This is a genomic window from Xanthomonas sp. LMG 8993, assembly GCF_009835065.2.
Taxonomy (GTDB): Bacteria; Pseudomonadota; Gammaproteobacteria; order Xanthomonadales; family Xanthomonadaceae; genus Xanthomonas; species Xanthomonas arboricola.
The window spans coordinates 56,220-265,288 of sequence record NZ_QVIF02000007.1; the positions used below are offsets into that span (position 1 = coordinate 56,220).

Annotated in this window: 179 protein-coding genes, 5 tRNA genes and 1 pseudogene (1 of these 185 only partly in view); 140 read left to right on the forward strand and 45 right to left on the reverse strand. The window is 64.2% G+C overall.

The genetic code is table 11. The features are described from left to right. From DYQ94_RS13780 to DYQ94_RS13790, 3 genes are all read right to left on the reverse strand, one after another. On the reverse strand, positions 1 to 147 hold the beginning of the coding sequence (locus DYQ94_RS13780) for a DUF2867 domain-containing protein (protein ID WP_126965934.1). Its footprint begins 1,287 nt before the window's first position; the window shows 147 of its 1,434 coding nt (coding positions 1–147); it begins with the start codon at positions 145 to 147; its stop codon lies off the left edge, out of view. Positions 148 to 177: 30 nt separating this feature from the next. Continuing rightward, positions 178 to 492, reverse strand: coding sequence for a metalloregulator ArsR/SmtB family transcription factor (locus DYQ94_RS13785; protein ID WP_024939743.1), 315 nt, complete (start codon positions 490 to 492; stop codon positions 178 to 180). Between the two features lie 331 nt (positions 493 to 823). Further along, on the reverse strand, positions 824 to 1,759 hold the full coding sequence (locus DYQ94_RS13790; protein WP_039522288.1) for a LysR substrate-binding domain-containing protein: 936 nt from the start codon (positions 1,757 to 1,759) through the stop codon (positions 824 to 826). A gap of 170 nt (positions 1,760 to 1,929) precedes the next feature. On the opposite strand from DYQ94_RS13790, the gene DYQ94_RS13795 reads away from it, so the two are divergent. Further along, the gene (locus DYQ94_RS13795) at positions 1,930 to 2,817 is read left to right on the forward strand and encodes a DMT family transporter (RefSeq protein ID WP_039522286.1); all 888 of its coding nucleotides are present in this window, start codon (positions 1,930 to 1,932) and stop codon (positions 2,815 to 2,817) included. Positions 2,818 to 2,861: 44 nt separating this feature from the next. On the opposite strand, the gene DYQ94_RS13800 is transcribed toward DYQ94_RS13795, so the two are convergent. The 4 genes from DYQ94_RS13800 to trxA form a co-directional block, all read right to left on the reverse strand. Continuing rightward, complete coding sequence (locus DYQ94_RS13800; protein ID WP_039523066.1) at positions 2,862 to 3,767, reverse strand: peptidylprolyl isomerase; 906 nt, start codon at positions 3,765 to 3,767, stop codon at positions 2,862 to 2,864. 151 nt (positions 3,768 to 3,918) lie between these two features. Continuing rightward, complete coding sequence (locus DYQ94_RS13805) at positions 3,919 to 4,161, reverse strand: DUF378 domain-containing protein (protein WP_054591530.1); 243 nt, start codon at positions 4,159 to 4,161, stop codon at positions 3,919 to 3,921. Positions 4,162 to 4,332: 171 nt separating this feature from the next. Next, positions 4,333 to 4,782, reverse strand: a complete 450-nt coding sequence (locus DYQ94_RS13810; RefSeq protein ID WP_054591558.1) for a DUF4442 domain-containing protein — start codon at positions 4,780 to 4,782, stop codon at positions 4,333 to 4,335. A 120-nt stretch (positions 4,783 to 4,902) separates the two neighbouring features. Then, positions 4,903 to 5,760, reverse strand: a complete 858-nt coding sequence (trxA, locus tag DYQ94_RS13815) for a thioredoxin (RefSeq protein ID WP_039522282.1) — start codon at positions 5,758 to 5,760, stop codon at positions 4,903 to 4,905. Positions 5,761 to 5,947: 187 nt separating this feature from the next. Here trxA and DYQ94_RS13820 point away from each other — a divergent pair, with 187 nt between their 5' ends. From DYQ94_RS13820 to DYQ94_RS13850, 7 genes are all read left to right on the forward strand, one after another. After that, positions 5,948 to 6,559 carry a DUF998 domain-containing protein gene (locus tag DYQ94_RS13820; RefSeq protein WP_039522279.1) on the forward strand — a complete coding sequence of 204 codons (612 nt, stop codon included), beginning with the start codon at positions 5,948 to 5,950 and terminating at the stop codon, positions 6,557 to 6,559. A gap of 71 nt (positions 6,560 to 6,630) precedes the next feature. Continuing rightward, complete coding sequence (gene leuS, locus DYQ94_RS13825; protein WP_104590048.1) at positions 6,631 to 9,273, forward strand: leucine--tRNA ligase; 2,643 nt, start codon at positions 6,631 to 6,633, stop codon at positions 9,271 to 9,273. Positions 9,274 to 9,495: 222 nt separating this feature from the next. Then, a complete protein-coding gene (locus DYQ94_RS13830) occupies positions 9,496 to 10,137 on the forward strand; it encodes an LPS-assembly lipoprotein LptE (RefSeq protein WP_024939734.1) in 642 nt (213 codons plus the stop codon). A 185-nt stretch (positions 10,138 to 10,322) separates the two neighbouring features. Further along, complete coding sequence (gene holA / locus DYQ94_RS13835) at positions 10,323 to 11,351, forward strand: DNA polymerase III subunit delta (RefSeq protein WP_047126816.1); 1,029 nt, start codon at positions 10,323 to 10,325, stop codon at positions 11,349 to 11,351. After that, positions 11,348 to 12,217 carry a nicotinate-nucleotide adenylyltransferase gene (nadD, locus tag DYQ94_RS13840; RefSeq protein WP_126965935.1) on the forward strand — a complete coding sequence of 290 codons (870 nt, stop codon included), beginning with the start codon at positions 11,348 to 11,350 and terminating at the stop codon, positions 12,215 to 12,217. Before holA ends, nadD begins: the two co-directional genes overlap by 4 nt. A gap of 57 nt (positions 12,218 to 12,274) precedes the next feature. Next, positions 12,275 to 12,685, forward strand: coding sequence for a ribosome silencing factor (rsfS, locus tag DYQ94_RS13845; RefSeq protein WP_126965936.1), 411 nt, complete (start codon positions 12,275 to 12,277; stop codon positions 12,683 to 12,685). Between the two features lie 11 nt (positions 12,686 to 12,696). Then, entirely contained in the window at positions 12,697 to 13,812 is a 1,116-nt protein-coding gene (locus DYQ94_RS13850) for a J domain-containing protein (protein ID WP_126965937.1), read from the forward strand. A 212-nt stretch (positions 13,813 to 14,024) separates the two neighbouring features. Here DYQ94_RS13850 and DYQ94_RS13855 read toward each other — a convergent pair whose 3' ends face one another. Continuing rightward, complete coding sequence (locus DYQ94_RS13855; RefSeq protein WP_160954494.1) at positions 14,025 to 15,566, reverse strand: alkaline phosphatase PhoX; 1,542 nt, start codon at positions 15,564 to 15,566, stop codon at positions 14,025 to 14,027. 121 nt (positions 15,567 to 15,687) lie between these two features. Between DYQ94_RS13855 and rlmH the strand changes: the two genes are divergently transcribed. Further along, entirely contained in the window at positions 15,688 to 16,158 is a 471-nt protein-coding gene (gene rlmH / locus DYQ94_RS13860) for a 23S rRNA (pseudouridine(1915)-N(3))-methyltransferase RlmH (protein ID WP_126965939.1), read from the forward strand. A gap of 238 nt (positions 16,159 to 16,396) precedes the next feature. Here the strand turns inward: rlmH and DYQ94_RS13865 are convergent, their stop codons facing one another. Continuing rightward, on the reverse strand, positions 16,397 to 17,005 hold the full coding sequence (locus DYQ94_RS13865) for an energy transducer TonB (protein ID WP_425519000.1): 609 nt from the start codon (positions 17,003 to 17,005) through the stop codon (positions 16,397 to 16,399). On the opposite strand from DYQ94_RS13865, the gene DYQ94_RS13870 reads away from it, so the two are divergent. Beyond that, a complete protein-coding gene (locus DYQ94_RS13870; protein WP_237474878.1) occupies positions 16,893 to 17,132 on the forward strand; it encodes a hypothetical protein in 240 nt (79 codons plus the stop codon). The genes DYQ94_RS13865 and DYQ94_RS13870 overlap by 113 nt on opposite strands. Before the next feature lie 234 nt (positions 17,133 to 17,366). Here the strand turns inward: DYQ94_RS13870 and DYQ94_RS13875 are convergent, their stop codons facing one another. Then, entirely contained in the window at positions 17,367 to 18,101 is a 735-nt protein-coding gene (locus tag DYQ94_RS13875; RefSeq protein ID WP_160954493.1) for an SIMPL domain-containing protein, read from the reverse strand. A 122-nt stretch (positions 18,102 to 18,223) separates the two neighbouring features. Between DYQ94_RS13875 and DYQ94_RS13880 the strand changes: the two genes are divergently transcribed. From DYQ94_RS13880 to DYQ94_RS13890, 3 genes are all read left to right on the forward strand, one after another. Further along, positions 18,224 to 18,796 carry a Maf-like protein gene (locus DYQ94_RS13880; RefSeq protein ID WP_126965942.1) on the forward strand — a complete coding sequence of 191 codons (573 nt, stop codon included), beginning with the start codon at positions 18,224 to 18,226 and terminating at the stop codon, positions 18,794 to 18,796. Beyond that, positions 18,796 to 20,295, forward strand: coding sequence for a ribonuclease G (rng, locus tag DYQ94_RS13885; RefSeq protein ID WP_184429060.1), 1,500 nt, complete (start codon positions 18,796 to 18,798; stop codon positions 20,293 to 20,295). Before DYQ94_RS13880 ends, rng begins: the two co-directional genes overlap by 1 nt. Before the next feature lie 143 nt (positions 20,296 to 20,438). Then, positions 20,439 to 24,365 carry a YhdP family protein gene (locus DYQ94_RS13890; protein WP_126965943.1) on the forward strand — a complete coding sequence of 1,309 codons (3,927 nt, stop codon included), beginning with the start codon at positions 20,439 to 20,441 and terminating at the stop codon, positions 24,363 to 24,365. A gap of 131 nt (positions 24,366 to 24,496) precedes the next feature. Here DYQ94_RS13890 and DYQ94_RS13895 read toward each other — a convergent pair whose 3' ends face one another. Continuing rightward, positions 24,497 to 25,252, reverse strand: a complete 756-nt coding sequence (locus DYQ94_RS13895; RefSeq protein ID WP_126965944.1) for a DUF6065 family protein — start codon at positions 25,250 to 25,252, stop codon at positions 24,497 to 24,499. Between the two features lie 99 nt (positions 25,253 to 25,351). Between DYQ94_RS13895 and tldD the strand changes: the two genes are divergently transcribed. After that, the gene (gene tldD / locus DYQ94_RS13900; RefSeq protein WP_160954455.1) at positions 25,352 to 26,797 is read left to right on the forward strand and encodes a metalloprotease TldD; all 1,446 of its coding nucleotides are present in this window, start codon (positions 25,352 to 25,354) and stop codon (positions 26,795 to 26,797) included. A gap of 151 nt (positions 26,798 to 26,948) precedes the next feature. Here tldD and yjgA read toward each other — a convergent pair whose 3' ends face one another. Next, complete coding sequence (yjgA, locus tag DYQ94_RS13905) at positions 26,949 to 27,530, reverse strand: ribosome biogenesis factor YjgA (RefSeq protein WP_039526393.1); 582 nt, start codon at positions 27,528 to 27,530, stop codon at positions 26,949 to 26,951. A 52-nt stretch (positions 27,531 to 27,582) separates the two neighbouring features. Here yjgA and pmbA point away from each other — a divergent pair, with 52 nt between their 5' ends. Beyond that, positions 27,583 to 28,950, forward strand: coding sequence for a metalloprotease PmbA (gene pmbA / locus DYQ94_RS13910; protein WP_065032483.1), 1,368 nt, complete (start codon positions 27,583 to 27,585; stop codon positions 28,948 to 28,950). 98 nt (positions 28,951 to 29,048) lie between these two features. Beyond that, positions 29,049 to 29,516: a DUF4870 domain-containing protein gene (locus DYQ94_RS13915; RefSeq protein WP_047128973.1), complete on the forward strand. Its 468-nt coding sequence runs from the start codon at positions 29,049 to 29,051 to the stop codon at positions 29,514 to 29,516. Positions 29,517 to 29,586: 70 nt separating this feature from the next. Here DYQ94_RS13915 and DYQ94_RS13920 read toward each other — a convergent pair whose 3' ends face one another. The 5 genes from DYQ94_RS13920 to DYQ94_RS13940 all read right to left on the reverse strand — a co-directional run bounded on the left by DYQ94_RS13920 (position 29,587) and on the right by DYQ94_RS13940 (position 35,454). After that, positions 29,587 to 30,684 (reverse strand): M35 family metalloendopeptidase, encoded by a 1,098-nt coding sequence (locus DYQ94_RS13920; RefSeq protein WP_039522258.1) that lies wholly within the window; start codon positions 30,682 to 30,684, stop codon positions 29,587 to 29,589. A 504-nt stretch (positions 30,685 to 31,188) separates the two neighbouring features. Further along, a complete protein-coding gene (locus DYQ94_RS13925) occupies positions 31,189 to 32,064 on the reverse strand; it encodes a polyprenyl synthetase family protein (protein WP_126965946.1) in 876 nt (291 codons plus the stop codon). 1 nt (position 32,065) lies between these two features. Next, the gene (locus DYQ94_RS13930) at positions 32,066 to 32,329 is read right to left on the reverse strand and encodes an exodeoxyribonuclease VII small subunit (RefSeq protein ID WP_016903977.1); all 264 of its coding nucleotides are present in this window, start codon (positions 32,327 to 32,329) and stop codon (positions 32,066 to 32,068) included. A gap of 31 nt (positions 32,330 to 32,360) precedes the next feature. After that, positions 32,361 to 33,656 carry a tRNA lysidine(34) synthetase TilS gene (tilS, locus tag DYQ94_RS13935; protein ID WP_126965947.1) on the reverse strand — a complete coding sequence of 432 codons (1,296 nt, stop codon included), beginning with the start codon at positions 33,654 to 33,656 and terminating at the stop codon, positions 32,361 to 32,363. Between the two features lie 91 nt (positions 33,657 to 33,747). Continuing rightward, the gene (locus DYQ94_RS13940) at positions 33,748 to 35,454 is read right to left on the reverse strand and encodes an alkaline phosphatase (protein ID WP_126966140.1); all 1,707 of its coding nucleotides are present in this window, start codon (positions 35,452 to 35,454) and stop codon (positions 33,748 to 33,750) included. Positions 35,455 to 35,596: 142 nt separating this feature from the next. Between DYQ94_RS13940 and DYQ94_RS13945 the strand changes: the two genes are divergently transcribed. From DYQ94_RS13945 to DYQ94_RS13955, 3 genes are all read left to right on the forward strand, one after another. Next, a complete protein-coding gene (locus DYQ94_RS13945; protein WP_160954456.1) occupies positions 35,597 to 36,937 on the forward strand; it encodes a dicarboxylate/amino acid:cation symporter in 1,341 nt (446 codons plus the stop codon). Positions 36,938 to 36,946: 9 nt separating this feature from the next. Further along, a complete protein-coding gene (locus DYQ94_RS13950) occupies positions 36,947 to 37,783 on the forward strand; it encodes a class I SAM-dependent methyltransferase (protein ID WP_104650879.1) in 837 nt (278 codons plus the stop codon). 106 nt (positions 37,784 to 37,889) lie between these two features. Then, entirely contained in the window at positions 37,890 to 38,381 is a 492-nt protein-coding gene (locus DYQ94_RS13955; RefSeq protein WP_024939524.1) for an acyl-CoA thioesterase, read from the forward strand. Positions 38,382 to 38,530: 149 nt separating this feature from the next. On the opposite strand, the gene DYQ94_RS13960 is transcribed toward DYQ94_RS13955, so the two are convergent. Together DYQ94_RS13960 and DYQ94_RS13965 are read right to left on the reverse strand one after the other, a co-directional pair. Further along, positions 38,531 to 39,280, reverse strand: a complete 750-nt coding sequence (locus DYQ94_RS13960; RefSeq protein WP_016903983.1) for a C40 family peptidase — start codon at positions 39,278 to 39,280, stop codon at positions 38,531 to 38,533. Between the two features lie 109 nt (positions 39,281 to 39,389). Continuing rightward, complete coding sequence (locus DYQ94_RS13965) at positions 39,390 to 39,998, reverse strand: C40 family peptidase (RefSeq protein ID WP_175430018.1); 609 nt, start codon at positions 39,996 to 39,998, stop codon at positions 39,390 to 39,392. A 46-nt stretch (positions 39,999 to 40,044) separates the two neighbouring features. On the opposite strand from DYQ94_RS13965, the gene DYQ94_RS13970 reads away from it, so the two are divergent. From DYQ94_RS13970 to DYQ94_RS13995, 6 genes are all read left to right on the forward strand, one after another. Beyond that, entirely contained in the window at positions 40,045 to 40,524 is a 480-nt protein-coding gene (locus tag DYQ94_RS13970) for an FKBP-type peptidyl-prolyl cis-trans isomerase (protein ID WP_024939526.1), read from the forward strand. Positions 40,525 to 40,731: 207 nt separating this feature from the next. Continuing rightward, on the forward strand, positions 40,732 to 41,976 hold the full coding sequence (locus DYQ94_RS13975) for a DUF418 domain-containing protein (protein ID WP_126965949.1): 1,245 nt from the start codon (positions 40,732 to 40,734) through the stop codon (positions 41,974 to 41,976). Between the two features lie 7 nt (positions 41,977 to 41,983). Further along, a complete protein-coding gene (locus DYQ94_RS13980) occupies positions 41,984 to 43,234 on the forward strand; it encodes an NAD(P)/FAD-dependent oxidoreductase (RefSeq protein ID WP_126965950.1) in 1,251 nt (416 codons plus the stop codon). Further along, positions 43,231 to 44,601: a glutathione-disulfide reductase gene (gene gorA, locus DYQ94_RS13985; RefSeq protein ID WP_184429058.1), complete on the forward strand. Its 1,371-nt coding sequence runs from the start codon at positions 43,231 to 43,233 to the stop codon at positions 44,599 to 44,601. Before DYQ94_RS13980 ends, gorA begins: the two co-directional genes overlap by 4 nt. 188 nt (positions 44,602 to 44,789) lie before the next feature. Beyond that, the gene (locus DYQ94_RS13990; protein WP_126965952.1) at positions 44,790 to 45,197 is read left to right on the forward strand and encodes an MGMT family protein; all 408 of its coding nucleotides are present in this window, start codon (positions 44,790 to 44,792) and stop codon (positions 45,195 to 45,197) included. A gap of 40 nt (positions 45,198 to 45,237) precedes the next feature. After that, entirely contained in the window at positions 45,238 to 45,936 is a 699-nt protein-coding gene (locus tag DYQ94_RS13995; protein ID WP_126965953.1) for a rhomboid family intramembrane serine protease, read from the forward strand. Positions 45,937 to 46,288: 352 nt separating this feature from the next. On the opposite strand, the gene DYQ94_RS14000 is transcribed toward DYQ94_RS13995, so the two are convergent. The 3 genes and pseudogenes from DYQ94_RS14000 to DYQ94_RS14010 form a co-directional block, all read right to left on the reverse strand. Then, the gene (locus tag DYQ94_RS14000; RefSeq protein WP_024939531.1) at positions 46,289 to 48,301 is read right to left on the reverse strand and encodes a M13 family metallopeptidase; all 2,013 of its coding nucleotides are present in this window, start codon (positions 48,299 to 48,301) and stop codon (positions 46,289 to 46,291) included. A 171-nt stretch (positions 48,302 to 48,472) separates the two neighbouring features. Further along, positions 48,473 to 48,733 (reverse strand): annotated as a pseudogene (locus DYQ94_RS14005) (M13-type metalloendopeptidase); the annotation flags it as partial. 129 nt (positions 48,734 to 48,862) lie between these two features. Then, positions 48,863 to 50,965 (reverse strand): M13 family metallopeptidase, encoded by a 2,103-nt coding sequence (locus DYQ94_RS14010; RefSeq protein WP_160954488.1) that lies wholly within the window; start codon positions 50,963 to 50,965, stop codon positions 48,863 to 48,865. Positions 50,966 to 51,304: 339 nt separating this feature from the next. On the opposite strand from DYQ94_RS14010, the gene DYQ94_RS14015 reads away from it, so the two are divergent. Together DYQ94_RS14015 and DYQ94_RS14020 are read left to right on the forward strand one after the other, a co-directional pair. Continuing rightward, entirely contained in the window at positions 51,305 to 52,900 is a 1,596-nt protein-coding gene (locus tag DYQ94_RS14015) for a phytoene desaturase family protein (protein ID WP_126965955.1), read from the forward strand. 199 nt (positions 52,901 to 53,099) lie between these two features. Next, the gene (locus tag DYQ94_RS14020; RefSeq protein WP_228607703.1) at positions 53,100 to 53,495 is read left to right on the forward strand and encodes a hypothetical protein; all 396 of its coding nucleotides are present in this window, start codon (positions 53,100 to 53,102) and stop codon (positions 53,493 to 53,495) included. A gap of 298 nt (positions 53,496 to 53,793) precedes the next feature. On the opposite strand, the gene DYQ94_RS14025 is transcribed toward DYQ94_RS14020, so the two are convergent. Together DYQ94_RS14025 and DYQ94_RS14030 are read right to left on the reverse strand one after the other, a co-directional pair. After that, the gene (locus DYQ94_RS14025; RefSeq protein ID WP_065032472.1) at positions 53,794 to 56,850 is read right to left on the reverse strand and encodes a TonB-dependent receptor; all 3,057 of its coding nucleotides are present in this window, start codon (positions 56,848 to 56,850) and stop codon (positions 53,794 to 53,796) included. Between the two features lie 381 nt (positions 56,851 to 57,231). Continuing rightward, positions 57,232 to 60,222: a TonB-dependent receptor plug domain-containing protein gene (locus DYQ94_RS14030; protein WP_160954458.1), complete on the reverse strand. Its 2,991-nt coding sequence runs from the start codon at positions 60,220 to 60,222 to the stop codon at positions 57,232 to 57,234. Between the two features lie 339 nt (positions 60,223 to 60,561). Between DYQ94_RS14030 and apbC the strand changes: the two genes are divergently transcribed. Beyond that, complete coding sequence (gene apbC / locus DYQ94_RS14035) at positions 60,562 to 61,413, forward strand: iron-sulfur cluster carrier protein ApbC (RefSeq protein ID WP_024939536.1); 852 nt, start codon at positions 60,562 to 60,564, stop codon at positions 61,411 to 61,413. Positions 61,414 to 61,509: 96 nt separating this feature from the next. After that, positions 61,510 to 62,079, forward strand: coding sequence for a dCTP deaminase (gene dcd / locus DYQ94_RS14040; protein WP_010366727.1), 570 nt, complete (start codon positions 61,510 to 61,512; stop codon positions 62,077 to 62,079). 22 nt (positions 62,080 to 62,101) lie between these two features. Here dcd and DYQ94_RS14045 read toward each other — a convergent pair whose 3' ends face one another. From DYQ94_RS14045 to DYQ94_RS14060, 4 genes are all read right to left on the reverse strand, one after another. Beyond that, positions 62,102 to 62,287 carry a LiaI-LiaF-like domain-containing protein gene (locus DYQ94_RS14045; RefSeq protein WP_055827658.1) on the reverse strand — a complete coding sequence of 62 codons (186 nt, stop codon included), beginning with the start codon at positions 62,285 to 62,287 and terminating at the stop codon, positions 62,102 to 62,104. Positions 62,288 to 62,759: 472 nt separating this feature from the next. Then, positions 62,760 to 62,927, reverse strand: coding sequence for a LiaI-LiaF-like domain-containing protein (locus tag DYQ94_RS14050; RefSeq protein WP_006452352.1), 168 nt, complete (start codon positions 62,925 to 62,927; stop codon positions 62,760 to 62,762). A 27-nt stretch (positions 62,928 to 62,954) separates the two neighbouring features. After that, positions 62,955 to 63,392, reverse strand: a complete 438-nt coding sequence (locus DYQ94_RS14055) for an HIT domain-containing protein (RefSeq protein WP_054592514.1) — start codon at positions 63,390 to 63,392, stop codon at positions 62,955 to 62,957. Continuing rightward, the gene (locus DYQ94_RS14060) at positions 63,389 to 64,051 is read right to left on the reverse strand and encodes a dienelactone hydrolase family protein (protein ID WP_016905084.1); all 663 of its coding nucleotides are present in this window, start codon (positions 64,049 to 64,051) and stop codon (positions 63,389 to 63,391) included. Before DYQ94_RS14060 ends, DYQ94_RS14055 begins: the two co-directional genes overlap by 4 nt. Positions 64,052 to 64,231: 180 nt before the next feature. Between DYQ94_RS14060 and rimO the strand changes: the two genes are divergently transcribed. After that, positions 64,232 to 65,605, forward strand: a complete 1,374-nt coding sequence (rimO, locus tag DYQ94_RS14065) for a 30S ribosomal protein S12 methylthiotransferase RimO (RefSeq protein ID WP_126965957.1) — start codon at positions 64,232 to 64,234, stop codon at positions 65,603 to 65,605. A 125-nt stretch (positions 65,606 to 65,730) separates the two neighbouring features. Here rimO and greB read toward each other — a convergent pair whose 3' ends face one another. After that, positions 65,731 to 66,237: a transcription elongation factor GreB gene (gene greB / locus DYQ94_RS14070; protein ID WP_024939541.1), complete on the reverse strand. Its 507-nt coding sequence runs from the start codon at positions 66,235 to 66,237 to the stop codon at positions 65,731 to 65,733. 106 nt (positions 66,238 to 66,343) lie between these two features. Here greB and DYQ94_RS14075 point away from each other — a divergent pair, with 106 nt between their 5' ends. Further along, positions 66,344 to 67,810, forward strand: coding sequence for a rhomboid family intramembrane serine protease (locus DYQ94_RS14075; RefSeq protein ID WP_160954459.1), 1,467 nt, complete (start codon positions 66,344 to 66,346; stop codon positions 67,808 to 67,810). Positions 67,811 to 68,224: 414 nt separating this feature from the next. On the opposite strand, the gene DYQ94_RS14080 is transcribed toward DYQ94_RS14075, so the two are convergent. Beyond that, complete coding sequence (locus tag DYQ94_RS14080; protein ID WP_160954460.1) at positions 68,225 to 69,499, reverse strand: DUF4013 domain-containing protein; 1,275 nt, start codon at positions 69,497 to 69,499, stop codon at positions 68,225 to 68,227. Positions 69,500 to 69,855: 356 nt separating this feature from the next. On the opposite strand from DYQ94_RS14080, the gene nudK reads away from it, so the two are divergent. Continuing rightward, on the forward strand, positions 69,856 to 70,476 hold the full coding sequence (nudK, locus tag DYQ94_RS14085) for a GDP-mannose pyrophosphatase NudK (protein WP_126965958.1): 621 nt from the start codon (positions 69,856 to 69,858) through the stop codon (positions 70,474 to 70,476). Positions 70,477 to 70,527: 51 nt separating this feature from the next. On the opposite strand, the gene DYQ94_RS14090 is transcribed toward nudK, so the two are convergent. Continuing rightward, positions 70,528 to 72,033, reverse strand: coding sequence for a helicase HerA-like domain-containing protein (locus DYQ94_RS14090; protein ID WP_126965959.1), 1,506 nt, complete (start codon positions 72,031 to 72,033; stop codon positions 70,528 to 70,530). Positions 72,034 to 72,318: 285 nt separating this feature from the next. Between DYQ94_RS14090 and DYQ94_RS14095 the strand changes: the two genes are divergently transcribed. Then, on the forward strand, positions 72,319 to 73,902 hold the full coding sequence (locus DYQ94_RS14095; RefSeq protein WP_024939546.1) for a transglycosylase SLT domain-containing protein: 1,584 nt from the start codon (positions 72,319 to 72,321) through the stop codon (positions 73,900 to 73,902). A gap of 634 nt (positions 73,903 to 74,536) precedes the next feature. Here DYQ94_RS14095 and asd read toward each other — a convergent pair. Next, positions 74,537 to 75,385 (reverse strand): archaetidylserine decarboxylase, encoded by an 849-nt coding sequence (gene asd / locus DYQ94_RS14100; RefSeq protein WP_047130712.1) that lies wholly within the window; start codon positions 75,383 to 75,385, stop codon positions 74,537 to 74,539. Beyond that, a complete protein-coding gene (locus tag DYQ94_RS14105) occupies positions 75,382 to 76,032 on the reverse strand; it encodes an SCO family protein (protein ID WP_054592520.1) in 651 nt (216 codons plus the stop codon). The genes asd and DYQ94_RS14105 overlap by 4 nt, the downstream gene beginning before the upstream one ends. Before the next feature lie 80 nt (positions 76,033 to 76,112). Here DYQ94_RS14105 and prmB point away from each other — a divergent pair, with 80 nt between their 5' ends. The 9 genes from prmB (at position 76,113) to DYQ94_RS14150 (ending at position 84,842) form a co-directional block, all read left to right on the forward strand. Further along, positions 76,113 to 77,039: a 50S ribosomal protein L3 N(5)-glutamine methyltransferase gene (gene prmB, locus DYQ94_RS14110; RefSeq protein ID WP_016903701.1), complete on the forward strand. Its 927-nt coding sequence runs from the start codon at positions 76,113 to 76,115 to the stop codon at positions 77,037 to 77,039. After that, a complete protein-coding gene (locus DYQ94_RS14115; RefSeq protein ID WP_126965960.1) occupies positions 77,029 to 77,517 on the forward strand; it encodes a hypothetical protein in 489 nt (162 codons plus the stop codon). The genes prmB and DYQ94_RS14115 overlap by 11 nt, the downstream gene beginning before the upstream one ends. After that, positions 77,507 to 78,610, forward strand: coding sequence for a chorismate synthase (gene aroC, locus DYQ94_RS14120; RefSeq protein WP_126965961.1), 1,104 nt, complete (start codon positions 77,507 to 77,509; stop codon positions 78,608 to 78,610). Before DYQ94_RS14115 ends, aroC begins: the two co-directional genes overlap by 11 nt. After that, the gene (locus DYQ94_RS14125; protein WP_126965962.1) at positions 78,603 to 79,679 is read left to right on the forward strand and encodes a 2-hydroxyacid dehydrogenase; all 1,077 of its coding nucleotides are present in this window, start codon (positions 78,603 to 78,605) and stop codon (positions 79,677 to 79,679) included. The genes aroC and DYQ94_RS14125 overlap by 8 nt, the downstream gene beginning before the upstream one ends. 86 nt (positions 79,680 to 79,765) lie before the next feature. Continuing rightward, the gene (locus DYQ94_RS14130) at positions 79,766 to 80,791 is read left to right on the forward strand and encodes an aspartate-semialdehyde dehydrogenase (protein ID WP_039510062.1); all 1,026 of its coding nucleotides are present in this window, start codon (positions 79,766 to 79,768) and stop codon (positions 80,789 to 80,791) included. A 220-nt stretch (positions 80,792 to 81,011) separates the two neighbouring features. Continuing rightward, positions 81,012 to 82,982 carry a motility hub landmark protein FimV gene (locus DYQ94_RS14135; RefSeq protein ID WP_485130025.1) on the forward strand — a complete coding sequence of 657 codons (1,971 nt, stop codon included), beginning with the start codon at positions 81,012 to 81,014 and terminating at the stop codon, positions 82,980 to 82,982. After that, positions 82,979 to 83,365, forward strand: coding sequence for a VOC family protein (locus DYQ94_RS14140; protein ID WP_065031771.1), 387 nt, complete (start codon positions 82,979 to 82,981; stop codon positions 83,363 to 83,365). The genes DYQ94_RS14135 and DYQ94_RS14140 overlap by 4 nt, the downstream gene beginning before the upstream one ends. A 38-nt stretch (positions 83,366 to 83,403) precedes the next feature. Then, positions 83,404 to 84,177, forward strand: coding sequence for a tRNA pseudouridine(38-40) synthase TruA (gene truA / locus DYQ94_RS14145; protein WP_016903694.1), 774 nt, complete (start codon positions 83,404 to 83,406; stop codon positions 84,175 to 84,177). After that, on the forward strand, positions 84,174 to 84,842 hold the full coding sequence (locus DYQ94_RS14150; protein WP_016903693.1) for a phosphoribosylanthranilate isomerase: 669 nt from the start codon (positions 84,174 to 84,176) through the stop codon (positions 84,840 to 84,842). The genes truA and DYQ94_RS14150 overlap by 4 nt, the downstream gene beginning before the upstream one ends. 147 nt (positions 84,843 to 84,989) lie before the next feature. On the opposite strand, the gene DYQ94_RS14155 is transcribed toward DYQ94_RS14150, so the two are convergent. Then, the gene (locus DYQ94_RS14155) at positions 84,990 to 85,910 is read right to left on the reverse strand and encodes a LysR family transcriptional regulator (protein ID WP_126965964.1); all 921 of its coding nucleotides are present in this window, start codon (positions 85,908 to 85,910) and stop codon (positions 84,990 to 84,992) included. 106 nt (positions 85,911 to 86,016) lie between these two features. Here DYQ94_RS14155 and trpB point away from each other — a divergent pair, with 106 nt between their 5' ends. From trpB to DYQ94_RS14205, 10 genes are all read left to right on the forward strand, one after another. Further along, positions 86,017 to 87,234, forward strand: coding sequence for a tryptophan synthase subunit beta (gene trpB / locus DYQ94_RS14160; protein ID WP_039522203.1), 1,218 nt, complete (start codon positions 86,017 to 86,019; stop codon positions 87,232 to 87,234). Next, on the forward strand, positions 87,234 to 87,443 hold the full coding sequence (locus DYQ94_RS14165; RefSeq protein ID WP_039816394.1) for a hypothetical protein: 210 nt from the start codon (positions 87,234 to 87,236) through the stop codon (positions 87,441 to 87,443). The genes trpB and DYQ94_RS14165 overlap by 1 nt, the downstream gene beginning before the upstream one ends. Positions 87,444 to 87,481: 38 nt before the next feature. After that, a complete protein-coding gene (gene trpA / locus DYQ94_RS14170) occupies positions 87,482 to 88,288 on the forward strand; it encodes a tryptophan synthase subunit alpha (protein ID WP_046343351.1) in 807 nt (268 codons plus the stop codon). Between the two features lie 207 nt (positions 88,289 to 88,495). Then, a complete protein-coding gene (gene accD / locus DYQ94_RS14175; RefSeq protein ID WP_046343350.1) occupies positions 88,496 to 89,380 on the forward strand; it encodes an acetyl-CoA carboxylase, carboxyltransferase subunit beta in 885 nt (294 codons plus the stop codon). Positions 89,381 to 89,462: 82 nt separating this feature from the next. After that, positions 89,463 to 90,812, forward strand: coding sequence for a phosphoglucosamine mutase (gene glmM, locus DYQ94_RS14180; protein ID WP_024937989.1), 1,350 nt, complete (start codon positions 89,463 to 89,465; stop codon positions 90,810 to 90,812). A 124-nt stretch (positions 90,813 to 90,936) separates the two neighbouring features. Then, entirely contained in the window at positions 90,937 to 91,875 is a 939-nt protein-coding gene (locus DYQ94_RS14185; protein ID WP_046343346.1) for an isopenicillin N synthase family dioxygenase, read from the forward strand. 200 nt (positions 91,876 to 92,075) lie between these two features. After that, a complete protein-coding gene (locus DYQ94_RS14190; RefSeq protein WP_126965965.1) occupies positions 92,076 to 92,768 on the forward strand; it encodes a methylamine utilization protein in 693 nt (230 codons plus the stop codon). Continuing rightward, a complete protein-coding gene (locus tag DYQ94_RS14195; RefSeq protein ID WP_024937986.1) occupies positions 92,765 to 95,131 on the forward strand; it encodes a putative bifunctional diguanylate cyclase/phosphodiesterase in 2,367 nt (788 codons plus the stop codon). Before DYQ94_RS14190 ends, DYQ94_RS14195 begins: the two co-directional genes overlap by 4 nt. Continuing rightward, positions 95,128 to 96,000, forward strand: a complete 873-nt coding sequence (locus DYQ94_RS14200; RefSeq protein ID WP_160954462.1) for a DUF3034 family protein — start codon at positions 95,128 to 95,130, stop codon at positions 95,998 to 96,000. The genes DYQ94_RS14195 and DYQ94_RS14200 overlap by 4 nt, the downstream gene beginning before the upstream one ends. Beyond that, positions 96,000 to 96,428: a group I truncated hemoglobin gene (locus DYQ94_RS14205; protein ID WP_126965967.1), complete on the forward strand. Its 429-nt coding sequence runs from the start codon at positions 96,000 to 96,002 to the stop codon at positions 96,426 to 96,428. Before DYQ94_RS14200 ends, DYQ94_RS14205 begins: the two co-directional genes overlap by 1 nt. Before the next feature lie 284 nt (positions 96,429 to 96,712). Here DYQ94_RS14205 and DYQ94_RS14210 read toward each other — a convergent pair whose 3' ends face one another. Beyond that, positions 96,713 to 97,513 carry an SDR family NAD(P)-dependent oxidoreductase gene (locus tag DYQ94_RS14210; RefSeq protein WP_126965968.1) on the reverse strand — a complete coding sequence of 267 codons (801 nt, stop codon included), beginning with the start codon at positions 97,511 to 97,513 and terminating at the stop codon, positions 96,713 to 96,715. A gap of 112 nt (positions 97,514 to 97,625) precedes the next feature. Between DYQ94_RS14210 and tpiA the strand changes: the two genes are divergently transcribed. The 25 genes from tpiA to pnp all read left to right on the forward strand — a co-directional run bounded on the left by tpiA (position 97,626) and on the right by pnp (position 123,607). Beyond that, positions 97,626 to 98,381: a triose-phosphate isomerase gene (gene tpiA / locus DYQ94_RS14215; RefSeq protein ID WP_024937982.1), complete on the forward strand. Its 756-nt coding sequence runs from the start codon at positions 97,626 to 97,628 to the stop codon at positions 98,379 to 98,381. Positions 98,382 to 98,414: 33 nt separating this feature from the next. Next, positions 98,415 to 98,888 (forward strand): preprotein translocase subunit SecG, encoded by a 474-nt coding sequence (gene secG / locus DYQ94_RS14220; RefSeq protein WP_024937981.1) that lies wholly within the window; start codon positions 98,415 to 98,417, stop codon positions 98,886 to 98,888. Between the two features lie 49 nt (positions 98,889 to 98,937). Continuing rightward, positions 98,938 to 99,022 (forward strand) — tRNA-Leu (locus tag DYQ94_RS14225). A 102-nt stretch (positions 99,023 to 99,124) separates the two neighbouring features. Beyond that, positions 99,125 to 99,481 (forward strand): NADH-quinone oxidoreductase subunit A, encoded by a 357-nt coding sequence (locus DYQ94_RS14230; RefSeq protein ID WP_003485539.1) that lies wholly within the window; start codon positions 99,125 to 99,127, stop codon positions 99,479 to 99,481. Next, entirely contained in the window at positions 99,472 to 100,026 is a 555-nt protein-coding gene (locus DYQ94_RS14235) for a NuoB/complex I 20 kDa subunit family protein (protein WP_016944318.1), read from the forward strand. Before DYQ94_RS14230 ends, DYQ94_RS14235 begins: the two co-directional genes overlap by 10 nt. Before the next feature lie 36 nt (positions 100,027 to 100,062). Continuing rightward, on the forward strand, positions 100,063 to 100,815 hold the full coding sequence (locus DYQ94_RS14240; RefSeq protein ID WP_126965969.1) for an NADH-quinone oxidoreductase subunit C: 753 nt from the start codon (positions 100,063 to 100,065) through the stop codon (positions 100,813 to 100,815). Continuing rightward, positions 100,812 to 102,119 (forward strand): NADH-quinone oxidoreductase subunit D, encoded by a 1,308-nt coding sequence (locus DYQ94_RS14245; protein WP_016902995.1) that lies wholly within the window; start codon positions 100,812 to 100,814, stop codon positions 102,117 to 102,119. Before DYQ94_RS14240 ends, DYQ94_RS14245 begins: the two co-directional genes overlap by 4 nt. After that, positions 102,116 to 102,643 (forward strand): NADH-quinone oxidoreductase subunit NuoE, encoded by a 528-nt coding sequence (nuoE, locus tag DYQ94_RS14250; protein WP_016902996.1) that lies wholly within the window; start codon positions 102,116 to 102,118, stop codon positions 102,641 to 102,643. Before DYQ94_RS14245 ends, nuoE begins: the two co-directional genes overlap by 4 nt. A 3-nt stretch (positions 102,644 to 102,646) precedes the next feature. Next, positions 102,647 to 103,981, forward strand: a complete 1,335-nt coding sequence (gene nuoF / locus DYQ94_RS14255; RefSeq protein WP_024937978.1) for an NADH-quinone oxidoreductase subunit NuoF — start codon at positions 102,647 to 102,649, stop codon at positions 103,979 to 103,981. Further along, entirely contained in the window at positions 103,978 to 106,212 is a 2,235-nt protein-coding gene (nuoG, locus tag DYQ94_RS14260; RefSeq protein ID WP_126965970.1) for an NADH-quinone oxidoreductase subunit NuoG, read from the forward strand. Before nuoF ends, nuoG begins: the two co-directional genes overlap by 4 nt. After that, entirely contained in the window at positions 106,209 to 107,300 is a 1,092-nt protein-coding gene (gene nuoH / locus DYQ94_RS14265) for an NADH-quinone oxidoreductase subunit NuoH (protein WP_039522183.1), read from the forward strand. The genes nuoG and nuoH overlap by 4 nt, the downstream gene beginning before the upstream one ends. A 3-nt stretch (positions 107,301 to 107,303) precedes the next feature. Further along, entirely contained in the window at positions 107,304 to 107,792 is a 489-nt protein-coding gene (nuoI, locus tag DYQ94_RS14270) for an NADH-quinone oxidoreductase subunit NuoI (RefSeq protein WP_002810206.1), read from the forward strand. Between the two features lie 4 nt (positions 107,793 to 107,796). Then, positions 107,797 to 108,459: an NADH-quinone oxidoreductase subunit J gene (locus tag DYQ94_RS14275; protein WP_172837831.1), complete on the forward strand. Its 663-nt coding sequence runs from the start codon at positions 107,797 to 107,799 to the stop codon at positions 108,457 to 108,459. Continuing rightward, positions 108,456 to 108,761, forward strand: a complete 306-nt coding sequence (gene nuoK / locus DYQ94_RS14280; protein WP_006450557.1) for an NADH-quinone oxidoreductase subunit NuoK — start codon at positions 108,456 to 108,458, stop codon at positions 108,759 to 108,761. Before DYQ94_RS14275 ends, nuoK begins: the two co-directional genes overlap by 4 nt. Positions 108,762 to 108,768: 7 nt before the next feature. Continuing rightward, positions 108,769 to 110,943: an NADH-quinone oxidoreductase subunit L gene (gene nuoL / locus DYQ94_RS14285; protein WP_126965971.1), complete on the forward strand. Its 2,175-nt coding sequence runs from the start codon at positions 108,769 to 108,771 to the stop codon at positions 110,941 to 110,943. A 20-nt stretch (positions 110,944 to 110,963) separates the two neighbouring features. Beyond that, positions 110,964 to 112,466: an NADH-quinone oxidoreductase subunit M gene (locus DYQ94_RS14290; RefSeq protein WP_039522180.1), complete on the forward strand. Its 1,503-nt coding sequence runs from the start codon at positions 110,964 to 110,966 to the stop codon at positions 112,464 to 112,466. 36 nt (positions 112,467 to 112,502) lie between these two features. Further along, on the forward strand, positions 112,503 to 113,963 hold the full coding sequence (nuoN, locus tag DYQ94_RS14295) for an NADH-quinone oxidoreductase subunit NuoN (RefSeq protein WP_024937972.1): 1,461 nt from the start codon (positions 112,503 to 112,505) through the stop codon (positions 113,961 to 113,963). Between the two features lie 203 nt (positions 113,964 to 114,166). After that, positions 114,167 to 114,243 (forward strand) — tRNA-Met (locus DYQ94_RS14300). Between the two features lie 210 nt (positions 114,244 to 114,453). Next, positions 114,454 to 115,044: a ribosome maturation factor RimP gene (rimP, locus tag DYQ94_RS14305; protein WP_024937971.1), complete on the forward strand. Its 591-nt coding sequence runs from the start codon at positions 114,454 to 114,456 to the stop codon at positions 115,042 to 115,044. 4 nt (positions 115,045 to 115,048) lie between these two features. Continuing rightward, on the forward strand, positions 115,049 to 116,560 hold the full coding sequence (gene nusA / locus DYQ94_RS14310) for a transcription termination factor NusA (RefSeq protein ID WP_024937970.1): 1,512 nt from the start codon (positions 115,049 to 115,051) through the stop codon (positions 116,558 to 116,560). A 95-nt stretch (positions 116,561 to 116,655) separates the two neighbouring features. Further along, positions 116,656 to 119,364, forward strand: a complete 2,709-nt coding sequence (infB, locus tag DYQ94_RS14315) for a translation initiation factor IF-2 (RefSeq protein ID WP_160954463.1) — start codon at positions 116,656 to 116,658, stop codon at positions 119,362 to 119,364. Between the two features lie 141 nt (positions 119,365 to 119,505). Then, a complete protein-coding gene (gene rbfA, locus DYQ94_RS14320) occupies positions 119,506 to 119,898 on the forward strand; it encodes a 30S ribosome-binding factor RbfA (protein ID WP_024937968.1) in 393 nt (130 codons plus the stop codon). Between the two features lie 80 nt (positions 119,899 to 119,978). Beyond that, entirely contained in the window at positions 119,979 to 120,905 is a 927-nt protein-coding gene (gene truB, locus DYQ94_RS14325) for a tRNA pseudouridine(55) synthase TruB (protein WP_054592593.1), read from the forward strand. 157 nt (positions 120,906 to 121,062) lie between these two features. Then, positions 121,063 to 121,323 (forward strand): 30S ribosomal protein S15, encoded by a 261-nt coding sequence (rpsO, locus tag DYQ94_RS14330; protein WP_003485583.1) that lies wholly within the window; start codon positions 121,063 to 121,065, stop codon positions 121,321 to 121,323. A gap of 169 nt (positions 121,324 to 121,492) precedes the next feature. After that, the gene (gene pnp / locus DYQ94_RS14335; protein WP_054592535.1) at positions 121,493 to 123,607 is read left to right on the forward strand and encodes a polyribonucleotide nucleotidyltransferase; all 2,115 of its coding nucleotides are present in this window, start codon (positions 121,493 to 121,495) and stop codon (positions 123,605 to 123,607) included. A gap of 224 nt (positions 123,608 to 123,831) precedes the next feature. Here pnp and DYQ94_RS14340 read toward each other — a convergent pair whose 3' ends face one another. The 3 genes from DYQ94_RS14340 to DYQ94_RS14350 form a co-directional block, all read right to left on the reverse strand. After that, positions 123,832 to 124,878 carry a DUF2272 domain-containing protein gene (locus tag DYQ94_RS14340; protein WP_160954464.1) on the reverse strand — a complete coding sequence of 349 codons (1,047 nt, stop codon included), beginning with the start codon at positions 124,876 to 124,878 and terminating at the stop codon, positions 123,832 to 123,834. Positions 124,879 to 124,940: 62 nt separating this feature from the next. Continuing rightward, the gene (nadC, locus tag DYQ94_RS14345; protein ID WP_126965973.1) at positions 124,941 to 125,825 is read right to left on the reverse strand and encodes a carboxylating nicotinate-nucleotide diphosphorylase; all 885 of its coding nucleotides are present in this window, start codon (positions 125,823 to 125,825) and stop codon (positions 124,941 to 124,943) included. Then, positions 125,822 to 126,091: a Trm112 family protein gene (locus DYQ94_RS14350; RefSeq protein WP_024937963.1), complete on the reverse strand. Its 270-nt coding sequence runs from the start codon at positions 126,089 to 126,091 to the stop codon at positions 125,822 to 125,824. The genes nadC and DYQ94_RS14350 overlap by 4 nt, the downstream gene beginning before the upstream one ends. Positions 126,092 to 126,149: 58 nt before the next feature. On the opposite strand from DYQ94_RS14350, the gene purE reads away from it, so the two are divergent. Further along, positions 126,150 to 126,653, forward strand: coding sequence for a 5-(carboxyamino)imidazole ribonucleotide mutase (gene purE / locus DYQ94_RS14355; RefSeq protein ID WP_016901088.1), 504 nt, complete (start codon positions 126,150 to 126,152; stop codon positions 126,651 to 126,653). Next, the gene (locus tag DYQ94_RS14360; protein ID WP_126965974.1) at positions 126,650 to 127,795 is read left to right on the forward strand and encodes a 5-(carboxyamino)imidazole ribonucleotide synthase; all 1,146 of its coding nucleotides are present in this window, start codon (positions 126,650 to 126,652) and stop codon (positions 127,793 to 127,795) included. The genes purE and DYQ94_RS14360 overlap by 4 nt, the downstream gene beginning before the upstream one ends. 138 nt (positions 127,796 to 127,933) lie before the next feature. Here the strand turns inward: DYQ94_RS14360 and DYQ94_RS14365 are convergent, their stop codons facing one another. Continuing rightward, on the reverse strand, positions 127,934 to 128,512 hold the full coding sequence (locus DYQ94_RS14365) for a superoxide dismutase (protein WP_126965975.1): 579 nt from the start codon (positions 128,510 to 128,512) through the stop codon (positions 127,934 to 127,936). A 121-nt stretch (positions 128,513 to 128,633) separates the two neighbouring features. Between DYQ94_RS14365 and grxD the strand changes: the two genes are divergently transcribed. From grxD to DYQ94_RS14440, 15 genes are all read left to right on the forward strand, one after another. Continuing rightward, entirely contained in the window at positions 128,634 to 128,954 is a 321-nt protein-coding gene (grxD, locus tag DYQ94_RS14370; protein WP_006450539.1) for a Grx4 family monothiol glutaredoxin, read from the forward strand. After that, positions 128,951 to 129,694, forward strand: a complete 744-nt coding sequence (locus DYQ94_RS14375; protein ID WP_126965976.1) for an SDR family NAD(P)-dependent oxidoreductase — start codon at positions 128,951 to 128,953, stop codon at positions 129,692 to 129,694. Before grxD ends, DYQ94_RS14375 begins: the two co-directional genes overlap by 4 nt. Then, the gene (locus DYQ94_RS14380) at positions 129,691 to 130,290 is read left to right on the forward strand and encodes a YhgN family NAAT transporter (protein ID WP_006450537.1); all 600 of its coding nucleotides are present in this window, start codon (positions 129,691 to 129,693) and stop codon (positions 130,288 to 130,290) included. The genes DYQ94_RS14375 and DYQ94_RS14380 overlap by 4 nt, the downstream gene beginning before the upstream one ends. A gap of 453 nt (positions 130,291 to 130,743) precedes the next feature. Then, on the forward strand, positions 130,744 to 133,938 hold the full coding sequence (locus DYQ94_RS14385) for a TonB-dependent receptor (protein ID WP_126965977.1): 3,195 nt from the start codon (positions 130,744 to 130,746) through the stop codon (positions 133,936 to 133,938). A 720-nt stretch (positions 133,939 to 134,658) separates the two neighbouring features. Beyond that, positions 134,659 to 135,381 (forward strand): Fic family protein, encoded by a 723-nt coding sequence (locus DYQ94_RS14390; RefSeq protein WP_126965978.1) that lies wholly within the window; start codon positions 134,659 to 134,661, stop codon positions 135,379 to 135,381. Positions 135,382 to 135,417: 36 nt separating this feature from the next. Further along, positions 135,418 to 136,257 (forward strand): hypothetical protein, encoded by an 840-nt coding sequence (locus DYQ94_RS14395; protein WP_126965979.1) that lies wholly within the window; start codon positions 135,418 to 135,420, stop codon positions 136,255 to 136,257. A gap of 36 nt (positions 136,258 to 136,293) precedes the next feature. Next, positions 136,294 to 136,776, forward strand: coding sequence for a hypothetical protein (locus DYQ94_RS14400; RefSeq protein WP_126965980.1), 483 nt, complete (start codon positions 136,294 to 136,296; stop codon positions 136,774 to 136,776). A gap of 348 nt (positions 136,777 to 137,124) precedes the next feature. Next, complete coding sequence (ppnN, locus tag DYQ94_RS14405) at positions 137,125 to 138,510, forward strand: nucleotide 5'-monophosphate nucleosidase PpnN (protein WP_024937957.1); 1,386 nt, start codon at positions 137,125 to 137,127, stop codon at positions 138,508 to 138,510. Positions 138,511 to 138,635: 125 nt separating this feature from the next. Further along, positions 138,636 to 139,154: a GspH/FimT family pseudopilin gene (locus tag DYQ94_RS14410; protein WP_104542667.1), complete on the forward strand. Its 519-nt coding sequence runs from the start codon at positions 138,636 to 138,638 to the stop codon at positions 139,152 to 139,154. Then, positions 139,151 to 139,627 (forward strand): type IV pilus modification protein PilV, encoded by a 477-nt coding sequence (gene pilV, locus DYQ94_RS14415; RefSeq protein WP_024937955.1) that lies wholly within the window; start codon positions 139,151 to 139,153, stop codon positions 139,625 to 139,627. The genes DYQ94_RS14410 and pilV overlap by 4 nt, the downstream gene beginning before the upstream one ends. A gap of 4 nt (positions 139,628 to 139,631) precedes the next feature. Then, positions 139,632 to 140,792: a PilW family protein gene (locus DYQ94_RS14420; protein WP_126965981.1), complete on the forward strand. Its 1,161-nt coding sequence runs from the start codon at positions 139,632 to 139,634 to the stop codon at positions 140,790 to 140,792. A 2-nt stretch (positions 140,793 to 140,794) separates the two neighbouring features. Beyond that, positions 140,795 to 141,319, forward strand: coding sequence for a pilus assembly PilX family protein (locus DYQ94_RS14425; RefSeq protein WP_102251739.1), 525 nt, complete (start codon positions 140,795 to 140,797; stop codon positions 141,317 to 141,319). A 10-nt stretch (positions 141,320 to 141,329) separates the two neighbouring features. Further along, a complete protein-coding gene (locus tag DYQ94_RS14430) occupies positions 141,330 to 145,073 on the forward strand; it encodes a pilus assembly protein (protein ID WP_126965982.1) in 3,744 nt (1,247 codons plus the stop codon). Then, positions 145,070 to 145,516, forward strand: a complete 447-nt coding sequence (locus DYQ94_RS14435) for a type IV pilin protein (protein WP_160954466.1) — start codon at positions 145,070 to 145,072, stop codon at positions 145,514 to 145,516. Before DYQ94_RS14430 ends, DYQ94_RS14435 begins: the two co-directional genes overlap by 4 nt. A 66-nt stretch (positions 145,517 to 145,582) precedes the next feature. Further along, positions 145,583 to 145,659, forward strand: a tRNA-Asn gene (locus tag DYQ94_RS14440). A gap of 51 nt (positions 145,660 to 145,710) precedes the next feature. Here the strand turns inward: DYQ94_RS14440 and DYQ94_RS14445 are convergent. Beyond that, a complete protein-coding gene (locus tag DYQ94_RS14445; RefSeq protein ID WP_160954467.1) occupies positions 145,711 to 146,253 on the reverse strand; it encodes a GspH/FimT family pseudopilin in 543 nt (180 codons plus the stop codon). A gap of 140 nt (positions 146,254 to 146,393) precedes the next feature. On the opposite strand from DYQ94_RS14445, the gene uvrB reads away from it, so the two are divergent. The 14 genes from uvrB (at position 146,394) to DYQ94_RS14515 (ending at position 162,151) form a co-directional block, all read left to right on the forward strand. After that, entirely contained in the window at positions 146,394 to 148,415 is a 2,022-nt protein-coding gene (uvrB, locus tag DYQ94_RS14450) for an excinuclease ABC subunit UvrB (protein ID WP_024937950.1), read from the forward strand. Positions 148,416 to 148,519: 104 nt separating this feature from the next. After that, a tRNA-Val gene (locus DYQ94_RS14455) sits at positions 148,520 to 148,594 on the forward strand. Between the two features lie 527 nt (positions 148,595 to 149,121). Beyond that, a complete protein-coding gene (locus tag DYQ94_RS14460; protein ID WP_024937949.1) occupies positions 149,122 to 149,364 on the forward strand; it encodes a hypothetical protein in 243 nt (80 codons plus the stop codon). A gap of 35 nt (positions 149,365 to 149,399) precedes the next feature. Further along, the gene (locus DYQ94_RS14465; protein WP_102581440.1) at positions 149,400 to 151,073 is read left to right on the forward strand and encodes a type IV secretory system conjugative DNA transfer family protein; all 1,674 of its coding nucleotides are present in this window, start codon (positions 149,400 to 149,402) and stop codon (positions 151,071 to 151,073) included. Between the two features lie 346 nt (positions 151,074 to 151,419). Next, positions 151,420 to 151,830 carry a TcpQ domain-containing protein gene (locus DYQ94_RS14470; protein WP_024937947.1) on the forward strand — a complete coding sequence of 137 codons (411 nt, stop codon included), beginning with the start codon at positions 151,420 to 151,422 and terminating at the stop codon, positions 151,828 to 151,830. Positions 151,831 to 151,956: 126 nt separating this feature from the next. Then, positions 151,957 to 152,967 carry a VirB8 family type IV secretion system protein gene (locus DYQ94_RS14475; RefSeq protein ID WP_024937946.1) on the forward strand — a complete coding sequence of 337 codons (1,011 nt, stop codon included), beginning with the start codon at positions 151,957 to 151,959 and terminating at the stop codon, positions 152,965 to 152,967. Continuing rightward, positions 152,964 to 153,731, forward strand: coding sequence for a TrbG/VirB9 family P-type conjugative transfer protein (locus DYQ94_RS14480; protein WP_104542505.1), 768 nt, complete (start codon positions 152,964 to 152,966; stop codon positions 153,729 to 153,731). The genes DYQ94_RS14475 and DYQ94_RS14480 overlap by 4 nt, the downstream gene beginning before the upstream one ends. Next, positions 153,728 to 154,900 carry a TraB/TrbI/VirB10 family type IV secretion system protein gene (locus tag DYQ94_RS14485; RefSeq protein WP_024937944.1) on the forward strand — a complete coding sequence of 391 codons (1,173 nt, stop codon included), beginning with the start codon at positions 153,728 to 153,730 and terminating at the stop codon, positions 154,898 to 154,900. Before DYQ94_RS14480 ends, DYQ94_RS14485 begins: the two co-directional genes overlap by 4 nt. Before the next feature lie 14 nt (positions 154,901 to 154,914). Next, positions 154,915 to 155,955 carry a P-type DNA transfer ATPase VirB11 gene (gene virB11, locus DYQ94_RS14490; protein ID WP_024937943.1) on the forward strand — a complete coding sequence of 347 codons (1,041 nt, stop codon included), beginning with the start codon at positions 154,915 to 154,917 and terminating at the stop codon, positions 155,953 to 155,955. Positions 155,956 to 156,011: 56 nt separating this feature from the next. Then, a complete protein-coding gene (locus DYQ94_RS14495; protein WP_160954489.1) occupies positions 156,012 to 156,842 on the forward strand; it encodes a lytic transglycosylase domain-containing protein in 831 nt (276 codons plus the stop codon). A gap of 58 nt (positions 156,843 to 156,900) precedes the next feature. Beyond that, positions 156,901 to 157,305, forward strand: a complete 405-nt coding sequence (locus DYQ94_RS14500; RefSeq protein WP_024937942.1) for a TrbC/VirB2 family protein — start codon at positions 156,901 to 156,903, stop codon at positions 157,303 to 157,305. Next, on the forward strand, positions 157,298 to 157,609 hold the full coding sequence (locus tag DYQ94_RS14505) for a VirB3 family type IV secretion system protein (protein WP_049818018.1): 312 nt from the start codon (positions 157,298 to 157,300) through the stop codon (positions 157,607 to 157,609). The genes DYQ94_RS14500 and DYQ94_RS14505 overlap by 8 nt, the downstream gene beginning before the upstream one ends. Before the next feature lie 104 nt (positions 157,610 to 157,713). After that, positions 157,714 to 160,170: a VirB4 family type IV secretion/conjugal transfer ATPase gene (locus DYQ94_RS14510; RefSeq protein WP_104542501.1), complete on the forward strand. Its 2,457-nt coding sequence runs from the start codon at positions 157,714 to 157,716 to the stop codon at positions 160,168 to 160,170. A gap of 364 nt (positions 160,171 to 160,534) precedes the next feature. Then, positions 160,535 to 162,151, forward strand: a complete 1,617-nt coding sequence (locus tag DYQ94_RS14515) for an alpha-glucosidase (protein ID WP_126965985.1) — start codon at positions 160,535 to 160,537, stop codon at positions 162,149 to 162,151. Between the two features lie 803 nt (positions 162,152 to 162,954). Here the strand turns inward: DYQ94_RS14515 and DYQ94_RS14520 are convergent. Then, on the reverse strand, positions 162,955 to 165,714 hold the full coding sequence (locus tag DYQ94_RS14520; protein WP_160954468.1) for a TonB-dependent receptor: 2,760 nt from the start codon (positions 165,712 to 165,714) through the stop codon (positions 162,955 to 162,957). Between the two features lie 312 nt (positions 165,715 to 166,026). Then, positions 166,027 to 168,105 (reverse strand): glycoside hydrolase family 97 protein, encoded by a 2,079-nt coding sequence (locus DYQ94_RS14525; RefSeq protein WP_126965988.1) that lies wholly within the window; start codon positions 168,103 to 168,105, stop codon positions 166,027 to 166,029. A 242-nt stretch (positions 168,106 to 168,347) separates the two neighbouring features. Between DYQ94_RS14525 and DYQ94_RS14530 the strand changes: the two genes are divergently transcribed. From DYQ94_RS14530 to DYQ94_RS14540, 3 genes are read left to right on the forward strand one after another with little or no spacing between them, the layout of a single operon-like run. Beyond that, a complete protein-coding gene (locus DYQ94_RS14530) occupies positions 168,348 to 170,534 on the forward strand; it encodes an alpha-L-rhamnosidase-related protein (protein ID WP_126965989.1) in 2,187 nt (728 codons plus the stop codon). Beyond that, the gene (locus DYQ94_RS14535) at positions 170,531 to 172,009 is read left to right on the forward strand and encodes an MFS transporter (RefSeq protein WP_126965990.1); all 1,479 of its coding nucleotides are present in this window, start codon (positions 170,531 to 170,533) and stop codon (positions 172,007 to 172,009) included. The genes DYQ94_RS14530 and DYQ94_RS14535 overlap by 4 nt, the downstream gene beginning before the upstream one ends. 11 nt (positions 172,010 to 172,020) lie before the next feature. Further along, on the forward strand, positions 172,021 to 173,682 hold the full coding sequence (locus DYQ94_RS14540; RefSeq protein ID WP_160954490.1) for an alpha-amylase family glycosyl hydrolase: 1,662 nt from the start codon (positions 172,021 to 172,023) through the stop codon (positions 173,680 to 173,682). Between the two features lie 463 nt (positions 173,683 to 174,145). Here DYQ94_RS14540 and DYQ94_RS14545 read toward each other — a convergent pair whose 3' ends face one another. Next, on the reverse strand, positions 174,146 to 175,267 hold the full coding sequence (locus tag DYQ94_RS14545) for a LacI family DNA-binding transcriptional regulator (RefSeq protein WP_024937933.1): 1,122 nt from the start codon (positions 175,265 to 175,267) through the stop codon (positions 174,146 to 174,148). 325 nt (positions 175,268 to 175,592) lie between these two features. On the opposite strand from DYQ94_RS14545, the gene thrS reads away from it, so the two are divergent. The 29 genes from thrS (at position 175,593) to DYQ94_RS14690 (ending at position 205,553) form a co-directional block, all read left to right on the forward strand. After that, positions 175,593 to 177,497, forward strand: a complete 1,905-nt coding sequence (thrS, locus tag DYQ94_RS14550; protein ID WP_126965992.1) for a threonine--tRNA ligase — start codon at positions 175,593 to 175,595, stop codon at positions 177,495 to 177,497. A 48-nt stretch (positions 177,498 to 177,545) separates the two neighbouring features. After that, entirely contained in the window at positions 177,546 to 178,088 is a 543-nt protein-coding gene (gene infC, locus DYQ94_RS14555; RefSeq protein WP_080591364.1) for a translation initiation factor IF-3, read from the forward strand. A gap of 239 nt (positions 178,089 to 178,327) precedes the next feature. Beyond that, positions 178,328 to 178,525, forward strand: coding sequence for a 50S ribosomal protein L35 (gene rpmI, locus DYQ94_RS14560; protein ID WP_002811096.1), 198 nt, complete (start codon positions 178,328 to 178,330; stop codon positions 178,523 to 178,525). A 10-nt stretch (positions 178,526 to 178,535) separates the two neighbouring features. After that, complete coding sequence (rplT, locus tag DYQ94_RS14565) at positions 178,536 to 178,895, forward strand: 50S ribosomal protein L20 (RefSeq protein ID WP_003484828.1); 360 nt, start codon at positions 178,536 to 178,538, stop codon at positions 178,893 to 178,895. A 263-nt stretch (positions 178,896 to 179,158) separates the two neighbouring features. Then, positions 179,159 to 180,154 (forward strand): phenylalanine--tRNA ligase subunit alpha, encoded by a 996-nt coding sequence (pheS, locus tag DYQ94_RS14570; protein ID WP_016903312.1) that lies wholly within the window; start codon positions 179,159 to 179,161, stop codon positions 180,152 to 180,154. A gap of 115 nt (positions 180,155 to 180,269) precedes the next feature. Next, a complete protein-coding gene (gene pheT / locus DYQ94_RS14575) occupies positions 180,270 to 182,648 on the forward strand; it encodes a phenylalanine--tRNA ligase subunit beta (protein WP_126965993.1) in 2,379 nt (792 codons plus the stop codon). A 21-nt stretch (positions 182,649 to 182,669) separates the two neighbouring features. Next, the gene (locus tag DYQ94_RS14580; RefSeq protein ID WP_002811076.1) at positions 182,670 to 182,969 is read left to right on the forward strand and encodes an integration host factor subunit alpha; all 300 of its coding nucleotides are present in this window, start codon (positions 182,670 to 182,672) and stop codon (positions 182,967 to 182,969) included. Continuing rightward, positions 182,950 to 183,306 (forward strand): MerR family transcriptional regulator, encoded by a 357-nt coding sequence (locus DYQ94_RS14585; RefSeq protein ID WP_005995911.1) that lies wholly within the window; start codon positions 182,950 to 182,952, stop codon positions 183,304 to 183,306. Before DYQ94_RS14580 ends, DYQ94_RS14585 begins: the two co-directional genes overlap by 20 nt. 60 nt (positions 183,307 to 183,366) lie before the next feature. Then, a tRNA-Pro gene (locus tag DYQ94_RS14590) sits at positions 183,367 to 183,443 on the forward strand. A 473-nt stretch (positions 183,444 to 183,916) separates the two neighbouring features. After that, entirely contained in the window at positions 183,917 to 184,615 is a 699-nt protein-coding gene (locus tag DYQ94_RS14595; protein ID WP_016903310.1) for a polysaccharide biosynthesis/export family protein, read from the forward strand. Then, positions 184,597 to 186,036, forward strand: a complete 1,440-nt coding sequence (locus DYQ94_RS14600) for a GumC family protein (protein WP_179465573.1) — start codon at positions 184,597 to 184,599, stop codon at positions 186,034 to 186,036. The genes DYQ94_RS14595 and DYQ94_RS14600 overlap by 19 nt, the downstream gene beginning before the upstream one ends. A gap of 243 nt (positions 186,037 to 186,279) precedes the next feature. Continuing rightward, complete coding sequence (locus DYQ94_RS14605) at positions 186,280 to 187,734, forward strand: undecaprenyl-phosphate glucose phosphotransferase (protein WP_046343239.1); 1,455 nt, start codon at positions 186,280 to 186,282, stop codon at positions 187,732 to 187,734. A gap of 94 nt (positions 187,735 to 187,828) precedes the next feature. Then, on the forward strand, positions 187,829 to 189,115 hold the full coding sequence (locus tag DYQ94_RS14610) for a polysaccharide biosynthesis protein GumE (RefSeq protein ID WP_160954469.1): 1,287 nt from the start codon (positions 187,829 to 187,831) through the stop codon (positions 189,113 to 189,115). Further along, positions 189,112 to 190,203, forward strand: a complete 1,092-nt coding sequence (locus DYQ94_RS14615) for an acyltransferase family protein (RefSeq protein WP_104568279.1) — start codon at positions 189,112 to 189,114, stop codon at positions 190,201 to 190,203. Before DYQ94_RS14610 ends, DYQ94_RS14615 begins: the two co-directional genes overlap by 4 nt. A 13-nt stretch (positions 190,204 to 190,216) precedes the next feature. Continuing rightward, positions 190,217 to 191,305, forward strand: a complete 1,089-nt coding sequence (locus tag DYQ94_RS14620) for an acyltransferase family protein (protein ID WP_126965994.1) — start codon at positions 190,217 to 190,219, stop codon at positions 191,303 to 191,305. A gap of 67 nt (positions 191,306 to 191,372) precedes the next feature. Next, entirely contained in the window at positions 191,373 to 192,515 is a 1,143-nt protein-coding gene (locus DYQ94_RS14625; RefSeq protein ID WP_126965995.1) for a glycosyltransferase family 4 protein, read from the forward strand. Continuing rightward, on the forward strand, positions 192,512 to 193,561 hold the full coding sequence (locus tag DYQ94_RS14630; RefSeq protein ID WP_126965996.1) for a glycosyltransferase: 1,050 nt from the start codon (positions 192,512 to 192,514) through the stop codon (positions 193,559 to 193,561). Before DYQ94_RS14625 ends, DYQ94_RS14630 begins: the two co-directional genes overlap by 4 nt. A 17-nt stretch (positions 193,562 to 193,578) precedes the next feature. Next, on the forward strand, positions 193,579 to 195,063 hold the full coding sequence (locus DYQ94_RS14635) for a lipopolysaccharide biosynthesis protein (RefSeq protein ID WP_160954470.1): 1,485 nt from the start codon (positions 193,579 to 193,581) through the stop codon (positions 195,061 to 195,063). 64 nt (positions 195,064 to 195,127) lie between these two features. Further along, a complete protein-coding gene (locus DYQ94_RS14640) occupies positions 195,128 to 196,327 on the forward strand; it encodes a GumK N-terminal domain-containing glycosyltransferase (RefSeq protein ID WP_126965998.1) in 1,200 nt (399 codons plus the stop codon). Positions 196,328 to 196,363: 36 nt separating this feature from the next. Continuing rightward, positions 196,364 to 197,158 carry a polysaccharide pyruvyl transferase family protein gene (locus DYQ94_RS14645; protein WP_039522111.1) on the forward strand — a complete coding sequence of 265 codons (795 nt, stop codon included), beginning with the start codon at positions 196,364 to 196,366 and terminating at the stop codon, positions 197,156 to 197,158. A 4-nt stretch (positions 197,159 to 197,162) separates the two neighbouring features. Continuing rightward, the gene (locus tag DYQ94_RS14650; protein WP_104576018.1) at positions 197,163 to 197,957 is read left to right on the forward strand and encodes a WecB/TagA/CpsF family glycosyltransferase; all 795 of its coding nucleotides are present in this window, start codon (positions 197,163 to 197,165) and stop codon (positions 197,955 to 197,957) included. A gap of 35 nt (positions 197,958 to 197,992) precedes the next feature. Beyond that, positions 197,993 to 198,454, forward strand: coding sequence for a cupin domain-containing protein (locus DYQ94_RS14655; protein WP_126965999.1), 462 nt, complete (start codon positions 197,993 to 197,995; stop codon positions 198,452 to 198,454). A 92-nt stretch (positions 198,455 to 198,546) separates the two neighbouring features. Then, positions 198,547 to 199,566 carry a TraB/GumN family protein gene (locus DYQ94_RS14660; protein ID WP_160954471.1) on the forward strand — a complete coding sequence of 340 codons (1,020 nt, stop codon included), beginning with the start codon at positions 198,547 to 198,549 and terminating at the stop codon, positions 199,564 to 199,566. Between the two features lie 135 nt (positions 199,567 to 199,701). Then, on the forward strand, positions 199,702 to 200,733 hold the full coding sequence (locus DYQ94_RS14665; protein WP_160954472.1) for a 3-oxoacyl-[acyl-carrier-protein] synthase III C-terminal domain-containing protein: 1,032 nt from the start codon (positions 199,702 to 199,704) through the stop codon (positions 200,731 to 200,733). 35 nt (positions 200,734 to 200,768) lie between these two features. Continuing rightward, on the forward strand, positions 200,769 to 201,617 hold the full coding sequence (locus tag DYQ94_RS14670; RefSeq protein WP_065031736.1) for an MBL fold metallo-hydrolase: 849 nt from the start codon (positions 200,769 to 200,771) through the stop codon (positions 201,615 to 201,617). Further along, the gene (locus tag DYQ94_RS14675; protein ID WP_126966001.1) at positions 201,614 to 202,573 is read left to right on the forward strand and encodes an NAD-dependent epimerase/dehydratase family protein; all 960 of its coding nucleotides are present in this window, start codon (positions 201,614 to 201,616) and stop codon (positions 202,571 to 202,573) included. The genes DYQ94_RS14670 and DYQ94_RS14675 overlap by 4 nt, the downstream gene beginning before the upstream one ends. Then, complete coding sequence (locus DYQ94_RS14680) at positions 202,564 to 203,718, forward strand: glycosyltransferase family 21 protein (protein WP_160954473.1); 1,155 nt, start codon at positions 202,564 to 202,566, stop codon at positions 203,716 to 203,718. The genes DYQ94_RS14675 and DYQ94_RS14680 overlap by 10 nt, the downstream gene beginning before the upstream one ends. Beyond that, entirely contained in the window at positions 203,696 to 204,307 is a 612-nt protein-coding gene (locus DYQ94_RS14685) for a hypothetical protein (RefSeq protein WP_160954474.1), read from the forward strand. The genes DYQ94_RS14680 and DYQ94_RS14685 overlap by 23 nt, the downstream gene beginning before the upstream one ends. After that, positions 204,297 to 205,553: a glycosyltransferase gene (locus tag DYQ94_RS14690; protein WP_160954475.1), complete on the forward strand. Its 1,257-nt coding sequence runs from the start codon at positions 204,297 to 204,299 to the stop codon at positions 205,551 to 205,553. The genes DYQ94_RS14685 and DYQ94_RS14690 overlap by 11 nt, the downstream gene beginning before the upstream one ends. 136 nt (positions 205,554 to 205,689) lie before the next feature. Here DYQ94_RS14690 and dxs read toward each other — a convergent pair whose 3' ends face one another. Together dxs and DYQ94_RS14700 are read right to left on the reverse strand one after the other, a co-directional pair. Continuing rightward, positions 205,690 to 207,606 (reverse strand): 1-deoxy-D-xylulose-5-phosphate synthase, encoded by a 1,917-nt coding sequence (gene dxs, locus DYQ94_RS14695; protein ID WP_160954491.1) that lies wholly within the window; start codon positions 207,604 to 207,606, stop codon positions 205,690 to 205,692. A gap of 368 nt (positions 207,607 to 207,974) precedes the next feature. Next, the gene (locus tag DYQ94_RS14700) at positions 207,975 to 208,631 is read right to left on the reverse strand and encodes an HNH endonuclease (RefSeq protein ID WP_039815122.1); all 657 of its coding nucleotides are present in this window, start codon (positions 208,629 to 208,631) and stop codon (positions 207,975 to 207,977) included. Positions 208,632 to 209,069: the final 438 nt, after the last annotated feature.

Below are 209,069 nucleotides of genomic sequence, written 5' to 3' on the forward strand. Positions count from 1 at the left end.
CTGTTCGATCAACGGGTTGCCTGCGCCCACGCCCAGCTGTGCGATCAGCGTGACCTCCACCGGCAGACCGCCGCTGTAGGACTCCAGACGGACTGACGGAAAACCTGCCTGTGCATCGGCAGGGCGTTGCTGGGGCGTGCTGATCATCGGCATGAGTCCTTTGCGGCCGGAGGAAGGTCAGGAGGTCTTCTTGGTCAAGGCGCGCGCCTTGCGCTTGAGCGGCGCCGAGGCCGGGCAGACTTCGAAGGCAAAGCTGCTGAGCGTGTTGACCATGTTGTCCGGGGTGAGCCGGTAGACCACGAACTGGCCGCGCCGTTCGCTGGACACCAGCCCGGCGCTTTCCAGCACCGACAGATGCCGCGAGATGGCTGGCGCGCTCATTTCGAACAACTGCCCGATCTGGCCGGCGGTGAGTTCCTGGTCTGCCAGGCACGCCAGCATCTTGCGGCGGGGCTGGGAGGCAAGGGCTTCGAAGATGCGGTCGATGGACATAAGGAATTAGGCAATTAACGAATTAGCTAATTAATTGATTTTATTGCGGCCGATGTCAAGCGTCTTTTCGGCGCGGCACTGCCCGGCGGTGGTCCGGCGCGGCTGGCGGCTGTCGCCAACGTTGCCGTGATGGGGGATGCCCAGGCCTCTGGCGCGTGGGATCTGCCCGCGGGGCAGGTCGCAGCCGATAGGTGCTGAAGGTTTTTGCGGTTGGCGGCCTGCAGCCCAGGCATGCCAGATCAGTCCGGCAGCATCGGCTCAGGCACCGCGCTCAAGTTCTCAAGGCAGGCAGGGCCCGGCATGCAAGGTTGCAGCGATGCAAGCAGCCACCTCAGGCTGCAGGCAGTGCCAGCAGCTCTGCCGGCAAGGCAGGCATCGGGGTGCGCTCGTCCAGCGCCTCGCGCTTGAGCCAATCGATAAACGCCATTGCCGCAGGGCCGGGGACGCGGTGACTGGGGTGCACGATGTAGTAGGCGTAGCGTGCCTTGAGGGTGGGGCCGGGCAGGCGCACCAGCTCGTAACGCTGCAGGTACGGTTGGGCGATGTGCTTGCGCGCCAGCACCGCGCCCAGGCCATAGACCGCCGCGCGCATCGCGTCGGTGCTGTCGTTGAAGGTATGCATCGGCGGCAGCGTGGTGCCGCGCACCTGGGCGGCACGGAACCAGTCGCGCCAGCCCTGCGGCGACATGTCGGTGAGCAGCGGCAATTGCGCGATCTGCGCCGGCGTGCGTAGCGCAGCGACCTCCGGCAGTGACGGCGAGGCCACCGGAAACAGTTCGTCGTCCATCAGATGATGCGAGGTCAATCCGGGCCAGGCGCCCTGGCCATAGCGGATGCCGAGATCCGGGCCGCCTTCTTCGAAGCGCGAAAACGCCGCGTCCGATTGCAGATCCATGCGGATATGCGGATGCGCGCGACAGAAGCGCGGCAGCCGCGGCAACAGCCAGCAGTACGACAGCGAGCGCAAGGTGGTCACGCGCAGCGGGATGGCATCTTCGCGCGGATGCAGGTTGCCGGCCACCGAGGCGATCTCGGCCAATGCAGCGGTGGCGGCGTCGGCCAGCTGGCGACCCTCGGCGGTGAGCTTGACCCCGCGCGGCAAGCGCTGGAACAGGGTCACGCCGAGCAGCGCTTCGAGCTTGCGCACATGGTGGCTGACCGCGCTGGCGGTCAGATGCAGTTCTTCGGCGGCATGCGCGAAGTTCTGGTGGCGCGCGGCGGCGGCGAACACGCCCAGCGCGGGCAGCAGGGTGGGGCGCAGGTTCATCGAGACATGAGTGAGATTTGTGGCTCGCCTCGATACTACGCGCTTGTCGCGCCTGCGGTTGCAACCGATGCTGCATTACCCCATCGCGATGATCGTGCCATGCCCGTCTGCTTGCCTGATGTTGTCTCTTGCGGTTTCAGCACATCACGGCAGCGTGCGCAGGTGCGGCCATGAGCGCGCAGCCGGCGACGCAGCCAGCGGTTGCGGCACGCGAATGGCGCACCCCGCTGGAGTTGGGGTTTCTCGGCATCGTCTGGGGTTGCTCGTTCCTGTTCATGCGCGTGGCCGCACCCAGGTTCGGCACCGTGGCGCTGGTGGAAATCCGCCTGGCGCTCGGTGCATTGGTGCTGTTGCCGTTCCTGTGGCTGGCGCGCGAACGCTTCCCGCTGCGTCGCTGGCCGATGCTGGCGGCGATCGGCGTGCTCAACTCCGCGTTGCCGTTCCTGCTGTTCGCCTGGGGCGCGCAACACGCACCGGCCGCGATCGGTGCGATCTGCAATGCGATGACGGTGCTGTTCACCGCATTGATCGCCTTCCTGTTCTTCGGCGAGAAGATCGGCACGCGTCGCGCGCTGGCCTTGTTGATCGGTTTCATCGGCGTGCTGGTGCTGGCCACCGGCAAGTCGGCCGGGTTGAGCGTGGGGCCGGCGGCACTGGCGGGCGCCACCGCGTCGCTGCTGTACGGCATCGGCTACAACCTGGTGAAGCGCCACATGGGCGATTTGCCGCCGGCCGCATCGGCAGCGTCCACGTTGGGTTGCAGCGCGCTGCTGCTGGCACCGCTGGCCTGGTTGCAGTGGCCAACCACGCCGGTGCCGGCAGTGGCCTGGGCCTGCGCCACCGCGCTGGGCGTGGTGTGCACCGGGTTGGCGTTCCTGATGTATTACCGCCTGATCCAGCGCATCGGCCCGGCGCGCGCCTCCACGGTGACCTATCTGGTGCCGGTATTCGGCGCACTGCTGGCATGGTCGCTGCTGGGCGAGCCGCTGACCTGGACCATGCTGGTGGCCGCGGTGCTGATCCTGGGCAGCGTCGCCTTCAGCCAGCGCGCCCGCTAGGCCAGCGCGCCCGCTTTTACGAATCCCCAATCCCCAATCCCCAACTAGCCAGCCGGCGGCGTCCGCACCGGCAACGGCACATTGCACAGATCGATATGCCCGGCCGGGCGCTTGTAGAAATCGTCCTTGCGATTGCGGCGCGCTTCGGCCACATCGCGGAAGGTCTGGCTGTCGGTGCGCAGCAACTGCAGTGGCGTGCGTTCGGGCATGGGCACCTCGCTGGCCAGGCGAATGGCGCGGATCGGCGAGCGCTGCGCGGGGTCTTCGTAGAAACCCATCGGGTCCGGTCCGCGCGGGATCACGCTGAGCAACTCCATGCCCTTGACCACGCGGCCGACCACGGTGATGTTGCGGTCCAGCTGGCGCGGCGATTGCCCGGTGACCACATACAGCTCGGCGCCGATGCTGCTGTCTTCGTCGTTGTTGCGGCCGGCGCCCAGGGTGCCGTAGCAATGCGCCAGCCAGGTCTTGCCGCTGGCGCTGTCGCGCCCGACCGGGAAGCCGTCGACAAAGCCAACCTGCGCCGCCCAGCCATCGCTGTCGGGCAGGCGCTGGAAATCCAGGCCCTGCGACGGGCGTTCGAATTCGGCCGGCAGGTGCGTCTTCGCCGAGCCCAGCGACTTGGCCTTGGCCGGCGTCTCGCCATCCGGGTCGCCGAACTGCACCACGAAGTTGTCCTGCGAACGGTAGATGCTGAGCCCGTCCCAGAAGCGCTCGTGCGCCAGGGTGCGGATGTTGCCCACGTGCGCGGGCGCAAACTGCGGCGCCAGCTCGATGATCACCCGTCCGCCATCCAGTTCCAGGTACAGCGTGCGCTCGGGGTCGAGCACGCGCCAGGCGCTGGCCGGCGAGGCATCCAGGATCTGCTGCGGGCTGCGATAGGCCGCGTTGGCGGCAGCGGGTAACACCAGGGCAAGCAGGCAGGCGGAAGCAACAGTGCGCAGAAGCATGAAGGCAGCCAGCGGGAGGGATGCCCGATTCTTGCCGACCACGCGCCCGGACGCAAAGCGCCTGGACGCAACGTGCATAAACGCATAGCAGGACGCCGGCGGAATGCGCCGGCGTCGTGCTGTCACGCGCATGCCTGCTTCAGCTGTGCGCTTACGGGGTGTTGCGCACGTGCGGGCTGGTGTGGTGAACGTTGGCGTCATGGTCGTTACGGAACAGCGGGACCAGCTGCCACAACGCAGAGATGCCGACCAGCGTGTAGACCACACGCGACAGCAGGGCATCCTGGCCGCCGAACAGCGTGGCGACCAGATCGAACTGGAACAGACCGACCAGGCCCCAGTTCAAGCCGCCGACGATAAGAAGCACCAGGGTGATGACGTTGAGCGTTTTCATGAAGACAGTCCGTGTGGGTTGGGAGACCCCAGAGTCCGCATGCCGCGCGCAACACCTCGTGAGCGTGCGCGAGGGCATGACGGGCTTGCGCACGCCACGATCACATCCAGCCGACGCGCGTGAAACCGATGCAGTGTGTTGGCCATCCGGCCGCGCGCCGACGGCGCAGTGTCAGCGTGCCGGTTTGCGCTTGACGTACAACTGCTTGCGCACCCGTGCCACCACCTCGCCCTGGCGATTGTGCACCACGTTTTCGAACCAGCGCAGATGTTTTTCGCCACTGGCGGTGGCGGCGCGCAACTCGGCCAGCACGCTGTCGTCGATGACGAACTCCGCGCTCACCGTACCGCGCCCGGGTTTGACGAACTCGATGCTGCCGGCCTTGTCCCACACGTAGTAGTCGCGCCCCAGGTTCTGCATGGTCAGCAGCATCCAGAACGGGTCGGTCATCGCGAACAGGCTGCCGCCGAAATGGGTGCCGACGTAATTGCGATTCCACGGCCGCTGGCGCAGTTCCACGCGTGCGTAGCGGTAGTCGGGAGACAACGCGGTGACGTGGATGCCGGCGAACAGGTACGGCGGCCACAGGTTGATACCGAGCTTGAACAGTGAAGCACGCATGCGGCCAGGGTCCATGGCGTGGCGGGTCTGCAGCATACCATTCGCATGCGTATGGAAGCTGTGGCGGTGACGGCAGCGCCCGGCCGGCCTGCAGACCGGGCGCCGTGGTGCCGGCGGTGCTTAGAACACCAGCGACGACATCTTGCGGCGGTAGCGGCCGACCAGGTCTTCGTCCTCGATCACCCGGAACGCATCGATCAGGCTACGCCGCGGCAGGTTGTCGTCGAAGGCGCGGTCCTGCCGCAGCATTTCCAGGAACTGCTCCAGCGCGGCCTCGTCGTGGCCGTCGAGCAGGTGGCGCACGCCAAGCAGATGGCGCGCGCGCAGGTCGGCGCCGTTGGCGGCAACGGCGGCCTGCAGCGCGTCGGCATCCGGCGCGTCCTTGAGCACATTGGCAAAGCTCAGCCGGGCCTTGGCGCGCACCGCACGGTCGTCGGTGGCCAGGTTGGCGGGCAGGGCGTCGATCAATTGCTCGGCCTCGGCGGTGTCGCCGGTCTTGAGCAGCGCCAACGCCAGGTCCAGCTTGAGCTCGTCCTTGTCCGGCTCGGCGGCGATCGCCTCACGCAGCGCGGCGACCTGGTCCTGCGGCTCGAGCGGGGCCGGCGGCAGTGCTTCGGCGACCTGCGGCTCGGCCGGCAGCACGCCGTGCTGGGTCAGGAATTCGCGCACCTGGCCTTCCGGCATCGCGCCCGGGAAGCCATCGACCAGCTCGCCGCCCTTGACCAAGAACACCGTCGGCACCGAGCGGATCTGGAACGCGGCGGCGATCTGTTGCTCCTTGTCCACATCGACCTTGGCCAGCTCGAAGGCGCCGTTGTAGTCGGCGGCGAGCTTTTCAAGGATCGGCGTCAACGACTTGCAGGGGCCGCACCAGGTGGCCCAGAAGTCCACCAGCACCGGTGTCGTCAACGATTTCTGCAGGACCTCGGTCTCGAAGGTGTCGGTGGTGGCATCGAATACGTGCGGCTTGTCGGACATGGGCTTCCAGAAGTGATTGCGGCAACAGTGGGAGGTAATGGTGGCAAACCGGGCCGACACAAGGCTGGCCGGCCCGCGCGCATGGCGTGGCCGGCCGTCACGCCGGCAGGGGTTCACGCCACGCGCGCCCGGCACGACAATGCTGCGTCCTGGTGGCGCAGCCTGCGCCCCGCGTTGGAGCAAGGCAATGACACGCATCGATGGCACCCAGCGCTACCTGGGCCTGGTCGCCGCAACCGTCTTCGTGCTGGCGGTGGCCGGCTTCGGCGTGGCACTGCCCGGTTACCTGCAGGCCAGCCATCCGGTTGCGCTGCTCGGTGCCAACGGGGTGCCGCATGCGCTGGGCTTCAACCTGCTGGCGTTCGTGCTGGTCGGTGCGCTCGGCATGGCCACCGGAGTCAGCCTGCTGGCGCGCATGCCGGCCAGATCCAGCTGGAGCCTGCGCGTAGGCGGGCAGTTGATCGTACTGGCCGGGCTGGCCTTTCTCGGCATGGGCGCCTTGCCCCTGGATCCCACCGATCTGGACGGGCGCGCCAGCCAGGCCCATGCCACCGCCTGGCTGCTGTGGGCGGTGGCGTTCGTACCGGGCATGTTGCTGCTCGCCGCCGCGCTGCTCAACCAGCCCGGCACCCGCGCACTGGCATGGCTGAGCCTGGGCGCGGGGCTGCTGGTGGCGGTGCTGGCGTTCGGCCCGCCGGGCCTGCTGCGGCAGGCGATCGCCCAGCGCTTGGCGTTCCTGGCCTGGGTCGGCTGGCTCGCCGTGGCGGCCTGGCGCTGGCCGGCCAGACCCGCCACCTGAGACAGCGTTTGGAGCACCTGCTGCACTGCGGTACCCTGTGCCGCTTTGCACCGCCCGAGCATCCGCTCCCAATGTCCACCGTCGAACCGAACGCCTACGACCCGCAGCAGGTCGAAACCTCCGCCCAGCAGTTCTGGGATGCCACCCACGCCTTCCAGGTCGACGAAACTTCGGACAAACCGAAGTTCTATTGCCTGTCGATGCTGCCGTACCCGTCCGGTGCGCTGCACATGGGCCATGTGCGCAACTACACCATCTCCGATGTGGTCAGCCGCTACAAGCGCATGACCGGCCACAACGTGATGCAGCCGATGGGCTGGGACGCGTTCGGATTGCCGGCGGAAAACGCGGCGATCAAGAACAAGACCGCGCCGGCCAAGTGGACCTACGCCAACATCGACCACATGCGCGGCCAGCTCAAATCGCTGGGCTATGCGATCGACTGGTCGCGCGAGTTCGCCACCTGTACGCCCGAGTACTACGTGCACGAGCAGCGCATGTTCACCCGGCTGATGCGCAAGGGCCTGGCCTATCGCCGCAACGCGGTGGTGAACTGGGACCCGATCGATCAGACCGTGCTTGCTAACGAGCAGGTCATCGACGGCCGCGGCTGGCGCTCCGGCGCGCTGGTGGAAAAACGCGAGATCCCGCAGTGGTTCCTGCGCATCACCGACTACGCGCAGGAACTGCTCGACGGCCTGGACCAGCTGGACGGCTGGCCGGATTCGGTCAAGACCATGCAGCGCAACTGGATCGGCCGCTCGGAAGGGCTGGAGATCCAGTTCGACGTGCGCGACACCGACGGTGCACCGCTGGACCCGCTGCGCGTGTTCACCACCCGCCCGGACACGCTGATGGGCGTGACCTTCGTGTCGATCGCCGCCGAGCATCCGCTGGCGCTGCATGCGGCCAAATCCAATCCGGAGCTGGCCGCGCTGCTGGAAACGCTCAAGCACGGCGGCGTCTCCGAAGCCGAGCTGGAAACCCAGGAAAAACGCGGCATGGCCACCGGCCTGACCGCGGTGCATCCGATCAGCGGCGAGCAGGTGCCGGTGTGGGTGGCCAACTTCGTGCTGATGGGCTACGGCACCGGCGCGGTGATGGCGGTTCCCGGCCACGACCAGCGTGATTTCGAGTTCGCCAACAAGTACAAGCTGCCGATCGTGCAGGTGGTCAAGCTGCGCGAGCCGCGCAACGACGACGAGCAGAGCTGGGACGCCAGCCAGTGGCGCGACTGGTACACCGACAAGAGCCGCCCGCTGGAGCTGATCAATTCGGCCGAGTTCGACGGCCTGGATTTCGGCGGCGCCTTCGAGGCACTGGCCGAGCGTTTCGAGCGCAAGGGCCAGGGCCAGCGCCGGGTCAATTACCGCCTGCGCGACTGGGGCGTCAGCCGCCAGCGCTATTGGGGCTGCCCGATCCCGGTGATCTATTGCGCCAAGTGCGGCGCGGTGCCGGTGCCGGAAGACCAGTTACCGGTGGTGCTGCCGGAGAACGTGGAATTTGCCGGCACCGGTTCGCCGATCAAGACCGACCCGACCTGGCGCCAGACCACCTGCCCGGACTGCGGCGGCCCGGCCGAGCGCGAGACCGACACCTTCGACACCTTCATGGAGTCGAGCTGGTACGTGGCGCGCTACACCAGCCCCAACGCACGCGACATGGTCGATCGCCGCGCCAACTACTGGATGCCGGCCGACCTGTACGTGGGCGGCATCGAGCACGCGATCCTGCACCTGATGTACTTCCGCTTCTATCACAAGCTCATGCGAGACGCGCGGCTGGTGGACAGCGACGAGCCGGTGACCAACCTGCTCACCCAGGGCATGGTGATCGCCGACACCTTCTATCGCGATGCCGATAACGGCGGCAAGGACTGGATCAATCCGGCCGACGTGGAGATCCAGCGCGACGAGCGCGGCCGCGTCACCGGCGCGGTGCTGATCGCCGACGGCCAGCCGGTGCACATCGGCGGCACCGAGAAGATGTCCAAGTCCAAGAACAACGGCGTGGACCCGCAGTCGATGGTGGCCAAGTACGGCGCCGACACGGTGCGGCTGTTCTCGATGTTCGCCGCCCCGCCGGAGCAGTCGCTGGAATGGAACGAGGCCGGCGTCGATGGCATGGCGCGCTTCATGCGCCGGCTATGGGTGCAGGTGCACAAGCATGTGGGCGAGGGCGCCGCCGTTGCACTGGACGCCGCCGCACTGAGCGCCGAGCAGAAGGCGATCCGCCGCAAGACCCACGAAACCATCGGCAAGGTCAGCGACGACTACGGCCGCCGCCACAGCTTCAACACCGCGATCGCCGCAGTGATGGAACTGTCCAACGCGCTGGCCAAGTTCGACGATGCCAGTGCGCAGGGCCGGGCGGTGCGCCAGGAAGCCCTGGAGGCGATGGTGCTGCTGCTCAACCCGATCACCCCGCACGCCAGCCACACCCTGTGGCAGGTACTGGGCCACGGCGAGACGCTGCTGGAAGATGTCGCGTTTCCGCAGGTCGATGCCGCCGCGCTGGTGCGCGACGCGCTGACCCTGGCGGTGCAGGTCAACGGCAAGTTGCGCGGCACCATCGAGGTGGCCGCCGATGTTGGACGCGAGCAGATCGAAGCGCTGGCCCAGGCCGAGCCGAACGCGGCCAAGTTCCTGGAAGGGCTGAGCGTGCGCAAGATCATCATCGTGCCCGGCAAGATCGTGAATATCGTGGCGGGCTGATCGTTGCCACGCCGGTCCGTGCAGTGTCGCGGACCGGCGTGGCGACGCGCAGGTGAGATTGCCGCAGTGGCGTGTGGTCATTCATTTCACCGGCGCGTGGCGACGCGTTTGTCATTCCCGGGCGCCGCGTTTTTCGCGGCGCCCTCTCAAGCCCCGTTCACGCGGTGTCGGGCAGGCTAGCCGCCTGTTGCCGCCGCCGGGGCGCTCATCCAGACTGTGCCCATGATTCGATTTCCTACTGCCTTCGCTGCGTCCCTCGTGCTCGTCTCGAGCCTCACCGCCTGCGGCTTCCATCTGCGCAACTCGCTGGCGCTGCCGCCGGACACGCCCGCGGTGAAGGTGCAGTCCGCGGTGCAGTACAGCGAGCTGGCCAAGTTGTTGCGGCGTGGCCTCAAGGCCGCCGGCGCCACCCTGGCCGACGAAGATGCCAAGACCGGCTTTGCGCAGGTGCAGGTGTTGTCCGAGCGCTGGGGCGATCTGCCGATCGCCATCGACAGTCAGGGCCGCGCGCAGGAATACAGCCTGCGCTATGCGGCCATCTTCACCGTCACCACCGCCAACGGCTCGGTGCTGGTGCCGCAGCAGGTGATCGAGCTGTCGCGCGACTACGTGTCGCCACCGGTGGATGCCACCGGCACCGCGACCGAGCGCGAGATCCTCGCCAACGAACTGCGCAAGGACATGTCGGCCTCGATCCTGCGTCGCATCGACAGCGTCGTGCGCGCGCGCGTGGAGCGCGGCGAGACGCTGGAAAGCACGCCCAGCGCGCCGCTGCAGCCGGCCACCACACCGCCGGTGCAGCCGTCCACGCCGGAATCGAGCGTGCCGGCCTCGCTGCCGCCCGCGTCTTCGTCGAATAACTGAGCAACTGGTGATCGTCCCGTCCGCGCATCTGCCGGGCAACCGCGCACGCTGTGCGGAGGTGGCGTGCGCCAGGCGCATGTCGCGCTTGCTGCGCGGCGAGCATGCCCCGACGATCGCTGCCGACGCTGTCTGGTGCGTAACGGTGCAGTGGCGCGTGCCTTTGTAGTGATGGAACTTACCTAGTCATGGAACTTCGCCCAGAACAGCTCGCCGGCCAGTCCAATCAGCCGCTGCAGCCGGTCTACCTGATCGCCGGTCCGGAGACCTTGCGCGTGCTGGAGGCAGCCGATGCGGTGCGCGCACGCGCGCGCGCCGAAGGCATCAGCGAGCGCGAGGTCTTCGATGCCGATGGCCGGGAGTTCGACTGGAACCAGCTGGATGCGACCTTCAACGCGCCCAGCCTGTTCAGTCCGCGCCGGCTGGTGGAAGTGCGTCTGCCCAGCGGCAAGCCGGGCAAGGACGGCGCCGAGGTCATCACCCGCTTCTGCGCCAACCCGCCGCCGGATGTGGTGCTGTTGATCACCGCCAACGACTGGAGCAAGGCGCACCAGGGCAAATGGGCCGATGCGATCGGCCGCATCGGCACCATTTCGGTGGCCTGGGCGATCAAGCCGCACGAGCTGTCGGACTGGATCGAGCGCCGCCTGCGCAGTCACGGCCTGCGTGCCGACGCCGCGGCGGTGCAGCGCCTGAGCGAACGGGTGGAAGGCAACCTGCTGGCCGCCGCGCAGGAAATCGACAAGCTGGTGCTGCTGGCCGATGGCAAGGTGCTGGACCTGGAGGCGATGGAGTCGCTGGTCGCCGATGCCGCGCGCTACGACGTGTTCCGCCTGGCCGAAACCACGTTCTCCGGGCAGCCGGCCGCAGCGATCCGCATGCTCGCCGGCCTGCGCGCCGAAGGCGAGGCGGTGGCCGCGCTGATGCCGATCCTGATCAAGGAACTGCTGCGCACTGCGTCCTTGGCCAAGGTGCAGGCCAACGGCGGCAACCTCGCTGCCGAAATGAAGGCGCAGGGCCTGTGGGAATCGCGCCAGGCGCCGTTCAAGCGCGCGCTGCAACGGCACCCCGAACCGCGGCGCTGGGAGCGCTTCGTCGCCGAAGCCTCGCGGGTCGACCGCATGGCCAAGGGCCGCGCCGATGGCGACCCCTGGGTCGGCCTGGAACGCCTGCTGGTGGCCGTGGCCGAATCCCGCGCGGTGAGATTGCTGGCGTGAAAGCCGGCGATGCCGCCAACGGCGACGCGCGACCCACCTCCCCAAGCAGCGCAACCCCCGACCAGGCCGCAGCTGCGGCCCCTACCTCTCTGCCCACCGACTCCCGCCCGGCAGCGCCGAACCCACGCTCTTCCGATTCCCGAATCCCGATTCCCGAATCCCGGCTCCACCCCGATTCCCGAATCCCGATTCCCCAATCCCAGCTCCACCTCTACTACGGCGGCACCTTCGATCCGGTCCACCTGGGCCACCTCGCCATCGCCTGCGCCGCGCGCGACGAACTGGGCGCGCTGGTGCACCTGGTACCGGCCGCCGATCCGCCGCACCGTCCCGCACCCGGCGCCACCGCAGCGCAGCGCGCGCGCATGCTGGAGCTGGCGCTGGCCGACACCCCCGGGCTGGCGCTGGACACCCGCGAGCTGCAACGCGCCAGCCGCGACCATGCGCCGTCCTACACCGTCGACACCTTGCGCGCGCTGCGCGCCGAGCTCGGCCCCACGACACCGATCGCCTGGCTGCTCGGTGCCGATGCCTTCGTCGGACTGAGCAGCTGGCATCAGTGGGGAGATTTGTTCGAACTGGCGCATTTCGTCATTGCCGCGCGTCCGGGCACGCCGCTGGACCTGGCCGCCGCGCCGCAGCTCGCCGCGGCAGTGCATGGCCGCTGGGCCGCCAGGGCGGGCGAGCTGGGCACCTCGCCCGCAGGCCGCCTGTGGTCGCTGCAGCAGCCGTTGCGCGGTGAATCGGCCAGCGCGGTGCGCTCGCGCATCACCGCCGGCGGCGACTGGCAGGCGCTGCTGCCGGCATCGGTGGCGGCATTTATCGCGCACGAAGGCCTCTACGGCTTAGCCCCGCCGACTAGCTGAACACGCAGCCGGCCGGACCGGCCTATAATTCGCGCCAATTCCATCGAGTTGCCCGCTTTGACCACCCAAGCCCAAGTCATCAAGACCTCCATCCCGAATCCGCCGCCGTCCGTGCCGGCCCTGCTGGCCACCGTGCGCGAGGCCGTGGAGGAGCTGAAAGCCAAGGACGTGGTCGAGATCGATGTGCGCGGCAAGTCCAGCGTCTGCGATTACATGGTGGTCGCCTCAGGTACCTCGACCCGCCACGTGAAGTCGATCGCCGAAGAAGTGGTCAAGTTCGCCAAGCGCCTGGACGTGATGCCGCTGGGCGTGGAAGGCGAGCGCGAGGCGGAGTGGGTGCTGGTGGACCTGGGCGACGTGGTGGTGCATGTGATGCTGCCGCGCGTGCGCGAGTTCTACGCGCTGGAACGTCTGTGGACGGTGGGTGACCAGCGTCCGGACGACGCGGAAGCCGATCTCGAAGAGTGAGTGAGCCGGGCATGCCACGCAATGCCCGACCCCCGACCGATGCGCCTGCCTCGCAGGCGCTGCAACAGCTGCACAGCCAGGGCGCACACGCCTCCGGCGCGCCGCTGTCGCCGGCACGCAAACGCTTCGACCGATTGCTGCGCGACCTGGAGCGGCATCGTGCCGACCTGCAGGCCTGGCAGCTTGCACTGTCGCAGTGGCGCGAGCGTTACCACGCCGAATTGCAGCCCTTGCTCGACCACCGCCGCGCGGCCGACATCGTCCTGGTCGAAGAGCTCGACCGTGCGTATGCCACGGTCAAACTGGGTAAGGCCGACCGCGCCTTCCTGTCCGAGTTGCTGTGCGATATCGCCGCCCCGCTGATCGAGGCCGGCCACGCGTCACTGCGCCCGATCTACGATCGCCACAGCGCAGCCGGTTACGACCAGGAAGTCGCCGAATCCGATGCGCTGATGAAGCAGATCCTCGGCCAGGCCTACGGGCTGGATGCCGACGAGCTGGATGGCATCGATTCGCCCGAACAGCTCTACGAGCGCGTCAGCGAGCGCCTGCAGCAGGAGCGTGCGCAGCAACAGCAACGCCACACGCAACGGCGCAAGCGTGCCGAGCACAAGGCAGTTGGGGAGAATGCCGAGCCGCCTCCGTTGCGCGAGCTGTATCGCAAGCTGGCCGGCAATCTGCATCCGGACCGCGCCAAGGGCGCCGACGACCACGCCGCGCGCACCATCCTGATGCAGCGGCTCAACGCGGCCTACAAGGCCGGTGATCTGCTGGGTCTGCTCGAACTGCAGGCCGAGATCGGCCTGATGGACGCCCAAGGCGTGGATGCGATGAGCGCCGCGCGCCTGCAGGACTACAACCGCGAACTGGATCGGCAGTGCAGGCAGCTGCAGCAGCAGGTGCAGCAGCAGTCGGACGACTTTTGCGCCGAATACGGGCTGGAGTTGCCGTCGCGACCCAAGCCGGAGCGACTGGGCCGTTTGATGGCCCAACTCAAGCGCGAGGTCGAAGACGACCTGCTGGACGCGCGCCGTGGCCTGCGCGAGCTGGAAGACCCGCAATCGTTCAAGCGCTGGTTGAAGCGGCAGCGCGCCATGGCGGGCGCGCCCGACGCGCCCTGGTTCTGATCCCGGTCTTTATGGTGGTTGTCGGCTTGCACATCCGCCATCGCTGCTGCGCGCGCGTGCGGCGCGCAGCCTTGGCTGGACACTGCAATCGGAACGCGTGCATGCGCGGCGTTGTGCCGGCGGCCGGAGCGACGCTGCCGAACGGAGGCCGGTCCGTTCGGCAGCGCTGGCCGTTGCCCTGTGCCTAAGACAGCCAGCTCAGGGCCGCAGGCTCACAACGGCCCGCGCTCCCACGGGCCGGTGATCGCCAGCGTGATACCCGGGGTCTGGATGTTGACGAACAGGGTGCGCGCCAGCGGATCCCAACAGGCGCCGCAGAACTCGGTATCGCGGTAGTCGCCCTCGGCAATGGTCTTGCCGGCATCGGCGATCTGCTGTGAGGTGAGCTGCACATTGTTCTTGGCCAGATAGAACGACTCGCCGCCGCGGGTCAGCCCGAGCAGCCGCGCGCCGGGGCCGTATTCGTCCGGGCTTTCGCCGCCGTCTTCGCACAGCACCACGCCGCCGCGCGCGCTGACGGTGACGTTGTCCGGGTTGTGTGCGGCCAGCTGATTGCCGCTGACGAACAGGGCGCTCAGGCGCTGGGTGAACAGGTCCAGCACCCATACCGCGCCATTGCCGTAACCGCGCCGGCCCTGCGCATCCACGCCGGTGCTGGTGTCGACGATGAACAGTTTGCCGTGGCTGTACCAGATGCCTTCGCCACGGCTCATGCGCAGCGCGCCATCTGCCCAGGCCTGCGCAAATGGCCCGCTCAGGGTGTCGTTGGCGCCGATGTCGGCAAAGCCGGCCGGCGCGGCGATGCTGTCCAGATCCGGCTCTTCGATGTCCACCCATTCCAGCTGGAACTGCTGGCCGATGCTGGCGACGGTGAGATCGGCATTGCGCCGCCCGCGCACGCGTGCGGCCTGCAGCCGGCCACCGTTTTCCAGCGAGCCATTGCGCCCACGGCGGTCGTTGGGAATGAAGCGGTACAGCCCGGCCTTGTTGCGGTCGTCCTCGGTGAGATAGACGATGCCGGTGCGCGGATCGATCGCCACCGCCTCGTGGCTGAAGCGGCCCAGCCCGACCAGCGGGCGGCCGGTGGTGCGCTGGCTGTCCGGGTCCACTTCGAACACATAGCCGTGCTTGCGGCCGGTGCTGGATACCGCGTTGGTCTTGATCTCCTCGCAGCTCAGCCAGGTGCCCCACGGGGTCGGGCCGCCGGCGCAGTTGACCAGCGTGCCGCCCAGGCTGGGCTCCAGGCTGCCCCAGCCGCGGCGGCCGTAACTCAGCGTGGTGGTGCCGCCACCGGCGGATTGGGTGCCGCTGACGATGCCGGTGTCGTACATCGCCGGCGCGCGGAACGGCGTGGTCGCACCGCGTTCGTAGTTGCGGATCAGCACGTATTCCAGGCCGCGCAGCGGATCGCTGCCCGGACGCCAGTCGGGCCGACGCAGGCCGACCACGGCCATGCCGTCATGGCGGTCGGGGCAGGGCTGGCCATCGTCCATGCGGTCGCCGCTCCAGCCGAACGAGCGGTAGCTGAAACCGCGCGGCAGCTGCAGCAGCGGCAGTCCGGTGCTCTGGTCTGCGACCGGCGCGAGCGGGCCGTACCGGCTAGGCACCGGGGCAAGTTGCAGCGGCGGCGAGGAACTGTTGGCGGCCTGGGCCTGGCGCGACTGCAGCGCACTCAAACTGCCTAGCGCACCGGCGGCCATCACGGCAGCGCTGCCCTTGAGCACCTGGCGGCGGGCGGGATCGAAAATCGGCATCGAACGACTCCTGCGGGCTGGGTAGTGCGCCGACCCTAGAAGCTCGCTGTAACCGCACCATGACACCGCTGTGATCCCCCCGGTTCCAATGCCCAAGCTGTGACGCGGATATCATGTGGTCATGAAATGCCGACTTATCGCTACCGGCGAGCGCGCACCGGCCTGGGTGGCGCAGGGCTTTGCCGAATATCAGAAACGTCTCTCGCACTGGATGCCGCTGGAGCTGGTCGAGATCGAACCCGGCCTGCGTGGCAAGGGCCGCGATGCACAACGCGCCATCGACGACGAAGGCCGCCGTGTGCTCGCCGCGCTGCCCAAGAACGCCTACGTGGTTGCGCTGGATATCCCGGGCCGCCCGCTCAGTTCGGAACAGCTGGCCCAGCGCATGGAGCACTGGCGCGAGCAGGGCCGCGATCTGGCGTTCCTGATCGGCGGCCCCGAAGGCCACGCCGCCGAGGTGCTGAAAACCGCCAGCGAAAGCTGGTCGATCGGCCCGCTGACCCTGCCGCACATGCTGGTGCGCCTGATCGTCGCCGAGCAGTTGTACCGCGCTGCGGCGATGCTGGCCAATCACCCGTACCACCGCGCCTAAGCGGCATACGCGACGGCAGTGAGCCGCGCGTCGCCGCTGCGCTTTCGAGATGGATGTGCGGGCGAGTAGCCGGGCGTACCCTCAACCCGATCTGCGAGACCGCACGTCGTCGCGTGCACGCAAGGCGCACTGCGACGATGCGCATGCAACAGCTGAAACCGTGGTCTTGCAGCAGCCGGCTGCGCAACGCCAGACCATGCGGCGACCGGGCATCCGGGTCGCCGCAGGTGATGACGCATCAGTTCAACGAAAAACTCACCGGCACCAGGCCGTAGGCCTGCACGGCCTGGCCGTTCTGCATCGCCGGCTGGAAGCGCCAGTTGCGCAGCACCTGGCTACGAGCCGCCAGATCGAGCGCGCGATGACCGCTGCTGGTCTGCACGCTGACTTCGGCCGGGCGCCCATCGGTGCCGACCAACACGCGCAGCAGCACCGTGCCCTGCTGCCCGGCACGCAGTGCCGCCACCGGGTAACTCGGCGCCGGTGAACTCAGATACTGCAGCTGGCCTGCCTCGACCGGGCCGCTGGGCGCGGCAATCGCCGGCGCGCTGTCAGACGCCGCCTCCGAGACCGCAGGTAAGGCGAACGTTGCGTTGTCGACCACCGCGGGCTCACTGATCACCGGGGTCTGCACCTGCACCGGCACCGTGGTCGGCGATGTATGCGTTGCCTTCGGTTTGAACTTCACCTCGATCGGAAACACCGGTGGCGGCGGCGTCTCGATGGTGATGGGCATGACCCAGCGTTCTTTCGGTGCGGGCTGCTGCGGAATTGCCCGGTACGAGAGCGGTATCAACAACAACCCGCCGGCCAGCAGATGGAAGGCCACCGCCGTGCTCATCGCCAGAACGCGCGACGTGTCGATGCCGGTGGATCGGGAAGAAACCTGCGATTGCGTGCGAACCATCATCCACCTCCTCAACGGAACTGCGGAAAGGACCAGCGCGACCCGGATGCACTACACCATCCGGTAGCGTAGGTTTACCGCGAGCCTTGCGCGGGCACAAGCGATTTCGACGCGCTGGAGGTCGGCTGGTCGATTCGCCCCGGTCGCATCGATCCGCACACATTTGGCACATCTGACTCGTGCCGGAAGCGGGGCAGGTGTCCTCGCAAGGCGAGGCAACACAACTTTTGGCGTGCCCAATAAAAAAACTGCCCTCCGGGAGGGCAGTCTGGAAAGCAAGCCGAACGCGGCTGCGGTCAGGTCAACGACCCAACTCGAACGTCACGTCCAGGTTGATCGACAAGGTGCTCTCGCCCGGGGCGACCTGGGTGTCCATCTCGGCCTTGGCCGAGCGCATCGAGGCGGCCATCATCATCGGACGCACGCCGCCGCCGCTGCGGCCTTCGGAGATGCTGACGATGCGGCGTACCTTCAGGCCCAGCGACTTGGCATAGGTGTCGGCGCGGGCCTGGGCCTTCTTCAGCGCGGCCACACGGGCCTCGTCGTAGGCCGGTTCGGGCTGGTCGACCGAGAAGCTGGGGCCGTTGATGTCGTTGGCGCCCTGGGCGACCAGCGCATCCAGCACCTTGCCCAGGCGCGAGATGTCGCGGACCTTGAGGCTGACCGTGTTGCTGGCCTGGTAGCCGTTGATCTTGGGCGCCTCGTTTTCCTTGTAGGTGTACTGCGGGCTGAGGTTGATGCCGGTGGTCTGCACGTCCTTGTCGGCGATGCCGGCGGCCTTGATCGCGGCTATGACCTTGCTCATCTGTTCGGCGTTCTGGCGCATGGCGACGTTGCCGTCGGCGGCCTGGGTGACCACGCCGGCCGACAGCGTGGCGATGTCCGGTATGCGCTTGGCCTCCGCCTCGGCCGACACGTTGAGCAGGGTGCCGTCGTTGGGAATGGTGTAGCTCGGAGCGGTCTGGGCGTGGGCGGTCATGGCGGTTCCGGCAGCGATGGACAGGGCCAGCAACAACGGTTTGAGGGTGGTACGCATGAGATCTCCTTGTCTGTAGGGGAAGCGTGTTGCCGGTTCGATGAACATGTTGTGAGTCGAACGCGACCACTGCCGCCCGGATCGGCAAGCGGGCGGGGAGGGGCAACAGGTATGCTGGACGGATGCTCTATCTCGCCTCCCGGTCGCCGCGCCGGCAAGAACTGCTGCAACGCTTGGATGTGCCTTTCCAGACCCTGCAACTGGACGTGCCCGAACTGCGCGCGCCTGACGAATCGCCTGCGCAATACGTGCAGCGCGTGGCGCTGGACAAGGCGCGTGCCGGCCTGGCGCAGGTGCAGGCCAGCGACCCCGATGCGATCGTGCTCGGCTCCGATACCGAGGTGGTGCTGGGCGAACGGGTATTCGGCAAGCCGGCTGATGCGGACGATGCGATCGCCATGCTGAGCCTGCTGTCCGGGCGTACCCACCAGGTGCTCACGGCCGTGGTTCTAGTCTGCGCGCAACGCGCCCCGGTGCAGGCGCTGGTGGTGTCGGAGGTGACCTTCGCGCCACTCGATGCTGCGCAGATCGCCGCGTACGTTGCGTGCGGCGAGCCGATGGGCAAGGCCGGCGCGTATGCAATCCAAGGCCGCGCCGAACGTTTTATCAGCCATCTGTCCGGCAGCTATTCCGGCGTGATGGGATTGCCGCTGTTTCACACCTCGCAGTTGCTCACAGCCCTCGGAGCGCATTGATGTCGGAAGAGATCTTGGTCAACGTCACCCCGCGCGAAACCCGCGTCGCGGTGATCGAGAACGGCATGCTGCAGGAGCTGCATATCGAGCGCGGCTGGCGCCGGGGCGTGGTCGGCAATATCTACAAGGGCAAGGTGCAACGGGTGATGCCGGGCATGCAGGCGGCATTTGTCGAGCTGGGCCTGGAGCGCGCCGCGTTCCTGCACGCCAACGACGTGGTGCGCCCGGCGCCGGCACCGGCCAGTGTGGTCGATACCGAAGAGACCCCGATCCCGCCGCCGCCGGCGGCCGCGGTGCCGATCGTGGAACTGCTGCGCGACGGGCAGGAGATCGTGGTGCAGGTGGTCAAGGACCCGATCGGCACCAAGGGCGCGCGGCTGACCACGCAGACCAGCATTCCTTCGCGCTACCTGGTGCTGCTGCCGCAATCCAAGATCGTCGGGGTGTCGGCGCGGATCGAGGACGAGGCCGAGCGGCTGCGCCTGAAGACCATCGTCAGCGAGGTCTCGGCCCAGCACGGCGGTTTCGGCTACATCATCCGCACCAACGCCGAAGGCCAGCCGGCCGAGGCGCTGGCCGAGGACATCGCCTATCTGTCGCGGGTCTGGAACGTGGTCGAGCGGCGCGGCCGCGAGGCGCCGCCGTGCAGCATCATCTACGAAGACCTGAGCCTGCCGTTGCGTGCGGTGCGCGATCTGATCCGCCGTGACGTGGAAAAGGTCAAGGTCGATTCCAACGAGACCTTCGTGCAGTTGCAGGCCTTCGTGGCCAAGTACATGCCGGTGCTGGCCGAGCGGCTGGAGCTGTATACCGGCGACCGACCGATCTTCGACCTGTACGGGGTCGAGGACGAGATCGGGCGCGCGCTGAACAAGCAGGTGCCGCTCAAGTCCGGCGGCTACCTGGTGATCGACCAGACCGAGGCGATGACCACCATCGACGTCAACACCGGTTCGTTCGTCGGCCAGCGCAATCTCGAGGAGACCGTGTTCCGCACCAACCTGGAGGCCGCGCAGGCAGTGGCGCGGCAGCTGCGGCTGCGCAATCTGGGCGGCATCATCATCATCGACTTCATCGACATGGACGATGCCGAGCACCGCCGCCAGGTGCTGCGCACGCTGGAGAAAGCGCTGGCGCGCGATCACGCCAAGACCACCGTGTACGAATTCTCGCCGCTGGGCCTGGTCGAGATGACCCGCAAGCGCACCGTCGAAAGCCTGGAGCGGCAGCTGTCGGAAACCTGCGGCCAGTGCAGCGGGCGCGGCACCATCAAGACCGCCGAAACGGTGACCTACGAGATCTTCCGCGAGATCACCCGCGCGGTGCGCCAGTTCGATGCGGCGCGGCTGCTGGTGATCGCCTCGTCGAAGGTGGTCGCCCGCATCACCGACGAAGAGTCGGCCGCGGTGGCCGAGCTCGAGGAATTCCTCGGCAAGAGCATCCGCTTCCAGTCCGACGACCAGTATCTGCAGGAGCAGTTCGATGTGGTGCTGCTGTGAGTCCGGGATTGGAGAGTCGGGATTCGGGATTGGTCAACGCCGGCTCTGGTAGCGTGGCTTGGTCCGATAATGGCGCTTGACGGCACCGTGCGCGGCTTTGCTTTGACCAATCCCCAATCTCCAATGCCCAATCCCCGCCCCTGATGCCCACCCCGCTGCGCCGCCGTCTCCGTCTGTTTCGCCGCTATGCGATCACTGCCACCGCGCTTGCGCTGGTGGCGATCGCGTTGCTGGTGGGCGCGGCCAGCCAGGCGTTGCCGTTGGCCGAGCAGCGGCCGCAGCAGATCGCTGCGTGGCTGAGCGAGCGCGCCGGCCAGCCGATTGCGTTCGATCGCCTGCAGACCGAATGGACCCGGCGCGGCCCGTTGCTGCGACTGGATGGCTTGCGGATCGGCCCGCATGGCGAGGTGCGTGTGGGCCAAGCCGAAATCCTGCTGGCGATGTACGCCGGCCTGTTGCCCGGCCACTCGCTGACCGAGGTGCGTCTGCGTGGCCTAGCGCTGACGCTGCAACGTAGCGACGATGGCGTCTGGTCGGTGCAGGGTCTGCCGGCCGGGCGGCGTTCGGACCCGCTGGAAGCGTTGCGCCGGCTCGGCGAGATCCAGGTGGCCGAGGCGCGCCTGCGCGTGGCCGCGCCGTCGATCGGCGTGGATACCACGCTGCCGCGCATCGACCTGCGCCTGCGCGTCAACGGCTCGACGGTGAAGGTCGGCAGCCGCGCCTGGATCGACCTGCAGCGCGCACCGCTGACCACGGTGATCGCGTTCGATCGCGACAGCGGCGACGGCAGCGCGTATGCGCAAGCCGACCCGGCCGATCTGGCCGCCTGGGCGGCGTTGCTGCAGTTCGGCGGCATGCGCGTGGACGGCGGCGGCGGACGCCTGCAGGCCTGGGCGCAGTTGCGCGCGCGCCGGATCACCGCAGTCACCGTGGATGCCGATCTGCAACAGCTGCGATTGTCCGGCGCGGCCTTGCCCGAGCAGACCGCACGCCGCACGTTGGTGTGGGAGCGGCTGCAGGCGCGCGCGCTCTGGCAGACCATCGACGGCGGCTGGCGCATGGATGCGCCGCTGCTGCGCTTGGGCCAGGCGGCCAGGCTGCAGCGGCTGGACGGGCTGAGCGTTGCCGGCGGGCGCCGTTATGCGGTGGTGGGCAACCACCTCGATGTCTCGGGCCTGATCGCGGCGGCCGCCTTGAGCGAGCAACTGTCGCCTGGCCTGCGGCGCTGGCTGAGCCTGTCCCGGCCGCAGTTGCGCCTGGCCGATCTGCAGATCGCCGGCGAGCAGGGCGGAGCGGTGCGCGCGCAGGGCCGGATCGAGGAACTGGGCTTTCTCCCGGTGGGCAACGCGCCGGGCATCAGCGGCCTGCGCGGCCGGATCAATGGCGATGCGCAGGCGATCCAGCTCGACCCCGCAGCGGATGCCACGCTGCGCTTCGACTGGCCGACCGGTTTCGGGGTGGTGCACGAGTTGCAGCTGGCCGGCAGCATCGTGGGCTGGCGCGACGGCGCCGGCTGGCAGGTCGCCACGCCGGCGTTGCGCGTGCAGGCCAAGGACTATGGCGCCAGCGTGCGCGGCGGGCTGTGGTTCCAGAACGATGGCAGCCGCCCGCGCATCCAGCTGGCCACGCAACTGGACGATGTCGCCTTGCCGGTGGCGCGCAAGTTCTGGATCCGCTCCAAGATGAGCAAGGCAGCCATCGACTGGCTGGACACGGCAGTTGCCGGTGGCGTGATCACCGGCGGCACCGGCCTGGTCAGCGGCGATCTGGACGACTGGCCGTTCGACAACAACGACGGCCGGTTCGAGGCGTTCGGCCAGATCCGCGACGGCGTGATCCCGTTCAATCCGGACTGGCCGGCGATGGAGCAAGTGCAGGCCGATCTGCGCTTCATCGGCAACGGATTTTCCCTGCAGGGCAAGGGCGAGCTGGCCGGCGCGCCGATCGCGTCGCTGGAGGCGGGCATTCCCAGCTTCGCCACCTCCGAGTTGTACGTGCGCGCCTCCACCCGGGCCGATGCCGCGCAGCTGCTGGGCATGTTGCGCAAGAGCCCGCTGGAGCAGCGCTACGGTGACACCTTGCGCAACCTCACAGTGTCCGGCCCGGCAGCGGTGAGCTTCGACCTGCTGCGTCCCCTGCGCACCGGCGGTGTGGGCGGCCATCTGCAGGGCACGGTCGCGCTGCAGGGCGCCAGGCTGGGCGATGCGCGCTGGAACCTGGCCTTCGACCAGGTCAGTGGACAGGCCGAGTACCGCGACAGCGGCTTTGCCGCCGAGCGCCTGAGCGTGCAGCACCAGGGCCGCAGCGGCGAGTTGTCGTTGCGTGCCGGTGGCTTCGTGCAGGACCCCAAGCAGGCCTTCGAGGCGCGCTTCGGCGCTACCCTGGATGCGAAAGAGCTGTTCGACCGCGCGCCGCAGATGGAATGGTTGCGCCCCTACGTGCATGGCAGCGCACCGTGGCAGGTGGGCGTGGACGTGCCGCTGACCTCACCGGGGCAGGCCGACGCGCAGGCGTTGCTGACACTGCGCTCGCAGCTGGTCGGTACCACCCTGGATCTGCCCGCACCCTTGGACAAGGCGGCCACGCAGCCGCTGGACACGCAGGTCAGGGTGGCCTTGCCGGTGGGCGATGGCGACATCGACGTGGCCTTCGGCAAGCTGGTTGCGCTCAAGGCCAGCAGCCAGGGCAACCAGACCGGCGTGCGCGTGGTCATGGGCACCGACACGGTCACCGAGCGGCCGCCTGCCAACGGCCTGGTGGTCACCGGCCGCACTGCCTCGCTGGATGCGATCGACTGGATCAGCCTGGCGCGCGGCAGCAGCGAGCCGGACATGCCGCCACTGCCGGGCCAGCCGGCAGCACCGAAGCAGGACGCCGTGCCATTGCAGCAGGTCGATGTGCAGGCCGACCGCTTGCTGATGATCGGCGGCGTGTTCCCGCAGACGCGCCTGCGCCTGCGGCCGACCCGTGACGCGGTGGCGGTGACCCTGGACGGCCCGTCGCTGGCCGGCCAGCTCAGCGTGCCCAATGCCGATGGCGCCGCCGTGCAGGGCAAGCTGAGCACGGTGCACTGGCAGCCGGTGGCCGCACCGGCCGAGCCGGCCGCGCCCGAGCCGGGCGATCCGTTGGCCGGTGCCTTGCCGGAACCGGCGCGCCGCGCGGTGGCCGAGTTCGACCCGGTCTCGATCCCGCCGCTGTCGCTGGACATCGACGACCTGCAGGTCGGCAAGATGACCCTGGGCACGGCCACCCTGCGCAGCAGCCGGCTGACCGACGGCATGCAGGTGGACCAACTGCAACTGCGCTCCAACGACCAGAACATCGGCCTGACCGGTGCCTGGCGCGGCAAGGGCGACTCCGCCAGCACCCGGCTGTCGGCACGGGTGGACAGCCGCAATCTCGGCAACCTGCTGCAGAACCTCACCCTGGGCGGCCAGCTGCGCGGCGGCGAAGGCCAACTGGAACTCAATGCCGGCTGGCAGGGCTCGCCGACCGGGTTTGCGCTCGGTTCGCTGGATGGCGACCTCAAGATCGACGTGCGCAACGGCCAGCTGCTGGAAGTGGATCCGGGCGCCGGCCGCGTGCTCGGCCTGCTCAGCGTGGCGCAGTTGCCACGCCGGCTGATGTTCGACTTCCGCGATTTCTTCTCCAAGGGGCTGGCCTTCAACAAGCTGGACGGCCAGGTGCGCTTCGGCGAGGGCTTCGCGCGCACCGATGCGATCCGCATCGAAGGCCCGGCCGCCGACATCGCCATCCGGGGGCAGACCGACCTGCGCGCGCAGACCTTCGACCAGACCGTGGACGTGAACCCCAAGGCCGGCAATCTGCTCACCGTGGTCGGCGCGGTGGCCGGCGGCCCGGTCGGAGCGGCGGTGGGCGCGGCCGCCAATGCGGTGCTCGGCAAACCGCTCGGGGCGATCGGCGCCAAGACCTATCACGTCACCGGGCCGTGGAAGGATCCGCAGGTGGACGTGGTGGAGCGCGAAGTGCGCGAGCGGGCGCCCGGCAAGCCGCCTGCAGAAGGCGCGCCCACGGCAACGCCAGCCACGCCCGGTCGGTCGCCACGCTGACGCGTCCGGTTGCGGGCGCGCTGGCGAGTGTTGCTGCTGAGTCGTCGCGGGCGCTCAGGCCTTGCGGCAAGTCGATCGAACGCGGCACCCGCGTCAGCGGGCACGTCCCGCGCGCCGATGCAGCGATGCACTCAGTCGAGCGGACTGTCGCCGTCGCTGTCGGCGCGCACGAACATCGGCAGACGCAGGCGCGAACGGTGGCTCTGCACCGGCGCCTGATCGGCACCGGCGACGCCACGGAAATAGCCGCGTTGCCATTTCTCGCGCGCGGCGACCGACTGCGCATCCGGCAGTTCCTGCAGGAACTGCGTGCGGCTGCGCGTCCAGTCGGCATGCTGCTGCGCCAGTTGCGGCGCCTCGGACAAGGGCTTCCACTGCGGCTGTACCTGTTCGATCAGCTGGCGCGGCAGCGGGAACAGATGGCAGAACGGCTCGCCGGCCTCGAAGCGCACTTGCCCGGGCCGGGTGAACTTCCAGTTCATGGTGAAGGTGTACGGGCTCCAGTCGGTTTCGACCATGCCGCTCAGCGCGCCGATGCCGTCCTTGGGCCGGTTCAATGGCCCGGTGACGAACAGATCCATGCCGGCATCGGTGCGAAACAGGCAGGGCACGTGGAAGGTCAGTACGCCGTAGCCGAAGTGGCTGAGCGCCGGTGACGCGGCGCCGGCATCGGCGCTGATCCGGATCGCATCCAGGCCGTCGCGCCCGTCCCAGCTGGCCTCGAAACCGGCTTGGCACAGCAGCTCCCAGCCATGCGCATTGGCGATCGCCAGCGGCAGGCAGCGGTAGGCATAGCGCTGGTCGGTGGCGTCCATCCAGTCGCGCTCGTGCGGGGCGGGGCGGATGTCCAGCGTATGGCCATCCAGGACGTGGGCAGTGAGCTTCATGCGCGGGCGTCGGCGTGGCGATGGGCCCGCGATGATAGCCGTGCCGCATGTTCAGCCGAACGACTTGTCTCCCCGGCGCGCGGGCCCCATCCTGACTGCATGACCGATAACGCTCTCACTCTGGCCGAAACCCGGCTGCTGCTTCCTTCCGGCCTGGACACCGGCCATCTCGACCGCACCTTCGGCGCCCTGCTGGGCCCGGGCATCGACTTCGGCGACCTGTACTTCCAGCATTCGCGGCGCGAGAGCTGGAGCGTGGAAGACGGCATCGTCAAGGACGGTGCGCATTCCATCGAACAGGGCGTGGGTGTACGCGCGATTGCCGGCGAGAAGACCGGTTTCGCCTATTCCGATGACATCCAGCGCGAGGCCTTGCTGGAGGCGGCGCAGTCCGCGCGCGCAATCTCGCGCGAGGGCGGTGCGCAATCCACCCGTTCGCTGGTGCGCGGCAACGGCCGTGCGCTGTACCCGGCCACCGACCCGATCGACGACATGGACAGCGCGACCAAGGTCGATCTGCTGCGCCGTATCGACCAGTACGTGCGCGCCGCCGACCCGCGCGTCAAGCAGGTGATGGTGAGCCTGTCCGGCGGGGTGGACACGGTGCTGATCGCGCGCAGCGACGGCGTGCTCGCCGCCGACGTGCGCCCGCTGGTGCGGCTGAACGTGCAGGTGATCGTCGAGCAGGGCGGGCGGCGCGAGTCCGGTTACTCCGGCGGCGGTGGCCGTTACGGCTATGCCGAACTGTTCGCAGATGGCCGCCCCGAAGGCTTCGCCCGCGAAGCGCTGCGTCAGGCGCTGGTCAACCTGGATGCGATTCCGGCTCCGGCCGGCGTGATGCCGGTGGTGCTCGGCCCGGGCTGGCCCGGCGTGCTGCTGCACGAGGCGGTAGGGCATGGCCTGGAAGGCGATTTCAACCGCAAGGGCACCAGCGTCTACGCCGGTCGCATTGGCGAGCGCGTGGCCTCGCCCGGCGTGACCATCGTCGATGACGGTACCCTGGATGGCCGCCGCGGCTCGCTCAATATCGACGACGAGGGCACGTCCACCCAGTGCACCACGCTGATCGAAGATGGCGTGCTGGTCGGCTACATGCAGGACACCCACAACGCGCGCCTGATGGGCGTGGCGCCGACCGGCAACGGCCGGCGTGAATCGTTCGCGCACCTGACCATGCCGCGTATGACCAACACCTACATGCGCGCCGGCGAGCACGATCCGCAGGAAATGATCCGCTCGGTGAAAAAGGGCATCTACGCGGTCAACTTCGGCGGTGGCCAGGTCGACATCACCAGTGGCAAGTACGTGTTTTCGGCCACCGAGGCCTACCTGATCGAAGACGGCAAGGTCACCGCGCCGGTCAAGGGCGCCACGCTGATCGGCAACGGCCCGGAGACCATGCAGAAGGTGCGCATGATCGGCAACGACCTGGCGCTGGACGAAGGCGTGGGCGTGTGCGGCAAGGACGGGCAGAGCGTGCCGGTCGGCGTCGGCCAGCCGTCGCTGCTGATCGACGGCATCACCGTTGGTGGAACGCAGGCCTGAGATGCGGGGATTTGGGAATCGGGATTCGGGATTCGCAACAGCAGGAAGCGCCGGGCGTGGCGGGTTCCGCTTGGGTGGATCCGGGAGCCGGGATCTGGGATTGGCAACGGCCGGGATGGCCGTTGCGGGGCTGGATGGATCGGGCGGAGCCTTATTCGTCGGCGTCCGACGCCGATTCGTCGTCTTCCAATCCCGATTCCCCACTCTCCAATCCCTGCTCCTGAGACAACTCGCGCAGCACCTGGAACAGCTCGCGGTAGGCGCGCGGCGGTTTGTTCTTGGCCCGCTCGTGGATGGCATTGCGCACCAGCTGGCGCAGTTGTTGACGGTCGGCGGCCGGGTAGGTTTCCAGCAGTTCGGCCAGCGCCACGTCGCCTTCGGCGAGCAGGCGCTCGCGCCAGCGCTCGACGCGGTGGATCGCGGCCACTTCGCGGCGCGCGGTGTCGCTGTTGGCATCCAGCGCATCGCGGATTGCGGCCAGCGTTTCGTCGTCCTCGCGGCGCATGTGCTTGGCCAGAAATGCCAGCTGGCGCTTGTGCGCGATATGCGAGGTGATGCGCTTGCTCTCCTCGATATGCGGGATCAGCGATTCGGGCACCGGCAACTTGGCCAGCTGCGCCGGAGTGAGCGCCACCAGCTTTTCGCCCAGGTCGAAGATTTCCAGCGCCTCGCGCCGCTGCTGGCTGCGGCTGGCGCCGCGGAATTCACCGGTGTCTTCGTCGCGTCCGCGCATTGCCATCCATCCGAAACAAGAAGTTATTCATCATTGAGACTAGGATAAAGCATTGAACGCACTCTCCTCCGAAACACGTGTCCAGGACGACAGCCTGCAGCGCCTGGATGCGCTCACCGACATCGCGCAGCGCCTGCTCGAGCGCGCCCGTGCCGCCGGCGCCACCCAGGCCGAAGTGAGCTGCAGCGAAGAGCGCGGCCTGGACGTCAACGTGCGCCTGGGCGATGTGGAGACGGTGGAATCCACCCGCGACCGCGGCATTGCGGTCACCGTGTACTTCGGCAAGCGCAAGGGCAGCGCCAGCACCGCCGATCTGCAGGATTCCAGCCTGGAATCGACCGTTGCCCAGGCCTGCGCGATCGCCCGTTACACCGAGGACGATGTCGCTGCCGGCCTGGCCGACCCGGAGCTGATGGCGCGCGACTTCCCCGAGCTGGACAGCTGGCACCCGTGGGCGCTGGACGCCGACACCGCGGTGGACCTGGCGCTGGCCTGCGAGAGCGCCGGGCGCGATGCCGATGCGCGGATCAGCAACTCGGACGGCGCCTCGGCCAGCACCGGGCTCAGCCTGTCGGTCTACGCCAACTCGCATGGTTTCATCGGCCGCGAGCGCGGCACCCATCATTCGATCAGCTGTGCGCTGATTGCCGGCCAGGGCGACGGCATGCAGCGCGATGGCTGGTACAGCAGCGCGCTGGCGCGCGAAGACCTGGAGGCGCCGGAAGCGATCGGCCGCCACGCCGCCGAACGCACCCTGGCGCGGCTGCAGCCACGCTCGTTGCCGACCGGCCAGTTGCCGGTGCTGTTCGCGCCGGAAGTGGCGCGCTCGCTGGTCGGGCATCTGCTCGGCGCGGTCTCCGGCGGCGCGCTGTATCGCCGCGCCAGCTTCCTGCTCGATAGTGTCGGCAGCAAATTGTTTCCGGACTGGTTCAACATCGAAGAACTGCCGCACCTGCGCCGCGGCCTGCGCTCGGCCGCCTTCGATGGCGAAGGCGTGGCGACGCGGCGTTCGGCATTGATCAGCGACGGCGTGCTGCAGCGCTATGTGCTGGGCAGCTACTCCGCACGCAAGCTGGGCCTGCAGACCACCGCCAACGCCGGCGGCGTGCACAACCTGCAGGTCACCGCCAACGCCGGCGACCTGGCTTCGCTGGTTGCCGGCATGTCGCGCGGCCTGCTGGTCACCGAGCTGATGGGCAACGGCGTCAATCCGGTGACCGGCGATTATTCGCGCGGCGCCGGTGGCTTCTGGATCGAGAACGGCGTGATCGCCTATCCGGTCGACGGCCTGACCATCGCCGGCAATCTGCGCGAGATGTTCGCCGGCATCGAGGCGGTCGGCAGCGATGTCGATCCGCGCTCGCACGTCAAGATCGGCTCGGTGCTGGTCAACCGCATGACGGTGGCAGGCGATAGCTGAGCGCGGCTGAGCAGGGCTGCTGCGCCAACTGCACAGCGCCCGGCGCGCGCGCGTCGGGCCGCTCTGCCTGGCGGCAACCGCCGTGCAGAGCCGAGACCATGTCTTCCCGCACTGGTGGCTGGCTGAATCGTTGTTATAGTCCGCCGCACCACAACCATGCATGGGGAGACATGATGAGCGAATTCGAGTCACACGCCGTACCGCCGCCGCCGCCGCCGATCGGGACCAGCACACCGTCGGAGGAGCGCACCCTGGCGCTGGCCGCGCACTTGCTCGGCATCCTGACGTCCTTCATCGGCGCGCTGGTGATCTGGCTGATCAGCAAGGACGCCAGCCCGTCCAAGCCGTTCGCCACCGATCAGGCCAAGGAGGCGTTGAACTTCCAGATCACCGTGATCATTGCCTATGTGGCTGCGGTGATCCTGACCATCGTGTCGTTCGGCATCCTGTTCTTCGTGCCGACGCTGGTGTGGATCGCCAACCTGGTGCTGTGCATCCTGGCCGCAGTCAAGGCCAACAACGGTGAACACTACCGTTATCCGTTCACGCTGCGCCTGATCAAGTAATCCGGCGCGGTGCAAATGACAAAGGCCCGGCAGCGATGCCGGGCCTTTGTCGTTTCAGACGATGACGCGATCAGTTCTGCGCCGGGGTGTTCTCGGCGAAGTACTCGTGGCTGTCGGCATTGGTGATCGCCTGGGCTGGGTTGCTGATCGCCAGGCTGCGCGCGCCGGACTGGCCGTAGACACGGTCCTGGGTGCCGGCGACGACCGTGAAGTGGCTGGTCTCGTGCACCAGCGTGCCAGCCTTGGAGTCGGTGCCGGTTGTCGACGCACTCCAGAACGCATTGCAGACATGGATCTCGTACGGCTGGTTCGGATAGACGTAGGCGAAGGCGTCCGCCAGATCCGCTTCGCAGCTGCAGTTGATCGTCAGCTGGCCGTTGTTCTGGTCCAGCGCGTTGTCGATGTTGACGAAGTTCGAGCTGACCCGGCTGTAGCGCGAGGCATTGTAGGCGCCGAACCAGGTGGTGTAGCGCGCACCGGTGCTGCCGGCATTGAGGTAGTTGCGCGCGTTCTGCGAGTAAGTACGCGCGGCAGTGACGGCACTGGCGGCCTGATTGGTGCGGGTGGTGCTGCAGTTGAGGTAGTTGATGCCATTAACCACGGCGGTCGGACCGATTGCGAGCTGGCGCTGCACGCCGCGACGCGCGCCGTCCAGCCAGACCGTGAGCGGCGTGCTGGTGGCCACGGCCGGCTGGCCGTTGGCCGCCTTCATCAGACTGCCATCGGACAGCGAGGCATATTGCAGCGACGAACGGACCTGGATGGTGTAGTTGCCACTGGTCGACAGATCGTAGGCGCCGGCCAGATCGACCTCGCCCTTGACGCTCTGGCCCGGCTTGAGGATGGTGAAGTCCGCCGCCTTGGGCAGGCCACGCTTGACCAGGCGTCCGGTGTAGGCCACCGGCGCGCCATCGCGGCTCACTTCCAGGATGCCGTTGTCCAGCGTCTGCAGCGGCAGCTGATAGGTCGGCACGCGTGCGATCTGGCTGCCGTTGTTGGTGACGGTCACCGCGATCTTGCCCTGGTGTCGCCCGGCCTGATCGGCGACCGGCGCCAGTTCGATGGTCAACGGGACCGGGCCGCGCACGGACTGCGCCTGCGCCGAACCGAGCACGCCAACAACGGCCAGCGTGCCTGCTGCAAACGATGCGAGAAAAACGTTCTTCACCAGTGACTCTCCATGTGGTCGGGGGATGTCCGCGAACGCGGGCAGGTCAACCTAGGCAGAGCGAGCAGACGCAACAAGAGAACCGATTGATGTGGTTTTTGGCCTGCCGGCAGTCAGGCAATGACAAATGCGGACACCGATGGCGACAATTCAGCCTGGAAGTGTGAATTATTCCGCACTTTATTGCCGCCCTGCCGAAGTTTTCATGTGAAAAATGTATGGAAGGAGAAGTTACGTTCTGTGACGCAGCGCAGCGCTTGCAGGGCGGTGTGCTGCAGCCGCACCGTGCGCTGGCGCACGGTATGCGCAAAGGCCGGTGCGAGCGCCTGATCGCTGCGGGCTGCTGAAGTCGAACGCGCTGCCGTAGTCGCCGTGCGTGGTGGCGTTGAAGCCGGCTGCGCGGCCGCTCGCCCTTGCGCATCGGCGGAGCCTGCGCATGTCGCCAGGCATCGGCGCACGAGGCGCCCGGCGCGCCTGTGCGGCAGCTCAAACGAACGCGGAGCGCTAGTGCGCGCGGTCCACCGCAAACCGGCCCAGCGTCGCCAGCGTGTCGCCGGGCGCACCGTAGGGCTGCAGGATGTCGTGCATGCGGGCGGCCAGTTCGGCCAGCTTGGCCTTGGCGCCGTCCATTCCGAGCAGGGCCGGATAGGTGGACTTGGCCTGCGCGGCGTCCTTGCCGGCGGTCTTGCCCAGCTGCGCCGAGCTCGATTCCACATCCAGGATGTCGTCGCGGACCTGGAACGCCAGGCCCAGCGCATCGGCAAATGCATCCAGGCGTTGCTGGTCGTCGGCTGCGGCAGCGCCGGTCAGCGCGCCCATGCGCACCGCGGCGCGGATCAGTGCACCGGTCTTGAGGGCGTGCATGCGCTCGAGATCGCGCAGCGATTGCAACTGGCCGGTGGCATCGATATCCAGCGCCTGGCCGCCGCACATGCCGGCAGCGCCTGCGGCGGTGGCCAGACTCTGCAGCCAGCCGACCCGCAGCTCCGCGCTGACCGGGGCCGCAGCCAGCAGCTCGAAGGCGCGCGTCTGCAGCGCGTCGCCGGCCAGGATCGCCGTGGCTTCGTCGAAGGCGATGTGCACGGTGGGCTGGCCACGGCGCAAGGCGTCGTCGTCCATTGCCGGCAAGTCGTCGTGCACCAGCGAATAGGCGTGGATCAGCTCCACCGCCACCGCGGGCGTGTCCAGGCGGTCCTCGTCGGCGCCGAACAGTGCGCCGGTCGCATACACCAGCAGCGGGCGCATGCGCTTGCCGCCGCCCAGCACCGCGTGCCGCATCGCGGCGTGCAGTCGCTGCGGCGCCAGGGTGGGACTTGGCAGACTGGCCTCCAGGCTGCGTTCTGTGCGGCCGATCCAGTGCTCGAACAACGCCGAACTCACCTCAGCCGCCGTCCTGCGACGGCGCCTGGAAGTCTTCGGCCAGATCGGGGCGCGCGGGGTCGGTCAGCATGCGCACGCGCAGTTCGGCCTGTTCCAGTGCCTGCTGGCAGTCGCGGTACAGGCCAATGCCGCGCTCGTAGGCGGTGAGCGACTGCTCCAGGCTCTGGTCGCCGACTTCCATCTTCTGCACCAGTTGCTCGAGTTCTTCCAGCGACTGTTCGAAGCGGGCGACCGGGGATGTTTCGTTCAAGGATTTTTTGACCATCGTCAAAGTGTGCGGCGCGCAGGCAGGCGGGTCAATTCGCAGTGGCGTGGTCGCGCCATCGCAAGGATGCGCCATGCGCGCGCAGCCAGTCGCTCAATGCTGCCGAGACGATGCGGTCGCCGGCTGCCAGCACCCGGCCGTCGGCCCACAGGACCGGCAGGCGCGCGCGTTGCCAGGGCGGTAGATCCAGCGCCTGCAGCAGGTGCTTGAGCCGGTGCGAATGCGCGCGCTGTGGCAGCACGATGCGTTCGCCACCCTGGCGTGCGCGCACCAGCAGCGGTTGCCCGAAGCGCAGGCCGGGTGCGCCGTGCAACTGCAGTTGCGCGCCATCCGGCAGTGGCAGCGGGGACGTGCCATCCCAGCAGGCCTGCCATGACGCCGGCCACGTGCTGTGCGGACGCAGCAGGTACAGGCACTGGCGCCAGCGCCGCACCTGCACCTGTTGCCAGGCAAAGCAGGCCTGCCGATCCGGCGCGTCGTCGTCGATTTCCTGCTCCAGGGCGGCAACGCCGTGCGCAGGCAGCGGTGGCGCCTGCGCTGCCGCCACCCAGGCGCGCAGCAGCCGCGGCCGACGTGTTGCCGGCTGCGCACGCAAGGCCTGCAGATCCAGTGCGCCGGCGGCGGTCAGTAGGCCGGGCAGCAGCGCGGTGTCCTCCTGCAGTAGCAGGTCGCTGGCATCGGCGCTCAGCTGCGCGCTGCGCGCCAGTGCCTCGGCGGCCTGTGGCCAGCGCTGCTGCAGTACGGGCATCAGCTGGGTACGCAGGAAGTTGCGGTCGTGGCGCGCGTCGGCGTTGCTGGGGTCTTCGATCCATTGCAGGCGATGTGCCTGTGCATACGCCAGCACCTCTGCGCGCGCATGCGCCAGCAGGGGACGCCACAGCATGCCGGCGGCGAAGGGACGCTGCGCGCGCATCGCGGCCAAGCCGTCCGGGCCGGAAGCGCGCAGTGCGCGCAGCAGGAAGGTTTCGGCCTGATCGTCGCGATGGTGCGCCAGCGCCAGCCATTCGCCGGGCGCCAGTGCCGCGGCAAACGCGGCGTGGCGTGCATGGCGTGCCGCCGCTTCCAGCCCCAGGCCGCTGTCGCGCGCGACCTGCACGTGCGCGATCTGCAAGGGGACGTGCAGGGTGTCGCAGTGGCGCTGGCAATGCGCGGCCCAGGCGTCGGCATCGGCATGCAGGCCGTGATGCACATGCACTGCACGCAGCCCCGTGTCGCGATAACGCGGCGTCGCTGCCAGCAGGTGCAGCAAGACGCTCGAATCCACGCCGCCGCTGTAGGCGACCAGCACCGGGCCGGGCGGCGCCGCGGGTGGCAGCAATCCGGTCATCGATGCAGATGGCGTGCTGCGACGCTGCATCCGCACGCGGGCGGCGGGGCACGCCGCGCCGCCACCGTCCGCGCTGCGCGCAGCCTGCCCATCAGCGTTTGGCCGCAGTCTCGAACGTGGCCGACTGCGGCAACTCCACCGGCACGCCGGCGCTGTCGCAGGTACCGGCCTTGCACAGGCGCTCGCGTAGGCGCGGGGTGGCCTGCACGATGACGTGGTAGATCACGTTCTCTTCCAGCGTGCCGCGGAAGGCTGCGCTGCCCGGGCCGGTGGCCCAGATGCCGACGTCTTCGCCGCCATGGCTTTCGGACTTGGTCGGTACCAGCGATTCCTGCATGTAGCTGGGCGCCTCGGTATCGACATGGGTCAGGTCCGGGCGGCCGGCGGCCGGCTCGCTGTTGCTGGGTTCGTGCGGGTACTTCTTGGGGCCGGCCGGCTGCGCGTTGCTGGCGCCGGTGTAGCCGGGGCCGTTGGCGTAGCTCAGCGTGGTGTAGGGCTGGCCGGCCAGGTCGGTGGCCAGCTGGCTGCGGTCGCCTTCTTCGCCGCCGGTGCCGCGCACCTTGCCCAGAATCGGGTTGCCGCGCACCGGGTAGCCGACGAAGTTGAGCGTATGCGAATGGTCGGCGGTGACGATGATCAGCGTGTCCGGCGGCGCGGTCTGCACGGCGGCGCGTACTGCATCGGACAGCGAGACGGTTTCGTCGAGCGCGCGGTAGGCATTGCCGGCGTGGTTGGCGTGATCGATGCGGCCGCCTTCGACCATCAGCACGAAGCCGTTCGGGTCGCGCGACAGCGACTGGATCGCGGTACGGGTCATCTCGGTCAGGCTGGGCTCGCCCTGCGCGGTGCGATTGCGGTCGTGGTCGAACTGCATGTGATCCGGCTCGAACAGGCCAAGCAATGCGGGCGCGCCGGCGGCCGCCTGCAACTGTTGTTCGTTCCACACGTAGGCGCCCTGCGGGTGCGCCTGCTTCCACTCGGCGACCAGATCGCGGCCGTCCAGGCGCAGGCCGACCTTGTCGTCGTATTCCGGATCGCGCTCCTGCACGGTCTGGAACTGGCTGCGTCCGCCGCCCAGCACCACCTGCGGGCCACGCCCGAAGCGCGCGCTGGACAGCAGTTGCTGGGCGATGTCCTGGCAGCCGGCAGTGCGGGCGGACTCGGGCAGGTCGGTGTCGTTTTCCCAGTTGCGGTCCGGCGAATGCGCATAGGTCGCCGCCGGGGTGGCATGGGTGAGGCGGGTGGTGGTGACGATGCCGGTGGCCATGCCGGCGCTGTCGGCCAACTGCAGCCAGCTCAGCAGACCCTTGCCCAGGCTGTCGGCGCAGTCGCTGCGGTTGCCGCTGCTGACGCCGATCGCGCCCATATGCGTTTTCACCCCGGTGGTGATCGCGGTCATGGTGCCGGCCGAATCCGGCGTCTGCGAATCGGTGTTGTAGGTCTTGCTGAAGGCGGTGGCCGGAAATTGTTCCCAGGACAGCAGGTTCTCCTCGCCCGGCTCGCCCTTGCGCTGGCCATCCAGGATGCGTGCTGCCGCCACCGTGGTCAGGCTCATGCCATCGCCCAGGAACAGGATCACGTTGCGCGCGCGCCCGGCCATCGCGCCGTTGCCGGCTGCGCGCGCGGCACCCGAGCGGTACCACCATTGCGGCGTCTCGCCGGCGGGATGCACCACCTGCGGTACCTCCACACGCACGGCGGTGGGCGCGGATGCGCTGGTGCCGGCGCTGGACGCGCAGGCGGCGACACACACGGTGGTCAGGGCGGCGAGGGCAGGCAGGCGGTAACGCATCGGCATCGAACTCGTGACTGAATCAGCGCGCATTATGCCGGGATGCCTGGTGTCACACAGATGACACGCCGCTGTTCCAGTCGTGGCCTCGCGGGCGACGCGGGCCTGGGCTATGGTGCATGCACTCTCCCCCCGGATGATTCGACGCATGACATTGGTCTCGGCCTGGTTGCGCATTCCGTTCTGGCAACGCGTGGTGGCCGGCTTCGTGCTCGGCGCGCTGGCCGGCTGGGCCATGGGGCCGGCGGCCGATGTGTGGTTCGGCCCGCTCGGCGATCTGTACGTCACCCTGATCAAGATGATCGCGATCCCGCTGGTGTTCTTTGCGGTGATCAATGCGATCTCCTCGCTGCACGGGCAAAAATCCGTCGCCGCGCTCGGTGGGCGCACCTTCCTGTGGTTCGTCATCACCGCCGCGCTGGCGGTGGGCGTGGGCCTGGCAGTGGGCACGCTGATGCAGCCCGGCGCCGGCCATTTCAGCCTGAGCGTGGATTCGGCCTGGAAACCGCGCGATGTGCCCAGCCCGATCAAGGTGCTGCTGGACGTGGTGCCCTCCAACCCGTTCTACGCACTGACCGGCATCGGCACCAAGACCAATGCGGCCGGCGAAACGGTGCTGGCGGCCGGGCGCGGATCGATCCTGCCGGTGATCTTCTTCGCCGCGCTGCTGGGCTTTGCGATGGTCCAGCTCGGCGAGCGCGTGGCCGAGGCACGCAAGCTCACCGCGCAGTTGAGCGACATCATGATCCAGGTCACCCGCTTCGTGCTGGAGATGACCCCGCTCGGCACCTTCGGGCTGATCGCCAGCCTGGTCGGCAGCTATGGCTTCGAGAAACTGCTGCCGTTCGGCAACTTCGTGCTGGCGCTGTATGTGGCCTGCGCGATCCATATCGTAGTGGTCTACAGCAGCCTGTTGTTGCTGCATGGATTGAACCCTTGGAAGTTCTTCCGCGGCGCGGCGCCGGGCATGCAGGTGGCCTTCGTCAGTTCATCGAGCTTTGCCGCGATGCCGGTGGCGATGCGCTCGATCACGCATAACCTGGGCGTCAGCAAGGACTACGCCGCGTTTGCGGTGCCGCTGGGTGCCAGCATCAAGATGGATGGCTGCGGTGCGATCTTCCCGGCCCTGTGCGCGGTATTCATCGCCCAATACACCGGCGTGCCGCTGACCGCCAACCAGTATTTCGTGGTGTTGATCGCCTCGGTGCTGGGCAGCTTCGGCACCGCCGGCGTACCCGGCACCGCGGTGATCATGGCCACGGTGGTGTTGAGCGCGGCCAACCTGCCGCTGGAAGTGATCGGCTACCTGTACGCGATCGACCGCATTCTCGACATGATGCGCACCATGACCAACGTGACCGGGCAGATGCTGGTGCCGGTGCTGGTGGCCAAGGAAACCGGCCTGCTCGACAAGGCCGTTTACGAGTCGGCCTCGACCAACGTGGGCCTGGAAGATCCGCTGACCGATCGCGCGCCGCCGCAGCGCTGACTGCCGCCGATGCGCGCTGGATTTCCCACGCTGCGCGATCGCCTGCAGCAGTTGCCCGAGTTGCACAGCGTCGACGGCGTGTTGGTGCAGCGGTCGTTGGCCGACGACCCGTTCGAGCAGCAGTATCTGCAGGTTCGGCGCAAGGAAGGCCGGCTCTACACCGATGCACAGGTGCGCAGCCTGCCGCGTCCCGGCGGCAAGCTCGGCGCCAGTCTGGAATGGCAGGTGCGTGCGCTGTCCAGCGCCTTGCTGGTCCAGCACCTGCGCGCGCAGGCAGGCGAGGGCGCCATAGCCGAACTGGGCTGCGGCAACGGCTGGCTGTCGCAGCTGCTGGCGCAGTCGCTGCAGCGCGACGTCTGCGGCATCGACGTCAACCGCACCGAGCTGACCCAGGCCGCGCGCGTGTTCGGCCATGACCAGCGCCTGAGTTTCATCGCCGCCGATATCCAGACCCTGGCGCTGCCACGCGATCTGTTCGACGTCATCGTGGTCCCGGCCTGCATCCAGTATTTCGCCGACCCTGCGGCATTGGTCGTGCGCCTGCTCGCCCAACTACGCGACGGCGGCGAGCTGCACATCCTCGACAGCCCGCTGTATGCGGATGCGCAAGCCGCCAACGCAAGCGCCGCGCGCAGCCTGCGTTACTTCACCGAACTGGGCGCTCCGGCGCTGGCCGCGCACTACCACCAGCATACTTACGCCAGCTTCGACCGCTTTGTGGTGCAGCGACTGTTCGACCCGCGACGCCCGGGGGCGCGCCTACGAAGAATGCTCAGGATGAAACAACCCCACTTTCCGTGGCTGTGCCTGCGCAGGCAGGACAACCTGGATGCGCTGCGTTCCTGAGTGAAGCATCGGCATTGCCGGACCCGGTGTCAGGCGTTTGCCTCGGGCGCGCTGACGTCCCACCCGCATGGCACACTGCCAGCTCATCCATTGACGGGGGCGGGCGGTGATTGGCCAACAGCGTGATCTGACATTTCGTTTTCTGGCCGAGCCCAGCGACGTCAACTTCGGCGGCAAGGTGCATGGCGGCGTGGTGATGAAGTGGATCGACCAGGTCGGCTTTGCCGCAGCCAGTGGCTGGAGCGGGCATTACTGCGTCACCGTGGCGGTGGGCGGCATCCGCTTCGTGGCGCCGGTGCGGATCGGCGATCTGGTCGCGGTGTCGGCCAAGCTGGTCTACACCGGGCGCACCAGCATGCACTTCGCCATCGATGTGCGAGCGCGCAGCCCGATGGGCGGCGACTCGCGGCTCTGCACGCATTGCATCATCGTGTTCGTGGCGATGGACCCGGATGGTGTCACGCCGGTGGAAGTGCCTTCCTGGCGGCCGGGCACGCCCGAGGATCAGCGCCTGGCCGAATACGCGCTCAAGGTGATGGAACTGAGCAAGGGCATCGAGGACACCATGGCGCATTACCAGGCCGATGCCGCGCGCTGATCGGGGTGGCGAGGTGTGTGGTGCTGCGTACGGGATCCAGATGCGTGCGCGGCGACGGTAGGGAGCTTCCGCGCAAAGATTGTCCACAACGCAAAAGGCCGCGGAATCTCCGCGGCCTTTCTGTCGTGCAGTGGATCAGCTGCTCGGGATCACAGCACCCGACGTGCCTGGATGAACTTCTCGCTCCAGTAACCGCTGGCCAGCGAATCCACGCGCACGTCCTTGCCGCGGCTGGGCGCGTGCAGGAACTTGCCATCGCCGACCACCAGGCCCACGTGGTCGATGCGACCACGCCTGCCGAAGAACACCAGATCGCCTGCCTTGAGCGCGTTGGGGTCCTTGATCAGTTCAGCAGACTCGTCGCGCGCGATGTCGCGCGAGACGCGCGGCAGGTCGATACCCAGGGCGGTCTTGAACACATAGCCGACCAGGCCGCTGCAGTCGAAACCTTCGGTGGACTCGCCGCCCCAGACGTACGGGGTGCCGAGCAGGGCCATGGCGCGTTGCAGGATCACCTGCACACGGCTGTCGGCCACGGCGTTCTGGGCAGCATTGGCTGCGCTCTGGGAGACGTCGTAATTGGCCAGCAGGCGGCTGAGGTCACCGGCGAACATCGCCGAGCGGTCCATCAGCGGAATGGCGTCGTTGGCGGCCAGGTGCGGAAGCAGGGCGGCCAGTGTTGCGGTGGCAGCGGCGTCGGCGCGGCTGCGGGTTGCGGCTTTCTCGGCGGCGACGGCGCTGTCTGGCGTGGTCGTCTGCGGAGCGGATGCGGTGCCGTTGGCGGTCTGGGCCAGGGCGGGTAGGGCTGCGAGCCAAAGAGCGGTGGCGCATAGCAGGCGGAGCGGTTTCCGGGGCGGAAGCGGTGCGGCGCCAGTGTTGATCTGTTCGTCGTTCGTCACGCGGGAATCACAATTCTGCTGTCGATGCGGGATGATGCCTTGGTGAAAGAATCGTTACGTTCAAAAAAGGTTAAATTTCCGTTTTATGAAATGTGATGCATATCACATATCAGGGCAAAACCCGTTTTGAACCTGAATAATGGTCACGCCAGTAGGCGCCATCCAGGAAATCCAAGCGGACGGTACCGCCGGTGTTCGGAGCATGTACGAAGCGGCCTTCACCGACATAAATGCCGACATGGGTCACGTTGCCGCTGGAGCCGAAGAACACCAGATCGCCGGTGGTCAACTGCTCCGGCGGGATGCGCGGGCCCTGCACCGCGGCCAGCTCCCGCGAGGTGCGTGGCAGCGACAGCGCCAGCACATCCTTGTAGACATAGGTGACCAGCCCGCTGCAGTCGAAGCCGGTTTCCGGCGTATTGCCGCCGAAGCGGTACGGCGTGCCGACCAGGCCCAGCGCACGCATCAGGATGTTGTTGGCGGCAGCCGGGTTGGACGGCGGCACCTGTGGCCAGACACGCGGTGCCGGTGGCGGGGTGGCGGCCGGTCGACGGACCGGCGCCTGTGCGCAACCGCCCAGCAGCACGAGCAGGCCCAGCAACGAACTGGCCGCGGCGCGGCGGGCGCGGGCGGCGAAAACTGGCGTGATATGCATGGAGCCGGGATAATGGGCGGTTCGAAAGGTCGCCATGATGGCGGCGCACCCGGCGGCCGACAAGCCGTCCTCCACCGTCTGCCACCGGGCAGCCTATCCAGAGCCAGGCATGAAGATCGAAAAAGACAGCGTCGTCCGCTTCCACTACACCGTTTCCGAGCTCGGCCAGGAGCCGATCGAGAGCTCCAAGGAGCGTGACCCGTTGGCGATCATGATCGGCCACGGCAACATCATTCCGGGCCTGGAAGCGGCCATGATGGACAAGGAAGCCGGCGACAGCTTCGGCGTGGACGTCAAGGCCACCGAAGCGTACGGCGAATACCGCGAAGGCCTGAGCCAGCGCGTGCCCAAGAAGCACTTCGGCGCCACCAAGCTGGTCCCGGGCACCCAGGTGGTGCTGCAGACCAACTTCGGCCCGCGCGCAGTGACGGTGCAGAAGGTCGGCATGAGCGTGGTCGACGTCGATCTCAATCACCCGATGGCCGGCAAGGACCTGCACTTCGACGTGGAGATCATCGAGGTGCGTGAAGCCACCCAGGAAGAGCGCGACCACGGGCATGTGCATGGCGAAGGCGGCCATCACCACTGAGCGCAGTCGTCACGTTGCCTGTGTGGCAGACGGACTGATGCGGTCTATCTGCAGGATCGGCATGCACCGCACGGTGATGCCGGCTTGCACGCGCCGATCGTGTGTGTGTGACCAGCGTTGGCTGAATGTGTTTCCGCGGCCCGCCATCTCGGCGGGCTGTTTGCATGTTGCGCGCCGCGATCGCCGCGCCGCGCTGCCCGAGCCGAGATGACCCCGCGCGATCCTTTGCTGCCCATCGCAATCAGCGAGCGAATCGCGGTGCTCGACGTGCTGCGCGGTTTTGCGCTGCTGGGCATCCTGCTGATGAATATCGAAGCCTTCGTCGGCCCGCTCGATCTGGCGGTCACCGGCGTGGAGCCGCATTGGCGCGGCGCCGACCGGGTTGCCGATGCGCTGGTGTACCTGCTGGTGCAGGGAAAGTTCTACACGCTGTTCTCGCTGCTGTTCGGCATGGGCTTTGCGGTGATGGCGCAACGCGCCGCGCAGGCCGGGCGCGGGTTGTTCGGCACCTATCTGCGCCGTACCGTCGGGCTGCTGGTGATCGGCCTGCTGCATGCGCTGCTGCTGTGGTCCGGCGATGTGCTGGTCACCTACGCCTTGCTGGCCTTGTTGCTGCTGGCCACGCGCTCGGTGCCGACGGTGACGCTGCCGTGGTTTGCCGCGCTGGTCTACTGTTGCGCGCCCGGGTTGACGCTGCTGTACGGCGTCGCAGGCACCTTGATGCAGCTCGATCCGGCGGCTGCCGTGGAATGGAAGGCCGCGATGGCCGATGCGGCGCAACAGGCGGCAGCGAACGTGCAGGCGCAGCGCGCCGCCTTCGGGAGCGGCAGCTATGCGCAGGCCACGCTGCAGCGCTGGCACGACCTGCAGCACGCGATGACCGGGCTCAGCATCAATGGCCCGGCGATGCTCGGCATGTTCCTGCTGGGTAGCTGGTTTGTGCGCAGTGGCGCGATCGCCGCGCCCGAGCGCTTCCCGCGCCTGTTTCGGGCCCTGCGCTACGTGGTGCTGCCGCTCGGGCTGGGCGTGATGGGGGTGAGTTACGCGCTGGAGCCGTGGATTGATCCGGCGCGGCTGGATCTGCGCCTGTCGGGTGCGTTCGCGTTGTCGCTGATTGCCGGCCCGCTGATGAGCCTGGGCTATGCGGCCTGGGTGGTGCGCCTGGCGCCGCGCCTGGCCTGGCTTGCGCCCGCCGGACGCATGGCGCTGAGCAACTACCTGCTGCAGTCGCTGGTGTGCACGTGGATCTTCTACGGTTACGGGCTGGGCTATTTCGAGCAGCTGCCGCGCGTATGGCAGCTGCCGTTCGCGCTGGCGCTGTTTGCGTTGCAGGTGGTGCTGAGCCAATGGTGGTTGCGCTGGTTCCGCTTCGGGCCGATGGAATGGCTATGGCGCAGCGTGACCTATCTGCGTGTGCCGCCGATGCGCCGCAGCGACGCGCGCGTGGGGTAGTGCGCACATGAGCGGCGCGCCTGTCGATGTGGTGGTGGTCGGTGCCGGCGCCATTGGGCTGGCGACTGCACTGGCACTGGTCGAAGCGGGCCGGCAGGTGCACGTGCTCGACGCCGGTGCGGTGGGTGCGGCGACGTCGTACGGCAACTGCGGCACCATCACGCCGAGCCATGCGCCGCCGCTGGCAGCGCCGGGCATGATCGCGCAGGCGCTGAAATGGATGCTGACGCCGGACGCGCCGCTGTATATCCGGCCACGTCTGGACCCGGCGCTGTGGCGCTGGTTGCTGCAGTTCGCCCAGCGCTGCAATACGCGTCACTGGCAGGCCAGCGCGCAGGCGCGCGCGGCGTTGCTGGGCGATGCGCGGCAACGCTTCGACGACTGGGTCGAGCGCTATGCGCTGGACTGCGAATTTCGCAGCGATGGGCTGGACTACGTGTTTGCCGATGCGCGCCGCTTTGCGCACTATCGCCACGAGTGCAACGTGCTTGCGCAGTGGGGTATCCAGGCCGAAATGATCGACGGTGCCGACTACGTGCGCCAGGATCCGGCATTCCGCGCGGGCATTGCCGGTGCGATCCATTTCCCCGGCGATGCGCATCTGCGCCCGGAGCGTTACACCGCAGAACTGGCAAGAGTGCTGCGCGCGCGCGGTGCGGTGATCCAGGCGCAGTGCCGCGTCGATGCGGTGGTGCCGGACGCACGCGGCGCGTGCGTGCACACCGCGCGTGGGCGACTGCAGGCGCGCGAGGTGGTCATCGCAACCGGCCCGTGGTCGCCGCTGCTGGCGGCGCAACTGGGATTGCGTCTGCCGGTGCAGGCCGGCAAGGGTTATTCGATCACCTATACCGCCCCGGCGCTGATGCCGCGTCGCCCGGTGGTGCTGAAGGACCGTTGGGTGTTCGTGGTGCCATGGCGCGATCGTCTGCGTATCGGTAGCACGATGGAATTCTCCGGGCACGACACCCACCTCAACCCCACGCGCCTTGCGGCACTGGAGCGCGCAGCGGCCGATTATCTGCATGCGCCGGCTGGCCCGGCCGTGATCGAGCGCTGGTATGGATGGCGGCCGATGACCTGGGACGACGTGCCGGTGCTGGGCGCGGTGCCGGGCCGTCCTCACGTCTGGCTCGCAGCGGGACATGGCATGCTCGGCATCAGCATGAGCACTGCAAGCGGACAACTGATGGCCGACCTGATCACGGGCCGCGCACCTGCGCTGGACCCGCATCCCTACCGGGCGGAGCGCTTCGCATGAGTGCCCGGTACGACTACGACGTGGTGATCCTGGGAGGCGGCTCCGGTGGATTGGCCGCTGCGTTTCGCGCGGCCAAGTATGGCGCGCGCGTGGCGATGATGGAGCCGAACGAATTGGGCGGCACCTGCGTCAATCTCGGCTGCGTGCCGAAGAAGGCGATGTGGCTGGCGGCCGATCTGGCCGGCAAGATCGAGCTGGCCGGGGCGCTGGGTTTCGATGTGCCGCGACCGACCCTGGCGTGGCAGGAACTGGTCACCCACCGGCAGGGCTACATCGGCAACATCCACGCCAGTTATCGGCGCCGCCTCGACGAAGATGGCGTGGTCATGATTCCGCAGCGCGGCGTGTTGCAGGATCGCCATACCATCATGGGCAGCGACGGCGTGCCGGTGACCGCCGAGCACATCGTGATCGCCACCGGTGCGCACCCGCTGCGCCCGGACATCGAAGGTGCCGAGCACGGTGAGGTGTCCGACGATTTCTTCAATCTCTGTCATGCGCCCGCGCAGGTAGCGATCATCGGCGGCGGCTATATCGCGGTGGAGATCGCCGGCCTGCTGCAGGCGCTGGGCAGCCGGGTGCATCTGTTCGTGCAGGGCGAGCGGTTGCTGGAGCGCTTCGATGCCGAGCTGACCCTGCAACTGGCCGACAACCTGCGGCATCTTGGCGTGCGCCTGCATTTCGGGTTTTCCACCACCGGCCTGGAGCGCGATGCAGAAGGCAGGCTGCGCGTGCATGGTCATCCCGCGCACCCCAGCGAGCAGGGCAACGACGTCTTCGACAAGGTGTTTTTCGCCACCGGCCGGCGCGCCAACACGGCGGGGCTGGGTCTGGAGGAGGTCGGGGTGCGCCTGGGCGACAAGGGCGAGGTGGTGGTGGACGAAGGCCAGACCACCAGCGTGCCGAACATCCATGCCATCGGCGATGTCGGCGGCAAGGTCGGACTGACGCCAGTGGCAATCGCGGCGGGACGCAAGTTGATGGATCGCCTGTTCGGCAAGCAGCCGGATGCGCGCATGGACTACGAAGGCGTGCCGAGCGTGGTGTTCTCGCATCCGCCGCTCGGGCAGGTCGGACTGACCGAGGAGCAGGCGCGCGCGCGGCACGGCAGCGCGGTGCGTGTCTACCGCAGCAACTTCCGCCCGATGTTGCACGCGCTGGCCGACGCGCCGCAGCGCAGCCTGTTCAAGCTGGTCTGTGTGGGCGAACAGGAGCGCGTGGTCGGCGTGCATCTGCTGGGCGAGAGCGCCGACGAAATGCTGCAGGGCTTTGCGGTGGCAGTGAAGATGGGTGCGACCAAGCGCGACTTCGACGAGACCGTGGCGATCCATCCCACCTCGTCGGAAGAGATCGTGTTGATGCACTGATGCACTGATGCACTGATGCATTGGTGCGGCAGTTGTGACCGGGCCGACGAGGGCATCAGCGCCCTGCCGGATGCAGGGACTCGCGTCGGCCCCTGCGTGCCACAACTTGCGGCAGCCCCGCGCGCAAACACTGCCTCCTCGCTCGGACGGAAGAGGGATTTCAATCCCATAGCTGGCATCCTTGCGCGATGTCCAAGCCCCGCAAACCAACGACGCGTCGATCCGCCAATCCATCTGCGCGTGCCGCCTCCAACGCCGAGCCGCTCTCCGGCGAACAGGCGCGGCTGCGCATTCTTGCGGCGATTCGGGCATTACCTTCCGGCCAGGTTGCCGGCTATGGCGAGGTCGCACTACGCGCCGGCCTGCCCGGGCGGGCGCGGCTGGTGGCGCGCGTGCTCAGCGGCAATGATGATCCGCAGCTGCCGTGGCACCGGGTGCTGCGCAGCGATGGCCGGATCGCGTTGCCGGAAGGCTCGTCCGGCTACCGTGAGCAATGCCGGCGGCTGCGTGCCGAAGGCGTGGTGGTCGAGCAGGGCCGGGTGCGCCGTGCCAGCGCCGCGCAGCGGTTGGATGCCGCCGTGTGGGGACCTTCATAAGCCTGCCGTTATGATGGTTGGCATTCCGAAGGATGCCGTCATGCCCCAACTGCCGCCCGTCACCAAAGCGTTGTTGATCGCCAATATTGGCTTGTTCCTGCTGCAATGGGCACTGGGCGACCTGGGCGCCGGCGTGCTGCCCTCCGATGCGGCGCTGTCCTCGTTGATGCTATGGCCGATTTCCAATGGCTTCGATGCGTTCTCGCCCGGCGCCAGCTTCATGCCATGGCAGTTGTTGACCTATGCGTTCCTGCATGGCGGTTTCAACCATCTGTTCTTCAACATGCTGGCGCTTTTCATGTTCGGCGCGGCGCTGGAGCAGACCTGGGGGCAGAAGCGCTTTCTGACCTATTACCTGGTGTGCGTAGCCGGTGCCGGCGTGTGCCAGTTGCTGATGGCCTGGTTCACCCAGAGCGGGGCGCCGGTGGTGGGGGCGTCGGGCGGGGTGTTCGGTCTGTTGCTGGCCTACGGCATGCTGTTCCCCAATCAGCGGGTGATGCTGCTGTTTCCGCCGATCCCGATGAAGGCGCGCACCTTCGTGATCGTGTTCGGTGCAATTGAACTATTCCTGGGTGCGACCGGCTGGCAGCCGGGCGTGGCCCACTTTGCGCATCTGGGCGGCATGCTGTTCGGCTGGCTGATGATCCGTTACTGGCGCGGGCAGTCGCCGTTTGGCGGCAGCGGCGGCAGGAAGAGTGGTGGCAAGGGGCGCAAGCCGCCGCTGCGTGTGGTGCGTTGAGGTAGTCGCGGCGTGGCAGATCCACGCTGATCCGTAGGAGCGGCCATGGCCGCGATGGGGCGTTACCGGTAAGGCTTCATCGCGGCCGGGGCCGCTCCTACCAAGCGTGCGTTGTCAGGCAAGCAACGGATGGATGACTGGCAGCCGGGCGTGGCAGATCCACACTGATCCGTAGGAGCGGCCCTGGCCGCGATGGGGCGTTACCGGCAAGGCTTCATCGCGGCCGGGGCCGCTCCTACCAAATGTTGGGATGGATGGACTGCCAGACACAAAAAAAGAGCGCGGAGTCCGCGCTCTTTATTTTATTGCCTGCCACTGCGTGTTGATTGCCAGTGACTTCCTGGCGCTTGACTCAGCGCCAGATCTTCAATTGCTCGGCATCCACGCGCTGCATCGGCTGGCCGGCCTTGCAGCTGAATGCCGCACCGAACTCCGGCAGGTTGGACAGCGGGCCGTTGGTGCGCCACTGGCCCGGCGCCCGGATGTCGGCGCTGGCACGCTGCACCGCTTCGTTCGGCGACAGCTGTTGGGCCCACAAACCGGCCCAGGCGGTGAAGAATGCCTGCTTGTCAGCCTCGGTGGCCGCTGGCTGTGCCTTGCTGAAGGCCTGCCAGGCCAGTTCGACGCCGGCCAGGTCGGCCAGGTTTTCTTCGGCGGTCTGCGCACCGTTGACCTTGACGTTGGGCACGCCCGGGTAGGGGTAGGCACCAAACTGGCTGGCCACCTTGCCGGTCAGCATGGTCCAGCTGCTCTTCTCGGCCGGCGTCCACCAGCTGCGCAACTCGCCCTTGGCATCCACCAGCGAGCCCTTGGCGTCGATGGCACGTGTCATTTCGTGGGCGACCAGCGCGCCGTAAGCGCCGTACTGCGCGGCCGGGGTGCTGCCGGCGGTGAGCACCGGTGCCTGCAGCACGGCGGCGGTGATGATCAGGCGGTTCTGCGCAATGTCGTAGGCCACTGCCGGCTGCTGCGGCAACACGTCCCAGCGACGGTCGGCGTTGCCCTTGCCGATGCGCTTCATCTCCTCGCGGTGACGCCAGGTCGAGGCGATCAGCATGTTGCCGCCGAAGCTGCCGCGGCCCATCGGCTGCACGGTGTAATCCAGATCGCGACGCGGTGCGCCCACTTCGATCTTCATCGCCGCCAGCTTGGCCTTGGCTTCGGCGATCACTTCACCGTTGCCCCAGCCGGTGCGCTCCAGCGCGGCCAGCTGCGCGTCGCGTACCTGGTCGGCGATCGCTTCGGCCTGGCGGCGCGTGTCGCTGCTCAGGTAACGCGCCACGTATTCGCGGCCGAGCATCGGGCCGGCGGCGATATTGATCGCGTCCAGCACCTGCTGCCAGCGCTGCGGCGGCAGCGCATCGCCACGCAGCAGACGGCCGCGGAACTGGTACTCGGCATCGTGGAAGCTCTTGGACAGGTACGGCGCCATCGCGTCGCCCACGCGCCAGCGCAAATAGGCCTTCCACTGGTCCGGCTTGATGCTGACGATCATGCTGTCGAGCTGCTTGAACATGGCCGGGTCGGCCATCGACACCAGGTCGTCCTTGACGCCCTGTGCCTCCAGGAAGTCGGCCAGACGCAGATTCTTGTACTGCTTGGTCAGCTCCTTGGTAGCGATCGGGGCGTAGTTGTTGAACGGGTTGTTGATGCCCTGCACCGACTGCGCACTGCGCGCCAGCGCGGTCTCGATCTGCAGCACCGAGGCGGCATCGGCGTCGAGCCTGTCGGCCGGGGTGCCGGTCAGCGCCAGGATCTGCTTGACGTAGGCGCGGTAGCGGCCCATCAGCGCCTGGGTGTCGGCGTCGGTGCGGGTGTAGAACGCCGGGTCCGGCAGGCCCATGCCGCCCTGCATGAAATACCCGATGTGGCGATCCAGCGCCTTCAGGTCCACGTCCGGGCCGAAATTGAAGCCGACAGGGATGCCGACCTGATGCAGTGCTGCGATGGAAGCGGGCACATCCTTGGCCTTCTTGATCGCGTCGATGCGCGACAGCAAGGGGGCGATGGGGTTGGAGCCGTCCTTCTCGACGGAGGCCTCGTCCAGGCCGCTGGCCCAGAAGTCGCCGAGCAATTTCTGCACGTTGCCCTGCGGCGCCTTCATCGACGCATCCAGCAACTCGCGTTGCTGCTGCAGTGCGCGCTCGGACAGCTGGCCCAGCGCGGTGACGGCACCGGCCTGCGGCACCGGGTTGGCCTTGAGCCAGCCGGCATTGGCGTAATCGTAGAAATCGGTGCAGGCCGCCGACACGGCCGGGGCCTTGGGAGCGGCCTTCTTCTTGCGAGCGGCGTCGGCGTCGGGGGCGGACAGCAGCGTGATCAGGCTGAAGCCAAGAGCGAGGGCAAGCGGACGAATGGTGGGCATCGAGAAGAAGGGTGGCCAGATTGAAGTCGGCGGAGTTTAGCAAGGCTGCGCCCCGTACAGGCGGGCGCGAGCTGCTGCCGGTCTTCGGTGCCGGCCGCTTGCATGAATGCGACAGGCCCGCAAGCGCGGGCCTGTGCATGTTGCGATCGAGCTGAAAGCGCTTGCAGCCGCCTACCAGATCACCACGCGGTCTTTTTCGGCACGCACTATCGGAGCACCTGCCTTGCATGCGGAGGCCTGTGCGAAGGACGGCATGCTCGAGGGGACGGCAGTGGCACGCAGGCTGCCGGGCGCATGCGGGCCCGGGGCCAGATAGACCAGTTGCTGCTGCTCGCGGATCTGTTCGCGCCAGTTGCGCGCAAAACCCGGGAAGAAGCGTCGTTCCGGGCGATCCCCATCGATCGTCAGCGCGTGTTCGGGGTGGGGCTGGATGCAGTGACGGCGGTGGCGATGCATGTGGCCGGCCGTGATTTCCCCGCGGACGCAACAGTAAAACCGAAGGAAAAAAAACGGGCGACGATCTTTCGATCGCCGCCCGCCCGAACTACCGCACTTGCGCAATTACCAGATCACGACCTGCTGATCGCCCTGACGCACCATCGCATCGCCGGCCTTGCACGAGAACGCGGCGGCAAACGCCGGCATGTTCGACGGCGCGCCGATGGCGCGGAAGTTGGCCGGCGCGTGCGGATCGGTCTTCAGGCGCACCACCAGTTCTTCCGGAGTGAAGTTGCGGCGCCACACCGTGGCCCAGTTGAGGAAGAAGCGCTGGTCACGGGTGATGCCGTCGGTCTTGGGGTCGTCCTTGCCGGCGGTGGCGGTCTTCATCGCGTCGTAGGCGGTGTTGAGGCCGCCCAGGTCGGCGATGTTTTCGCCCAGGGTCAGGTCGCCCTTGACCTTGTCGCCGGCCGGTGTGCGATAGCCGTCGAACTGCGCGACCAGCTTGCCGGTGCGTGCCTTGAAGGCGTCCAGATCCTTCTGCGTCCACCAACCCGGATCGGCGATGAAGTTGCCATCGGCACCGAAGCGGCTGCCCTGGTCGTCGTAGCCGTGGGTCATCTCATGCCCGATCACCGCACCGATGCCGCCGTAGTTCATTTCCTCCGGCGCATTCGGGTCGAAGAACGGCGGCTGCAAGATCGCGGCCGGGAACACGATCTCGTTCTGCAACGGGTTGTAGTAGGCGTTGACCGTCTGCGGGCTCATGCCCCATTCGGTCTTGTCCACCGGCTTGCCGATCTTGGACAGGTTCCACTTGTAGTTGTACTCGGACGCGGCCATCACGTTGCCCAGGTAGCTGTCGCGGCTGGTGTTCAAGCCGTTCCACTCGCGCCACTTTTCCGGGTAGCCGATCTTGGGCGTGAAGCTTTCCCATTTGGCGATCGCCTTGGTCTTGGTCTCCGGGCTCATCCAGTCCAGCTTTTCGATGCGGGCCTTCAGCGCGGTGCGCAGGTTGGTCACCAGGGTTTCCATCTTGGCCTTGGAGTCGGCGGGGAAGGCAACCTTGACGTACATCTGGCCCAGCGCTTCGCCGGTCTGGCCATTGATGGTCGCCAGCACACGCTTCCAGCGTGGCTTGATCTGCTTCTGCCCGCGCAGGGTCTGGTTATAGAACGCGAAGTTCTCATCGACGAACGGCTGGCTGAGGAACGGCGAGGCACCATCGACGGTGTGGAAGCGCAGGTAGGCGCGCCAGACTGCCGGATCGGTGTCGGCGATCATCTTGCTCACTTCCTGGTGGAAGGCCGGGATCGCCAGCGAGAACATCTCCGGCGTGGCCACGCCCTGCGACTTGAAGAACTCGGTCCACGACCAGTTGGGGGTCAGCTTGTCGGCATCGGCCGGCGAGATCGGGTTGTAGGCCAGCGACGCATCGCGCGACATCTGGGTGCTGGTCTTGGAGACCTTGGCCAGACGTGTCTCGAACGCGACCACCTGCTTCGCCTGCGCGGCGGCATCGGCCGCGGCCACGCCGGACAGTTCCAGCACCTTGGCCACGTGCGCCTGGTAGGCCTCCAGCTTGGCCTTGTTGGCGGCGCTGGTGTAGTACTCCGGATCCGGCAGACCCAGGCCGCCCTGCATGGCATAGGCGATGTTCTGGCTGGATTTCTTGAAGTCGGCCTCGGCGCCGAAGCTGAAGAGCTCGTTGTTGCCCTTGGCGGCGCTGCTGCGCAGATAGTCGACCAGCTTGGCCTGGTCGTTGATGGCGTCGATCGCGGCCAGTTCCGGCTTCAGCGGCTCGATGCCCTGGGCGTTGATCTTGGCCTCGTCCATGCCGGTGGACCACAGGTCGCCGACGATCTTTTCCACGCCGGTGGCGCTGGTGTCGGCCGCGGCCTGTTCGACCAGCTGCTGCTGGATCGCATTGGAGCGCTCGTCGAGCATCTCGAACGCGCCCCAGCTGGTGCGATCGCTCGGCACCGGGTTGGCGGCCAGGAACTTGGCGTTGGCATACGCATTCAAATCCGTGCAGGCATTGCCGTTGGTATCCAGGTCGGCGGCGGTGAACTGGTTCACGGCCGGCAGCTTGCTCTGGTCCAGGGTCAGCGCCTTGGGAGCCGCCGGGGTGGTTGCGGCGGTATCGGCCGCGGGCGCGGCCGGCGCGGCGTCTTCGGATTTCTTGCAACCGCTCAGCGCGGCGGCCACGGCCAGGGACAGGGTCAACAAATGAGGTGTACGAATCACAAAGGGCTCCAGGAGCAGATGTGGGAAGCCCCGTCGCCGGGGCTGTGGCCGGCACTCTACGCCTCGCCAGCCGGATGGCATGGTGTCGAAGGTCATGGGTGCGGCATGTGTAGGTGAACCGGCCCGACGGTGTCCGGATGGGCGGCAGTCCTGCGCAGGGCACCAGCGCAGTGGCGGCCCGGTGTTTTCGCGTCCTGTGCGCTGTGGCTTGAGGCTGTGCCTACCTGGTCTGGCAGTCTGTGTCGTTGCGCGGGCGGCGGTCGAGAGGGGCGAGTACCTGAATGCTCCTGCTGTGCAAGCAGTGCTATATACAAGCGCATGCCTACCGCCTCCGAACCGTTGGATGCCCTGATCATCGGCGCTGGCCACAATGGGCTGGTCTGCGCCGCCTACCTGGCCAAAGCCGGCAAGCGGGTAGTGGTGCTGGAAGCGCGCGACGTCGTTGGCGGCGCAGCGGTCACCGAAGAATTTCACCCGGGGTTTCGCAACTCGGTGGCGGCGTACACGGTGTCGTTGCTGCAACCCAAGGTCATCGCCGATCTTGCCCTGGAGCGACATGGCCTGCGCGTGGTGGCGCGCCGCATCAACAACTTTCTGCCATTGCCGACTGGCGAGTACCTGCTGGCCGGCGCGGGGCGCACTGCCTTGGAAGTCGGCAAGTTCTCCGCGCGCGATGCCGCTGCATTGCCTGCCTATGAAGCGCGCCTGGAGCAACTGGCCGATGTCTTGCGTGCGCTGGCATTGCAGCCACCGCCGGATGTCAGCGATGGTGGATGGCTGCGCGCGTTGCCGCAGCTATGGCGCGCGGGCAAGCTGGGGCTGCAGCTGCAGGAGCTACCGCTCGCGTTGCGGCAGGAGCTGCTCGACCTGTTCACGATTTCGGCCGCCGAGTATCTGGATCGCTGGTTCGAAAGCGCACCGATCAAGGCGCTATTCGGTTTCGACGGCATCGTCGGCAATTACGCCAGCCCCTACACGCCGGGCACCGCCTACGTGTTGCTGCATCACGTGTTCGGGCAAAGCAATGGTGTCAAAGGCGCCTGGGGGCACGCCATCGGCGGCATGGGCGCGATCACCCAGGCGATGGCCGCCAGTGCGCGCGACTCTGGCGTGACGATTCGCACCGGCTGCGCAGTGGCGCGCGTGCTGGTGGAGCAGGGGCGTGCGGTCGGTGTCATCACCGCTCAAGGAGAGACGCTGCGTGCGCGTGCAGTGGTGGCCAATGTCAATCCGAAGCTGCTGTATCAGCGCTTGATGCAGCCGGACGATGTCCCCGCGGCGACACGCGAACGCATGGCGCATTACCGTTGCGGATCGGGCACCTTCCGCATGAATGTCGCGCTCTCGCGGCTGCCGGATTTCACCGCCTTGCCGGGCACGGGCGATCATCTGACTGCCGGCATCATCCTGGCGCCCAGCCTGGATTACATGGACCGTGCCTGGCAGGATGCGCGCGCTTCGGGATGGTCACGCGAACCGGTGGTCGAGTTGCTGATTCCCAGCACGCTGGACGACACGCTGGCACCGCCCGGTCAACACGTGGCCAGCCTGTTCTGCCAGCACGTGGCACCGCAGCTGCCGGATGGCCGGCATTGGGACGATCATCGTGAGCAAGTCGCCGAGTTGATGATCGCGACGGTCGAGCGCTATGCACCCGGATTCGCGGCCTCGGTACTGGGCCGGCAGATCCTCAGCCCGCTCGATCTGGAACGCATCTTCGGGCTGATCGGCGGCGACATCTTCCACGGCGCCCTCAGCCTCAATCAACTTTTCAGCGCACGCCCGATGCTGGGGCAGGGCGCCTATCGCGGCGCGATTGCCGGGCTGTATCTATGCGGCTCGGGAACCCACCCTGGCGGCGGGGTCACTGGCGCGCCTGGACATAATGCGGCGCGGGTGATTTTGGGTGATTGAGTTTTTGCTGCAATGTATTGAATCGAATTCGCCGCCAGGGAGGATCTGGTTTGAAGTAGGCACTCATCTGAGAAATTAAATAATTTTACTAACTTGTCTTGTAAAAATGTGATCTTTATCTGAAATCTATCTTGGGAAGTGATAATAATGGCGTGCGCTTACGGTAATTGCGCGAATTTCACTCACAAGGAGATGTCAGGTGAAGATTGCTTCTGTTGCTTTGTTGATTGCCCTCGCATGTGCTGGAGCAGACGTCCAGGCTGCCCGTAAGAACTCGATCAATTACGTCTATTTTAGTGCCGAGGGCGTTCCCGTCGGTCAGCAGGCGTATTTTTGCAATAACGCGCAATGGGAAGGAGGGGATACTTCTGCGCCATATCGTTTGACGATTAAGGGCGGCTGCAGTAGTGAAGTCATTTGTCCGCCGGGTGGAGGGTCTTGCAATATTCAAAACGATACATCGGTAACTTATTCGCTGACAAGTAGTGCGCCTTTCACAGAAGAGGAGGCGTGTGATTTGATCCGGCGCTTTCCGTGCGAGACAACTGAGCCTGAGCTTCTATGGGACTTTGGATGGACACCTGTTAGGCGTTAGATAAGTCACTTCAGGGCCAGCGGTAGAGTTCTTCTGCCCCAGCCCGCTGCCGGGATGGGGCGTCATCTATCGCGGTGCGATTCCGGCTTGTATCTGTGCGGGTCTGGAGCACACTCAGGAGGAGGCTTGGTCAGCGTGCGCCTGGACATAATGTTGCACGGGTTATTTTGGTGATTGACCAATACCAGGGTGATTGCCATGACTCTTCGGTAATGGATAAAAAAAGGCCCTGGAAACCAGGGCCTTTTCAAGTGATTTCTGCTCCGGAAGCGCCATTACGGCGATCCGGTTCCTGCGATCAGAAATCGTAGGCTGCAGTCAGACGGACGAATCGCGGTGTGTTGTAGTTGTAGGGTTCGGTACCGACACCATAGGTGTTGCGAACGGTGAAGGGCGCGGTGTTGTAGCGGCTTTCAACACGATTTACCGAGCGGTCGTTCAAGACGTTGAAGACCTGAAGTCCCAGCGCCAACTTATGGTCGGCGAAGGAAGGCCGGTAGGTAATGCCAAGATCCAGATTCTTGATCCACGGGGTACGTCCAGCGTCGCCCGGAGGTGAAGCCTGGCCACCACAGTAGTGGTACGCAGAGCCATATCCGATCGGATTGCCTTCATTCGACCCGAAGTAGCCCAGGCAGGAGATCGGTGTGCCCGACATCACGCGTACAGTCGCCGATGCCATCCACTCCGGCGTGATCTGATACGCACCGAATGCCTTGAGCTGATGCCTGCGATCATTTGCCAGACTACCGCCTGCGTAATACATCAACTCAGCCGCATCCCAGTCCTGCGTCTTGGAGACATCGGACTGACCGATGTCAGACTTAACCTGACCTTCGGTATTCCCGTAACTATGCGACCAGGTGTAGTCGACACGGCCGTACCACTTTTCGTCGAACGGATGTTCCAGAAACAGGTCCACGGCAACGTAATTGCGACGCGCCTTGTCGGTGAAACCCCAATCGGACTGGCTCATGCGCACTTGCGTATAGCCTGAGCCGTCGACGTTGGCAAGATTGTAGGTATTGGTCTGGCCAGGGTTGAACATGACGCACCCCGGGATGCTCACGCTGCTGACATCTCCACCAGTTGCAGCCAATTTCGCGGACATCTTGCCAGGATCGCAGACATCATCAATCGCACTCTGCAGCTTGCGATAGGTCACCTTGGCGCCCGAGTTCCAGCTCTCGCCGAGAGTTTTCTCGAAGCCAAGAATGATCTCGTCCTGATACTGCGACTTCAGATCACTGGGCGCGAACGCATTGGGATCCGGCGCCTGGCCGTATTCGCCATTGCTCGAGACCGGGCCAGGACCAATCGCTCCAAGACCGGTTGGCTCGCCGTTGGCGTCGATACCAGTGTATGTGAAGTATTCGTCAGTATAGGTTGAGGCCGATGCTCCACGAATGGCGACGCTATTGGGTAACGCCAGGTAGTAGCGCCCAAGGTTGGCGAATATCTTTAGTGACGAATCGCCGAACACATCCCAGCTTGCACCCAGCCGCGGCGCCCACTGATCACCGCTGTCGACATAGGCAACGTGGTCGCTATTGTAGTTTGTGAACTTATCGTTGCGAATGCCCAGGGTCAGCAGCCACTTGTCGCTGACCTGCCAACGGTCCTCCAAATAATAGGCTTTCTGCTCGACCGCCATGCTCGTGGTTGTCGTAAAGATCCGACGTTGCGCGTAGTAGCCCTGTCCGCCGGGCGCACCGACGCCAAGTTCGGGGTTAATGCCTTCAGTAGGATTGTCCTGGCGGCCATAGATCCACTGATAGCCAGGACCCGTGGTGCGAACGCCCTCGTTGTAGGCATTGAAATACATATTGTCCACGCCAGCGGTCAAATCGTGATCGCCGAGGCGGTATTCCAACTCTAGACGGAGGCTCCGCGACTTGCTGATCGGGTCATCAGCCTTGGCTCGATTGGTCGCCTGATCGTTGCGAATCGGCGTGTTACCCACAATTGCCGGATCTTGCTCGGTGACGCCGTCGAGGAATGGAAGGTCCGAAATATTGGGGTTGAACTGGCGGTTGTGCTGGGTGCTGCGGCCCCAGGTGGCATTCAAGGTCAGATCATCGGTGAGATAACCGGTGTATTTGAAAATGTCGTATTTGTCAGTGATCTTGAACGTATCCGGGAAAGTCCCGGTCGCGCCCCCAGTGCTCAGATCGTCGTAATTGAATGCGGTGTAGTAGCCGCCGCGTCGGTCAGTGTTCTGGATGCGGGTATATTCCAAAATATTGGAATCGTTGATGTTCCAGTCCAGCTTTCCATAAAACTTGGGCGAGCTGTACCCGTAGTTGTTCTGTCCCTGGATAGAGCTTGTGCGTGCGTTGGTGGTGACGCCGTCGGTCTTATCGGTTTCTCCAGCGACAAAAATAAAGAGTTTGTCTTCGATTAGCGGGCCGCCCGCATACGCGCTGTAGACAGTACGGGTTTGATTGTTGTCCTTGCCACTGCGGTAGAGCGTGCCAGGCTGGGTACGGTTGGTGTAGCCATAACCCGCAGGCAGGGTGTTGCTCGGGAACCAGACATCGCCAGTCGAACTTGCCAGGGAATCTGGTTCCCACACTGCCTGTGCACCAAAATGCCATTCATTGGTGCCGCGCTTGCCGAGCTGGTTGATCACGCCGCCTGTGGAACGGCCGTACTTGGCGCTATAGCCGCCGGTATAGGTTTCCTGCTGGTCGATTGCGCCATAGGGCAGGCTGACGCCGCCCAGGTTGCTCAGCGGATTACTGACGTTGAAACCATTGATGTAATAAGCATTTTCGGTAACGCCGGAACCGCCGAAAGAGACCACCGAGCGCGAGCCGTTATTGAAAGCGCCACTGCCGGCCACTGCACCAGGCGCGAGCAACGCAATCGCCTCCGCACTGCGTCCCAGCGGCAGGGTTGCCAGCTGTTCGGACGTGATCACCGATCGCGAGCTGGTGGAGCTGACGTCGATCTTCGGTGCATTGGCGGCAGTGACCGTGATCGCGCCGAGCGTGGTTGCATCGGTGCTGCCGCTGGCAGCTGCGCCAGCAAACGACACCTCGGTGCCGGATCCCACGCGCAGCTGCACGTTCTTGCGGGTGTCGACGACCTGATCGCCACGCTTCAAGGTGACGGTGTAAGCGCCGACCGGCAACGAGCCGAGGTTGTAACGGCCGTTGGCGTCGATGGTGATCGTCCGGCTGAGGCCGGTGTCGCTTTGAACGACGATGGTGCTGCCGGCTTCCGAGGGAGCGCTACCGTAGATGCTGCCGGTGGTGCTTTGTGCGTAGACCGCGCCATTGGCGAGACAGGCGCCGAGCACAACAGCCAGAGCGGTGCGCTTGAGGGCATGGCGACGAATTTGATTGCTCATTCCTAACCTTTCAGCTGGGCATCGGGAGAAGTGGCGGTCACCGGAGAGTCAGATGGCCTTAACCCGAACGTAATGAATGTGTGGTCTGAGTCGCAAGCGCTTTGAATGATTCGTTAATGAAAACGGCGAGATCCGCATCAAATATGCGGATCTGCGCACAAATTGCAGGGCATGCGAACAATCGCGGACGTGTGCGGCACGAGTATTCATTTTTGTCAGTGCGCGCGATGCGGCATGACATTGCGCCGACTAACCGAACGCTACATGGCGCCACGTTCATCTTGAGAGTGTCGCGTCCGGAGTTACTGGTTTCATGTGAAACATGAAGTCAAAAAAAGACCCCGTCGAACGGGGGTCTTTTTGATGCATCGTCAACAGCGCTCAGAACCGGACAGTCGTACCCAGGTAGAAGAACCGGCCGATGTTGTCGTACAGCGCGGAGGTGAAGTCCGAGCCGAAGTAGTTGCGCGGCGGATCCTTGTCGAAGGCGTTGTCGATGCCGAGGTAGACGTCGATCTTCGAGCCGGGGAACTGATAGCCGAACTGGACGTTGTGGTAGGTGTACGAGCCGTTCTTGATCGGACTGGCCGAGCCCGGATTGCTGTTGTAGCTTTCCGGCGTCACGCGCAGGTTGCCGTCCACATAGTTCATGTCCCACGAGGCGCGCCACTCGTTCCAGTTGTACTTGGTCTGGAACTGGGCGCGCCAGCGCGGATCGGTCACGTAGGTCACGTACTCGTCGTACTCTGCCGGGAAGTCCTGGAACACCCATTCGCGCGACTGGATCAGGCGCGTACCGACAAGGCGCAGCACGGTGTTGCCTTCGCCGAGCTGGAAGCGGTAGTCCATTTCCAGATCCACGCCCACACGCCGCGAGCGTGACAGGTTTTCGTTGAGCGCCTGCCAGCCGATGATGCTGTGCTCGGGATAGATGCGGCCCTGCGGGTCGGTGAATCCACCCAGCGGGGCGCGCTGCACGAAGCCGCAGAAGCTGTTGTTGATGCCGCCCGGGTTGTCCACGCAGCGCGTGGCATTGGTCTCTGCGGTCACGGTGCCGATCGCGTCCTGCAGGTCGATGCGCCAGTAGTCGATCGACATGCCGAAGCCCTCGAAGAACTCCGGCTGCCACACCAGGCCATAGGACAGGCTGCGCGCGCGCTCCGGTTTCAGTTCCGGGTTGCCGCCGCTCACGCCGGGGCGGGTGGAGGTGAAGGTATCGATCCAGCCCACCGGCACGCCCAGCGCACTGCAGTTGGCCTGGCGCAATGCCACATCGCCTGCGGTGCCGGGGCGGTTGGTGTTGGTCGGCAGGTAGTTGCAGGGGTCGTTGATGGTCGCGAAGTTTTCGCTCTGCGAGTCGTACAGCTCACCGATGCTGGGCGCACGCACTGCCTGTGCCACGGTGCCGCGCAGACGCAGCGACGGGATGATGGTCCAGTCCAGGCCCACGTTCCAGGTCTTGGTCGAGCCGATGCTGTCGTAGTCCGAATAGCGTCCTGCCACATCCAGTGCCAACCGGTCCACGCCCGGCAGGCCGGCAAGCAACGGAATGGTGCTCTCGACGAAGACTTCCTTGACGGTATATTCGCCACCGCTGTTGGGGATGGCGTTGAGGAAGGTCGCGCCCGAGGCCGCCAGCGGATCGGTGATTTCCTCGCTCTGCTCCTTGCGGTATTCCACGCCACCGGCAAATCCGATGTCGCCGGCCGGCAGCGACAGCAGGTTGCTGTTGGCCACCGATGCGCTGAACACGGTCTGCTGGATCTTGGCCTGCGAGCGCGCGGTGGTGTTGAACCATGCCGCTGCTTCCGGGGTCACCGCGCCATTGCCGAACACACTGAACGGGACGCAGCCTTCGCGCGCCAGCGCCGAATAGACGCGGTTGGTGTGCGGATTGATCGCGTTCGGATCCAGCGCAGTGCGGCAGACGATGTTGCCGCTGGCATCGCGTGCGGCATCGATACCGGCTTGCCAGCGCTCGTTGATGCGGTTGTTGAGATTCAAGCGGTCGACCGTGGTCTTGCCGTAGTTGGCGGACACGTCGTAGCTCCAGTTATCGGTGAAGTTGCCCTCGGCACCGAGCACTGCGCGATAGGTCTTGCGTTCGATGTTCTCGCCGCGACGGCCGGCATCGACGTTGAAGCGGTTCATCAGGATCTGCGTGGCACCGCGCGAATCCATCAGCGCGCCGAGTTCGGGGCTGACATACGGATTCTGGCGACGCACGCGCAGCGAACTGTCGAAGGCCGGCTGGCCGAAGAATTCCGAATCGGTCTCGCTGTACTTGCCTTCGAAGAACAGGCGATGGTTCTCGCTGAGCTCGAAGTTGATCATGGTATTGACGCTCTTGCGATCGAAGCCGGGCTGCAGGTCGGCCACCGCATTCAGATCGACGAAATCGCAATCCACGCACGAGGTGTTGCTGACCACCGTGCCGTTGTAGCGGTTGCGGCGGAAGCTGCCGTCCTGGTTGAACAGGTAGCGGTTGCCATAGCTGGCCGGGTTGCGGAAATCGAAGGTGCCCAGGTTGAAGGTGCCGCCGTAGGACGTGGAATGATTGCCGCCCGGGCCGCTGAGCACGTTCTGCGGACTGCGCTCGCTCGGCGGTTGGCTTGGATCGAACGCGGGGTTCTGAACCGACACCAGGTACTCGCGGCCGATGGCGCGGTTGCCGCGACCGAAGCGGTCCTGCTTGCTGTATTCGCCCGACACCGCGATGTTGCCGCGGCCGTCCGCAAAGTCGGTGCCTGCCGAGAAGCTGGCGAAGGAGCGGTTGTAGTTGCCCTCATCGGCCAGGCCGGTCTGCGCGCGCGTCTCGAATCCGGTGAAGGTCTTCTTGAGGATGAAGTTGACCACGCCGGCGACTGCGTCGGCACCGTAGACGGCCGAGGCACCACCGGTGATGACTTCGACGCGTTCCACCCATTCCACCGGAATCGTGTTGACGTCCACCGCAGTCGAGCCCGGGCTGGAACCCACGTGGCGACGGCCGTTGACCAGTACCAGGGTGCGGTCGGTGCCCATGCCGCGCAGGTCGAGCAGGCCCAGCCCGGCGGTACCGATGAAGCGGGTGGAATTGCCCAGCGTGTAGCTCGGTGCCAGCGCCGGCATGCGCGCCATCAGGTCGCTGATGGTGGTCGCGCCGGTGGCGCGGATTTCCTCGGCACTGATCGCGGTGACCGGCGAGGGCGTGACGAAGCCGGTACGCGCAATGCGCGAGCCGGTGACAGTGACCTTGTCCAGATCGGTGGTGCCGGGTGCGACCCCGTTTTCTGACTGCGCGGCAGCGTGGCCGGCAGAAGTGGCCAGCACGGCAAACAGCGCGGTGCTCAGACGATGACGCTGGGTGGGTTGCAGAAGGCGACTCGACATGCGCTTGCAGATTCCTTGCGGGGGAGTTTGCGGCACAGCCGTGCTCGCTGAGCGCTGGCTGAACTGAATTGCAAACGTAACAATTCCTTAATCATGTGTCCACGTTTGTGAAATTTGCCGCGGTTTGACACATGTGTGAGCGTGCGGCGCCGGTGTCCGGTGGTGGCTTGAAACGCATCTGCCTGTGGCCGAGCCGGTAAACTGACGGTCTTCCCAGCGCTGCGGCTGGCGACGCAGCCATCGCTGCATTCGCAGCGCACGACGAATCAGGCAGGCAATGACGACGATGGTGCAACGCGCTTCAAGCAAGGTGATCGACCCCTCCCGGAGCGCACGCGCATGAGCGGCGAGCGCAGAATCCCCGCGCACGCGGTGCAGGGGGCGCTGGCGCCGCATCCACGCATCCGCAATGTGATCGCGGTGGGCTCGGGCAAGGGTGGGGTGGGCAAGTCCACCACCGCGGTGAATCTGGCGTTGGCCTTGCGTCAGCAGGGCGCGCGCGTCGGCGTACTGGACGCGGACATCTACGGGCCGAGCGTGCCGGCGATGCTGGGCCTGAGCGGGCGGCCGGACAGCCCGGACAACAAGTCGATCGAGCCCTTGCGCGCGTTCGGAATCGAGGCGATGTCGATCGGCTTGCTGGTCGATCAGGACACGCCGATGATCTGGCGCGGGCCGATGGCAACCTCGGCACTGACCCAGCTGTTCAACGACACTCTGTGGGACGACCTGGATTACCTGTTGATCGACCTGCCGCCAGGCACCGGCGACATCCAGCTGACCTTGTCGCAGAAGATCCCGGTGGCCGGCGCGGTCATCGTCACCACGCCGCAGGACATCGCCACGCTGGATGCGCGCAAGGCCTTGAAGATGTTCGAAAAGGTCGAGGTGCCGGTGCTCGGCATCGTCGAGAACATGGCGGTGCACACCTGCAGCCAGTGCGGCCACCGCGAGCACCTGTTCGGCGAGGGCGGCGGCGAGCGCATGGCCGCCCAGTACGGCGTGCCCTTGCTGGGGTCGTTGCCGCTGGCGATTGCGATCCGCGAGCAGGGCGATGCGGGCCAGCCGATCGTGGTGGCCGCGCCGGAGTCGGCGGCAGCGCAGGCCTATCTGGCCGCTGCCGCGCGCCTGTCCGAGGAGCTGGGCAAGCGGCCGCGCGCCAGCATCCCGATTTCGGCTTCGCTGCTGTAGCGCGCGGGCCGGCGCTGGTGCCGGCCGCTTGCTAGAATTCGCTGCCTTTCGCGCGGGCCGCTCGGCCTGCCGCCTTCCGTCTTCAAGGAACACCGCATGAGCATCAAGAGCGACCGCTGGATCAAGCGCATGGCCGAACAGCACGCGATGATCGAGCCGTTCGAACCCGGCCAGATCAAGCACGATGCCGCCGGCCAGCGCATCGTCAGCTTCGGCACTTCCAGCTACGGGTACGACGTGCGCTGCTCGCGCGAGTTCAAGATCTTCACCAACATCAACTCGACCATCGTCGACCCGAAGCACTTCGATCCGGGCAGCTTTGTCGATATCGAATCGGATGTGTGCATCATCCCGCCCAACAGCTTCGCGCTGGCACGCACGGTGGAATACTTCCGCATCCCGCGCGACACCCTGGTGGTGTGCCTGGGCAAGAGCACCTATGCGCGCTGCGGCATCATCGTCAACGTGACCCCGCTGGAGCCGGAGTGGGAAGGCCACGTCACGCTTGAATTCAGCAACACCACGCCGCTGCCGGCGCGCATCTACGCCAACGAAGGCGTGGCGCAGATGCTGTTCTTCCAGTCCGACGAAGTCTGCGAGACCTCGTACAAGGACCGCGGCGGCAAGTACCAGGGCCAGACCGGCGTGACCCTACCGCGCACCTGATGCAGTGGAGCAGCCGCGGCCTTCAGCAGGTCGCGGTGGTCCGCTCGCGGTAGCGCAGCAGTTGGCGCACGCCGGCGGCGATCAGCAACGCCGGCCACCAGGTCGACACCAGGTTGCCCAGGTCGATACGGGCCAGCCCGAGGTTGTCCAGCAGAAACAGCGTGCCCAGCGTGATCAGGAACAGGGCGGGAATCAGGCGATAGTGCATGGCGATGTCCTCGGTAGGTGTGCGCCCATGCTGCGCGCAATACACCCACCGATCAGGTGCCGGAAGTCAACACTTGCAGATGACAAACGTCATGTCGGCCAGGTCATGGCTGTATTGGGGGCCGTGTCGTGTTCGCTGGCAGTCCCGGGGATACGGGAGTCCTGCCTCTCTACGGGTGCAGTCGGCTAGCGCATGAGGCTTCGCGCGTCCCCTGGTCCGCCCTTCGGGGCACCTTCTCCCGATGGGAGAAGGGATGTCGGCGCTCTGACCCGGCGCTGGGGCTGATCGACTGCTGGAATCGCTCCATTCCATATTTTTGGGAGCTAACGCCCATCATGCACACGGGCGAGAGCCGCGCCTCAAGGCGCATTGCCGCATCCAATCAGTGACAGATCAGCAGCTACGGCCGGACAGTTCGGGAATCAACAGCGCCAGAAGCGCGCTCTTACGATTCCCCAATCCCGATTCCCGGCTATTTGCCCCGCCCAAACAACATCCCCACACCGCAGGCGACCAACGCCGCCGGCCACCACGTGGCGATCAGCCGGCCAAGACTGACATTGGTCCAGCCCAGGTTGTTGGCCAGGAACAGCAGGCCGACGAGGATCAGGATCAGCGCGGCGACGACATTGGATTTCATGCGGACAGGTGGTTGTTAGACGGGCGCCTATCGTAGCCGCTGCGCCCACGCAGCGACATGCTGGTGCAGCGCGTCGGCCTCGAAGCGCTGCGCGCTGCCGCTGCCCCAGACCGGGCCAGGCCAGGCCGCATCGCCCGGATGCCGGCCGACCAGATGCACGTGCAGCTGCCGCACGATGTTGCCCAGCGCGCCGATATTGAGCTTGGCGACCCCGGGCTCGACCCGCATCAACTGCGAGAGCTGATTGATCTCGGCCAGCAACAGACGCTGCTGGCCGCCATCCAGATCGATCCACTCGCTGACATCGGCGACCCGCGGCACCAGCACCAGCCACGGGAAGCGGCTGTCGTCCATCAGCCGCACCTGCGACAGCGGTCCGTCGGCGACGAACACGCTGTCTGCGGCCAGCCGCGCATCGAGCTGGAAGCCGCTCGCCTCGGACATGCCGGCTGCAGTCCCGCTCATCCCAGATGCGCTTCAAAAAAGCCCAGGGTGCGCTCCAGTGCACGCTCGGCGCTGTCTGCGTCGTAGTGGGTCGGGTCGATGCTGCGGTTGAAAGCGTGGCCGGTCGGATACACGAAGGTTTCCATCTGCGGCAGCTTCTCGCGGTGGGCCTGGATCGCCTCGGGCGGAATGCTGGTGTCCTGCTCGCCGAAGTGGAACATCACCGGCGCCTTCGGAGTTTCGTCCAGTAGCTGGGTGTTGCGGCCGCCGTAGTAGCTCACCGAGGGCAGGCCCAGGCGGATCGCCGACAGCAGCGCCACCGAGCCGCCCCAGCAATAGCCCACGGTGCCGACCTTGCCGGCGCGGCCGAGCAGGGTGGCGGCGGATTTGACCACCTCCACCGCGCGCTCCAGGCCGACCGCATTGGCCAGTGCCAGGCCGCGCTGCAGGCTTTCCTGGTCGTAGGGCAGCTGCACGTCCTTCTCTTCCAGGTCGAAGAAGGCCGGCGCCAGCACTTCGTAGCCGCGTGCGGCGTAATCGTCGGCCACCGCGCGGATATGTTCGTTGACGCCGAAGATCTCCTGGATCACCACCAGGCCGCCGCGCGGGCTGGAGGTCGGGGTGGCGTGCCAGGCGGCGACCTGGCCGTCGGGGGTGTCGAGCGTGGTCCAGTGACCCATGGGAACTCCTGCTGCGGTAGGGGGAAGGCGCGCATTATCGACCGGATCGGCGGCGCTGCAGGTGAGGGTCTCGCTAAGATGACCTTGCCCGCCCGCAGCGCGGTTCAGAGCGCTGCCCGCGCGCCGCTATAATTGCTCCACTCAGGCCCCAGGCCGCTCCGTTCCCAGGCTCCTGCTTCCATGTCCCAGCTGAACCCCAAAGTCGGCTTCGTCAGCCTTGGCTGCCCGAAGGCGCTCGTCGACTCCGAACGCATCCTCACCCAGCTGCGCGTGGAGGGCTACGACATCGTGCCCAGTTACGACGCCGCCGACGTGGTGGTGGTCAACACCTGCGGCTTCATCGACTCGGCGGTGACCGAGTCGCTGGATGCGATCGGCGAGGCGATGAACGCCAACGGCAAGGTGATCGTCACCGGCTGCCTGGGCAAGCGCCCGGAACAGATCCGCGAGGCCTATCCGCAGGTGCTGGCGGTGTCCGGCCCGCAGGACTACCAGAGCGTGATGGAGGCGGTGCACGCCGCATTGCCGCCGCGCCACGACCCGTTCGTGGATCTGGTGCCCGACTACGGCATCAAGCTGACCCCGCGCCATTACGCGTACCTGAAGATCTCCGAAGGCTGCAACCACCGTTGCAGCTTCTGCATCATTCCGTCGATGCGCGGCGATCTGGCCTCGCGTCCGGTCGATGAAGTGCTGCGCGAAGCCGAACGCCTGGTCCGTGGCGGGGTCAAGGAATTGCTGGTGGTCTCGCAGGACACCTCGGCCTACGGCGTGGACCTGAAATATGCCGAGCGCCCGTGGCGCGATCGCATGTACCAGACCCGCATGAAGGCGCTGTGCGAAGGCCTGTCGGAGCTGGGCGTGTGGACGCGGCTGCACTACGTGTATCCGTACCCACACGTGGACGATGTGATTCCGCTGATGGCCGAAGGCAAGCTGCTGCCGTACCTGGACATTCCGTTCCAGCACGCCAGCCCGCGCATTCTCAAGCTGATGAAGCGGCCCGGTGCGGTGGAAAAAACCCTCGAGCGCGTGCAGTGCTGGAAGGCGATGTGCCCGGAGATCACGGTGCGCTCCACCTTCATCGTCGGCTTCCCCGGCGAAACCGATGCCGAATTCGAATCCATGCTCGACTTCCTGGACCAGGCCCAGCTCGATCGCGTCGGCGCGTTTGCGTATTCGCCGGTGGAGGGTGCCAGCGCCAACGCGTTGCCGGATCCGGTGCCGGAAGAGCTCAAGCAGGAGCGTCTGGCGCGCTTCATGGCCAGGCAAGCGGAGATTTCCGCCGCGCGGCTGGAGGCCAAGATTGGCAGCGTGCAGCAATGCCTGGTCGACCTGATCGAAGACGATATCGCGGTGGCGCGCTCACGCGCGGACGCACCGGAAATCGACGGCCTGGTGCATATCCAGAATGGCGGCGAGCGCGGCTTGAAGGTCGGCGACCTGGTCGATGTGGAAATCACCGACAGTGACGAGCACGATCTGTTCGGCGATGCATTGCCGGCCAATGTCGCAATCCAGCAGGGACGTCCGTTGAATCTGCAGATGGTGTAACTGGACGCTGGTCCTTGCACATCTGTCCGTAGGAGCGCGCTTGCGCGCGATGAGGCCTGATCGATAACGCCCCATCGCGCACAAGTGCGCTCCTACACGCAGGTCAGCAGAGTGTGGTCACTCGCCTACTGGGTAGCGTAATCCACCGACACCACCACGAAGGTGTGCTTGCCCGACGGCAACTGCGCTTCGAACTCGTCGTCCACGCGTTTTTTCAGCAGCGCGCGCGCCAAGGGCGAGTCGATGCTGATCCAGCCGCGTCCGGCGTCGGTTTCGTCCGGGCCGACAATGCGGTAGTGCAGCAGCTCGCCGCTGTCGGCGTCCTCCAATTCGACCTGTGCGCCGAAGAATACCGCGCGCGGATCGGTCGGTGCGGTATCCACCACACGCAGCGCTTCCAGCCGTTTGCTCAGATAACGCACGCGGCGGTCGATCTCGCCCAGCTGCTTCTTGCGATAGGTGTACTCCGCGTTCTCCGAGCGGTCGCCCTCTGCCGCTGCGGCGGCCAGCGCACGCACCACCTCCGGCCGACGCACGCGCCACAGCTCTTCCAGCTCGGCCTTGAGCCGGGCGTGGCCGTCGGGCGTGATCAGTGCGGTGCTTTTTTCGGCGGGCGGGCGCCAGCGGCTCATGGGCGGTGTATCGGACAGCGGGGCCGCGATGCTAGCGCGCATGGCCGGCTTGCGCATCTGCCGTCGCACGGCGAAGCTTTGCGCTCTCTCGGACACGGACGTTGTCATGTTGCTGATGCCGCTGCACAAACCCTGGTCGCGCCAGAACATTCCCTGGGTGACGCTGCTGCTGGTGTTGGTCAATGTGGTGGTCTACCTGGGCTATCAGCGCAAGGACGATGCGCTGGTCGAAAACGCGGTGCGCTACTACGTCGAGTCGGGCCTCGGTGCAGTGGAGGCGCAAGCCCACGAGCGCTATCTGCAGCAGACCGACGACACCAGGTTGCGCGCTGCGCGCCGGGCCAGGCTGGACAGCGTGCCGGCGCGGCAACGCCTTGCCTATCTGGCGCAGCTGACGATGCACGACCTGGCCTTTACAGAGGCATTGCGCAGCGGCGCGTTGTTCAAGGATGAGCAGCGTCTGCGCGAATGGCGCACATTGCGCGTGCCCTACGATGCGCGCCTGTCCAAGGTGTTCACGTTGCGGCATCTGCAGCGTAGCTCCGAGTGGTCACCTGCGAGGATGCTGACGGCCACCTTCCTGCATGGCAGCTTCGATCATTTGCTGGGCAACATGCTGTTTCTGCTGGCGCTGGGCACCTTGCTGGAAGGTGCGATCGGCAGCGGCTGGTTCCTGCTGCTGTATCTGCTCGGCGGGTTCGGTGCCAGCGCGGCCAGCCTGTGGTGGCGCTGGGGCGCGCCGGGCGGCGGCCTGGGCGCCTCCGGTGCGATCGCTGCCTTGATGGGCGCGTTCTGCGTGGTCTGGGGCAGGCGCAAGGTGCGCTTCTTCTACTGGTTCTTTGTGGTATTCGATTACGTACGCGGGCCGGCGATCCTGCTGCTGCCGCTGTGGCTGGGCTGGGAGCTGTACAGCCTGCTATGGAGCGACAACGGCAGTGTCGCCTTCGAGGCACACGCCGGTGGGCTGGTCAGTGGCGCCCTGCTCGGTGTCGTACTGGTGCTGTTGCGGCGCACGCGCCCGGCCTTCATGCAGGAGAGCGAGGCAGTGCTGGTGGACGATCGTTGGGAGCGCGCGCAGCGGCACCTGGGACGCATGGAGAACGTGGAAGCCGAGCGCCTGTTGGCGGAGCTGGCCAGCGAGCAGCCGCATAACCTGGACGTGGCGCTGGCGCGCTACCGCACCGCGCGCAATGCCGGCCGCAACCAGGACAGCCTGCAACACGCGCAAACGCTGTTGCAGCTGCACACGCACCACGCCGAGCAGACGCGCATCCAGCTGACAGTCGCTGCCGAACTGGGCAAGGCCGGGATTGGGTACGCGCCATCGGCACGCATGGCACTGATCGGCGCATGCCTGCGCACGGGATTGTTGGCCGATGCCGAACGTCTGTTGAAGGAAGGCGAGTCGGGGATGCCGCGCGCCGAGCTGGCGCACCACTGGTTCGTACTGGCCCTGCGACACGGCGAGCTGCAGGACGGCGCGCAGCGTGCGCGCTTGCTGCGTCAGCTGCTGGAGCAGTTCCCCGAGCAGGCACAGGCCAGCAAGGCGCGCTTTTTGCTCGAGAACGGATGAGTGGTTTCTGCTTGATCCGTGTTGCCAACGCAAGCGGTGAGGGCACCGTACACTCGACTCACCGGAGCTTTTGATCTGGCGTTCGACTGGACTTGAAAGACACTGCTACGCGAGGTCCGGGTTGCTGTTGTTTCTTCTGCCTCGAGCAGAATTGTCTAGCGCGGATGGATCAATTGCAGAGCGGTTGATCTGCGGTGTGGCTGCAGGGCCCTTGCCCGCCCACCATCGCAGGACACGCCGCGAGTACGTCCTTGTAGGCTCTTACGCGGCATCCATGCCGCGTAAGGTCCCGCGACGGTGAGCGGGCAAGGACCAGTCGAGATGGTCGGTATGTAGGGTTGCGAGCAGTACACGTCGCGCGACGGACCGATGGTGGAGCATCTGATCTGCGCCTTAGAAAGTTTTGTTGGCTGCTCAAGCTGGTTGAATCGCCACCGCTTTCAGCGCGGCTTCCAGCTTCGCGCGTAGTGCATCGTCGTCGCATTGAGCCAGTGCGTTTTGCAGCACTGCGCGCGCCTGCTCATCGCGGCCGAACCGTTCGCCCAACAGTAGGCCGGCATCCAGCGACCAGGCCGGCATCATCCGGTCGCGCGGCCATGCGGCGACTGCCGCAAGCAGGCCGTCGGTCGCCAGCTGGAATTGCCCGGCCATCTTTGCGCGCTCGGCCAGCAAGGTGGCGTGCTCTGGCGTCAGCGGGGTAAACGTGGAGTCGCCGTCCAGCGCTTCGCGCTGCAATGCGAGCGCGCGACGCTCCTGTTTTTCCTGCAGCAGGCGGTTGATGTACTGGCGGGTGTGCTCGCGCAGTTCGTCGTTGCGATGGTGTTGACGCAGCAGGCGCTGATACAGCTCGTGCACCGCCAGGCTTACCGCACGCGAACGTACCGCCCCGCGCAGCGCCTGGAATGCCTCGTCGGAATGTCCGTCGCGCAGATATTGTTCGGCTTCGTCGAGCAGGCGTTGATCCGGGTCTTCGCGCTCGAACGCAGCATCGCCGCTGGGCACGTAGCCGAGGTCTTCGTGGTACTGGTAGACCAGATACCCCATCAGGTGGAAGCTGGCGAACAGGCTCCAGATCGAGGCGATCACCATCGTCGCCTCGCGCACGATCGGCGGCAGATACTTCACCGCAATGAAGATCGCCGCAGTGGCGCTGCCCTGGATCACATACAGCAAACCGTATGCAGCCAGGTACGGCCAGCCGATGCGCATTGCCATGTCGATCGACACGGCCGGATTGAGGGCGCGGCGCAGGCTGCCATCGATGGCCAGCGCAATCATCATGCCCGGCAGCAGCAGCTGGACTGCCAGATAGGCGATGGTCAGGCCAGGCTTGCCCGCCAGCACGCCCGCCGCACCAATGACGATGCCCAGCGCAAACGCCAGCAGGACCAGCCGCAGCACCGCGCTGTCGAAGCTGTTGTAGCCCAGCCGGGGCGCGTCGGCTTGCCCGTCGGCGGTATGGCGCAGGATGTCGAAGGCATAGGTGTAGGTCGCCATGCCCAGCACGCCGGCGACCACCAGTTTCAGAATGCCGGGCAGCACCAGCAGCGCGCTGCACAGCGTCAGCGCGATCAATGCGTACAGCGCCGAGCCGCGCAGCGGATAGGTGGCAATGGCGGGAATGCGGGTCCAGAACGGTGCCGGCGCGGCCTGCGCGGCAACCTTGCGTGCGCGAAAACGGTCTTCCATGACGCTCCCCAGGCGTGTGATGTGACCGGATTGTGCGGTGGTGCGTGCCGTCACGCAATTGGGGGAGGGACGCCGACTAACCTGGATCGCCAGCGACCGGGGACATGTCGCGGGCATGGTCCGGATACTGCTGGCCAGGCCGTGCATCAGTGCCGGCATTGCATCGAAGCTCGCTGTGTCCGATAGCATCGGACGCGCAGCGACAGGCCGCCGATGCGTTGCGTGCGTGATCTGTCCGACGCACTGGGGGAGGCGATAGGTAAAATAATGGCCCGCCGCAATCTCGCGGCCCGTACCAGCGACCGGGCGCGCCGCGCCCCTGGCATTGCCGTCGCTCGCATCACAAGGAGTGTCGCTTGAATCCTTCTGTCACCGGCAACCCGCAGGTCCGCATTCGCAGCATCGATGTGCTCTCGGACAATTGGTATGTGCTGCGCAAGGTCACGTTCGATTTTCAGCGCAAGGACGGCCGCTGGCAGACCCTGTCACGCGAGGCCTACGATCGTGGCAATGGCGCCACCATCCTGCTGTATAGCCGCGCCAAGCAGACCGTGATGCTCACCCGCCAGTTCCGCCTGCCCACGCTGCTCAACGGCAATCCCGACGGCATGCTGATCGAAGCCTGCGCCGGCCTGCTCGACCGGGACGATGCGCTGACCTGCATTCGCAAGGAAACCGAAGAAGAAACCGGCTACCGCATCGACAACGTGCGCAAGGTGTTCGAGGCCTTCATGAGCCCGGGTTCGGTGACCGAGCGTCTGTATTTCTTCGTTGGCGAATACTTCGACGGCGACAAGGTCAGCGAGGGCGGTGGGCTTGAAGAAGACGGCGAAGAGATCGAGGTGCTGGAACTGTCATTGGATGCAGCGCTGGCGATGATCGGCTCGGGCGAAATCGCCGATGCCAAGACCATCATGCTGTTGCAGTACGCCAAGTTGCATGGTGTGTTGGGGTCCGTCCACGCCAACACGCGGTAGCCCTTCAGGGGCGACGGTGTCATCGAGACGTGTCAGCGGCGGTCAAGCTGATCAACGCTTCCCACCAAAAATGCTGCCGAAGATGCCGCGCACGATCTGCTGGCCGATCTTGCTGCCGATGGTGCGCGAGGTCTGCTTTGCCATCGTTTCCAGCATGCCCTGACGGCGGCCGGTGCCGAACACGGCATCCTTGACGGCTTTTCCGAAACCGCTGTCCTGCGTTTCCTCGTCCTCGCGGGTGCGTGCCGGCGGTGCGGCGTTGTGTTCGGCGACCTGTTCGACGCGGCACGCCAGCAGCTCGGCAGCCGATTCGCGGTTGATCGCGGTGTCGTAGCGGGTGCCGACCGGGCTGGCCGCGCGCACCTGCGCGCGTTCGGTCTCGCTGATGGCGCCCATGCGGCAGCGCGGCGGGGCGATGAGCGTTTGCTGCACCGGTGCCGGCACGCCCTTGCCTTGCAGCGGCGACACCAGCGCCTCGCCGGTGCCCAGGCTGGAGATCGCCGTGGCCACATCGAGCTTGGGATTGGCCACGAAGGTCTGCGCCGCGGTCTTGACCGCCTTCTGGTCGCGCGGGGTGAACGCGCGCAGGGCATGCTGCACGCGGTTGCCGAGCTGGCCGAGGATGTTGTCCGGAATGTCGTCGGGAAACTGCGAGCAGAAATACACGCCCACGCCCTTGGAGCGGATCAGCCGGACCACCTGCTCGATCCGCTGCACCAGCGCAGCCGGCGCATCGTCGAACAGCAAATGCGCTTCGTCGAAGACGAACACCAGCTTGGGGTGTTCCAGGTCGCCCACCTCGGGCAGACGCTCGAACAGTTCCGAAAGCAGCCACAGCAGGAAGGTGGAATACAGCTTCGGCTTGAGCACCAGTTGATTGGCCGCCAGGATGCCGATCACGCCACGGCCGTCCGCAGACACGCGCATCAGGTCGGCCAGCTCCAGCGCCGGCTCGCCGAAGAAGTGCTCGCCACCGTCCTGCGCCAGCCGCAGCAGGGCGCGCTGGATCGCGGCCACCGACTGGCTGGAGACCAGCCCGTAACTGGTGGACAGCTCCTTGCGTTCTTCCACCACCAATCCAAGCAGCGCGCGCAGGTCGTCCAGGTCCAGCAACAGCAGGCCACGGTCGTCGGCCAGCTTGAACACGATGTCGAGCACGCCGGACTGGGTGTCGTTGAGTTCCAGAATGCGCGCCAGCAGGGCAGGGCCCATCTCGCTGACGGTGGTGCGCACCGGGTGGCCGAGCTGGCCGTACAGATCCCAGAACACCACCGGGCTGGCGGCCGGCGCGTAGTCGGTGATGCCGATCTCCGTGGCGCGCTGCAGCACGCCGGCGGCGCCGTCGCCTGCCACTGCCAGTCCGGCGACATCGCCTTTCACGTCGGCCAGGAACACCGGGACACCCATGCGCGAGAAGCCTTCGGCCAGGGTCATCAAGGTCACGGTCTTGCCGGTGCCGGTGGCGCCGGCCACCAGTCCGTGGCGATTGCCGAAGCGCCCTTCCAGCACGACCGGGATGTCGTCGGTGACGCCTTTGCCGAGCAGGAACGAGGCCATAGCGCAGATCCGGTGGGAAACGCCGGATTCTAGCGGGCAATCCGGCCGGACAAACCTGGCGGGCGCTTGACCCCGGATTTCGACCGTGCTGTCCGGCTGCCGGCGGCCGACAGGCGGTGCAATGACGCAGCCGGTGTGCCAGCCGCTTGCCGCCGTTTGCCCAGGCATTCCAGGCCCGCTGCGCCACTGCCAAGCTAACGGCCCACTGACCCTGCCGGCCCCGCCGCCTTGCCCCGGTGTCGCCCCGGCGGCTACCCTGCCTGCCTTTCCGCTGTACTGCCTACGATGCCGCTCGCTCATTTTGGTTTGCGCCCATGGCCGGTTCTGGTCGTGGTGGCGCTGATGTCTGTCGTCCCCGCTGCCCACGCCATTTCCAAACGCGATACGGAGAAGGCCGCCGTGCTCGATGCCCGCATGGCCGCCGCCGAAAAGCGTTATCGCGATGCGCTGGTGCTGGTGAACAACTCCGACCCCAAGGGCACCGCCGAAGGCGATGCCGCGCTGGAGGACATGGAAGATGTCATCGACGCCTGCATCAAGCAGCGCGGCTGCCTGGTCGCCAATCAGCTGGCCACCTACAAACGCCTGCTGAAGGCGCGCGCCGATGCCGAAGCGCCGGCCGCCGAAGATCCGCAGGACGACGACACCCTGCTGCAGGCCGACCCGGACCACCTCGGCCCGGCGGCGAACGGCGTGCCCGAGGCGGCGCGTGCCGCCACGCTGCTCAACGACCAGCGCCACGATTTCGACAAGATGGTGCAGTACAACCCGGCGGTGCAGGCCGGCATCCGCCGCTGGCTGACCGACATGCGCCCGGCGCTGCTGACCAGCTACGAGAACTACAGCAACCTGCGCGGGGTGATGTGGCCGGAATGGCAGAAGCGCGGCCTGCCCGAGGCACTGCTGTTCGGCATCATGGCCAAGGAATCCAACGGCAAGGTGCACGCCAGCTCGCGTGCCGGCGCGGCCGGGTTGATGCAGTTCATGCCGGCCACCGGGCGCCGTTTCGGGCTGGGCCCGGACGGCACCGGCTTCGACACGCGCTTCGATGCACGCAGCGCCGCCGAAGCCAGCGCCGCCTACCTCAACGAGCGCATGGCCGGGCTCAACCGCAACATCGAACTGGCGCTGGCCGCCTACAACGGCGGCGAAGGCCGTGCTGCGCGCGTGTTCTCGCAGAGCGGCGGGCGCGGGTTCTGGGAGCAGGATGTCTACAACCAGTTTCCGGCCGAAACCAAGGACTACGTGCCGATGGTGATCGCCGCGGCGTGGATCTTCCTGCACCCGCGCCAGTACGGTGTGGACTTCGCCAAACTCGACGCGCAGCCGGCCACGCTGAAGCTGGCCAAGTCGACCACCATCTACGAACTCACCATCTGCCTGGGCAGCATGGGCACGCGCGACGGTTACATGCGTGCGTTGCGCAACCTCAACCCGCGCTATGAATCCGATGGCTGGATCCCGGCCGGCACCGTCATCAACGCCACCAACCGCATCGTCAGCCTGTACACGCGCTACTGCGTGAATGGCCCGCGCGCGGACCTGGCACGCACGCTGATCACCGCCGATCTCAACAGCGCGATCGTGCGCAGCAGCAGCGCCCCCGAGTACGTGCCCAGCGTGGCGGTGGGCGATGTCAGCCCGATGGCCGGTGTGCCGACCACCGTGGCTACCGGCCAGCCGGCGATCGCCAAGCCCAAGGCCAAGCAGGCGCGCAGCTACACCATCGCCAGGGGCGACACGCTCGGCCGCGTCGCGCAGAAGTACCAGTGCGAGATCAAGGAGCTGGCCAAGGCCAATGGCCTGAAGGCGCCGTCGTATGCGCTCAAGCCAGGGCAGAGCATCAAGCTGGCCGGCTGCGATCGCTGAGCAGCGCTTGCAGTACCGCGTGGGTTAGAGCATCGGCCAGCTGCTAAGAGAGCTGCGCCGGGCCGCGCTCCGTTAGAAGCGGTAGGCCGCCCCGTAGGAGCGGACCTGGCCGCGACGAAGCAGTCCGGGTAGTTCCGGCACAGGCAAGGCAGTTCCGAATCGGGGCTGGAGTCAGAAAGGCCCAAGCGCCCCCAGCCTCACTGCGCATGCCACGTCGCGGTCGGGCCCGCTCCTACACCCGCATCGTCTTGTTGGAAGCCTGACTGGGCATCGGTCTTGTAGCGAGCTGGTCTGGCGGCGATGACACCGTCGCGGCGGCGTTTTCGTCGCAGACCCATGCTCCTGCATCGGAGTAGGCCATCGAATTGATCAGCGGAGATCGTCGGCCAGCGCAGGCAGGCGTACCGCATCGGGGCACTGCGCCGGGCTGCGCCGTGGTAGGAGCGGACCTGGCCGCGACGAACCAGTCCGGGTAGTTCCAACGCAGGCGAGAACGCTCTACATCGAAGACTGGGGGTGCGACATGCGCCTGCGCATTGAACGTCGTCGAGAAGGCCTGTCGCGGTCAGGCCCGCTGCTACGAGGGCGTCGCTGTTGCATTACCGAAGCGAACAGCGCAGGCGCGCGGCGGTGATCAGCCCACCTGGCGACGGGCGAGCGCCTGTCCCAGGCGCACCGATGTCTCCGCGGCAAGTCCGCCATCGAGCTTTGCGACACCGGGCGGCAGCAGCACGATCACGGTCGAGCCGTAATTGAAGCGCGCCATCTCCGCAAACTTCTCCAGCACGATGCCCTTGCCGCGATAGTCCTTGCGCGTGATGCGGTCGCCGTAGCGCGGGATCTCCACGCCGCTCCACACCGTTTCCACGCCCGACACCAGCAGCGCACCCACCATCACCGAGACCATCGGGCCGAAGTCGGTGTCGAAGTGGCAGACCAGGCGCTCGTTGCGTGCGAACAGCCGCGGCACATTGCGCACCGCATCCGGGCCGACGCTGAACAAGCGGCCGGGTACGTGCACAGTCTCGCGCAGGGTGCCGGTCCACGGCATATGCACGCGGTGGTAGTCCTTGGGCGAGAGGTAGACGGTGGCGAACAGGCCGTCGTTGAACGGCAACGCCGCTTCGGCGTCGCCGAGCAATTCGGCGGCAGTGAACGACTGCCCCTTGGCCTGGAAAATGCGGCCGTTCTCGATCGGGCCGAGCTGGCTGATGCGCCCGTCGGCGGGCATCAGCAGCGCCGCAGGATCGGCGTCGGGCACGCGTGCGCCCGGCTTCAAGGCGCGGGTGAAGAATGCATTGAAGGTGGGATAGGCGCGCGGGTCCGGTTCCAGTGCCTCGCCCAGGTCCACGCCGAACTTGCGCGTGACCGTGTCGATCAACCACTGCTTGGTGGACGGCGTATCGGAATAGGCCAGCGCACGCGCCAGCGAGGACAGCAACCGGTGCGGCAGCACGTAGGTCAGGGAAGTGACGAGACTCACGGAGCGGTTACCTTGGTCAGTTGCTGGAGGTCGGCGGCGATCGCCTTGGGGTCGAGCGGGGGACGGATCAGCCCGGCCAGGCGGCCCTGCGGGTCGAGTACGGCGATGCCGGCCGAGTGATCCATGCTGTAGTCGTTGGGATTGTCCGCAAAGCCCTTGCCCGGCACTTTCTGGAACACGAAGCCCAGCGCGGTGGCGAAGCGCTGCAGCGCCGGCACCTCGGCGGTGGCGGCCAGGGTGTCCTTGTGGAAGGCATGCGCATATTCGCCCAGGCGCGCCGGCGGGTCGCGCTGCGGGTCTACCGACACGAACAGCACGCGCGGGCGCAGGCCATCGGGGATGCTTTCCCACTGCTGCTGCGCCACCGCCAGATCGGTCAGCGTGGTCGGGCAGACGTCCGGGCAGAAGGTGAAGCCCAGGAACACCAGCGTCCAATGTCCCTGCAGCTCACCGGGTACCAGCTGGGTGCCATCGGACTGGCGCAGGCTGAACTGCGGCAGCGTGCGTGGCTGCGGATAAAAGGTGATGGTGCGGGTGGGCGGCCAGGGCGAGCTGGGCGCGGCGCCAAGAAACTTCTGGCCCAGCAACAGCCCCAGGCCGGCGGCCAGCGCCACCAGCAGCACGATGCCGGTATTGCGATTGAACATGGCGGTTTCCAGTGCAACGGACGCTCATGATACCGATCCGACCTCTATAATCGTGGGCCGATTCCTCTTTAGTTGTTGCCATGACTGCCGCCGCGGCCGACGAACTGCACACCATCATCGACCTGATCCGCTACGGCACCAGCCGTTTCAATGCAGCCGGTCTGACCTTCGGCCATAGCTACGACAATGCGCTGGACGAGGCCACCCAGCTGGTCCTGCACAGCCTGCATCTGCCGCACGATCTGGGCCCGGCCTATGGCCAGGCGCGCCTGCTGCGCTCGGAAAAGGAGCAGGTGCTGGGCCTGTTCGAGCGCCGCATCAACGAGCGCGTGCCGGCGGCGTACCTGACCGGCGAGGCCTGGTTCGCCGGGCTGAGCTTCAAGAGCGATGCGCGTGCGCTGGTGCCGCGGTCGCCGATCGCCGAGCTGATCGAGGCCGGCTTCGAACCCTGGCTGGGCGGACGCGAAGTCACCCGCGCGCTGGACCTGTGCACCGGTTCGGGCTGCATCGCGATCGCCATGGGCCACTACAACCCGCAGTGGGACGTGGACGGCGTGGACATCAGCGACGACGCGCTGGCACTGGCCGCCGAAAACAAGGCGCGCCTGCATGCCGACAATGTCACCCTGCTCAAGTCGGACCTGTTCGCCGGGCTGGGTGGCCGCCAGTACGACCTGATCGTCACCAATCCGCCGTATGTCACCAACGACGAAACCGACGCGCTGCCGCAGGAGTATTCCTACGAGCCGGAGCTGGGTCTGCGTGCGGGCGACGACGGCCTGGATCTGGTGCTGAAGATCCTGCGCGATGCGCCGCAGCACCTCAGCGAAGACGGTCTGCTGATCTGCGAAGTGGGCGAGTCCGAGCAGCACTTGATCAAGCTGTTGCCGGAAGTGGATCTGGCCTGGGTCGAGTTCAAGGTGGGGCAGATGGGCATCTTCGCGGTCGAATGCCGCGAGTTGATCGCGCACGGCGCGCGCATCGCCGAGCTGGCCAGTGCGCGCTGAATCGTCCATCGCGCGGCCGCAGCTGAGCGATCTGCTGTTGCTGGTGCCGGTGTCCATCTTCGGCGTCGGCATTCCGCTCGGTTTGATCGACGTGGTGTACCGCCTGTTCGACCCGATGTACGGCGGTCCCTTGCCACAGCGCTTGTTTAGGGCGGGGGCGGAGATCGGCTTCGGCCTGATGGCGTTTTTCGGCCTGGTGTCGGCGTGGATCGTGGTGGTCAGTTCGGATGCGGCCTTGCGTGCGCATCGGCGCCGCACGCTCATTGTGGCACTCGGCCTGCTGGTCGGAACTGGCGTTGCGCTGCACCTGCTCGCCGATTGGCTGCTGAGTGGGCGCATTAAGCTGGATGTCTTTGCGCTGGTGTTCAGCGGCCTGTTGGCGGTGGCACCGATGCTGGTGGCGGCACGTCACCTGCCGCGCATCCTGCGCGCCACGCCACCTGCTGCAATGTTGAGAGGATGCCGTCATGGGCAGTAACAGTTTCGGCCGCCTGTTGACGGTCACCACCTTCGGCGAGTCGCACGGGCCGGCGATCGGCTGCGTGGTCGACGGTTGCCCGCCGGGCCTGGAGATCGCGCCGGAAGAATTCACCCACGATCTGCAGCGGCGTGCATCCGGTAAGAGCCGGCATACCTCGGCGCGCCGCGAAGCCGACGAGATCGAGATCCTGTCCGGCGTCTACGAAGGCCGGACCACCGGCACGCCGATCGGCCTGCTGATCCGCAACACCGATCAGCGGAGCAAGGACTACAGCAACATCGCCCAGCAGTTCCGTCCCGGGCACGCCGACTACACCTATTGGCACAAGTACGGCATCCGCGATCCGCGCGGCGGCGGGCGTTCGTCCGCGCGCGAGACCACCATGCGTGTGGCCGCCGGGGTGATCGCCAAGAAGTGGCTCAAGCAGCGCTACGGCGTGCTGGTGCGCGGATTTCTATCGCAGCTGGGCGAGATCCGCCCGACCGGTTTCGACTGGAATGCGGTCGAGGACAACCCGTTTTTCTGGCCGCATGCCGAGCAGGTGCCGGAGCTGGAAACCTACATGGACGCGCTGCGCAAGTCCGGCGACTCGGTCGGCGCGCGCGTGGACGTGGTGGCCGGTGGCGTGCCGGCGGGCTGGGGCGAGCCGATCTACGGCAAGCTCGATGCCGAACTTGCCGCGGCCTTGATGAGCATCAATGCGGTCAAGGGCGTGGAGATCGGCGACGGTTTCGCCAGCGCCGCGCAGAAGGGCACCGAACACCGCGACCTGATCACCCCGGAAGGCTTTCTCAGCAATCATGCCGGCGGCATCCTGGGCGGGATTTCCACCGGCCAGGCGATCACCGCCTCGATGGTGCTCAAGCCGACCTCCAGCCTGCGCCTGCCCGGCGCGACCGTGGACGCGGACGGCGCGGTGGTCGATGTGATCACCACCGGCCGCCACGACCCCTGCGTCGGTATCCGCGCCACCCCGATCGCCGAGGCGATGATGGCGCTGGTGTTGATGGACCAGGCCTTGCGTCATCGCGCCCAGTGCGGCGATGTCGGCGAGGTGACGCCACGCATTCCCGGTCAGGCCGATGTCTGAGTCGCCCCGCGCCAAGGTGTGGGTCAGCCAGCCGCTGTTCGACGATGTCGTCGCGCAGTTGGGCGAGCATTTCGAGCTGACCACCACCGCGCGCGTCACCGCGTATTCGCCGGCCGAGCTGGCTGCGCGGCTGGCATCGCTGGACGGTGCGCTGATCACCCTCAACGAGCGTATCGGCGCGGCGGAAATCGCCTCTGCACCGCAACTGCGCGCGATCGCCAACGTCGGCGTGGGCTACAACAACCTGGATCTGGATGCGCTCAGCGCAGCCGGCATCCTGGCCAGCAACACCCCGGATGTACTGACCGAGACCACCGCCGATCTCGGCTTTGCCTTGTTGATGGCCACCGCGCGCCGCATCACCGAAGCCGAGCGCTGGCTGCGCGACGGGCAGTGGGGGCAGTGGTCGTTCAAGACCATGCTCGGTGCTGATCTCCACGGCAGCACGCTGGGCATCCTGGGCATGGGCCGGATCGGGCAGGGCATCGCCCGCCGCGGCGCGCATGGCTTCGGCATGCGCGTGCTGTACCACAACCGTAGCCAGCTGCCGGCCACCACCGAACAGGCGCTCGGCGCGCAGTACGTGGACCTCGATACGTTACTGGCGCAGTCCGATCACCTGGTGCTGGTGCTGCCCTACACCAAGGACTCGCACCACATCATCGATGCCGCGGCGCTGGGCAAGATGCGCCCCACCGCCACGCTGGTGAATATCGCGCGCGGCGGCCTGGTCGATGAAAGCGCGCTGGCCGATGCGCTCGCCAATGGGCGCCTGGCCGGTGCCGGCCTGGATGTCTACGAAGGCGAGCCGGCCGTCCGTCCCGAGCTGCTGGCTCTGCGCAACGTCGTACTCACCCCGCATATCGGCAGCGCCAGCCTGGCCACGCGCCGCGCGATGGTGCAGCTGGCGGTGGACAACCTGATTGCCGCGCTGGGCAAAGGCGCCAATGCCGGCCACCCGCCGAGCGCGCTGAATGCTGATGCGGTGGCTGCTGCCAAACAGGGCGGCGCGCGCGCTGGCGAAGCGACCAGCACCGGCACCGGCAAAACCGTCACGACCAAACGATAGGGAACCTCCGCGGCCAGCTTTGGAGGTTCCCCGAACCCACTGCGCAAGCGTATTCCCCACTTTCCTTATTCGATAAAGACAATCTCATGAGCAACGAAAACCGTCGTTTCAACGTCGCGGTCGTGGGCGCCACCGGCGCTGTCGGCGAGACCATGCTGAGCATCCTGGCCGAGCGCAACTTCCCGGTCGCCACCCTGTACGCGCTGGCCTCGGCGCGCTCGGCCGGCGGGCAGGTGGAGTTCAATGGCGGCAAGGTCGATGTGCTGGACCTGGCCGACTTCGATCCCACCGGCGTGGACATCGCGCTGTTCTCCGCAGGCGGCAGCGTGTCCAAGGAGTACGGCCCCAAGTTCGCCGCCGCCGGCGCGGTGGTGATCGATAATTCCTCCGCGTTCCGCTACGACGACGACGTGCCGCTGGTGGTGTCGGAGGTCAACCCCGAAGCGCTGAAGCAGCGCCCGCGCGGCATCGTCGCCAACCCCAATTGCTCGACCATGCAGATGCTGGTCGCGCTCGGCCCGATCCACCGCAAGTACGGCATCGAGCGCATCAATGTGGCGACCTACCAGTCGGTCTCCGGCGGCGGGCGTTCGGCGATGGAAGAGCTGGGCAAGCAGACCAGCGAGCTGCTGAGCTTCCAGCAGATCGACCCGCAGCGTTTCCCGGTGCAGATCGCCTTCAACCTGATTCCGCACATCGACGACTTCCAGGACAACGGCTACACCAAGGAAGAGATGAAGCTGGTCTGGGAGACGCGCAAGATCCTGGGCGACGACTCCATCCAGGTGAATCCCACCGCGGTGCGCGTGCCGGTGTTCTACGGTCACTCCGAAGCGGTGGCGATCGAAACCCGCGACAAGATCAGCGTCGAAGACGCGCGCGCGCTGCTGGCCGCATCGCCCGGCGTGGAAGTGGTGGACGAGCGCAAGCCTGGCGGCTACCCGACGCCGGTCACGCATGCCTCCGGCAAGGACGCGGTGTTCGTCGGCCGTATCCGTGAGGACCTGTCGCATCCGCGCGGCCTGAATCTGTGGATCGTCTCGGACAACATCCGCAAGGGCGCCGCGCTCAATGCCGTGCAGCTGGCCGAGCTGGTCGCACAGGAAGGCTGATCGCCGTAGTCCCGTAGGAGCGCGCTGGCGCGCGATGAAGCTCTCCCAGTGAAGCCTCATCGCGCTCAGGCGCGCTCCTACCAATGCGCTGCCGATGAGCTGCAGCATGCATGTCGCATCGCGGCATCGCGGCGGCATCTGCGCTCTGCGTCGGGTCGCCGACTTTTTCGCTCATGCAGCGGCTATATTGATGCCCATGAAACATAGGGGCGGGGGCGCGATGCGTCCGATACAAGGGATAGGTGCGCTGCTGCTGATGGCCTGCAGCGGCGCTGCCATGGCGTTGGGCTTGGGCGATATCCGGGTGCTGTCCAGGCCCGGGCAGCCGTTGGTGGCCGAGATTCCGGTCATCTCCAATGAGCCGGGCGAACTCGACAACGCACGCGTGGCGCTGGCATCGGCCACCACGTTTGCACGGGTCGGTCTGGAACGCCCGCAGGGTCTGGTCAGCAACCTGCAGTTCCAGTTCGCGCAGGACGCGCGCGGGCGTGCGGTGATCCGCGTGACCAGCAGCCAGGCAGTGGAGCAGCCGGCGATCAACTTCCTGATCGAGGTGGAGTGGGGCCAGGGCCGGCTGGTGCGCGAGTATTCCGCATTAGTCGATGCGCCCAACACCGCCGCGGCGATCGCCGAGCCAGGCATCGAGGCGCCGCGCGCCGGGGCCAGCAATGCCATCGCACGCGCACCGGCCGCCGCGTCCGCAGCCGCTGCCGAGCGCGCCGGACAGGCCGCCGACGCGGCGGCGCCTGGCGCACGTTCCAGCACGCGTGCTGCCGCGCCGGTGCCGGCCGGCGATGCGTTGCCGGCGGTGCGCTCGGGCCAGACCTTGTCGGAGATCGCTGCCGCAGTGGCCCGTTCCAGCGGGCATTCGCTCGACCAGACCATGCTGGCGCTGCTGCGTACCAACCCGGACGCCTTCATCGGCGGCAACATCAATCGATTGAAGCAGGGCGCAGTGCTGCGCACCCCGCAGGAGGATGCGCTGGCGCAGGTCGGCGCCGCCGAAGCGGCGGTGATGGTGCGCGAGCAGGCCGCGCAGTGGCGTCAGGCGCGCTCGGCGGTTCCGCAGCCGGCCGAGGCCGGCGCTGCGGCCGCAACACCCGCGCCTGCCGCAGCGGCGGCCTCGGCAGGTGCCGGCGCGCGGCTCGAGATCGCCCCTGCAGTGGCGAGTCAGACCAACACCGCCGGCGCCACGTCCGGCACCAGTGCCGAAGGCGAGGGCGACATGGCGGCCAACCAACAGTTACAACAGGCCAGGGAAGACATCGCCACCCGCGATGCGGAATTGCAGGATCTGCGCACCCGCGTGGCCGATCTGGAAAAGCTCAAGCAGCAACAGCAAGCCTTGATCGCCATGAAGGACACCGACCTGGCGGCCGCGCAGAAGCGCCTGTCGGAAACGCCGGCTGCGGCACAGCAGGGCAGCGGGTTCCCGCTGTGGCTGATCGGTGGCCTGGTGTTGATCGTCGCGGCGGTCGTCGCCTGGCTGGCGGCGCGCCGGCGCAAACCCTCGCCGCTGCCGCCGTTGCCGCGGCGTCAGTTCGATTTCGTGCCGGTCGGTGCCGCGGCAGACGCCGCCGAACCGCAGGACGATACGCAGGCCACCGTGCCCAGCGAGCACGATGTGCTGCACGACCCCGAATTCGAACAAGCCGATCTGCGCGAAGAAGAACGCGCCCAGCAGACGCAGCAACCGCTGTCCGATGTGCTGCGCCGTGAGCCGCTGTTGTCCGAGCCTGCCGCCGCGCCGCCGGTGGTCACCAGCGATGACTGGCGCTCGCTGCGCGCAACGCCGCCAGCCCCTCCGGTAGAGCAGCCGGCGTTCGTCGCGCCCGAGGACGCGGTGCCGGAGCCGCCGAGGTCCGCGCACGCGCAGCCGGAAGACGGCCCGCTGCCGTACGGTGACGTTGCGCATGCCAGCAATGATCTGGCGCCGGGCATGCCGTCCGCGTCGGTCGCCACGCAGGACCGCCTGGATGTCGATCCGGCCCCCATCGCGCCGGCCGCTGCGCCCAGCGCGGTGAACAGCAGGGAGTTCGTCTCGGCAGGGCGCGATCGTCTGGAGCTGGCCGTGGCCTACATGGACCTTGGTGACACGGACACCGCACGCGGCCTGTTGCTGGAAGTCGCGGCAACCGGCGACGAGGCCAGCCGCGCCGAGGCCGCCGAACTGCTGGAACGCCTGGCATGAGCCCGGCGCTGGACAGCATGGCCGCCGCGCGCGAGCGCCGCATCGATTACGTGGAATTCGCCTCGCTCGATCTGGAGGCCAGCCGCGCCTTTTTCGAAGCCGTGTTCGGCTGGCAGTTTCAGGCCTATGGCCCGGATTATCTGGCCTTCAACGACGGTCGTCTGGACGGCGGTTTCTATCGCGCCACCGCGGTAGCGCCGGCAGACGCTGGCCCATTGGTCGTGCTGTATGCCGACGCGCTGGAGCCCATGGCCGAGCGCGTTCGCGCGGCCGGTGGCGAGATCGTCAAGCCGGTGTTCGGCTTTCCCGGCGGCAGCCGCTTTCATTTTCGCGAGCCGGGCGGTAACACGCTGGCAGTGTGGTCCGAGCGCACGGTCGGCTAGTCCGCGCGCTCCATCGATTCGATAACAGGCAGGTTCCGATGCGTTACGCGCTGGGCGTGGAGTACGACGGCAGCGAGTTTCAGGGCTGGCAGCAGTTGGGGGAACATGGCGGGCCGAGCGTACAGGCCAGCCTGCAGGCGGCGCTGTCCTCGGTGGCCGATGCCCCGGTGCAGGTGGTGTGCGCGGGCCGCACCGATGCCGGCGTGCACGGCGAATGCCAGGTGGTGCATTTCGACAGCGATGCGCGCCGCGAGCCGCGTGGCTGGATGCTGGGCACCACCGCGCGCCTGCCGCCCTCGATCGCGGTGCGCTGGTGCGTGCCGGCCGCCGCCGACTTCCATGCGCGGTTTTCCGCACGCGCACGCCGCTACCGGTATCGCCTGCTGAATCGGCAGATACGCCCGGCGCTGTATCGCCAGACCTTGAGCTGGGAACGGCGCCCGCTGGATGCCGATGCCATGCACGCAGCCGCGCAGGCCTTGTTGGGTGAGAACGACTTCAGCGCATTTCGCAGTGTGCAGTGCCAGGCCCTGCATGCACGCCGCAACCTGCAGGCCATCAGCGTGCAACGCATCGGCGAGGTGGTGGAGGTGCAGGTCCAGGCCAATGCATTCCTTCATCACATGGTGCGGAATATTGTTGGCTCGCTGATCCTGATCGGAACCGGGGAACAACCGGGCGACTGGATCGCGACGTTGCTGGCCGGCCGCGACCGTACGGTGGCCGGGCCGACAGCGCCGCCACAAGGCCTGGTCTTCGTCGGGCCGCTGTATCCCGCAGAGTGGCATCTGCCCGCTGAGGTAACCCAATGAATCGATCGCTGTACCGCACCCGTATCAAGTTCTGTGGCATGACTCGCGCCGGTGATATTCGACTGGCCGGCGAGCTGGGTGTGGACGCGGTAGGTTTCATCTTTGCGCATGGCAGCCCGCGCCGCGTGGCGCCGGCCGAGGCGCGCGCAATGCGCCAGGCCACTGCGCCGATGGTCGATGTGGTGGCGCTGTTCCGCAATAATTCCAAGGAAGAAGTACGCGAAGTGGTGCGCACCGTACGTCCGACCTTGCTGCAGTTCCATGGCGAGGAAGACGACGCGTTCTGCCGCAGCTTCAACCTGCCGTATCTGAAGGCGGTGCCGATGGGCAGCGGCGGGATGAATGGCGAGGACGCCAACGCGCGAACCTTGCAGCTCGCCTTCCCCAATACCGCCGGTTTCCTGTTCGACAGCCATGCGCCCGGCGCAGGCGGCGGTACCGGCAAGACCTTCGATTGGTCGCGCCTGCCGACCGGCCTGCATCGCCCGTTTCTGCTGGCCGGCGGCATCACCGCCGACAATGTGTTCGATGCGATCGTGGCAACGCTGCCATGGGGTGTGGACGTGTCCAGCGGCGTGGAGCTGGCGCCCGGCATCAAGGACGGCCACATGATGCGCAAGTTCGTCGAAGAAGTGCGCCGGGCCGATTGTCACGAGATGGGGTGAGTTGGGAATCGGGATTCGAGAATCGGGATTGGGGATTGGGGAATCGGAGTAGGCAGTCTGCTTCGTTGTTTTAATTGCCCTAGATTTTTCGTGTCCTCCGATGATTGATTGCTTGGTCGTAGTCTCTCCGATCACTGAGCGTTCCAATCAGACGCCTGCGGCATCCGTGGTGCGCTGCTGATCTTCTGAAAGCGCGCTACGTAACCAGCCGGCAAGCTGGTCGATGCGTGGATCCGGGTTGCGCCTTGCGGCGCACAGTACCCAGCGGCCGCGGGTTGGCGTGAAGCCCCAGGGCGCCAGCAGGCGTCCGGCGGCCAGGTCCGCGGCAACCAGCGGTTGCGGTGCGATCGCCACGCCCAGGCCGGCGGCGGCGGCTTCCAGCAGGTAGACCAGATGTTCGAATTCGGTGCCGAAGCGCAGCGCTTCGGCTGCCACGCCGTGGCTTTGCGCCCATTCCGGCCAGGCCTGCGGGCGCGAGCGGGTATGCAGCAAGGCGTGATCGAGCAGGGCGGCGGGCACTTTGCCAGCCAGCTGCGTCGCCGATGCCAGCTGCGGACTCAGCACCGGACCGATCCACTCCACCCCTAGCTCGTGCACCTGCCAGTCGCCCGGCCAGGGCGGGATGTCCAGCAGCAGTGCCGCATCCAGGCCGTCCAGGTCCGGGCCGGGCGCCTGCTCGTTGGCCGACAGGTGCAGGCGCACCTGCGGCAGATCCCGCTGCAGCCGGCCCAGCCGCGGGATGACCCAGCGCGCGAGCAGACTGCCCGAGCAGCCCAGCACCAGCGGCGCCTCGCTGCTCGGGCGCCGCAACGCCGCCCAGGTGTCGCCGATCAGCGCAAAGCCCTCGCCGGTCGCATCACGCAGCCGGACGCCGGCAGGAGTCAGCACAAGGCCACGACCCTGGCGGGTGAACAGCGCCGCGCCCAGGGCCTGTTCCAGCGAGCGCACGTGCCGGCTGATGGCGCCATGGGTCACGTGCAACTCCTGCGCGGCCCGGCTGACGCTCTGCAGACGCGCGGCGGATTCGAACGCGCGCAGCGCTGCAAGCGGGGGAAGCAGGGTGCTCATATGTGAGTCCAGGTCACAGGTTGCGGCAATCTTATCGATTTATCGCGCGCCGTGGCTGCGCTACAGTAATGCTTCTTGTATGACCGCATCGCTGCAGAGGATTCCCATGTCGGCCCAGCCCATCAGTGACTTTCACGCCTATCCGGACGCTGCCGGCCATTTCGGCAAGTTCGGTGGCCGGTTCGTTGCCGAGACCTTGATCGGCCCGTTACAGGAACTGGCTGCCGCCTACGACCAGGCGCGCCAGGATCCGGCCTTCATCGCCGAGTACGACAAGGATCTCAAGCATTACGTCGGCCGGCCCAGCCCGATCTACCACGCCGAGCGCCTGAGTCGCGAAGTGGGCGGCGCGCAGATCCTGCTCAAGCGCGAGGACCTGAACCATACCGGCGCGCACAAGATCAACAACACCATCGGCCAGGCCCTGCTGGCCAGCCGCATGGGCAAGACCCGCATCATCGCCGAGACCGGCGCCGGCCAGCATGGCGTGGCCAGTGCCACGGTCGCCGCGCGGCTAGGCCTGGAGTGCGTGGTCTACATGGGTGCCACCGACATCGAGCGGCAGAAGATCAACGTCTACCGCATGAAGTTGCTCGGCGCCACGGTGATCCCGGTGACCTCCGGCTCGGCCACGCTCAAGGACGCGCTCAACGAGGCGATGCGCGACTGGGTCACCAACGTGCAGGACACCTTCTACATCATCGGCACCGTGGCCGGCCCGGATCCGTATCCGCGCATGGTGCGTGACTTCAATGCGATTGTCGGCCGCGAAGCGCGCGTGCAGATGCTGGAAGACTTCGGCCGCCTGCCGGATGCGATCAGCGCCTGCGTCGGCGGCGGCAGCAATGCGATCGGCCTGTTCCATGCCTTCCTCAACGACCCGGGCGTCAAGATCTATGGCGCCGAAGCGGCCGGCGACGGCATCGCCAGCGGCCGTCATGCGGCGTCGATCGCGGCCGGGCGCCCCGGTGTGCTGCATGGCAACCGCACCTATGTGATCTGCGACGACGACGGCCAGATCACCGAAACCCATTCGATCTCCGCTGGGCTGGATTACCCGGGCGTGGGCCCGGAGCATTCGTTCCTGTCCGACAGCGGCCGCGCGGTCTATCAGGGCATCACCGACGACGAAGCGATGGCCGCCTTCCATCTGCTGGCGCATACCGAAGGCATCCTGGCCGCGCTCGAATCCAGCCACGCGGTGGCGCAGTCGATCAAGCTCGCGCGCGAGATGCCCAAGGACGCGTTGATCCTGTGCAACCTGTCCGGCCGCGGCGACAAGGACGTGCACACCATCGCTGCGCGCGAAGGCGTGCAGGTCTGATGCCACTGCGGCGCGTCACCGTGACCGCGCTGGCCGACCAACCGGGCGAGCAGGAGCTGCTGTTCGCCTGGCTCGACCGCTGGGCGCCGCAGATCCGCAGCTGCTCGGAAAACAGCGGCTGCGGCTGCTGCCTGGACAGTTTCGACCTCGAGGTCGAGGCCCAGGCATTGGCCGAACTGCCGCCTGCCATGTACCAGGACATCCATTGAAGCGGTTGTACCGCCTCTAACTTTTGCAAGGTCTTTCAATGCGTCGTATCGACGAAACCTTCCAGCGCCTGCGCGCCGATGGCCGCAAGGCGCTCATCCCCTTCATCACCGCCGGCGACCCGTCGCTGGAAGCCACCGTACCGGTCATGCACGCGCTGGTACGTGCCGGTGCCGACGTCATCGAGCTGGGCGTGCCGTTCTCCGACCCGATGGCCGACGGCCCCACCATCCAGCGCAGCTCCGAGCGCGCGCTGGGCCGTGGTGCCGGCCTTGCCTACGTGCTGGAGGCGGTGCACGAATTCCGTCGCGAAGACGCCGCCACGCCGGTGGTGTTGATGGGCTACCTCAACCCGATCGAGATCCACGGCACCCGTCGCTTCGCCGAAGCCGCCGTCGCTGCGGGTGTGGATGGCCTGCTCCTGGTCGATCTGCCGCCCGAAGAAGCGGCCGAGACCCGCACCATCTTCACCGAGGTCGGCCTGGCCCTGATCGCGCTGGCCTCGCCGACCACCAGCGAGCAGCGTCTGGACATGTTGTGCAGCAGCGCCCAGGGCTATCTCTACTACGTCAGCTTCGCCGGCGTCACCGGCGCCTCGAATCTGCTCGACACCCATGCCGCCAGCGACCGCCTGCGCCAGCTGCGTCGGCGTGCCGGCGCTCCGGTGGTGGCCGGCTTCGGCATCAAGGACGCCGCCAGCGCCGCCGCGATGGCCGTCGACGCCGAAGGTGTGGTGGTCGGTAGCGCCCTGGTCGCTGCGCTGGCCGAAGCCACTGACGTCCGCAGCGCCCGCGAACGCGCCGAAGCCTTCCTGGCCCCACTGCGCCAGGCGCTCGACCAGGCCTGAAGCCAACGCCGCCCTCTGCTCCGGGGGAGACGGCGCGGCCTGCGCGCCATCTGGCACGCCTGCCTTCAAGCGCCGGCGCGGCAGGCGCTGGCCGGGCCATGCCGGCCCCGCATTTAGCCTCCGCGCTACCTCGGCTTTCCCGCGGCGCGTTAGACTGTCGCCCCTCTGCGGCCCACATGGCCGCCCTGCATGGATTGTCATACACGCATGAGCTGGCTCAGCAAATTGATGCCCTCGGGCATCCGCACCGAGAACACCCCGGCCAAGAAGCGCAGCGTCCCCGAGGGCCTGTGGGAGAAGTGCAGCAACTGCGGCAGCGCGCTGTACGGCCCCGAACTCGAGGAGAACCTCGAGGTCTGTCCCAAGTGCGACCACCATATGGCGATCCGCGCGCGCGCGCGCCTGAACTCGCTGTTCGATCCCGACACCGCGACCACCGAGATCGCCGCCCAGCTGGGCCCGGTCGACGTACTCAAGTTCAAGGACCAGAAGCGGTACGGCGAGCGCATCAAGGCCAGCCAGAAGAGCAGCGGCGAGTACGACGCACTGATCGCCATGCGCGGCACGCTCAAGGGCAATCCGCTGGTCGCCGCCGCCTTCGACTTCGCCTTCATGGGCGGCTCGATGGGCTCGGTGGTCGGCGAGCGCTTCGCACGCGCGGCCGAAGTGGCGCTGGAAGTCGGCTGCCCGTTCGTGTGCTTTTCCGCCAGCGGCGGGGCGCGCATGCAGGAGGGCCTGTTCTCGCTGATGCAGATGGCCAAGACCTCCGCCGCGCTCGGTCGCCTGCGCGAAGCCGGCCTGCCGTACATCTCGGTGCTGACCCATCCCACCACCGGTGGCGTGTCGGCCTCGTTCGCGATGCTGGGCGATATCAATATCGCCGAGCCGCATGCCCTGATCGGCTTCGCCGGCCCGCGCGTGATCGAGCAGACCGTGCGCGAGACCCTGCCGGAAGGCTTCCAGCGTTCGGAGTTCCTGCTCGACCACGGTGCCATCGACCAGATCTGCGACCGCCGCGACATGCGCGACCGCATCGCCGATCTGACCGCGATGATGATGCGCCAGCCGCATCCGCAGGACGCGGCCGCATGAGGCCAGTGGTTGCGCGCATGCGCGACACCGTCGCACGCGCCGCTGCGCGTGCGTCCACCCGTAGGCAGGAACACCGTAACGCATGAGCAGTCGCAAGTATTTTGGAACCGACGGCATCCGCGGTCGGGTCGGGCAGGGCGTGATCTCGGCCGATTTCGTGCTGCGGCTGGGCAATGCGCTCGGTCGGGTGCTCACCCAGGGCCGCAGCAAGCGCCCGCTGGTGCTGATCGGCAAGGACACCCGGATTTCCGGCTACATGTTCGAAGCCGCGTTGGAAGCCGGCCTGGTCGCCGCCGGCGCCGACGTGCAGCTGATCGGCCCGATGCCGACCCCGGCCATCGCCTTCCTGACCAACACTCTGCGCGCCGACGCCGGCGTGGTGATCAGCGCCTCGCACAACCCGCATTACGACAACGGCATCAAGTTCTTTTCTGCCGAAGGCGAGAAGCTCGACGACGCCACCGAAGCGGCGATCGAGGCCGCGCTGGACGAGCCGTTCCACACCGTGGAATCGGAGCGCCTGGGCAAGGCGATCCGCACCCGCGATGCGATCGGCCGTTACATCGAATTCTGCAAGGCCAGCGTGGCGCGCGGGTTCACCCTGCACGGCCTGAAGATGGTGCTGGACTGCGCGCATGGCGCGACCTATCACATCGCGCCGATGCTGTTCCGCGAGCTGGGTGCGGACGTGGTCGTCATCGGTGCCGCACCGGACGGGCTCAATATCAATGCCGGTGTCGGCTCCACCCATATCGACAACCTCGCCGCCAAGGTGCGCGAGAGCGGTGCGCAGCTCGGCATCGCCTTCGATGGCGATGGCGACCGCGTGCTGATGGCCGACGACCAGGGCAACCCGGTCGATGGCGACGATCTGCTCTACGTGCTCGCGCGCTCCTGGCAGGCCAGCGGCCGGCTCACCGGCACCGTGGTCGGCACCTTGATGACCAACTACGGTCTGGAACAGGCGCTGGCCGCATTGCACATCCCGTTCCAGCGCGCCAAGGTCGGCGACCGCTACGTGCACCAGGCCCTGGTCGAGGGCGGCGGCACGCTGGGCGGCGAAACCTCCGGCCACCTGCTGTGCCTGGATCGCGCCACCACCGGCGATGGCATCGTCAGTGCGCTACAGGTGCTCGAGGCACTGGGGCGCGACGGGCAGAGTCTGCGCGAGGCCCTGGGCAGCCTGAGCAAGGTGCCGCAGAAGACCGTCAATGTGCGGCTGGGAGGCGGGGCGGCCAAGGCGATCGTGGAGGCCGCCGGCGTGCAGCAGGCGCTGCAGCAGGCGCAGGCCGCCGTGCAGGGCCGTGGGCGCGCGTTCCTGCGTCCGTCCGGTACCGAGCCGGTGGTGCGCGTGACCGTGGAAGCCGACGACGCCGGCCTGATGCAGGACACGCTCGACCGTCTTTCCGGAGCCGTGCGTGACGCGGCGTGAGTCGCTGATCATTGGTGTGTGCGTGTTCTTTGCCAAGGCCGCGACGTTCTACCTGTTGTATCGCCTGCTGTCCTGAGCGGCAGGCCTTCCTTTCGACTTCCCGACTTCAACTACAGATATCCGTATGAGCGCCCGCATCCCGACCCTGGACATCACCCGTTTCGACAGCGACCGCGACGCCTTCGTCGCCGAGCTCGGCGCGGCCTATCGGCAGTGGGGCTTTGCCGGCATCCGCAACCACGGCATCGCGCAGGCCGACATCGACGCGGCGTATGACGTGTTCAAGGCGTTCTTCGCCCTGCCCGAAGAGGTCAAGCGTCGCTATCACGTGGAAGGCAGCGGCGGTGCGCGCGGTTACACCGCGTTCGGCGTGGAGACCGCCAAGGATTCCAAGCATTTCGATCTGAAGGAGTTCTGGCATATCGGTCGCGAGATCGCGGACGATTCGCCGTACCGCGCGGTGATGGCGCCGAACCTGTGGCCCGAAGAGGTGCCTGGTTTCCGTGAGCGCGGCTACCGGCTGTACCAGCAGCTGGACCAGCTGGGCTCGCGTGTGCTGTCGGCATTGGCGCTGCATATCGGCCTGCCGCAGGACTACTTTGTCGACAAGACCAACAACGGCAACTCGATCCTGCGGCCGATCCACTACCCGCCGATCACCAGCGACGACATCCCCAACGTGCGCGCCGGTGCGCATGGCGACATCAATTTCATCACCCTGCTGGTCGGCGCCAGCGCGGCCGGGCTGGAAGTGCGCTCCAACGATGGCGAGTGGGTGCCGTTCACTGCCGACGCCGACACCATCGTGGTCAACATCGGCGACATGCTGCAGCGCCTGACCAACCACGTGTATCCGTCCACCATCCATCGTGTGGTCAATCCGCCGGGCGAACAGGCGCGCAAGCCGCGCTATTCGGTGCCGTTCTTCCTGCACCCCAATCCGGATTTCCTCATCGACGTGCTGCCTTCGTGCATCTCCGCCGACAATCCGAGCCGCTACCCCGAGCCGATTACCGCGCACGGTTTTCTGGAAGAACGTCTGCGCGAGATCAAGCTGAAGTAATCCGTTCGCAGGCGCAGCAGCGCCGCCAGCGGCTGCGCTCGCAGCATCGGCGATGACCTCCGCCACAGTTTGGTTCATAAAATTCTGCTGGCGGCCGGTTAAAGCTTGCATTCACCTCAGCCGATAACCCAGTCTGATCGCTAGCGCGACGTCGGATTCGCCTGGCGCCCGCTGCCGATTGCACTAGGCTTGGGGGGCGCATGCGGACGCAGTGGTTCAAACGGATCGGCCCGGTTTTGGGGTTGCTGGCGTACTGCGCCGCAAGCTGTGCGTGGGCGACGCCGCTCAGCGTGACCGTCGTCGATGCCAACGGCATGTTGGTCGATGCGGTAGTGAGTCTGGAGCCGGCACGTCCGGTGGCCGCCGGTGGGGCGCCCAGGACCGTCGAGATGGACCAGGTCAACTCGCAGTTCGTGCCTGCGGTGCTGGCGGTGCGCACCGGTACCTTGGTGCGGTTTCCCAACAACGACCAGATTCGCCATCAGGTCTATTCGTTCTCTGCCGCAAAGCGTTTTGAGTTGCCGCTGTTCCAGGGCAGCACTGCCGCGCCGGTGCGCTTTGACCAGGCTGGTCTGGTGACGGTGGGCTGCAATATCCACGACTGGATGCTGGGCTATATCGTGGTGCTGGACACGCCGTATTTCGGCAAGACCGGCAGCGACGGTCGCGTGCAGCTGGACGCGCCGGCAGGCAACTACACCTTGCGGGTCTGGCATCCGCGCATCAAGGGCGCTGCACTCGCCGAGCCGGTGGCGCTTGCGCGCGAGGCCGTGCAACGGCGCGTGACCTTGCAGACCACCGGCGCCGCACCGGCGGTGGCACCTCCGGATGCGCGCGTGCGCGCGCTGCAGGACAAGTTCCGCCGCGCCGACCCGCAGAAGCCCAAGCCATGAAGGCCATGCGCCTGCATACCCGCATCGCGGCGTTTCTGGTGCTGGTCGTGCTTGCCACGCAGGCGTTGACCTTCATCGCGGTGCAGGTCGCCACCGAGCGCAGCGTCAAGGCGCAGCTCGGCGAAGAGCTGCAGATCGGCGAGCGCGTCTGGCAACGCATCAATCTGCGCCGCGACGAACAACTGCTGCAGTCGGCCTCGGTGCTGGCCGACGACTTCGGTTTCCGCGCGGCCGTGGCCAGTGGCGATGTGCCGACCATGCAATCGGCATTGCGCAACCACGCCGCGCGCATGTCGGCGCAGACCGCGCTGCTGCTGGCCCCGGATGGCGAATTTTTGACCGGACTTGCCGATCTGCCGCAAACCGAACAGCTGCGCGCAGTGCAGACCCTGCTGCAGCAGGCGCAGCGCGATGGGCGTGCGGTGGGCGTGGTCGCACTGGACCGACGCATCGTGCGGCTGGCGGTGGTGCAGGTACTGGCACCGAGCCGGGTGGGCTGGATCGCGATCGGCAACGAATCCGGCGACGGTCTCGCACAGGATTTCCGTTCCACCACCGGGCTGGATGCGACCTTCTTCACCGATGGTCCGCCGGTGCGGGTGCTGGCGTCCACGCTGGAGCCGGCTGCGCGCGCCGAGTTCGCGCAGCAGTTGCCGACCGCCGAACGCGCACAGGGCGCGGCGGTCGCGTTGACGCTGGCCGAGTCGCGTTACCTGGTCAAACTGCAGTCGATCCAGGGCGACAGCCATGTGCGGGTCGCGCTGCAGGCCTCGCTGGATCGCGCGGTGGCGCCGTACCGCGTGCTCAAGTTGCGCATCCTGCTGCTGGCGGGCCTGGCCACGGCTGCGGCGCTGGGTGTGGCGATCTTCCTGGCGCGCAGCGTCAGCAGGCCGGTCGCGCAGCTGGTGCAGGCAGCGCGGCGCATCCAGCGCGGCGACTACCACACCGCGGTCGAGGTGCCCTCCGGGCGCGAACTGGCCGAGTTGGCCGACAGCTTCGGGCGCATGCAGCAGCAGATCGCCAGTCGCGAGCAGCACATCCTGCATCAGGCGCGCCACGATGCCCTGACCGGTCTGCCCAATCGCATCTGGTTGCTGGAGCGGCTGAAGGACGTGGTGGAGCAGACCGTGGCCTCCGGCGGCACGGCCGCAGTGCTGATCCTGGATCTGGAACGCTTCAAGGAACTCAACGACAGCCTGGGCCACGATTTTGCCGACCAGGTCCTGGTCGAAGCAGGCCGCCGCCTTGCCGACGTGGTGCAGGAACCCAATCTCGTCGGGCGGCTGGGCAGCGACGAATTCATGGTGGTGGTGGCGCAGACAGATGTCACCACCGTGCAGCAGGATGCACAGCGCTTGCTGCTGCAGTTGCGCCGCCCGCTGGCGCTGCCGCAGGCGCGCATCCAGCTGGAGGCCAGCATCGGCATCGCCCTGATTCCCGAACACGGCGCCGATCCGGACACCTTGTTGCGGCGCGCGGACATCGCACGGCGCCAGGGCGGCAACGTCACCACCGTCGGCGCCAGCGTGTATCGCCTGGGCCAGGACGAGCAGCATCTGCGCCGGCTGCGCCTGACCGGCGATCTGCGCCAGGCCATCGGCGGCAACGAACTGACCTTGCGCTTCCAGCCCAAGATCTGCCTGCGCAACGATCGCGTCGAACAGGTCGAGGTGCTGGTGCGCTGGCAGCATCCGGTGCTCGGAGCGATCGGCCCGGACGAATTCATTCCGCTGGCCGAGCACTCCGGCGTGATCCATCCCTTGACCCGCTTCGTGCTGGACGAGGCGCTGCGCTGCCAGGCGCAATGGCGCAGGCAGGGGCTGGAACTGGGCATGGCGATCAATCTCTCCGCACTGGATCTGTCCGACCCCGGCCTGCCCGATTACGTGCGTGGCCGTCTGGAGCATCACGCGGTGCCGGCGCAGTCGGTGACGCTGGAACTGACCGAAAGCGCGCTGATGCGCGATGTCGAATCGGCGCTGCACATGCTGCACCAGCTGCGCAGCGTCGGCGTGCGTCTGTCCATCGACGACTTCGGCACCGGCTATTCCTCGTTGGCGCAACTCAAGCGCATGCCGGTGAACGAATTGAAGATCGACAAGAGCTTCGTCATGCAACTGGCCGAGGGCACCGACGATGCGTTCATCGTGCGCAGCACCATCGATCTGGGGCACAACCTGGGCTTGAGCGTGATCGCCGAAGGCGTGGAGAACGCCACCGCGCTGGGGCTGCTGCGCGGTTATGGCTGCGACATGGTGCAGGGCTATCTGTATTCGCCGCCACTGGAAGAAGTGCCGCTGGTCGCCTGGTGCATGCGGCAACTCGATCTGGCGCCGGCGGCGCAGGCAGGAGTGCATCGATGAGCAAATGGCGGGGCGCGCTGCTGTCTGTGGCACTGGCCGGGCTGGCCAGCGCACCCGCGTCGGCGATCGCCGGCGACGGGCGCCTGCTCGCCACCGGTGGCGTGTCGATGATCGAAGGCAGCAGCGGTGGCGGCATCGTGCCGTGGGCCACGCTGTCGGGCTACGGCACCCGCGACGAACTGGGCAGCGTGCTGTTCGCCACGCATGTGGACAGCGGCGATTACCGGCTCGACGTGCAAGGTGCCGCGCTGACGGTCGGCAACCGGCTGGAACTTTCGCTGGCGCGGCAACGGCTGGATCTGGGCACCCTGCAGGACCGGCTGGGCCTGCCGTGGAATGCGCTTGGCCAGGACGTGTTCGGCGCCAAGCTGCGGGTCTACGGCGATCTGGTCTACGGACATGCGCCGCAGGTCAGCGTGGGCGTGCAGTACAAACGCCTGCGCAATGGCACGCTGCCGCTGGCGATCGGCGCGCGCGACGATCACGGCACCGACGTGTATGTCAGTGCCAGCCGCTTGTTCCTGCAGGCCGCGGGCGGCTATCAACTGCTGCTCAACGGCACCTTGCGCGCGACCCGCGCCAATCAGACCGGCTTGCTCGGTTTCGGCGGCGATCGCCGCAACGCCTATCGGCTGGTCGGCGAAGCCAGCGCCGCCGTCGTGCTGTCGCCGGCGTGGGTGGTCGGCGTGGAATATCGCGACAAGCCCGACAATCTCGGCTTCGCCCGCGAGCAGGCCTGGGCGGATGCATTCGTGGCCTGGTTTCCCAGCAAGCATGTGTCCCTGACCGCGGCCTGGGCCGAGCTTGGCGACATCGCCACGCTCACCGACCAGCGCGGTACCTATCTTTCCCTGCAGGTGGCGTTCTGATGAATCGACGGCTGCGCTGGCCCTTGCTGTGCATGCTGGCGCTGATGAATGCCTGCGCCACCACGCAACCGCGCCCCACGCTCTACGACGAACTCGGCGGGCAGGCCGGAATCGAAGCGCTGGTGGAAACCATGCTGTCGCGCATCGCCGACGACCAACGCATCGTCGACAAGTTCGCGCGCGTCAACATCGTGATGCTCAACGAGCGCCTGGTGCAGAAGTTCTGCCATGTCGCCGACGGCCCGTGCCCGGATACCGCCAAGTCGATGCAGCAGGCGCACGCGCACCTGGCCATTCGCGAAGGCGACTTCAATGCGCTGGTGGAGGATCTGAACTGGGCGATGGATCAGCGCAAGATTCCGCGCCGCACGCAGAACCGTCTGCTGGCGCGGCTGGCGGCCATGCATGGCGAAATCGTCAATCACTGAGGGTGTCGCATCGCTGCCGCGCGCAGTGATGGACGCGCGTGGTCGCTGCTCGTAACACCATGTTTCCAGCCACGGACTGCGGCGCTGGGCGGGGCCGTTCAAAGCATCCGACGTCCGCTCGCGACGTATTGCCAGTCGCCCTGCGCTGCAGACAGGAGCGAGGCTGCGGCCGGTATCGGTGGTGGCCATGGCAACGGACAAGCTGGCAGTTGCAAGCGGCGCGCGGTCACGGGTGTGTGGCTGCGCAGGCAAGACGCTGCAGGCAGCCGATGCGCCGCCGCCTCTCACTGCAACGGACGCACCCGCTGCGATCCGCGCGCCATCAGGCGCAGTGCGAGCGCATGCGGCATCACGCGCAAGGCCGCATTGACCAGGCGATAGCGCCAGCCCGGCACGGCCAGCACCTGGCCGCGTTCCAGCGCGGCAATGCCGTACTCGGCCACGTCGTCGGCCTGCAGCCACGCCCAGCGGGGCAGGGTGGACATCGCCGCGCGGGTGCCGGTGACATCGTGAAACTCCGACCAGGCAAAGCCGGGACACAGCGCGCAGACCTTGACCGTGCAGTCGGCGTTCTCCAGTGCCAGCGATTCGCTGAAGCGCAGCAGGAAGCTCTTGCTGGCTGCGTACAGCGTCTGCCCGTCGGCACTCGGCGTCAGTGCGGCGAACGAGGCCACATTGAGGATCCGGCCCTGGCCGCTGGCGCGGATCATCGGCAAGAGCCGCCAGGTCAGTTCGCACACCGCGCCCACCATCACCTGCAGAAAGCGTGCGTGCGTGGCCCAGTCGTTGTGCAGATAGCGGCCCGGCACGCCGTAGCCGGCGTTGTTGACCAGGGTGCCCACCGTCCAGCCATTGCGCTGGATCTGCGCAACCAATGCTTCGACCGCGGCGGGATCGCCCAGATCGGCCGGCACCACTTCCACCTGCACCAAGGGCCGCAACTCCTCGGCCAGCGCCTGCAGCCGGTCGACCCGGCGCGCGGTCAGGATCAGCGGCACGCCACGCCTTGCGTAGGCACGCGCAATCTCGCGGCCGATGCCGCTGGAGGCGCCGGTGACCAGCGCGAAGACAGGCGAAACGGACATGGCAGGTTCCTGGTGGAGGAGGGGGAGGACAGGCAATGGACAGAAGTGTGCCGGCTGCCGACAGGGCATGGGCTATTCTGTCGCCTGTCTTCCACTCAGGAACCTGCGCCTGATGCGTCGAAAGATCGTTGCCGGAAATTGGAAGCTGCATGGCAGCCGCGCCTTCGCCACCGAACTGGTGGCCCAGATCGCTGCGCACATGCCCCTGGAGGGTGTCGATGTCGTCATCCTGCCGCCACTGCCTTACCTGGGCGACCTGATCGAGGATTTCGAGGAACACCATCTGTGTTTCGGTGCCCAGGACGTCAGCAGTAACGAGAAGGGCGCCTACACCGGGGAAGTCTCGGCCACGATGCTGGTCGATGTCGGCGCCGAGTACGGGCTGGTCGGCCACTCCGAACGGCGCCAGTACCATCGTGAGAGCAGTGAGCTGGTGGCGCATAAATTCGCCGCCGCCATGCATGCCGGGCTGATTCCGGTGCTGTGCGTGGGCGAGTCGCTGGAACAGCGCGAGGCCGACCAGACCGAGGCTGTGCTGCGCGCCCAGCTCGCGCCGGTGCTGGCGCTGGTGGGCAGCGCGGGCTTTGCCCGCGCCGTGCTCGCCTACGAGCCGATCTGGGCCATTGGCACCGGCCGCACCGCCAGCCCGGAGCAGGCGCAGGCGGTGCACGCGTTCCTGCGTGGCGAAGTCGCGAAGGCGGATGCTAGAATCGCCGATTCTCTGCCCATCCTGTACGGGGGCAGTGTCAAGCCCGATAACGCCAGCGAGCTGTTTGCCCAGCCCGACGTCGATGGCGGGCTGGTCGGAGGCGCCTCGCTGGTCGCCGAGGATTTCCTGGCCATCGCGCGTGCGGCGGCCGCTTGTTAACCCATTAAGTTTTGTCCGGGGACGGATTTCGAAATGCTGATGTTGATCCTCAATGTGGTCTACGTGCTGGTCGCGCTGGCGATGATTGCGCTGATCCTGATGCAGCGTGGTGCGGGTGCGGCAGCCGGTTCCGGCTTCGGCGCCGGCGCGTCGGGCACCGTGTTCGGCTCGCAGGGCGCGTCGAACTTCCTGTCCAAGTCGACCAAGTGGCTGGCGGTGGTGTTCTTCAGCATCAGCCTGTTCATGGCGTGGTACGCCACCCACGGCGCACGTCCGACCGACCAGAACCTGGGCGTGATGTCGCAGTCGGCCACCCCGGCGCCCGCCGCTGCGGGCGAGCTGACTCAGCCGTTGCCGCAGGCGCCGGCCGCCGGCGCAGTCCCGACCGCTCCTTCGCAGCCAGTGCCTGCCGCAACTCCGGCTGCAACGCCGGCGCAGTCCGCACCGGCACAGCAGGTGCCCGCGGCACGCGAAGAAAACGCTTCAGAACCAGCACAAAAACGCTGAAGCCGGTTACAATACGCTGCGCACTGGGATGCCCAGCGGCGCAACGTATGCCCAGGTGGCGGAATTGGTAGACGCACTACCTTGAGGTGGTAGCGACTTAGGTCGTAGGGGTTCGAGTCCCCTCTTGGGCACCATTGTTTGGCTGCAGTTCCTGCGCATCGCTGGTCGCGCGCGGGGTCTGCCTATACCCCATGCCGGCACGCGGCGCGTGCGGGCAGAGGCAAGAGAGAATCGCTGTGCTGGCCGAATATTTGCCGAGTCTGCTGTTTCTGATCGTCGCCACCGGTATCGGCATCGTGCTGATGCTGGTCGGTCGATTCCTCGGTCCGCGTAGTCCGGACCCGCGCAAGCTCTCGCCTTACGAGTGTGGCTTCGAAGCCTTCGAAGACGCGCGCATGAAGTTCGACGTGCGCTACTACCTGATCGCGATCCAGTTCATCGTGTTCGATCTGGAAATCATCTTCATCGTGCCGTGGACACAGGTGTTCATGGAGATCGGCGCACGTTCGCTGGTCACCATGGGCCTGTTCGTCGGCATGTTGTTCCTTGGCTTTATCTACGTGTGGAAGAAGGGAGCGCTGGAATGGGAGTGATTCAGACCCTGGATCGTCTGATGACCAACCCGATGCCGGAAGGCCGGGTGGAAGACATCCTGCGCCCGGAAGGCGAAAACCCGCTGCTCGAGAAGGGCTATGTGACCACCAGCGTCGATGCGCTGCTGAACTGGGCGCGCACCGGCTCGATGTGGCCGATGACCTTCGGCCTGGCCTGCTGCGCGGTCGAGATGATGCATGCCGGTGCCGCGCGTCTGGATCTGGACCGCTACGGCGTGGTGTTCCGCCCGTCGCCGCGCCAGTCCGACGTGATGATCGTGGCCGGCACGCTGGTCAACAAGATGGCCCCGGCGCTGCGCAAGGTCTACGACCAGATGCCGGACCCGAAGTGGGTCATCTCGATGGGCAGCTGCGCCAATGGCGGCGGCTACTATCACTATTCGTATTCGGTGGTGCGCGGTTGCGATCGCATCGTGCCGGTGGACATCTACGTCCCCGGTTGCCCGCCGACCGCCGAGGCGCTGGTATACGGCATCCTGCAGCTGCAGAAGAAGATCTGGCGTACCCAGACCATCGCGCGCTGACACCCGTCTTCTTCTACTGAGAGCAGCCAAGCCCCCATGGCAGAGCAAGCATCTTCCTTCACTGACCGACTTGCGGCACGTTTCGCCGGTGCGCAGATCGCCGTGGCATTGCCGCGCGGCGAAGTGACGCTGGAAGTCGCTGCGGCCGATTGGCACGCCACCTGTCTGGCCCTGCGCGACGAGCTCGGTTTCGAACAGCTCAGCGACCTGTGCGGCGTCGATTACCTGGGCTACGGCAGCGACGAGTGGGATACCGCCGACGTGTCGTCGCAGGGCTTCAGCCGCGGCGTCGAGGGCAAGGCCGTCGGTCGTTTCGCCTGGGGCGAATTTCCCAGCCAGGAAAGCTCCGGCGGCGCCCATCCGCAGCACATGCCCAAGCAGCGTTTTGCGGTGGTCGCGCAGCTGATCTCCTACCAGCACAACCAGCGTCTGCGCGTGCGTTGCTACGCACCGGACGAGCAGGTACCGATGGTGGCCTCGTTGACCGATATCTGGCCCGGCGTGAACTGGTTCGAACGCGAAGCCTTCGACCTGTTCGGCATCGTCTTCGATGGTCATCCGGACCTGCGCCGCATCCTGACCGACTACGGATTTGTCGGCCATCCGTTCCGCAAGGATTTCCCGCTGATCGGCAACGTCGAAGTGCGTTACGACGATGAGCGCAAGCGTGTCGTGTACGAGCCGGTGACCTCGGTCGAGCCGCGCGTCGGTGTGCCGCGCGTGATCCGCGACGACGCCCGTTATGAGACTGCCGCTGGTGAAGTGGGCAAGTCGGAGACCGCCAAGTGAGTGAGTTCCGCCAGGCAACCGATGCCTTCGCGAGCAATCCTGTCGAAAGCAAGCAGGAAATCCGCAATTACACGATGAACTTCGGCCCGCAGCATCCTGCGGCGCACGGCGTGCTGCGCCTGATCCTGGAAATGGACGGCGAGACCGTGGTGCGCGCCGATCCGCATATCGGCCTGCTGCACCGTGGCACCGAGAAGCTGGCCGAATCCAAGCCGTTCAACCAGTCGGTTCCGTACATGGACCGCCTGGATTACGTGTCGATGATGTGCAACGAGCACGCCTACGTGCGCGCGATCGAGTCCCTGATGGGCATCGAAGTGCCCGAGCGTGCGCACTACATCCGCACCATGTTCGACGAGATCACCCGCATCAAGAACCACCTGATGTGGGTCGGTTCCAACGCGCTCGACCTGGGCGCGATGGCGGTGATGCTGTACGCGTTCCGCGAGCGCGAAGAATTGATGGACGTCTACGAGGCGGTCAGTGGCGCGCGCATGCACGCTGCCTACTACCGTCCCGGCGGCGTGTATCGCGATCTGCCCGATCGCATGCCCAAGTACAAGGAATCCCGCTGGCACAAGGGCGGGGCACTGAAGAAGCTCAATGCAGCGCGCGAAGGCTCGATGCTGGACTTCCTCGAGGATTTCACCAATACGTTCCCGTCGCGTGTGGACGAGTACGAGACGCTGCTGACCGATAACCGTATCTGGAAGCAGCGTACCGTCGACGTCGGCATCATCAGCCCGGATCTGGCGCGTGCCTGGGGCATGACCGGCCCGATGCTGCGTGGCTCGGGCATCGAATGGGACCTGCGCAAGAAGCAGCCGTACGCCAAGTACGACGCGGTGGAGTTCGACGTGCCGGTCGGCACCAATGGCGATTGCTACGACCGCTATCTGGTGCGCGTGGCCGAGATGCGCGAGTCCAACCGCATCATCAAGCAATGCGTGAAGTGGCTGAAGGCCAACCCCGGCCCGGTCATGGTCACCAATTTCAAGGTCGCTCCGCCAAGCCGCGAAGGCATGAAGGACGACATGGAAGCGCTGATCCATCACTTCAAGCTGTTCAGTGAAGGCTACTGCGTGCCGGCTGGCGAAACCTATTGCGCGGTCGAAGCGCCCAAGGGCGAATTCGGCTGCTATCTGATGTCCGATGGCGCCAACAAGCCGTTCCGCGTGCATCTGCGCGCGCCGGGCTTTGCGCATCTGTCGTCGATGGACGCAGTGGTGCGTGGCTATCTGCTGGCCGACGTCGTGGCGATGATCGGTACTTACGATTTGGTTTTCGGTGAGGTTGACCGATGAAGGCGACGGGTAATTTCGAAGCGGCGCGCGACGTCGATCCGCAGGTGGTGCTGAGCGACAAGACGCGCGCGCACATCGATCACTGGTTGAGCAAGTTTCCGCCCGATCGCAAGCGTTCGGCCGTGCTGCAGGGCCTGCACGCTGCGCAGGAGCAGAACCAGGGCTGGCTGACCGACGAGCTGATTGTCGGCGTGGCCAAGTATCTTGACCTGCCGCCGGTGTGGGCCTACGAGGTCGCCAGCTTCTACTCGATGTTCGAGACCGAGAAGGTCGGCCGCCACAACGTGGCGTTCTGCACCAACATCAGCTGCTGGCTCAACGGCGCCGAAGATCTGCTGGCGCACGCGGAAAAGAAACTGGGTTGCAAGCTGGGGCAGTCGACAGCCGATGGCCGCGTCTACCTCAAGCGCGAAGAAGAGTGCCTGGCGGCCTGCTCTGCAGCGCCGATGATGGTCATCAACGGCCATTACCACGAGCACCTGACGAAAGAGAAGGTCGACGCGCTGCTGGACGGGCTGGAGTAAGACATGGCACATCATCACGCACCCTCAGGCCCGGTCGGTCCGGCGCCGTTGCCACATCAGGTCGTCTACACGACGCTGCACTACGACACCCCGTGGTCGTACGAGAGCTATCTGAAAACCGGTGGCTACGCCGCGCTGCGCAAGATCCTCGAAGAGAAGATCGCGCCGGCCGACGTCATCGAGATGGTCAAGGCGTCCAACCTGCGCGGCCGTGGCGGCGCAGGCTTCCCGACTGGCCTGAAGTGGTCGTTCATGCCCAAGGGCACGATGCAGAAGTACATCCTGTGCAATTCGGACGAATCCGAGCCGGGCACCTGCAAGGACCGCGACATCCTGCGTTACAACCCGCACTCGGTGGTGGAGGGCATGGCGATCGCCTGCTACGCCACCGGCTCGACCGTGGGCTACAACTATCTGCGTGGCGAGTTCCACCACGAGCCGTTCGAGAACTTCGAGCTGGCGCTGGCCGATGCCTATGCCAACGGCTGGCTGGGCAAGAACATCCTCGGCAGCGGCGTGGATATCGATATCTACGGTGCGCTGGGTGCCGGTGCCTACATCTGCGGCGAAGAAACCGCGCTGATGGAATCGCTGGAAGGCAAGAAGGGCCAGCCGCGCTACAAGCCGCCGTTCCCGGCCAACTTCGGCCTGTACGGCAAGCCGACCACCATCAACAACACCGAGACCTATGCGTCGGTGCCGGCGATCATTCGCAACGGCCCAGAGTGGTTCCTGGGGCTGAGCAAGACCAAGAACGGCGGCCCGAAGATCTTCTCGGTGTCCGGCTGCGTGCAGAAGGGCGGTAATTTCGAAGTGCCGCTCGGCACCACCTTCGACGAACTGCTGGAAATGGCCGGTGGCCTGCGTCCGGGCCGCAAGCTCAAGGGCGTGGTGCCTGGCGGCGTGTCGATGCCGGTGCTGAAGGCCGACCAGGTCGCCGGGCTGCAGATGGACTACGACACCTTGCGTGCGCTCGGCACCGGCCTGGGGTCGGGTGCGATCGTGGTGCTGGATGACAGCGTGTGCTGCGTGCGCTTCGCCTGCCGCATCTCGCAGTTCTTCCACAAGGAATCCTGCGGCCAGTGCACCCCGTGCCGCGAGGGCACCGGCTGGATGCACCGCGTGCTGGAGCGCATCGTCGCCGGCAAGGCGACGATGGAAGACCTGCATCAGCTGCGCACCGTTGCCGGCCAGATCGAAGGACACACCATCTGCGCCTTCGGCGAGGCGGCGGCGTGGCCGATCCAAGGCTTCCTGCGCCAGTTCTGGGACGAGTTCGAGTACTACATCGTCAACGGTCGTTCGATCGTCGACACGCACGTCGGAGTGGCCGCATGAGCGCCCAACCAGTGAACCCCAACGTGCCACCGGACCATGTCACCGTCGAGATCGACGGGCAGTCCCTGGTGGTGCCGAAGGGTTCGATGATCATCCAGGCGGCCGACAAGGCCGGCATCCCGATCCCGCGCTTCTGCTACCACGAGAAGCTGCCGATCGCGGCCAACTGCCGCATGTGCCTGGTGGACGTCGAGAAATCCCCGAAGCCGTCGCCCGCCTGCGCCACGCCGGTGATGGACGGCATGAAGGTCACCACGCGTAGCGAAAAGGCGCTGAAATACCAGCGCAGCGTTATGGAGTTCCTGCTGATCAACCATCCGCTGGACTGCCCGATCTGCGATCAGGGCGGCGAGTGCGAACTGCAGGACGTGTCGCTTGGTTACGGCCGTTCGGTCAGCCGCTTCAACGAGCGCAAGCGCGTGGTGCCGGACGAGGACATCGGTCCGCTGGTTGCCACCGAAATGACCCGCTGCATCCAGTGCACCCGTTGCGTGCGTTTCACCGCAGACATTGCCGGCACCTACGAGCTGGGTGGCATGTATCGCGGCGAGAACCTGCAGATCGGCACCTACGACGGCAAGCCGCTGACCACCGAAATCTCCGGCAACGTCATCGACGTCTGCCCGGTGGGCGCGCTGACCAACAAGGTGTTCCAGTTCCGTGCGCGTCCGTGGGAGCTGATGGCGCGCGAGTCGCTCGGCTACCACGATGCGATGGGCTCGAATCTGTTCCTGCACGTGCGTCGCGGCGAAGTGCTGCGCACCGTGCCGCGCGAGAACGAGGCGGTCAACGAGTGCTGGCTGTCCGATCGCGATCGTTATTCGCATCAGGGCCTGTATGCGGAAGACCGTGCGGTCAAGCCAATGAAGAAGGTCAACGGGCAGTGGACCGAGGTGAGCTGGGCCGAAGGTCTGGCCGCCGCGACGCAGATCCTGCGTGACAACGCCGGCGATCAGCTCGGTGTGCTGGTGCATCCGTCCACCTCCAACGAAGAGGGCGCCTTGCTCGCACGTCTGGCCGAAGGCCTGAACAGCGGCAATCTGGATCACCGCCTGCTCAACCGTGATTTCTCCGATGCTGCGGTGGCCGAAGCGTTCGCCACGCCGCTGGCCGAGATCGAGCGCGCCGATGTAGTGGTGCTGTTCGGCACCAACGTACGCCACGAGCTGCCGTTGCTGCATGCCCGCCTGCGCAAGGCCAGCATCCAGAACGGAACGCAGATCCATTCGGTCAACCCGGTCGATTTCGATTTTGCCTTCACCCAGGCAAGCCGCACGGTCGTTGCGCCGTCGCAGCTGGCCGGTGCCCTGGACGATGCGGCGTTGCGCGATGCGGTCAAGGGCGCCACACGCGCCGTGATCGTGGTCGGCGCACTGGCTGAAAACCACCCGCAGGCTGCCGCATTGCGTGCCGCTGCACGCGACTTCGCCGCTGCAACCGGCGCCTCGCTGTGCCGCATCCCGCAGGGTGCGAACGCGGTCGGTCTGGTGTCGCAGGGTGTGCTGCCGACCGCACGCGATGTCGCCGGCATGCTGGCGCAGCCGCGCCAGGCCTACGTGCTGTATGGCATCGAGCCGGGTCTGGATTTCGCCGATGCCGCCGCTGCACGCAGCGCCCTGGCGGGTGCCAAGGTGGTCGCGTTCAGCCAGTTTGCCTGCGTCTCGACGCGCGACGTGGCCGATGTGATCCTGCCGATCGGTGCGCTGCCGGAAATCGACGCATCGCTGACCAATCTGGATGGCCGCGTGCAGACCGCACGTGCCGCCGGTCGCCTGCCGGTCGAAGCGCGCGAAGGCTGGCGCGTACTGCGTGCACTCGGTGGCGAGCTGGGTCTGGCCGGTTTCGAATTCATCGATCTGGTCGGCCTGCGTGCCGGCATGCAGAACCGTTCCGTCAGCCCTGTCGCCTCGGCGCAGCCGGCTGCGAGCAGCGACGGGCTGGAAGTTGCCGCCACCGCTGCGATCTATCGCACCGATGCGGTGGTGCGTCGCGCCGCCGCGCTGCAATCGCATCCGCTCAACATCGCGCCGTGTGTGGCGATGCATCCGGAGCAGGCTGCGCAGTTGCAGGTCGGCGCTGGTCAGATGGTCAAGGTCGGTACCGACGCCGGTAAGGCGACGTTGCCGGTAGTGCTGGACAAGCGCGTCGCACCGGGCACGGTGTGGATCGAATCCGGCCATGGCGCAACCGCGCCGCTCGGTGCCGGTCGTGTAACGGTGGTGGCTGCATGAACGAATTGCTGTTGAACCTGGTCGATCCCCTGCACCAGTGGTTTGTCGGTCTGGGCGATGGCGGCGTGGTGCTGTGGACCGTGCTGAAGATCCTGCTGATCACCGTGCCGGTGATCGTGTCGGTGGCCTTCTACGTGGTCTGGGAGCGCAAGCTGATCGGCTGGATGCACGTGCGTCACGGGCCGATGTACGTGGGCATGGGTATCTTCCAGGCCTTCGCTGACGTGTTCAAACTCCTGTTCAAGGAGATCGTGCAACCGAGCAGCTCGCACAAGGCGATGTTCATCATCGCGCCGCTGCTGACCCTGGCGCCGGCCTTCGCGGCCTGGTCGGTGGTGCCGTTCGACGCGCAGCTGGTGCTGTCCAACGCCAACGTCGGTTTGCTGTATCTGCTGGCGATGACCTCGCTGGGCGTGTACGGCATCATCCTGGCCGGCTGGGCGTCCAACTCCAAGTACGCGTTCCTGGGTGCGATGCGCTCGGCCGCGCAGGTGGTCAGCTACGAAATCGCGATGGGCTTTGCGCTGGTCGGCGTGATGATCGCCTCCGGCAGCGTCAACCTTAGCCAGATCGTGTTCGCGCAGGCGGGCAGCTCGGGCTTCTTCGACTGGTTCCTGATTCCGCTGTTCCCGTTGTTCATCGTGTACTGGGTGTCCGGCGTCGCCGAAACCAACCGCGCGCCGTTCGACGTGGTGGAAGGCGAATCGGAAATCGTCGCCGGCCACATGGTGGAGTACTCGGGCGGTGCGTTCGCGCTGTTCTTCCTGGCCGAATACGCCAACATGATCCTGGTCAGCTTCCTGATCTCGATCTTCTTCCTGGGCGGCTGGTTGAGCCCGATCCAGGGTTGGGTCAATGCGGATATCTCGCCGTGGATCGACTGGTTGTGGAAGGGCGGTTGGCCGTGGCTGCTGATGAAGGTGTTCTTCTTCGCCAGCGCCTACATCTGGTTCCGTGCCAGCTTCCCGCGCTACCGCTACGACCAGATCATGCGTCTGGGCTGGAAGGTGTTCATTCCGCTCACGATCGTGTGGATCGCAGTGACGGCGTTGATGGTGTTTTACGGCGTGATCCAGAAGGGCGTGTAACTGATGAACAAGATCACCCATTACTTCAAGAGCCTGCTTCTGCTCGAACTGCTAGGTGGCCTGTGGCTGACGTTGAAATACACGTTCAAGCCCAAGTACACCGTGCTGTACCCGATGGAGAAGTTCCCGCAGTCGCCGCGTTTCCGTGGCCTGCACGCATTGCGTCGCTATCCCAACGGCGAAGAGCGCTGCATCGCCTGCAAGCTGTGCGAAGCGGTGTGCCCGGCGCTGGCGATCACCATCGACTCGGCCAAGCGCGAGGACGGCTCGCGCCGCACCACGCGCTACGACATCGATCTGTTCAAGTGCATCTTCTGCGGCTTCTGCGAAGAAAGCTGCCCGGTGGACTCGATCGTCGAGACGCACATCCTCGAGTACCACTTCGAGAAGCGTGGCGAGAACATTGTCAACAAGCCGCAGCTGCTGGCGATCGGAGACCGGTTTGAAACCGAGATCGCCGAGCGTCGCGCTGCCGATGCCGCCTTCCGTTGAGGTCATGATGGACTGGGTCACTATTGCTTTTTACGCCTTCTCCGCCGTCGCGGTCGTGTCCGCCGGTGCGGTGATCAGCGTGCGCAACCCGGTGTACGCCGTGTTGTGCCTGATCCTCACCTTCTTCTCGATGGCATGCATCTGGTTGCTGGTCGGCGCCGAGTTCCTCGGCGTGACGCTGGTGCTGGTCTACGTCGGCGCGGTGATGGTGCTGTTCCTGTTCGTGGTGATGATGCTGGACATCGACACCAGCCGCCTGCGCGAAGGGTGGGTCAAGTACATGCCGGTCGGTGTCATCGTGGCGGTTGCCATGCTGGCGCAGATGGTCACCCTGATCGGGGTCAAGGCGCGCAGTGCCGCACCGTTCCCGGCCGATAACGCCGCTGCGCAGGCCGCCGACGTGTCGAACCTGACCTGGCTGGCCAAGACCCTCTATACCCAGTTCCTGCTGCCGTTCGAGTTCGCCGCGGTGATCCTGACCGTGGCCGTGGTGGCCGCGGTGATGCTGACCCTGCGCAAGCGCACTGGCATCAAGCACCAGAATGCGGGCGAGCAGTCGCGGGTGAAGGCGGGCGATCGTCTGCGCATGGTCAAAATGGCGGTTGAAAAGCCGGTACAGGTCGCGCCGAAGCTGGATGCGGCCGACGGACAGGAGGCGAAGTCTTGATTACCTTGGGCCACCTGCTGGGACTGGGCGCGGTGCTGTTCTGCATCTCCCTGGCCGGCATCTTCCTCAACCGCAAGAACGTCATCGTGCTGCTGATGTCGATCGAGCTGATGCTGCTGTCGGTCAACGTCAACTTCATTGCGTTCTCGCGCGAGCTTGGCGACCCCGCCGGTCAGCTGTTCGTGTTCTTCATCCTGACCGTTGCCGCCGCGGAGGCTGCGATCGGCCTAGCGATCCTGGTGACTCTGTTCCGCACGCGCCGCACGATCAATGTGGCCGAAGTCGATACGTTGAAGGGCTGACCTGTAGATGGAAATCACTCTCTCCAAGAGTCTGTTGATCGCGGTGGTGCTTGCACCGCTGGTCGGCAGCATCATCGCCGGCCTGTTCGGTCGCCAGGTAGGGCGCAAGGGCGCGCAATACGTCACCATCCTGGGTGTGGCGGTCAGCTGCGTGCTGTCGTGCCTGACGCTGTATCAACTGGTGGAGCAGGGCGCCAGCCCGTTCAACCAGAACCTGTACACCTTCTTCGATGTCGGTAACTACTCGGCGCATGTCGGCTTCATGGTCGATCGCCTGACCGCGATGATGATGGTGGTGGTGACCTTCGTGTCGCTGCTGGTGCACATCTACACCATCGGCTACATGGAAGAAGACCCGGGCTACCAGCGTTTCTTCAGCTACATCTCGTTGTTCACCTTCTCCATGCTCACGCTGGTGATGAGCAACAACTTCCTGCAGCTGTTCTTCGGCTGGGAAGCGGTGGGTCTGGTGTCCTACCTGTTGATCGGTTTCTGGTTCAAGCGCCCGACCGCCGTGTTCGCCAACATGAAGGCGTTCCTGGTCAATCGCGTCGGCGACTTCGGCTTCATTCTCGGCATCGCCGGTGTGCTGCTGTGGTTCGGCTCGCTGGATTACTCCACCGTGTTCGCCAACGCGACCACCATGGCCGGTGCCAAGGTGCAGCTGTTCGCGGGGCATGAGTGGAGCGTGATGACGCTGATCTGCATCTGCCTGTTCATCGGCGCGATGGGCAAGTCGGCGCAGGTGCCGTTGCACGTGTGGCTGCCGGACTCGATGGAAGGCCCGACCCCGATTTCGGCACTGATCCATGCCGCGACGATGGTGACCGCCGGCATCTTCATGGTCGCGCGCATGTCGCCGCTGTTCGAGCTGTCGGAAACCGCGTTGAACTTCATCCTGTTCATCGGTGCGACCACGGCCTTCTTCACCGGCCTGATCGGCATCGTGCAGAACGACATCAAGCGCGTGGTTGCGTACTCCACGCTGTCGCAGCTGGGCTACATGACCGTGGCGCTGGGCGTGTCGGCGTATTCGGCCGCCGTGTTCCACCTGATGACGCATGCCTTCTTCAAGGCGCTGCTGTTCCTGGCGGCCGGTTCGGTCATCATCGGCATGCACCACGAGCAGGACATGCGCAAGATGGGCGGCCTGCGCAAGTACATGAAGGTGACCTACTGGACCAGCGTGATCGGTACCTTGGCACTGGTCGGCACGCCGTTCTTCTCCGGCTTCTACTCCAAGGACACCATTATCGAGGCAGCCGCACACCATGCCCATGAGTCGCATAGCTGGATCGCGACCTATGGTTATTGGGCAGTGCTCGGCGGCGTGCTGGTGACCAGCTTCTACAGCTTCCGCCTGCTGTTCCTGACCTTCCACGGCAAGGAACGCTTCCGCGATGCCCATGCGCACGCTGCGCATGCACACCACGACAGTGCGCACACCGATGCCGAGGCGCAGGTCCACGCGCACGATAGTCATGCGCACGACGTGCATGCACACAATACGCACGGCCACGACGACCACGGTCATGGCCACCATGGTGCCCACGAGCCGCACGAATCCAAGTGGGTGGTGACGCTGCCGTTGATCCTGCTGGCGATCCCGTCGGTGGCGATCGGTTTCTTCACCATCGGTCCGATGCTGTTCGGCACCGACTGGCAGGGCCACCACGCCGCGCATGCGCTCAAGGGGCAGGCAGTGTCGTTCTTCACCGGCATCGTCGATTTCTACGATCCGGCGCGTGACACCGTCGGCGCACTGGCCGAAGAGTTCCATGGCCCGGTCGCCTTCGCGGTGCATGGCATGATGGCGGCACCGTTCTTCCTGACGGTCGCCGGTCTGCTGCTGGCTGCGCTGTTCTATCTGTGGAAGCCGGAACTGGCCACCAAGTCGCGCAAGGCGTTCGCGCCGGTGGTGTGGCTGCTGGAAAACAAGTACGGCTTCGACAAGCTCTGGATCAATGGCTTCGCCGGTGGCGGCGTGGTCCTTGGCAAGGCGTCACGTGCCATCGATACCCATGTGGTCGACGGTGTCGTCGTCAATGGTTCTGCCCGACTGATCGACCTGGCTGCAAATCTGCTGCGTCGCACGCAATCCGGTTTCCTCTATCACTACGCCTTCGCAATGATCATCGGTTTGATCGCCTTGTTGGCGGTACTGATGCATTTCTGGCGTTGACCTGTACGGAATAAGAAAACGTGTCGAACTGGCCTTTACTGTCTATCTTGATCTGGCTGCCGATTATCGGTGGCGCCTTGATCCTTGCGTTGCGCAACGCCGAGACTGCCCGCTGGGCATCGTTGGCGGTGGCGGTGGCGACCTTTGTGCTGAGTCTGCCGCTGCTGGGCTACGACACCGCCAATGACGCCATGCAGTTCATCGAACTGCATGCCTGGATCCCGGCCTACAACATCGGCTACAACCTGGGCGTGGACGGCATCGCGGTCGCGTTGATCGTGCTGACCACGCTGGTGACGGTGCTGGCGCTGATCGGTGCCTGGCGCTCGATCGACAAACGCGTCAATCAGTACGTGGCCGCCTTCCTGATCCTGGAAGGCGTCACGGTCGGCATCTTTGCCGCGACCGACGCGATGCTGTTCTATGTCTTCTTCGAAGCCATGCTGATCCCGATGTTCCTGATCATCGGCGTCTGGGGCGGTCCGCGGCGCATCTACGCGGCGATGAAGTTCTTCCTGTACACCTTCCTCGGCTCGGTGCTGATGCTGGTGGGCCTGGTCTACCTGTACCTGAAGGGCGGCAGCTTCCAGCTGGCCGATCTCTACGCGCTGCAGCTGACCGCCAAGGAGCAGACCTGGATCTTCTTCGCCTTCCTGATCGCGTTCGCGGTCAAGGTGCCGATGTTCCCGGTGCACACCTGGCTGCCGGATGCGCACGTCGAAGCGCCGACCGCCGGTTCGGTGATTCTGGCCGCGATCGCGTTGAAGATCGGTGGCTACGGCTTCCTGCGCTTCAACCTGCCGATCGTGCCGGATGCAAGCCACGAGTTCGCCTGGCTGGTGATCACGCTGTCGCTGATCGCGGTGATCTACGTCGGTCTGGTAGCCCTGGTGCAGGACGACATGAAGAAGCTGGTGGCGTATTCGTCCATCGCGCACATGGGCTTTGTCACCCTTGGCACCTTCATCGCCTTCACCCTGGTGCGTGAGTACGGCAGCACCGATGCCGCCCGCCTGGGCCTGCAGGGTGCGATGGTGCAGATGATTTCGCACGGCTTCGTGTCCGGTGCGATGTTCTCCTGCATCGGCGTGTTGTACGACCGCATGCATACCCGCCGCATCGCCGATTACGGTGGCGTGGTCAACGTGATGCCGTGGTTTGCGACGTTCTCCATGCTGTTCTTCATGGCCAATGCTGGCCTGCCGGGTACCAGTGGCTTCGTCGGCGAGTTCATGGTGATCCTGGCTAGCTTCCAGAAGCATCCGCTGGTTGCCTTCGCTGCCGCCACCACGCTGGTGATCACCGCCGCGTATACGCTGTGGCTCTACAAGCGCGTGTTCTTCGGCGAAGTGGCCAATGCCCATGTGGCCGAGCTGAAGGACATCAATGGCCGTGAGGCGTTCGTGCTGGGGGTGTTCGCCGTTGGCGTGCTGGCCCTGGGCCTGTATCCGAAGCCGCTGACCGATCTGATGGAACCATCGATCGCCAAGCTGGCTACCCAGATTGCCGCGTCCAAGCTGTAACAGCTTGCCGTACGTTTTGATTTCCAGGATTTGATGATGACCACGCCAACGCTCGCGCCGTTGACCACCGCTGACCTGGCTCCGCTTGTTCCGGAGCTGGTGCTGATCGGCGGCGCCTTTGCACTGCTGATGCTCGACCTGTTCGTGAGCCAGCGGAACAAGGTCTGGACCCACCTGTTCTCCGTCGCCGTGCTCGCGGTGGTGTTCGCGCTGTTGGCGACCGGTACGGGCGGGCAGGGCGAGATCTTTCACGGCATGTTCGTGCGCGACACCGCAGCCGACGTGATGAAGACGGTGATCGTGCTGGTCAGTGGCCTGAGCCTGGTCTATGGCTGGACCTACCTGCGCGAACGCAATCTCTACCAGGGCGAGATCCCGGTGCTGGTGTTGTTCGCCACCGCCGGCATGATGCTGCTGACCTCGGCCGGCAGCCTGCTGATGGTGTACCTGGGCCTGGAACTGCTCGCGCTGTGCTCGTACGCATTGGTCGCCTCCAATCGCGATAACGGCCTGGCTACCGAAGCGGCGATGAAGTACTTCGTGCTCGGTTCGTTGGCCTCGGGCCTGCTGCTGTACGGCATGTCGCTGGTCTATGGCGCCACCGGTACGCTGAGCCTGAGCGGCATCCACGACGCGATCGAAGGCTCCAACGAGCGCACGCTGCTGCTGACCGGCACCATCTTCATGATCGCCGGCGTGGCCTTCAAGCTGGGTGCTGCCCCGTTCCACATGTGGTTGCCTGACGTGTATCAGGGGGCGCCGGCGCCGATTGCCTTGTTCATCAGCTCTGCGCCCAAGCTCGCTGCCTTCGGTATGGCGTATCGCCTGCTCGAGGTCGGCATGGGGCCGCTGTCGCCGCAGTGGCATCTGTTGATCGGCGGCCTGTCTGCGGTGTCGCTGGTGATCGGCAACCTGATGGCGATTGCGCAGAGCAACCTCAAGCGCATGCTGGCGTACTCGACCGTCTCGCACATCGGCTTTCTGTTGATGGGCGTGGCCGGTGGTGGCGAGGAAGGCTATGCCGCGGCGATGTTCTACGCGGTGAGCTATACCATCATGTCGACCGCCGCGTTCGGCGCGATCATCGCGTTGTCGCGCAACGGCTTCGAAGCCGAGAACATCGATGATTTCAAGGGACTCAACGCACGCAATCCGTGGATGGCCGGCCTGGTGCTGTGCATCATGGCCTCGCTTGCGGGTATCCCGCCGTTCCTGGGCTTCTGGACCAAGCTGGCGGTGCTCAGCGCCGCAGTAAATGGCGACATGCTGTGGCTGGCCCTGGTCGGTGTGCTCTGCGCGGTGATCGGCGCCTTCTACTATCTGCGCGTCATCAAGGTCATGTACTTCGATGAGCCGGTGGGCGAGCCGCTGCCGGCCAACAACGACCGTGTGCTGGGTACCGTGCTCGGTGTCAACGCGCTTGCGTTGCTTGCGCTGGGCCTGGCCTGGAGCCCGATCATGGTGTGGTGCCAGCGTGCATTTGCAGGCCTTGCCTGAGTCACAGTCGTGGCATGACCTCGCGGCACATGTGCACACGCACTGTTGATGGGCCGACTGAAATAAAGTCGTGATTGCTGTTTCGTTTTTGTTGCAATGCGGTTATCATTTGCCGCGACGTTGAAGACCCCCCCGGGGTTTTCAATCGATGAAAAACTAGGGCTTGCAATTGCCGCTCAAGTTCTTCATAATTCCGCTTCTGCTGCGGGGTGGAGCAGTCTGGCAGCTCGTCGGGCTCATAACCCGAAGGTCGCAGGTTCAAATCCTGCCCCCGCTACCAAGTTTTGAAGTACTGCTTTAATGCAATGCCTTAGGGCAGTCCTTCAGCTTCTTGGATCGCAAAGACGCATGTTCCCGTCTTTGCGCCGACCCTGAGAGGTCGGGCTTTTTTCACGCAAGGGGCCCATCGGGCCCCTTGTTTTTTCCGGAACCGGAAAGTTTGCTGCCGGTTGCCGGGGTTCTACTGGCAATCATCTGATCAGGGCAGTCTGTGAGCGAAAAAGCGACCGAAATCGCGAATCTGCTGAGTCCAACGGTTGAGTCCTTGGGCTTGGAACTGCTGGGTGTGGAATATCTTCCCGCTCCAGGTGGCGCCACATTGCGCCTGTACATCGATGTGCCGCTGGCCGAACAGCCCGAGCGTGTCATCAACGTCGACGACTGCGAGCGTGTGAGCCGCGAAGTCTCGGCCCAGCTCGACGTCGAAGACCCCATCACCGGCAACTACACGCTCGAGGTGTCCTCGCCGGGTGTGGATCGTCCGTTGTTCACGCTGGAGCAGTTCGGCCGTCACGTTGGCGAGTCCGCCAAGATCGTGCTGAAGCTGGCGCAGGATGGCCGGCGCCGCTTCCAGGGCCAGATCGTGCGGATCGACTCCGAGGCGGATGCGGTGGTGTTCGCCGTCGACGGCAAGGATGTGCAGATCGGCTTCGACAACATCGACAAGGCGCGCATCCTGCCGGATTGGGTCGCCCTGGGCCTGGCCCCGCAAAAACCGAACAAGCCCGGCCCGAAAAAACCCGGGCACGACAAGAAGAAACCATCCAACGAGTCGGCGGCTGGCAAGCCGCGCGCGGAGTGACGAAATGAGCAAGGAACTTTTGCTGGTAGTGGATGCGGTGGCCAACGAAAAGGGCGTGCCGCGCGAAGTGATCTTCGATGCGATCGAGGCCGCGCTGGCTTCCGCAGCGAAGAAGCGCTATCCCGACCAGGACGTGCTGACGCGCGTGACCATCGACCACAAGGACGGTAACTACGAAACCTATCGTCGTTGGGAAGTGGTTGCCGACGATGTCGTGATGGAATCCCCGGATCGCCAGGTGCGTCTGATGGATGCCGTTGACGAAGCCGACGGCGTCGAGGTGGGAGACTACATCGAAGAACAGATCGAAAACCCGGACTTCGGCCGTATCGCGGCGCAGGCTGCCAAGCAGGTGATCGTGCAGCGTGTGCGCGAGGCCGAGCGTCAGCAGGTGGTCGATGCCTGGAAGGATCGCGTCGGCGAGTTGATCACCGGTGTGGTCAAGCGCGCCGAGCGCGGCAACATCTTTGTCGATCTGGGCGGCAATGCCGAAGCCTTCATTCCCAAGGACAAGGGCATTCCGCGTGACGTGCTGCGCCCGGGCGACCGCGTGCGCGGCTATCTGGCCGAAGTGCGTTCCGAGCCACGTGGCCCGCAGCTGTTCATCAGTCGCGCCGCGCCGGAATTCATGATCGAGCTGTTCAAGCTCGAAGTGCCGGAAGTGGGTCAGGGCCTGGTCGAGATCAAGGCCTGCGCACGCGATCCGGGCGACCGCGCCAAGATCGCGGTGATCGCGCACGACACCCGCACCGATCCGATCGGCGCGTGCATCGGCATGCGTGGTTCGCGCGTGCAGGCGGTATCCAACGAGCTCAATGGCGAGCGCGTGGACATCGTGCTGTGGAACGAGAACCCGGCCAACTTCGTCATCAATGCGATGGCGCCGGCCGAAGTGCAGTCGATCATCGTCGATGAAGACAAGCACTCGATGGATCTGGCCGTGGCGGAAGACCGCCTGGCCCAGGCGATCGGCAAGGGCGGCCAGAACGTGCGTCTGGCCAGCCGCCTGACCGGTTGGCAGCTCAACGTGATGACCGCCGACCAGGTGGCCGCCAAGTCCGAAGCCGAGCAGACCTCCGCGCGCCAGTTGTTCATGGATCGCCTGGAAGTGGACGAAGAAATCGCAGCGATCCTGGTGACCGAAGGCTTCAATACGGTCGAAGAAATCGCCTACGTGCCGGTCGGCGAGTTGCTGGCGGTGGAAGGCTTCGACGAAGACATCGTCGAAGAGTTGCGCGCCCGTGCCCGCGATGCGTTGCTCAACGCCGCGCTGGCAGAAGAAGAAGGCCTGGAAGGAACTCAGCCCACCGAGGACCTGCTGGCGCTGGAGGGGATGGACGAGGAAACGGCCTTTGCTCTGGCCGAGCACGGCGTGCGCACCAGCGAGGACCTGTCCGACCTGGCAGCGGACGAGATCGTCGACTTCGGCATCGAGGGTCTGACCCAGGAGCGCGCCGCGGCGCTGATCCTGGCGGCCCGCGCCGAGGAGATCGCCCGTTTGGAGCGCGGCGAATGAGCCGGCAATGAACCGCGCCCTGACCCCATCAGGGCTTAGAATCAGCGTTTCCCTTGCTCTGGGCGAGGGGGCGCCAACCAGATCATAGGATCCGAATGTCGCAGCAAACCACCATCCGCAAGCTTGCCGAACTGGTCAATACGCCGGTCGATAAACTGCTGGTTCAACTGGCCGAGGCCGGAATGAAGTTCAGCGGTCCCGACCAGGTCGTGACCAGCACCGAGAAGATGAAACTGCTTGGCTTCCTGCGTCGCACGCATGGCAAGGCCGAGACGCCCGCCGAAGCGGCGAGCGAAGCAGCCAAGAAGATCACGCTCAACCGGCGCAAGCTGCAGGAAGTCACGGTCAGCGCCGGCCGCACCAAGACCACGGTCAACGTGGAAGTGCGGCAGAAGCGCACCTATGTGAAGTCCGAAAACGAAGGCGGCGGCCGTCCTGCGCCGATGACGCCGGACGAAGAGCGCGCCGACATCCTGGCCAAGCTCGCCGCTTCGCGTCAGCGCAATCTCGACGAGCAGCAGGCACTGGCCGAAAGCGACCGCCTGCGCGACGAGGCGATCCAGCGCAAGCGCGAAGAGGAACAGGCTGCGCGCGACCGCGCCGAAGCCGAGCGCAAGGCTGCCGAGGAAGCCGCTGCGGCTGCCAGTGCGCCGGCGCCGGTGGCTGCCGCACCCGCACCGTCTGCAGCGCCTGCCGCACGCGCACCGTCGCCGTCGTCTGCGCCGCGTCCGGCCCGTCCGGCTGGCGCATCGCCGGCATCGCGCCCGGCCACGCCGGCGCGTCCTGACGACCGTTCCAATGCCGCCAAGCACAAGACGCGCGGTTCGCACGTCATGGTGGCCGGTGTCGAGGACGACGATGCGACCAAGCGTTTTGCCGGGCAGTTGCACCTGTCCGCGGCAGATCGTGCGCGCCGTTCCAACGTGCGCGGCAAGCCGACCGGTCGTCCGGGCTCGTCGTCCTCGCGTCGTGGCAACGACAATGGCCGTGGTGGCAACCAGGGCAACAGCGGTCCGCACGGATTCGAACGTCCGACCGCACCGGTGGTGCGCGAAGTGGCGATCGGCGAGACCATCACCGTTGCCGATCTGGCGCAGAAGCTCGCGCTCAAGGGCGGCGACGTGGTCAAGGCGCTGTTCAAGATGGGCGTCATGGCGACCATCACCCAGAGCATCGACCATGACACCGCCGCGCTGGTGACTGAAGAACTCGGCCACAAGGCCGTGCGTGCCGACAATGCCGACTTCGAGGATGCGCTGCTGGCACATGCCGAGGATGCGCAGGGCGATGCCACGCCGCGTCCGCCGGTGGTGACCATCATGGGTCACGTCGATCACGGCAAGACCTCGCTGCTGGATTACATCCGTCGCACCAAGATCGCCTCCGGCGAAGCCGGCGGCATCACCCAGCACATCGGTGCGTACCACGTCGAAACCGCCCGTGGCGTCATCAGCTTCCTGGATACGCCCGGCCATGCCGCGTTTACCTCGATGCGTGCCCGTGGAGCCAAGATCACCGACATCGTGGTGCTGGTGGTTGCAGCCGATGACGGCGTGATGCCGCAGACCAAGGAAGCGGTGGCGCATGCCAAGGCGGCAGGCGTTCCGTTGATCGTGGCGGTGAACAAGATCGACAAGGCCGGTGCCGATCCGCTGCGGGTCAAGAACGAATTGCTGGCCGAAAACGTGGTGGCCGAAGAGTTCGGTGGCGATACCCAGTTCATCGAAGTGTCGGCCAAGGTCGGTACCGGTGTGGACACGCTGCTGGACGCGATCTCGCTGCAGGCCGAAGTGCTGGAACTCAAGGCAGTGGCCGAAGGCCGCGCCAGCGGCACCGTGATCGAATCCTCGCTGGACAAGGGCCGCGGCCCGGTGGCCACGGTGCTGGTGCAGCAGGGCGCGCTGAAGCGTGGCGATTACCTGGTGTGCGGCATCCAGTACGGCCGCGTGCGTGCGCTGTTCGACGAGACTGGCCACCAGCCGGCCTCGGCCGGCCCGTCGATCCCGGTGCAGGTGCTCGGCCTGTCCGGCGTGCCGGAAGCCGGCGACGACTTCGTGGTCGTCGACGACGAGCGTCTGGCCAAGGACGTGGCGCAGCAGCGCGAAACCAAGCGTCGCGAGTCGCGTCTGGTGGCCTCGGCCAGCAACCGCATGGAAGACATCCTGGCCCAGATGGGCAAGGGTGAAGGCCAGCAGGTGCTGAACCTGGTGATCAAGGCCGACGTGCAGGGCTCGGTGGAAGCGCTCAAGCAATCGCTGGTGGCGTTGTCCAACGACGACATCCGCATCAACGTGATCCACTCCGGCGTGGGCGGCATCACCGAATCCGATGCGAATTCGGCAGCGGCCTCCAAGGCCACGGTGATCGGCTTCAACGTGCGTGCCGATGCCTCGGCCCGCAAGATCGTCGAGTCCAACGGCATCGATCTGCGTTACTTCTCGATCATCTATGACGTGATCGACCAGGTGAAGCAGGTGGCCTCCGGTCTGCTCGGCGTGGAAATCCGCGAAGAGATCATCGGCATCGCACAGGTCCGCGATGTGTTCCGCAGCTCGAAGTTCGGCGCGGTTGCAGGCTGCATGGTCATCGAAGGCGTGGTGAAGCGCAGCAAGCCGATCCGCGTACTCCGCGACAGCGTCGTGGTGTTCGAGGGCGAGCTGGAATCGCTGCGTCGCTTCAAGGAAAACGTCGAGGAAGTGCGCAACGGTACCGAGTGCGGTATCGGCGTGAAGGCCTACAACGACGTCAAGGCCGGCGACCAGATCGAGTGCTTCGAGCGTATCGAAGTCGCCCGCACGCTGTAAGGGCTGCCGGGGCCTGCGGGCCCCGGACTCCGCCAGGCGGAGTTGCAACGCGAGTTCTGCAAGGCGGGGGCGGCATGGCCGCCCGCGTCCGTTTTTGGCTTCGGTGCCAATTGGCCCTCCGAATCAACCAGGTCCATGACCATGCCAACCAAATCATTTCATCGCACCGACCGCGTTTCGGCGCAGGTGCGTCGCGACCTCGGCACGATCGTGCACGCGGCCGTGCGCGACCACGGCCTGCCGTCGGTCAGCGTTTCCGACGTCGAAATCAGCCGCGACCTGGCGCATGCCAAGGTGTTCGTCACCGCGCTGCAGCAGGAACGCTCGGCCGAAGCGGTCAAGGGGCTTAAGGAAATCGCCGGTCAGTTGCGTACGCAGCTGGCGCGCGCGATGAAGCTGCGCCACGTGCCCGAGCTGCATTTCCATTACGACGATTCGGTCGACCGCGGCGAGCGTATCGACAACCTGCTGCGTGACTTGGACGATGTCGGCCCCGAGGCCGCATCCAGCGACGAGGACGCCGAGCAGCGCTGAGCGCTGCCGGCCCGCCGCCTGTCGATCAGCGGCCCCGATTTCAACGGGCACGCACAGTGCCCGATTCGAGCACCGATCTGTTGAAACCCCGTATCGTCTATCGCCCGTTGCACGGCATCCTGTTGCTCGACAAGCCGGCTGGAGTCAGCTCCAACACGGCCTTGCAGTCCGCGCGCCGTTTGTTGCGTGCCGAAAAGGGCGGCCACACCGGCAGCCTGGATCCGCTGGCCACCGGCTTGCTGCCGCTGTGTCTGGGCGAGGCCACCAAGATTGCCGGCCTGCTGCTCGGTTCGGCCAAGGCCTACGACGCCGAGATCGTGCTGGGTGTCACCACCGATACCGACGATGCCGATGGTCAGGTGTTGCGCGAGCGTGCGTTGCCGGCACTGGGCGAAGACGCGCTGCGTGCAGCGCTGACTCCCTTCATCGGGCGCATCCGCCAACAGGCGCCGATCTATTCTGCGCTCAAGCAGGGTGGCGAGCCGCTGTACGCCAAGGCTCGCCGTGGCGAGGTGATCGAGGCGCCGGTGCGCGAGGTCGATGTGCATGCAATCGATGTGCTCGGTTACGCCGCGCCGCGGCTGCAGTTGCGTGTGACCTGCGGCTCGGGCACCTATATCCGCAGCCTGGCGCGCGATCTGGGCGAGGTGCTTGGCTGCGGTGCGCATATCGCCTCGCTGCGCCGGCTCTGGGTGGAGCCGTTTCGCGCGCCGCAGATGATCACGCTGGAAGCGCTGTCGGCAGCCCTGGAAGCGGGCACCGACGCGCAGGAGCTATTGCTGCCGATCGAGGCCGGACTGGCCGATTTTGCGCGGATCGTGCTCGATGCGTCGCATGCGGCGCGTTTTCGCATGGGTCAGCGTCTGCGCGATCCTGCATTCCCGACCGGCCAGGTGGCCGTGTTCGGACCCGACGGGATCCCCTCAGGGCTAGGCCTGGTGGACGCGGAGGGGCGTTTGTCGCCGCAGCGATTGTTCAATGGACTGAACGAAGCAGGGGCTTGTTAAGGTTTAGTCAACTTGTTCCCGGGCCCGCACGACGTTACAATTTTGCGGCCCCGATCGGGGCACCTCCAGCGCCAAGCGCGCTCATCCCTAGCAAACGGCGAGTCCGGCGGTGCGTCATGCACGTTCCTGCCGACCACGCATCTATCGAGTAAACATCATGTCCGTCGACACCCAGAAAGTTATTGAAGACAACAAGCGCAGCGCCCAGGACACCGGTTCGCCGGAAGTGCAGGTCGCCCTGCTGACCGCGCGCATCGAGCTGCTGACTGGTCACTTCAAGACCCACAAGAAGGATCACCACAGCCGTCGTGGCCTGCTGCAGATGGTCAACCGTCGCCGCAGCCTGCTCGACTACCTGAAGAAGAAGGACAACGAGCGTTACAAGTCCTTGATCGAGAAGCTCGGCCTGCGCCGCTAATCGAGTCACACCGCCGCGGCGCAGCGATGCGCCGCGGCTTTGTTTTGGTCATTCGCATCACGTTATCTGCAGCATGCAGTTCATGGGCCGGAGCCTCCCGGCCGCCCGTTCTCGGCATGGGTCGACGACGGTCCAACGAAGACAGCAACACCTAAGGGAAAAAACCTCCGTGGCAAAAATCACCAAAACCTTCCAGTACGGCAAGCACACCGTCACCCTGGAGACGGGCGAAATCGCTCGCCAGGCAGGCGGCGCCGTCATCGTCAAGTTCGACGACACCGTACTGCTGGTCACCGCCGTCGCCGCCAAGAGCGCGCGCGAAGGGCAGGACTTCTTTCCTCTGACGGTTGATTATCAGGAGAAGTTCTACGCCGGCGGCCGCATCCCGGGCGGCTTCTTCAAGCGCGAAGGACGTGCGACCGAGAAGGAAACGTTGATCTCGCGCCTGATCGATCGCCCGATCCGTCCGCTGTTCCCGGAGGACTACAAGAACGAAGTGCAGATCATCGCCACCGTGATGTCGATGAACCCGGACATCGACGGCGATATCGCCGCGCTGATCGGCGCATCGGCTGCGCTGTCGCTGGCCGGCACCCCGTTCAACGGCCCGATCGCTGCGGCGAAGGTCGGTTACAAGAATGGCGAATACATCCTCAACCCGACCGTGACCGAGCTGAAGGATTCGCAGCTGGAGCTGGTCGTGGCCGGTACCGCCAATGCGGTGCTGATGGTCGAGTCCGAAGCCGAGCTGTTGTCGGAAGAAGTGATGCTGGGCGCGGTGACGTTCGGCCATCGCGAGATGCAGAAGGTCATCAACATCATCAACGAGCTGACCGTCGAAGCCGGCACCAAGCCGTCCGACTGGGTGGCTCCGGCCAAGAACGACAGCATGATCGCTGCGCTGAAGGAAGCGGTGGGCGACCAGCTCGCGTCGGCGTTCCAGGTGCGCGACAAGCTGCAGCGCCGCGACGCGATTTCGGCGATCAAGAAGGACGTGCTGGGTGCGCTGGCACCGCGCGCCACGGTCGAAGGCTGGGCTGCCGGTGACCTGTCCAAGGAATTCGGCGAGCTGGAATACCAGACCATGCGCGGCTCGGTGCTGAGCACCAAGGTGCGCATCGACGGCCGTGCACTAGATACCGTGCGTCCGATCAGCGCCAAGGCCGGCGTGCTGCCGCGTACCCACGGTTCGGCGCTGTTCACCCGCGGCGAGACCCAGGCGATCGTGATCACCACGCTCGGCACCGCACGCGACGGTCAGGTCATCGACGCCGTCTCGGGCGAGTACAAAGAGAACTTCCTGTTCCATTACAACTTCCCTCCTTACTCGGTGGGCGAGTGCGGTCGTTTCGGCGCGCCGAAGCGTCGCGAGATCGGCCACGGCCGTCTGGCCAAACGCGGCGTGCTGGCAGTGATGCCGAGCCTGGAAGAATTCCCGTACACCATCCGCGTGGTCTCGGAAATCACCGAGTCCAACGGTTCGTCCTCGATGGCATCGGTCTGCGGCAGCTCGCTGGCGCTGATGGACGCCGGTGTGCCGATCAAGGCGCCGGTCGCCGGTATCGCGATGGGCCTGGTCAAGGAAGGCAACGACTTCGTGGTGCTGTCGGACATCCTGGGTGACGAAGATCACCTCGGCGACATGGACTTCAAGGTGGCCGGCACTTCCGAAGGCGTGTCCGCGTTGCAGATGGACATCAAGATCGAAGGCATCACCGAAGAAATCATGAAGCAGGCATTGCAGCAGGCCAAGGCCGGCCGTCTGCACATCCTCGGCGAGATGGCGCATGCGCTGACCACTCCGCGTCAGGAACTGAGCGACTACGCGCCGCGTCTGCTGACCATCAAGATCCACCCGGACAAGATCCGCGAAGTGATCGGCAAGGGCGGCTCGACCATCCAGGCCATCACCAAGGAAACCGGTACCCAGATCGACATCCAGGACGACGGCACGATCATCATCGCCTCGGTCAATGCGATTGCCGCGCAAGCTGCGAAGTCGCGCATCGAGCAGATCACCTCCGACGTGGAGCCGGGCCGCATCTACGAAGGCAAGGTCGCCAAGATCATGGACTTCGGTGCGTTCGTCACCATCCTGCCGGGCAAGGACGGCCTGGTGCACGTCTCGCAGATCTCCAGCGAGCGCGTGGAAAAGGTCGGCGACAAGCTGAAGGAAGGCGATCTGGTCCGCGTCAAGGTGCTGGAAGTGGACAAGCAGGGCCGTATCCGTCTGTCGATCAAGGCAGTGGAAGAAGGCGAGGGCGTTCCGCCGTCGGCCGAGTAATCGCCGCTGGTTGATGCGTCACGAAAAAGCGGGCTTCGGCCCGCTTTTTTGTTGGCTGTTCGGCAAGGGCGCCTGACTTGATCCTTCTCCTGCGGGAGAAGGTGCCCCGCAGGGGCGGATGAGGGTACGGACGAAGCCTCGCGCGGTTGAGCCTTGGCCAAGGCTTCGCCGCCGTACCCTCACTCCAACCCCTCTCCGGATGGGAGCGGGGCTTTGAGCCTTGCTTACCCGGGCTGCTGTGTCGGCGCGGGCTGTGTCTCCGGACGCGGCGGCACCACGCGCGGGAAACCCGGCGGCATCGTGGTGGGTAAGGTGGTTGGCGAAGGCAGCGGTTCGACCGGTGGTGGCGCCGTCATCACCGCATCCGGGCGCAGCTTCAACAGGGCCGCCCAGTCGCGTCGATTGAAATCGCAGAGTTCTTCGTGTGCCGGCGTGCACTCGCTGGCGATGCCCAGGCCGTCTTCGCTCTGGTCCTGGCTGCCGTCGGATTGGGGCGTCGGCAACACCACGCGGCCGGCGCGGTCCAGCGGCATCTTGCGCATCATCACCGTGTTGAACACATTGCCGCCGATCAGGTACAGGGTGCGATCGCCACCGACGTTGGCGGCGATCACCACGTCGCAATGCGATTGCCACGGCATCGGCGCGCTGCCGCCAAGCCCGGCCTTGAGGCCGGCGTAGCCGAGCGCAGCGCTGCGCCCGCGCAGCAGGCACAGCAGATCGCCGGGGGCGGGTTTTTCCACCGCCGGGTCGGTGAACTGGTACGGGCCGCTTGCGCCATCGTTGTAGGCGCTGCGGATGTAATCCAGATGGCGTGCAGAGCGGTGGAAACCGCTCAGGCCGGCCTGCGTCATCACCCAGGAGATGAAGGCGGCCGACCATGGGTTGTCGACCAGGAACGCGCGGCAATCGCTGGCGGTGTAGCGCGTGCCATCCAGTGCCGCGCAACTCGATGCGCCGGGGCGGCCGCCCATCGATGCCAGCGTGCCGCTGTCGCGCCAGTAGCCGGCCACGCGTTGCCAGGCGACCACGCCGTGGTCGGCCAGATAGCCCGATTCGGCCTCGGTCACGCCCAGGCTGGCCAGACGGCCCTTGGCATCGATAAACGGGTGCTGCCACAGGCGATGCTCGTTGCAGGCACTGCGCACGATGGCGATTGCTGCAGGGCTGGTGCCGAAGCGCGGCGGTACATCGCAGACTTCCGCGGCGGCCGCGGTGCCGCCCCATACGGCCAACACCAGACAGAGCCACGGCCAAGGTTTTACAGTCATCGCAGATCCTGCACAGAACAATCGCAGCAGGCTGACAGAGCCGGCTGCGGGCACGCGTGAAATCAGCGCGGCGGTGGGCCGAGTTTGAGCGACAGATCGACCGCGTGCACGTGCTTGGTGAGCCCGCCGATGGAGATGCAATCCACCCCATCGGCTGCAATGGCGGCAATGCCGGCCAGATCCACGCTGCCGGAGACTTCCAGAGGGATGCGTTGTTCGCGCGGCAGGGCGGCAACGATGCGCACCGCGTCGCGACGCATCGCCGGGTCGAAATCGTCGATCAGGATGCGCGTGCAACCGACCTGCAAGGCCTCGTGCAGCTGCTCCAGCGTTTCCACCTCCACCACCAGCGGCAACTGCGGTTGCTGCGCACGTGCGGCATGCACGGCGGCGCTCAGCGAGCCGGCGGCGCGAATATGGTTTTCCTTGAGCATCACCGTGTCGAACAGGCCGATGCGGTGGTTGTCGCCACCGCCGCAGCGCACCGCGTATTTCTGCGCGACGCGCAGGCCCGGCAGCGTCTTGCGCGTGTCCAGGATGCGCGTGCCGGTGCCGGCCACGGCAGCCACGTATGCAGCGGTGGCGGTCGCGGTGGCCGATAGCGTCTGCATGAAGTTGAGCGAGGTGCGCTCGGCGCTGACCAGGCTGCGGCTGCGGCCATGTAGCAGCGCCAGCACCGTGCCGGCGGCGACGTGCTGGCCTTCGTGCACCTGCCAGTCGATCCGCACCTGCGGATCGAGCGCGCGGTGCGTGGCGTCGAACCACGGCCGCCCGGCGATCACGGCGTCCTGCTTGCACAGCAGGTATGCGCTGTCTGGCTGATCGGGCAAAAGCGCCGCGGTCACATCGCCGCTGCCGATGTCCTCGGCCAGCGCGCGCGCCACATCGGCCTCCACCAGCGCGGCCGGTGGCGCCTCCGGCACGATGGTGCGAACAGAAGGATTCACTTTTCGGGGAAGTCGGCGATCTGCGCAGTGCCGATGGCTTCTTCGGCCAGCAGCACCGGAATGCCGTCGTCGACGCGGAAGATCTGCTTGCGGTCGCGCGTGATCAGCGCCTCGCGCAGTGGCTGTGTCTGCGCGGTGCCGTCGGCACGCTGCAGGGTTCCGCCGGCGATGGCGGTGTTGAGTGCCTCCAGGCCCTTGCCGTCGAGCAGCGAGAGCGGCTGGCGGGTATCGGGCGAGCACAGCAGGTCGAGCAGTTTGCGATCCATCGAAGTCTTGTCTTGCGTGGAAGATGGCTAGAATACGTCTTTACCGCAGGGCAGGGCCATGACCTCCAACCACTCCGCGCCGCTGGTCGGCATCGTGATGGGTTCCCGTTCCGATTGGGAAACCATGCAACACGCAGCTCAGAAGCTCGATGCGCTGGGCGTGCCTTACGAAGTCAAGGTGGTCTCGGCGCACCGCACACCGGACGTATTGTTCAGCTATGCCGAGCAGGCTGGCGAACGCGGTCTGCGCGCGATCATTGCCGGCGCCGGTGGCGCGGCGCATCTGCCGGGCATGCTGGCGGCCAAGACGGCGGTGCCGGTGCTCGGTGTGCCGGTACAGTCCAAGGCGCTCAACGGCATGGATTCGTTGCTGTCGATCGTGCAGATGCCGGCCGGGATTCCGGTGGCGACGTTTGCGATCGGCAACGCCGGCGCGGCCAATGCGGCCTTGTTCGCCGCCGCGATGCTGGCGCCGGAGCAGGCGCAGATCGGTCAGGCACTGGCGCAGTTCCGCGCCAGGCAGACCGACGATGTCATGGCCAGCGACGACCCGCGCCAATGACCACAGTCGGCATTCTGGGTGGCGGCCAGTTGGCCCGCATGCTGGTGTTGGCCGGTGCGCCGTTGGGCTTGCGGTTTGGGGTGTTCGACCCGGCTACCGATGCCTGCGCAGGGCAGGTGGCGCCGCTGCAGGCGGGCGCCTTTGACGACACCGCCGCGCTTGCCGCATTCGCCGCACAGGTGGATGTGATCACCTTCGATTTCGAAAACGTGCCGGCCGCCGGCGCGCAGCAGTTGGCTGCGCAGGTGCCGGTGTTTCCCAGCGCTGCCGCGTTGGCGGTGGCGCAGGACCGGCTCAGCGAAAAAACCCTGTTCCTCGAGCTCGGCATTCCGGTGCCCGAGTTCGCCGCCATCGACGACCGTGCAGGGCTCGACGCTGCATTGGCCCGTATCGGCACGCCGTGCGTGCTCAAGACACGTCGCTTCGGCTACGACGGCAAGGGCCAGTTCCGCATCAAGGCGCTGGCCGATGCCGATGCCGCGTGGGACGCGCTCGGCGCGCAGGCGGCGAAGGTCGGACTGATCGTGGAGGCCTTCGTGCCGTTCGAGCGCGAGGTCAGCGTGGTGGCAGTGCGTGGGCGTGATGGCGAATTCCGCGCCTGGCCGCTGACCGAGAACTGGCATGTGGACGGCGTGCTCTCGGCCAGTCTTGCGCCGGCGCGTGTGGATGCCGGCTTGCAGGCTGCGGCAGAGACGCATGCGCGTGCGGTCGCCGAACGTCTGGACTACGTCGGCGTGTTCGCGCTGGAACTGTTCGTACGCGATGGCCAGTTGCTCGCCAACGAGATGGCGCCGCGCGTGCACAACTCCGGGCATTGGACCATCGAAGGTGCCGAGACCTCACAGTTCGAAAATCATGTGCGCGCCGTGCTCGGTCTGCCGCTCGGCAGTACCGCGATACGCGGGCATGCCTGCATGCTCAACTGGCTGGGCGCGATGCCGGACGCGACTGCATTTTTGGCGGTGCCCGGTGGGCATTGGCACGACTACGGCAAGCAATCGCGCGAGGGCCGCAAGGTCGGCCATGCCACACTGCGCGCAGAGACGCCGCAGGCGCTTGCGCAGGCGCTGAGCGCAGCAGGCACCACGCTGCAGCGTGATGCGCAGGTCGAACCGGTGCTCGCGCGTTTGAGCGAAGCATAATTCGCAGAACCATCGCTGGCGCTGCTGCGGCCTCGCCGATGCGCAGGTCCGTGGCGAAGATGCACGGCAGTGCGCGGTGCCGCCAGACGATGTTGCAACAGGTCACCTGATCGTTGACCTGTTGCAACGGCGCAAGCGCTAGCCTAACCGGCTGGCCACGAACTCCCAGTTGATCAGCTTCCAGAACGCGTCCAGGTACTGCGCGCGGTCCTGCCGGTAATCCAGGTAATAGGCGTGCTCCCAGAGGTCGCAGGTGAGCAGCGGGGTGTCCGGCCCGGTGAGCGGCGTGGACGCATTCGGCGTGGCGACGATCGCCAGTGCGCCATCCGGGCGCTGCACCAGCCACACCCAGCCCGAGCCGAAGCTGCCCAGGGCGACGCGGTTGAATTCCTGCTTGAAATGCACGAAGTCGCCGAACGATTTGGCGATGCGGTCGGCCAGCCGGCCCAGCGGCTCACCGCCGCCGCGCGGGCGCAGGCACTGCCAATAGAAATTGTGGTTCCACACCTGCGCAGCCAGATGGAATAGCGTGCCCTGCGCCTGCGCGATGATGTCTTCCAGCGTCAGCTCGGCGAACTCGCTGCCTTCGATGCGCGCATTGAGCCGATCGACCTCGCTGCGGTGACAGACGCCGTGGTGCGCCTCCAATGTGGCGGCAGACAGATGCGGCTCCAGGGCGACGCGGGAGTAGGGCAGTGCAAGGTGTTCGATCGGCATGATGGCAAGGGCAGCGAAGGGAGTGCGGCGACAGGTCGCGCTGAAGGCTTACAATGCGCGCCTTTGCGGAAGTCTATCCGACCCGGCGGTCGGGCCTGCCGCTCCCAGTCAGGAGAGTCCAATGCCGGTGATGGAACGGATCCAGGCCGAAGTCGAACAACACCCGATCGTGCTGTTCATGAAAGGCACCCCGCAATTTCCGATGTGCGGTTTTTCCAGCCGCGCCGTGCAGGCCCTGGTGGCTGCCGGCGCCGATCAGTTGCGCACGGTCAATGTGCTGGAAGAGCCCGAAGTGCGCGCCAATCTGCCGCGCTATTCCAACTGGCCGACCTTCCCGCAGCTGTTCATCCACGGCGAGCTGATCGGCGGTTGCGACATCACGCTGGAACTGTTCGAAGCCGGCGAGCTCAAGCGCATCGTCAGCGAGGCCTACCAGCCGTGAGTCTGGCGCAGGCCCGGCCCGACGCGGCGGCACTTGCCGGCCGCGTGGTGCTGATCACCGGTGCAGCCGGCGGGCTGGGGAGCGCGGCGGCGCAGGCGTGTGCATCCGCCGGTGCGACCGTGGTGTTGCTCGGCCGCAAGCTGCGCCCGCTGGAGCGCATCTACGACGCGGCCGCCAAGCTGGGTCCGGAGCCGTTGCTGTATCCGCTGGATCTGGCCGGCGCCACGCCGGACGACTACGCCACGCTCGCGCAGCGGCTGCAGTCCGAGCTCGGTGGCCTGCACGGCCTGCTGCACTGCGCCGCCGATTTTGCCGGCTTGACCCCGGCCGAACTCGCGGCGCCTGCCGACTTCGCACGCAACCTCCATATCAACCTCACCGCGCGCGCCTGGTTGACCCAGGCCTGCCTGCCGCTGTTGCGGCAGCAAGGCGATGCGGCGGTGGTCTTCGTCGTCGATGACCCGGCACGTGTTGGCCAGGCGTACTGGGGTGCCTATGGCGCTGCCCAGCATGCACAGCGTGGCCTGCTCGCCAGCCTGCATCACGAAACCGTCGCCGGCCCGGTCCGCATCAGCGGATTGCAGCCCGGCCCGATGCGCACCGCCTTGCGCGCGCGCGCCTTCACCCATCAGGAAGACAGCGAAGCGCTGGACCCCACGCGCTATGCCGCCGCCTGCGTCACCCTGTTGTCCACGGCCGGTGGCGCTTACCGCGGCGCGATCTGGAGTCCTTCCGCATGACCATTCTGTCGGCGGCACTGCTGCTGTTTCTGATCCTCGACCCGCTGGGCAACATTCCGGTGTTTCTCAGCGTGCTCAAGCCGCTACCGCCCAAGCGCCAGCGCTTCGTGCTCGCGCGCGAGTTGCTGATCGCCCTGTTCGTGCTGATGGCGTTCCTGTGGGGCGGCAAGTACGCGCTGGAGCTGATGCATCTGCGCCAGGAGTCGGTGGCGATCGCCGGCGGCATCGTGCTGTTCCTGATCGGCATCCGCATGATCTTCCCGCGCCCGGAAGGCCTGATGGGCGAGATCCCCGACGGCGAGCCCTTCATCGTGCCGCTGGCGATCCCGCTGGTGGCCGGCCCGTCCGGCATGGCCGCAGTGATGCTGATGGGCAGCAACGAACCCACCCGGTTATGGGATTGGAGCCTGGCGCTGATGATCGCCTGGATCGGTGCATCCACCATCCTGGCCTCGGCACCGCTGTTGTACAAACTGCTCGGTCATCGCGCACTGACCGCGATCGAGCGCCTGATGGGCATGTTGCTGGTGGCCATTTCGGTGCAGATGTTCCTGGATGGCCTAGGGACCTACTTCAAATTGCCGGTATCGATCTGAGTTCAGTCGGCGATGGGCGGGCAGGGTGCATGGGGACGGCTTGTTGGATGCCTGGCGGGCTTTGAAGCCGCGTCGCCGACCCGTGGCATGAGCGGCTGGCGGTGTCTGGCGACCACGGCGCGGGATGGCGGCCGATAGCCAGCGCTGCGTTTTCAGGCCAAACGTTGCCGGTTTGCGACAAGCCAGTTCGATAGCGCGACGCCAGTCGCAAATGCTGCGCGACTTTGCGCAAGCTGGCGTTTAGGCCTTCACATGCGAAGTTCATGTTGCACCGCGCGAACTTTGTCACGCCGCCGTCACAATCAGGCCTTAGCGTGTTAATCTGTTGTTAACCGTTGCGGCAGCAACCAGCCGCGCGGCAAGGGACCCCAGATCATCGGCAGCCCACCCCCGGGAACGGTTGGGCTGACTGCGCCTTTTTGTCACTGCCCAACCTGTATCGAGGCTACCGAAATGACCCACCCCCGCTGTCTCCGCATGTCCAAGCTGACGCTTGGCCTTGTTGCCGCACTCGCCGCCGCCCCCGTGTTCGCCCAGAGCACCTCTGCCGGCGTCGCTGGCCTGGTGACCAGCAGCGCCGGTCAACCGGTGCCGAATGCTGAAGTGACGATCACCCACGTTGAATCGGGTACGGTCAGCCGCGCCACCACCGATGCCAGCGGACGCTACAACGCGCGCGGCCTGCGCGTGGGTGGGCCTTACACGATCACCATTACCGCTTCCGGCGCGGGCAACACCACGCGTGAAGGCGTGTACTTGAATTTGGACAAGGTCAATCAGGTTGATGCAGCCCTGGGTGGCGATCTGGCCACGCTCGGTACCGTGCAGGCGATCGCAGGCAACTACGGCTCAGCGATCTTCAGCGCCAACAAGATGGGCACCGGCACCAACGTGACCCGCGAAGAAATCGAGTCGCTGCCGTCGATCAACCGCAACCTGCAGGACTACGTGCGTCTGGATCCGCGCGTCGCGCAGACCGACAAGGCGCGCAACGAAATCTCCATCGCCGGCCAGAACCCGCGCTACAACGCGATCCGCGTCGACGGCATCAGCACCAACGATGCTTTCGGACTGGAATCCAACAGCCTGCCGACTCCGCGCCAGCCGTTCTCGATGGACGTCATCGACGAAATCTCGGTGGACGTGGCCAATTACGACGTCACGATCAGTGGCGGCACCGGTGGCGTGATCAACGCTGTAACCAAGTCGGGCACCAACGAGTTCCATGGCTCGGTCTATGGAACCTATCGCGAGAACGACTGGTCGGGCAAGAACGAGAACGATATTCGGCCCCAGTTGTTCGATCGCGAATCGACTTACGGCCTGACGCTGGGTGGTCCAGTGGTCAAAGACAAGTTGTTCTTTTTTGCGAATTACGAAAAGTACAAAGGCAAAGGCGTTTTCACCGGTAACAGCGGTTTTGGTCCGACAGGCTCTGGTGCGAGCAACACGGTCAACATCACGCAGGCGCAGGTCGACGAGATCGCCGACATCTCGCGCAATGTGTACGGTTTTGATCCGGGCACGTTGACGTTGCCGGCATTGGATTCCGACTCTGAAGAAAAGGGCTTCAAGCTGGATTGGAATATCAGCGATAAGCATCGCGGTTCATTCCGTTACGGTAAGTCCGAGCAAAGCACTGCCAATCTCAATGGTTTCAGCACGAGTTCGTTGGCTCTGAATTCGTACCACTACGTGCGTGACTTCGAGCTGGAAACCTACACGGCACAGCTTTTCAGCGACTGGACCGATACCTTCTCCACTGAGGCCAAGGTGTCTTATCGCGATTACGCGGCAGTACGTACCGCAGCGTCTCAGCTGCCGGCGATCAATGTCCGTGTGGGCGCAAACTCAGTCAATCTGGGAACCGAGGCAAATACGCAGGCGAACGAGTTGCGTACCGAAACATGGAACGCATTCTTTGCTGGCAACCTGTTCCTTAACGACCACACAGTCAAATTCGGCTTCGACTACGAAGACAACGATATTTTCAACTTGTTTGGTCCACGCGTTTTCGGTTCTTACAACTTTGATTCTATTGCTGCTTACCGCGCCAATCGGCCAGTGTCTTATCGCTATTCGTCCTCGAACACCGGCAGTATCGATGACATCGCAGCGAAGTGGGGCCTGCGCAACCTTGGCCTGTTCGTTCAGGACAGCTGGGCTGTCAACAACAACCTGACGTTGACCTTTGGCTTGCGCTACGACAAGCAGATGGTTCCGGACAGCCCGCAGTTCAATCAGGCTGCATTCAATGCCTTCGGCGTGCGTAACGACGCGACGCTCGACGGTAACGACCTCTGGCAGCCGCGCTTTGGCTTTAATTACACGTTTGATGCCGAGCGGCCGACCCAGTTGCGCGGTGGCGTGGGCCTGTTCCAGGGTGCGGCGGCGTCGGTGTGGCTGTCCAATCCGTTCTCCAATACCGGCCTGGCTTACACGGATTACAATTTCCGCAACGCGAACGAGATCGCCGCTGGCGGTATTCGTTTCACTCCCGATATCAACAACCAGCCAACTGGTACCGGCGGAGCGACTCAATCGGTCGACTTTGTCGACAAGGATCTCGGGCAGCCATCGGTCTGGAAAGCTAACTTGGCATTCGACACCGAGTTGCCGTGGTACGGCATCATCGGATCGTTGGAAGGTGTGGTCACCAAGGTCAACGAGGCAATCTACTACCAGCAACTCAATCTTGGCACGCCAACTGCGGTTGGACAGGATGGTCGTCAGATCTACTGGAACGCGGTTGGTCGTAACCGGGCGAGCTGGGATAACCTTGGTCGCTTCACCGGCAACGCACTGACACGCGCCAACAGTAATCAGGGCTTCAACGACGCAATTATTGCGCGTCCAACCGACCAGGGCGGTACGCAGAGCTTCACCGTCGGTTTGAATAAACCTTTCAACGACAGCGACTGGTCGTGGAGCCTCGCTTACACCTACTCAAACGCGAAGGAGGTCAGCGGTCTGACCAGCTCTACCTCGGGCTCTCAGCTGTTGAATGTAGCGACCTTCCAGGCTAATGAAGAAGTCAACGCCACGTCCGCTTATGAGATCAAGGACAGCATCCTCGGCACTCTGCAGTGGAAGCACAACTTCTTCGGCGACTACGCAACCAAACTTGGCCTGATTTATCAGGGCCGCAGCGGTCGTCCGTATAGCTATACGTTCGATAACGATGCCAATGGTGACGGTCGTGCCAATGACCTGCTTTACATTCCGAATGGCCGTGGCGATGTGTTGTTCGGAAGTGCAGCTGAAGAGAATGCTTTCTGGAACTACGTAAGCAACAATCAGTATCTGTCTTCGCACCAAGGGCAGTTGGCTGGCCGCAACGCCGTTCGCAATTCCTGGGTAAATCAGTTCGATCTGCATATCGAGCAGGAACTGCCGGGCTTCTTCGACGGCAACAAGGCGCAGGTATGGGTCGACATCATGAATGTCGGTAACCTGCTTAATAAGAAGTGGGGCCGCGTGGATGAGTACGGGTTCCCGGGCTTCAAGGGTGTTGTGGAGTACGGCGGTATCGATGCTGCAACCGGCAAGTACGTGTACCGCTTCAATGAGCCGGACTTGTCCACTGTCTACGACGACAAGGGCATCTCCCGCTGGGCGCTGCAGCTGGGCTTCCGCTACCAGTTCTGATCTGACCAACGTGTTGCGTGTTGCAAAAACGGCCGGGTTCTCCCGGCCGTTTTTTATTCCGTTAGAGAATTTTGAACTGCCTAGTTGCTTCTGGACTCATAAATGGTCTTAACTTTTAAGAGCAGAATTGTCGAAATTGAAGGCGGTGGCTGTAAGATGCAAGCGTAGAGCGGCTGGTAACGTTTTGCTGGCCATTAACAAAAAATGCCGACGGTCTTTGCTGTTACATCTACGTAGTAACGTCGGCAAACACGTTCGAAGGTTTTTATGACCTATTTTTTTCTGCTTGGCACGAGAATTTTGTTAATTCTTTTTCTTCAGGTAAGCCGTCGCTGCTGCTTGCAGAACTGCTCGGCTAATAGATGGGAGTGTCTTCTCGAAGCTCTTGCGAAATTTATCTTAGGGAGGCCGTGTTATTCTTAGAGGATCAAATCCCATCTACAAATATTGATTGGGATAGGCGCTAGGTATGCTCGTTTTTGAAGTAGTGCTCATTTGTGTATGAGTGCTATTAATTTTTTCCATGTAGCTGACCAATTTTATTGGCAATCGGATTGGTTCTGGCATCGGGCAATCGGGATGGCTTGATATTCATAGTCCACTTTGGATTGAATTCCAAGCGTGGCGGCAGCATCTAAAATATCTGGGCAACTGACACTTGACGACGTGCGATCCTAGGAATACTCTTCAGAAATATTTTCTAACTTGATAGGGCGTTAAGTGAAGAGCGTGCCTTTGGTATACATGCCTTCTAGAGAAATAATAGGTTTTTTTGAATCATTTGACCCTCATAAGATCGGTCTTCCCGCGGCGCCTATCGTTAATTGCGAATTGGATCTAGCTGCAGCGCAGTGCATACTTGGGCAAGTTTCAACTGCTGATTTACTGCATGTTTTGTTAATCAAGTTGGATCCGATTTCTATAAAAAACGTACTTGAAGTTCATCGGGCTGTATTGAATGTAAAAAAAACTAGTTGGCGGAAGGTGTCCTTGAATGTGGGCGTCAATCAGGCCGATTCCTTCGGTTTTACTTCCCCAATTTTTGATGTCAAGAACGAGTTTTCTTGGTTAATTTCACGAGCGCTTTCGATAAAGCACGACTCGATATTTATTGCATTTTTTCTCTTCTATTTTCTGCACCTGCATCCTTTCGTTGATGGTAATGGGAGAATGTCAAGAATTTTGATCATTCATTTTCTTTCTGAAAGAAGGGGGGCTCAAGATGGCTTGGGAAGATTTGTGGCTATATTTACATATTTGCGCAAAGATATATTGGCCCGCTGGTTGTGGGAGGCTAGAGTAAATTCTGTCGAAAACTTCATTAAATTTTTCTCAAAAGTTTTATTTGAATACGGGGAGTATTTTGGAAAATCTTGCGATTCTAGGGTGGGGGTTCGTGAGTATGTAATGTCTATTAAGCCCGATGGAATTTTTGGTCGTTGAATTGCATGACTGAAAAAGTGACCTCATGGGATAATAATGAATAAATTATTTTTTATTTTAGTGGCTCTTGTATTTTTAGTTTTAGTTACTTGGTTGGTCTGGAGCGAATCTCCACCGTCTGAGAGAGGTTGGCGTTCTAGTGGTGGCTTGAGTTCTTCTGTTTCTGAAAATAACGTCAAAGCTGAGAAGCAGGATGCCAGCGTTGCCTTTGGTGAGCCTCAACAAATCAGCACGCTGCATACTGGTCGAGTTGAATCGAGTTTACTTTGTGCAAGGGCAGTGAAAGCTCAGCAATGCAGCGAATATTGGGATGGCATAAAGAAAGGGGGTAAAAATCGGGAAGAACTAGCAGCTTCTTGCCAAGATATGGCTGAGGCTACAGTTCCTGGATTGATTAGAGCTTGGAGGTCAGCTGCTGAGGCAGGAAGTTACTACGCGGCTAAGTTTTATATTCTTGGGCGTCCTTTCAGAATTGGAAATACAATTGAAAGTCTTGATGAACTAAGTATTTTTAAAGAAAAATCCGAAAAATTCGCGCTTCAGCTAGTCGCCAAGGGTGATTTCAATGTTGGAGTAGCGCTTGCGGATGCATATTATCCGTTTCCCGAAGCAAATTATAGACCGAGCTTATTGAGTCAGGCTGTTGAAAAGGATGCAGCAAAAGCGCTCATTTTATACGAGAAATTAGGGGCATTCCTTCATTCTGAAAGTACTAGCGATCCACTTGTAGAAGCTAGATTGAAAGTCCTACGCTCGTCAGTGGATGCATCTAGCTTTAATGGCGCAGCCTCTTTTTTTGGTAATTCGCAGCCTTTTGTTCGTCGTGGTCCTATAGATGCAAGTGATAATTACGAGGGGTGTGTCGAAAGCTTTTAATTTAATTGAGCTACTACTTATTATCTGGAGATTGCTATGCTGAAACTAAGGGTCGCTATTGGTGCTATTATGGTCGCAGGAGGAATGTATTTTTCTTCAGCACCATTGCCTGCGGATGCTCAATCAAGAGAGTGCCCCGAGTGGCAAACCTGGTCATGTGAAGATCCTCCGTATCTTCCTGAATACCCTGAATATCCTTGTAATTGTGACGGCGGAAGTCCGCCCGTAGCGAATCATTATGTACTCCCTAATATTCCTGGAAATCCTTATCCAGCGGTCTGTGCTTCGTCAGAAGATGAGCGTATGCGTCATGCCTGGTGGGATGTACAAAATTGGTATCCTGGGTGGCAGCTTGGAACAAATGAATCAGTGTCAGTGAGATACGATGATGGTTTAACTCAGGTTTACGTAGCTGTGGTCCCTGATCATTACGATCATGCCGTGGCGCTTGAGCTCAAGGGTGGGGGGTGGAGTGTTAACTCTGGCTATAATCGTAATCTTTGTGATGTTGGTACATAATTTCTAAAACCCCTGAGGTTGGGAAAGGAGTGTGCGCACTCCTTTCCCATGTTAGTATAAATGTGTTTAAAAAATATGATTTTATAAGAATTATCCATGGGCACATTTAAACTTGTGCAGATGGATTCTGGATGTCTTATAGATATTCTTTGGATTTTGTTGATTGTTATACATGCGCGACTTTAGAAGAATTTCTTTGGCGTTGCTAAAGCTGTAGTCGCACTGTTATTTGCTTATCTACAATTTGGGACAGTGATTTATGTTGCGTGGATTTTGGCAAATCTCCTTGCCATCGTTCTTTTGTCGGGTCAAGTAGGCTAAAGTCCTGTTAATTTAAGGGAGCAAGCTATGGAACTCAGCAGTACGGCAGCACGGGCGCTGCCGGTGGTGGATGCGCGGATCTACCCGCGCGGTGGCCTGGACGTGTTGTCCAAGGCGGAAGTTGCGCGTCTGCGTGATGCCTCCAGCGGCGGCATGCATGAGCTGTTGCGCCGCTGCGCGCTGGCCGTGCTCACCAGCGGCAGCGCGTCGGACGACCCGCGCGCCGCGCGTGACCTGTATCCGGATTTCGATATCCAGGTGAACCAGCAGGATCGCGGCATCCGCATCGATCTGAGCAACGCACCGGCGATGGCCTTTGTCGATGGCGAGATCATCCGGGGCGTGGCCGAGCTGCTGTTCGCCGTGGTGCGCGACCTGGCCTACATGGCGATCGAGCTGGAAGCCCAGCGCGGGGATCTGGACACCAGCGAAGGCATCACCAACGCGGTATTCGGGCAGCTGCGCAATGCGCGCATCCTGCAGCCGTCGGACCCGAACCTGGTCGTGTGCTGGGGTGGGCATTCCATTTCGCGCGACGAATATCTCTACACCAAACAGGTGGGCTACGAGCTTGGCCTGCGTGGCCTGGACATCTGCACCGGCTGCGGCCCGGGCGCGATGAAGGGCCCGATGAAGGGCGCCACCATCGCGCACGCCAAGCAGCGCAAGCATCACACGCGCTACATCGGCGTGACCGAGCCGGGCATCATTGCCGCCGAGTCGCCGAACCCGATCGTCAACCACCTGGTGATCATGCCGGACATCGAGAAGCGCCTGGAAGCCTTCGTCCGCATCGGCCACGGCATCCTGGTGTTTCCGGGCGGCGTCGGCACGGCAGAGGAAATCCTCTACCTGCTCGGCATTCTGCTGCGCGAAGAGAACGCCGACCTGCCGTTCCCGCTGATCCTGACCGGGCCGACCATCGCCGCGCCGTACTTCGAACAGATCGACCGCTTCATCCGGCTCACCCTGGGCGAAGCTGTCGCTTCCCGCTACGAGATCATCGTTGGCGACCCGGTTGCCGTGGCGCGTCGCATGGCCGAAGGCATCCACGAGGTGCGCGCGCACCGCAAGGAACAGAAGGATTCGTACTACTTCAACTGGTCGGTACACATCCCACTCGAGTACCAGCAGCCGTTCGAACCCAGCCACGAGGCCATGGCCGCCCTCGACCTGCACCACGGCCGCCCAGCGCCCGCGCTGGCCGCCGACCTGCGGCGTGCCTTCTCCGGCATCGTCGCCGGCAACGTTAAGGAAGACGGCATGCGCCGCATCGAGGAATTCGGCCCCTTCGAAATTCACGGCGACCCGGACATCATGCAGGCCCTGGACGAACTGCTGCGCGGCTTCGTCGAGCAGCGCCGGATGAAGATTTCGGGGGATTACCGGCCTTGCTATCGGGTGGTGACTTAGTCGCCTAGACGGTGCGACACGGGCTCGGTAACGCTTGTCGGTCCAGTTGGTCCGCCTGTCGGTCCAGCGCTTGTGCCATGGCGTATCAGGGCTCATGCTCTCCAGCAATAACGCTGGGGAGCGTCCTGATGTCCGTCCGTACGCGCGGATTCACGTTGATCGAACTCATGGTGACCGTCGCGGTGCTAGCTATCACCGCAGCGATCGCATACCCGAGTTTCCAAGGCGTCGTGCGCTCAAATCGGGTGGCTGCGTCAAATAACGAAATGATGGCATTGCTCACGCTGTCCAGAAGCGAAGCCATCCGGAACGGCCAAGGCAGCGGCATCTGTGGCAGTGCGAACGGGACAGCCTGCAATGGGAGCTGGAGTGCAGGGGTGATGGCCTGGAGCGACGCAAATGGAAACGGGAGTTATGACTCAGGTGAAACCGTGCTCCGTTATTCGTTGGGAAATCCAAGGCTGGTCGTCCAGGGGCCAACGACGGGGACGGTCATTGCGTTTGATGCGCGGGGGCGCCGCCGTGCTGCTGCCGATCAACAGGTTACATTGCAACCTGATCAATGCGGCGGGCAACCATTGAAACGCTCATTAACAATCAATGCGTCCGGGCAAATTCGAAGCAAAAAAGAGACCTGCACATGAGCCAGAATCATCTCTCTAGGCGTTCTGCGGCGGGCTTCACCCTGATCGAGGTGCTGATTGCCATTCTCATACTCGCATTTGGGTTGCTAGGGTTTGCACTGCTGCAGACCATGAATGTGCGCTTTGTTCAAAGCGCCAATTACCGGACGCAAGCGACCAACCTAGCCTACGACCTAATTGATCAGATGCGATCCAATCGTTACCAGGTTGGTCAATATACTGCCGCCACATTCGCTGCCGGGGCCGTGACGGCGACTGGTGCCTGCGTATATCCAACAGGCCAGACCGTATCGGTAAGCCAGAATATAACAAGATGGCAATGTCAGGTTGCCAAGGCGCTTGGAGATAAGGCTGCTGCTACAGTTACCTATGTCAACGGCGTCGCCACTGTGGCAATAAGCTGGGGCGATCAGCGCTGGGACAAGGAAAACCCCGAGACAGTGACGAGTTTTGCGTTGCGAACGGAGATCTAAGGGAATGAACTTGCGTTCGCGAATGTCCGGCCTTTCATTGATCGAACTGATGATCGCGTTAGTGATCGGGTTGGTTCTTTTATTAGGCGTAATTCAAATATTTTCAGCGTCGCGCACGGCCGCCCAACTATCTGAAGGTGCTTCGCGAGCACAAGAGAATGGACGTTTTGCGCTTGATTATCTGGCTCGGGACATTCGAATGGCGGGCCACTTCGGGTGCGTCAACGATCAAGCGCAATTCGTTAAGGGGGAGGGAGATCCCAGGGTCAATCTTTCCGCGGCAACCGGAAGTGGAAGTCCTCTGGATTTCTCTGTATCGATTCAAGGCTATGAAGCACCAGGGACAGCTCCGAGTGACCAAATAACGATCGGTGGCAGTGCGAATTCGATAGTAGGTTTGCCGGCATCCATTCAGAATTTGAGCCCCGCGCCGAGACCAGGCAGCGACATCATTGTATTGCGTTATCTTTCTGCCGAAGGCGTGCCTGCGACAGGTATCGCAGCAGCTGGTTCCAACAGCACCTTGACTATGGATGCGACACGTTGGGCACGCCTGACCGACGATGGCGTAGCGGCTCCCACCTTGTTTGGAATAGCGGACTGTGCACATGCGGATGTATTTGCTGGCACCACGACTGCCGGATCCGTAACGGCCAGTGGCGTCAATCTTTCAGGGCGATATGTGGTGCAGCCCACTGGTCAGACAATGGTGTACCGCGCCGAGTCCCTGGTGTATTACGTTGCCAATAGTCCCGATACCGGCGAACCCGCGCTAAGGCGTGCTCGCGCGGGTAGCAATGGCATCTATGTCAGCGAGGAATTGGTTGAAGGAATAGAAAGTTTGCAATTTCTATATGGATTGGATACGACGCCGTCGATTGCAACCCAGACGCCGCCTGTTGGTAATATCACCGAGCAACGTGTGGCGAGTGGAGTGGCCACGGGAGCCGATGCGGCGGCCGCCAACCAGTGGCGTCGCGTTGGGCAAGTGCAGGTCGGTATCCTCGCCCGTAGTCCGACCGCAGCGGCTGCAAGTACTCAAGTCGAGGCCAGTCGGTTGGGCGTGCTGGGTGTCACGGTCATTCCGCCGACGACCAACGATAGACGCTATCGCGCTAGTTATGAGTTATCCATCGCCCTCCGCAATCGCCTTTTCGGTAACTGAAAATGCAGACCAGACATCTCACTCGAGATCGAGCGCGTAATTACCCCGCGGCAACTCAGCGCGGTGCGGTCTTGTATGTGGCGTTGATCATGCTGGTGTTGCTTGCGTTGATTGGCATTGCAGGCATTCAGGTCTCTGGAATGCAAGAAAAAATGGCGGCCAATTATAGGGCGGTGAATCGTGCTTTCGAGGAGGCTGAAGGTGTGGTCAGAAACGCTGAAAACTCCGTCGAAAATATTTCCAATCGAACGACGGCGCCAACTGGTACCACGAGTTCAGTTGCTTCTGGAGACATCAATCGAGTCTGTGACGATGGTTTTGACCCTATGCAGTGGGCGCAGGCGCAGACCTCGGCTCGCGCGGTCAATGTTCGCCAGATAGATCAATGCATTCAGGGGGAAGCAAACATCGGAATGGGGCAGCCTGTCGATCCTGCATCTCCTGTTTTTCAGATTACCGGCGTTGCCGCTGACGATCAGAATAACGCGAGTTCCGAGGCGGCGGTAGACACTATCTTCAAGCTTTGAAGAGAAGCACATGACCTTGCATAAAAAGAAAGTAATTTTTGCTTCTGCCGCAGCTGCGGTTGGCCTGGCGTGCGTCGTCTACGCGCTAATCGCTGCGCAAGGTCAAGGCGTCCTTGCTCAGGCGCCAATGAATAATCAGGTGCAGACACCGCCTGCATTCATCATGGCTGTCGACGATTCCGGGTCCATGACCTTTCAAACCCAGTTTCCGGGGCAGGATGGCCAGGGCTGCTGGAGTACAGCGCAATATACGTTTTTCTCAAGCCCCGGAGTACTTAATACGGAAGATACGAGAAGCGTTGGATGTGGTTACAACCACGTGCTTCCTGGCGTCCGTATCGATGAAAACCGACTGGGTGTTCCTCCCTTGGATAGTCTTGGTTTCGCGCGTTCGGCTGCCTACAATCCAACGTATTATGATCCGACAGTCAAATACGAGCCGTGGATTAATAACGATGGTACTCCTTTTCCTCAGGCTGACCCGCTGAATACCCGTATTAATCCGCTGCAATCCGCAACCGTCGCGTTGGCATCGAATTACATGGGTGAGGATTTCAGTAGTAGCTTTCGAATTCAGAACAGGATGGTGCTGCCCCGAGGTACAAGTTACAGGCAGCGCTTTAGAGATAATAACAATAATCTCTATTTCGGGGCTGAGACAACGACGACAACTGATGTCACTTGGAATGGTGGCTCGCAGACACTGCTCATAAGGTTTTGGCCTGCAACCTTTTTCGTTCCTTATACGAGTAATAATGATGCTCGGCCAGTCCTTCCTGGCACTGCGTCAGCATATGACGCAGTGCCGCGAGAGCGTGTACGAGATGTGTGCGGAACGGGCTGCGACATGTGGAAATACACGATTGGCACAACCAATACCGCTGCCTTGCAAAACTTTGCCAATTGGTTTTCTTTCTATGGTAATCGCAACAGGGCGATTATTGCGGGCATGACTAGGTCGCTGGCTGACGTCAATAATATGCGGGTGGGATTCTTTCGCATTAATCAGCACACTAGCTATGATGCCCTTACGGACAGGCTGCCAATGCGAAATATGGCAACGGCAAGTGAAAAGGCGGCGCTTTACAATTCGATCCTCGCATTGCCTGCGAGCGGGGGCACGCCAAATCGCCAAGCGGTAAACGCCGCAGGGGTTCAATTTCAGCGCACAGACAGTGCTGCTCCAGTCCAATTGGCTTGCCAGAAAAATGCCGTAATGCTCTTTACGGATGGCTACAGTAACCAGGATGGGCCGCAGGTCAGTAACGCGCAGGGCGACGGCGGAATGGGAGTTCCATTCGCTGACGGTTACGACAATACGATGGGGGATATCGCTGCAAAGTACTATAATAACGTTAACGGTGGATCGCCCATTCGGCCGGACCTGGCTTCCGGGCTTGTGCCTGTGCCAAGCTCCTGCAGCACTGCAAACGCTAATGTAAGGTTGGATTGCCAAAAGAATCTGCACGTTAATTTTTACGGTATTACGCTGGGTGCGCGAGGAAATTTGTTCAATCCCGATGTGGTGCAGGATGCTTACACCACTCCGGCGATTTACCAAAATTGGCCGCCGCGTGAAAATGATGAAAGAAGCACCGTTGATGACATCTGGCACGCGGCAACCAATACTCGCGGTCAATACATAAACGCGAAGACTCCGGCGGAAATTACAGCTGCGATGCGGAGAGTTCTCTCTTCGGTGACATCCGGTTCGTCTCCCTCGGGGACGCTTGCGCAGAGCGGTGCGCGTATCGGTGCTGGCTCGTTCTCAGTAGTGCCCAACTACGAAATTGCCAATGAGGGCACCGATTGGTTTGGCCGTCTTACCGGCTATACCGTTTCTATCAATCCAGCGACTCGGGTCGCAGTGACCACGGCAGCTTGGGAGGCAAGTTCAAGAATGCCATCTGCCGCGGCACGCAATGTTTTGGTCAGCAAGGCAGGATCAGTTAGCGCCTTCAATGCGACTAATGTTTCTCTTGCGGATCTTTGTAACAAATCGACGTCGCTGTACCCCGGGATGTCGCTGTGCACTGAGTCGGACCTTTCCGCACTGGGTGCAACCGCAGCTACCGCTACCGCGTACCTGCGTGGGGATGCGTCTGGGGAAGTCCGCAGCGGTGGTCGCTTACGTGATCGAACCACTGTGCTTGGCGATATCGTCAATTCGACGCCTGTCATCAGTTCTCCATTGGATGACTATGGCTATCGTGGTTTGGCGGGGACACCTGGAAGTACTTATGGCGCTTACTTGGATTCCAAGAAGGCCAACAGAAATTATATGGTCTATGTTGGTGCCAACGATGGCATGTTGCATGGCTTCGATGGCGGCATGAATGCAAATGGAGTAATGAATTCAAATGGCGGTGTAGAGCGGTTCGCTTATATTCCGTCAACTGCGCTCGGTCACATGGGTAATTTGCTGCTTCCTTACGATCCAACAGATCAAAGTGACCAAGACTTTGACCATCGCTACTATGTAGATGGGCCGCTGACCGTATCGGATACTTACTATGGTGGATCCTGGAAGACAGCTCTTGTAGGGACCGCAGGTGCAGGTGGACGTAGCATTTTTGCAATGGACGTCACGACGCCGACAAGTATTTCGGCGGGCAATCGTCTTTGGGAAATCAGCGACCTTGATAGCACGTTGCCTGCGTCAGTCCGTAACAACATAGGCTATGTGCTTGGTAAGCCGGTTATCGTTCCAGTTGCTAACGCATCCGGCGCTGTGACATGGAAAGCGATTTTTGGCAATGGCTATAACAGCGCCAGTGGAAAAGCCGTTCTCTTTGTCGTTGATATCAAGGCAGGCGCACCCACGATTACAATGATCGAAGCCGCAGAGAGTGGAGGAGGTGTCGCCGGAAGCAACGGTCTTGGCAACATCGTTGTTGTTGATCGCTGGGGCGGTGCCAGCCAAGCTGATCGGGTCCGTGATGGATATGCGGACACTGTTTATGCAGCCGATCAAAAAGGAGCCATTTGGAAGTTTGATCTTCGTAGCACGGTGACATCTGTTTCCGTCCCGCTCTTTACAAGTCGTACTTCAACCGAGAACGGCTCTACCTATCGTCAGCCGATTACCGGCGGACTCGCTGCTACTGCTGGCGATAACGGCGGTGTCATGCTTTTCTTCGGAACTGGAAGCTTCTCATTTGTAAATGATCCATTCGATACTGCTATCCAGTCGTTGTATGGGATCAATGACGTGTCCGCTGGAGCAATCACGAGTGCGTTGACGCGCACCAACCTGCAAGCCAATACGATCTCCAGTTCTGGTGGTACGCGGAGTCTGGTGTTGGGAGCAAGCCCGGCAGGTGGGCGTGGCTGGTATGTCGATCTGCCAGCCGGCGAGCGTATGGTGGGAAATCCAAGCGTCGCATCGGGTATTGTTTTTATTCCGACCTATGTCCCCAACCCAAACAGCGTGGGATGTGCTGCCCAGGGTAGCAATTGGCTATTTGGGTTGAATACTAGGACCGGTGCGGCCGCACTGGATGTGGCGCGCCGTAATTCGCCTACAGGTGCTTCGTTTGCTTCGGGAACTGCCGCGACTTCGTTGACAACGCAAGGAACTACGCCAGTGAAGGACGTCGGCATATCAGCGATTCCGCGGTTGACTCCAGCAGAGTCTGGCGGAGCGCCCCCGCCTGGGGGGAGCTCCTGCTGGATGGTGATAAGCGTTGCGGGTGCCGACCCGATGTATGTTCCCTATCCATGCGGGCGTCAGTCCTGGAGGCAGGTGCAATGAGATCTTCTTGGGCCAGACAAACCGGTGCCCGTGGTAGGGGTGCGTCACTGCTGATTTCCCACGGTTTCACCCTGATCGAGCTAATGATTGTCGTCGCGGTTGTGGCGATTTTGGCTGCCATTGCCTACCCGAACTACTCGGAGTACGTGCGTAAGTCTCGCCGTGCGCAGGCCAAGGCAGATCTTGTCGAGTATGCGCAGCTGGCCGAGCGCTATCACACTGTGCAGAATACGTACGTCGGCTTTACTTTGCCCAATCCTGTCTCGCCTCGGGAGGGTGGAACAGCCGCCTACAACCTGCCGTCGCCACAGGTGACTCAGTCCACCTTTGTGATTACTGCGACCCCGACCAATGTCCAGTCAGCCGACAAGTGCGGAACCCTGAGTATTGATCAGGCTAGTCGCAAGACCAACTCGAAGGGTGCCTTGTCGGACTGCTGGTGAGAGCGTGAGTTCGGGGACGTTGATGACTGTTGCAATGCCCCAAAATCTTGCTACAATGCCGACCCCGCCCGAATAGCTCAGCCGGTTAGAGCACTTGACTGTTAATCAGGGGGTCGTTGGTTCGAGTCCAACTTCGGGCGCCAAGATGTTGAAGAGGCCGCGACTAGTCGCGGCCTCTTTGTTTTTGCTGTAGCTCACCGTGCAGGGCAGGTGGTTGGTTGCCTGTAGCGGACAGAGCGCGTCCGCCCTGAGTTGTTGACGATGACGTCTGCCAGGCGCTGCGCACGGGTGCAGAGGCTGATCGTGATGTTGGTGCCGCTGTTGCGGCCGTTCGGAAGAAATCGGACAAGCGATCGGCCAATCGTTCCAGTGATGCTGATGCCCTCGCTCGCAGCATACTGCTCGACGCGCAGGATCGAGCCCGCGTCCGCAGGCTGCCCACTGCGCGCTGGATCTTTGAAAAGAATCCACCCCTGGCCCCAGTCGCTGTCAGGTCGGCAACTGGCACCGTCGACGGATGGACAGACGCTAACTGGCAGGCGATGGGTGATGGCCAGGCTCCTCGCCATCGCCAAGTGTGCGGTGAGCAAGTGAACCCGTGCCTGTGCGCGCTGCCACTCGACCAGACCTTTGAAGCTGGGCAGGCCGATGGCCGCCATGATCCCGGCGATCGCCATCACGATCACTAGCTGTAGCGCCGTGTACCCTTTTGCATACGAACGAGTCACTGCTTTCACCGTCCTGCTCCTCGGCTCGAAGCAAGCAGTCTCTACGGCGTCCAAGGCTCAGGTAAGGTCGGCTCCCACGTAATGAGGTGTCAGACTTTCACCGAAAGTGGCCTCCGCCATTTGTGTAGTCCTCCCCCGAGATCCGCTTCATGACCGACCGTTTTCAGCTCGTATCCCCGTACTCCCCAGCCGGCGATCAGCCTGCTGCCATCGAGAAGCTGGTGGCCAGCTTCGAGGCCGGTCTGGCCAAGCAGACCTTGCTGGGCGTGACCGGCTCCGGCAAGACCTACACCATTGCCAACGTGATCCAGCAGGTGCAGAAGCCGACCCTGGTGATGGCGCCGAACAAGACGCTGGCGGCGCAGCTGTACGGTGAGTTCAAGTCGTTCTTTCCGCACAACGCGGTGGAGTACTTCGTCAGCTACTACGACTACTACCAGCCCGAGGCCTACGTGCCCTCGTCGGACACCTTCATCGAGAAGGACAGTTCGATCAACGAACACATCGAGCAGATGCGTCTGTCGGCGACCAAGACCCTGCTGTCGCGTCGCGACTCACTGGTGGTGGCCACGGTGTCGGCGATCTACGGCCTGGGCGCGCCGGAAGACTATCTGTCGCTGCGCTTGATCCTGTCGGTGGGCGAGCACATCGATCAACGTCAGTTGATCCGCCATCTCACCGATCTGCAGTACACCCGCAACGAATTCGAGCTGACCCGCGGCGCGTTCCGCGTGCGCGGCGAAGTGCTGGACGTGTTCCCGGCCGAATCCGACACCGAGGCGTTGCGGATCGAGTTGTTCGATGGCGACATCGAGCGGCTGACGCTGTTCGATCCGTTGACCGGCGAAACGCTGCGCAAGCTGCAGCGCTACACCGTGTACCCCAAGACGCATTACGCGACCACGCGCGAGCGCACGTTGAGCGCGGTGGACACGATCAAGGAAGAATTGAAGGAACGGTTGGAGCAACTGTATTCGCAGAACAAGCTGGTCGAAGCGCAGCGCCTGGCGCAGCGCACCCAGTTCGATCTGGAAATGATGGCCGAGGTCGGCTTCTGCAACGGTATCGAAAACTACTCGCGGCATCTCACCGGCAAGGCGCCCGGCGAGCCGCCGCCGACGCTGTTCGACTACTTGCCACCGGACGCGCTGCTGGTCATCGACGAGTCGCATGTGACCATTCCGCAGATCGGCGCGATGTACAAGGGCGACCGCTCGCGCAAGGAAACGCTGGTGGAGTTCGGTTTTCGGCTGCCATCGGCACTGGACAACCGGCCGCTGCGTTTCGAGGAATGGGAGGCACGTTCGCCGCGTAGCATCTATGTGTCGGCCACGCCGGGTCCCTACGAGTTGCGCGAGTCTGCGGGGGAAATCACCGAGTTGGTGGTGCGGCCAACTGGCCTGATCGATCCGGTGGTCGAGATTCGTCCTGTCGGAACGCAGGTGGACGACCTGATGTCCGAAATCCAGGAGCGCATCAAGCTTGGCGACCGCGTGTTGGTGACGACGCTGACCAAGCGCATGTCCGAGAACCTCACCGAGTACCTCGGCGAGCACGGTATCCGGGTGCGCTATCTGCATTCGGATATCGACACGGTGGAGCGCGTGGAGATCATCCGCGACCTGCGCTTGGGCAAGTTCGACGTGCTGGTCGGCATCAATCTGTTACGCGAAGGTCTGGATATGCCGGAAGTGTCGCTGGTGGCGATCCTGGATGCGGACAAGGAGGGCTTCCTGCGTTCGACCGGCTCGCTGATTCAGACCATCGGCCGCGCAGCGCGTAATCTGCGCGGCAAGGCCATTCTGTATGCCGACAAGATCACGCGTTCGATGCAGGCCGCGATCGACGAGACTGACCGCCGCCGCGAGAAGCAGGTCGAGTACAACCTAGAGCATGGCATCACGCCCAAATCGGTGGCGCGTCCGATCTCCGACATCATGGAAGGTGCGCGCGAGGATGCCGCCGAGAAGAAGGCAGGCAAGGGGCGCTCGAAGTCGCGTCAGGTGGCGGAGGAAATGCCCGATTACCGCGCGATGGGGCCTGCCCAGATCGCCGGCAAGCTCAAGAGCTTGGAGCAGCAGATGTACCAGCACGCCAAGGACCTGGAGTTCGAGGCGGCCGCGCAGATTCGCGACCAGATCCAAAAACTGAAAGCTGCCAGCCTGGCGTAGGGCAGGGCGACAGCGCGAAAGTTCGAGCGCAGGGAGGGCTTGTGGTGATCCAAACCCTGCGCTAGAATGCGCGCCCTGCACAGCGCAATGCTGACGCAGGAAACGGGCGGTTAGCTCAGCGGTAGAGCACTACCTTGACATGGTAGGGGTCACAGGTTCGAACCCTGTACCGCCCACCACTCCAAGTCCAGCAGCATGGCGACTTGAGTGGCTTCAACATCGGCAGCGACTGCTGCCGCGGATCCCGAAGTGATTTACGCAGCAGCTCCTGCAGCTTCCGCGTGTCCTGTATTTGGTCTTCGACAATCGCTTTCACTTCCTTCTGTGCATTGACCAGGCGTGTTGGATGAATTTCGTGCAGCAGTCGGGCATTGCTGGCGGCGGAGCGGTTGGCTAGCAAGCTGGGCACTCTTTCGCCCCTGCGGACGAGGCCCTGGTGTCAGGCCAAGCTTTCGCTCAGCGTGCCATTTCGTCGCAGCGCTGGTCACCCTTTCCCCGAAGCGGCGAGCAGGTTTTTTAGTGCCAGGCGCGTGTGTTGCCAAGAAAGCACATCAAGTGCTGACGGAATTCCGCCGGCGCTGACCCATCCCGATCCGCGCCTGGCGTCGAATGCGCGCGCGGTTGTGTCGGCTTCACCGAAACCGCTTTCTCCATCACACGTCTTGCTTTAGCATCGCTTCCGCGCTGACGAAAAGGAAGGCTGGCGATGGACGAGTATCAGCACACCGTGCTGACCAGGGGCGGGTACCGTGTCGTGGCAATCACCCGGGAAGACACCTATGCGCCCGACGCTGTGGTGGCCTATGCCGTGGTGACGGATGCCGGAACCCGGATCACGCCGGATCTTTCCCTAGATCAAGCCAGAGTCTGGATTGACTCGCTCGTCGAGAGCGAGAGTGGCGGACGCAAGTCGGATCTGCTCGATCACAGACCCGTCGTTCGTCGCTGAGTGCCGTCGAGAAGTAAGCCAAGGAGTAGGGCCGCGTGTCCAAAGCCAAACTAATTGCAATCGCCACCGTGGTGACATTGCTTGTTGGATATTTCCTGTCCGGATATCTGACGCTTCTATTGTTGCGGCTCGATACCGCGCTGTACGCGTGGGATACCTACTACCGCTACGTCAAGGCGTTGGGCTTGCCGGAAGTGGCGCCTTACGCGACCAAGATCAAGATGTCCGGCATTCTCGGCTTTGGTCTGCCCGGGATCATCTGGGCCATCACGGTTGTGCTCCTGCTCAAGCCGAAGGCGCGGGCGCTGCATGGCGACGCGCGCTTTGCCGGAGCGGCAGACCTTTCCAAGCACGGTTTGTTCAAGCCGAGCGGCAACGGCATTGTGGTGGGCAAGTTCAACGGCAAGCTTGTACGGCTGAGCGGGCAACAGTTCGTGATCCTGGCCGCGCCAACGCGCTCCGGCAAGGGCGTCGGCGTGGTCATTCCCAACCTGCTGGAGTACCAGGAATCGGTAGTGGTCCTGGACATCAAGCAGGAGAACTTCGACCTCACCAGCGGCTGGCGCGCCAGTCAGGGGCATGAGGTGTTCCTCTTCAATCCCTTCGCCGAAGACCGGCGCACCCATCGCTGGAATCCGCTGACTTACGTGTCCAGCGACCCCGCCTTCCGTGTGTCGGATCTGATGAGCATCGCCGCGATGCTGTATCCGGACGGCTCGGATGACCAGAAGTTCTGGGTCAGTCAGGCACGTAACGCGTTCATGGCGTTCGCCTTGTATCTGTTCGAAAACCAGGACGAAGAGTTGTCGCTCGGCTTCCCGGGCGGGGCAGGGGCTCCCACGCTTGGCGGCATCTATCGACTCTCGTCCGGGGATGGCACAGACCTCAAGAAATACCTCAAGTCGCTGTCCGAGCGCAGATTCCTCAGCAGCAATGCGCGCTCGGCGTTTGCCAACATGCTGTCACAGGCCGATGAGACCTTTGCGTCCATCATGGGAACCCTGAAGGAGCCGCTCAACGCGTGGATCAACCCGGTCCTGGATGCGGCAACAAGCGCGGACGACTTCCTGCTCACCGACCTGCGCAAGAAGAAGATGACGATCTACATCGGCATCCAGCCCAACAAGCTGGCCGAAAGCCGGCTCATCATCAACTTGCTCTTCAGTCAGATCATCAACCTCAATACCCGCGAGCTCCCGAAATCCAACCCGGAACTCAAGTATCAATGCTTGCTGTTGATGGACGAATTCACCTCGATCGGCAAAGTGGACATCATTGCCACCGCGGTAGCCTACATGGCGGGTTACAACCTTCGCCTGCTGCCGATCATTCAGAGCATGGCGCAGCTGGACGCCACCTATGGCAAGGATCTGTCGCGCACCATCATCACCAACCATGCGCTGCAGATCCTCTACGCGCCGCGCGAGCAGCAGGATGCGAACGACTACTCCGAGATGTTGGGCTACACCACCATCAAGAAGAAGAACGTCACCCGCGGCAGGGAAACCACCCGGAGTATTTCCGAGGAGCGGCGTGCGCTCATGTTGCCGCAGGAGCTGAAGGCGATGGGCAACGAGAAGGAGGTCTTCCTGTACGAAGGCATCCCGCATCCGGTGAAATGCGACAAGATCCGCTACTACGAAGACCGCTATTTCACTGCACGCCTGCTGCCCAAGACAGACGTGAAAACGCTTTCCATCAGGTTGTGATGGTCGTCGCACAACGGCTGCGAAGGGGCGCCGGTAATTCTTGACTCATGTGTTCGTTAAGGGCAAAGTTACCCAGAATTTGCGCGGTGTTGATTTTTTGTTAAGAGGGGCGGCGCCGGACGGGGTCGTACAGGAGTAAGGCTATGGATGGTTCTTCGGCGTATTCATTTTTATCGATTGCGTGGCGTGGTGCTGACCTGCCTATGTGTGCTGGGTCGGCCAGGCATGTCCGCTCAAGCGAGTCATCAAAGACAGATTCACTCCGCCGCCCCAGGGTGAGCGGAGCTGTTGTGCTGTCCGTCTTAAGCCCGAAATCTCATGAGTTGGAGAAGTCAGAGTGAATCCGATGTATGTGTCCAAGCTGTCGCTGGTCTTGGTGGTCGCTGCGTTGGTCGGTGCCTGCGCGACCAAGCCTGCTCCCGATTTTGGTGGACGTTGGAAGCACGTCAATCACTTTGACGAAGCCCCTACCGAAATTCCGCTCTACACCTCCTACACGTATCAGGCTACGCCGATGGACGGCACGTTGAAGACGATGCTGGAGCGGTGGGCCGCGGATTCCAACATGCAGCTGTCCTACAACCTGCCTTCGGACTACACCCTGATCGCCCCGGTTTCCAATATCAGCACCACCAGCGTGCAGCAAGCCGCCACCGAGCTGAGCGCGGTCTACGCAGCGCAAGGTGTCTCGGTCTCGGTCTCTGCCAACAAGCTGCTGGTACAGCCGGTGCCGGTATCGTCTGGAGCCAAGCTCTAAGAGCTGAACCGCTGATCCGATGCTAACGGCATTCGGTCGGTGACTGAGCTCAAGCCTCCCATGTGCCCGCGCTCGTCGCGGCGATAGTTTCAGGCCTGACAAGGCCTTACGGTGACGGATCTAGACATGTTGCGTAAGAAGGTCAGTGAAAAGGACGGATCTGCCCAAGTGGGTGCAGCCGTCCAGAAAGCGGTGAACTACGAGGTGAGCATCGCCGATCTCGCGCGCCGCAGCGAAAAGCGTGCATGGATGGTAGCGACCGTTTCCATGCTCATTACCGTCATGACGGCCGGCGGCTACTACTACATGCTGCCGCTGAAAGAGAAGGTGCCGTACCTGGTAATGGCTGATGCGTATTCTGGCACCAGTACCATCGCCAAGCTCGAAGCGAATTTTGGAGGGCGTGCAGTTAGTACGAGCGAGGCGCTAGCGCGTAGCAATATTGCACGCTTTATCATAGCCCGCGAGTCGTATGACGCATCGACGATCAGCGATCGTGACTGGAATACGGTCGGATCAATGGCCGCCACAAGCGTACTTGCTGAGTATCGTGCGCTGCACGCCGCCAATAACCCGGCTAGGCCTTTCATCGTCTATGGAAGGAATCGAGCAATTCGTATCACGATCCTCAGCATCACTCTTATTGGCGGGAAAGGTAAGCCTTTTTCAGGGGCGACGGTACGTTTTCAGCGTAATATCTACGATAAAAGCTCTACGGTCAGCACGCTGTTAGATAACAAGATCGCGACAATGGAGTTTGTTTACCAAGATAATCTCCAGATGACCGACGAGCTGAGGGTGGAGAATCCGCTAGGCTTTAGAGTCACTGATTATCGCGTAGATAATGACTATTCGGCCCTGCCCGCGACTCCCGCTTCAGGCGCTCAGATGCTTCCATCAACGGCTGCAACCTCTCAGGGAGTTCCGGTAGTGCAGCCCGGAATGCCCGGAGCTGCTGCTTCGGTTGCGCCTAGTGCAGTGCCGCAGGGTACGATGCCTGTCCAGCAGGCTGCCCAGGCGCCTGCTGGTGTGCCGACTCAGCAACAGATGGCGCCAGCGACATATCCAAATCAGGCCCAGCCTGTGATTCAACCCCAGGGGACACCGAATAATGTCAATGGAGCGAGCGGTAGATGAATCTCTTTAGTCGATACAGGATGTCGCTACTTGCGCTGCTACCGCTTGCGTTGTGCGTGCCTTCCGCGACTGCACAGGTGGTGCAGGAATATGAGTATGCGCCAGATCGCATTTATCAGGTGCGTACGGGACTGGGAATTACAACACAGGTAGAGCTTAGTCCTAACGAAAAAATCCTGGACTACAGTACCGGTTTTACCGGTGGCTGGGAGTTGACTCGCCGCGAAAATGTTTTCTACCTCAAGCCAAAGAATGTCGATGTCGATACGAATATGATGATTCGTACTGCGACGCATTCATACATTCTTGAACTTAAGGTGGTGGCAACTGATTGGCAGCGTTTGGAGCAGGCCAAACAGGCCGGCGTCCAGTACAAGATAGTATTCACGTATCCCAAGGATGCCAGTTTTAATGGTCCTGAGGAGGCAGTGGCGGTTAAGGATGGCCCGCAACTGAATGCCAAGATATTGAAGGATCGCCGTTACTATTATGATTATGACTATTCGACGCGAACCAAAAAATCCTGGCTGATTCCGAGTCGCGTATACGACGACGGCAAGTTCACCTACATAAATATGGATTTGACCCGCTTTCCGACAGGTAATTTTCCTGCTGTCTTCGGGCGTGAAAAAGAGCACTCTGAAGACTTTCTGGTCAATACCACGGTCGAAGGAAATACATTGATCGTGCATGGCACCTATCCATTTCTGGTGGTTCGCCATGGCAGCAATGTCGTAGGTCTGCGAAGGAATAAGCAAAAGTGAACTCAAATACGCCAAACAACTCCGACGAGCGCATCCCCGGACGCGATGAGCAGTCTCGTGCAGAATACGACGAACGCGAAAGCAACCCATACTTTGCGCGTCAGAGAGCAGCCGAAGCTCCGGATCTTGATGCCAACGAGCCAGTGCTGCACTCCAACGATATCAAGCGGCTCAACCGCAAGGCCCTGGTGTTTTTGGCCGGTATCGCAGCATTGCTGATTCTCGCCATTTTTTGGCTAGTTTCACGTAGCTCAGGCAAACCGGAGACGGTGAAGCCGCGCGTTGAGACGGTCGTTGCGCCAGCGTTGCCGCAAAACATCACATCGTCTGTTGACCCCGACCCGGTACCGCTTGTGCAGCAGCAAAACCCACTGCCTTTGCCAACTGCGCCGCCTGAGTATAACGAGGAGCGCGTCATCGCTCCTGAGCGCGAGCGTGGTCCCACGTTGCTGGAGCGCCGTATTCTCGCTGAACAGGCAGCCGGACAGGGCCCGCAAGCTAGCAGTGGTCTGCTTGGCGCACAGCCGCCAGCAGATCAGGAAGACAAGCAAGTCACTTTGGCCAAGCCGATTAGTAATCCGGACGGATTGCTGGTTCGCGGAACATATATCCGCTGCATTTTGGAGACCCGAATCATCAGTGATTTCGATGGCTTTACATCATGTATCGTAACTGAGCCCGTATATTCGATTAACGGGCATAATTTGCTGTTGCCGAAGGGTTCAAAGATGCTTGGGCAATACGCAGCAAAAGAGCCGACTTCTCCTCGCATGCAGGTGGTCTGGGACCGTATCACGACCCCGACTGGCATCGACGTAATGCTGGAGGGGCCAGGTATTGACAATCTCGGTAGTGCGGGTCATCCAGGTCAGTATAACGCTCACTGGGGAAATAAGATTGCGTCCGCACTATTCATCAGCATGCTCAGCGACGCATTCAAGTACGCTGCAGCAGAATATGGCCCGGAGACAACCACGGTTGGTGTCGGCAGTGGTGTCATCACTCAGCAGCCGTTTGAAAGCAATACTGCCCGTAGTATTCAGGATATTGCCGAGCAGGCGGTCGCAAAATCCGGTCGCCGCCCTGCAACCGTGACGATCAATCAGGGAACGGTGCTGAACGTTTATGTGGCCAAAGACGTTGATTTCACAGCGGTGCTGCCAAGGTGAACGAAGGTGCCGTCATGACGATTGACGATTCTCCGCTTGCGCGGATTTCCAATGATTTTTTGGATTATCAGTACTCGGTGTTGGGAATTCTGGACTACCTGAATTCCCCCGAAGTTACTGAAATCTGCATCAATCGTCCTGGCGAAATCTATCTCGAAACCATCAACGGCTGGCAGCGCATGGACGTGCCATCTCTAACTTTCGATCGGGCAAGGCAGTTTTGTACTGCAGTTGTTAATGAAAGTAATACAGGTCAGCGTATTACTGATGCCGATCCAGTTGTGTCTTTGACGTTTCCAACCGGTCAGCGCGCGCAATTTGTGATTCCTCCTGCATGCGATGCCGGTAAGGTTTCTATCACAATTCGTTTGCCTTCCAAACATACCAAGACCCTTGAGCAATACAAGCATGACGGGTTTTTTGATCAGGTATTGGAGCAGGCAGCGGATGTCAGCGATCACGATCGTGAACTGCTTGAATTGCGCCGTAATAAGGATTATTCGGAGTTTTTTAAGAAATCTGTGCTTTACAAGAAGAACGTGGTTGTGGCGGGTGCAACCGGTAGCGGTAAAACCACGTTCATGAAGGCATTGGTCAACCATATCCCCAACGAGGAGCGCCTGGTCACGATCGAGGATGCCCGAGAACTTTTCATCAGTCAGCCGAACTCAGTGCATCTTCTTTATTCAAAAGGAGGGCAAAGCGCCAGCAACGTGACCGCGAAAAGCTGCATGGAGGCCTGTCTGCGGATGAAGCCCGACAGGATTATTCTTGCAGAATTACGTGGCGATGAATCGTTCTATTTCATCCGAAACTGCGCTTCCGGCCATCCTGGCTCTATCACGAGTTGTCACGCAGGAAGCGTGGAGCAGACATGGGATCAACTCGCGCTTATGGTGAAGGCTTCTAGCGAGGGTTCTGGTTTAGAATTCGAGGTGATCAAACGATTGCTGCGCATGACCATCGATATTGTGGTGCATATCAAGGCGCATGCGGGCCGTCGCTTCATCACCGGGATCGATTTCGATCCTGTAAGAACATTGCGGGGCGGCTGATCAGCCGCGAACAATTTACATCGATCGAATTTGAGGAGGCCGCTATGTTGCCTGGCATGGAGCTCATGGGATGCACTGGACTAGCCGTTCCCGGCGAGGTGATGCAGCATGTAGTACGTGTCGAATCCTCACGTAACCCTTACGCAATCGGTGTGGTTGGAGGCAGGTTGGTGCGTGAGCCGCGGGGGCTTGAAGAAGCGGTCGCTACTGCGCGGATGTTGGAGCAGAAGGGCTACAACTTTTCTCTTGGCCTGGGTCAGGTCAATCGCTATAACCTGCTGAAGTACGGACTGACTAGTTACGAGATGGCATTTGCCAAGTGCCCTAATTTGGTGGCAGCATCGAAGATTCTCGCGGAATGCCACTCCCGTTCAGGTGCAGATTGGGGTAAATCGTTCAGCTGCTACTACTCCGGTAATTTTGAAACTGGTTTCAAGCACGGCTATGTACAAAAGATTTACGCATCCATCCGGCAGTCGGTGGCTTCCGCGAGCGGTGCTGAGCCGATTGGGGTCATTCCTAATCGGCCGATCAAGATACGTAACGAGAATCCGGCGCGTCAAATTGCCGCAGGACTTGCAGATGCCATCGTTTCTCGTCGGATTCAAGACATGGCTGCACCTGCGCAAAATCAGGTGCAACGCCAAGCGCTGCCCGAAAATACACCCACTGCCACTGCCGCTCCTGCGCAGCCTGCCGTGACCTCCTCGCCGATTCCAGCAGAAAGCGACCTTTACGTCATTCGGGCAACCGGACAGGGGCGCGGTATCGCTGTGCCTGCTGCAGGGGCGCAGGCCGCTGCTTCTGCTGCGGCTCGTCAAGTCGCGCCAGCTCCTGATCCCCCGCCACCTCGACAGTCTCAAGTAGACAGTGCTTTTGTGTTTTAGCAAGGATGAAAAATTGCCATCGGATGGTTCGAGTCCCCCTGCTCCAAGGAGATAGATTATGAAGTCAGTGAATAACAAACAGTTGGTTGCCGATGCCAAGATGGTCGGTATTCAGGCCCTGAAGGCCTTGCTCTTCACCTCAGCCTTGCTGGTAGCCGGTGGTGCTGGCGCACAGGTCGGTGACCTGGCAAAGACCGACGAAAAAGTTTGCGGTTTTCTGGATAACGTTAATACGCTGCTTACGATGGGTTCTGTAGCTGTTGTGACGATTGCGGTAATTGTCGCTGGTTATCAGATTGCTTTCGCTCACAAACGCATCTCGGAAGTGTCGCCGATTCTGATTGGCGGCGTGTTGATTGGTGCTGCCGGCCAGATTGCCAATATGGTGATTGGCAAGCGTGACAACCAGTGCACCGGTGAAGCGGCCATGGCGCTATTGCAAGCCATCCATCACTATGCGTAAAGATGTACTTTTTCGTGGGTGCACCCGCCCGGCGATGTTCTTGGGGGTCCCCTATATCCCATTCTTCGTCGGTGCTGGTGGTGGCCTGATGATGGGTATGTACTTTGATTTATGGTTCCTCCTTACTATTCCTGTTTTCATCTTCATCATGCAGCAAATGGCCAAAAGGGATGAAATGATTTTCAGGTTGTTAGGGTTGCGATGGTTGTTTCGGATGCGCGTCCGTAACCTGCAGCGCTATTCCGGGATGTGGGTATTTAGCCCTAACGAATATCGCAAGGTGCTTGCTGGAAAACGTCAGTAAACACCTGGATCTGCTCTATCAGCCCCATGCGCGCAAGCTGCATGGGGCTGGTGCTTATGTCGATTGCTTTTTTTTGACGTTTCCTTCTTTAAACTGGTAATTCCATGTTAAGTCCAGATAGTCCGATCAGCGAATTCGTCTCCATTTCGACGCATGTGGCACCGTCGGTTCTAAAGACGACTGGTGGCGACTATCTGTTGATCTGGCATCTAGGTGGCCTTCCTTTCGTCGGACGCGACGAGTTCGAGTTGGAACAGCGTCACAACACGTTCAATCGCCTGCTTCAGACCTTACGTGCGCCAGATTTCGCGAACGTGGCATTCTGGGTGCACGACGTCCGCCGTCGTCGCAGGATTGGCAATACCAGTCGCTTCAAGCAGTCTTTCAATCAGGGGTTGTCCGACGAGTATTATGCTGCTCTATCGTCGCAAAAGATCATGCAGAATGAGCTTTACTTCAGCATGATCTACAGGCCGGTGGTCACTGGTCGTCGTCTTGTCGAAAAGTCTGGCGACCCGGAGCGCATCCGCCTGGAAGAAGAGCAGGCGGTAGCGAAGATGATAGAGCTCGCCACCAACGTGGAGGCGGTGCTGAAGGACTATTCGCCTTACCGGTTGGGCATGTATGAAGCCAAGAACGGTATTGTTTTTTCAGAGACGTTGGAGTTTCTTGGCTATTTGCTTAACCGGATTGATGAGCCTGTTCCTGTGTTGCAAGCGCCGGTGCAGGCATACCTTCCAGTTAGTAAGCACATGTTTGCTAATAAGACAGGTGACTTCGTCATTCGCACGCCCGATGGTATTAATCACTTCGGTGCAATTCTTAACGTTAAAGAATATGCTGATGGAACGTATCCGGGCATTCTCAACGGTCTGAAGTACCTAGATTTTGAGTACGTGGTGACGCACTCGTTTAGTCCTGTCGGCCGCCACGACGCGCTTAAAGTGCTAGAGCGTACGAAGGGTATGATGATCTCGTCGGGAGACAAGTCGTCCAGTCAGATTCGGGATCTGGATGTTGCGATGGATGACGTGGCTTCGGGCAATTTTGTGCTTGGTGAATACCATTTTACGATTGCTGTTTATGCCGACAGCCAAGAGAAGCTGGCCAAGCAGATCGCAACGACCCGTGCTGAACTATCCAATGCCGGTTTTGTCTCATCCAAGGAAGATCTCGCAGTAGCGTCTTCATTTTATGCGCAACTACCAGGCAATTGGCGTTTCCGTACTCGAATTGCCAATCTCAGTTCTCTTAACTTTCTCGGTCTTTCCCCGCTGCATAACTTTGCGCAGGGTAAGCAACATAACAATCCTTGGGGGGACTGCGTGACCACGCTGCAGACCACCAATGGTCAACCGTATTATTTCAACTTCCACGCCACCCATCCGGCCGAAAACTCGCTGGGCGAGAAAGCTATCGCGAACACGATGGTGATCGGCAAGTCGGGTACGGGTAAGACCGCGCTGATCAATTTTCTGTTGAGCCAGGTGCAGAAGCTCGATCCGGTTCCGACCATCTTCTTCTTTGACAAAGACCGCGGTGCTGAAATCTTTGTGCGTGCCTGCGGGGGCAATTATCTTGCGCTAGAGAATGGTGCGCCAACGGGCTTTAACCCGTTCCAGTGCGAACGCAACGAGGCCAACACGCAATTTCTGGCTGAGCTGATGAAGGTGCTGGGCGGCAAGTCGGAGTACAGTTCGCGCGAGGAAGAAGACATTTATCGTGCGGTGGAGGGCATGCTGGACACGCCGATGCATCTGCGCAGCATGAGCAACTTCCGTAAGAGCCTGCCGAACATGGGCGACGATGGGCTATATGCGCGCCTGCGCCGCTGGACTGCCGGCAATTCGCTCGGCTGGGTGTTCGATAATCCGGTGGACACCATCGACCTGACGCGCGCATCGATCATCGGCTTCGACTACACCGATGTGATCGATAATGCAGAAGTTCGTGTGCCGGTGATCAACTATCTGCTGCATCGGCTGGAGGCTCTGATTGATGGCCGTCCGCTGATCTACGTGATGGATGAGTTCTGGAAGATTTTGGACGGCAAGGGTGGGCTGAAGGAATTCGCCAAGAACAAGCAGAAGACCATCCGTAAGCAGAATGGCCTGGGTATTTTTGCCACCCAAAGTCCGGAGGATGCACTTGCCAGCGACATCGCGGCTGCATTGATCGAACAGACCGCGACCATGATCCTGCTGCCCAATCCCAGCGCCAGCCGCGATGACTACATGGAAGGGCTCAAGCTCACCGATGCCGAGTATCAGGTGGTGGTGTCGCTGGACGAGCGCTCGCGTTGCTTCCTGGTCAAGCAGGGCCATGCCTCGGCGGTGTGCCAGCTCAACCTGCGTGGGATGGATGATGCCCTTTCGGTGATTTCATCTTCAACCGACAACATTGAAATCATGCATCAAATTTTGTCGCGGAAAGCCGACAAGCTGGGTGTAAGCGTAGACCAGCTGACGCCGGAGCAGTGGCTGGAAGACTTTTATGCGAACCGAAAGGGCTCGGGAAAACGCAAGCGCGCCAAAGACGACGACCTTGAGAGTCGCGCATAACCTCTCCCCTGTAGACGCAACGTTTTTAAAGCCCGTCACGTATTGGTGTACGGGCTATATACTGATTGATTAAGATTTTTAGTAAATCGTATTTAGTGTCGTTTGCTCTAAGGTTGTTTCAGTCGCAGAACAACATTCCATATGCGACGGTTCGATTTTTTGAGTGAAGCTTCTTCCCTGCCATCTCCCTTGACGACGAGTGAGATGGTGCGCGCCATAATGTAAGTTTCTGAGGTATTTGCGCGTCGCTTCGTAGCGCTATGAATACGTATGCAAAAATGCCCCGCATGCGGTGGGCACAGCTACGCTAACGGACTTGGCTGAGCGTCTATTTGGCGCCCGCAATGGCCCGGGAGGGGCGTACATGTCGCAGACACCATGGTGGCGCGGGGCCGTCATCTATCAGATTTATCCGCGTAGTTTTCTGGATTCCAATGGCGATGGGGTGGGCGATCTGCCCGGGATCATTGCCAAGCTCGACTACATCGCCGGGTTGGGCGTGGATGCGATCTGGATTTCGCCGTTCTTCAAGTCGCCGATGGCCGATTTCGGCTACGACATCGCGGACTACCGTGCAGTGGATCCGCTGTTCGGGACGCTGGATGACTTCGATCGGCTGCTCGACAAGGCGCATAGCCTCGGTTTGAAGGTGATGATCGACCAGGTGCTGAGCCACACCTCGATCGCACATGCGTGGTTCCAGGAGAGCCGGCAGGACCGGACCAACGCAAAGGCGGATTGGTACGTGTGGGCCGATCCGCGTGAGGACGGGACGCCGCCGAACAATTGGTTGTCGCTGTTTGGTGGGGTGGCGTGGCAATGGGAGCCGCGGCGTGAACAGTATTACCTGCACAACTTCCTGGTGGATCAGCCGGACCTCAACTTTCACAACGCCGAGGTGCAGCAGGCGACGCTGGATAACGTACGCTTCTGGCTGGATCGCGGGGTGGATGGGTTCCGCCTGGATGCGATCAACTTCTGCTTCCACGATGCGCAGCTGCGTGACAATCCGGCCAAGCCGGCCGACAAGCGGGTGGGGCGCGGGTTCAGTGCCGACAACCCTTACGCGTATCAGTACCACTACTTCAACAACACGCAGCCGGAAAATCTAGCGTTCCTCGAGCGCTTGCGCGGACTGCTGGATCTTTATCCGAATGCAGTGAGCCTTGGCGAGATCTCGTCGGAGGACTCGCTGGCGACCACTGCCGAGTACACCGCTCATGGCCGCCTGCATATGGGCTACAGCTTCGAGCTGCTGGTGCAGGACTACAGTGCTGCTTATATCCGCGAGACGGTGAGCCGGCTCGAAGCCACGATGTTGGAAGGTTGGCCATGCTGGGCCATTTCCAACCACGACGTGGTGCGCGCGGTAACACGCTGGGGCGGGGCCGATGCATCGCCGACGTTTGCGCGGATGGTGGTTGCAATGCTGTGTTCGCTGCGTGGCTCGATCTGCCTGTACCAGGGCGAGGAGCTGGGCCTGGGCGAGGCAGATGTGGCGTTCGAGGATCTGCGCGATCCGTATGGCATCACCTTCTGGCCAACCTTCAAGGGTCGCGATGGCTGCCGCACGCCGATGCCATGGACGGATGCGCCGTCGGCAGGGTTCAGCAGCGGCAAGCCGTGGTTGCCGCTGGCTGAGGAGCATCGTGCGGCTGCGGTGAGCGTGCAGCAGGACGATCCGTTGTCCGTGCTCAGTGCGGTGCGACAGTTCCTGGCTTGGCGCAGGGGCGAGCCTGCGTTGCGCGAGGGCGCGATCACGTTCTACGACACGGCCGAACCTGTGCTGATGTTCCGGCGCGAGCACGCCGGCCAGGTGATGTTGCTGGCATTCAATCTGTCGGCCGGTGCAGCCGAGCTTGGGCTGCCGGCTGGCGCGTGGAAGCAGGTCGATGTGCCCGGCGTGGAGCGCGGAGCCATCGAACATGACCGCCTGCGCTTGGCCGGGCATGCAGTGGTTTGTGCGATCGAAGTTCGCTGACGGTGTGTCGCGCCAGCTAGCTGTCTGTGCGTGATTGTCTGGAACGCGGCGAGGCATTCCTTAGGGCAATGCCTCGCTTTTTTTTGAAGTGACGATTGCTTGGTTTGCCAAGCATTTATAGCGTTACGCCAGCTGTGCCGCTATGCCCAGTCGATCAGGTCCTTGCTCTCTGGATGAGACAGGGGGTGCTGTTCTCCATGCCAGTCGGGGTGGTTTGACTAAAAGGCTGCGCGTGGATGGCGATGGAGTGCGAGGACGTCAGCGTTGCCGGCGGCCTTGCAACGGCTTGGATTCGTGTTTGTGCAGGCAGGCGCTGATGGTGTCGGGAGATTGGCCCCGTTCCGGTGCGACAGGCGAATGCTACGGGCATGGGGGGCATGACTGGCGGACGATCCTGCGCGCTTTGCGAAGGGCAATGCGAGCTTGAATTTTGAAAATCTTGGATCAAAAGAAAACCCGCCGGTGTCACATCGGCGGGTTTTCTTTGGTCGATGTCGTCGTTTTGATCAGGAGAGCATTCGGTTCTTCTAATTAGAGGCCGCATCTTGAATGACGGCCCATGGAGCCCGGCAGAGCAGAACTGGCCCTGCTTGATTGGCGCGCGTTGCGCTTGTGCCGAACCCTCACCCCAACCCCTCTCCCGGTGGGAGAGGGGCTTTGGTGTCCCGTTGGAGAGGGCTGGCACCGGGGCCGGCCAGCCAGATGATGCGCCGGTTGTCACGTAGGTAGCGTAGCCACAGTTAGCAATGTGGCCACAGACAAAGATGTCGCCAATCAGCGCATCGTTTGCAGTTCACAGCTCATCAGAACTTGTAGTTGACGCCCAGCACGAAGGTGCGGCCCCATTCGATGTATTCCAGCGGACGGTCCTTGGTTTCGGCATAGGTGCGGTAGGGTGAGTTGCTGAGGTTGCTGGCCTGCAGCAGCACGGTCAGGCCGGCAAGATCGCTGCTGTCGTTGAAGCTGTAGCTGATCTGCGCATCGGTGATGTTTTCGCCGACCACGTAGCGCAGCGTGCGGTTGCCGTTGAAGTTGCCGATCTCGCCGATGAAGTCCGAGCGGCGGCGCTGGCTGACGCGTGCTTCGAAGCCCTTGTGCTCGTAGTAGGCGGTGAGGTTGTAGACGCGTTCGGACAGGCCGGGCAGGCTGATTTCGCCGTCACCGACACTGGAGGCGCTTTCCGGGTCGCGGATCTTGACGTCGCTGTCGTTGAAGGTGGCGCTGGCCTGGATGCCGAAACCTTCCAACGGAGCGAAGACCAGATCCAGCGGCAGCGAAGCGGTGAGTTCGACGCCGCGCAGGGTGCCGCCCTTGCCGTTGAACGGGGCGCTGAAGGTGCCGGTGGTCAGTACTGGCGCCGAGCCCGGCGGCGGCACATAGCCGGCCACCAGCGCGGAGAAGTCGTAGTTGTCGCGGCTCTGGGTGTAGATGTAGCTCTTCAGGTCCTTGTAGAAGAACGCGGCGGCCACGTAGGCGCGCTCGGCGAAATACTTTTCGTAGGAAAGGTCGATGGCGTTCGCGCGCCAGGGGTCCAGCATCGGGTTACCGCCGCTGGCGCCGGGGCGGCCGGTGGAGGTGTCGACGCCGAATTCCAGCGAGGCGCGCAGCTGATCCACGCGTGGGCGTGCGACCTGCTTTGCCATCGCGAAGCGCAGTGTCTGTTCGTACGGGAACTGGAAGGCCAGATTCAGGCTGGGCAGCCAGTCGCGATAGGTCTTGCCGTCGTCGATCGGGCGCACTTCGCTGCCTGCCGGCTGCGATGCGTCCCAATAATTTGCGCGCGAGGATTGGTCGGCGCTCTGCAGCTGCACGCCGATATTGCCGCGCACGCCCACATCGCCCCATTCGGTATCGAGATTGGCGCGCAGCCAGGCGGTGGTGATCTTCTCTTCGACGGTCCAGGCCTTGGACACCAGGAACGAGGCATCGTCGCTGGGATTGAACAGCATATAACGCGAGACCACCGCAGGGACGTTCCAGGCGGGCAGGGCACCGATGCCGGCAAAGCCCAGGTTGACCGGCGCATATTGCAGGTCCGATGCGATGGTGGATTCGCCCTGCGCGCCAAGAGTGATGTTGCCTTCCGGCTGGGTTTTCTGTTTTTCACGATTGGCGTAGTTGACGCCGACATCCAGATCCGAGAACCAGCTCAGCGCTTCGGGCATCGGGAAGCTGGCCTGCAGGCGTGCGCCCTTGAGCACATCTTCCACGCTCGGCACCTTGCCGTAGCCGGAGCCGTAGATGGTGTTGGTCAGAAACAGCTGATCGGGATTGGAGTAATCCATTCCCGGCGCAAGCTGGGAGAAGCCGTTGCCGACAACCGTTACGCCGACGGTATCCAGCTGCGGCATGGGCGCACGCTGGAGATTGTTTTCCAGGTTCAGTTCGTCGCGCGTGGCCTTGGAGTAATTGAGATCGGCAGTGATCTTGACCGCACCGGCAGTGATCTCGTTGTTCCAGCCGAACGCATCGATGGTGTCTTCGCGCTTGTTGTACATGCCGCGGACTAGCGGATAGACGCCACTGGCATCGCCGCCGGTGAAGCTGTTGCTGTCGTTGACGCGCACGTTGCTGATGTTCAGGCCCGGCGTGTAGCCACCGTTGTAGTTGCTCAGGTTGAGCTCGAACTGGTTGGCGGTGTCGATCTGCTCGGCCTTGGTATGGAAGGCGTCGAGCGTGCTGGTCCAGGCGTTGGACGGCCGGTATTGCAAGGTGGCCATGACGCCGTCGCGCTTCTGGTTGCCGGTGCGGCGCAATGCCTTGATGCCGTCGGAAAAATACACGCCGTCGGCCACGCCGGGGCGCGGGCGTTGTGCGTTGACCGGCTGCCATGGTTCGTACAGGCCGACCTGATTTTCCTGGATCGGCATGTCGGTGTGTGCGTAGCCGATGGTCAGGCCGATGGTGCGGTCGGCGAACTGGTCGATGTAGCTGACATTGAAGCGGTTGCCGTAAGGATCGACATTGGCGGCCTTGCCCAGCGAATTGCGTTGGTAACGGCCACCGATGGCGATCACGCGCTCGTTGTAGCTGAGCGGGCGCGCAGTCTGCATGTCGACGGTGCCGGACAGGCCCTGGCCGACCAGGCCGGCGTCGGGCGTCTTGTAGACGGTGACACCGCTGACCAGTTCGGACGGGTACTGGTCGAATTCCACGCTGCGGTTATCGCCGGTGCTGACCACTTCGCGGCCGTTGAGCAGGGTGGTGGAGAAGTCCGGCGACAGCCCGCGCACGCTGATGACCTGTGCGCGACCGGCCACACGTTGCGCCGCCAGGCCAGGCAGGCGCGCGAGCGACTCAGCGATGCTGACGTCGGGCAGCCGGCCGATATCTTCGGCCGAAATGGCTTCCACGATCGAGGTCGAATCCCGCTTGACCGAGATGGCACCTTCGATCGCGCGGCGCAGGCCGGTGACCTGGACCTTGTCCAAGTCGGTCACCGCGCCGGCGGTTTGTTCGGTGTCGGTTGTTTGCGCCGGCGTTGCCGACTGCGCGGCAGCCAACGTCGGTGCCATGGCAACGGCCAGGGCGATACTCAGCGCAGAGCGCTTGTGCTTCAACATTTTCCCCTCCCAGGTACATGTTGTTCTTTGATTTTTCGATCCGGCAGACGCCTGGATGCATTGCATCGCGCGCCACGACGGACGTTACGACTGCGACGTATGGTAGACACGGCACCTGGGTGCAAACGGGCACTGCATACGTATTCACTCCGGCTGATTGCGCTGGAATCGATTCCACGCCAGCTTTGCTGCGGCGCGGTACGCTCCTGGCCTGTCGTGAGGAAACGCCAATGCGCAATCTGCAGCGGTTGCGGTGCCGTTGCGTGATGCACTCGGTCGCGTTGAAGGGCTCCTCAGCCCGTTGCGACCAAATCAGCGCCTGCCATCCACCGGCACGAAGCGAATCGCCTGCCCACCACCTGGCGCAAGACGCAGCTCCAGCGTATCGGCACTGCTGACCTGGCGTTGTTCGCTGACAAAGGCGAATGGGTTGCTGACATAGTCCGCACCGTCGCCGTCGCGATAGATCTGCGCGGTGTAGCGCACGCCCGGCTCAAGGAATCCGAGCGGCACCTGTAGCAGCCGGCCATGCTCGTCGGTGATGCTGCCCAGGAACCAGTCGCGGCTATGCCGATCCTTGCGCGCGATGGTGACGTAGTCGCCGACTTCGCCATTCAAGGCGCGGGTCTGATCCCAATCCACCGCCACGTCCTCGATGAAGCGGAAGGCATCGCGGTGCTGCAGATAATGCTCGGGAAGATCGGCGGCCATCTGGATCGGGCTGTAAAGCGTCACGTACAGCGCCAGCTGGCGCGCAAGCGTGCTGGGAATCGCCTGGCCGTTGCGGCCTTTCAGGCTGAGGATGCCGGGCGTGTAATCCATCGGCCCGGCGAGCAGGCGGGTGAACACCAGGTTGACCTCGTGCTCGGGCGGATTCGGTGGCTGGCCCCAGGCGTTGTATTCCATGCCCCGCGCGCCCTCGCGCGAGATCCAGTTGGGATAGGTGCGGCGCAGGCCAGTGTCCTTGATCGGTTCGTGCGCATTGACTGCGAGGTGGCGCGCGGCAGCTTCCTGCACCACGCGCAGATGATGGCGTGCCATCCATTGGCCGTCGTGCCATTCGCGCAGCGGTGTGCCGCCTGCCGGGTTACGACGTTCCACCTGGCCGTCGTCGCAGACATAGCCGGTCTTGACCGAGTCCACGCCGAACCGGGCGTACAGGTCCATCGCTTCGGCAATCTGGTCTTCGTAATGATCCACTGCGCACCCCGTTTCATGATGGCCGATCAGATGCACGCCCTTGCCGGCGGCGTATTTGCTCAGCGCGGGCAGGTCGAAATCCGGTGTCGGCCGGGTGAAATCGAAACTGCCGCCGTTGCCGAACCATTCGCCGTCCCAGCCCGGATTCCAGCCTTCCACCAACACGCCACGAAAGCCGTGTGCCGCAGCGAAGTCGATATAGCGCTTGGTGTTGGCAGTGGTGGCGCCGTGTGTCGGCCCGGTCGCCCAGGTTTGCTGGTTGAGATGCATGGACCACCACACCCCGACGTATTTGGACGGCTTGACCCAGGTCACATCGCCCAGGGCGTTGGGCGCGTTGAGGTTGAGGATCAGGTTGGACTCCACCAGCCCGGTGGCCTGGTCGGCGATCTGCAGCGTGCGCCACGGCGTATCGAACGGCAGCTTGCGCCGCACCTTCCAGCCTTCGGCGGCGGGCGACAGCTGCGCGCGCAGGCGCCGGCCTTCGGTGCGGCGCAGCCACATGCCGGCGTAATCGACCAGCGCCGCTTCATGCAGCGCGACATGCAGCCCGCTGTCGGTGCGCAAGGTGAGCGGCGTATGTGCCAGCGCGACCTGGTTCAACGGCGTGCGCTGATACAGGTATTCGTAGTGGATCGGCTCGCCTGCCGGAATCCACCATGCCTCGGACGGTTGCGCGATGGCGAATTCGGTGACTTCCTCGTCGATGATTGCTTCGCGCAATCCCGCCTGCTCGGGAAAGTGATAGCGCAGGCCGATGCCATCGTCGTACACGCGCAAGATCACGTCGAAGCGGCGTTGCGCGCCGCTGCGTTCACCCAGGCTGACGCTTAGTTCGTTGTAGTGGTTGCGCACCAGGCGCGTCTCGCCCCAGGGTTGTTCCCAGGTATCGTCATGGGCTTGGCGTGCTTGCGAGAGGACGACCAGGCCGCGGTCCAGCCGGCCGTCGCGCAACTGGAAACCCAGACGCGAGCGTTCCAGCACCGGCTGGCCCATGCGTTGCACGCGGTAATAGGGCGTGCCGCCGTCCACTTCCAGCGTGACCTGCAGGACGTTGCCGGGCGAATCGGCACTGATGGCGATTCGCTCGGCCTGCGCGATGCCCGCAAGACTGCCAAGCAACAGGACAAGCAGTCGCGCACTGCATGCGGCGCGCGCTATCGAACGCACGCGATGTGAAACCAGCGGCATATCCCCTCCCAAGGCGGCCGTTGCGTCAGCGGCGACTATGCAGCGCTGCGGCGTGGATGGGCCATGCTGCACTGCGGCCATTGCCATGAATACGTATGCATTGATGCGGAACCGCTGAGCGCGCGTCTACCATGGCGTCACGGCACCTGGGAGGGTCCGCGCCCGTGGCACGCCAGTGCCGCGCACTACAACGCGTGCAACGAGGGAGGGAGGCCGACGGTGCAAGCCGTCTGGCCGCTTCGATGCTGAAGATGATCTGCATGGCTGCAACGCTCGGCGTTGCGGCAAACTCGCCGGTGTTGGCCGATGAGCTGGAATTCCAGGGCCGCCGTGCGCAAGCGCAGGCGCTCGAAGACGGCGGTTTCGTGTTGCGCTGGCCGCAGGGCGAGCGCCGCATCGGGCCGCAGCCAATGCGCACCCATACCGCCAGTCCGTTGTTCGACGCCCTGTTCGCCATGGCGCAGCAGGAAATGGCCGACGACCGTGTCGAGGCGATTCGCGATCCGGCCTTCAACGACGGCAAGCCGGTGCCGTGCGCGTGTTTCGAAACCGGTGAGCGCTGGCCTTACGTATGGACGCGCGATGTCAGCTTCGCCGCCGATCTGGCGTTGGCGCGGCTGGAGCCGGAGCGCACGCGCAATGCGCTGCGCTTCAAGCTGTCGGCGGCGCGCGATGGGCAGACGCCAGGGGTGTTTGTTGCGCAGGACACCGGCTCCGGTGGCAGCTGGCCGATCAGCAGCGACCGCGTGGTGTGGTTTCTTGCCGCGCGCGGCCTGCTGGATGACAAGGCGTTCGCTGAAGACGTCTGGGAGGCGTTGCAGGCCACCCTCGCGCAGGATCGTGACGCGGTCTTCGATGCGCAGATCGGCCTCTACCGCGGCGAAACCTCGTTTCTGGATTGGCGCGAGCAGACCTACCCGGAGTGGACGCGCCAGGATGTGCGCTTCATTGCCGAGTCCTTCGCCCTGTCCACCAACGTGTTGCACTACCAGGCCCTGCGCCTGGCCGAGCAGCTGGCGCGCCAGCATGGCGATGCGCGTGCGTCCAGGTACGCCCAGTGGGCCGATGCGCTGCGTCAGGCCATCGCCACGCGCTTCTGGGATGCGCCCAGCAATCAGTATGTGAGCTATCTGGGCAATGCGGCGCATCCGGTGCGCTATGCCAAGGTCGATCTGCTCGGCGTGTCGCTTGGCGTGCTGGCCGAGGTGTTTCCGAAGGAGCGTGCGCGTGCCGCGCTGCGCGGGTATCCGCTGGTTGCCGGCGGCAGCCCGGTGGTGTGGCCGGAGGACGCCGAACAGCCGATTTATCACAATCGCGCCGTCTGGCCCTTCGTCAGTGCGTACGCGCTACGCGCCGCACGCCAGCTGGACGACGCGCCGCGCATTGCGCTGGAGCTGCAGTCGTTGATGCGCGGCAGCGCGCTGGCTGGCTCCAACATGGAAAACTACGAGATGCAGAGCCTGGCGGTGCATGTGGAAGAGGGGCCCCGCAGTGGCCCGGTGGTGAATTCGCCGCGCCAGTTGTGGTCGGTTGCCGGCTATCTCTCCGCGGTGCTGGAAGGCGTGTTCGGCATTGGCGCCGATGGCAGTGTGACGCCGAAACTGCCGCGTACGTTGGTGCCGTTGTTGTTTGGCGATCGCCAGCAGATCGTGCTTGAACAGGGCGCCCGACGCTATGTGCTGCAGCGGCCGACGGCGAGTGCGGGTGAGTTGCTGGTGGCGGGGAAGGTCGAGCAACAAGGCCAGACCACGTTGGTGCATCTGATCGGTCGCAAGGCCGATACCACCGCCCCGCCGCAGCCAGGCCAGGTGTTCGCACCCAGCACGCCGGAGGCGCCCGTCGCGCAACGGCAGGGCGACGGCCATCGCATCGTGATTCCGGCTGGGACGACGCTGTACATGGATGGGCATGCGTTGGACGCCACGCGGCACTTAGACCTGCGCGAGGACGGCCGGCTGCACGTGCTCAGCCTGACCCGCCGCGCCGATGGCCTGGAGTCGCTGCACAGTCCCGCGTTGACGCTCGGTGCGTTGCAGGAAGTCCCGGGCAGCGAGGCCTGGGTTTGGACTGCCACGCGCGCGGGCCAGCATCGCGTATCGCTGCGTTATCGCAACCCCAACGGGCCGATCAATACCGGCGTCACTGCGGCGGTCAAGCGGCTGCTGCTGGAATGCCCGGGGCAGGCCACGCAGTCGCAGGTCGTGGTGATGCCGCATAGCGTGGGCGAGCAGCTGTCCACGCAGGTCAGCTTCACTGTGGTGGCCGGGCAGCAGTGCAGGTTCCGGCTGGAAGATGGCTTCAACATGAGCGCACTCGCGCATTTTGCGCAGTACAACGGCGGCCGCGGTGGTCGCGATGGCGTGGTCAACACCGCGCAGGTGAGCGCGCTGCTGGTCGGCCCCGCAGCGAGCACGGAGGCTGCGCAATGACCGCCAAGCCACGCCTGAGTTTCTGGCAGATCTGGAACATGTGTTTCGGCTTTCTCGGCATCCAGTTCGGTTTCGCGCTGCAGAACGCCAACGCCAGCCGCATCTTCCAGACCCTGGGGGCGCAGGTCGACGATGTGCCCGGTCTGTGGATCGCCGCACCGCTCACCGGTCTGATCGTGCAGCCCATCATCGGCTACCTGTCCGACCGCACCTGGACGCCATGGGGGCGCCGGCGTCCGTATTTCATGGTCGGCGCAGTCTTCACCACACTGGCCTTGCTGGTGATGCCCAACGCACCGATGCTGTGGATTGCCGCCGGCACGTTGTGGGTGCTGGATGCATCGATCAACATCTCGATGGAGCCATTCCGCGCCCTGGTCGGCGATCAACTGCCACCGGCGCAGCGGCCCACCGGCTATGCGATGCAGAGTTTCTTCATCGGGGTTGGCGCGATTGTGGCGAGTTTCCTGCCGTGGTTGCTCACGCATTGGGGCGTGGCCAATACCGCGCCGCCGGGGCAGTTGCCCGACAGCGTGCGCTACGCCTTCTACCTCGGTGCCGCGGTGCTGTTCCTGTCGATCAGCTGGACGGTGCTGCGCACGCGCGAATACAGCCCGCAGCAGCTGGCCGGTTTCGACGATGCGCATCCGTCGGTAGCGGCTGCAGCGATCGCCGGCACCTTGCCACCGCAGCGTGCGAGCGTGCTCTGGTGCGGCATCGGTGTGTTGCTCGCCGCTGCGATCGCCTGGCAGCACGGCGACCGCATGCTCTACGTGCTGGCCGGCCTGTGCATCGCCTACGGTGCGCTGCTTGCGTTGGCGCGCGTGCTGCCATCGACCGGCATGCTGGTGGCGATCGTGCAGGACGTGCGCAGCATGCCGCTGACGATGCGACGCCTGGCCTGGGTGCAGTTCTTCTCCTGGTTCGCGCTGTTTGCGATGTGGATCTACACCACCGCCGCAGTCACCCAGGTGCACTTCGGTGCCAAGGACACCGCATCGGCAGCCTACAACGAAGGCGCGAACTGGGTGGGCGTGTTGTTTGGCGCCTACAACGGATTTGCGGCGTTGGCGGCATTGGTCATTCCACTGCTGGTGCGTGCGATCGGCCTGCGCTGGAGTCATCTGTGCAACCTGTGGCTGGGTGCGGCCGGGCTGTTGTCGATGCTGGTGATCCGCGACCCGCAGTGGCTGCTGCTGTCGATGCTGGGTGTCGGCTTTGCCTGGGCCTCGATCCTGTCGCTGCCCTATGCCTTGCTGTCCGACAGCGTGCCCGCCGCCAAGATGGGCGTGTACATGGGCATCTTCAATTTTTTCATCGTGATTCCGCAGCTGGTCGCGGCCAGCGCACTGGGCTTCGTGCTGCGCGTCTGGCTGGGCGGTCAGCCAATCCATGCGCTGGCCATCGGTGGCGCCAGTTTGCTCATTGCCGGTGTGTGCGTGGCGCGGGTTCCAATGGCCTCGGGAGGGCAGTGATGCGGCAGGTGATGATGGCTGGATTGATCGTATCTGCAGGAGCAGCGAGCGCGGCGGCTGCACCCGGCGATTACTACGGCACGCTGGAACCGTTCGCTGCCGACGCGGTGTATTTCGTGGTGACCGACCGTTTCGTCAATGGCGACCCCGGCAACGACCAGCGCGACCAGGGCGGTGCGCATCGCACGTTCGATGTGCCGACGCCTTGCGCAGATGGAGTCGGCGACAACATCGGTTACCTGGGGGGCGACTTCAAGGGCATCGTCGAACATGCCGACTACATCCGCGACATGGGCTTTGGCGCGGTGTGGATCACGCCGATTGTCGACAATCCGGATGAGGCCTTCACCGGCGGCAAGCCGATCAGCTGCGGCAGTACGCTCAGCGACCACGGCAAGACCGGCTATCACGGCTACTGGGGCGTGAATTTCTACAAGCTCGACGAGCATCTGCCCAGTCCGGGCCTGGACTTTGCCGGCTTCGCCCGCGCCATGCATGCCAACCGCTTGAAGGTAGTGCTGGATATCGTGGGCAATCACGGCTCGCCGGCCTACAGCATGCCGGTGGCGCAGCCGGGCTTCGGCAAGCTGTACGACGCCGATGGCCGCCTGGTCGCCGATCACCAGAATTTGCCGCCGGCGCAGCTGGATCCGCAGCACGTTCCGCTGCACGCGTTCTACAACACCGGCGGCGGCCTGGCCGAGCTGTCCGATCTCAACGAAAACAATCCCGCCGTGCTCGATTATCTGGCCGGCGCGTATCTGCAGTGGATGGAGCAGGGCGCCGACGCGTTCCGTATCGACACCATCGGCTGGATGCCCGACCGTTTCTGGCATGCCTTCGTGGCGCGCATCCGCGAAAAACGTCCGGGGTTCTTCATGTTCGGCGAAGCCTTCGATTACGACGCCAGCAAGATTGCCGGGCATACCTGGGCGCGCAATGCCGGCGTCAGCGTGCTGGATTTCCCGTTGAAGCAGCAGCTGTCCGCTGTCTTCGGCCATGAGCAGGCCGGGTTCGAGAAGCTCGCCGCGCCGCTGTTTCTGCGTCGGGGGCCGTATGCCAATCCGTACGAGCTGATGAGTTTTTACGATAATCACGACATGGCGCGCCTGGATGCCAGCGACACCGGCTTCATCGACGCGCACAACTGGCTGTTTACCGCGCGCGGCATCCCGGTGATCTATTACGGCTCGGAGACCGGCTTCATGCGCGGGCGCGCCGAACATGCAGGCAACCGCAATTACTTCGGTGCCGAGCGCATCCGCACTGCACCGGATAGCCCGATTTTCGGCCCGTTGCAGCAGATCGCGCGGCTGCGTCGCGATATCCCGGCATTGCAGCGCGGCGTGCAGGTGGATGTGCTGCTACGCGGGGATCACGCGGCATTTTTGCGGGTCTATCAGCATGCGGGCGCCAGCCAGACGGCGTTGGTGCTGCTCAACAAGGGCGATGCGGCGGCGAACATCGAGGTGACGCGTTTTCTGCAGCCCGGCACCTGGCGCGACGCGATGAGTGGCGAGCAGGTGCCGGTGCAGCGTCGGCTGCTGGCGCCGGTGCCCGCGCATGGGGTGCGGGTGCTGCTGTCGGACGCGCCGATCACCGACCCGGATTTGCGCAGGCAGCTCGACGCGCAGATGGCCGAGCAAGCCGCGCGCGATGCCCGCAACCGGTAGGAGCGCCCCCGGGCGCGATGGGGCATTGCCGGGAACGCCCCGTCGCGCCCGGGGGCGCTCCTACGAGGCATCACATCGCGGGCTGTCGCGCACGCTCCAACGAATCCCGAATCCCGAATCCGGCCGACGCTGATTTCGATCCTGGTCACGCTGCGGGCCGCGACAGCACGGGGCCGCCCGCAACAGGTAGGAGCGCACCCGGGCGCGATGGGCGTTGCCGGGAACGCCCCGTCGCGCCCGGGTGCGCTCCTACGAGGCCTCAATGGCTGCAGCCGACCCCGCGCAGCCTGTCGCGCACGCTCCAACGATTCCCAATTCCCAATTCCCAATTCCCAATTCCCAAATCCCAATTCCCAAATCCCAATTCCCAAATCCCAATTCCCAATTCCCAAATCCCAATTCCCAAATCCCAATTCCCAAATCCCAATTCCCAAATCCCAAATCCCAAATCCCAAATCCCGATTCAACGCCTGACAGCCCCATCAGCGGCCCGGCCAAGCACCGCCTCGCCGGTCTCCGCGCCGGACGGTCTCCAGCCCAGCGGTGGCTGCAGCCCACTGCTGCGCGAGGAATCACGCAGCGCCAGCTTCACCGGAATCGTGCGGCTCTGCGCCGCTTCGCCGCGGATCAGCGCCACCAGGCTTTCCACCAGTAGCGTGCCGGCCTGCTTGGTGTCCTGCTGCACCGTCGACAGCGCCGGCGCCACCGACGCCGCCAATGCGATATCGTCGAACCCGCTCACCGCCACATCCTGCGGCACCCGCAGGCCGCGCTCGCGCAATGCGCGCATTGCGCCGATCGCAATCAGGTCGCTGGCCGCGCACACCGCATCGAATGCCTTGCCGCTGTCGAGCAGCGCCAGGCACGCGGCATGGCCGGACGACTCGGTGGTGATCGCGTCGAACTGCAGCGCGCGATCGGCCACCAAACCCTGCTGCTTCAGCGCAGCCACGTAGCCGCGGTAGCGCTCTTCGAACTCGGGATAGTGGTTGGATGCGTGGCCGAGAAAGGCGATGCGGCGGCAGCCCTGCGCCAGCAGATGCTCGGTGATATCCAGCCCGCCCTGGTAATTGTCGCTGCCGATCGAGATGCCCGGCTGCCCCGGCAGCGCCGCGCCCCAGCGCACGAAGTGAGTACCTTGTTCGACCAGCAACTGCAGCCGCTGGCGCGACTGCTGATAATCGCCGTAGCCGAGCAGGATGATGCCGTCGGCCTTGTTGCTGTCTTCGTAATCTGCCTGCCAGTCCTTGGACAGCTGCTGGAACGACACCAGCAGGTCGTAACCCTGCAGCGCGCAGGCGCGGGTGATCGAGCCCAGCATCGAATGGAAGAACGGGTTGATCAGCGAATCGTCGGCGGTAGGGTCTTCGAAGAACAGCAGTGCCAGCGTGCCGGCATTGCGCAGCCGCAGCGACGAGGCGTTCTTGTCCACCTTGTAGTTCAATTCCTTGGCGATGCGCAGGATGCGCTTGCGGGTTTCTTCGTTGACCATCGGGCTGCCGCGCAGTGCGCGCGACACGGTCGGCTGCGACACGCCGGCCAGGTAGGCGATATCCAGCGAGGTGGCTTTACCCTTGATGGTCATGGTCGGTACTGGCAGCACAGGTGGCCGGCATCATGCCACGCGCCCGCCGGCCCCGTGCCGGCATGCGCAACAGCGGGCTGATTGGTTTACCATTCGCTTCCAAGACCCCTTGCGAGAAGGTGGCCCGCGCCCCGCGCCGGCCCAGCGTGCGACATGAGCACTACCACCGCCCACCGCTGATTCCGGCCGCGCCAGTCCGCAGGGCGCCCGCGCCGCGTTCTTTCCGCCCCACCTCTCGCCATACCCTTATCCGAGCCTGTCCCGTAGCGGGCAGATCTCCCTTGCAGCCGCCGCGCTGCAGCCAGCACAGACCTCATCCTTGCCCATGATCAACATCACGCTCCCCGACGGCAGCCGCCGCGAATTCGAATCCCCCGTCTCGGTGATGCAGGTCGCCCAGTCGATCGGCGCCGGCCTGGCCAAGGCCACCATCGCCGGCCAGGTCGACGGCCAGCTGGTCGATGCCAGCGACGTCATCGATCACGATGCCAGCCTGCGCATCATCACCGCCAAGGACGCCGAAGGCGTGGAGATCATCCGCCACTCCTGCGCGCATCTGGTCGGGCATGCGGTCAAGCAGCTGTACCCGGAGGTCAAGATGGTGATCGGCCCGGTCATCGCCGAAGGCTTCTACTACGACATCTACAGCGAACGCCCGTTCACGCCGGACGACATGGCCGCGATCGAGCAGCGCATGCAGGAATTGATCGCGCAGGACTACGACGTGATCAAGAAGGTCACCCCGCGCGCCGAGGTGATCGAGGTGTTCGCCCAGCGCGGCGAGGAGTACAAGCTGCGCCTGATCGAGGACATGTCCGACGACATCACCGCGATGGGCCTGTACTACCACCAGGAATACGTGGACATGTGCCGCGGCCCGCACGTGCCCAACACGCGCTTCCTCAAGGCCTTCAAGCTGACCCGCATTTCCGGCGCCTACTGGCGCGGCGATGCCAAGAACGAGCAGCTGCAGCGCATCTACGGCACCGCCTGGGCCGACAAGAAGCAGCTGGACGCCTACATCCTGCGCATGGAAGAAGCCGACAAGCGCGACCATCGCCGCATCGGCAAGCAGCAGGACCTGTTCCATCTGCAGGAAGAGGCGCCGGGCCTGGTGTTCTGGCATCCCAAGGGCTGGTCGCTGTGGCAGGTGGTCGAGCAGTACATGCGCAAGGTCTATCGCGACAGCGGCTACGGCGAAGTGCGCTGCCCGCAGATCCTGGACGTGTCGCTATGGCAGAAATCCGGCCACTGGGACAACTACCAGGACGCGATGTTCTTCACCGAGTCGGAGAAGCGCACCTATGCGGTCAAGCCGATGAATTGCCCGGGTCACGTGCAGGTGTTCAACCAGGGCCTGCACAGCTACCGCGACCTGCCGATCCGCTACGGCGAGTTCGGCGCCTGCCACCGCAACGAGCCCTCCGGCGCGCTGCACGGCATCCTGCGCGTGCGCGGCTTCACCCAGGACGACGGGCATGTGTTCTGCCTGGAATCGCAGATCGAAGCCGAAGTCACCGCGTTCCATCAGCAGGCACTGGCGGTCTACACCGCGTTCGGCTTTGAGGACATCGAGATCAAGATCGCGCTGCGTCCGGAAAAGCGCCTGGGCGACGACGTCACCTGGGACAAGGCCGAAGCCGCGCTGCGCAGCGCGCTGGGCGTCTGCGGGGTGGAGTGGCAGGAGCTGCCGGGCGAGGGCGCCTTCTACGGCCCCAAGATCGAGTACCACCTCAAGGACGCGATTGGCCGTACCTGGCAGCTGGGCACCATGCAGGTCGACTTCATGATGCCGGGCCGCCTCGGCGCCGAGTACGTGGACGAGCACAGCCAGAAGAAGCATCCGGTCATGCTGCACCGGGCGATCGTCGGCTCGATGGAGCGTTTCATCGGCATCTTGATCGAACACCACGCCGGCGCCTTCCCCGCCTGGCTCGCCCCGGTCCAGGTCGTTGTCGCAAATATCACCGACGCCCAGGCACACTATGTCGACTCGGTTCGGAAAACCCTTGCAAATCAAGGCTTCCGTGTGAGCGCCGATTTGCGTAACGAGAAGATCGGATATAAGATTCGCGAGCATACGCTGCAACGCGTGCCTTATCTGCTCGTGGTCGGTGACCGCGAGAAGGAAAACGGCGCCGTCGCCGTGCGGACACGCTCGGGAGAGGACCTCGGGACCATGACGGTCTCGGCCTTCATCGAACGTCTGCAGGCAGAGCAGGCAGCGTGAGCCAACCCCGGCCGGTCTGGATGATCCGGATGCGCCGGTTCGATTCCCCTGGGAGATTGCAATATCAGTACCCCTGACAACAAACAGAACCGCAAGAACCAAGAAATCCGTGTGCCGCGCGTCCGCGTGATCGGCAGTGACGGTGAGATGGTCGGCGTGTTGTCGCGCGACGAAGCGCTCGCCAAGGCCGAGGAAGAAGGCCTGGATCTGGTCGAAATCCAGCCGCAGGCCGATCCGCCGGTCTGCAAGATCATGGATTTCGGCAAGTTCAAGTTCGAGCAGCAGAAAAAGGCCAACGAGGCCAAGAAGAAGACCAAGCAGGTCGAGATCAAGGAACTCAAGTTCCGTCCGGTCACCGACGAGGGCGACTACCAGATCAAGCTGCGCAACATGCGCCGCTTCCTGGAAGAGGGCGACAAGGTCAAGGTCAATATCCGCTTCCGTGGCCGTGAAATGAGCCACCAGGAGCTGGGGCGCGAAATGGCGTCCCGGATCGAGGCCGACCTGGGCGACGACATCGTCATCGAGTCGCGTCCGCGCCTGGAAGGGCGCCAGATGGTCATGATGATCGCGCCGAAGAAGAAGATCTGATCCCGCGCCAGGGCAGGCCCGACGGGCCCGCCCTGGCCGGCGACAGCATCCATTTGCAAGAATTCCCGGCAACGGGCATACTGCGCGGCCCGGTTTTGCCGGGGCGCCGCGCAAGCGGTACAGGACCTGTCCGGATCGTGTTCGATCAAGGACTTACAAGCAGGCAAGGGCAAGGATGGAAAGCGTGGTCGCAAGACTGCCGCCCGGGTCAGTGACAAAACACCATCAAGGACATTGCAATGCCCAAGATCAAGACCAACCGGGCGGCGGCCAAGCGTTTCCGCAAGACCGCCTCCGGCAAGTACAAGTGCGGCCACGCAAACCGTAGCCATATCCTCACGAAGAAAGCGACCAAGCGGAAGCGCAACCTGCGGCAGACGAACCACGTCCGTGCCGAGGACGCTGGCCGTCTCGATCGTATGCTTCCCTACCTCTGAGGACTGACCCATGGCACGAGTAAAGCGTGGCGTACAGGCGCGTCGCCGCCACAAGAAAATTCTGACCCTGGCGAAGGGTTACTACAACGCTCGCCGCAAGGTCTTCCGCGTTGCCAAGCAGGCAGTCATCAAGGCGCAGCAGTACGCCTACATTGGCCGCAAGCAGAAGAAGCGTAACTTCCGTTCGTTGTGGATCACCCGCATCAATGCGGCTGCACGCATCAACGGCTTGAGCTACAGCCGTTTCATGAATGGCCTGCTCAAGGCTGGCATCACCCTGGACCGCAAGGTGCTGGCTGATATCGCCGTGCACGACGCCGCCGGCTTTGCCGCGCTGGCGGAGAAGGCCAAGGGCGCGCTGGCGGCGTAAATGCAGGTCCCTCTGCAAGAGCCCGCACATCCATGTGCGGACTTTTGAAAGGGTAGCTTCTTGTCGGGGTCTGCGCATTCGTGTACAGGCTTCCGGCGAGGGCAAGCAGATATGCAGGGGGAAGGGCGCGAGTCCTTCCCCTTTTGCGTTTTTAGATGGCCGGCATCGCTGACTGGATGCCGGGCTAGACCAGATTTGAGTGGCAATGCGTTCCGGTGCATCCGGAAACACCGTTCGGTAGACGCAGTTGAGGCGCGAGTGCAATGAGTGAGATTCAATCCCTGACCGAGCGTGCGCTGGCCGATGTCGCCGCCGCGCAGACGCCGGACCAACTGGAAGCCTTGCGCGTCGCATTGCTCGGCAAGAGCGGCAGCATCACCGCCCAGCTCAAGCAGCTCGGCACGCTGCCGGCCGATCAGCGAAAGGCCGCTGGCGAAGCGATCAACCTGTCGCGTGATGCGCTGACCGCGGCGTTGTCCGAGCGCAAGCACACGCTGGAAAACGCCGCGCTGGACGCACGTCTGGCCGGGGAGCGGATCGATGTCACCTTGCCGGGGCGTCGCAGCGAACGCGGTGGATTGCACCCGGTTACGCGCACGCTCGAGCGCATCGTCGAGATCTTTGCGCGCCTGGGCTATGAGTTGTCCGATGGTCCGGAGATCGAGGATGACTGGCACAACTTCGAAGCCCTGAACTTTCCGCCGCACCATCCGGCGCGCGCAATGCACGACACGTTCTATTTCGGCGATGGCCGCCTGTTGCGCACCCATACCTCCGGCGTGCAGGTGCGCTACATGGATGCGCACAAACCGCCGCTGCGCATGATCGCGGCCGGCAAGGTGTACCGCTCCGATTCGGACCAGACCCATTCGCCGATGTTCCATCAGGTCGAAGGCCTGCTGGTCGACGAGCACTCCAACTTCGCCGATCTCAAGGGCACCTTGTCCGAGTTCGTGCGGGCGTTCTTCGAGCGCGATTTCGAGATGCGCTTCCGCCCCAGCTATTTCCCGTTCGTGGAACCGGGTGCGGAAGTGGACATCGCCTGGCAGCAGCCGGACGGCAGCACCCGCTGGCTGGAAGTGCTCGGCTGCGGCATGGTGCACCCCAACGTGCTGCGCAGCGTCGGCATCGACCCGGAGCGCTACACCGGCTTCGCGTTCGGCCTGGGCGTGGAGCGCTTTGCGATGCTGCGCTACGGCGTCAACGACCTGCGCGCATTCTTCGAAAACGACGTGCGTTTTCTTAGGCAGTTCGCCTGACGGCGGGGATTGGGGATTCGGGATTGGGGATTCGCAACGGCGCCCCGGTCCGCCCCAGACTCCGTCGAGGCGTTTTAGCTAATCCCCAATCCCGAATCCCCAATCCCGGCTCCTCATGAAATTCTCTGAAAATTGGCTGCGCAGCCACGTTCCCATCCAGGCGAGCCGCGACGAGCTTGCCGCGACGCTGACGGCGATCGGTCTGGAGGTTGAAGAGGTCACGCCACTGGGCGAGGCGCTGGGGCAGGTGGTGGTGGCGCGTATCGTCGAGGCGGTGCGTCATCCGGAAGCCGATCGTCTGCAGGTCTGCAGTGTCGACGCAGGGCAGGGCGAGTTGCTGCAGATCGTGTGTGGCGCGCCCAATGCGCGTGCCGGTCTGGTTGCACCGCTGGCGCTGGTCGGTGCGCAGGTCGGCGCGCTCACCATCACTGCGGCCAAGCTGCGCGGGGTGGCGTCCAACGGCATGCTGTGCTCGGCCAAGGAGCTGGGGCTGGACAGCGATGCGTCCGGCCTGTTCGAGCTGCCCGACGATGCGCCGGTGGGTCAGGCGCTGGCCGAGTATCTGGGGCTGCCCGATGCCAGCATCGAGATCAAGCTGACGCCCAATCGCGCCGACTGCTTCAGCGTGCGCGGCATCGCCTTCGATGTGGCGGCCGCCTGCGCCAGCACAGTGGTGGCCTTTGAAGCCGGTGCGGTGGCGCCGGTGTCCACACGCACGCTGGCGGTGGAATTGCATGCCGGCAACGCTGCGCCGCGCTATTGCGGGCGGGTGATCGAAGGCATCGACCCGGCCGCAAAAACGCCGGTGTGGCTGGCCGAGCGGCTGCGTCGCAGCGGCGTGCGTCCGGTCTCGCTGCTGGTGGATATCACCCAGTACGTGATGCTGGAACTTGGCCAGCCGATGCATGCGTTCGATCTGGACACCCTGCAAGGCCCGATCGGCGTGCGCCATTCGCGCAGCGGCGAGCAGCTGGCATTGCTGGACGGGCGTCAGGTCACGCTGGACGACAGCTTCCTGACCATCACCGATGCCGACCGCCCGGTCGCATTGGCCGGCCTGATGGGCGGCCTGGATACCCGCGTCACCGACACCACGCGCAACGTGTTCCTGGAGTCGGCGTACTTCGATCCGGCTGCAATCATGGGGCGTGGCCGCAAGTTCGGTCTGCATACCGATGCCGGTCATCGCTTCGAGCGCGGTGTGGATCCGGCATTGCCGCCACAGGCGATCGAAGTGGCGACGCGGCTGGTGCTGGAACTGGCCGGTGGTACGCCGGGCCCGGTGGTGCATGCGCAATTGCCGGAGCATCTGCCACAGCCGGCGCGCATCCTGCTGCGGCGTGCGCGGATTGTGCGCGTGCTCGGTATCCAGATCGACGATGCCGAGGTCGTGCGCATTCTGGGTGCGCTTGGCATGCAGCTGGAGGCGGTTGCCGAAGGCTGGCAGGTGATGGCGCCGAGCCGTCGCTTCGATATCGCCATCGAAGAGGATCTGATCGAGGAACTGGCGCGTATCCACGGGTACGACCGCGTGCCGACCACGCTGCCGGGCGGCGCAAGCCGGATTGCGATGCCGAGCGAAACCCAGCTCGATGAGCTCAGCGTGCGGCGCCAGCTGGTGGCGCGCGAGCTGCAGGAAACCATCAATTACGCCTTCGTCGACGCCACCTTGCTGGAGCGCTGGCAGCTGACCGACGGCCTGGTGCCGTTGGCCAATCCGCTCAGCGCCGAGCTGGCGATCATGCGTCCGCGCCTGTTGCCGGGCCTGGTGGCGACGCTGGGCCGCAATGCCGCCCGCCAGGCCGGGCGGGTGCGCCTGTTCGAGCTGGGCAAGGTGTTCGCGGCCGCGTCTGATGCCGGCGCCGCCCCGCAGGAGTCGCAGCATGTCGCCGCGGCCGTGTGCGGCGATGCCCTGGCGCTGCAGTGGGGCGAGCCCGCGCGCAAGGTGGACTTCCACGATCTGAAGGGCGACCTGATGGCGCTGGCCGCGGCCAGTGGCGCGGTGCTGGAGTTCCAGCCCTCTGCCCAGCCCTTCGGGCATCCGGGGCGGTCGGCCGACATCCATCGCGATGGCGTGTGCATCGGCTGGATCGGGCAGGTGCATCCGCGCCTGGCCAAGGCATTGGACATCGACGTGGATGTGATCGCGTTCGAACTGCAGCTGACGGCGTTGGTCAAGCGTGCGCTGCCGCGTGCCGGCGAGCTGTCGCGGTTCCCCTCGGTGCGTCGCGATCTGGCCTTCCTGGTCCCGGAAGAGGTGAGCTGGGCGGCGCTGTCGAGCAGCGTGCGCACCACCGTCGGACCGTTGTTGCGCGAGGTGCAGCTGTTCGACCGCTACGTCGGGCAGGGGGTCGAGCCAGGTTTCAAGAGTCTGGCTATGGGCTTGATTTTGCAGGATAACTCGCGCACTCTCACCGACCGGGACGTCGACGCAGTCGTTGCCGATGTGGTGACCGTGATCGAGCGCGAACACCGCGCCCGGATCCGGAGTTGAGGCGGTAACCAGGGGATTGGCATGGCATTGACTAAAGCGGAGATGGCCGAACGTCTGTTCGACGAGGTCGGTCTGAACAAGCGCGAGGCAAAGGAATTTGTCGACGCGTTCTTCGATGTGCTGCGCGATGCGCTGGAGCAGGGCCGTCAGGTGAAGCTGTCCGGTTTCGGCAACTTCGATCTGCGGCGCAAGAATCAACGGCCCGGTCGCAATCCCAAGACCGGCGAGGAAATTCCGATCTCGGCCCGCACGGTGGTGACCTTCCGTCCGGGCCAGAAGCTCAAGGAGCGGGTGGAGGCTTATGCTGGATCCGGGCAGTAATCGCGAACTACCGCCAATCCCGGCCAAGCGCTACTTCACCATCGGCGAAGTCAGCGAGCTGTGCGACGTCAAGCCGCATGTGCTGCGCTATTGGGAAACCGAGTTTCCGAGCCTGGAACCGGTCAAGCGGCGCGGCAACCGGCGCTACTACCAGCGCCACGACGTGCTGATGGTGCGCCAGATCCGTGGCCTGCTGTACGAGCAGGGTTACACCATCGGCGGCGCACGCCTGCGTCTTGAAGGCGATGGCGCCAAGAGCGAGTCGGCGCTGAGCAACCAGATCATCAAACAGGTGCGCATGGAGCTGGAAGAGGTTCTGCAACTGCTGCGCCGCTAGGAAAACGTTTCACAAAGCCGCTATAATCGCAGGCCGCCCTCGCGGCGGACGCAACATCTTCGGGGTATAGCGCAGCCTGGTAGCGCACTAGTCTGGGGGACTAGTGGTCGTCGGTTCGAATCCGGCTACCCCGACCAAACACGGAGCCCATGTCTTCACGGACATGGGCTTTTTTGTTGCGTCGCACAATGCGATCGGCGGTCTGTCATACGCCTGACACGATATGTCCATCGGCATACTGCACAGCAGCATGAATTGCCTGGCCGAGCCCGTTTGGTTGCGGTTCTGTTCGCTATGGACCTGGGTCACGCAATGTCGCTAAGTCCCCGAAAATGCTCCAAATCATTGGCGGCGGATTCGTACTTGGATCACGTTTTGTTAACGCTGCAACGACGAACTTGAATCAATAGGCCAACGCCGTCAAAAAAATGGCGAGCAGCGTCTTGCGATGCGTTGGTTCTATGCCATAGTGCACTGCAACACGTCACACCTGTCGTGATCCCAAGCGTCTTGGGATGAATTTCTCTGTCGTACGTTCTTGCTGGCGTGTTGGCCGGTTGAATGCTGCGCGAGGTCCTGTCCCACCCAACCGAGGCAGCCAGCCACACGCATGAAAAAACTGATCGGACGATTTTGCCAAGGCCTCAGCCTGGCGTTGATCTGCTCGATGGCACTGGGCGCATGCAGCACCGGTCCGAAGATGGCCGATTCGCTGCCGCTTCCGGATCCGCTCGCGATGTCCGCCGTGCAACCGGAGTATCGACTTGCCCCAGGCGACTTGCTGTTGTTCAAGGTGTTCCAGGTCGACGATCTGGAGCGGCAGGTCCGCATCGATCAGAACGGCCACATCTCGCTGCCGTTGATCGGCGACGTCAAGGCAGCCGGCCTGGGTGTCGGCGAGCTGGAAAAGCTGGTGGCAGAACGCTACGCCGCCGGTTATCTGCAGCAGCCGCAGGTGTCGGTGTTCGTGCAGGAATCCAATGGTCGCCGGGTCACGGTGACCGGTGCGGTCGACGAGCCGGGCATCTATCCGGTGATCGGCGCCAACCTGACCCTGCAGCAGGCCATCGCGCAGGCCAAGGGCGTCAGCACCGTGGCCAGCCGCGGCAACGTCATCGTGTTTCGCACCGTCAACGGTCAAAAGATGATCGCCAGATTCGATCTGACCCAGATCGAGAAGGGGGCCAACCCGGACCCTGAGATCTACGGCGGCGACATCGTTGTGGTGTACCGCTCCGACGCACGCGTCTGGCTGCGCACCATGCTGGAACTGACCCCCCTTGTGATGGTGTGGCGCGCTTACCGATGAGTATGAATTCAGACAATCGTTCTTCCCCGTCTCATCGTCATGGGCATCTCGAGCTGGCCGACGTTGGCTTGCTCGACTACTGGCGCGCGCTGGTCTCACAGCGCTGGTTGATCATTCTGATCACCGTCGGGGCAGTGGCACTGGCGTTTGGCGTCACCCTGCTGATGCCGGAAAAGTACCGCGCCACCAGCACGCTGCAGATCGAGCGCGACTCGCTCAACGTGGTGAATGTCGACAACCTGATGCCGGTGGAATCGCCGCAAGATCGCGATTTCTACCAGACCCAGTACCAGCTGCTGCAGAGCCGCTCGCTGGCCCGTGCGGTGATCCGCGAAGCCAAGCTCGATCAGGAGCCGGCGTTCAAGCAGCAGGTCGACGAAGCACTGGAAAAGGCTGCTGCCAAGAATCCGGAAGCCGGCAAGTCGGTCGACTCGCGCCAGGCCATCATCGAGCGCAGCCTGACCGATACGCTGCTGGCCGGGCTGGTGGTCGAGCCGATCCTCAATTCGCGCCTGGTCTACGTCAACTACGATTCGCCGGACCCGGTGCTGGCTGCCAAGATCGCCAACACCTATACCAAGGTCTTCATCGTCAGCACGCAGGAACGCCGCATCAAGGCATCCTCGTTCGCGACCAAGTTCCTGGCCGAGCGCCTGGAGCAGTTGCGCGACAAGGTGGAGGACTCGGAGAAGAATCTGGTCTCCTATTCCACCGACGAGCAGATCGTGTCGGTGGGCGACGACAAGCCATCGCTTCCGGCGCAGAACCTCAGCGACCTCAATGCGATGCTGGCATCGGCGCAGGACGCCCGCATCAAGGCCGAGGCAGCCTGGCGTCAGGTCAGCAGCGGTGACGCGATGTCGCTGCCGCAAGTGCTGAGCAATCCGCTGATCCAGAGCCTGCGCGGCGAGCAGATCCGCTTGAACACCGAATATCAGCAGAAGCTGTCGACCTTCAAGCCGGACTATCCGGAAATGCAGCGTCTGAAGGCGCAGATCGAAGAGTCGCGTCGCCAGATCAATGGCGAGGTCCTCAATATCCGCCAGTCGCTGAAGGCGACCTACGACGCGTCGGTGCATCAGGAGCAGTTGCTCAACCAGCGCATCGCCGGATTGCGTAACGATGAGCTCGATCTGCAGAGCCGCAGCATCCGCTACAACATGCTCAAGCGCGACGTCGATACCAACCGCCAGCTCTACGATGCGCTCCTGCAGCGCTACAAGGAGATCGGTGTGGCGAGCAACGTCGGCGCCAACAACGTGACCATCATCGATACCGCAGACGTGCCTACGTCTAAGACTTCGCCGAAACTCAAATTGAACCTCGCTTTGGGCTTCATCTTTGGCGTATTCCTGGGTGTGGCTGTGGCACTGGTGCGCTACTTCCTGCGTGGCACGGCAGCGCAGACGCGGTTGGACTGACATCGTCGTGTTGCACAACGATGGTTAATTGAAGTGACAACTGATTCAGCGTGGAAAAGGTTGGATCCCGTATGTTTCGGGCTCCTTCGTTTGAAAGTTTGTCTCTGTTGAAACAAAGGGCTGTCGTGCGATCTGGGGTCGGTAGGTATTACCGCGGTGATCGTTCGACGGAGATGATTGAAAGCTCGCGTGCGTTTCGTATGTTCCCCCGCATGCGCCGTATCGAGTTTGGAGGACATCCCCATGCTTTTGGCAGACTTGAGTAGCGCGACTTACACCACATCCTCGCCGCGATTGTTGTCCAAGTATTCGGCTGCGGCCGATCTGGTCCTGCGCGTCTTCGACCTCACCATGGTCGTGGTCTCCGGATTGATCGCCTATCGCATCGTCTTCGGCTCCTGGGTGCCTGCGGCACCGTACCGGGTCGCCATCGCCACCACGCTGTTGTACTCGGTGATCTGCTTTGCGCTGTTTCCGTTGTATCGCAGCTGGCGCGGTCGCGGGCTGTTGAGCGAGCTGATGGTGCTGGGCGGTGCATTCGGCGGCGTGTTTGCGCTGTTCGCGGTGCATGCGCTGATCGTGCAGGTCGGCGAGCAGGTCTCGCGTGGCTGGATCGGCCTGTGGTTCGTCGGTGGGCTGGCCTCGCTGGTGGCGGCCCGCACGGTGCTGCGCGGCTTTCTGAATCACCTGCGCACCCAGGGCGTGGATGTGCAGCGGGTGGTGGTGGTCGGTCTGCGCCACCCGGTGATGAAGATCAATCACTACCTCAGCCGCAACCCCTGGGTCGGCATGAACCTGGTCGGCTATTTCCGCACGCCGTACGACATCGCCGTGACCGAGCAACGCCAGTCGCTGCCGTGCCTGGGCGATCCGGACGCGCTGATCGAGTACCTGAAGGACAACCAGGTCGAGCAGGTGTGGATTTCGCTGCCGCTGGGCGAACGTGACCATATCAAGCAGTTGCTGCAGCGCCTGGATCGCTATCCGATCAACGTGAAGCTGGTGCCGGACCTGTTCGACTTCGGTCTGTTGAACCAGTCCGGCGAGCAGATCGGCAACGTGCCGGTGATCAACCTGCGCCAGGGCGGTGTGGACCGCGACAACTACTTCGTGGTCGCCAAGGCGCTGCAGGACAAGATCCTGGCCGTGGTTGCGCTGATGGGCCTGTGGCCGTTGATGGCTGCGATTGCGGTCGGTGTGAAGATGAGTTCGCCGGGCCCGGTGTTCTTCCGCCAGCGTCGTCATGGCCTGGGTGGGCGCGAGTTCTACATGTTCAAGTTCCGCTCGATGCGTGTGCATGACGACCATGGCACCACCATCCAGCAGGCGACCAGGAACGACACCCGTATCACCCGTTTCGGCGCGTTCCTGCGCCGCAGCAGCCTGGACGAGTTGCCGCAGATCTTCAACGTGCTCGGTGGCAGCATGTCGATCGTGGGGCCGCGCCCGCATGCCGCGCAGCACAACACCCATTACGAAAAGCTGATCAATCACTACATGCAGCGCCATTACGTCAAGCCGGGCATCACCGGTTGGGCGCAGGTCAATGGATTCCGTGGTGAAACCCCGGAGCTGCGCACGATGAAGAAGCGCATCCAGTACGACCTGGACTACATCCGTCGCTGGTCGCTGTGGCTGGATATCCGCATCATCGTGCTGACCGCAGTGCGTGTGCTCGGACAGAAGACCGCGTACTGATGATGGCGGGGAGTGTGCGACCTGGCGCGCCGAGCGCCGCGGGCGGCTGCATCGCAGCCGCCCCTTTCAAGCAGGCGTCTGCATGCTGATCCGAATGAGCGACGAGGCCCGCGTTCGCTGGCACAACCTGCTGATCGAGCTGACGCTGCTGGTCGGCGTCGGTTACAACCTGCTGCTGGCGCTGATCAACGCGAACGTGTTCACCGTACGTCCGGTGATCACTTACGCAGTCGAGTTCATGGTCTACGCCGCGTGTTTCCTGCTCGGCCTGGGTTCGATGAGCCGCAAGCGCATTGCATTGATCATCAGCGGCCTGGGGCTGATCGTCACCTTGATGTTCGTGCGCTTCCTGGTGAACTGGCAGATCGATCCGAAGTTCTTCCGCGACGCGCTGGTGGTGTTTGCGTTCGTGGTGCTTGGTTCGGCTTATACCGGGTCGGTGCCCAAGCTGTTCGTGCGCATGACCATCATCGTGTCGTTGGTTGCGGCGTTCGAACTGGCGATGCCCAGCGCCTATGGCGATCTGGTCAACCCGAAGAGCTTCTTCGTCAACGCGCGCGGCATGAGCGCGGAAGGGTTCTGGAACGAAGACAGCAACCTGTTCGTCAGCGCCACGCGACCGGGCGAGCGCAACTTCCTGCCGGGCTCCAATCTTCCCCGCGCCTCCTCGATGTTCATCGAGCCGGTGACGATGGGTAACTACATCTGCTTCTTTACCGCGATCGTGCTGGTGTTCTGGCGCTGGATGCGGCCGGCGATGCTGATCCTGTCGGTCGGTTTGATCGGTTTCATGGTCGTGGCCTCCGACGGCCGACTTGCGGCGGGCACCTGCGTGCTGATGGTGCTGCTGTCGCCGCTGTTGAAACGCCTGGATCAACGGCTGGCGTTCCTGGTCTTCCTGCTCGTGATCATGACGGCGTGGTTGCTGGTGTGGATCACCGGGATCACGGCCTATCAGGACAACACGATGGGCCGGATCTTCTTCACCGTCAATTCGATGAACAACCTGTCCTTCAACTCGTGGATGGGCCTGGATTTTGCGCAGGCGTACCGTTACTTCGACAGCGGCATTGCCTACTTCATCGCATCGCAGTCGATCGTCGGCGTGCTCGCCTTCCTGCTGTCGTATTCGTTCCTGTTGTTGATGCCGAGCAAGGAAGGGCAGTTGTTCAAGAACCTGGCGATCTTTGCGTTCGCGCTGAGCCTGCTGGTGTCCAACGGCTACTTCTCGATCAAGACGTCGGCATTGTGGTGGTTTGTGTGCGGCTGCCTGTGGCACATGCGGCCGACCTGGTCTGCTACCAGTGCTACGCAGCTGCCCAGACAGGATCCGGCCGACGAGGATGCGCGATTGCCACTGCCCGCGGGAGGTACGCGATGAGTGTGGCGGCAACGCAAGCACCACAACCGGTGGCACCGGTCGTCGGTGCGTCCGTTGCCACCGGCGGGCGCAGCCGCGACCCGCGTATCGATGCCACCAAGGCCCTGGCGATTCTGTTGGTGGTGTTCTGCCACGCCAAGGGCGTGCCGCATGCGATGACGTTGTTTGCCTACAGCTTTCATGTGCCGCTGTTTTTCATGGTGTCCGGCTGGCTGGCGGCGGGCTATGCGTCGCGGACCACCGGCTTGCCGCAGACCATCAGCAAGCAGGCACGCAGCCTGTTGCTGCCGTATGTGACGTTTTATCTGCTCGGTTACGCGTACTGGTTGCTGACGCGCAATATCGGCGAGAAGGCGGCGCGCTGGGGCAGCCATCCGTGGTGGGAGCCGATCGTGGCGATGTTCACCGGCATCGGCCCGGATCTGTATGTGCAGCCTCCGCTGTGGTTCCTGCCGGTGATGCTGGTGACGGTGCTGAGCTATGTAGTACTGCGGCGCTGGCTGTCACCGGTGGTGATCGCGGTGGCGTCGTTGATCCTGGCCTGGTGCTGGATGCGCTGGTTTCCGGGCCAGCAGGTACGGCTTTTTTTCGGCCTGGACGTTCTACCGGTGTCGCTGTGTTTCTACGCGCTGGGCGCCTTGCTGATCCACGTTTCCGCACGTCTGCCGAGCTCCTTGCCAGTCAGCGCGCTGGCGACGGTGCTGCTGGCGTTGCCGGTGGCCTGGCTGGCCGATCGTAACGGCCGCATCGACGTCAACATGCTGGAGTTCGGCCGCAACCACGCCGGGTTTGTGGTCAGCGCAGTACTCGGCTCACTGATGGTGATCTGTGCCGCACGGTTGGTGCAGGGCTGGGCCTGGATACAGTGGATCGGCCGCAATACCTTGCTGATCCTGTGCACCCATATGCTGGTGTTCTTCGTGCTCTCCGGTGTGGCGGCGCTGGCTGGCGGATTCGCTGCCTCGCGCCCGGGCCTGGGCTGGGCAGTGTTCGTGACGGTGTTTGCGCTGCTCGCGTGCGTGCCGCTGCGCTGGTTGCTGATGCGTTTTGCGCCGTGGACCCTGGGTGCCCGCCCGGTGGCGGCATGAGCGGCGCTGCGCCATGACCACCGCACCGTATTCCAACGCGGCCCGGCACGACGGTCTGGGTGCCAAGGCTGCGCCGGCGCCTGCATTGACCCGCGATTGGCAGATCGATGCAGCAAAGGCGCTGGCGATCGTCCTGGTGGTGCTGGGGCATGCCAACGGCATGCCGGCCGCCTACAAGTTGTTCGCCTACAGTTTTCATGTGCCGCTGTTTTTCGTGTTGTCCGGCTGGGTCGGCGAGCGCTTCGGCCACCGCGCAATGACGGTGGCGACGATTGCGAAGTTGGCGCGCACGTTGCTGGTTCCCTATGTCGCGTTTTTCCTGGTGGCCTACGCCTGCTGGCTGCTGATGGGAGTGACCAGCCGCGCGGCGCATCCATCGCATGTGCTGCCGTGGTGGGATCCGTTTATCGGCCTGTTCTGGGCCAACGGGACGCGTCTGTACGTGCTTCCGGCGTTGTGGTTCCTGCCGGCCTTGTTCGTCTCTACGCTGGCCTATATCGCCTTGCGCACGCGCCTGACGACGGCGGCCCTGGCGGCAGTCAGTTTGTTGCTCGCCTTGGCATGGGCAGGCTGGTTTCCGTCGTTGCACCTGCGGCTTCCGTTGGCGCTGGATGTATTGCCTGTCGCGCTGTTCTTCATCGCCGTGGGCGGATGGCTGTCGCGCTACGCCGATGCACTGCGCGCGCTTCGCGCCTCGGCATGGGCATTGGCACTGCCGGTGCTGGCAGCAGCGTGGTGGTGGCTGGCCGGATGGAACGGGCAAGTGGATGTGAACAATCTGCAGTTCGGGCATTCCGCCGCGGTGTTCCTGCTGGTCAGCCTGCTGGGTACCGCAATGACTTTGTGCGTGGCGTATTTCGTCCGACAGTGGCGTTGGCTGCAGTGGATCGGTGGCAATACCTTGCTGATCCTGTGCACGCACACATTGGTGTTTCTGGTGCTCACCAGTGTGGTGGCACGAACGGGTGTGATCGCTCGCAGCCTGATCGGCACACCGGCCTGGGCGATGGGCCTGAGCGCGTTCGCTGTCGCGGTCAGTGTGCCGATGCGCGCGGTGCTGGTGCGCGTTGCACCGTGGATGTTGGGATTGAAACGCAAATGACGAGCTTCCAGAATGATCAGCCGAGCATGCAGATGTGTCTGCGTCGCTGGCACAGGAGATTGGCGTAATGAAAGTGGTGCATGTCGTCCGCCAATTCCATCCTTCGATCGGAGGCATGGAGGAAGTCGTTCTCAATGTGGCCCGTCAACACCAGGCCACCAGTGCCGATACGGTGGAGGTCGTGACGCTGGATCGGGTGTTTACCGATCCGGGCGCGCAGCTTGCGCAGCAGGAGATGTATCAGGGCTTGCCGATCCGACGCATCGGTTATCGTGGCTCGTCGCGTTATCCGTTGGCGCCGTCCGTGCTGAGCGCGATCCGCTCGGCCGATCTGGTGCACCTGCACGGCATCGATTTTTTCTACGACTATCTGGCGCTGACCAGGCCGCTGCATGGCAAGCCGATGGTGGTGTCCACGCACGGCGGCTTCTTCCACACCGCGTATGCCTCGCGGATGAAGCAGCTATGGTTTCAAACGCTCACCCGCACTTCGGCATTGGCGTATGCGCGGGTGATCGCCACCAGCGAGAACGACGGCGAGCTGTTCGCCAAGGTGGTGTCGCCGGCGCGCTTGCGGGTGATCGAAAACGGCGTGGACGTGGAGAAATACGCAGCGCAGGGCGCAGCGACGCCTGGGCGGACCATGATGTATTTCGGCCGCTGGTCGGTGAACAAGGGCCTGATCGAAACCTTGGAGCTGCTGCAGGCGGTACTGCAGCGCGATCCGCAGTGGCGCCTGATCATTGCCGGGCGCGAATACGATTTGAACGAGGCCGACCTGCGCAAGGCGATCGCCGAGCGGGGCTTGCAGGACAAGGTCCAGCTCAGCATGTCGCCGTCGCAGGAGCAGCTGCGCAGCCTGATGCAGCAGGCGCAGTTCTTCGTCTGCCTGTCGCGCCATGAAGGCTTCGGCATCGCTGCGGTCGAGGCGATGAGTGCCGGCCTGATTCCGATCCTCAGCGACATCCCGCCGTTCGTGCGTCTTGCCAGCGAATCGGGGCAGGGCGTGATCGTCAACCGCGACCGGATCGACGCGGCCGCAGACCAGGTACAGGCGCTAGCGCTGCAGGCGGATGCCGATTTCGATACGCGTCGTGCAGCGTCCATGGCGTATGTGAGCCGCTACGACTGGAAGCATGTGGTCGGGCGCTACGTCGACGAATACCACACCGCGTTGGGCACCCGCCGTACCCAGGAGGCAGTGCGATGAGCGCGCCTGCATCGGCAGCGAGTGCGCGTGCGTCCGCGCAGCCGCAGGTCACCGTGCTGTTCTCCACCGAGAAGCCCAATGCCAGCACCAATCCGTACCTGACCCAGCTTTACGCATCGCTGCCCGCTGCAGTGCAGCCGCGCTTCTTTTCGATGCGCGATGCGCTGTTGTCGCGCTACGACGTGCTGCATCTGCATTGGCCGGAATATCTGCTGCGCCATCCCAGCGCGATCGGCACCCTGGCCAAGCAGATGTGTGCGGCGCTGTTGCTGCTCAAGCTGCAGCTGACCGGCACGCCGGTGGTGCGCACCTTGCACAACCTGGCACCGCACGAGGATCGCGGCTGGCGCGAGCGCGGCCTGTTGCGCTGGATCGATCGGCTGACGCGTCGCTGGATCCGCATCAACGCGACCACGCCGCCGCGACCGCCATTCACTGACACCATCCTGCACGGCCATTATCGCGAGTGGTTTGCAAAGATGCCGCAAGGCACGCCGGTTCCGGGGCGGCTGCTGCATTTCGGTCTGATCCGCCCGTACAAGGGCGTGGAAACGCTGCTGGAGGTGATGCGTCAGGTCGACGATCCGCGCCTGAAGCTGCGTATTGTCGGCAACCCGGCCACGCCGCAGATGCGCAGCCTGGTGGAGGAGGCCTGCGCGCAGGATCCGCGTGTGAGTGCCTTGCTGGCTTATGTCGAAGAGCCGGTGCTGGCACGCGAAGTCAGCGAGGCCGAGCTGGTGGTGCTGCCGTACCGGCAGATGCACAACTCCGGCACCTTGTTGCTGGCGTTGTCGCTGGCGCGCCCGGTGCTGGCACCGTGGAGCGAATCCAATGCGGCGATTGCCGAAGAAGTGGGGCCGGGCTGGGTGTTTCTCTATGACGGCGAATTCGATGCGGCGCTGCTGACCGGCATGCTGGACCAGGTGCGTGCCGCGCCGCGCGGCCCTGCACCGGATCTCTCGCAACGCGACTGGCCACGGATCGGACAGCTGCACTACCGCACCTACCTGGAAGCGCTCGGCAAGGATGGAGACGCCGCGCTGTGACCGCAGAGATCCCGACGATGAATTCCCCCACGCCGCCGCCACAGCGCAGCCTCGGTTCGCGCGCCGCCGGCGGCGCAGCGGTGACCATGATCGGCCAGTCGGCCAAGATGGTCGTGCAGTTCGGCGGCATCATCCTGCTGGCGCGCCTACTCACGCCTTACGACTACGGCCTGATGGCGATGGTCACCGCGATTGTCGGTGCGGCCGAGATCCTGCGCGATTTCGGCCTGTCTGCCGCTGCCGTGCAGGCCAAGCATGTCAGCCGCGAGCAGCGCGACAACCTGTTCTGGATCAACAGCGGCATCGGCTTGTCGCTGTCGGTGATGGTCTACGCCTCTGCCCATGTGATCGCCAACTTCTACAAGGAGCCGGCGCTGGTGACGATCTCCCAGGCGCTGGCGGTGACCTTCCTGATCAACGGCATGACCACGCAGTACCGCGCGCATCTGAGCCGTGGGCTACGGTTTGGCCAAGTCGCGCTCAGCGATGTGGGATCGCAGGTGCTGGGCCTGGGCGCGGCCGTCGCTGCCGCCTTGCTGGGCTGGGGCTATTGGGCGCTGGTGGTACAGCAGGTGGTGCAGGCGGTGGTCAATTTCATCATCGCGGCGAGCTGTGCACGCTGGTTGCCGGGCGGGTACCAACGTTCGGCGCCGATGCGCGACTTCATGAGCTTCGGCTGGAACCTGATGGCTGCGCAGTTGCTGGGCTATGCCAGCCGCAACGTTGGCCAGGTCATCATCGGTTGGCGCACCGGCCCGGACGCACTGGGCCTGTACAACCGTGCGTTTCAGCTGTTGATGATGCCGTTGAATCAGATCAACGCGCCGGCCACCAGCGTGGCGTTGCCGGTGTTGTCGCAGCTGCAGGACGACCGCGAACGCTTCAGCGCCTTCCTGCTGCGCGGGCAGACGGTGATGGTGCATCTGATCGTTGCGCTGTTCGCCTTCGCCTGCGCGCTGGCCATGCCGCTGATCGTGCTGGTGCTGGGCGAGCAGTGGCGCGAGGCGGTGCCCCTGTTCCAGGTGCTGACGCTGGGCGGTATTTTCCAGACCGCGTCCTATGCAACCTACTGGGTGTTTCTTGCCAGGGGCCTGATGCGCGCGCAGTTGCTGTTCTCGCTGGTTAGCCGCATCGTGCTGATCGGCTGCATCTTCGTCGGCTCGCGCTGGGGCGCGATGGGCGTGGCGATCGGTTATTCATTCGGCCTGCTGGTGACCTGGCCGTTGTCGCTGGTCTGGGTCGGCAAGATCTCCGACGCACCGGTGGTTGCACTGTTCACCAATGCGGTGCGCGCGATGACCGCGTACGGCGTGGCGGGCGTGTGCGCGTATTACGCATCCATCACCGTCGGTGGCCCGCTGTGGCAGCAGCTGGCCGTTGGTGCGGCCACGATGGCGGCGGTCTGTCTGCTGGCGTTGGCGATCTGGCCGGCGTTCCGCCGCGATGTCGTTGCCATCCTCAACATCCGCAAGTTGCTGAAGCAGGCCAAGGCACGCCAATGAGATCGACATCGTCTTCGCCTGCGTTCTTGCATGCTTTCTCCCACTCATTCATAGGACACGGCCCATGAGCGATACACCCGCCGCCGCTTCCGGCATTCGCCGGCCTTGCTATCTGGTCTTGTCCGCCCACGATTACCGCACGCCACGGCGCGCCAATATCCACTTCATCACCGATCAACTCGCGCTGCGCGGCACCACGCGGTTTTTCTCGCTGCGCTATAGCCGGCTATCGCGCATGAAGGGCGACATGCGGCTGCCGCTGGACGACACCGCAAACACCGTGGTGTCGCACAAGGGCGTGGAGTGCTATCTGTGGCGCACGACGGTGCATCCGTTCAACACGCGCCGCGCCTGGCTGCGTTCTGTCGAAGATGCGATGTTCCGCTGGTATGCCGCGCATCCGCCACGCCAGTTGCTGGACTGGATGCGCGAGGCGGACGTGATCGTGTTCGAAAGCGGTATCGCGGTGGCCTTCATCGAGCTGGCCAAGCGCGTCAATCCGGCAGCGAAGCTGGTTTATCGCGCTTCCGATGGTCTGAGCACGATCAATGTCGCGTCCTATATCGAGCGTGAGTTCGATCGGGTTGCACCGACGCTGGATGTGATCGCATTGGTGTCGCCGGCAATGGCGGAGGAAGTGGCAAGCCGCGACAACGTGTATCACGTCGGCCACGGTGTGGATCACAACCTGGATCAGCTGGGCGACCCGTCGCCGTATGGCGAGGGCATCCATGCGGTCGCGGTGGGCTCGATGTTGTTCGATCCGGACTTCTTCGTGGTTGCCAGCAAGGCGTTCCCACAGGTCACGTTCCATGTGATCGGCTCGGGCATGGGCCGGCATCCCGGCTATGGCGACAACGTGGTCGTCTATGGCGAGATGAAGCACGCCGAGACCATCGGCTACATTAAGCACGCCCGTTTCGGGATCGCGCCTTACGCATCCGAGCAGGTGCCGGTGTATCTGGCCGATAGTTCGATGAAGTTGCTGCAATACGATTTCTTCGGCCTGCCTGCGGTGTGTCCGAATGCCGTCGTGGGGCCGTATCAATCGCGTTTCGGCTACACTCCCGGCAACGGTGAGTCGGTCATTGCGGCCATCAGTCGCGCGCTGGAAGCACCGCGCGTGCGTTACCGCCAATGCCTGAATTGGTCCGACACCACCGACCGCGTACTGAATCCAGGTGCGTATCCGGGAACCCGTTTGTACCCACAGCAAGATGGCGCAGCGGTGCGTGCTTCTTCGGAGGCCGCGCTCTCGCACTGATGTAGCGCACCCAACTTTAGAAGGAGACTGCTCGTTATGGCCAATGCTTTGCTGCAGAAATGGATCGAACATGCGGAACGCCGTGCCTTGTTCTGGTGGCAGCCGAAGAACGCTGGCGTCAACATGGGAGATCATCTGTCCAAGGTGATTGTGTCCTGTGTGCTCTCCTTGCAGGACAAGACGCTGATCGAGAAGCGTGATCTCAGCAAGAAACTGATCGCCATCGGGTCGGTGCTGCATTTTGCCAAGGACGGCGACACCGTCTGGGGCAGCGGCATCAACGGCAAGATTCCCGCCGAGCGCAATACCTTCAGCACGCTCGATGTGCGTGCAGTACGTGGTCCGAAGACGCGTCAATTCCTGCTCGACCGCGGAATCGCGGTGCCGGAAGTCTATGGCGACCCCGGTCTGCTGACACCGATGTTTTTCCCCGCCGATGCGCTGGGAACGGCAAACAAGCGCCCCTTTGCCATCGTTCCGCATTTCAACGAGCCGGTCGAGAAGTACAGCGCGTACGCGGACCATCTGGTGTTTCCCAACGTCAAGCCTGCGACCTTCATGAGTGCGTTGCTGGGCGCCGAGTTGGTGATCAGCAGTTCGCTGCACGGGCTGATTCTTGCCGAGGCGTACGGGATTCCGGCGGTGTACCTGGATTGGGGCAACGGCGAGGATCGCTTCAAGTACGACGACTACTACAACGGCACCGGACGCATGCAGTGGCACTCGGGCAACAGTGTGGAAGAGTGCCTGAAGCTTGGCGGTAACGGCGATTTCGATCTTGAAAAACTGCAGGCCGGGCTGCTGGCCGCGTTTCCTTACGACCTTTGGTGATTCGATGATGCAGGGCCGGCAGGTGGATACGGAGACGACAGCAACCGCCAACACGGGAATGCCGCAGGGCGTGGTGATTCCGCTTGGCGGATTTCCGGTGCTCTCCACCACGCAGGAAGCGTTTGCACTGGAGTTGTTTCACGCATTGGCCGCCCGGCAACCACGCCGGGTGTTTTTCGCCAACACCAACTTCATCGTGCAATGCCAGGCACTGCGTCTGCGGATGCGCGAGCCCAGCGTGCGCATCGTCAATGACGGCATCGGCATGGATCTGGCAGCACGCCTGATCCATGGCCGCCGCTTTGCCGGCAACCTCAATGGCACCGACCTGATTCCGTATCTGTGTCGCGAGGCCGCGCAGCCGCTCAAGTTCTTCCTGCTCGGCGGTCGTCCGGGCGTGGGCAAGACCGCTGCCGCGACCTTGACTGGAACCCTGGGCCAGCAGGTGGTCGGCATGTGCGACGGCTACGGCGAATTTGCCGCCGCCGGCGAGGGCCTGGCCGAGCGCATCAATCGCTCGGGCGCCGATGTGCTGCTGGTGGCCTTCGGCAACCCGCTGCAGGAGCGTTGGATCCTGGATCACAGCCACGCCTTGAACGTGCCGCTGGTGTTCGGGGTCGGCGCGTTGCTGGATTTCCTGTCCGGCACCGCCAAGCGTGCGCCGGATTGGGTACGGCGCCTGCATATGGAATGGATGTACCGGCTGCTCAACGAGCCGCGTCGTCTGCTCAAGCGCTATAGCTGGGATCTGCTGGTGTTCTTCCGCACCTGTCTGCGTGCGGGCAAGCACCTGCCGTGATGCATGCGCGGCGTTGGCTGGCTTAGCATGTAGGCATGCATCCGACCGCCGCCAGCTTGATCCATTCGCTCGAACTCGCCCCGCATCCCGAGGGCGGGCATTTCCGTCGCGTGTATGCGTCCGTGCGCCAGGTGAGCGAGGGCGGTCAACCGCGCCCGGCGTTGACCGCCATCCGCTTCCTGCTCGCTGCCGGCGAATGCAGCGCCTGGCATCGCGTCGATGCGGAAGAAAGCTGGCATTGGCAGCAGGGCGATGCGCTGGAGTTGTCGATCTACGACGAGGCCAGCGGACAGCTGCAACGCCTGATCCTGGATGCCGCCGAGCGCGGCGAGCCGATGCACGTGGTGCCGGCAGGGTGCTGGCAGGCGGCGCGGTCGCTTGGCGATTTCACCCTGGTGGGCTGCACGGTCTCGCCGGGATTCATCTGGGAAGGATTCGCGCTGCTCGACGGCGGCTCGCCACTGGCTGCGCACCTGGCCAGCCTGGATCCACGCTGAGCCATCCGCGGCTGCGGCGGCGAACATTTCCCTAACGCGGCCATGGCCGGCTTGGCGTAGTGTCCGCGTTCTCACACAGGGGGCGAGACGTGATGCAAGGCCAGCGGGCGGGGTGGGGCATGGGAATGATGCTGGTGGCGTTGCTGGCGTCGGCCAGCGATGGCACGCCGCCGCAGCCAGCCGCGCCATCGCCGCCGGCCGTGGTCGATCTGGAAGCGATGGTGGTGCGCGGCGTGCAGCCCGGCCCAGGCCTGTGGAAGGTCAGCAAGGGCGATCATGTGCTGTGGATCCTGGGCACCGTGTCGCCGCTGCCGAAGCGGCTGCAGTGGCAGTCGGCCGAGGTGGAGACGATCATCGGTCAGTCGCAGCAGGTGCTGATGGCCCCAACCGTCCAGATCGATGCGGACATGGGGTTTTTCGGCAAACTGACCCTGTTGCCCTCGGCGATGAAGGCGATGAAGAACGAGGACGGCCGCGAACTGCGCGAGCTGCTGCCGGCCGATCTGTATGCGCGCTGGTCGGTTGCCAAGGCACGCTATCTCGGCAGCGACCGTGGGGTGGAGCGCAAGCGCCCGATGCTTGCCGCCGGCGAGTTGTATCAGGCGGCGATCAAACGCTCCGGCCTGGCGCGCTCGCCGGTGATCTGGTCGGTGGTGGAGCGTGCCGCCAAGCGCGCCGGGATCAAGCCGACCCCCACCGCGCTGGATTACAAGATCGCCGACCCGCGGCAGGCCATCAAGGAGTTCCGTGCCGGCGGCATGGACGATACCGCGTGCTTCCGCAGCATCCTGGTCACCGTCGAGCGCGACCTGCCCACGATGGTCGAGCGCGCCAACGCCTGGTCGGTGGGCGACATCGAGGCACTGCGCCAGTTGCCACGCGAGGATCCCCAGGCCGCCTGCATGAGCGCCATGGCCAGTTCCGGCGCCGCCAGGAAGCGCGGCATCGACGATCTGGAACGGCGCATGCGCGAGCACTGGCTGAGCATCGCCACCACCGCGCTGCAACGCAATCGCAGCACCTTCGCGGTGCTGCCGATCAGCCGGCTGACCGCAGCCGATGGCTATCTGGCGCGGTTGCAGGCACTGGGATATGCGGTGGAAGCGCCTTGACACGTCGGCACGACTGCCCGGCGGTTGTGGTCTGGAACGAGGTGGCGATCGACTGACCGATCGCCGTCCTCGCAGGCAGGCGATACGCATGGCGCACTCCGGCGATCGATCGGCTCGGCCCACGCCAGCCACGGTATGCTGCGCGCCTTGTCCAACGAGACCTCCGTGTTGAACGCATTGCCGCTGCGCATTCTGGGCACCGGGCGCCATGTCCCCGCCACGGAGGTGACCTCGCAACAGCTGGATCAACGCTGGCAGCTGCCGGCAGGTACCACCTTCGCGCGCTCGGGAGTGGCCACGCGCCATTACGTGGGCGAGGGCGAGACGGCTTCGTCGATGGGTGCGGCGGCGGCGACCCAGGCGCTGGCAAGCGCGGGCATCGACCCCGGTCAGGTCGATTGCCTGATCTCGGCCTGCAGCGTCATGGAGCAGCCAATTCCCTGCCAGGCGGTGCTGATCCAGCGCGCGCTCGGGCTGGGCGATTCGGGCATTCCGGCCTTCGACGTCAATGCGACCTGCCTGAGCTTTCTGGTGGCGCTGGACATGGCCGCGAATGCGTTGGCGCTCGGGCGCTACCGATGCGTGTTGATCGTTTCCAGCGAGGTGGCATCGGGCGGGCTGGATGCATCGACGCCGGCCACCGCCGGCTTGTTTGGCGATGGCGCGGCCGCGGTGGTCGTGGGGCGCAGCGCCGCCGATGACGGCTCGGCACTGCTGTCCAGCCGCCTGTCCAGTTACGGCGATGGCGCGGAGCTGTGCCGCATTCGCGGCGGCGGCACCCGCTATCCGCGCGGCGAAGAACAGTCGCCCGAAGCCTTGCGCAGCTTCAGCATGGATGGGCGCGGCGCCTACCGGTTCGCCGCGCGCCATCTGCCTGCATTCTGGGAATGGTTGCTGGGCGAGGCCGGCACCACCACGGCAGCGTTGCGCTGCCTGGTCCCGCACCAGGCCTCCGGGGGCGGCCTGGATCATGTGGTGCAGGCGCTGGGGCTGCGCCCCGATCAGGTGATTCGCATCCTGCAGGCCACCGGCAACCAGGTCGCCGCCTCGCTGCCGCATGCCTTGCATCACGCCCGGATCGAACAACGCATGCAGCGTGGCGATCTGGTTGCGCTGCTCGGCACCGGTGCCGGGCTGGCAATCGGCGGCATGGTGTTGCGGTACTAGGGCGTGTGCGCATGTTCCGACCAGGTCGCGCCCTGATGCCGCCGCGCGTGTCGCTCGAGTTGCTGCGCATCGGCCACTGCCGCCACTGCGAGCGCATGGTGCGTGCGGACGGCCACTGGCATGCGGTGGAATTTCCCGCGTTGAGCGTGCTGATCCGGCATCCGCAGCGCGGCGCGCTGTTGTACGACACCGGGTATGCGGAGCATTTTTTCCGCGCGACCGATCCCTGGCCCGAGCGCCTGTATCGCTGGACCACGCCGGTGCACCTGCCCGCGCACGAAACGCTGGGCGCACAGCTGGCACGCCGTGGCGTGCAGCTGGAGGAGATCGCCTGGTGCCTGATTTCGCACTTCCATGCCGATCATGTCGGCGGTCTGCGCGATCTGCCCAACGCGCGCTTCCTGTGCCTGCGTGCCGACTATCAACAGCTGCGCAGTTGTTCGCGCCTCGGCGGACTGCGGCGTGCCTTGTTGCCGCAGCTGCTCCCCGAGGATTTCGATCGGCGCCTGCAGTTTGCCGAGCAGGCGCCGTTGCGTGCGTTGACCGGCGCCTGGCAAGGGCTGGGCGCGGCCTACGATCTGTTCGAGGACGGCAGCGTGCTGGCCGTGCCGTTGCCCGGGCACGTGCCCGGGCAGATGGGCCTGTGGTTGCGCGATCAACACGACCGCGAGGTATTGCTGTGCGCCGACGCGGTGTGGTCGTCGGCGACCTGGTCTGCGCTGCAGTGGCCTGCCTGGCCCACACGTTTGTTGATGCACGATTGGCGCGCGTTCCGGCGCACCGTGCAGCAGCTGCACGCGCTGTCGCATGCACACCCGGAGTTGACCATCCTGCCGTCGCATTGCCAACCCAGCCTTGACCGTTATCAACCGGAGTGGCGATGAGCCTGCGTATTCTCGTGACCGGTGCATCCGGCTTTGTCGGTGGGTCCTTCCTGCGACGTTTCCAGGGGCAGCCGGGTGTGGAGATCCACGGCATCGGGCGCCGCGCCAGCGATCTGCCCAACTACCATCGCATCGATCTGAGCCAGCCGTTCTCGTTGCAGTGGCAGCCGGATGTGGTGATCCACGCTGCGGCATTGGCCTCGCCGTGGGGCACGCGTGCGCAGTTCCAGTTGCACAACGTCCAGGCCACCGCCAACGTCATCGACTTCTGCAAGCGCCATGGCTGCCCGCGTCTGCTGTATGTGTCGTCCAGTTCGGTGTTCTATCGCGAGGAGCATCAATACGACCTCAGCGAGGACAGCCCGATCGGGCCGGCGTTCGTCAACACCTACGCGCAGACCAAATACCTTGGCGAAACGCTGCTGCAGCAGTATCCGGGCGACAAATCCGTGCTGCGCCCGCGTGCGGTGTTCGGGCCGGGAGACACGGTGCTGTTCCCGCGCGTGATCGCCGCTGCGCGCAAGGGGGCGCTGCCACGCTTCGTCGGCCAGACGCAGCCGGTGATCGGCGACCTGATCTACATCGATACGCTGTGCGATTACCTCTATCGCGCTGCGACCGCGCCGCAGTTGCAGCCGGCCTACAACCTCACCAATGCGCAGCCGGTGGATCTGCAGCAGTTGCTGCTGGACCTGCTCACGCGCCTGCAGCTGCCGCTGCCGCAACGCGAGGTGCGCATCGCCACCGCACTGCGCATGGCCAGCGTGGTGGAAGCGGCGTATCGCGTGCTGCGCCTGCGCGGCGAGCCGCCGATCACGCGCTTCGGCGTGGGCGCGTTTGCCTATTCCAAGACCTTCGACCCACGACGCACGCTCGCCGATCTCGGGCCGCCCAGCGTCAGTCTGGAGCAAGGCATCGAGGCATTCGTGCGTTGGCAGGCGGCGCAGTGGGCGTAGTCGTTCCGATAGTGGCAATTGCCTACCTGGCGGTGCTGATGGTCAAGACGGCTGCAGTGCTGTGGGTGCTGCGTGGTGCACGCGCACTGTCAGCGGGGGGCGCCAGCGCAACCCCGGCCGAGGTGGCGATCCTGCAGCCGGTGCTGGGGGGCGATGCGCATTTGCAGCAGGTGCTTGCGGCCAACCTGCAAGCACTGCCGGACGCGCAGTTTGTCTGGTTGCTGGATGCAGACGACATCCCGGGAAACAGCGTTGCCGATGCCTTGGTCGCGCTGCATCCGCATGCACGCATCCAGCGCATGCGGGTGCCGGCCGCGCCAGCCGGCATCAACCCCAAGGCCTGGAAGCTCGAGCACGCGCTGGCGCATGTGCGCGCGCCGATCAGCCTGATCCTCGACGACGATGCACAGCTGAGCGCCAGCGCGCTCGTGCGCCTGCTGCAGGATCTGACCGACGCCGATATGGTCACCGCGCTGCCGTACTACCAGGACAGCACCACGCTGCCAGGCCGGCTGTTGTCGCAGTTCGTCAACAACAACGCGGCGCTGACCTATCTGGGCTGGCTGCCGTTCGCCGCGCCGCTGACCATCAACGGCATGTGCTATGCCGCGCGTACCGAGCAGCTGCGTGCCTGGGGCGGGTTTGCTGCGCTACTGCAGCAGCTCACCGACGATCTGGCCGTTGCCACCTTGGTGCGTGAGCGCGGCGGGCGACTCCGCCAATCTGTCGCACCGGTGGCGATGCGCACCGCGATGCCGGATCTGGCCAGCTACGCACGCCAGATGCATCGATGGATGCTGTTCGCGTTGATCCTGCTGCGTCGGCAGAGCGTGGGCGTGCGTTCGGCGATCGGCGTGCTGCAGGGGCTGCCGCCGTTGCTGCTGCTGGCCTTGCTGGCCTGTGCCTGCGTGCAGGCGAGCTGGCCGGCGCTGGCCTGGGTGCTGGGCACCGTGCTGCTGCGTGCGCTGCTGCTGTGCCTGGTGCAATGGCGGGTGAGCGGTGCGGTTCGCCACCGTCCGCTGCTGTCGGTCGTTGCGGAGTGCCTGCAGCTGCTGCATCTGCTGCATGCGGCGCTGGTGCGCACGATCCGCTGGCGCACCCGGCGTTATCGCGTGTTGCCGGATGGGCGTTTCCGTGCGGACTGACGGCGCCAGCCTGCAGATCGCTTTCCTCACCGGGCAAAGCGATCCGGAGAGTTGCGCATTGAGCATGCAACAGCAGCATTTTCTGCAGCAGCTGCAAGGCCCGGGCCGGCGGCTGATCGACTGTAATTATCCGTATCGCTCCGCTAGTCCAACTTACCGGCACATGCCGCTGTGGCGTGCCAGCGTGTCCAACGCGCGCCAGTATCTGGCCGCGCGCGCCGCACGCGTTGCCGATGCAGATCGCATGCGCGTGGTGGCGCTGCTGGAGCAGGCGCCGACGACGGTACTGCTGGCCGGCAGTTGTGGCCTGCAGCTGCTGACAGCCTTACGGCTGCCGCAGGCGCTGCGCACGCGTCTTGCGGTGTTCGCCTATGGCCCGGTGTGCAATGCGCCTGCCGCGTTCGGGCAGTTGCGCGTGGTCCAGGGCAGCGGCGACTGGATCTCGCGTGCGCTGTTCGCCGGTGCGCCCGATCTGACGCCTGCCTGCGGGCATCTGCACTATCTGCGCGATGCGGCAGTGCTGGCCGAGTGCCAGGCCTTCATCGCGCAGGTCGAGCAGGCAGTGCAGGGGAGGGAACATGCGCATTGATCTGATTGCGCCGCCGTATAGCGGGCATCTGCATCCGATCCTGGCGATCGCCCGGCAGCTGGCGCCACATCACGATGTCCAGGTCATCAGCACGCCGGCGGCACTGGCGCGCATCCGTGCATGCGGACTGAGCGCGGTCAGCGTGCTGGATGCACAAGCCGACCGGCAGTTGCTCGATATCGCCAATCCACCGCATGCGGTAGGCCACAATCCCTTGCGGCTGCGCCGACAGTTGCACAGCGCGCTTGGCCTGATGGCGCGGGTGGGCGATGCGGTACGGCAGCGCTGGCGCGAGCGGAGGCCGGACCTGGTGATCGCCGATTTCACCCTGCCCAGCGCGGGGTTGGCGGCGCAGGCGATGGGCATCGCCTGGTGGACCAGCATGCCGTCGCCATGCGTGATCGAAACCGGCGACGGGCCTCCGGCGTATTTCGGCGGCCTGCTTCCGCCATCCACGGCAGCGCAGCGGATCTGGCAGGCGATGGCGCGGCGGCTGACGCGCGGCTTCAAACGGAGCCTGCACCTGTGCTACCGCCGTCAGATGCGCGCATCCGGATTGCCGGCGATCTATCGCAGCGATCGCAGCGAGGCGGTGTATTCGCCGCACTGCATCCTGGCCCTGGGGCTGCCGTCGTTCGAGTTGGCGCGGCGCTGGCCGGCGGCGGTGCGCTTCGTCGGGCCGCAGCTGTGCACGCCGCCCGCGGCGGTTGCGCCGCCGCAGTTCGTCCCCGGTCGTCGGCATGTGCTGGTGACGCTAGGCACGCATCTGCAATGGGTCAAGCAGCGGATGGACCAGGTGCTGCGTGCGGTGGCGCTGCAGTTTCCACAGGTGATCTTCCACTTCAGCGATGGCGATACCGCCGCGCCGCCAGCGCAGACGCACGGCAACTACCAGCGCCTGCCGTACGTGGACTACGCGCAGCAGCTGCATCGCTACGAGCTGGTGGTCCACCATGGCGGTGCCGGCATCCTGTATGCCTGCCTGGCCGCGGGCTTGCCGTCGATCGTCTACCCGCTGGATTACGATCAGTTCGACCATGCCGCGCGTCTGCACAGCGCAGGTGCGTCGTGGTGGCTGCGCGAGCTGGACGGCCTGCCTGCGCTGTTGCGCGAGGCACTCGCTGCCACCGAGCTGCCAGTAGGCGTGCGCAGATTGCAGACGGAGCTGCACGGCATCGATGCGCAGGCGCGCATCCTGCGGCTGGTGGAGGCGTTTGCGCGTACCGGGGCGGTGCCGCAGGTCTAGTGCGTCATCGCGCGGGATCGCTCGTGTTGCGGGTCATTACATCGGCGTCAGCACGCGGCATCCGTCATTGCCGACACAGGCAGGCGGTTTTGCACCCGCCTGCCGCAACTGCCGCCGTGTGTGACCCGCGCAGGCCTCAGCCTGCAGCGGCATTCAACGCGGGCGGCTTGCCTGCCATCAGCTGCGGCCAGCGCTTGAGCACCGCAGCGCGGATGCCGGCCTGGTCGATGCCGGCCTCGGCCAGCAGGTCTTCGCGGCTGGCGTGATGCTGGAAGCTGTCCGGCAGGCCCAGGTGCAGCATCGGCATGGTGACCGCTTCTGCGTTGAGCAACTCGGCCACGCCCGAGCCGGCGCCGCCGGCAACGACGTTGTCTTCGATGGTGACGAAGCCTTCGTGGCTCTTGGCCAGCTCCAGCAGCATGGCTTTATCGAGCGGTTTGACAAAGCGCATGTTGACCACGGTCAGACCGAGTTCGCGGCCGACCGCTTCTGCGGCATCGACGCTGGCGCCGAAACCCAGCAGGGCGATGCGTGTGCCGCTGTGACGCAGCTGCGCCTTGCCGATCGGCAGGCTGGTGAGCGATGCATCGAGTGCGCTGCCCGGGCCGGTGCCGCGCGGGTAACGCACTGCCGCCGGGCCTTCGTAATGCACGCCGGTGGTGAGCATCTGACGGCATTCGGCCTCGTCGGCCGGCGCCATCACCACCATGTGCGGGACGCAGCGCAGGAAGCTCAGGTCCAGGTTGCCGGCATGGGTGGCGCCATCCGGGCCGACCACGCCGCCGCGGTCGATCGCGAACAGCACGTCGAGCTTCTGCACCGCCACGTCGTGCACCAGCTGGTCGTAGCCGCGCTGCAGGAAGGTGGAGTAGATCGCCACCACCGGTTTGGCGCCCTGGGTGGCCATGCCGGCGGCCAGCGTCACCGCGTGTTGCTCGGCGATCGCCACGTCGAAATAGCGCTGCGGATATTCCTTGCTGAAACGCACCAGGCCCGAGCCCTCGCGCATCGCCGGGGTGATCACCAGCAGCCTGGGTTCGGCCGCGGCCATGTCGCAGACCCAGTCGCTGAAGACATCGGTATAGGTCGGCTTCTTGGCGCCGGCCTTGGCGACCAGGCCCTTGCTCGGATCGAACGGGCCCACGGCGTGGTAACCGATCTGGTCGCCTTCGGCCAGTTCGTAGCCCTTGCCCTTGGTGGTGATCACGTGCAGCAGCTGCGGGCCCTTGAGCGTCTTCAGGGTCTTCAGCGCGCCGACCAGGCCGGGCAGGTCGTGGCCGTCGATCGGGCCGGTGTAGTGGAAGCCCATTTCCTCGAACAGCGTGGACGGCACGAACATGCCCTTCCAGTGTTCTTCCCAGCGCCGCACGAAGCGCGCGGTGGGGTTGTTCTTCTTGTCGCCGAGGATCTTCTTGCCGCCCTCGCGGATGGCGTTGAGGGTGCGGCTGCCGCTGGCACGCCCCAGCATCTTGGTCAACCCGCCGACCGCTTCGGAGATCGACATGCGGTTGTCGTTGAGGATCACCAGCAGGTTCGGCTCCGGGTCCATACCGCCGGCGTGGTTGAGCGCCTCGTAGACCATGCCGGCGGTCATCGCGCCGTCGCCGATCACCGCCACCACCTTGCGCTCGTCGCCGCTGCGCTGCGCGGCGATCGCCATGCCCAGCGCGGCCGAGATCGAAGTCGAGGAATGCCCGACGCCGAAGGTGTCGTAGACGCTCTCTTCGCGCTTGGGGAACGGCGCCACGCCGTCCTTTTGCTTGACCGTGTGGATCTGGTCGCGACGGCCGGTGAGGATCTTGTGCGGATAGGTCTGATGGCCCACATCCCACACCAGCTGATCGACCGGGGTCTGATACAGGTAGTGCAGGGCGACGGTGAGCTCGATCACGCCCAGTCCGGCCGCGAAATGCCCGCCGCTCTTGCCCACCGATTCGATGAGGTAGGCGCGCAGCTCTTCGGCGATCGCGGTCAGATCGGCCTCGTCGAAAGTGCGCAGATCGTCGGGGGTCTGGATGCGGGACAGGCGCGGATAGCGGGTGGAGTCGATCATCATCGTGTCAATGTTCTGAAGCCGTATTGTCCTCCCCATGCGAAGGCCCGGCAAGCAAACCGGTTCAGCTGTCAGCGGGAAGTGATGGCCGAGCGCGCTGGCAGCGCAGGCGGGCGCGCCGGGTTTCCAGGGCTGCGGCAATCTGCCGCACCTGGGTCAGCGGCCTGGGGATAGGTCAGGGTTGCCTGGCCGTCGTATGGCTCGCGGATGAAGCCGGTGCACAGGGGATAACGGGTACGAGGCCATGCGAGGCAATGCGCCGTCGTGGGCCGATCGCTCGATACTGTCGACGATGCCTTTCTCTCGATCGGCCATTGCCAACGGTCGTATTTGGCGCTTGCAACATCACGCCGCGCCGGTATGGCGGACTACAGCGACAGTTTCGAGCGCTTGGGCAATTGCGCGCGCAGGAACGCCATCTGGTCGGAGAGGATGTTGCGGTTGGACAGGATCAGATGTTCGATCCAGCTCGGCCGGTACGGCACGGCCAGCAACGGCATATGCGCCTGCTGTGGCGTCCGGTTGGCCTTGCGCGAGTTGCACTGGAAGCAGGCGGTGACCACGTTTTCCCAGCTGTCGCGGCCGCCCTTGGAGACCGGCATGACGTGATCGCGGGTCAGCTGCGGGCGACTGAAGTGCTGGCCGCAATACATGCACAGCTGCGCGTCGCGCGCGAACAGGGCGGTGTTGCTGAGGGTCGGCGTCGGGTCCAGCGCACGCGAACGCGCGTGCCCGCGTGCGGCGATGATGGGATGCAGTTCCAGCACGCTGCGCTCGCCGGTCAGGCGCGAGATGCCGCCATGGATCTGCATGCAGGGCTCGCCCAGCGTCCAGGACACCGCATCGCGTGCGTAAAGACAGGCGGCGTCCTGCCAATTGATCCAGTCCAGCACGCGGCCATGCGCATCGAGCGACAGCAGGCGCAAGGTGGGAAGTTGCTGGATTGCAGCGACAGCGCTGCCCGCGACCGGAGCAGAAGAGCCTCCGGGGAAGATCACATCACCTGCGTGCGTGTCTGTCTCCATCGGGAAAACAGCTTATACCCGATCGTTGACAGTTTGTGTATCGCAGCGAACGGCTTTGATGCGCGTCTTGCAATCATCGGACGGCACGTCTCCGCGCAGACGCCCCGGCCGCCACGCTGCGCAACCATGTTCTGACGCCTTGCAGGCCTTGCTTAGCCGTGTAGGAGCGCACCCGGGCGCGACGTCCTGCCGGTCGGTACTGCCTCGTCGCGGCCAGGTCCGCTCCTACGACCGCGGCGGAATCCTGCGGTGTTGCCGTAGGCGCGCACCCGGGCGCGAGGTCTTGCCGATCGGTACTGCCTCGTCGCGGCCAGGTCCGCTGCTACGAAGGCGGCGGAAATCCTGCGGTGTTGCCGTAGGAGCGCACCCGGGCGCGAGGTCTTGCCGATCGGTACTGCCTCGTCGCGGCCAGGTCCGCTCCTACGACGGCGGCGGAAT

Excerpts from the sequence above, each read along its gene's own strand:
- DYQ94_RS14060 (WP_016905084.1), bottom strand. The coding sequence starts at position 64,051 with ATGGGTCACTGGACCACGCTCGACACCCCCGACGGCCAGGTCGCCGCC.
- DYQ94_RS14615 (WP_104568279.1), top strand. The coding sequence starts at position 189,112 with ATGAGTGTGGCGGCAACGCAAGCACCACAACCGGTGGCACCGGTCGTC.
- DYQ94_RS14210 (WP_126965968.1), bottom strand. The coding sequence starts at position 97,513 with ATGTCCGTTTCGCCTGTCTTCGCGCTGGTCACCGGCGCCTCCAGCGGC.
- uvrB (WP_024937950.1), top strand. The coding sequence starts at position 146,394 with ATGACCGACCGTTTTCAGCTCGTATCCCCGTACTCCCCAGCCGGCGAT.
- DYQ94_RS14385 (WP_126965977.1), top strand. The coding sequence starts at position 130,744 with ATGACCCACCCCCGCTGTCTCCGCATGTCCAAGCTGACGCTTGGCCTT.
- yjgA (WP_039526393.1), bottom strand. The coding sequence starts at position 27,530 with ATGCGCGGACGCGACGAAGACACCGGTGAATTCCGCGGCGCCAGCCGC.
- tpiA (WP_024937982.1), top strand. The coding sequence starts at position 97,626 with ATGCGTCGAAAGATCGTTGCCGGAAATTGGAAGCTGCATGGCAGCCGC.
- DYQ94_RS14380 (WP_006450537.1), top strand. The coding sequence starts at position 129,691 with ATGACCATTCTGTCGGCGGCACTGCTGCTGTTTCTGATCCTCGACCCG.
- DYQ94_RS13790 (WP_039522288.1), bottom strand. The coding sequence starts at position 1,759 with ATGAACCTGCGCCCCACCCTGCTGCCCGCGCTGGGCGTGTTCGCCGCC.
- DYQ94_RS14520 (WP_160954468.1), bottom strand. The coding sequence starts at position 165,714 with ATGTTGAAGCACAAGCGCTCTGCGCTGAGTATCGCCCTGGCCGTTGCC.
- thrS (WP_126965992.1), top strand. The coding sequence starts at position 175,593 with ATGATCAACATCACGCTCCCCGACGGCAGCCGCCGCGAATTCGAATCC.
- DYQ94_RS14340 (WP_160954464.1), bottom strand. The coding sequence starts at position 124,878 with ATGACTGTAAAACCTTGGCCGTGGCTCTGTCTGGTGTTGGCCGTATGG.
- purE (WP_016901088.1), top strand. The coding sequence starts at position 126,150 with ATGACCTCCAACCACTCCGCGCCGCTGGTCGGCATCGTGATGGGTTCC.
- DYQ94_RS14670 (WP_065031736.1), top strand. The coding sequence starts at position 200,769 with ATGCCGCCGCGCGTGTCGCTCGAGTTGCTGCGCATCGGCCACTGCCGC.
- DYQ94_RS14500 (WP_024937942.1), top strand. The coding sequence starts at position 156,901 with ATGAAGTCAGTGAATAACAAACAGTTGGTTGCCGATGCCAAGATGGTC.
- DYQ94_RS14630 (WP_126965996.1), top strand. The coding sequence starts at position 192,512 with ATGAGCGCGCCTGCATCGGCAGCGAGTGCGCGTGCGTCCGCGCAGCCG.
- pheT (WP_126965993.1), top strand. The coding sequence starts at position 180,270 with ATGAAATTCTCTGAAAATTGGCTGCGCAGCCACGTTCCCATCCAGGCG.
- DYQ94_RS14135 (WP_485130025.1), top strand. The coding sequence starts at position 81,012 with ATGCGTCCGATACAAGGGATAGGTGCGCTGCTGCTGATGGCCTGCAGC.
- DYQ94_RS14080 (WP_160954460.1), bottom strand. The coding sequence starts at position 69,499 with ATGGAAGACCGTTTTCGCGCACGCAAGGTTGCCGCGCAGGCCGCGCCG.
- DYQ94_RS14510 (WP_104542501.1), top strand. The coding sequence starts at position 157,714 with ATGTTAAGTCCAGATAGTCCGATCAGCGAATTCGTCTCCATTTCGACG.
- DYQ94_RS14660 (WP_160954471.1), top strand. The coding sequence starts at position 198,547 with ATGCAAGGCCAGCGGGCGGGGTGGGGCATGGGAATGATGCTGGTGGCG.
- DYQ94_RS14055 (WP_054592514.1), bottom strand. The coding sequence starts at position 63,392 with ATGAGCGGGACTGCAGCCGGCATGTCCGAGGCGAGCGGCTTCCAGCTC.
- DYQ94_RS14050 (WP_006452352.1), bottom strand. The coding sequence starts at position 62,927 with ATGAAATCCAATGTCGTCGCCGCGCTGATCCTGATCCTCGTCGGCCTG.
- DYQ94_RS14125 (WP_126965962.1), top strand. The coding sequence starts at position 78,603 with ATGTCTGAGTCGCCCCGCGCCAAGGTGTGGGTCAGCCAGCCGCTGTTC.
- trpB (WP_039522203.1), top strand. The coding sequence starts at position 86,017 with ATGTCGGCCCAGCCCATCAGTGACTTTCACGCCTATCCGGACGCTGCC.
- DYQ94_RS14690 (WP_160954475.1), top strand. The coding sequence starts at position 204,297 with ATGCGCATTGATCTGATTGCGCCGCCGTATAGCGGGCATCTGCATCCG.
- truA (WP_016903694.1), top strand. The coding sequence starts at position 83,404 with ATGCGTTACGCGCTGGGCGTGGAGTACGACGGCAGCGAGTTTCAGGGC.
- DYQ94_RS14360 (WP_126965974.1), top strand. The coding sequence starts at position 126,650 with ATGACCACAGTCGGCATTCTGGGTGGCGGCCAGTTGGCCCGCATGCTG.
- DYQ94_RS14545 (WP_024937933.1), bottom strand. The coding sequence starts at position 175,267 with ATGACCATCAAGGGTAAAGCCACCTCGCTGGATATCGCCTACCTGGCC.
- trxA (WP_039522282.1), bottom strand. The coding sequence starts at position 5,760 with ATGTCCGACAAGCCGCACGTATTCGATGCCACCACCGACACCTTCGAG.
- DYQ94_RS14625 (WP_126965995.1), top strand. The coding sequence starts at position 191,373 with ATGAAAGTGGTGCATGTCGTCCGCCAATTCCATCCTTCGATCGGAGGC.
- DYQ94_RS13870 (WP_237474878.1), top strand. The coding sequence starts at position 16,893 with ATGACCCAGCGTTCTTTCGGTGCGGGCTGCTGCGGAATTGCCCGGTAC.
- DYQ94_RS14480 (WP_104542505.1), top strand. The coding sequence starts at position 152,964 with ATGAATCTCTTTAGTCGATACAGGATGTCGCTACTTGCGCTGCTACCG.
- DYQ94_RS14495 (WP_160954489.1), top strand. The coding sequence starts at position 156,012 with ATGGAGCTCATGGGATGCACTGGACTAGCCGTTCCCGGCGAGGTGATG.
- DYQ94_RS14140 (WP_065031771.1), top strand. The coding sequence starts at position 82,979 with ATGAGCCCGGCGCTGGACAGCATGGCCGCCGCGCGCGAGCGCCGCATC.
- nuoN (WP_024937972.1), top strand. The coding sequence starts at position 112,503 with ATGACCACGCCAACGCTCGCGCCGTTGACCACCGCTGACCTGGCTCCG.
- DYQ94_RS14610 (WP_160954469.1), top strand. The coding sequence starts at position 187,829 with ATGAGCGACGAGGCCCGCGTTCGCTGGCACAACCTGCTGATCGAGCTG.
- DYQ94_RS14525 (WP_126965988.1), bottom strand. The coding sequence starts at position 168,105 with ATGCCGCTGGTTTCACATCGCGTGCGTTCGATAGCGCGCGCCGCATGC.
- DYQ94_RS13850 (WP_126965937.1), top strand. The coding sequence starts at position 12,697 with ATGCCACGCAATGCCCGACCCCCGACCGATGCGCCTGCCTCGCAGGCG.
- DYQ94_RS14130 (WP_039510062.1), top strand. The coding sequence starts at position 79,766 with ATGAGCAACGAAAACCGTCGTTTCAACGTCGCGGTCGTGGGCGCCACC.
- DYQ94_RS14045 (WP_055827658.1), bottom strand. The coding sequence starts at position 62,287 with ATGCACTATCGCCTGATTCCCGCCCTGTTCCTGATCACGCTGGGCACG.
- DYQ94_RS14645 (WP_039522111.1), top strand. The coding sequence starts at position 196,364 with ATGGCCAATGCTTTGCTGCAGAAATGGATCGAACATGCGGAACGCCGT.
- DYQ94_RS14395 (WP_126965979.1), top strand. The coding sequence starts at position 135,418 with ATGAATAAATTATTTTTTATTTTAGTGGCTCTTGTATTTTTAGTTTTA.
- DYQ94_RS14165 (WP_039816394.1), top strand. The coding sequence starts at position 87,234 with ATGCCACTGCGGCGCGTCACCGTGACCGCGCTGGCCGACCAACCGGGC.
- tilS (WP_126965947.1), bottom strand. The coding sequence starts at position 33,656 with ATGACCGGATTGCTGCCACCCGCGGCGCCGCCCGGCCCGGTGCTGGTC.
- DYQ94_RS14235 (WP_016944318.1), top strand. The coding sequence starts at position 99,472 with ATGGGAGTGATTCAGACCCTGGATCGTCTGATGACCAACCCGATGCCG.
- DYQ94_RS14205 (WP_126965967.1), top strand. The coding sequence starts at position 96,000 with ATGAATCGACGGCTGCGCTGGCCCTTGCTGTGCATGCTGGCGCTGATG.
- DYQ94_RS13970 (WP_024939526.1), top strand. The coding sequence starts at position 40,045 with ATGAAGATCGAAAAAGACAGCGTCGTCCGCTTCCACTACACCGTTTCC.
- leuS (WP_104590048.1), top strand. The coding sequence starts at position 6,631 with ATGTCCACCGTCGAACCGAACGCCTACGACCCGCAGCAGGTCGAAACC.
- DYQ94_RS14030 (WP_160954458.1), bottom strand. The coding sequence starts at position 60,222 with ATGTCGAGTCGCCTTCTGCAACCCACCCAGCGTCATCGTCTGAGCACC.
- DYQ94_RS14595 (WP_016903310.1), top strand. The coding sequence starts at position 183,917 with ATGAAAAAACTGATCGGACGATTTTGCCAAGGCCTCAGCCTGGCGTTG.
- DYQ94_RS13880 (WP_126965942.1), top strand. The coding sequence starts at position 18,224 with ATGCTCTATCTCGCCTCCCGGTCGCCGCGCCGGCAAGAACTGCTGCAA.
- accD (WP_046343350.1), top strand. The coding sequence starts at position 88,496 with ATGAGCTGGCTCAGCAAATTGATGCCCTCGGGCATCCGCACCGAGAAC.
- DYQ94_RS14605 (WP_046343239.1), top strand. The coding sequence starts at position 186,280 with ATGCTTTTGGCAGACTTGAGTAGCGCGACTTACACCACATCCTCGCCG.
- DYQ94_RS14535 (WP_126965990.1), top strand. The coding sequence starts at position 170,531 with ATGACCGCCAAGCCACGCCTGAGTTTCTGGCAGATCTGGAACATGTGT.
- DYQ94_RS14650 (WP_104576018.1), top strand. The coding sequence starts at position 197,163 with ATGATGCAGGGCCGGCAGGTGGATACGGAGACGACAGCAACCGCCAAC.
- nuoF (WP_024937978.1), top strand. The coding sequence starts at position 102,647 with ATGGCACATCATCACGCACCCTCAGGCCCGGTCGGTCCGGCGCCGTTG.
- pilV (WP_024937955.1), top strand. The coding sequence starts at position 139,151 with ATGAGCCAGAATCATCTCTCTAGGCGTTCTGCGGCGGGCTTCACCCTG.
- DYQ94_RS14655 (WP_126965999.1), top strand. The coding sequence starts at position 197,993 with ATGCATCCGACCGCCGCCAGCTTGATCCATTCGCTCGAACTCGCCCCG.
- DYQ94_RS14620 (WP_126965994.1), top strand. The coding sequence starts at position 190,217 with ATGACCACCGCACCGTATTCCAACGCGGCCCGGCACGACGGTCTGGGT.
- DYQ94_RS14515 (WP_126965985.1), top strand. The coding sequence starts at position 160,535 with ATGTCGCAGACACCATGGTGGCGCGGGGCCGTCATCTATCAGATTTAT.
- pheS (WP_016903312.1), top strand. The coding sequence starts at position 179,159 with ATGAGTGAGATTCAATCCCTGACCGAGCGTGCGCTGGCCGATGTCGCC.
- DYQ94_RS14685 (WP_160954474.1), top strand. The coding sequence starts at position 203,696 with ATGGGCGTTTCCGTGCGGACTGACGGCGCCAGCCTGCAGATCGCTTTC.
- DYQ94_RS14530 (WP_126965989.1), top strand. The coding sequence starts at position 168,348 with ATGCTGAAGATGATCTGCATGGCTGCAACGCTCGGCGTTGCGGCAAAC.
- DYQ94_RS14430 (WP_126965982.1), top strand. The coding sequence starts at position 141,330 with ATGACCTTGCATAAAAAGAAAGTAATTTTTGCTTCTGCCGCAGCTGCG.
- aroC (WP_126965961.1), top strand. The coding sequence starts at position 77,507 with ATGGGCAGTAACAGTTTCGGCCGCCTGTTGACGGTCACCACCTTCGGC.
- rimO (WP_126965957.1), top strand. The coding sequence starts at position 64,232 with ATGTCCCAGCTGAACCCCAAAGTCGGCTTCGTCAGCCTTGGCTGCCCG.
- DYQ94_RS14425 (WP_102251739.1), top strand. The coding sequence starts at position 140,795 with ATGCAGACCAGACATCTCACTCGAGATCGAGCGCGTAATTACCCCGCG.
- DYQ94_RS14470 (WP_024937947.1), top strand. The coding sequence starts at position 151,420 with ATGTATGTGTCCAAGCTGTCGCTGGTCTTGGTGGTCGCTGCGTTGGTC.
- rpmI (WP_002811096.1), top strand. The coding sequence starts at position 178,328 with ATGCCCAAGATCAAGACCAACCGGGCGGCGGCCAAGCGTTTCCGCAAG.
- DYQ94_RS14365 (WP_126965975.1), bottom strand. The coding sequence starts at position 128,512 with ATGCCGATCGAACACCTTGCACTGCCCTACTCCCGCGTCGCCCTGGAG.
- DYQ94_RS13830 (WP_024939734.1), top strand. The coding sequence starts at position 9,496 with ATGATTCGATTTCCTACTGCCTTCGCTGCGTCCCTCGTGCTCGTCTCG.
- DYQ94_RS14090 (WP_126965959.1), bottom strand. The coding sequence starts at position 72,033 with ATGGCCTCGTTCCTGCTCGGCAAAGGCGTCACCGACGACATCCCGGTC.
- nuoG (WP_126965970.1), top strand. The coding sequence starts at position 103,978 with ATGAGCGCCCAACCAGTGAACCCCAACGTGCCACCGGACCATGTCACC.
- DYQ94_RS14150 (WP_016903693.1), top strand. The coding sequence starts at position 84,174 with ATGAATCGATCGCTGTACCGCACCCGTATCAAGTTCTGTGGCATGACT.
- DYQ94_RS14475 (WP_024937946.1), top strand. The coding sequence starts at position 151,957 with ATGTTGCGTAAGAAGGTCAGTGAAAAGGACGGATCTGCCCAAGTGGGT.
- DYQ94_RS14675 (WP_126966001.1), top strand. The coding sequence starts at position 201,614 with ATGAGCCTGCGTATTCTCGTGACCGGTGCATCCGGCTTTGTCGGTGGG.
- apbC (WP_024939536.1), top strand. The coding sequence starts at position 60,562 with ATGAGCGGCGAGCGCAGAATCCCCGCGCACGCGGTGCAGGGGGCGCTG.
- DYQ94_RS13980 (WP_126965950.1), top strand. The coding sequence starts at position 41,984 with ATGAGCGGCGCGCCTGTCGATGTGGTGGTGGTCGGTGCCGGCGCCATT.
- DYQ94_RS14350 (WP_024937963.1), bottom strand. The coding sequence starts at position 126,091 with ATGGATCGCAAACTGCTCGACCTGCTGTGCTCGCCCGATACCCGCCAG.
- glmM (WP_024937989.1), top strand. The coding sequence starts at position 89,463 with ATGAGCAGTCGCAAGTATTTTGGAACCGACGGCATCCGCGGTCGGGTC.
- nuoL (WP_126965971.1), top strand. The coding sequence starts at position 108,769 with ATGGAAATCACTCTCTCCAAGAGTCTGTTGATCGCGGTGGTGCTTGCA.
- DYQ94_RS13895 (WP_126965944.1), bottom strand. The coding sequence starts at position 25,252 with ATGAAGCTCACTGCCCACGTCCTGGATGGCCATACGCTGGACATCCGC.
- DYQ94_RS14190 (WP_126965965.1), top strand. The coding sequence starts at position 92,076 with ATGCGGACGCAGTGGTTCAAACGGATCGGCCCGGTTTTGGGGTTGCTG.
- DYQ94_RS14015 (WP_126965955.1), top strand. The coding sequence starts at position 51,305 with ATGCCTACCGCCTCCGAACCGTTGGATGCCCTGATCATCGGCGCTGGC.
- infB (WP_160954463.1), top strand. The coding sequence starts at position 116,656 with ATGTCGCAGCAAACCACCATCCGCAAGCTTGCCGAACTGGTCAATACG.
- DYQ94_RS13800 (WP_039523066.1), bottom strand. The coding sequence starts at position 3,767 with ATGCTTCTGCGCACTGTTGCTTCCGCCTGCCTGCTTGCCCTGGTGTTA.
- DYQ94_RS13855 (WP_160954494.1), bottom strand. The coding sequence starts at position 15,566 with ATGCCGATTTTCGATCCCGCCCGCCGCCAGGTGCTCAAGGGCAGCGCT.
- rplT (WP_003484828.1), top strand. The coding sequence starts at position 178,536 with ATGGCACGAGTAAAGCGTGGCGTACAGGCGCGTCGCCGCCACAAGAAA.
- DYQ94_RS13810 (WP_054591558.1), bottom strand. The coding sequence starts at position 4,782 with ATGCGTGCTTCACTGTTCAAGCTCGGTATCAACCTGTGGCCGCCGTAC.
- DYQ94_RS14195 (WP_024937986.1), top strand. The coding sequence starts at position 92,765 with ATGAAGGCCATGCGCCTGCATACCCGCATCGCGGCGTTTCTGGTGCTG.
- DYQ94_RS14700 (WP_039815122.1), bottom strand. The coding sequence starts at position 208,631 with ATGGAGACAGACACGCACGCAGGTGATGTGATCTTCCCCGGAGGCTCT.
- DYQ94_RS13805 (WP_054591530.1), bottom strand. The coding sequence starts at position 4,161 with ATGAAAACGCTCAACGTCATCACCCTGGTGCTTCTTATCGTCGGCGGC.
- rpsO (WP_003485583.1), top strand. The coding sequence starts at position 121,063 with ATGTCCGTCGACACCCAGAAAGTTATTGAAGACAACAAGCGCAGCGCC.
- DYQ94_RS14635 (WP_160954470.1), top strand. The coding sequence starts at position 193,579 with ATGAATTCCCCCACGCCGCCGCCACAGCGCAGCCTCGGTTCGCGCGCC.
- nuoI (WP_002810206.1), top strand. The coding sequence starts at position 107,304 with ATGAACAAGATCACCCATTACTTCAAGAGCCTGCTTCTGCTCGAACTG.
- DYQ94_RS13930 (WP_016903977.1), bottom strand. The coding sequence starts at position 32,329 with ATGGTCAAAAAATCCTTGAACGAAACATCCCCGGTCGCCCGCTTCGAA.
- trpA (WP_046343351.1), top strand. The coding sequence starts at position 87,482 with ATGCGTCGTATCGACGAAACCTTCCAGCGCCTGCGCGCCGATGGCCGC.
- DYQ94_RS14505 (WP_049818018.1), top strand. The coding sequence starts at position 157,298 with ATGCGTAAAGATGTACTTTTTCGTGGGTGCACCCGCCCGGCGATGTTC.
- DYQ94_RS14665 (WP_160954472.1), top strand. The coding sequence starts at position 199,702 with ATGCTGCGCGCCTTGTCCAACGAGACCTCCGTGTTGAACGCATTGCCG.
- dcd (WP_010366727.1), top strand. The coding sequence starts at position 61,510 with ATGAGCATCAAGAGCGACCGCTGGATCAAGCGCATGGCCGAACAGCAC.
- nuoE (WP_016902996.1), top strand. The coding sequence starts at position 102,116 with ATGAAGGCGACGGGTAATTTCGAAGCGGCGCGCGACGTCGATCCGCAG.
- greB (WP_024939541.1), bottom strand. The coding sequence starts at position 66,237 with ATGAGCCGCTGGCGCCCGCCCGCCGAAAAAAGCACCGCACTGATCACG.
- DYQ94_RS13875 (WP_160954493.1), bottom strand. The coding sequence starts at position 18,101 with ATGCGTACCACCCTCAAACCGTTGTTGCTGGCCCTGTCCATCGCTGCC.
- ppnN (WP_024937957.1), top strand. The coding sequence starts at position 137,125 with ATGGAACTCAGCAGTACGGCAGCACGGGCGCTGCCGGTGGTGGATGCG.
- DYQ94_RS13820 (WP_039522279.1), top strand. The coding sequence starts at position 5,948 with ATGACACGCATCGATGGCACCCAGCGCTACCTGGGCCTGGTCGCCGCA.
- grxD (WP_006450539.1), top strand. The coding sequence starts at position 128,634 with ATGCCGGTGATGGAACGGATCCAGGCCGAAGTCGAACAACACCCGATC.
- DYQ94_RS14585 (WP_005995911.1), top strand. The coding sequence starts at position 182,950 with ATGCTGGATCCGGGCAGTAATCGCGAACTACCGCCAATCCCGGCCAAG.
- DYQ94_RS14075 (WP_160954459.1), top strand. The coding sequence starts at position 66,344 with ATGTTGCTGATGCCGCTGCACAAACCCTGGTCGCGCCAGAACATTCCC.
- DYQ94_RS14580 (WP_002811076.1), top strand. The coding sequence starts at position 182,670 with ATGGCATTGACTAAAGCGGAGATGGCCGAACGTCTGTTCGACGAGGTC.
- prmB (WP_016903701.1), top strand. The coding sequence starts at position 76,113 with ATGACTGCCGCCGCGGCCGACGAACTGCACACCATCATCGACCTGATC.
- DYQ94_RS14435 (WP_160954466.1), top strand. The coding sequence starts at position 145,070 with ATGAGATCTTCTTGGGCCAGACAAACCGGTGCCCGTGGTAGGGGTGCG.
- secG (WP_024937981.1), top strand. The coding sequence starts at position 98,415 with ATGCTGATGTTGATCCTCAATGTGGTCTACGTGCTGGTCGCGCTGGCG.
- dxs (WP_160954491.1), bottom strand. The coding sequence starts at position 207,606 with ATGATCGACTCCACCCGCTATCCGCGCCTGTCCCGCATCCAGACCCCC.
- DYQ94_RS13995 (WP_126965953.1), top strand. The coding sequence starts at position 45,238 with ATGCCCCAACTGCCGCCCGTCACCAAAGCGTTGTTGATCGCCAATATT.
- tldD (WP_160954455.1), top strand. The coding sequence starts at position 25,352 with ATGACCGATAACGCTCTCACTCTGGCCGAAACCCGGCTGCTGCTTCCT.
- nuoH (WP_039522183.1), top strand. The coding sequence starts at position 106,209 with ATGAACGAATTGCTGTTGAACCTGGTCGATCCCCTGCACCAGTGGTTT.
- nusA (WP_024937970.1), top strand. The coding sequence starts at position 115,049 with ATGAGCAAGGAACTTTTGCTGGTAGTGGATGCGGTGGCCAACGAAAAG.
- DYQ94_RS14400 (WP_126965980.1), top strand. The coding sequence starts at position 136,294 with ATGCTGAAACTAAGGGTCGCTATTGGTGCTATTATGGTCGCAGGAGGA.
- DYQ94_RS13975 (WP_126965949.1), top strand. The coding sequence starts at position 40,732 with ATGACCCCGCGCGATCCTTTGCTGCCCATCGCAATCAGCGAGCGAATC.
- DYQ94_RS14105 (WP_054592520.1), bottom strand. The coding sequence starts at position 76,032 with ATGTTCAATCGCAATACCGGCATCGTGCTGCTGGTGGCGCTGGCCGCC.
- DYQ94_RS14185 (WP_046343346.1), top strand. The coding sequence starts at position 90,937 with ATGAGCGCCCGCATCCCGACCCTGGACATCACCCGTTTCGACAGCGAC.
- holA (WP_047126816.1), top strand. The coding sequence starts at position 10,323 with ATGGAACTTCGCCCAGAACAGCTCGCCGGCCAGTCCAATCAGCCGCTG.
- DYQ94_RS13940 (WP_126966140.1), bottom strand. The coding sequence starts at position 35,454 with ATGCCGATGCGTTACCGCCTGCCTGCCCTCGCCGCCCTGACCACCGTG.
- virB11 (WP_024937943.1), top strand. The coding sequence starts at position 154,915 with ATGACGATTGACGATTCTCCGCTTGCGCGGATTTCCAATGATTTTTTG.
- DYQ94_RS14025 (WP_065032472.1), bottom strand. The coding sequence starts at position 56,850 with ATGAGCAATCAAATTCGTCGCCATGCCCTCAAGCGCACCGCTCTGGCT.
- DYQ94_RS14275 (WP_172837831.1), top strand. The coding sequence starts at position 107,797 with ATGATGGACTGGGTCACTATTGCTTTTTACGCCTTCTCCGCCGTCGCG.
- rbfA (WP_024937968.1), top strand. The coding sequence starts at position 119,506 with ATGCCAACCAAATCATTTCATCGCACCGACCGCGTTTCGGCGCAGGTG.
- gorA (WP_184429058.1), top strand. The coding sequence starts at position 43,231 with ATGAGTGCCCGGTACGACTACGACGTGGTGATCCTGGGAGGCGGCTCC.
- DYQ94_RS14460 (WP_024937949.1), top strand. The coding sequence starts at position 149,122 with ATGGACGAGTATCAGCACACCGTGCTGACCAGGGGCGGGTACCGTGTC.
- rlmH (WP_126965939.1), top strand. The coding sequence starts at position 15,688 with ATGAAATGCCGACTTATCGCTACCGGCGAGCGCGCACCGGCCTGGGTG.
- DYQ94_RS14200 (WP_160954462.1), top strand. The coding sequence starts at position 95,128 with ATGAGCAAATGGCGGGGCGCGCTGCTGTCTGTGGCACTGGCCGGGCTG.
- DYQ94_RS14540 (WP_160954490.1), top strand. The coding sequence starts at position 172,021 with ATGATGGCTGGATTGATCGTATCTGCAGGAGCAGCGAGCGCGGCGGCT.
- DYQ94_RS13990 (WP_126965952.1), top strand. The coding sequence starts at position 44,790 with ATGTCCAAGCCCCGCAAACCAACGACGCGTCGATCCGCCAATCCATCT.
- DYQ94_RS14155 (WP_126965964.1), bottom strand. The coding sequence starts at position 85,910 with ATGAGCACCCTGCTTCCCCCGCTTGCAGCGCTGCGCGCGTTCGAATCC.
- DYQ94_RS14000 (WP_024939531.1), bottom strand. The coding sequence starts at position 48,301 with ATGCCCACCATTCGTCCGCTTGCCCTCGCTCTTGGCTTCAGCCTGATC.
- DYQ94_RS13945 (WP_160954456.1), top strand. The coding sequence starts at position 35,597 with ATGACATTGGTCTCGGCCTGGTTGCGCATTCCGTTCTGGCAACGCGTG.
- DYQ94_RS14240 (WP_126965969.1), top strand. The coding sequence starts at position 100,063 with ATGGCAGAGCAAGCATCTTCCTTCACTGACCGACTTGCGGCACGTTTC.
- DYQ94_RS13915 (WP_047128973.1), top strand. The coding sequence starts at position 29,049 with ATGTCTTCCCGCACTGGTGGCTGGCTGAATCGTTGTTATAGTCCGCCG.
- DYQ94_RS14640 (WP_126965998.1), top strand. The coding sequence starts at position 195,128 with ATGAGCGATACACCCGCCGCCGCTTCCGGCATTCGCCGGCCTTGCTAT.
- rng (WP_184429060.1), top strand. The coding sequence starts at position 18,796 with ATGTCGGAAGAGATCTTGGTCAACGTCACCCCGCGCGAAACCCGCGTC.
- DYQ94_RS14420 (WP_126965981.1), top strand. The coding sequence starts at position 139,632 with ATGAACTTGCGTTCGCGAATGTCCGGCCTTTCATTGATCGAACTGATG.
- DYQ94_RS14095 (WP_024939546.1), top strand. The coding sequence starts at position 72,319 with ATGCCGCTCGCTCATTTTGGTTTGCGCCCATGGCCGGTTCTGGTCGTG.
- DYQ94_RS13950 (WP_104650879.1), top strand. The coding sequence starts at position 36,947 with ATGCGCGCTGGATTTCCCACGCTGCGCGATCGCCTGCAGCAGTTGCCC.
- DYQ94_RS13890 (WP_126965943.1), top strand. The coding sequence starts at position 20,439 with ATGCCCACCCCGCTGCGCCGCCGTCTCCGTCTGTTTCGCCGCTATGCG.
- DYQ94_RS13795 (WP_039522286.1), top strand. The coding sequence starts at position 1,930 with ATGAGCGCGCAGCCGGCGACGCAGCCAGCGGTTGCGGCACGCGAATGG.
- DYQ94_RS13785 (WP_024939743.1), bottom strand. The coding sequence starts at position 492 with ATGTCCATCGACCGCATCTTCGAAGCCCTTGCCTCCCAGCCCCGCCGC.